The sequence below is a fragment of the Thioclava sp. DLFJ5-1 genome, from assembly GCF_002020115.1.
Classification (GTDB): domain Bacteria; phylum Pseudomonadota; class Alphaproteobacteria; order Rhodobacterales; family Rhodobacteraceae; genus Thioclava; species Thioclava sediminum.
Genome location: NZ_MPZU01000003.1, coordinates 110915 through 333813 on the forward strand (window position 1 = coordinate 110915; position 222899 = coordinate 333813).

Below are 222899 nucleotides of genomic sequence, written 5' to 3' on the forward strand. Positions count from 1 at the left end.
GCAAGCAGCTAGCTATCGGGGGCGCCTTTTGCCCGAGATCGGGGCCCATCGTGAGGTTCCCGTCCTGATTGCACAGGCGATTTCGCGGGGCTGATCACGAACCTTCACGGACTCGTAGATTGTCACATAGCTGTTACATAATGTTTGCATAAGCGTCACCGAAGACCCCTAGGACCGCGCTGAGGCCACTCGACGGCCCAAATTTGAGAACACTGGGAGTGATCTATGAAATCGTTCAACCTCGCCGCCTCCGCGATCGCGATCGTTGCCGCTTCGGGCACCGCCGCTTTCGCGCGTGACAACATCCAGGTCGCCGGTTCCTCGACCGTGCTGCCCTACGCCTCCATCGTCGCCGAAGCTTTCGGCGAAAACTTCGATTACCCGACCCCGGTCGTGGAATCGGGCGGTTCCTCGGCTGGCCTGAAACGCTTCTGCGAAGGCGTTGGCGAAAACACGATCGACGTCGCGAACGCTTCGCGCAAGATCAAGGACAAAGAAGTCGCGACCTGCGCCGACAATGGCGTCACCGACATCATGGAAGTCCGCATCGGCTATGACGGCATCGTCTTCGCGTCGCAAAAAGACGGCCCGGCCTTCAACGCTTTCACCCCCTCGGACATCTTCAACGCGCTCGGCGCGAAGGTCCTGAAGGACGGCGAAATCGTCGACAACGGCTACGCCAAGTGGAACGAGTTCAACTCCGACCTGCCGGATGCCGACATCATCGCCTTCATCCCGGGCACCAAGCACGGCACCCGTGAAGTCTTCGAAGAGAAGGTTCTGGAAGCTGGCTGTGAAGCGACCGGCGCGAAAGAAGCCTTCATCGCTTCGGGCATGGACGAAAAAGCGGCTGGCAAGGCCTGCATGGAAGTCCGCACCGACGGCAAGGCTGTCGACATCGACGGCGACTACACCGAGACCCTCGCCCGCATCGGTTCGAACCCGAACGGCATCGGCGTCTTCGGTCTGGCGTTCTACGAGAACAACACCGACAAGCTGAAAGTCGCGACCATGTCGGGCATCGAGCCCTCGACCGAGACCATCGCTTCGGGCGAGTACCCGGTGTCGCGTCCGCTCTACTTCTACGTCAAGAAAGCGCATATCGGCGTAATCCCCGGCCTGAAGGAATACGCTGAGTTCTTCGTCTCCGACGAGATCGCTGGCCCCGACGGCCCGCTCGCTCAGTACGGCCTCGTTGCTGACCCGGAACTGGCCAAGACCCAGGACGCCGTGTCGAACGAAGTGACCATGGGTTCGGGCTCGTAATCGAGACCGCTATCTTCAGGGGGCGGCTTATTTCGCTGCCCCCTTTTTCCTTTTTGGTTATTTTCAACTGGTGGGGCTGAAATGCCTGTTTTGTGGATCGTTGTGATCGTGGTCGTGCTGGCAGTCGTCGGCTTCGTGATGGGCCGTATGCGTGCGCTGCATTCGGCAGGCGAAGACCGACGGTCTCTGCACAGCCTGCCGAATTACTATGGCTTCAACGTCGCGATGTTCACCGCCGTGCCGGCGCTTCTGCTGCTGCTGGTCTGGATGGTGGCACAGCCGCTGATCGTGAATGCCCGCGTCTCCGCCGAAATTCCCGATGCGCTGCTGGACGGCTCGAACATGAGCCTCGTGATGTCCGATGTCCGGCGTGTTGCCGACGGTCTCGACACCGCAATTGCCCAAGGCGCGCTGAGCGCACGGCAAGCGGCGAATATCGATCTGCAAACCACGGACCTGCGCGAAATTCTCGGCTCGGTCGGGGTCGCGCTCGGCTCCAGTGTCGATCCGGCGACGCTGAACGCGGCACAGACCTATCGCGGCATGACCTCGGTGGGCGATCTGGCGATGACGGTACTGGTTCTGCTGGCAGCCATCGCGGGCTTTGCCTTCGCCTACCTGCGCACGAACAAGGATTTCCGCGCGCGCAACACGGTCGAAAAAGGCGTGCGCGTTCTGCTGATCGCTGCGGCCTCCATCGCGATCCTGACGACGATCGGCATCGTTTTGTCGCTGGTTTTCAACACGATCGAGTTCTTCCGCCTCTATCCGATCACCGACTTCTTCTTCGGCACGACCTGGTCGCCGAGCTTCGGCGGCGGATCGGAGCTGGGCATCTTGCCGCTTCTCTGGGGGACGCTCTACATCTCGCTGGTGGCCCTTCTGGTCGCGGTGCCGATCGGGCTGTTCGCCGCCGTCTACCTGTCGGAATACGCGACCAAATCGGTGCGCGGCGTCGTGAAACCGCTTCTGGAAGTCCTCGCCGGGATCCCGACCATCGTTTACGGCCTTTTCGCCCTTCTGACCGTGGGCCCGTTCCTGCTGTCGATCTTCGGCGCGAATGGTCCGACCGCTGCGATGGCCGATGGCGGCTGGATGCATGCGGGCACGGCGGTGATGACCGCGGGTCTGGTGATGGGCATCATGCTGATCCCCTTCGTCTCCTCGCTGTCCGACGACATCATCAACGCGGTGCCGCAAAGCTTGCGCGACGGCTCCTATGGCCTCGGCGCGACGAAATCCGAAACGATCAAGCAGGTTATCCTGCCCGCAGCCCTGCCCGGCATCGTCGGCGCGGTGCTTCTCGCGACCTCGCGCGCCATTGGCGAGACGATGATCGTGGTGCTGGGCGCAGGCGCCGCCGCGCGGCTCAGCATGAACCCGTTCGACGCCATGACCACCGTCACCGCCAAGATCGTCTCGCAGCTGACCGGCGACGCTGATTTCGCTTCCCCCGAGGCGCTGGTCGCCTTCGCGCTCGGCATGACGCTGTTCGTCCTGACGCTCGGGCTCAACATCTTCGCGCTCTACATCGTGCGCAAATACCGGGAGCAATACGAATGAGTGATGCGACCCAACACGGCGCAGGCCAACCCGCGACGCGTTCGCTGCATCATCTCGATGCGCGCACGAAACGCCGCAACGCCTCCGAGAAACGCTTCAAGGCGCTGGGGATCGGCGCGATCGGGATCGGTCTCGCGTTCCTCGTGATCCTGCTGGTAACGATCATCTCCAACGGCGCCACCGCGTTTCAGCAGACCTTCGTCGAGGTGCCGGTCTATCTGGACGCCGCTAAGCTCGACAAGAAGGGTAACCGCGATCCGGAGGATCTGAAGAAGGCGACCACCTTCACCTACAAGCCGCTGATCGAGAAAGCTCTGCTCGACGCCGTGGAGAAATCCGGCGCGACGACTGATCTCGCCAAGGCGAAGGACATGAAGAACCTGATCTCGGCCTCCGCTGCGAGCCAGGTACGCGACACGGTGCTCGCCGACCCGTCGATCATCGGCACGACGGTGGATTTCAAGATTCTCGCCTCGTCGCGGGTGGACAGCTACCTCAAGGGCCGGGTGCATCGCGACGAGATCGCCAAGGACAAGAACATCACCGTGGCGCAGCTTGACCTTGTCGATCAGCTGCGCGACGCGGGCATCATCCACAAAGGTTTCAATTGGGCCTTCATCTTCGGCGCCGACGCGTCCGACAGCCGCGCCGAACAGGCCGGGATCGGGATCTCGATGCTGGGTTCGTTCTACATGATGCTGGTGGTGCTGGTGCTGGCCCTGCCGATCGGGGTCGCTGCCTCGATCTATCTGGAAGAATTCGCGCCGAAGAACCGCATCACCGACCTGATCGAAGTGAACATCTCGAACCTCGCCGCGGTGCCGTCGATCGTCTTCGGTATCCTCGGCCTCGCGGTCTTCATCCAGTTCGCGCATCTGCCGCAATCGGCCCCGCTGGTCGGTGGCCTCGTGCTGACGCTGATGACCCTGCCGACGATCATCATCTCGACCCGCGCCGCGCTGAAAGCCGTGCCGCCTTCGATCCGCGACGCAGCCCTCGGTGTGGGTGCTTCGAAAATGCAATCGGTCTTCCACCACGTTCTGCCGCTGGCGATGCCCGGCATCCTGACCGGCACGATCATCGGTCTGGCGCAGGCCTTGGGCGAAACCGCACCGCTCCTGCTGATCGGGATGGTGGGCTATATCGCGACCAACTCGCCGGACGGGTTCCTCGACGGCTTCGTCTCGCCCAACTCGGCCATGCCCGCGCAGATCTACGAATGGGCCAAGCGCGCCGACCCGGCATTTTACGAACGCGCCTGGGGAGGTATCATCATTCTGCTGATCTTCCTTCTGGGCATGAACATCATCGCCATCATCCTGCGCCGCAAATTCGAGCGTCGTTGGTAAGGGAGCGCGAGAAACATGGAAGACATGAGCCTGACGGAGAGAGCCGTGACCACTGACGACATCAAGATCACCGCACGCAACGTGCAGGTCCATTACGGCGACACCCACGCGATCAAGGACGTCGATGTCGATATTCTCGACAAGACCGTCACCGCGTTCATCGGCCCGTCGGGCTGCGGGAAGTCGACCTTCCTGCGCTGCCTGAACCGGATGAACGACACGATCGATATCTGCCGCGTCGAGGGCGATATCAAACTCGACGGCGAAGACATCTACGACAAGCGCGTCGATCCGGTGCAGTTGCGCGCCAAGGTCGGCATGGTGTTCCAGAAACCGAACCCGTTCCCGAAGTCGATCTACGACAACGTGGCTTACGGGCCGAAAATCCACGGCCTGACGAAGAACAAGGCCGAGCTAGATCAGGTGGTCGAGGACTCGCTGCGCAAGGCCGCGCTGTGGAACGAGGTGAAAGATCGCCTGCACGCGCCCGGCACCGGGCTTTCGGGCGGTCAGCAACAGCGCCTGTGCATCGCGCGCGCCGTCGCGACCTCGCCGGAAGTGCTGCTGATGGACGAGCCCTGCTCGGCGCTCGACCCGATCGCGACCGCGCAGGTCGAGGAACTGATCGACGAGCTTCGCGCGAATTTCTCGGTGGTGATCGTGACGCACTCGATGCAGCAGGCCGCGCGCGTGAGTCAGAAGACCGCGTTCTTCCACCTCGGAAACCTCGTCGAATACGACGACACAGACAAGATTTTCACCAACCCGTCCGACAGCCGGACGGAAAGCTACATTACCGGCCGGATCGGCTGAGGAGGCAAATAATCATGAGCGAGCACATTCTTTCCGCCTTCGACCGCGATCTAGAAGCGGTGCAGGCTCTGGTCGTCAAAATGGGCGGCCTCGTCGAGGAGCAGATCCTTGAGAGCGCCCGCGCGCTCGAAGTGCGCGATCTCGAACTGGCCGAGCAGATCCGGGCCCGCGACCGCGCCGTCGACGAGCTGGAAGAGAAGATCAACGAAGAGGCCGCGCGCCTGATCGCCCTGCGCGCCCCCGCCGCGCGCGACCTGCGCATGGCGCTCTCGGTCATCAAGATCTCGGCGAGCCTCGAGCGGGTCGGCGACTACGCGAAGAACATCGCCAAGCGCACACAGGTCCTGTCCGACGGGCCGCAGATCAGCGGCACCGCAACCGCGATCCGCCGCATGGCGGGCACGACGGAAGCGATGCTGAAAGACGCGCTCGACGCCTATATCCAGCGCGACCCGAAACTGGCCGCCGATGTGCGCGAGCGCGATCTTGAAGTGGACCAGATGTATAACGCGCTGTTCCGCGAATTCCTGACCTACATGATGGAAGATCCGCGCAACATCACGCCCTGCATGCACCTGCATTTCATCGCCAAGAACATCGAGCGGATGGGCGACCATGCGACCACGATCGCCGAGCAGGTGATCTACCTCGTGACCGGCGAAATGCCGGAAGACGCGCGCCCGAAAAGCTCGAGCGTAATGTGACGGAGACCTGAGAAATGTCGCCAGCCCAACAACCCTGTGTCCTTGTGGTTGAAGACGAAAACGCCCAGCGCGAAGTTCTCAGCTACAACCTCGAAGCCGAAGGGTTTCGCGTCGTGATGGCGGAGAACGGAGACGAGGGCCTCTTGTTCCTGAAGGAAGAGAAGCCCGATCTGATCGTGCTGGACTGGATGTTGCCCAACGTCTCCGGCATCGAGATTTGTCGCCGCGTGAAGGCCAATTCCGAGACCCGCAATATTCCGGTCATCATGCTCTCGGCACGCTCCGAAGAGGTGGACCGGGTGCGGGGCCTCGAGACCGGCGCGGACGACTACGTCGTGAAACCCTATTCGGTCGTGGAACTTATGGCCCGCGTCCGCACCCAGCTGCGCCGCACCCGGCCCGCGACGATGGGCGAGCGGCTGAGCTTCGAGGACATCATCCTCGATGCCGAGGAGCACCGCGTCTTCCGCAACGGCCAGCCGCTGAAACTCGGGCCGACCGAGTTCCGGCTGCTCTCGACGATGATGGAGAAACCGGGCCGCGTCTGGACCCGCGATCAACTGCTCGACCGGGTCTGGGGGCGCGACATCTATGTCGACACCCGCACCATCGACGTCCATGTCGGGCGGCTGCGCAAGGCGCTGATGGCCAATGGCGGGGATGATCCGGTGCGCACGGTGCGCGGCACGGGTTACGCGCTGGGATAAAGCGAAACAGGCGCGCGGATCACCGCGCGCCTTTTCAATTCAGTCCTTCAGGCACAGCTTGCACGAGGCAAGCGCCGCCATGTTCAGGATGTCGTTCACCGTCGACGTGGTCGAGCACAGCTGCACCGCGTGGCTCGTCCCGGTCAGGATCGGGCCGATCACGGTCGCTCCCGCCATCTCCTGCATCAGTTTCACAGAGATCGAAGCCGAATGGCGTGCCGGCACGACGAGAATGTTGGCGGGGCCGGTCAGACGGCAGAACGGGTAGTTCTTCATCTGATCCATGTTGAGCGCCACATCGACGGTCATCTCGCCATCATACTCGAAATCCGCCCCGCGCGCGTCGAGCACTTTCGGCGCGACATGCATCTTCGTGGCCCGTTCCGAGACCGGATAGCCGAAAGTCGAGAAGGAACAGAAAGCCACGCGCGGCTCAAGGCCCAGACCGCGGGCGACATGCGCGCCCGCCGTCGCGATATCGGCCAGATCGTTCTCGTCGGGCCATTCATGCACCAGCGTATCGCCGATCAGCACCACGCGACCCTTGTTCAGAAGGGCGGTGATCCCGACCGCCCCATCCGAGGGCTTCGCGTCGATCACCTTGTTGATCAGCTCCAGCACATGCGCCGATTTCCGGGTCGCGCCCGTGACCATCGCGTCGCCATGCCCATGCACCAGCATCAGCGCCGCGAAGACATGCCGGTCGCGCGTCGCCAGCTTGTGCGCATCCTCGCGATCCACACCCTGTCGTTGCAGACGCTCATAAAGGAAGTCCTTGTAGCTCTCGGTATTCTTGGAATTGGCCGCATTCACCACGCGCAGCTCGCGATAGGCATCGCCCAAGCCAGCCGCTTCGAGCTTTTCCTTCACGTCCTGCTCGCGACCCACGACCAGCGCCTCGCCCATGCCGGAGCGCTGATAGGCCACGGCGGCGCGCAGCACCCGCTCGTCATCGCCCTCGGCAAAGATCATTTTCGCCTGCGCCTGACGCGCCCGGCTCTGGATGCCCTGCAGGATCGACGCGGTCGGGTCCATCCGGGCTTTGAGGCTTTGGGCATAGCCTTCCATGTCGATGATCGGACGCCGGGCAACGCCGGTATCCATCCCGGCCTTCGCAACCGCCGGCGGGATCACGTGAATCAGTCGCGGATCGAAGGGCGTCGGAATGATGTAATCGCGCCCGAAGCTCAGCTTGCGCCCATAGGCCATCGCGACCTCGTCGGGCACATCCTCGCGCGCCAGCTCCGCCAAGGCGTTGGCGCAGGCGATCTTCATCTCGTCATTGATCGCGCGGGCGTGGATGTCGAGCGCGCCACGGAACAGGTAGGGGAACCCGAGGACGTTGTTCACCTGGTTCGGGTAATCCGACCGCCCCGTCGCCACGATCGCATCGGGACGCACCGATTGCGCCTCTTCCGGCGTGATCTCCGGGTCCGGGTTCGCCATCGCGAAGATCACCGGATTGTCAGCCATCGACTGCACCATCTCGGGCGTCACCGCACCCTTGGCCGAGACGCCGAGGAAAACATCCGCGCCTTCCATCGCCTCTTCGAGCGAGCGCGCCTCGGTCACCGCCGCATGCGCCGATTTCCACTGGTTCATGCCCTCGGTGCGCCCCTGATAGATTACGCCCTTGGTGTCGCACATGATGCAATTGTCATGCTTCGCGCCCATCGCTTTCACAAGCTCAAGGCACGCGATGCCCGCAGCGCCCGCGCCGTTAAGCACGATCTTGCAGTCCTCGATCTTCTTGCCCGACAGCTCCAGCGCGTTGATCAGCCCCGCCGCACAGATCACCGCCGTGCCGTGCTGATCGTCGTGGAACACCGGGATGTCCATCAGCTCCTTGAGCCGCTGCTCGATGATGAAGCATTCCGGCGCCTTGATATCCTCGAGGTTGATCCCCCCGAAGGTCGGCCCCATCAGCTTCACCGCATTGATGATCTCGTCGGCATCCTCGGTATCAAGCTCGATATCGATCGCGTTCACGTCGGCAAAACGCTTGAAGAGGACCGCCTTGCCCTCCATCACCGGTTTCGAGGCCAGCGCCCCGAGATTGCCAAGCCCCAGAATGGCCGAGCCGTTCGAGATCACGGCGACCATGTTGCCCTTCACCGTGTAGTCGTAGGCCAGCTCGGGATTCTCGGCGATCGCCTCCACCGGAACCGCGACGCCCGGGCTATAGGCCAGCGACAGATCGCGCTGCGACGTCATCGGCTTCGACGCCGTGACGTCGTATTTCCCCGGATGCGGGTCGAGGTGATACGCCAGAGCCTCTTCGGGCGTGATACGGTTCTTGCTGGGCATTGGGCCGGTGCTCCTCCTGCAGGTCCGAACCCGTTTAACGTCCCGTGATCCGCCACTCAACGGAATTGCGCCCGAATCCGGGGTTTTGTAGGGTCGCGCGACCAGCAAATGGGGGGCACATGGCCAAGCCGACCGTCACACCGATGATGGAACAGTATCTGGGGATCAAGGAGGCCAATCCGGGCGCACTCCTGTTCTATCGGATGGGTGATTTCTACGAGATGTTCTTTCAGGACGCGGTCGATGCCGCCTCCGCGCTCGACATTGCGCTGACCAAGCGCGGACAGCATCTGGGCGAGGACATCGCGATGTGCGGCGTTCCCGTGCACGCGGCCGAGGGCTATCTGCTGACGCTGATCCGCAAAGGCTTCCGCGTGGCGATTGCCGAGCAGATGGAAGATCCGGCCGAGGCGAAGAAGCGCGGCTCGAAATCCGTCGTGAAACGCGATGTGGTGCGGCTGGTCACGCCCGGCACGCTAACCGAGGAAAGCCTGCTGGAGGCGCGCCGCCACAATTTCCTCGCCGCCTGGGCCGAAGTGCGTGACGAGGCTGCGATTGCCTGGGTCGATATCTCCACCGGCGAATTCCGCGTGACGCCCTGCCCGCTGTCACGGCTGGGCCCCGAGCTCGCCCGGCTTGCGCCGCGTGAAGTTCTGGTCAGCGAGGCCAAAGAAGCCGACTGCGCCGAAATAGTCTCTGATATGCGAGCCGCGATGACGCCGCTTTCTCGCGCAAGCTTCGACAGTCAGGCCGCCGAGACGCGGCTTCTGTCGCTCTATTCGATCGGCTCTCTCGATGCGTTCGGCAGCTTCACCCGCGCCGAGATGGCCGCGATGGGCGCCATCGTCGACTACCTCGAGATCACGCAGAAAGGGAAACTGCCCCTGCTGCGCCGTCCCGTGCATGAAGACAGCGGCGCAGCGATGCAGATCGACGCCGCCACGCGGCGTAATCTGGAATTGACGCAAGCTCTGTCGGGCGGACGCGAGGGCTCGCTCCTCAACGCGATCGACCGCACGGTGACGGCAGGTGGCGCACGGCTTCTCGAACGCCGGATCTCCGCCCCGTCCCGGAACCTGACCGAGATCCACGCACGGCACGATTCCGTGCGTTTTCTGCTGGAACAGGGTCGATTTGCCGAAGATATCCGCGCCGATCTGAAGCGCTGCCCTGATATGGATCGCGCGCTGTCACGTCTCGCCCTCGACCGCGGCGGCCCGCGCGACATGGCCGCGATCCGCAACGGGTTGGAGCAGGCCGAGCGGATCGCCGAAGCGGTGTCCGCCGTCGAGGCCCCACCGCTTCTCGCCGAGGCTGCGAAAGCCCTCACGGGCCATGACGACCTCACCGCCCTTCTGGACGCGGCGCTTATCGCTGAACCACCGCTTCTCGCGCGCGATGGCGGCTTCATCGCGACGGGCTACGACGAAGATCTCGATCAGACGCGCCAGCTGCGCGACGAGGGCCGCGGCGTGATTGCTAAGATGCAGGCGGAATATATCGAGGCCACTGGGATCAATTCGCTGAAGATCAAGCACAACAACGTTCTGGGCTATTTCATCGAAACCACGGCCACCCATGCCGAGAAGATGCTCGCCCCGCCGCTGTCGGAACGCTTCATCCACCGTCAGACCACCGCGAACCAGGTGCGTTTCACGACCGTCGAACTGAGCGAGATCGAAACCCGGATTCTCAATGCCGGAAACCACGCGCTTGAGATCGAAAAAAGGCTCTATTCCAGCCTGAGACAGGCCATTCTCGACCGCGCGGGCCCGATCAACGAGGCCTCGCGCGCGCTTGCCGAAATCGACCTCGCCAGCGCCTTCGCGACACTCGCCCGCAACGAAGACTGGGCAGAACCCACTGTCGATGACAGCCACGCGTTCGAGATTGAGGGCGGGCGACATCCGGTGGTCGAAGCCTCGCTGAAGAAATCCGGCGAGCCTTTCATCGCGAATGACTGCGAACTGACCGAGGGCGCGCCCCCCGCGATCTGGCTGCTCACCGGTCCCAACATGGCCGGTAAATCGACCTTCCTGCGTCAAAACGCGCTGATCGCGCTTCTCGCACAGGCGGGCAGCTTCGTTCCGGCGAAATCCGCCCATATCGGCCTTGTGTCTCAGCTCTTCAGCCGTGTCGGCGCGGCGGACGATCTGGCGCGGGGCCGGTCAACCTTCATGGTCGAGATGGTCGAAACCGCCGCGATCCTCAATCAGGCCGATGACCGCGCTCTGGTGATCCTCGACGAGATTGGCCGCGGCACCGCGACCTATGACGGGCTCTCGATCGCTTGGGCGGTCATGGAACATCTTCACGCGTCAAACCGCTGCCGCGCGCTCTTCGCGACCCACTACCACGAGATGACCGCGCTGTCGGCCAAGCTCGACGGCGTCGAGAATGCGACCGTCGCGGTCAAGGAATGGGAAGGCGAGGTAATCTTCCTGCACGAAGTTCGCAAAGGCGCCGCCGACCGCTCCTACGGGGTTCAGGTCGCGCGCCTCGCCGGGCTTCCGCATTCCGTCGTGGAGCGCGCCCGGATCGTGCTCGATGCGCTGGAGAAGGGCGAACGCGAAGGAGGCGGAAAGAAACAGGCGGTGATCGACGATCTGCCGCTGTTTTCAGTGTCTAACACACCGCAACCGGCCGCCGCTCCCGCAGGTCCGTCGGAGCTGGAAGAGCGGCTGAAAGCCCTCATTCCAGACGACATGACGCCGAAAGACGCGCTCGACGCCCTCTACGAGCTTCGCGCGCTTCTCACGGAGTGATCTTCGTTTTGGAAGAAATATCCCGGGGGTCTGGGGGCAGCTCCCCCAGCCTTGCCGATCAGGATTTCGGAGTGGAGCTGACGCCCACTTTCGCCGGCCGCAGCAGCCGGTCGTGGATCATGAAGCCGTTCTCCATGACCTGAATGATGTCGCCGGCTTTGGTGCCGGGCGCGGGTGCTTCGAACATCGCCTCATGCATCTGCGGGTCGAATTTCTCACCGACCTCGGGCGCCACCGTGGTGATGCCGTGACGGGCGAACACGTTGAGCAATTCGCGCTGGGTCAGCTCGACCCCTTCGAGGAACGGCCCGGCTTGCGAACGAACATCCTCGTTCGCGGCTTCGAGCGCACGCGAGAGCGCGTCGAACACGGGCAGCATGTCGCGCGCCAGACGCGTCCCACCGTAATTCGAGGCTTCCTGACGCTCTTTGTCGGCACGTTTGCGCGCATTCTCGGCATCTGCCAGCGCGCGCATGAATCGGTCGCGATAATCGTCGCGCTCCGCACGCAATGCCTCGAGCTCGTCTTCCTCATGGGACAGCACATCCTCGAAGCTCTCGTCGATATGCGCCTGATCCTCGGCAATCTCGTCTTTTTTCTCGCTCATGCCATTCATCCTTTGCCCTGGCCGGAGATCATCCGCCCGACCAGTTGCGCTGTGTAGTCCACGATCGGCACGATGCGCCCGTAGTTGAGCCGGGTCGGCCCAATCACGCCCACCGCACCAATGATCTTTCGGTCAGCGTTCATATATGGAGAGACAACCAAAGAGGAACCCGAAAGAGAGAAAAGTTTGTTCTCAGAGCCAATAAAAATACGCACGCCCTCGCCATCCTCGGCCAGATCGAGGAATTCGGCGATGTCACGTTTCCGTTCGAGATCGTCGAACAGCGAGCGGATGCGGTCGAGGTCGTCTTCGGAGCCCAAAAGATTGGCACGACCGCGCACGATCAGCCGCTCGTAGCGCTCGCCTTTGTTCTCCCAAGCGGCCAATCCGCTGTCGATCAGCTCGGTCGCGAGCGAATCGATTTCGGTGCGATGGTTCGCGATCTGGCGCGCAATGTGACCGCGCAGTTCCGACAGCGTTTTCCCCTCAGCCATCGCGTTGAGGAAATTCGCGGCTTCCCGCATCGAAGACGGCGTTTGCCCCAGCGGTGGCGTGAAAACCCGGTTTTCCACCTGACCGTCAGCGAAGACGAGCACCACCAACGCCCGGTCGGGCGAGAGCGAGACGAATTCGATATGCCGGATCGGGGCTTCGTGTTTCGGCGTCAGAACGAGGCTCGCGCCCTGTGTCATCCCCGAAAGCGCGCTCGAAACCCGATCCAACAAAGACCCTACATCGCCTGAATTCGCCCCCATCGTGGCATCCAGCGCAGCGCGGTCCTCTTCGCCGAGATGGTTCACCTCCATCACCCCATCGACGAACAGCCGCAGCCCCGTCTGCGTCGGAACGCGTCCGGCAGAGACATGGGGGCTGTCCAGAAGCCCGAGATATTCGAGGTCCTGCATCACGTTGCGGATCGTCGCCGCGGAGAGCTTCTCGTTCATCTCTCGGGTCAGGCTCCGCGAGCCCACGGGACCGCCGGTCGTCAGATAGCCTTCAACCACCCGGCGAAACACTTCGCGGGAGCGGTCGTTCAGTTCGGAAAGAATATCGTTCTGGTCACTCATCGCGCTTCATCCCTGCTGACTTAAAGCCGCGCGAAGCCGAAGGTCAATCACGGCACGGGGGTTGCATCGCTGCGCATGGGCGATCAAATGGGGTGAATTCATTAGAAAGGACCCCACGATGCGCCCATCCGGCAGAGAGTTAAGTGAACTTCGCCCGATTTCAATCGAAACCGGGGTTACGAAACACGCCGAAGGGTCTTGCCTGATCAAAATGGGCGACACCCATGTGCTGTGCACCGCCACGATCGAAGACCGCGCGCCGTCTTTCCTCAAAGGCTCTGGCCTTGGCTGGGTGACGGCGGAATACGGCATGCTGCCGCGTGCGACCAACACGCGCAACCGTCGTGAGGCCGCTGCGGGCAAGCAAGGCGGAAGAACCGTTGAAATTCAAAGGCTTATCGGTCGCGCTCTGCGCGCTGGCGTTGATCGTTCGGCGCTTGGCGAACGTCAGATCGTCGTCGATTGCGATGTGATCCAAGCCGATGGCGGCACGCGCTGCGCCTCGATCACCGGCGGTTGGGTCGCGCTGCGTCTCGCCACGAACAAGCTGCTGAAATCGGGCGCCTGCACTTCCGATCCGCTGCTCGATCATGTCGCAGCCCTGTCCTGTGGCATTTACGCGGGTCAGCCGGTCGCCGATCTCGACTATGCCGAGGATAGCGAAGCGGGCACTGACGGGAATTTCATCATGACCGGGCGCGGCAAGTTGATCGAAGTGCAGATGTCGGCCGAAGGCGCGACATTCTCGCGCGAACAGATGGATCGGCTTCTCGATCTGGCAGAGGAAGGCGCTGCGAAGCTTGTCGAAATGCAGAAAGCCGCAGTCGAATGAGAACCTTCACCGAAAAGAAGCTGCTGGTTGCGACCCATAACGCCGGAAAGCTCGAGGAGATCAAAGCGATCCTCGCGCCTTTCGGCGTCGAGGTCGTCGGCGCGAAGGAGATGAACCTCCCCGAGCCGGAAGAGACCGAGAGCACCTTCGTCGGCAATGCGCGGATCAAGGCCCATGCCGCGGCGAATGCGACCGGCCTGCCCGCCTTGGCGGACGATTCCGGCATCGAAGTCGACTGTCTCGACGGTGCGCCGGGCGTTTACACGGCCGATTGGGCAACCACCCCCAACGGGCGCGACTTCACCATGGCGATGGAAAAGACCTGGAAAGCCTGCGACGAGATCGAAGCGGAGCTGCCGCGGACCGCGCGCTTCCGCTCTACCCTGGTTCTCGCCTGGCCCGACGGGCATGACGAGGTGTTCGACGGCCGTGTCGAAGGTCAGCTGGTTTGGCCGATGCGCGGCGCTCTCGGGCATGGGTATGACCCGATGTTCCAGCCCGATGGCTATGACCAGACCTTCGCGGAGATGGATCCCGCGCAAAAGAACGAGATTTCGCACCGTGCGGATGCTTTCCGCAAGTTCGTGACGATTTTCGACGCGAAATGACCGAGGATTGGCGGCACGGAGGGTTCGGCCTCTACCTTCACTGGCCGTTCTGTGCCGCCAAATGCCCCTATTGCGACTTCAATTCCCATGTCGCGACCGCCATCGATCAGAAACGATGGCTCTCTGCCTATCTCAGCGAACTCGACCGCTATGCCGCAGAGACCGAAGGTCGGATTCTGAACACGGTTTTCTTCGGCGGCGGCACACCCTCGCTGATGGATCCCGACATCGTCGCCGCAATCATCGAGCGCATCCGCAGGAACTGGCAAACCAGCAACGATTTCGAGATTACCCTCGAAGCGAACCCCACAAGTGTCGAATCCGGGCGGTTTAGAGCCTTTTCCGAGGCTGGCGTGAGCCGAGTTTCGATGGGAATGCAGGCCCTGAACGACGAAGATCTCCGTCGTCTGGGGCGGATGCACTCGGTCGCAGAAGGCCAGAAAGCTTTCGACATTGCGCGCAAGCAGTTCGAGCGTGTGAGCTTCGATCTGATCTACGCGCGCCAGCACCAGACGATCGAAGATTGGAAAGCAGAGCTGGACGAGGCGCTGAAAATGGCGGTCGACCATCTATCGCTCTATCAGCTGACCATCGAACCCGGCACGGTATTCGGCGCGCGACACGACGCGGGCAAGCTGCGCGGCATTCCGGAGGACGATATCTCCGCCGAAATGTATTTCGCGACGCAGGAAATCTGCGAGAAGCACGGCCTGCCCGCCTACGAGATCTCGAACCACGCGCGCCCGGGCGCCGAGAGCCGCCACAACCTGATTTATTGGCGTTATGGCGACTATATCGGTATCGGCCCAGGCGCACATGGACGCCTGACCGAAAACAGTGTCCGCCACGCCACCGATACGCTCAAACAGCCCGGCGCCTGGCTTGCGCAGGTGGAAAAAACCGGTGCTGGAGAGAACGAACGCGCCGCCCTGCCCCGCGAAGAGCAGGCAATCGAATATCTTCTCTTCGCGCTGCGCCTGTCCGAAGGGCTCGAGATGGAACGGTTCAACACGATCTCGCGTTCACCGCTCGATGAGGCGACGATGCGCCATCTTGAGGATATCGGCATGGTTGAGAGAGAGAACGGATTTCTGCGCGCGACGGATCGAGGCCGCCCGGTCTTGAACGCCATCATTCGCGATCTCATCCCCTGATGCGCATCCTCTGGCTCACGCTTGGCATCATCTCGGCCGGGATCGGGATCATCGGGCTATTTCTGCCGCTCGTCCCGACCGTTCCGCTGATGCTTCTGGCGACGTTTTGCTTCGCGCGATCCTCTGATCGTCTGCACAACTGGATCATCACTCATCCGCGCTTCGGACCGCAGATCATTGACTGGCAAGAACGCCGCGCTATCGCGAAACGCGCAAAAATCGCGGCAACAGTGTCTGTTTTCGCGGCTTTCGGCCTGTCTTTGGCCTTCCGGTTACCGTTAGAAATCCTGGCGATTCAGGGGATCACCCTGCTCGGCGTCCTGATTTTCATCTGGACGCGCCCGAATAGCTGATCAGCCGTTGCTGAGCATCTGGCAAAGCTTGTCGAGCTCCTCCAGATCGTCGTAAGCAATCGTAATCTTGCCGCCGCCGCTGCTGGTATGATCGATCGCGACCTTCATCCCGATCGTCGCGGACAGATCGCCCTCGAGCGCCCGCGTGTCAGCGTCTTTCTGAGGCTTCGGACGCGCTTTGCGCTCCTCCCCGCCCTGCTGCTTCTTGGCAAGTTTCTCGACATCACGCACCGAAAGCGTCTTCGCAACGGCCTGTTTCGCCAGGCTGACCGGATCTTCGGCGGTGATCATCGCCCGCGCATGACCGGCAGACAGCTTCCCCTCACGCAGATAGACCTGCACTTCTTCGGGCAGCTGCAGCAGACGCATCAGATTCGCGATGTGGCTACGGCTTTTCGACAGCGCCTCGGCCAGTTTTTCCTGCGTATGCCCGAAGCGGCTCATCAACTGCTTATACGCAAGCGCCTCTTCGAGCGCGTTGAGATCGGCACGCTGAATATTCTCGATGATCGCGACTTCCAGCACTTCCGTGTCGTTAAATTCGCGAATGATGACCGGAAGCTGGTGCAGCTTGGCCATCTGCGACGCGCGCCACCGGCGTTCACCGGCCACAATCTCGTAATGATCGGGCTTCGTCGGATGTTTGCGCACGATAAGCGGCTGAATCACACCCTTTTCGCGAATCGAAGACGCCAGTTCTTCCAAAGCGGCCGGCTCGAAATCACGACGTGGCTGATCGGGGTTCGGCTCGATCTTTTCGACCGGAACATATTGCTCAGGGCGACGCGGAGGCGCCGTCGTCTCGGTCGGATTCAAATCAACATCCGCCATCAAAGCCGACAAACCACGCCCCAATCCACGCTTTTCGCGTTCCTTCGCCATTCTCACACCGCCTTTGCCAGTTCATGCCGCGACATCAATTCGCTGGCGAGATTCCGATAGGCCAACGCCCCACGCGAACTGCTGTCGTAGCTGAGCACCGGCATCGCATAGGATGGCGCCTCGGAGACCCGCACATTCCGCGGGATCATCGTTCGGAACACCAGCTCGCCCAACGTCGCGCGCGCATCCGCCTCCACCTGCTGCGAGAGATTGTTCCGCACGTCATACATCGTGAGAACAACTCCCTCGATTCGCAGGTTACGATTCGCGCTCAGGCGGATCTCCCGGATCGTCAGCATCAGCTGCGAAAGCCCTTCGAGCGCGAAGAATTCCGCCTGCAGCGGCACCAGAACCGAATGCGACGCAACCATTGCGTTGATCGTCAGAAGGCTCAGTGATGGCGGGCAATCGATCAAGATATAGTCGAAGCCATAGCTATCAACATCTGGATGTCGTAGTGCGTCATGCAGAAGGAAGCTGCGCTTTTCGGTCGAGACAAGCTCCATATCCGCCGAAGACAGGTCCGTCGTCGCCGGGCAGAGGTACAGGCCGTCGATTTCGGTCTTGTGCAAAACCGAGGAAACCGGCGCGTCTTCGATCAGCAGATCGTAGGTCGTCAGCTCGCGATCATCGGGCTCAATCCCGAGGCCCGTCGACGCATTCCCCTGCGGATCGAGATCGATCAAAAGAACCTTGCGCCCGGCTTCTACCAGCCCTGCCGCGAGGTTGATCGCCGTCGTCGTCTTTCCCACGCCGCCTTTCTGGTTCGCAATCGCAATGATTTTCGGTTCATTTGCGCGAATTGGATCAGACACGCTCGGCTCCGTGGATTTTCAGGACAACACTGTTTGGATCGCTGAGGCTTTCGATCGCCTCGTAGTCAAAGGACCAGCTTTCCTGCGCCTGCGCAAGTTCTTCCTGCCAGCGCGCGCCCTTCGGGAAGATAGCGATGCCGGAGGGCTTCAGGTGCCGGGCGCTGAATTCCAGTAGTTTCGGCAGATTCGCGAGGGCTCGGGCCGAGACGACATCGGCTTTCAGCGGGGCGATCTCTTCGATTCGTTGCGCAAGAACGCGGATATTGAGCGACAGCTCTCGTGTGACCGTCGAGAGAAATGCCGATTTTCGCAGATCCGATTCGACCAAAATGACTTGGCGTTCTGGCGCTTTTTCGGCCGACAGAATCGCGATCACCAAACCCGGAAAGCCGCCCCCTGCCCCGAAATCCGCCCAAATTCGCGCATTTTCCGGTGCCATCGCGAATATCTGTGCCGAATCGAGAAAGTGGCGCGACCACATATCCTCCAAGGTCGACTTCGCAACGAGGTTAATCGCGGGATTCCACTTCTTGAGCAGCGTCTCATAGGCAAACAGCTTATCCAATGTTTCACGTGAAACATCGAATCGCGCTGCGAAATCTTCGGCCTCGGGCGTCGTCATGCCGAGCGTGCCCGCTTTGATTGCCGCAGCCGCGCCAAGATCAAAGTCAGCGCCGCCGGAGTCACGCCGTCGACACGCCCCGCCTGCCCCAAAGTTTTCGGCATCGCGCGCTTAAGTTTACCCTTCAACTCGTTCGAGAGCCCCTGCAGGGAATCAAAATCGAAATCTTCGGGAATTTCCCAGCCCTCATCGCGCTTAAGGGAAGCCGCATCGACCTCCTGACGCGCAACGTAATTTGCATAGAGCGCATCGATCGACAGCTGCCGCGCCGTCTCATCGGAGAGATCCTGCAATTCCGGCAGCGCCTCTTGCAGCGCGGGCATCGTGATATCGGGGAAAGACAAAAGATCGAAAGCGGTCCGCCGCGTCCCGTCCTCGTTCACCTTGAAGCCCTTCGCCTTGGCTTCCTTGGGTGTTAGCGAGATCGACTGCAGCAGCTCCCGACCTGCCGTCAGATCGGCGGATTTCTTTTCAAACAGAACCCGGCGCGCCTCGCCAACGCAGCCGATCTCGATCCCCATTCCCGTCAGGCGCTGGTCGGCATTGTCGGCCCGCAGCGACAGGCGGAACTCGGCCCGCGAGGTAAACATGCGGTAAGGTTCCGTTACCCCGCGCGACGTCAGATCGTCGATCATCACACCGATATAGCTCGACGTCCGGCTGAAATGCACCGGCGCGCCCGCCTTCGCAGAGGATGCCGCATTCAAACCAGCGACGAGGCCTTGAGCTGCGGCCTCCTCATATCCTGTGGTTCCGTTGATCTGACCCGCAAGATATAGGCCGGGCACAGCACGTAACTGCAGCGTCGCATCCAGCGCGCGCGGATCGACATAGTCATATTCGATCGCGTAACCGGGCTGCAGGATCTTCGCCTCTTCCAACCCGAAAATCGAATGGACGTAATCTTCCTGAACATCCACCGGCAGCGAGGTGGAAATCCCGTTCGGATAGACCGTGTCGTCGTCCAGGCCTTCGGGCTCAAGGAAAATCTGATGCGAGTCCTTGTCCGCGAAGCGCACGACCTTGTCTTCGATCGACGGGCAATAGCGGGGCCCAACCCCGGAAATATGACCGCCGTACATCGCAGAGCGGTCGAGGTTGCCCCGGATGATGTCATGCGTGCGCGCGTTTGTATGGGTGATCCCGCAAGAGATTTGCCGCACCTCGGGGCTCCGGTTCAGGAAGGAAAACATCACCGGGTCGTCATCGCCGGGCTGACTCTCCAGCTTGTCCCAGGCAATCGTCTTGCCATCCAGCCGCGGCGGCGTGCCGGTTTTCAGCCGGCCCATCGGAAGATCCATCGCGTAAAGGCGTTCTGCCAACGCGCGCGAAGGCCGATCTCCGATACGGCCACCCGGACGCTGCTGGTCGCCGATATGGATCACGCCATTCAGGAAAGTCCCAGACGTCAGGATCGCCGACTGACAGTTAAGCGTCACACCGTCGGCCAGCACCACACCAGTGACCCGGCCGCCTTCAACGCGCAGATCGGTCACCTCCCCCTCGACCACCTCGAGGTTGGGCTGCGCCGCGGTCATACGCTGGGCAGCCTCGCGGTAGAGTTTGCGATCCGCTTGAGCGCGCGGGCCTTGCACCGCGGGGCCTTTACGTCTGTTAAGAAGGCGAAACTGGATACCCGCAGCGTCTGCCAAGCGCCCCATAACGCCATCCAGCGCGTCGATCTCGCGGACCAGGTGGCCTTTACCAAGCCCACCGATCGCCGGATTGCACGACATTACCCCGATCGCATCGGCGCGAAGCGTCACCAAAGCCACCTGCGCACCCATCCGGGCCGCCGCGTGGGCTGCCTCGGTTCCGGCGTGCCCGCCTCCGATCACGATGACGTCGTAATGTTTCACGTGAAACACTCCTTACTTTCCGATGCAGAAGCTCGAGAAAATTTCGTCCAACAGGTTCTCGACATCCACCCGACCGAGCAACGCTTCCAGCGCCCAAGCCGCCTGGCGCAGTGATTCCGCTGCCAGCTCGCTTTGGTCGGACCCGCGCAATACCTCATCTCGCGCCGATTCCAAAGCCCCGAATGCGCGCCGCATCGCAACCCTGTGCCGTTCGCGAGTCATTACGCCGGCGCCTTCGCCAAGCCCGGACAGACGTTCTTCGATCGCAGCGAGCAATTCGCCAAGCCCTTCGCCCGTTTTCCCGGAAACGTTCAGCCCATCATGCGAAGCGATATCGGCTTTGCCATGCACCACCAGATCGCCCGGCTCCGGCGCGATCAGCGGGACTTCCTCGCCGTCGAGCAGGAAAACACGCAGATCGGATTGTCGCGCGCGGTCGAGCGCCCGTTCCACCCCGATCGCCTCCACGACATCGTCGGTTTCGCGAAGCCCAGCGGTATCGAGCAAGGTCACCGCCTGCCCGCCAATCTCCATCCGCACCTCGATGACATCGCGCGTCGTGCCTGCGAATTCGGAGGTGATCGCCGCTTCGCGCCCCGCCAGCGCGTTAAGCAAGGTTGATTTACCGGCATTCGGCCGCCCGACAATCGCGACCTCGAACCCTTCGCGAATACGCTCCGCCGCGCCAAGACGGCGCAATTCATCGCGAATTCCGGCGCTGACCGCGTCGATCAGTTCCAACACCTCGGGCGAAACATCGACCGGAACTTCTTCGTCCGCGAAGTCGATTGTGGCTTCGATCAACGCGCCTGCCCGGATCAGCTTTGCGCGCCAATCCTCGACCAGAGCGCCAACCGCGCCCGAGAGAACCTTCAATGCCTGCTTGCGCTGCGCTTCGGTTTCCGCCTCGATCAGATCGGAGAGCCCTTCGACCTGCGCCAGATCGAGCCGCTCATTCTCCAACGCCCGCCGGGTAAACTCACCAGGCTCCGCAAGCCGCAACCCGTCGATCTGCCCAAGGGCGCGCAACACGGCGGAAACCGTCGCGATAGCGCCGTGGATATGCAGCTCCGCGACCTCTTCGCCGGTAAAGCTGGCCCCGCGCTCGAAACAGAGCACCACTGCCTCGTCGAGTTCCTCACCCGCGAGCCGCAACCGCCGCAGCCCCGCAACGCGCGGCTCCGGCAGGGTCCCTGCCAAGTTCCGCGCCGCCTGCCACGCCAGCGGTCCTGAAATACGAATGACGGCCACGCCCGCTTTTCCGCGGGCCGTGGCCAGAGCATAGATCGTGTCCATAGCAATCCTCTTCCCAGCGGAAGATAGGACGGCCTCAGCCGTTCATCGAGTCGAAGAATTCCGAGTTCGTCTTGGTCTGCTTGAGCTTCGAAATCAGGAACTCGATCGCATCGGTCGTGCCCATCGGGTTCAGGATGCGGCGCAGAAGGTAGGTTTTCTGCAGATCCTTCTGATCGACGAGCAACTCTTCTTTCCGTGTACCGGATTTGAGGATGTCCATCGCCGGGAAGACGCGCTTGTCCGCGACCTTGCGGTCCAGCACGATTTCCGAGTTACCGGTGCCTTTGAATTCTTCGAAGATGACCTCGTCCATCCGCGAGCCGGTATCGATCAGCGCAGTCGCGATGATGGTCAGCGAGCCGCCCTCTTCGATGTTCCGCGCAGCACCGAAGAAGCGCTTCGGACGCTGCAGCGCGTTCGCGTCGACACCACCAGTCAGCACCTTGCCCGAGCTCGGAACGACGGTGTTGAAGGCGCGGCCCAGACGGGTGATCGAGTCCAGCAAAATAACGACATCGCGCTTATGCTCGACCAGGCGCTTGGCCTTTTCGATAACCATATCGGAGACCGCGACGTGACGCGTTGCCGGTTCGTCGAAAGTCGAGGACACGACCTCCCCCTTCACCGAGCGCTGCATGTCGGTCACTTCTTCCGGGCGTTCGTCGATCAGCAGTACGATCAGGTAACATTCCGGATGGTTCTGCTCGATCGAGGTCGCGATGTTCTGCAGCAGCACCGTCTTACCGGTCCGCGGCGGCGCCACGATCAGCGAACGCTGACCCTTACCGATCGGCGCGACGAGGTCGATGATCCGGGCCGAGCGATCCTTGATCGTCGGATCCTCGATTTCCATCTTCAGACGCTCGTCAGGATAGAGCGGCGTGAGGTTATCGAAAGCGACCTTGTGGCGCGCTTTCTCAGGCTCCTCGAAGTTGATCCGCTCAACCTTCGTTAACGCGAAATACCGCTCGTTCTCGCCGGGGGCGCGGATCACGCCTTCGACGGTGTCGCCGGTGCGCAGGCTGTGCTGGCGGATCATGTCGGGCGAGACGTAGATATCGTCGGGACCCGGCAGATAGTTCGCTTCGGTCGAGCGCAGGAAGCCGAAGCCGTCCTGCAGCACTTCCAGCACGCCATCGCCGCCGATGACCCAGTCATCCTCGGCATGCTCCTTCAGGATCGAGAACATCATCTCGCCCTTGCGCATGGTCGAGGCGTTTTCGATCTCCCATTCTTCGGCCAGCGCCAGAAGTTCCTTCGGGCTCTTAGCTTTCAAATCGGAGAGATTGAGGCGTTCATCGCTCATCGGATTACCTGCAGCTGGCGCCTCATCTCAACGATGGACGCATAAATTCGTCATGTAACAGAAAAACCGGTCGACCAGGACGGCCGTGGCTTGATCCCGCAGATAAGCGCAAAGCGTCACTGAGTCAACGAAAGTCAGAATTTCACGATCACCGAGGCGACGATAACGATCATGAAGATCGTCGGGATCTCGTTCATCATCCGGTAGTAGCGCCCGCTGCGATTCGCCCTGCCCTCTGCGAGCGCCTTGCGTTCCTTCGCGCACCACATGTGGAACCAGGTCATGCCGAGAACGGCGGCAGCCTTCGTCCAGGGCCAGATGCTCGACCAATCGACGATCCCCGGCGTGAAGACCAGCATCAGTCCAAAGAGCCAGCTCGCGATCATCCCCGGGTTCATGATGGCCTTGAGAAGAAGCCGTTCCTGATGCCGGAACAGAAGCTCCTGATCGCTATCTCGCTCCATGCCCGCCTTGTTCAGCCCCTCGACGTGGTAAACGTAAAGTCGCGGCAAATAGAACAGGGCCGCCATCCAGGTGATGATCGCCATCACATGCAGTGCTTTGATCCACAAATACCAAGTGCTCAGGAAATCGGTCATCTCGCCTCCGGCTGACAGCTGCCATCATCTTCAAAAAAGATTCTTTAAAGAAAAAGATGATGATGATGTAGGGCCTGTTGATGATGTGGATTAACACTTTATCAAGACTTTCTCCACAGGCGGAAAACATCAGGCGCGCACTAATATTTTTCCCGAAGCATGTTTCGTAAAATATTGATATCGCGTGATTCTTTTTCAGAGAGTCACAACGTCAACCTGTGGATAACTCTTGGGAGAAAATTGTGAAATCCCCGGCATGTCCCCAATGGCTCGAATCCGAATTCCACAGGTGGACAAGTTTCGGAAATCTGCCATGAAACGTGCCGATCCGGTGGAGTAATCCGCCGATCCGCGTTATGCCCAATTCAACCCCGATACTTCTGCGCCCGCTTATCCACAAGTTCATGAACATCCTCCTCGCCTCCGCCTCAGAAATCCGCGCGCAGCTGCTGCGCAATGCTGGCCTGGCCGTGACCGTGCAGCCCGCGCGCATCGATGAAGACATGATCCGCCGGAGCCTGGAGGCCGAAGAGGCGAAGCCGCGCGACGTGGCGGACCTCCTCGCCGAGATGAAGGCCGCGAAGCTCTCGGCGCGCCACCCCGGGGAGTTGGTGATTGGCGCGGATCAGGTTCTTGAGCTTAAAGGCGCGGTGTTGTCGAAGCCCGAGACGCCGGAAGATGCGAAATCTCAGCTGTGCGCCCTCTCCGGCCAGACCCACAAGCTTCTCTCCGCGATGGTCGCGATCCGGGATGGCGAGCCACTTTGGCGGCATGTCGGCGAAGTGCGCCTCACGATGCACACGCTGTCGGAGCCGTTCATTGACGATTACGTCGCCCGCAACTGGGACAGCATTCGCTGGTCGGTCGGCAGCTACAAACTCGAGGAAGAAGGCGTCCGTCTTTTCTCCCGCGTCCAAGGCGACTATTTTGCCGTCCTGGGCCTTCCCCTGATCGAATTTCTGAACTGGCTTCACGCCCGAGGAGACTTCACGACATGACGGATCATCCGCGCATTCCCCTCGCTGGCGTCATTGGATCGCCGGTCGCGCATTCGCGCTCGCCGCTCCTGTTTCGGACGTGGTTCGCCGAATACGGGATCGACGGGTTCTACATTCCGATGGATGTGGCGAGAGACGATCTGGAAACCGTGCTGCGGAGCCTGCCGAAGGCGGGGTTCGTCGGGACCAATGTGACAATCCCACACAAGATCCGCGCGCTTGAGATCGCCGATGTCATTTCCGATCGCGCGGCACTGATCGGGGCGGCGAACACCTTGGTTTTCCGGCCTGATGGTAAGATTTACGCCGATAATACAGATGGTTACGGCTTTATCGCCAATCTGCGGCAGAATGCGCCGAACTGGGATCCCAAGTCCGGTCCGGCCGCAGTTCTGGGCGCTGGCGGGGCTGCGCGCGCCATCGTCGCCTCGCTTCTGGAAAGCGGTGCGCCGGAAATCCGTATCTCGAACCGCACCCGGGCGCGCGCAGATGCGCTGCGCCAGGAATTCGGCGCGCGTCTCGTCGTTTACGATTGGGTTCAGGCGGGCAACATGCTCGAAGATGCCGCGACCGTCGTGAACACGACCTCGCTGGGCATGGTCGGCAAATCGGAATTCCGCGTTCCGCTCGATGCGTTGCGTCCCAGCGCGACCTGCTGCGATCTCGTCTACACACCTCTTAAGACGAAATTCCTCGCCGAGGCTGAAGACGTGGGATGCACCGTGGTCGACGGGCTCGGAATGCTTCTGCACCAAGCCGTTCCCGGGTTTGAGCGCTGGTTCGGCCAGCGCCCGGAAGTGACCGAAACAGTCCGCAACGCGGTGCTCGGGGCATGAGCAATCCTTTCCTGCTCGGGCTGACCGGCTCCATCGGGATGGGAAAATCCACGACGGCAGCGATGTTCGCCGAGGCGGGAATTCCCGTGTGGGATGCGGATCAGACGGTGCACGATCTCTACGCGAAGGGTGGTGCGGCCGTTGCGCCGATTGCCGCGGTCTTCCCGTCTGCGGTCAATGATGGAGCGGTGGACCGGGCCGAGCTGAAAAAGCTGCTCGCCCGAGATAAAAAGGCTCTAACCCGCCTTGAATCGATTGTTCATCCGCTGACCACGGCCTCGCGAAGCGACTTCATCGCCGCGCATCCGGAGGCGGATCTGATCCTTCTCGATATCCCGCTTTTGTTCGAGACCGGGGCTGACGCTGCCTGCGATGCAACGCTCGTGGTCACCGCCCCGGCTGAGGTTCAGCGCGCGCGTGTTCTCGAACGGCCGGGCATGACCGAGGCGCAGCTTGATTTCATTCTGTCGCGCCAGATGCCGGATAAGGAGAAACGACGTCGCGCAACCTTCGTGATCGAAACCCTCGATCTTGAGCAGACCCGCCAAGATGTGCGAAACCTGATTGCGAAGATCAGGGGTGAGCAAGATGCGTGAAATCGTTCTCGATACCGAAACCACGGGTTTCGAGCCGGGAGAAGGTGACCGGATCGTGGAGATCGGTGCGGTTGAGCTCTTCAACCACATGCCGACCGGTAACACCTATCACCAGTACATTAACCCTGAGCGGTCGATGCCCCAGGAAGCTTTTCAGGTGCACGGGCTGGGCGACGAATTCCTGTCGGACAAACCCAAATTCGCCCAGATCGGCCTCGATTTTCTGAATTTCATCGGCACGGACTCGGTCCTCGTGATCCACAATGCCAAGTTCGACATGAAATTCCTGAATGCCGAGCTTGGCTGGGCCGGAATGCCGCTGATCCCGGATGATCGCGCGCTCGATACGCTGGCAATGGCGCGGCGGAGATTTCCGGGCTCGCCCGCGACGCTTGATGCGCTGTGCCGCCGCTTCAGCATCGACAACTCATCGCGGACGCTGCATGGCGCGTTGCTTGATAGTGAAATTCTGGCCGAGGTTTATCTCGAGCTGATCGGTGGTCGGCAGCCGGGCTTCGGGTTGCAACCCGTTGAAACGGGACAGAAACGTCAGGCCGGAGCCAATCAAGACTGGCGCCCGAAGCCTCGCCCCGAGCCCCTGCCCCCGCGCTTGACTGCCGAGGAGGCCGAGGCGCATGCTGCCTTCGTAGCCCAGCTTGGTGAAGCCGCGATCTGGAACCGCTACGACTGAAAACGTCGGGTTTTCTGACATAATAAGCAAGTTTTCCATTTAACCGAGCGTCAACCTCCCTTAAATCGGGGGCTTCTTAGGGAGAGAGCGGGAGGACCGTCCATGCTGGACCTGACCGAAATGCGTGCCACGCTGGCCGAGACGTACGATCTTGCGCCATCCATTGAGCTGGCAGAAGAAATGCGGGACATCCACGCAAAGATGGATCGCGTTATCCCTCTGCCGGATTTCGCGCGCTACGCGCCCTATATCCGCGCGATCAATCGTCTGAAAAAAGAGAAAAACGCGGTAATTCTCGCGCACAACTACATGACGCCGGAAATCTATCACGGCGTAGCAGATGTTGTGGGTGACAGTCTTCAGCTCGCCATCGAGGCCACGAAGGTTCAGGCCGGGACGATCGTCCAATGCGGCGTGCATTTCATGGCCGAGACGTCGAAAATCCTAAACCCGGCCAAGACTGTCCTTATCCCTGATATGAAGGCCGGTTGTTCGCTGGCGGAGTCGATCACCGCCGACGGTATCGCGGAGATGCGCACCAAATATCCCGGCGCGCCCGTGGTAAGCTACGTTAATACGACCGCCGAGGTGAAAGCGGCGTCCGATATCTGCTGCACCTCGTCCAACGCTGCGCAGATCGTGCGCGCGATGGAGAGCAACACCGTCATCATGACGCCGGACCAGTATCTTGCGCAGAACGTGGCGAATGAGGTCCCCGAGAAGAATGTCGTCTGGTGGGAGGGCTCGTGCATCGTCCACGAGCAGTATACTGCCAAGGATATCAACGACTTCCGATCGATGCATCCGAATACACGGATCATCGCGCACCCCGAATGCCCGCCCGACGTCGTCGCGGCGTCGGATTTCTCGGGTTCGACCTCGGGGATCATCAACTACGTCGAAACCAACAAGCCGAAAGAGGCGATGTTGGTCACCGAATGCTCGATGGCGTCGAACATCGCCGATGCGTTGCCGGAAGTAGATTTTGTGGGTCCGTGCAATATGTGCCCCTACATGAAGAAAATCACGCTCGAGAAAATCCTGTGGTCGCTGCATACCGGGACCGAGGAAGTGATCGTCGATCCGCAGGTCGCCGAAAAGGCGCGGATCGCGGTCGAGCGGATGATCGAGCTGTCCCGGACCCTCGCGAAGTGATCGAAACGCGACGGATCATTATCGTCGGCGCCGGTCTGGGGGCGCTTTATGCGGCGCTCAGCCTTGCGCCCCGCCCCGTTCTCATCATCTCGCCGGAAACTCTGGGCGAAGGCGCGTCCTCGGCCTGGGCCCAGGGCGGTGTCGCGGCCGCGATGTCGGTTGGAGATACGCCCGCCTCTCATGCGCGCGACACGATGATCGCCGGAGCAGGCACTGTTTCACCGCAAATCGCGCATTTGGTGACTGAAGAAGCGCGTCAGCACATCCTTGCATTAACCGAACTCGGCACGCCGTTCGATCGCGATCCGGAGGGTGATTACGTGATGTCGCGCGAGGCGGCGCATAGCCACGCGCGGGTCGTTCGGGTGAAGGGGGATCAGGCCGGGCGCGAGATCATGCAAACCCTCGTGGCCGCCGTCCGGCAAACCCCATCGGTTCAGGTTCTCGAGGGCGTTTTGGCGACGCATCTGGAGACGGAAGACGGTCGCGTCACCGGCGTGTGGATCGAGCGCGCGTTCGAGCCCTCGGGGCCCGTGCTGATCAAAAGCCCGGCGATCCTGCTGGCGGGCGGCGGGTCGGGCGGGCTGTTTGCCGTCACGACGAACCCGCCGCGCATTCGTGGGCAGGTGATCGGGATGGCGGCGCGCGCCGGGGCGCGGATCGCCGATCCGGAATTCGTCCAGTTTCATCCGACCGCGATCGCGAGTGGCGAAGACCCTGCCCCGCTTGCGACCGAGGCGCTGCGCGGTGAGGGCGCAACACTCGTGAACGCGGATGGCGAACGCTTCATGCTTTCGGTTCATCCCGATGCCGAGCTTGCGCCGCGCGATATCGTGGCGCGGGCGGTGTATCTGGAACGTAAAGCCGGACGAGAGCCCGCTCTGGATACGCGCGCAGCGCTTGGGGCCGAGGTTCTCACGCGTTTCCCGGCTGTCGCCGAAGCTTGTGAACGGGCTGGAATAGACCCTGTTTCCGGCGTGATCCCCGTCGCGCCCGCCGCGCATTACCACATGGGCGGTATCGATACCGATACCGAAGGGCGCAGTTCGCTCGATCGGCTTTGGGTCTGTGGCGAGGCGTCGTCGACCGGCCTTCACGGGGCGAACCGTCTGGCTTCGAACGGATTGCTGGAGGCCTTGGTCTTCGCGCGGATCTGTGCTGTCGGGATCGCCGCAGAGCTTGGGGAGATCCCCGACGTCGAAACGGTTAACCCAGATTTCCCGGAAGGCGATGTCCCGGTGAATGAGCCAGCCGTGCAGGTCCTACGAAAAGCCATGACCGACGGCGTCGGCGTCGTGCGCGACGCGGATGGATTGAAAGCCGCGCTACGGGTCATTTCGCAGATCGAGGCGGAGGCTCGCACGGAAACGATGCGGAACATGACCGCCACGGCCACGTTGATTGCTGCGGCGGCGCTTGCGCGCGAGGAAAGCCGCGGGGGGCATTTCCGATCGGATTTCCCGGAGATGAACCCGAAACTGGCGGAGAGAACGAAAATCACGCTGGAGGAGGCGCTGAACATCCGCGCCGCTGCCTTGGAGGACTGACATGCTGCCCGATTTGCTGATCGAACCGATTGTCCGCGCCGCGCTGGTCGAAGACCTCTCGCCGATGGGCGACGCGACGACCAATGCGGTGATCCCGACGGGCAAAACCTATTCCGCGCGGCTGAAAGCGCGCGAAAATGGCGTGGTTTCGGGGATGCAGGTCGCGGCAATGGCGTTCCGGCTGGTCGATCCCACGCTGCGCGTGTCGATCCTGATCGCCGATGGTAAACCGTGCCAGGCGGGCGAGACGTTGCTGACGGTCGACGGATCGGCGGCCTCGATCTTGATGGCGGAGCGTGTGGCGCTGAATTTCGCAGGCCGCCTCAGCGGAATTGCCACGAAAACCGCAGGCTTTGTCGCGAAAACCGAAGGCACCAAGGCGCGTATCACCTGCACGCGGAAAACGACGCCGGGTCTGCGCGTTCTGGAGAAGGCCGCAGTGACCCATGGCGGCGGTTTTAACCATCGTTACGGACTGTCGGACGCGATCCTGATCAAGGATAACCATATCGCGGCGGCCGGTGGCGTGCGCGCGGTGCTGGAGGCTGCGAAAGCGGCGCGCAGCCATATGATGCGGATCGAGCTGGAAGTCGATACGCTGCGCCAGATGGAAGAAGCGCTGAAGATCGGCGGGGCCGATGTCATCCTGCTCGACAATATGGACAGCGCGGAACTTCGCGCGGCCGTGGCGCTGAATGCGGGCCGCGTGGTTCTGGAAGCTTCGGGCAACATGACGCTCGAGCGGATTGCCGAAGTGGCGGCGACCGGTGTGGATTACATCTCCTCCGGCGCGCTCACCCATTCGGCCCGGACGCTCGATCTGGGTCTCGATTTCTGAGAACTCAGCCGAGATAGTCTCTGAATTCGGCGCGCACGGCCTCATAGACCGAGCGTTTGAAGGGCACGATATTCTCGACCAGCTCGTCGAAGGGCATCCATTGCCAGACCGAAAATTCGGGATGGTCGGTCTCGATCTGTACCTGATCGTCGGAGCCGAGGAAGCGCATCAAGAACCATTTCTGCTCCTGCCCGCGCCAGCGACCGTTCCAGATATTCGGCACAAGATCATGCGGCAGGTCGTAGCGCACCCAATCGGAGGTTTTCGCGACGATTTCGACGAGATCGGGGTTCACCCCGGTCTCTTCTTCCAGCTCGCGTAGGGCTGCTTCTTTCGGCTTTTCGCCCTTGTCGATCCCGCCTTGCGGCATCTGCCAGGCCGGGCCGGGATTGTCGATGCGCTGGCCTGCGAACACGAGGCCAGCGGGGTTCATCAGCACGACGCCGACATTGCGGCGGTAAGGAAGTTTAACGATCTCTTCGGGGGTCATATGAAAAAGGGGCCCGAAGGCCCCTTCCCTCAATTCTGCTGCGTGTCGGATTTGCCATCGGCGCTCGGCGCTTCGGCCTTCTGCGTCGAGGCGGTGTCAGCCTGCGTCTCGGGGGCAATGGCCGAGAGGCCCTTGATCAGGTCGATCGCGTAGGACATCTGGAAATCTTCCATCCGGCGCTTCGCGGCCTCTTCGGCTTTCGCGCGCTCGTCCTCGGCCTGCTGCTTCTCGTCCTCGGTCATCGAGTCGTTGGTGATCGCACCCTTCAGATCGGCCTCGGAGGTCATCTTGCGGGCGTCGTCGCCTTCGGCAGCCGCTTTATCCTCGGATTTCGGCTGATCGGGCTGTGGCACGACCACGTCGGGGGCGATGCCCAGCGACTGGATCGAGCGACCCGACGGGGTGTAGTAGCGCGCGGTGGTCAGACGCATCGCGCCCTCGCCCTGGATCGGCATGACCGTCTGGACCGAGCCTTTACCGAAGCTCTTGGTGCCGACGACGATCGCGCGGTGATGATCCTGCAGCGCACCGGTCACGATTTCCGACGCCGAGGCCGAGCCACCGTTGATCAGCACGACGATCGGCTTGCCGTCGGCCATGTCGCCTGCGGTCGCGTTGAACCGCTCGCTATCCTGCGGGTTCCGGCCACGGGTGGAGACGATCTCGCCCTTGTCGAGGAACGCATCCGCCGTCTTGATCGCCTGCGTCAGCAGGCCGCCGGGGTTGTTGCGCAGATCGACGATGAAGCCATCGACCTTGTCCATGCCGCCGACTTCTTTCACCTGCTCCTTGATCGAGGATTCGAGGTTCGGGAAGGTCTGGTCGTTGAAAGTGGTGATGCGCAGGATGACGGTATCGCCGTCATGGCGGCCCTTCACGGCGGTCAGCTTGATCGTGTCGCGGGTCAGCGTGACGTCGAACGGATCCTGTTCGCCTTCGCGCACGATGGTCACGGTGATGTCCGAACCGACCGGCCCGCGCATCTTGTCCACCGCCTGATCGAGCGGGATACCCATCAGGGACTCGCCATCGACCGCGGTGATGAAATCGCCGGACTTGATGCCAGCCTCGGCCGCGGGCGTGCCGTCCATCGGAGAGACGACTTTCACGAAGCCGTCTTCCTGCGTGACCTCGATGCCGAGACCGCCGAAGGAGCCACGCGTCTGAACGCGCATATCGCTGTAATCGGAGGGCGGCAGGTAGCTGGAATGCGGATCGAGCGAGCTGAGCATGCCGTTGATCGCGGCTTCGATCAGCTTCTTGCTGTCCACCGGCTCAACGTAGTCCTGGCGGATTTTCTCGAAAATGTCGCCGAACAGGTCCAGCTGCTGGTAGACGGTCTCGTTGCGTTTCGTTTCTTCGGCCATCAGCGGCGCCGCGACTTGCGTGGACAAAAGTGCCCCCGCGAGCGTGCCGCCAACCGCTGCCATCATGAACTTTTTCATACTCAACCCTTGTCGTCTTTTGTCTGGATGAACCACGGCGTCGGGTCCACGGGCTTACCGCCCTCTCTCAGTTCCAAATAAAGCGTCTCGCTGCGATCTGCACCAGCGCCATCTGTCGCCGCCTGCACGAATTCCTTGCCGAATTCCTTCGCTCCCGGCTGAATTCCGCCCATCAAACCGATGGGCGTGCCCTTTGGCAGCACGTCTCCGACCTCACCATAGACGGTTCCGAGCCCCGCAAGAACCAGAAGATATCCATCTGCGGGTTCGAGAACCATCACATTTCCGTAGTCGAGCAACGGACCACGGTAGCGAATTGTCGCAGCCCAGGGCGTTGTGACCAGCGAGCCCGGCTCACTTGCGATCACGAGGCCGGGACGTTTGATCCCCGCGGCATCGGGCTCGTTGAAGCTCCGCAGAACCGAGCCGATCACCGGCAGATTCAGCGTGCCTTTCGCGCCCGCGAAATCGCCGCGCGGTGGGCCGATATCGTTTTCCATGTCGCTCAGGCCCGTCGCGAAACCTTCGAGCGTATCGGCGCTTTGCACCAGCGCGGTCAGCTCCTCGGGTTCTTCGAGATAGCGCTGCGGGAGTTTTTCGCGGCGTTCCGAGATCGCCTCGGACAGCGCGGTGCGCGCCTTGGTCACCGAAACCATCCCAGCTTCCAGCGTCTCGCGCGCGTTTTCCTGCAGCTTGCGCAGGGTCGCGATCTCCTCGAGGTGGACGCTCAGCTTCTGCGCCTCTTCCTGCAAGGCCGGCGCGACCGAAGACAGCACCATCCCCGAGCGGGCCGAGCCTTCGGGGCCCGAGGGATGCAGCAGCAGAAGCGGCCCGTCGGATTGCTGCATCGTCGACATCACGGCCAGAAGCCCGCCAAGCTCCTCGCGTTTCGCGTCGAACCCTTGCTTGATCTCGCGCTCGCGGATCGCGGCCCGGCGCAACCCGTCGCGCAGCGCGCTCAGCCCCTGTTCATAGGCGTGGATCGTTTTCGTCAGCGCCGCGATGCGATCCGATTTCGACTGCGCCGCATCGAGCGCAGTGATCGCTTTACGCAAATCGGCCGAGGCCTTGAGTGCGGCGTCGCCCGATCCTTCCGCCCAAAGCGGCCCGGCCGAGATCAGAAGAGCTGCGAGGGCGGCGCGGATCACGATACGATCAGGCTCTTTCCGGTCATTTCCTCGGGCTGCTCGATCTGCATCAGCTCCAGCAGCGTCGGCGCGAGATCCGCAAGCCGGCCTTCGCGCAGCTTGGCGCCCTCGGGTCCACCGACCAGTGAGACCGGAACGAGGTTCGTCGTATGCGCGGTATGCGGCCCGCCGGTTTCCGGATCGATCATGGTTTCGCAATTGCCGTGATCGGCGGTGATGATCATCGCGCCGCCCGCAGCCTCCAGCGCCTCGACGACGCGACCGATATCGTGGTCGATCTCTTCCACCGCAGCGATCGCGGCTTCCAGCGAGCCGGTATGGCCGACCATATCGGGATTGGCGTAGTTCACGATGATCAGGTCGTACCCGGTCTCGATCGCCTCGACGAATTTGTCGGTGACTTCCGGTGCGCTCATCTCGGGCTGCAGGTCATAGGTCGCGACCTTGGGCGATTTCGGCATGTAGCGGTCTTCGCCCTCCCACGGCTCTTCCTTGCCGCCGTTGAGGAAGAAGGTCACATGCGGATATTTCTCGGTCTCGGCGAGGTGAAACTGGCTAAGCCCTTGTTTCGAAATCCATTCGCCGAGCGTGTTGACGATCTCGCGCTTCGGATAGGCGGTCTTCATATAAGCGTTATGCTTGTCGGAATACTCGACCATCCCCAGCAGCGCCGCCCATTTCGGACGCGGGCCGGTTTCGAATTCCGAGAAGTCCGGCTCGCCGATCGCGCGCAGGATTTCGCGGGCTCGGTCGGCGCGGAAATTGAGACAGAAGAACCCGTCGCCATCCTTTGCGCCCTCGTAATCGCCGATCACGGTGGGTTTGATGAACTCGTCCATTTCCTTCTTGTCGTAGCTGGCCTCGACGGCGGCCACGGGGGTGTCGGCCCCCTGCCCTTTGCCGTTGATCATCGCGTCATAGGCAAGGCCCACGCGCTCCCAGCGGTTGTCGCGGTCCATCGCGTAATAGCGGCCATCGACGGTGACGACGGTGCAGCCGTCGGGCAGCCGGTCGCAGAGATCGCTCACGAACTTTTTGGCGCTATCGGGTGCCACGTCGCGCCCGTCGGTGATCGCGTGGATCAGCACGGGAACGCCCGCCTCCGAGACCATCTTCGCCGCAGCGAGCGTATGTTCGATATGACCATGCACGCCACCGTCCGAGATGACGCCCATCAGATGCGCGCGCCCGCCGCTCTCTTTCATCGTGTCGATGAAAGACAGGATCGCCTCGTTCTTGAAGAAAGACCCATCCTCGATCGCCAGATCGATCTGGCCCAGATCCATCGCCACCACCCGACCTGCGCCGATATTGGTGTGGCCGACCTCGGAATTGCCCATCTGACCGCTCGGCAGCCCGACATCGGGGCCGAAGGTCACCAGCGTCGATTTCGCCGGGTTGTTCCACAGAACGCGGTCGAGGTTCGGCGTATCGGCCAGCAGGGGCGCGTTTCCTTCGCGCTCCTTTCGCTCGCCAAAGCCATCGAGAATGCACAGGACGACGGGTTTCGGGCGGGTCATGGCGGCCTCCTAATCTGTTGCCCCCTCATACGCCTCGCAAGCCTTGGCGGCAACCGGGGGCGTGTGCGCCTCAGGCCTGGAACATGATCCGCCGGGCTTTCTTCTCATAGCTGAGAATTTCGGTCTGTCGCGTGGCCTCGATCAGCGTCGAGAGCGCTTCGTCGGGTTTGTTCATATAGCGTCGGCGCAGGTCCAGCACGACCGCGCCGCCATCCTGGATCACCCGCATCATAAGGTCGAGATAGTCGCCGATCGGGTAATGGAAACCGCAGGAAATCAGGCTGGTAACCAGATCGCCCGTGACCCCCTCCAGAGCATCCGGCTGCTTGACCGGGTTGAGCGTTTTGACCGCGCGGGCGCCATTGTCGCGCAGAAACGCCGCCGCCGCGTCGAGCGAGGCATAGCCCGCTCCGGTGTCGCTCCAGAAATGGTATTGCTCCGGGGTTTCCTCGATATCGATCAGGGTCACGGCGCAATCGTAATCCTTGATCAGCAGCGCGTCGTTGAGGCCCTGACCGCAGCCGATGTCGATCACATGGGTCGGGCGACGACCGGTTTCCTCGAGCGCCTTGCGCAGCGGGAGATACTCGGTGAAGACCTCGGCGAGCGCCCCGCGGAAAATCTCCTCGTTGCGGGCCTCGACTTCCTCCAGCGCGGGCCCCCTATCGCCGGCTTCCCAGGCCTTGCGCGCGGTGCCGGAAATCTGGCGCGTGCGCTGGAAGCCCATCAGCATCATCGCCTCGCGCGAAATGGACGCGCCGGAAATATTCATGTCGCGAAGTGTATTCATGGAGCCTGACCTGCTGGGCATTGTTTTCGAGCGCAGCGTAACGTCGCGGAGACGCTGCGCAAGCTATTGAAAACTGCACAATCTAAAGATGTGCTGATCAGACGCGGTGATAGGGCGTGCCGGCGATGATCTGTCCGGCGCGGTAGATCTGTTCGGTCAGCATGACGCGGGCCAGCATATGCGGCCAGACCATCTTGCCGAAGGAGATCGAGAACTCGGCGCGGCTGCGCAGGGACGGATCGATCCCGTCCGCGCCGCCGATCACGAAAGCCACGTCGCGGGCCTGATCGCGCCAGCCTTGCAGCTTGGTGGCAAATTCGGGCGATGAGATCAGGCTGCCGCGCTCGTCGAGCGTGACGATCACCGATCCGTCGGGAATTGCGCGGCTCAGCAAATCCGCCTCCGCGCTCTGCCCCAAGCCCTTCTTGTCTTCGACCTCAACGACGGAAGCCGGGCCGAGCCCGAAGGTGCGCCCGGATTTCTCGAAGCGTTTCAGGTAGTCGTCGATCAGCTCGCGTTCGGGCCCCTTGCGCAAGCGGCCCACCGCGCAGATCGTGATCTTCATGCAGCCGAACTCAGACGGGGGCGCCCGCAGGCATCCACATCTTTTCCAGCTGATAAAACTCGCGCACTTCCGGGCGGAAGACGTGAACGATGACGTCGGAGCTGTCGATCAGCACCCAGTCGCCCTGATCCTTGCCCTCGACTTTGCAAGCCCGGTCGAATTCGTGCTTCAGCCGCTCGGTCAGGTTCTCGGCGATGGCGCTGACCTGACGCGTGCTGCGCCCGGAACAGACAACCATATAGTCACCGATCGAGGACCGACCGCGCAGGTCGATGGTCACGATATCTTCGGCCTTGTCGTCTTCGAGGGAAGAGATGACGCGCGCGAGGATTTCTTCGCTCGTCGCTTCGGCATTGACGGCCCGTGTATTCATGGCCGCTGCCTTTGTGCCGGCATCACTCGGCACGATGGAAAGATGAGACAGGACATGGTCCTCCAGATGTTACGCACCGAAATGGCCCCGGCGCTGGACGTCCTCCGAAAATAGCATCCCGAAGGTTCAATTTCAATTTTCATGCGGCGAATTTTCGCTATGCGTTTCCGGCCCGGGTTGCAAGTCCAGTTGCGAACCTTCGAGCAAACGCACCTCGCGCTGCGGGAACGGGATCGAAATGCCGTTCGCCTTGAACGTATCCCACAATGCGAGAAACACCTGCCCGCGCACGTTCGTCAGCCCTTCGACGGGGTCCGTGATCCAGAACCGCAGAAGATAATCGATCGAACTGTCCCCGAACCCGGTCACGTGACACACGGTCGGTCGGTTCTTCAAAACGCGGGTCACAGATTGCGCGGCCTCCACCGCCAGCTTGCGCACCACGTGCGGGTCGTCGTGATAGGAGGTGCCGAAAGGCAGGTCGATCCGCACGAATTCATTGGAATGCGACCAGTTGACGACCTGCCCGGTGATCAGGTCTTCGTTCGGGATAAGGTATTCCTTGCCGTCGCGCGTAACGACCGAGACATAGCGCGCGCCCAGCGAATTGATCCAGCCGAAGGTCTCGCCAAGGCTGATCACGTCGCCGGGCTTGATCGATTTATCCAGCAGGATGATCACGCCCGAGACGAGGTTCGACACGACTTTCTGCAGACCGAAGCCAAGGCCGACGCCGATCGCACCCGACAGAACCGCAAGCCCGGTCAGGTCGAAGCCCACCGCCTTGATCCCGATGAACAGCGCCGCGCCATAGAGCAGAACCTGCATCACCTTGATGACCAGCTCCGACATCGAGGGGCTGATATCCTCGTTGGTGCGCAGCCGCACCGAGGTCTGCCCCGAGATGATCCGCGCGACCGACAGCAGGATCGTCGTCAGCACCAGCGCCTTGAGAACGCCGTAGGCTGTGATCCGGAAATCCCCGAATTCGACCGCCGTGCCGTTCAGGAGCCGCACGGTCTCGTCCCAAAGCCCGAGATAATAGAGCGTCACCCAGATCCACGCGCCCCAGCGCACGATGCGGCGCAGAAGCGCGTTGCGGATCAGTCGCGCGACGAGGCCCACGACCAGCCACGCCGTGACCAGCGTTGCCACCAGCACCACGAGGAAGCGCCAGGAATAAAAGCCCTTTGTCGCCTCGAGCACGAAGACCGACGCCCAGGCGAGAAGAACGAAGAGGAAGCCGCGCAGGCGTTGCCGGAACAGGATCAGCAGGCGCAATTGGCGGGTCGAAAGCTCGCGCCGACGTCCCCAGTCATCGACTTTCGGGGCAAGCCAGATCCGCCCGAGATGGGCCAGCGCAAAACATGCCGCAATGATCCCGAACTGCCAAAGCCGCGAGGGCAGCACGATCGAATTGAGGAAGATTTCGATCTGCGCCCAGATCGAAGCCAATATCTTGACGATGTCCCCATTCGCGAAATCCATGAAAATGACGTTAGCCCGGTTTTGCGATCAGTCCAAACACGGACTCTTCGATTGCCTCAGAGACGGATTCGCCGTATTTAGCGCCCCATGACACTCGTTTTCGACATGGATGACCGCGCCCGCCTCCGCGAGCGCTTCTACGGCGAAAGCCGCTCGGTGCTGGCACGACTTTGACGGCGCGCCGCCCTTGGGCGTTCGCGCCCGCATACCCATGTCCAAAATCAGCTATCCAAAGAAAGTGAGAGCCATGTCTGCTCCGAAGACCCTCTATGACAAGATCTGGGACGCGCATGTCGTGTCCGAAGACGAAGACGGCACCAGCCTGCTCTATATCGACCGTCACCTCGTCCACGAAGTGACCTCGCCGCAAGCCTTCGAAGGGCTGCGCATCGCGGGCCGCAAGGTGCGCGCGCCGGAGAAAACCATCGCCGTTCCGGATCACAACGTGCCGACCACGCTCGACCGCGCCAAGGGGATCGAGAACGAGGAAAGCCGGATTCAGGTCGACGCGCTCGACAAGAACGCCAAGGATTTCGGGGTGAACTATTACCCGGTCTCCGACGTGCGTCAGGGCATCGTGCACATCGTCGGCCCCGAACAGGGCTGGACCCTGCCGGGCATGACCGTCGTCTGCGGCGATAGCCACACCGCGACCCATGGCGCGTTCGGCGCGCTCGCCCACGGCATCGGCACTTCGGAAGTGGAGCACGTTCTGGCCACCCAGACGCTGATCCAGTCGAAGTCGAAGAACATGAAGGTCGAGATCACGGGCAAGCTGCGTCCGGGCGTCACCGCCAAGGACATCACGCTGTCGGTCATCGGCGCGACCGGCACCGCCGGCGGCACCGGCCATGTCATCGAATATTGCGGCGAAGCGATCCGCGATCTGTCGATGGAAGGCCGCATGACCGTCTGCAACATGGCGATCGAAGGCGGCGCGCGCGCAGGCCTGATCGCCCCGGACGAGAAGACGTTCGAGTATGTCAAAGGCCGGGCCCACGCTCCGAAAGGCGCGCAATGGGAGGCGGCTCTGCATTGGTGGAAGCAGCTCTACACCGATGAGGGCGCGCATTTCGACAAGGTCGTGACCATCAAGGCCGAAGAGATCGAACCGGTTGTGACCTGGGGCACCTCGCCCGAGGATGTGCTGCCGATCTCGGGCTCTGTCCCCGCGCCGGAGGACTTCAAAGGCGGCAAGGTCGAAGCGGCCAAGCGTGCGCTCGACTACATGGGCCTCGAAGCGGGCACCAAGCTGACCGACATCAAGATCGACGTGGTCTTCATCGGGTCCTGCACCAACGGCCGGATCGAGGATCTGCGCGCCGCCGCCGAAGTCGTCAAAGGCCGCAAGCTGGCCGATGGCGTCCGCGCGATGGTCGTGCCGGGCTCGGGCCTCGTGCGGGCGCAGGCGGAGGAAGAAGGTCTGGACAAGATCTTCCTCGACGCAGGCTTCGAATGGCGCATGGCGGGCTGCTCGATGTGTCTCGCGATGAACCCCGACCAGCTGGCCGAGGGCGAGCGTTGCGCGTCGACCTCGAACCGGAACTTCGAAGGGCGTCAGGGCTACAAGGGCCGCACCCATCTGATGAGCCCGGCCATGGCCGCCGCAGCTGCTGTCACCGGTCACCTGACCGATGTGCGCAAGCTGATGGAACTGGAAGACGCGTAAGGAGCGACGAGAATGGAAAAGTTCGAAAAAGTTACCGGGATCGCCGCCCCCATGCCGCTGGTCAATATCGACACCGATATGATCATCCCCAAGGGCTTCCTGAAGACGATCAAGCGCACCGGTCTCGGCGTGCATGCGTTCGACGAGATGCGTTACGACCGTCAGGGCAACGAGAACCCCGACTTCGTGCTCAACAAGCCGCAATATCGCGAAGCGCAGATCCTCGTGGTCGGCGACAACTTCGGCTGCGGCTCCTCGCGCGAGCACGCCCCGTGGGCGCTGGCCGATTTCGGCATCAAGGTGATCGTTTCGACCTCCTTCGCCGACATCTTCTACAACAACTCGTTCAAGAACGGGATGCTGCCGATCGTGCTTCCGCAGGAGCAGGTCGACATGCTGATGAAGGATGCCGAGAAGGGCTCGAACGCACGGATGACCGTCGATCTCGAGAACCAGGAGATCACGACCTCGGAAGGCGAGACGATCAAGTTCGACGTCGACGCCTTCAAGAAGCACTGCCTGCTCGAAGGTCTCGACGATATCGGCCTGACGCTGGAGAAGGCCGCGGCCATCGACACGTTCGAGACGCAGATGCATCAGGCGCGTCCCTGGGTGTAACCCGCGACGCTATCGCCACGTGGAAAGCCGCTCCGACCGGGGCGGCTTTTTACATGAGAGGGGGGGCGCGGGAACCCGGCGCCCATGGTAGGGTTCATCATTTGACGTAGATCGAGAGGATGATGCGATGCGCGTTTCGACCCTGTTTCTGGTGACCGGCCTCGTGCTGATCGTTCTCGGCGTTGCGGCCATCTCGAATCCCTTCGCGACCTCGCTGGCCCTGACCACCTTCGTCGGCATCTTGTTCCTGATCGCCGGGGTGGTGCAGGCGTGGCTCGCCTTCAACGACCGCGACGGGGCGCATCGGGCGTGGCATGCGCTGATCGCACTTCTCAACATCGTCGTTGGCGTCTGGCTGGTGGCGGATCCGATGTCGGGTACAGTGTCGCTCGCGGCGGTGGTCGGCGTGCTCTTCCTGTTGATGGGGGCGCTGCGCTTGCTCATCGGTCTGCGCCTTGCCGGACCGCGCCTGCGGTGGATGCTGGTCCTGTCGGGCGCGGTTTCGATCCTGATCGGCGTGCTGATCTTCTCCGCATTCGATCAGATAGCGACGCAAATCCTTGGACTATTGCTAGGAATCCAGTTGCTGGCGGATGGTGTCGGGCTTGCCGCACTTGGCTTTGCCAATCGCGACTCCTGAGGGTTTTTGAGGCGCTAACCCCTTGATCCACAAAATATGGTTTCGCCTCCTAGGTTGCCACATTTTTGCACCTTTGTTGATGCAATGTCGCACCAGGTCTTCCAAGAAAATGCCTTAATGCGGCACAGAGTCTGAAAACACTATTTGCTTGGATCGGGAACTTGGGCAAAATCATGGCAAGTTTGAGGCAGCGCGTCACAGTCGGCGCGCGTCTTGCGGGTAAAAGGATCGGCAATGTACCGCATCCGACCGCAGGGAAGGGTAGGGTAACTGTGTTCTCACGTCTCTCAGGGGCGCTTGTTCGCGCGATCCTCGTCGCGGTGGTGATCTGCACCCCCGCGCTCATTCTGCCTGATACAAGTAGTGACACCGCACAGATCGTGGCGCTTATGGCGCTGTTCGGTTTCGCGCTGACCCTTTTCGAATATGCTTCCGTTTATCCCGGCTTGATCGAGTTTCGCGATGCGCCGCCCTTCAACCGCATCCGCTTCATGTCGCTGTTCCTGACCGTTCTGCTGCTCTCGCTGGCGGTGCAGTCGCAATATCACGCCTCGACCCTGACCCGGCTGATCGAGGTTCTCGGCACCACGGTCGCAGGCTCCATCGATGTTCCTTACAGCCCCGTTCGCCTGCTGCAACTCGCGTTGCCGGCGGATGCCTCTCTGCATCAGGTCGCGCTGGTGCGCACCGCTGCGGGCATGGCCTACCTGATCTCGCTGCTGACCCTTGGCTATTTCGTCATCGTCATGCGGATCATGGGCTGGCCGCAGGCGCATACGAAATTCAACGTCTGGGTCAATCTGCCGACTTTCGACCCGACCGCAGGCGGCGACGTGGTCGAGCGTCTGCGCCGCGATTCCTGGTTCAACATTGCGCTGGGCTTCCTTTTGCCCTTCCTTATTCCAGCGGTGCTCAAACTCGTCTCGGTCAGTTTCGTGATCGTGACGCTCGAAGTGCCCCACACGATGATCTGGATGGTGACGGCATGGGCCTTCCTTCCCGCAAGCCTGTTCATGCGCGGCATCGCGCTGGCGCGGGTCGCGCAAATGATCGAAAACAAGCGTCTCGCTTCCGGGGCGAGCGACTACTTGCCGGCCTGATCGCGGCGTTCTTGGCGCTGCCCGCCGCGGCAGAGAGCCTGCGCTTGGCCACATGGGATGCCGGGCTGTCCCGCCGGGGTCCGGGGCTTTTGCTGAAAGATATCCGCAACGACACAGCGCAGGTTGCGGCTGTGACCCGCATCGTCGATGCGATCGCGCCGGATGTGCTTTTGCTGACCGGGATCGACTGGGACCATGACGGGCAGGCGCTGGCCGCGCTGAATGAGACTTTCGCGCAGCCCTATCCGCATCTCTTCGCGCCGCGTCCGAATAGCGGATGGCCGAGCGGGGCGGATTTAGACGGTAACGGCAAGCTTGGGGAAGCGCGCGATGCCCAAGGTTACGGACGGTTTCCGGGGCAGGGCGGTCTGGCGCTTCTGTCGCGTTACCCGATCGAGGCCGACCGCGCGCGCGATTTCTCCGCAATGCTGTGGAAGGACCTGCCTGACGGGCAAAGCGCAGGGGCGGACCTGTCGCCGGAGGCTTTGTCTGTTCAACGTCTCAGTTCGACCGCGCATTGGGATGTGCCGCTCAAACTGCCCTCGGGCGCGCCGCTGCATCTTCTGGCCTTCGCCGCAACGCCGCCGGTTTTCGATGGGTCGGAGGATCGCAATGGACGCCGCAATCGCGACGAGATCGCCTTTTGGCTGCGGTATCTGGATGGGGAACTCGACGCGCTGCCGCCCGAAGCGCCGGTGATCCTGCTAGGCGACGCCAATCTCGACCCGAAGGACGGGGAGGGACGGCGCGATGCGCTCGATCTGCTGCTGAACGGCCCGCATCTGCAAGACCCGCGGCCGCGCAGTGACGGCGCGAAGCTGGCCGCCGATCCCGCGCATGAAGGCGACCCGGGCCTCGATACCGCCGATTACGACGGGCCGGGCAATCTGCGGCTCGATTACGTTCTGCCGTCGATCGATCTGAAAGTGACGGAGGCGGGCGTCGTCTGGCCGAAGCCGGGCGCGCCCTTGGCGAAGGCGGCGCAAGCCGCCTCGCGTCACAAGATGGTGTGGGTGGACATCGCATTGCCCTGATCGGGTACGACCTTGAGGCCCCGGATATAGAGATGTTCGAACACCACGCGCTGCAGCGTCTTCGGCGTGAATTCCGGAAAGCGCGCGTGGAAATCGGTGCCGTCGATCTCGTGGCTCATGTCGAACAGGTAGCGCATTTCGCGCAGCTCGCGCGCCAGCTCCCATGCGGGCGAGGCAAGCAGTAGCGCCGTCCACGGGAATTTCTTGATCGAGATGTCGCGCCCCATCTGACTCGAGAATTCCTCGGCCAGTTCGCGCGCGGAGAACCGCGTGCCGGGAAAACCGAGATCGAGCAGCCCGGGCGTGTGATCTTCGGTCTCGGCCAGTTGCACGGCGATCCGGGTCATATCCTCGAGATCGGCATAGACGCGCTGTGCATCGGGCTTGCCGAGCGCGGTGATCTTGCCCTTGCGCAAATCCTTCAGCATCACCCGGTTCATCAGCGTGTCGGGCGACTCGGCATTCAGGAAATCGCCGCCGCGCAGGATCACCACCGAACGGCCCTCTTCGGCATGGGCGCGATAGCGCGCCTCCATCTCGGCGCGGATCTTGCCCTTGCGGGTGCAGGCGTGATGCGGGGTCGACGCGCTCCACGGCGACGGCTCGCGCCCGTAGACATAGACATTGCCCGGCACCATCACCGATGCCCCGCTGTCGCGCGAGGCGGCCAGAACCTGCTTGGTGATCTGGGGGATCTGGTTCGCCCAGTCGTGGTAGTTCGGCGGGTTCATCGCATTTACGATCCACCGCGCGCCGCGCGCTGCGATAGCCATGTCGGTGCCCCGGCGATAGCGATCGACGTCCCAGCCAGCGGCCCTGAAGGACCGTGCCGCAGCAGATCCGAACAAACCGCCCATTCCCAGGATCAATACCCTGCGATTCATTTCGCCCTCATGTGTCGTCTGCCTGCTCTAAACTCTAGCATGCGCTCATACGCGCGTAGGGGCCACTCGCCAACCACTCGATCCGCAAAAGCCCGCCGAAGACTCGGCAACCGCTTGCCGATCGTCCAGACACGGTTTCGCGACCTGTGCCGCTTGACCAAGGGGCGGGCAGGGGATACGCCCTTCGAGACCCTGTTTTCTTGGGAGATTATCCTCATGTCCAACCCCTCCATCCTCATCCTGCCCGGCGACGGGATCGGCCCCGAAGTCATGGCCGAGGTTCGCAAAGTCATCGACTGGTACGGTGCCAAGCGTGATCTCGCCTTCGACGTCAGCGAAGACCTCGTCGGTGGTGCGGCCTACGACAAGCACGGCGTGCCGCTGGCCGATGAGACGATGGCGAAGGCGCAGGAAGTGGACGCGGTTCTGCTCGGCGCCGTGGGCGGTCCGAAATACGACGTGCTCGATTTCTCTGTGAAGCCCGAGCGCGGTCTGCTGCGCCTGCGCAAGGAGATGGACCTGTTTGCCAACCTGCGCCCCGCGCAATGCTTCGATGCGCTGGCCGATTTCTCGTCTCTGAAGAAAGACGTGGTTGCAGGCCTCGACATCATGATCGTGCGCGAACTGACCTCGGGCGTCTATTTCGGCGAGCCGCGCGGCATCTTCGAAGAAGGCAACGAGCGTGTGGGCATCAACACCCAGCGCTACACCGAGTCCGAGATCGAGCGCGCCGCCCGCGCCGCGTTCGAGCTGGCGATGAAGCGCAACAAGAAGCTCTGCTCGATGGAGAAGGCCAACGTGATGGAGTCGGGCATCCTCTGGCGCGAGGTCGTGACCCGCGTCGGCGAGGAATATCCGGAAGTCGAACTGAGCCACATGTATGCGGATAACGGCGCGATGCAGCTCGTGCGCGCGCCCAAGCAGTTCGACGTGATCGTCACCGACAACCTGTTCGGCGACATCCTGTCCGACTGCGCGGCGATGCTGACCGGCTCGCTCGGGATGCTGCCCTCCGCGTCGCTCGGCGCGCCGATGGCGAACGGTCGCCCGAAAGCGATGTACGAGCCCGTGCACGGTTCGGCCCCCGACATTGCGGGGCAGGGCAAGGCCAACCCGATCGCCTGTATCCTCAGCTTCGCAATGGCGCTGCGCTACAGCTTCGATCAGGGCGACGAGGCGACCCGTCTGGAAACCGCGATCGAGAAAGTGCTGGCCGATGGCGTGCGCACCGCAGACCTGATGGGCCCCGAAGGCGGCACCCCGGTCTCGACCTCCGAGATGGGCGACAAGATCATCGAAGCGCTCGACGCCTCGCTCTGATCCACGAGACAAGTTTTGTGAAAGGCGCGGGCGCAAGCTCGCGCCTTTTTCATGCCGTGGCCTTGCAACTCCCGAACATCCGCTCAAGATGTGAGCGATAACACCGGGAGCCTCCCATGCCCGATTTCGGCGGAAAATCAAACGCACGCGGTGCGTCGCTCGGCCTGACCTCGATGGCGATTTTCGCCACGCATGACGTCATCATCAAACATCTGGGCCAGACCTACTCCCCGGTTCAGATCGTGTTCTTCGCGGCGCTCCTGTCTTTCCCGCTGCTCTCGGTGATCCTGCTCAACGACAAGCGCGGGGGAAGCCTGCGCCCGGTTCATCCCGGCTGGGTGGTCGGTCGGGTCTTTACCACCGTCGTCACCGGGCTTTGTGCGTTCTACGCCTTCTCGACCCTGCCGCTCGCGCAGGTCTATCCGCTCCTCTTCGCGATGCCGCTGCTGGTCACTGTCTTCTCGATCCCGATCCTGGGCGAGAAGGTCGGTATTCACCGCTGGGCCGCTGTCATCCTCGGCCTGATCGGCGTGGTGATCGTGGTGCGCCCCGGTCAGGCGGATCTCGCACCGGGCCACTTTGCGGCGATGACGGCGGCAGTCACCGGTTCGCTGGCGTCGGTGATCGTGCGCAAGATCGGCTCGGAGGAACGCTCCGTCGTGCTGCTGCTCTCGCCGCTTCTGGGCAATGTGATCGTCATGGCGATCCTTCTGCCCTTCGTCTGGCAGCCGCTTCAGATCGGAGATCTGGGCCTCATGGCGGTGATCGCGATCTTCGGCCTGACCGCCTCCTTCCTGCAAATCCTCGCCTATCGCGCGGGCGAGGCCGCCATCGTCGCGCCGATGCAATATTCGCAGATCCTCTGGGCGGTCTTTTACGGCTGGATCATCTTCCACGAGAGCGTGGACATCCCGACGCTTGTCGGCGCGGGCGTGGTGATCCTGTCTGGCATCTACATCGTCATTCGCGAGACGCGTGTCTCCGAGAACCAGCCGGTGCTGCGCACAAGGGGCCGGTCGGAAACCGTCACCGCCCCGCGATCGTCGCTTCTGGGCCGCGTTTTGGGCCTTCGTGCACGCAATTCAAGAAGCTGACTCAGACCCCCTTGCAAAACCCTGCACAAGCGGCTAATTCCCCGCCCACGGTCGGAGCGTAGCGCAGCCTGGTAGCGCACCTGCTTCGGGAGCAGGGGGTCGGAGGTTCGAATCCTCTCGCTCCGACCATTTTCCCGATTTCCCCTGATTTCTTTGCTTACAGCGATGTCGCTGGCCTTTCGGGCCGTGCTTTGGCACAACTTTCCCGAAGCAATGAAGGCGAGGCGAATGCAGGTCGAACCAACACCCCTCAGCGGCGTTCTTGTGATCACGCCGAAGCGATTCGGCGATCACCGCGGATTTTTCTCCGAGAGCTATTCGGCGAAGCGATTTGCCGAAGCCGGGATCGAGATCGAGTTCGTCCAAGACAACCATTCGGTCTCGGAGACCGTGGGCACGGTGCGCGGGTTACATTTTCAGGCCCCGCCGCACGCGCAGGCGAAGCTGGTGCGCTGCGGGCGCGGGCGGCTCTGGGATGTCGCGGTCGATATCCGCAAAGGTAGCCCGACCTACGGCCAGTGGTTCGGCACGGAGCTGAGCTTCGAGAACGGCAAGCAGCTGCTGATCCCGGCGGGCTTCGCGCATGGGTTCGTCACGCTCGAGCCGGGGACCGAGATCGTCTACAAATGCTCGGATTACTACGCGCCCGACTGCGAAGGCGCGATCCGCTGGGACGACCCGGATCTGGGCATAGATTGGCCGCTTTCCGCAGAAACAGAGCCTGTTTTGTCCGGCAAGGATGCCGAGGCACCGCTTTTCTCCGGGCTCAAAAGCCCCTTCAAATGGGAGGGCGCAGCATGAAGATCCTCGTCACCGGCGGCGCCGGATTCATCGGCTCCGCGGTTGTCCGTCTCGCCGTCTCGCGCGGCCATGAGGTGGTTAACCTCGACGCGCTGACCTATGCCGCCTGCCTCGAGAACGTCGCGCCTGTCGCGGGCAGCCCGCTCTACGCGTTTGAGCAGGCCGATATCCGCGATCCAGAGTCGCTGACGGCGATCTTCGCCCGCCACAAGCCCGATGCGGTGATGCATCTCGCCGCCGAAAGCCATGTGGATCGCTCGATCGACGGCCCCGGCGCCTTCATCGAGACAAACGTGATGGGCACCTACAACATGCTGCAAGCGGCGCGCAGCTTTTGGGAGGCCGAGGGCCGCCCCGAGAGCTTCCGCTTCCACCACATCTCCACCGACGAGGTCTATGGCACGCTCGGCCCCACGGGCCAGTTCACCGAAGAGACGCCCTACGCGCCGAACAGTCCCTATTCCGCCTCGAAAGCGGGCTCGGACCATCTCGTGCGCGCCTGGCACGAGACCTATGGCCTGCCGGTGGTGCTCACCAATTGTTCGAACAATTACGGCCCCTATCACTTCCCGGAAAAGCTGATCCCGGTCGTGATCCTGAACGCGCTCGCGGGCAAACCGCTGCCGATCTACGGCGACGGCTCGAACGTGCGCGATTGGCTCTATGTCGAGGATCACGCCGATGCGCTGCTCTTGGTGCTGGAGAAAGGCGCCTTGGGTCGCAGCTACAATATCGGCGGCGAGAACGAGCGGTCGAACCTCGAGCTCGTCCAGACGATCTGCACCATTCTCGACAAGCTGCGTCCGGGCGAGACGCTCTATGCCGATCTGATCACCTTCGTCACCGACCGCCCCGGCCACGATGCGCGCTACGCGATCGACCCGACCCGTATCCGCGAGGAGTTGGGCTGGCGGCCGAGCGTGACGGTGGAGGAAGGGCTCGAGCGCACCGTGCGCTGGTATCTCGAGAACGAAGACTGGTGGCGCCCGCTATTGGAGCGGCACGGCGTCGGCGAAAGGCTGGGCAAGGCATGATCCTCGTCTTCGGACAGACTGGTCAGGTCGCGCAGGAATTACAGCGCCTCATGCCCGATGCGGTATTTTGGGGCCGGAATAGGATCGATTTGCGTGATCCCGGCGCTACAGCAAAGGCGATCCGGGAGGCCAAACCCGAGGCCGTGATCAACGCCGCCGCCTATACGGCTGTCGACAAAGCTGAAGAAGAAGAGGCGCTAGCCCAGGTGGTCAACGGTGACGCGCCCGCGGCGATGGCCGAAGCCTGCCGTGACCTCGGCATTCCCGTCGTTCACATCTCCACCGATTACGTCTTCGACGGCTCGGGCGACGCGCCGTTCAAGCCCACCGATCTGACTGATCCGCTGGGCGCCTATGGCCGCACCAAGCTCGCAGGCGAAGAGGCGATCCGGGCGACGGGCAGCACTTTCGCCATCCTGCGCACGAGCTGGGTCTTCTCGGCCCATGGCGGGAACTTCGTGAAGACGATGCTGCGCCTGTCGGAAAGCCGCGATCATCTGACGATCGTCGCCGACCAGATCGGTGGACCGACACCGGCCAAGGCCATCGCCGAGGCTTGCCTGACCATCGCGGAGGAACTGCAGCGCGCGCCCGAGAAGAGCGGCGTTTACCATTTCTCAGGCTCTCCCGATGTAAGCTGGGCAGGCTTCGCACGAGAGATCTTCGCGCGGGCCGGGCGGGACGTGACGGTGGAGGATATCCCCACCGCCGATTATCCGACGCCCGCGAAACGGCCGCTCAATTCGCGCCTCGACTGCAGCGATCTGGCCGTGTTCGGCCTGAATAGACCCGATTGGAGATCGGGATTGGACGAGGTTTTGACCGAATTGGGGGCGATATGACGCGCAAAGGGATCATTCTGGCGGGCGGCTCGGGCACGCGGCTCTATCCGATCACGATGGGCGTCTCGAAGCAGCTTCTGCCGGTCTATGACAAGCCGATGATTTACTACCCGCTAACCACGCTGATGCTGGCGGGCATCCGTGAGATCGCGGTGATCACGACGCCGCATGATCAGGAGCAGTTCATTCGCACGCTCGGCGATGGCAGCCAATGGGGGCTGAGCCTCACCTATATCACGCAGCCCTCGCCCGACGGTCTGGCGCAGGCCTATCTTTTGGCCGAAGAGTTCCTCGCGGGCAGCCCTTCGGCGATGGTTCTGGGCGACAACATCTTCTTCGGCGCGGGGCTCGGCGAAATCCTGAAAGCGGCGAATGCGACCACAGATGGCGGCACCGTCTTCGGCTACCGCGTGCGCGATCCGGAGCGGTATGGCGTGGTGGATTTCGACGAGAGCGGCACCGTGCGCGCGATCATCGAGAAACCCGACGTGCCGCCCTCGCAATTCGCGGTGACGGGGCTCTATTTCCTCGACGAAACCGCGCCGGACCGCGCCAAGACGATCACGCCTTCCGCCCGTGGCGAGTTGGAGATCACGTCTCTTCTGGAAACCTACCTGCATGACGGCGCGCTCTCCGTTACCCAGATGGGCCGGGGCTTTGCCTGGCTCGACACCGGAACGCATGGCAGCCTGCTCGATGCGGGGAATTTCGTCCGCACGCTGGAGGAGCGGCAAGGCCTGCAAAGCGGCTCGCCCGACGAGATCGCCTTCGAGAAAGGCTGGATCAGTGCCGACGCACTCGCCGACCGCGCGAAGAAATTCGGCAAGAACAGCTATGGCGAATATTTGCTGCGCCTGATCGAGTAAGCGACCGTGGCGCGGGTGACGATCCTGATGGCGACATGCGATCCGGGTCCGGAACTGCGCGATCAGCTGGAAAGCCTCGCGGCGCAAACCCATCGGGATTGGCGTCTGATCGTCGGGGACGACAGCCGAAGCGATGCCGCGCGCGACGTCTTGGCGGAGCTCGCCCGCAGCCATGATGTGCAGATCGTGAGAGGCCCGCGGACCGGCGCGGGAGGGAATTTCCTGTCTCTGCTGCGGGGGATCGACAGCGCGCAGCAGGATTACATCGCCTTTTGTGATCAGGATGATGTCTGGCTGCCGGATCGGCTCGCGCGCGGGATTTCGAGTTTGGGCGAGGGGGAAGCTTCGCTTTATTGCAGCCGGACTTTGGTCTGCAACGCTGATCTGGGAGACCAGCATCTCTCCGTCCGACACACACGCCCACCGTCGTTCCGCAACGCACTGGTGCAGAATATCGCGGCGGGAAACACCATTCTTCTGAACCCGGCCGGGGCCGAACTGGCCATCTCTGCGGCGCGCGAACTGAGGGTCGTGCCGCGTCATGACTGGTGGCTCTATCAGCTGTTCACAGGGTGCGGCGCGCGGGTCATCTATGATGCGAAGCCCACACTTCTCTACCGCCAACACGGGGGTAACGCGGAAGGGACGAATGTCACAATGCGCGCCAAGCTCTCGCGACTCGGGCGCATGCTGTCCGGCGATTGGCGGTGCTGGATCGACGAGCAATGTGCGGCGCTTAACGCATCCGCACATCGGTTCACGCCGGAGAACCGAGCCGTTTTCGATCGCTTCGTGACGATGCGCGAGGCGGCTCTCCTGGCCCGCCTGACAAAATTCGCCCGGCTGAGGCTCTATCGCCAAAGCCGGGCGGCTACGCTGGCGCTTTGGATCGGGGCCGTGTTTCGGCGGATTTAGGGTCTTAAATCCGGAAGATCGGCTGCAACAAGCGCGGCAGAAGGCCCTTGAACTTCAGCGGTGCATCGGTGGCGGCGAGGCAGATGCAGACATCCTCCATCCCCGCGATCGGCGTGTGATCGAGATCGTCATCCGCCACTTCCACATCGCCGACGCCAAAGCGCCCGGTCTCGTCCGAGAACGACCCCTGCAGCACGAGCGTCAATTCCAGCCCGCCATGTGTGTGATCCGGCACCGCCATCCCCGGCGGAATGTACAGAAGCCGGGCCGACCCTTCTTTATCCTCGCTCAGGATGGCCTGCTTGATGCCGCCGCCCAAGGCCCGCCAGCGCGGACTGTCGGCGCCCATCGCCTCGACCACGGCGCCCGGATAGATTCCGGCACGCGCAGGTTGCTCAGCGACGATCACATCCTCGTCGTCCAACCCGTCAAACACACGTCGCCGCAAATCGTCGCTGGGGGCCATGCCTTTCAGGTCATCCAGAACCAGCCCGCCCGCCAGTTCCTCTGCTTCGAGCCGTGCGCGACACTCGTCGCACTGGCTCACATGCGCCGCCACGACCAGCGAAAACGCATGACCCAGCGAGCCGGTCGCGTAGGACCGAACCAACCAATCGGGCAAATGATGCGTAATCTCGGTCATTCTTCTCTCAGATCCCTTAACTCGTGTCTAAGCTTCTCCAGCGCCAGCCGGATCCGCGATTTAATCGTCCCAAGGGCGAGGCCCGTCGCCTCGCGTATTTCGGCCTGTGTGAGTTCGCCCACATAGGCCCGCTCGATGATCTCGCGCTGCGCTTCCGGCAGCGCCTCGATCGCTTCGCGCAGCTGCGCCGCTTCCTGTTCCAGCCCGATCGCCGCATCGGCCTCACGGGTTTCCCGCGTCTCGGCCTCGGCGATCAGCTCGTCTGGAACGGGCCGGGGCCGTCTTCGGATCACATCAATCTGCCGATTGCGCGCAATCCGGTAAATCCATGCCGAGGCGCGTGCCCGCGTCTCGTCGTAAAGATGCGCCTTCCGCCAGATCGTGAGCATCACGTCCTGAACCACATCCTCTGCCGCCGCCTGCGTCATGCCGGACCGCACCAGCATCCCCTTCAGTCGCGGCGAGAAGTGATCATAGAGCCGCGCGAAGGCCAGTTTGTCACGCTTGTCACGAACGGCGACGAGCCAATCGGTCTGCTCGCAAGCCGCCTCGGGCGTCGGTTTCGCTGATTTCCTGTCGTCCATTATCTTCCCGGCAAAGGCCTGACCCGCCGCGATTGGCGGGGTCCCTGTGGTGTCGAAGTTGATGGTCGCATCTCTCAGCATGTGACCGATACGCAGCTTATGAGATAGCGGTTCACATGCGATGCGAAAAAACTTCTGATCCAAACCGTAATATGCACCGTTACGCCTTCAAGAGCTTGGGAGAATTCGAATGTCATTTGATGCCCTGCATCCACATGCGCAACGCATCGCGATCATCGGATCCGGGATTTCCGGCCTGGCGGCGGCGTGGCAACTCGCTCCGCATAATCGCGTCACCATCTATGAGGCGGAGACGCGGCTTGGGGGGCATTCGCGCACGATCACTGCGGGGCGCAACGGCGATCAGCCGGTCGATACCGGGTTCATCGTGTTCAATTACGCGAATTATCCGCATCTGACGCGCCTGTTCTCCGAGCTCGACGTGCCGGTCGAGAAATCCGACATGAGCTTTGGCGTGACGATCGATCAGGGCCGGATCGAATATGCTTTGCGCGACTTGAACAGCCTCGTTGCGCAGAAGCGGAATTTGGCTCGGCCGGGCTTTCTGCGGATGGTCGCGGATATCGCGAAGTTCAACGCAAAGGCTGTCTCTGTTGCGCAAAGCGATGAGGTGACGATTGACGGCCTGCTGGACGAGTTGAACTTGGGCGAGTGGTTCCGGCGCTATTACCTGCTGCCGATCTGCGGGGCGATCTGGTCCACGCCTGCCGATCAGATCGGCGCGTTCCCCGCGAAAAGCCTGCTCCGCTTTTTCGAGAACCACGCGCTTTTGTCGGCGACCGGTCAGCACCAGTGGTGGACGGTCTCGGGCGGGTCAATCGAATATGTGAAGCGGCTCGAGGCTGCCCTGCGCCTGCGCGGTGTCGAATTCCGCACCGGCACCCCGGTCACCGCGATCGAGCGGCAGCGCAATTCAGTCACTATTTCGGCGGAAAAGGCCCTTCCGGATCAGTTCGACCAAGTCATCCTCGCCACCCATTCCGATCAGGCACTCAAGCTGCTGGCCAAGCCGACCCCGCAGGAAAAGGCTGCGCTTTCGGCGGTCCGCTATCAGCCCAACGACGTTTATCTGCATCGCGACGTGGCGCAGATGCCGCGCCGACGCGCTTGCTGGTCGAGCTGGGTCTATCAGGCGCAGACCCGCGCGAATGAGACGCGGCTTGGCGTGACCTATTGGATGAACAAACTGCAAAACATCCCCGAAAGCGATCCGCTTTTCGTCACGCTGAACCCCGATGCGCCGATTGCCGAGGAGACGATCTACGATCACGAGGTCTTCTGGCACCCGGTCTTCGATCGCGCAGCGATACAGGCGCAAGGCGAAATCCAGTCGATACAGGGACTGAATCGGACATGGTTCGCGGGCGCATGGCTCCGCCATGGTTTCCACGAGGATGGGTTTGCTTCGGCGGTTCGGGTGGCGCGCGAGCTCAATCGCGGGGCGCAGCCGCAGGTCGACTTCGAAAAGGTGCCCGCATGAGCGGCGAGTTCTGCCCCGGTCATACGGTTCATGCGCGGCGGGGCGCGATTTCCCACCAGTTCCGCTATCACGTCGACTACGTGATGATCGATCCCGACGCGCCGGGTCCGTGGCCGCGGATTTTCTCGCGCCGCGGACGCAACCTCGCGACGGTGCATGACAAGGATTACGGCGGGGCGCCCGGTCGCGGCGAGAGTGCTGCATGGGTCCGCAAACAGCTCTCGCGTCACGGTGCGCCAGAGATCGCGAAGCTGCGGCTTCTGACCCAGCCGAAGATTCTCGGGGCCGGGTTCAACCCGGTGAATTTCTGGCTGGCCTATGATGCGCAAGACGACCTGCGTGCCGTGATCGCGGAGGTGAACAATACCTTCGGCGATCGGCACTCTTATCTCTGCGCCACCCCTAATTTCGACCCTATTTCAGCGGAAACCGAGCTTCACGCTGCGAAAATCTTCTATGTCTCCCCGTTCCAAACCATTGCCGGGGAATACCGTTTTCGCTTCGACATCGGAGCCGAGCATATCCGCATCCGCATCGATCACCGCAATGGCGAGGAGGGCGTTGTCGCGACCCTCGCGACCCAACGCCGCAAACTGACTTCGGCGGCGCTTCTCGGCATGGCGCTGCGCCGTCCGCTCACCCCGATCCGCACGCTCGGCCTGATCTACTGGCAGGCCCTGCGACTCAAGCTCAAAGGCGCCCGCTACCTGTCGCGGCCCACACCCCCCAGCGAGGAGATCAGCCAATGATGCCTTTCCTGACCAACCGGATCCGCAGCGAATTCCTCGCGACCTGCGAGAAGATCGAGCAGGGGACGCTGCATCTGCGCCTGCCTGACGGCACCGTGCGCAGTTTCGGTCGCGGGGAGCCGCAAGCCGACATGGAAATCCGCGACTGGCAGGCCGTGGTGGCGATGGCGTCGCGCGGCGATGTCGGGCTGGGCGAGTCTTATATCGCGGGGTTGTGGGAGACGTCCTCGATCGAGGCGCTTCTCTCGCTCGCGCTGAAAAACCTCAAGGTCGTGGACGGCTACGCCTATGCGGGCTTCTGGTCGAATCTGAAGTTCCGCCTGATCGACCGGCTGATGCGCGCCAATTCGCTGCGCGGTGCATCGCGCAACATCCGGACGCATTACGACGTGGGCAACGAGTTTTACCAGCTCTGGCTGGACGAGGGGATGAGCTATTCCTCCGCTCTTTTCGCGCCGGGCGACAGCGATCTGCACCGCGCGCAGAACCGCAAGCTCGACCGCATTCTCGACCGTATGGGCGGCGGCGAGCGGGTGCTGGAGATTGGCTGTGGCTGGGGGCATTTCGCCGAACGCGCGGCCGAGCAGGGGCGTCATGTCACCGGGATCACGATCTCGCCCAGCCAGAAAGGTTACGCCGATGCGCGGCTCGACGGGCGCGCCGATATCCGGTTGCAGGACTATCGGCACACGCCCGGAAAATTCGACCATATCGTCTCGATCGAGATGATCGAAGCGGTCGGCGAGCGCTATTGGCCGAACTATTTCCAAACCGTGAAAGATCGCCTGGCGGAGGGAGGATCAGCGATGATTCAGGCCATAACAGTGTCTGATTCCTACTTCCCGAAATATCGCGAGACTTCCGATTTCATTCGGCAATACACTTTCCCGGGTGGCATGCTTCTGTCCGATGGGGTGATCCGCGATCAGGCGGCGAAGGCCGGGCTGGCGGTGAAGGAAAGCTTCGCCTTCGGGCAGGACTATGCCGAGACCTGTCGGCAATGGGCGACCCGTCTGAAAGAGCGCAGCGCGCGCGCGACCGAGCTTGGCTTCGGGCCGGAGTTCCTGCGCAACTGGTCCTATTATCTCGAAGCCTGTGCGGCGGCCTTTGCGGTCGGCCATACCGATGTGGTGCAGGTCCAACTGGCACATGCGAGGGCGTAACATGATGTTAAAATTGCTTTTCACCCTCGCGGTTCTGATCTTGGCGGCTGTCTTGATCCGGCACTTCTTCTTCTCTTTCCCGGCGCAAAAGTCGGCGGATTACGCGGCCGAAAGCCCGGAATTCGACATTCGCCGGGCGTTCGAGGGCCCTGTCGAGGCGCATGGCATGATCTACGGCCCCGACGGTCGCGTCACCTCGCGCTTCCGCGCCGTGATGACGGGGCGGTTCACCAATGATGGCGGCGTGATCGAGGAGGAGTTCGAATATGCCTCCGGTCGGCGCCAGAGCCGTGCCTGGAATATCCAGTTCGGGCCGAATGGCGAGATCAGCTCGACCGCCGACGATATCGAGGGGCGCGCCGAGATGGAGCAGTCGGGCAATGCGCTGCGGATGCGCTATCGGTTGCGGCTGCCCGAGGATGCGGGCGGCCACGTGCTCGACGTGACCGACTGGATTTACCTGATGCCGGACGGGACGCTGCTGAACCGGTCGCAGATGCGCAAATTCGGGATCAAGGTGGCCGAGCTCTTCGCCGTCATGCGCCCGATGACCGAACCGGCCGAGTGATCACTCGAAGCAGCTTGCGCGCCCGTCCTTCTGGATCGTCGCCGCGCCGTCCATGATGGACTGCGCGCGGCGCGACAGAAAGCTGCCGGGCTTCGCCGCCGAACGGTCCTTCGGGTCGGGCAGGACGCCCGCGATCAACGCGGATTGGCGGGCGCTCAACTTGTCGGGGGTGGTGCGGAAATAGCGATGCGCGGCAGCATCGACGCCAAACGCGCCTTCGTCGAATTCAGCGACGTTAAGATAGATTTCCAAAATCCGCTTCTTGCCCCAGATCGCCTCGGCCAGCGGCGTCATCGACGCCTCAAGCGCCTTGCGCAGCCAGTTTCGGCCCTGCCAGAGGAACACGTTCTTCACGGTCTGCTGGGTGATCGTCGAGGCACCGCGATTGGCGCCCTCGTCGATTGCCTTGCGGATCGCGCGCATGTCGAATCCCCAGTGGTTGCAGAAATTCGCGTCCTCCGCGGCGACGACAGAGCGAGCGAGCACAGGCGCGATATCCTCGATCGGCACCCATTTCTGATCGACGGCACCAAGACGCTGGCGTTCGCTCCACATCGTCCAGGTGGTCGGCGGATTAACGAATTTGAACAGGACCATCAGCACAAGCACCAGCGCAACGAGACCCATCACGCCCCGCAGCGCCCATTTCAGGGCGGTGCGGAAAGGCGCGCGCATGCTGCTGGAAACGCTCGATTTCGTGCTGCGTTTGGCGGGTTTGCGGCCCGATTTTTTCTTGCTCTTAGCCATGTGCGTATAAGTCACAGCGTGCCCCGAAGGGTCAAGCGACAAGCAGCGCCAATTCCGGTCCGCGCGCGACCTGTCGCGCCGTTACCATGGTTTCGATCGGCGCATCTGACACCTGCTTCCACGCGGTGCGTATCTCGCGCGCGATACCGTGGTCGTCTTCAAGGACGACGTTGCCGGGAAACAGGCTCTCGGTCGGCGCGCCCTCGGCCATGAGGATGTGATGGCGCGCGAAAAGCAGGTGGCGGTATTGCACGCGCGGGCGCGGAGCCACCCGAATGCTCTTGCCGTTCACGAGGTGCTTGGCGGCGACCAGAACTTCGCTATGGGCGCAGGCGATCTCGGCGCGCCAGCCGCGCAGCAACATCCGATGTTGTTGAGACACGTAAAGAGCGCGTCGATTTCCCATAGCCCCCGGCGCGAACCGGATCGGCGCATAGGCTCCGACGCCGCGACAGACCCGACCACCCGTCCAAAGAAGAGGCTGCGGCCCGTCGTCCTCGGTCATGACAAGATCGCCCGCCTTGAGCCGCTCCACCGGTCGCGGCCCGTCAGGCGTGTCGATCCGCGTCCCGGCGAGGAAACATTCCGGCCCCAGATCGCCGACCGGCGCCTGGGTGCTCTGCGTGACATAGGTGGAGCTGATGAAGGTCGCGTTGTGGAGGATCGTGCCATCGGACGGCGTGAACACCGCGCGCCCGTCGCTCAGGTAGAACGTGTCGCCAGTAATCGTCTCTTGCACGCCGTTCGGACGCTCGATGGTAATCGTATCGCCGCGCCAGACATCAGTGACGCGCTGGCCGTCGATCGTGTCGCGGGCGCTGTTGCTGCTGGAAATCCAATTGTCGTTATTCCTATCGACAATCGCGAGGGTCGTCGGTGTCAGCGCCGTCCCCGCAGGGGGCGGATTGCCCGGATCCATGATGTAGAACTGGTCGTAATAGGTTGCCATTTTTGCTGCTCGAGTAACGTTATTATAAATTATTCGTTACTTGGTAAGCAGAGATCAGGGCGACACAAAGGCGCCTGTGGGGCGCAAAGTTAACTACGGGTTAAAGAGTGACATCCCGGTCACAGCGGGTTTAGAGGGCAGAGGGGCCCACCATCCGCGCGAGATTTCCGGTGGCACCTTCGGTGATTTCCTCGCCGGTAAAGGCCGTGGTGCCGCCCGAAGACAGGGCGGATTCGAGCCGTTCGTGGAAATCTTCCGGCAGCGGAATTTGCAGCACGCGACCGCGCGCGTGGCCTAGGGTATTCATCCGGTCGAGGACCTCTGCAGCGGTCCCCTTCTTAAGCAAGATGAACACAGCCGAGCCGCCTTGCGGCAGGCTCTCGCCCGCTTCGCGCAGGAAAGAGTCGTTCAACCCGAGGTCGGTGAACTTGCCGGACACAGCGCCCGCGCCCGCACCGATTGCCGCGCCGACGACCGGCGACAGGAAGACGAGACCCAGCAGCCCGCCCCAGACAGCGCCGCCGATCGCGCCGAGGGCCATCGTGTTGCTGTTTTCATGAACGTTAATCTCGCCGCTTTCGTCGCGGGTCACGACAACAATGTCCTGCGACCGGAAAAATCCTTCTTTTTCCAGTGCTCTGAGTTCCTCGCGCGTCGCGAAGCCCGCGGCCTCGGTTTCATGCGCCATCACCAACAGTTCGGACATCGTTACCTCCAGACAGAACAAAGGGCGAAGCATGTGCTTCGCCCTCTGAAACGGTTCCGTAGGGGAAAGAGTTCCCTTATTCCGCCGGCATCGCCTGCGGTTCGTCGCTGAGCGGGTAGGACAGATGCGCCAGCATCTCCTTCGGGCAGACCTGCAGGAAGTTCGCCTTCTCGGTCTCCCAGTGCTGGAGAATATCGGCGCCTTTGCGCGATCCCGTTTCGGCGACGTGACGCTCGATCAGGCCTTTCAGCTCGGCTTCCCAATGCTCGTGGCCCAGCCCGCAGGTGACGAGGCTTTCGAGGTTGATCAGCTCTTCCGCCGTGTTGTCCGGATCGTAGAGATAGGCCATGCCGCCCGTCATGCCCGCACCGAAGTTCGGGCCGATCGAGCCGAGGATCACCGCGACGCCGCCGGTCATGTATTCACAGCCGTTGGAGCCGCAGCCCTCGATCACCACTTTCGCACCCGAGTTGCGCACCGCGAAGCGCTCGCCTGCGCGGCCTGCCGCGAACAGGTGACCCTCGGTCGCGCCGTAAAGCACGGTGTTGCCGATGATCGTGTTCTCGGAGGCGACCAGCGGCGAGGCCATCGGCGGACGCACGACGATCATGCCGCCCGAGAGACCCTTGCCGACATAGTCGTTGGCATCGCCCGACACTTCGATCTTCAGACCCGGGGCCGCAAAAGCGCCCAGCGACTGACCGCAGGAACCGGTCAGCTTCACCGTCAGGTGGTCCGACTGCAGCGCGTTGCGCATCCCGAAGTTCTTCACGATATGGCTCGAAGCGCGCGTCCCGATGGTGCGCAGCGTGTTGCGCACCGCGTAGGAAAGCTGCATCTTCTCGCCTTCCTCGAAGAAGCGATGACCATCCTTGATGATCTCCGCATCCAGCGTATCCGAGACCCAGTTACGCGGCTTCGAACGGTCGTAGACGATCTTGTCCCAGCCATCGACGGTGATCAGGAGCGGATTGAGGTCAAGATCGTCGAGATGGGCCGAGCCGCGGCTCACCTGGCTGAGAAGATCGGCGCGACCGATCACCTCGTCGAGCGAACGCGCCCCGATCGAGGCGAGGATTTCGCGCACTTCCTGGGCGTAGAAGGTGATGAGGTTCACCACCTTGTCCGCCGTGCCGGTGAACTTGGCGCGCAGCTCCGGGTCCTGCGTGCAGACGCCAACCGGGCAGGTGTTCGACTGACACTGACGAACCATGATGCAGCCCATCGCGATCAGGGCGGCGGTGCCGATGCCGTATTCCTCGGCCCCCATCATCGCGGCCATCACGATATCGCGGCCCGTGCGCAGACCGCCGTCGGTCCGCAGGGTGACGCGTTCGCGCAGGTTGTTCATCGCGAGCACCTGATGCGCCTCGGTCAGACCCATCTCCCACGGGAGACCGGCATATTTGATCGAGGTCGCGGGCGATGCGCCCGTGCCGCCGTTGTGGCCCGAGATCAGGATGATGTCGGCCTTCGCCTTCGCGACACCGGCCGCGATCGTGCCGACGCCCGAGGACGCCACCAGCTTCACCGTCACTTTGACCTTCGGGTTGATCTGCTTGAGGTCGTAGATCAGCTGCGCAAGGTCTTCGATCGAGTAGATGTCGTGGTGCGGTGGCGGCGAGATCAGGGTCACGCCCTTGGTCGAGTGCCGCAGACGCGCGATCAGATCGGTGACCTTCATCCCCGGAAGCTGGCCGCCCTCGCCGGGCTTCGCGCCCTGAGCGACCTTGATCTCAAGCTCTTCGCAGTGGTTGAGGTATTCGGCGGTCACACCGAAACGACCCGAAGCCACCTGCTTGATCTTCGCCGACGGGTTGTCGCCATTGGGTTCGGGCACGAAATGCGCCGGATCCTCGCCGCCTTCCCCCGAGTCCGACTTCGCGCCGATCCGGTTCATCGCGACGTTCAAGAGCTTGTGCGCCTCGGGCGACAGCGCCCCCAGCGACATGCCCGGCGTCACGAAGCGCTTGCGGATCGAGGTGATCGACTCGACCTCTTCGATCGGCACCGGCTTGCCCAGCGATTTGATATCCAGCATGTCGCGGATATGGATCGGCGGGTTCGCCCGCATCATCGAGCTGTATTGCTTCCACAGATCGTAGCTCGCGCGGTTACAGGCCGATTGCAGCATGTGCATCGACTGCGCACCCCAGGCATGGGACTCGCCGGTGCGGCGGGCCTTGTAGAAGCCGCCGATCGGGAGCACGTCCTGACCGCCCTTCCAGCCTTTCGCGTGCACACCTTCCAGCGCGTGCTGGATGCCGTGCAGACCGATGCCGGAGATACGGCTGTGCATGCCGGGGAAGTATTCCGCGACCATCGCGCGCGACAGACCCACGGCTTCGAAGTTCAGACCGCCGCGATAGGAGGAAATCACCGAGATCCCCATCTTCGACATGATCTTCAGCAGGCCGGCGTCGATCGCATCGCGATACTTGCGCATCGCGTCGACGAGCGTGCCGCCCAGCAGGCCGCGGTCGATCCGGTCGGCCAGCGTGTCCTGCGCGAGATAGGCGTTCACCGTGGTCGCACCCGAGCCGATCAGCACCGCGAAGTAATGCGGGTCGATACATTCCGCCGAGCGCACGTTGATCGAGCAGAAGGTCCGCAGGCCTTTCTGCGTCAGCCAGCTATGCACGGCCGAGGTCGCGAGGATCATCGGCATCGCGACCTTGTCCTCGTCCTGCTCTTCATCGCTCAGCACGATGTGGAGCGCACCCGAGCGCACCGCATCCTCGGCTTCCTGACGGATCCGGGTCAGACCTTCGCGCAGCGCATTCTGATCGGCATTGGCCGGGAAGGTGCAGTCGATGATCGTCACCTGCTCGCCGAATTCGTTGAGCATGTGATCGAACTCGGAATTCGCGAGGAACGGGCTTTCGAGAATCCAGATCTCGGTCTGCGAGCTATCCTCGTCGAGCACGTTCTTGAGGTTGCCGAACCGCGTCTTGAGCGACATCACCCGGCTTTCGCGAAGAGAGTCGATCGGCGGGTTAGTCACCTGGCTGAAGTTCTGACGGAAGAAATGGCTCAGGGGGCGGTATTGCTTGGACAGAACCGCAGGCGGCGTGTCGTCGCCCATCGAGGCGATGGCTTCCTTGCCGTCCTCGGCCATCGGCGCGAGGATCTGTTCGATCTCTTCAACCGAATAGCCAGCCGCGACCTGACGCTTGCGCAGCTCACCGCCCGAGAATTTCGGGTTTTCCGGCACGTCCACGAGGATCGCGTTCAGATCGGTGACCTTGCCGACCCATTCGCCGAAGGGCTGGGCGGCGGCCAGTTTGTCCTTGATTTCGGTGTCGTGGTAGAGCTTGCCCTCGCGCATATCGACCGCGATCATCTGACCCGGACCAAGTGCGCCTTTCTCGACAACGCTCGCCTCGTCGACCGGCACCATACCGGCTTCCGAGCCCGCGATCAGAACGCCGTCGCCGGTGATGACATAGCGCAGCGGGCGCAGGCCGTTACGGTCGAGACCGCCGCAGACCCAACGACCATCGGTCATCGCGAGCGCGGCGGGGCCGTCCCACGGCTCCATCACGGCATTGCAATAGGCATACATGTCCTGCCACGCGGAGGGCATCGTGTCGGTGGATTTCGACCACGGCTCAGGGACGAGCATGGTCTTCACCATCGGCGCGTTGCGGCCCGAACGGACCATCAGTTCGAACACCGCATCGAGCGCGCCGGAGTCGGACGCCCCCGCCGGGATGATCGGCTTGATGTCTTCGGCGCTGTCGCCAAAGGCCGAGGAGGCCATGCGGATTTCATGGCTCTTCATCCAGTTGGTGTTGCCCTTGATCGTGTTGATCTCGCCGTTATGCGCCAGCATCCGGAAGGGCTGCGCTAGCCACCATTGCGGGAAGGTGTTGGTGGAATAGCGCTGGTGATAGATCGCGAAGGCGGACTCGAAGCGCTCGTCCTTCAGGTCGGGATAGAATTCCGCGACCTGCTCGGCGAGCATCATGCCCTTGTAGATGATCGAGCGGCACGAAAGCGAGCACATGTAGAGCCCGTTGATCTGCGCCGCGATCGCCGCTTTCTCGATGCGGCGACGGATGATGTAAAGCTCGCGCTCGAACTGCTCCTCGTCGATATCCTTGTCGTTACGGATCAGGATCTGCTCGATCTCGGGGCGGGTCGAATTGGCCTTCTCGCCCAGCACTTCGGTGTTCACCGGAACGTGGCGCCAGCCGTAGATGTAGTGACCCATCCGCAGAACTTCGGATTCCACGATCGTGCGGCAGCGCTCCTGCGCGCCGAAATCGGTGCGCGGCAGGAAGACCTGACCGACGGCGACCATTTTCTCCATGTCCGGCTCGTGGCCGGTGCGGCGGATCTGGTCATAGAAGAAGGGGGCGGGGATCTGGACGTGGATGCCCGCGCCGTCGCCGGTCTTGCCGTCAGCATCCACGGCACCGCGGTGCCAGATCGCCTTCAGCGCGTCGATGCCGTTCTCCACGACGCGGCGCGAGGCCTTACCGTCGATCGACACCACGAGACCGACGCCGCAGGACGCCTTCTCGTCTTCTTCCTTCCACAGTGAATTCTCGTTCATCCACTGGCGTTTCGCTTCCTCGGCGGCCACCCAGGCTTCGTCATATTTGGTCATTGCAGTGCCTCCTTGGAGAAAGAGCGGGAAAGGGGGGCGAGGCTGACTTGCGTGGGCCGAAGATCGGCCTGCGTCATCATCAGGTCGCAGTCATATTCGGGCGTCTCGGTCGAGAAACCGGGATCGCCGGGAAAGTCGAAGCGCACGGGGCTGTCGTCATAGCTCACGACGTCGCCCTGATCGTTCTCGAACCGCTCCGCGCCGCTGAAGAACACGCGATATTTGCGCGAGATATATTGCGTGCCGGTGCGGGTCGCGACGGTCTGGCCGTTCTGGTCATCCTCGCGCAGATCGAAGGTGATCGTCTCGAGCGGGACCTCGTCGATGCTGACAGACTTGCCCGTGAGGGTATCGCTGCCGACATAGCGACGCAGACCCCGGTAATTCGAGCGCGTGACGAAATCGTAATCGTCCTTGCCGTCCGACAGGAGCGCCGAGAACGAGGGGGCATCCTTCGACGCGCCCGGATCGAAGACTTCGATCTCACCGGTATCGGTCGACACGCTTTCAAGCCAGCGCGTCTCGGCATCGATATGGCTCAGGTAGTAAATGCCCTCGCCATCGGCAAAGGCGGTCCACAGATCGCCCTCCGGATCGGCGGCGCAGCGGTAGTAATTGGCGACCTGACAGTTATGCATCTGCACGGTCATGAAGACCTCGCAGCCCTGCGGCGGCGTGAAATCCGCGGCATGCGCCGGCAGGGCGCTGAACAGCCCCCCGCAGATCGCCATGCCGAGAAAATTCGACCGCATCGCATACATTCCTTTTCAGATCGGCAGGGCGCGGATCACTCCGCCGCCACAGCCGCCACGTTTTCGAGATAGCGCAGGATCGAGCCCGCCGCTTCGCGCCCGTCGCGGATCGCCCAGACGACGAGGCTTGCGCCGCGCACGATGTCGCCGACCGCGTAGACGCCGGGGATCGAGGTCGCGTGGGTGCCGAATTCGGCCTTCACGGTGCCCCAGCGGGTGGTCTCCAGATCGTCGGCCTCCCAAGCGCCGGGCAGGTCCTCCGGCTCGAAGCCGAGCGCCTTGATCACCAGATCGGCCTCTTCGTCATAGATGCCGCCTTCGATCTTCTCGGGGCTCTGACGGCCGGACGCATCCGGCGCGCCCAGACGCATCTGCTGCACCGAGCAGTTGGTGACCGGGTTGCCCGAGAAGGCCGCGGGGGCGGAGAGCCAGACGAATTCCACGCCCTCTTCCTCGGCGTTCTGCACTTCGCGCTGCGAGCCCGGCATGTTGGCCCGGTCGCGGCGATAGAGACATTTCACCGATTTGGCGCCCTGACGGATCGCGGTACGCACGCAGTCCATCGCGGTGTCGCCGCCGCCGATGACGATGACGCGCTTGCCTTCCGCGTTCAGCGTACCGTCTTCGAACTCGGCCACGTCGTCGCCGAAGCTCTTGCGGTTCGAGGCGGTGAGATAGTCGATCGCGCGCACGATGCCAGCGGCGTCTGCGCCCTCGTCGGTCAGTTCGCGCGTCTTGTAGACACCCGTCGCGATCAGCACCGCGTCATGCTTGCCGCGGATCGCGTCAAAGGAAATATCGGTGCCGACATTGCAGTTCAGCACGAATTCGACGCCGCCATCTTCCAGCTGCTTCACGCGCTGCATGACGATGTCTTTCTCCAGCTTGAAGCCGGGGATGCCATAGGTCATCAGCCCGCCCGCGCGGTCATAACGGTCATAGACCGTGACCTGCACGCCAGCGCGACGCAGCGCGTCGGCGGCCGCCAGACCCCCCGGGCCCGCGCCGATGATGCCGACGCTTTCGGCGCGCTCGGTCGCCGGTTTGATCGGCTTGACCCAGCCCATGTCGAAGGCGGTGTCGGTGATGTATTTCTCGACTGCGCCGATGGTGACGGTGCCGTGGCCCGACTGTTCGATCACGCAGTTGCCTTCGCACAGACGGTCCTGCGGGCAGATGCGGCCGCAGATTTCCGGGAAGGTGTTGGTGGCCTGCGACATCTCGTAGGCTTCCTGCAAACGGCCTTCCGCGGTCAGGCGGAGCCAGTCGGGGATGTTGTTATGGAGCGGGCAATGCGTGTGGCAGTAGGGCACGCCGCACTGGCTGCAGCGGCTCGCCTGCTCGGCAGCCTTCTCGGCCGCGTATTCGCGATAGATTTCGTTGAAATCATGGGAGCGCACGTTCGCGTCGCGCTTCTGAGGCATCTCTTTCGCCGTCTTGACGAACTTGAGCATCGGTTGCTTGGCCATTGTGGCGCCTCCCTAGAAAACCGGTGGGTGCGCATGACTACACCGCCTGCCACAGCAATAAAAGTAAGCAAGGCTGACCTAAATGTGCATTTTTTGCGAGAGGCGCACGAGAAGGTACCTCAAATTCGCCCAAAATAGGTCAGCTTCGTTTACTTTATCGCTGCTTCACCCTGATTTTCCTGAGGATGACGCGCCGCCAAAAAGCGATTCGCCTTCGTCAGCCTAGCACACCGACCGCCGCAAGGCTCAGCAGAAGCCCGCCGAAGATGATCCGGTAGATCGCGAAGATGGTGAAACGGTGCCCCTGAATATAGCCAAGGAGCCATTTCACCGCGACCAAGGCCGTGACGGTCGAGACGACGAAAGCGATGCCGAGCCCGGCCCAATCCTCGTTGCCGCCGGTCCCGTCCTTGAGCTGCTTGAGCAATTCGTAACCGCTCGCCGCGTACATGGTGGGAATGCCGACGAGGAAGGCGAATTCGGTCGCCGCCGCGCGGTTCGAGGTGCCCAGGAGCATCGCCACGAAAATCGTCGTGGCCGAGCGCGAAGTGCCCGGAAAGACCCCGGCCACGATCTGCGCAATCCCGACCGCGATCGCGACGCGCCAGAAGATCTGGCTGTTATCGGCCTGCCGATCCGCGACGCGTTCCGCAAACAGCATCCAGAAACCGCCGATCACCAGCGCCCAGGCGACGGGCTGGATCGTTGTCGGCAGCTCGAAGCCCATCTTCTTCACGATCAGGCCGAGAACGGCGGTGATCAGGAAGGCGACGGTCAGCTTTGCGAGATAGTCGCGGTTCTCCGGATTGCGCCAGTTGAACAGCAGCTCCATCAGGCGACGCCAGTAGATCAGCGTCACCGCAAGGATCGCCCCGGCCTGAATGACGATGTTGTAGGTATCCGAGCGCGTGCCAAGCCAATGTTCGGCCAGGATCAGGTGGCCAGTGCTCGAAATCGGGAGAAACTCGGTGATCCCTTCGATCACACCGAGCAGAACGTCGTTCAGATAGCTCAAGAAATACCGCCTAGGTCAGAGAGGCGCCGCAAGCGGCACCGGGGAGGAAGGAGGGGGTTATGTCTTGCGAAGGTTCTTCGCCGAAGCTTTGATATCGTCATATTGCCCACCGGGGCGGAAGCGCCACAGGTAGCCGGGCATCACCGCTTCCATTGCCATAGGCTGGATTCCGAGATCGGAGAAGCCTTTCGCGCCCTCGGACACGACATTGTCAGCTTGCAGGTTCTTAACCTGATCGCGCGTGAGAATGCGGTTCGTGAACAGACCGCCGGTGACCGCCTGACCCAGATCGAAGACGCCGCCGAGGATGCTTGCGACCCAGCGGGGCAGCGACAGCACGAGACGACGACGGTGAATCACCGTCAGCATCTGCTTCATCAGGTCGTGGAACGTCTCCACATCCGGCCCGCCGAGCTCATAGATGCCGGGCGAGACTTCCCCATCCGCCGCCATCACGGCGACCTTCGCGACATCATCGACGAAGACCGGCTGGAATTTCGTGTGACCACCCGTGATCGGAAGGATTGGGGTGAAGCGCGACATCGAGGCGAACTTGTTGAAGAAGCCGTCCTCGTTGCCGAAAATAATGGAGGGACGCAGGATCACGGCCTGCGGATAGGCATCCAGCACCGCTTTCTCGCCTGCGGCCTTGGAGCGGGCATATTCGCTCTCGCTGTCCGGATTGGCGCCGATGGCCGAGATCTGCACCAGTTTCGGCACATCCATTTCTGCAGCGATACGCGCCACGCGGCCTGCACCTTCGGCTTGCACGGCGCCGAACTTGTTCTTGCCTTCATTGACGAGAATACCGACGCAATTGAGCACCGCATCCGCGCCCTGCATCGCCGCGCGCACGCTGGCATCGTCGCGAATGTTGCAGAAGACCGGCTCGACTTGCCCGACCGCACCATAGGGTTTGACGAAAAGCGCCTCGTTCGGACGCCGGACCGCAACGCGAATCCGCCAACCGTCCTTTGCCATGCGCTGCGCGATATAGCGCCCGACGAACCCCGAACCGCCGTAGATCGTAACCAGCTTGGACATGGGCAGAGGCCTTTCCTTGCAAGAATTTCGTTCTTTGATTACCGCCTCGCCCCCGCGGGAACAAGGCCAAAGACCCGAAGAGTCGAAGCTTGCGAATTTTTCGTGTCGATCCCCGTTGACAGTCCCAGCGCCGCTATGTATCTCGCGCTCCACGACACCTGCCCAGGTGGCGGAATTGGTAGACGCGCACGGTTCAGGTCCGTGTGCCGCAAGGCGTGGAGGTTCGAGTCCTCTCCTGGGCACCATAAACCAAGCGAAAAGCTCGGAAAACTTCGGTTTTCCGAGCTTTTCTCTGTTTTGGGCCTGATTTTGCCTCGAAAACTGTTCCGCATGTGAATTTCATGAGGCGGGTTATGAATTTCGTTCGTGAGGCTCGATCCTGAGGCGCAACGATAAGATTCGGGCGCACCGGTTCCGGTTCAGTGGAGCAAATGCGGAAAGGATTTGGTGGCGCGCCCAGATGAGCATTAGCTCGCCATCTCTTCAGCGCGATTGCCGGCTCGCCTAACGCCGCGCACGCAAGTCCACCGACGCCGCCTGATCCAGCCGATGAAGGCTTGGCTTTCACGGGCCAAGGCGGCCAGTCAACTGTCCGCTATCTGGGGAGCGCGGTTGACCGGTCGCTGTCTCATAGTGCGCGTCGCGCCCATACCCCGAAGTCGCCGGTTTTTGCGCCGCCCAATGGCAGGATTTTACCCCGCCGTTGACAGTTGCTCCTCATCGTCAAGGCTCTGCGCGGGGCGTCGACCTCCTTAGCACGGCAAGAAGGGGCCTCTTCGCGCGATCGTCTCGTTTCCATCTCCTATCGAATGAATTTGCTCAGCTAAAAACGTTTGACACAAATTTGGAACGTTCCTATGGATATTTGGAACGTTCCTATTTGCTGAGTCTTTTTTGGGGCGTGTCGACTGAAATCTTGTCTGGGGTCGGCAATTTGGATTGGGAGAAGCGAACTATGGGCACGATCGTCAGTGCATCGGAAGCAGTGGGGAAAATCGCGGATGGCGCTATCATCACGGTGTCCTCGTCTTCGGCATTGGGCTGCCCCGATTCCGTGCTCAAGGCGATCGGCGAGCGCTTCGATCAGGAGCAACATCCGCAGAACCTGACCATGATCCATCCGATCGCCGCGGGGGACATGTACGGTGTGAAGGGCATCGATCACATCGCCAAGGATGGTCTGCTCAGCACGGTTCTGGCCGGGTCCTATCCGTCGGGTTCGTCGAACCTGCCGATGCCTGAAATCTGGAAGATGGTCGTCGAGAATCGTGTGACTGCCTATAACGTGCCCTCCGGCATCCTGTTCGACATGCATCGCGAGGCGGCTGCGCGGCGTCCGGGGGTGATCACCAAGGTCGGCCTGAAGACCTTCGTCGATCCCGAGCGCGAGGGCTGTGCGATGAACGATCGCGCAGCGGGCGCCCCCATCGTGCGCCGGGTGGAGTTCGACGGCGACACCTGGCTCCATTTCCCGAATATTTACCCCGATGTCTGCATCCTGCGCGCAACCACCGCCGATGAGCGCGGCAATCTGACCTATGAGCACGAGGGCGCCTATCTCGGCGGGCTCGAGCAGGCGATTGCGGTGCGCAACAATGGCGGGCTGGTGATCGCGCAGGTGGAGCGCGTCACTGCGGCGGGCTCCCTGCGTCCGCATGACGTCCGCGTGCCGGGCCATCTCGTGGATTACGTGGTCGTGGACGAGGATCAGAAGCAGACCTGCGAGACTCTCTACGATCCGGCGATCTCGGGTCAGGTGATGCGTCCGTGGTCGAGCTTCGAACTGGCGGAGCACGGCATCGAGAAGGTGATCGCGCGGCGCGCGGCGATGGAGCTGCGCGGCGGCATGACGGCCAATCTCGGCTTCGGGATCTCGGCGATGGTGCCGCGCATCCTGCTCGAGGAAGGCCATCCCGACGCGGTCACTTGGGCGATCGAACAGGGCGCGGTGGGCGGGATGCCCCTGACCGGCTTCGCCTTCGGCTGCGCGTCGAACGCCGATGGCTACGTGCCCTCGCCGCAGCAATTCATCTATTTCCAGGGTGCCGGGTTCGACATGTCCTTCCTGTCCTTCCTCGAAGTCGACGTAGAGGGGAACGTGAATGTCTCCAAGCTCGGCAAAAAACCTTATCTGACCGCTGGCTGCGGCGGCTTCGTCGATATCACCGCCCACGCGCGCAAGATCGTCTTCTCGGGCTGGTTCGAGGCCGGGGCGCAGATGGAGATGGACGCGACCGGCATCCGCGTCCGTGCGCCGGGCAAGTTCACCAAGATGGTGGACCGGGTCGAGCATGTCACCTTCTCCGGGGAGCGTGCGCGCGAGCAAGGGCAGGAGGTGCTCTATATCACCGAGCGCTGCGTGATGCGGCTCGATGACAAGGGGCTCATCGCGACCGAAATCATGCCGGGGATCGATCCCGAGCGGGACATCGTCGGCGCCTCCGAGGGGCGGGTGCGTGTGGCGGAGAATGCCGTCACCATGTCCACGAAGCTTCTCGCGGACGCCCCGATGGGGTGGACGCCATGAGCGATATTCACCTGATCATCGACGGCGCGGTGGCAGAGCTGCGCCTCGACAACCCGGCGAAGATGAACGCCCTCACGGTCGAGATGCTGAGCGCGCTCGAGGCGCATCTCGATCGGATCGAACGAGACGTCGAGATTCGCTGCGTGCTAGTGACCGCCGAGGGCGACCGGGCCTTCTGCACCGGGGCGGATATCAACGGTTGGGGCGATCTGAGCCCCGCCCAGTTCGCGCGGCATTGGGTCCGCGACGGGCACCGGATCTTCGACCGGCTGGCGGGCCTCTCGAAGCCGACGATTGCGGCGCTGAACGGACACGCCTTCGGGGGCGGTCTCGAACTTGCCGCAGCCTGCGACCTTCGGGTCATGGCACCCGGCGCCAGCCTTGCCCTCCCGGAAGCTGGCGTCGGGATCGTTCCCGGTTGGTCGGGCACGCAGCGGCTGATGCGTCTGCTGCCCGAACCGATGGTGAAGGAGATGGCACTTTTCGGTCACCGGGTGAAAGCCGAGCGGGCTTTGGCGGTCGGCTTCGTGGCCGCGGTCTCCGACGATCCGCGCGCGGCAGCACAGACCCTGATCGACCGTGCGCTCGGGCTGTCGCCCCGCGCCGTCGAAATCACGAAATCGATGATCCATGTCGCGGCGGGTGAAGATCGCGGCGCCATGGCTGAGGCGCTCGGAAGTGCCGCCATTTCGGCCAGCGAAGATCGCGCCGAAGGGGTCACGGCTTTCCGCGAGAAACGCAAACCTAATTTTTCGGGAGTTTGAACATGACCGAGCTGAACCTGATCTCCGCCGTCGATGCGGCGATCCCCGCAGAGCCCTTTATCTGTCGTCACCTGATCGCAGGCGAATGGCGCGACAGTGCCTCTGGCGAGACCTACGATCGGATGTCCCCGGCGCATGGCTGCCTCGTGAGCCGCGCGGCGCTGGGCGCCGAAGCCGATGCGGAAGCCGCGATCGTCGCGGCGCGCGAGGCGTTCGACAGTGGCGTCTGGAGCCGGGTCTCGGGCAAGGAACGCGCCACGATCCTGCTGCGCGTCGCCGATCTGATCGAGGGCAATGTCGAGCGGATGGCGCTGCTGGAAACGCTCGAAAGCGGCAAGCCGATTTCGCAGTCGCGCGCCGAAGTGTCGGGCGCCGCGGACTTGTGGCGCTACGCGGCTTCGTTGGCGCGCACCATGCATGGGGACAGCCACAACACGCTAGGGCCGGACATGCTCGGCGTCGTCGTGAAAGATCCGATCGGCGTCGTGTCGATGATCACGCCGTGGAATTTCCCGTTCTGGATCCTGAGCCAGAAGCTGCCCTTCGCGCTCGCCGCCGGCTGCACCACGGTCATCAAGCCATCCGAGCTGACGCCATCGACCACGGTGATGCTCGGGGAGTTGCTGTTCGAAGCGGGGATGCCCGCGGGCGTCGTGAATATCGTTCTGGGCTACGGGCCTGCCGTGGGCGGCCTGATGTCGACGCATGAGGCCGTGGATATGGTGACCTTCACCGGCTCGACCGTGGTCGGCAAGGCGATCTCGGCGGCCGCGTCGAGCACGTTGAAGAAGGTCGCGCTGGAGCTTGGCGGGAAGAACCCGCAAGTCGTGTTCCCCGATGCCGATATTGAGAGCGCAGCCGATGCGATCACCTTCGGCGTCTATTTCAACACCGGGCAATGCTGCAACTCGAGCAGCCGGATCATCGTCCATGAAGATATCGTGGATGAGGTGGTCGAGCGCGTGGTGGAACTGTCGAAGCGCGTGGCTTTCGGCGACCCGCTCGATCCGCGCACGCAGGTCGGGGCGATCATCTCCGTCCAGCATCAGGGCAAGATCGACGATTACGTTCGCGCCGCAGTCACCGAGGGCGCCGAGATCGCGCTGGGTGGCGGGCCGATGACCGTGCCGGGTCTCGAGGGGCAATTCTATCAACCGACCGTCGTGCGCGGCGTCTCGCCCGAGATGGCGATCGCCCGCGAGGAGGTCTTCGGACCGGTGCTTTCGGTTCTGACCTTCCGCACGATGGACGAAGCGGTAGCGCTAACGAATGATGCAAGCTACGGTTTGTCTGCGGGCGTTTGGAGCGAGAACGTCCACACCTGCCTCGAGTTCTCGACGCGGGCGCAGGCTGGGACCGTCTGGACGAATACCTGGATGGACGGTTTCCCGGAATTGAGCTTCGGCGGGGTCAAGCAGTCCGGTCAAGGGAGAGAGATCGGACGCTACGGCCTCGAGGAGTTCTTCGAGATCAAGACGCTCGTGATGCGCATCGGTCGCACGCGAGAGCCTTGGGTGAGACCCGAATGACCTGACCGGTCGCACGGGAGGGAGTGTGACGACAACGCAAGAGGGAGGAAAATCATGCGTAGTTACATCGGACGGACACTGAAAATGGCGAGCGTTCTGGCGCTCGTCGCAGGGTCGGCACAGGCGGAGGATGTGGAGGTTCTTCACTGGTGGACCTCGGGTGGCGAAGCAGCCGCGCTCAACGTCCTCAAGGACGATCTGCAGAAAGAAGGCATCGGCTGGAAGGACATGCCTGTCGCCGGTGGCGGTGGCCAAAGCGCGATGACGGTTCTGCGTGCGCGCGTCACCTCCGGTGATCCGCCGACCGCGGTTCAGATGCTCGGCTTCGACATCTCGGACTGGGCGCAGCAAGGCGCGCTGGCCGATCTCGACAAGGTCGCGGCCGATGGCAACTGGGATGCCGTGGTGCCTGCGGCGCTGCAGAAGTTCTCGAAATATGACGGCCATTGGGTCGCGGTTCCGGTGAACGTGCACTCGACCAACTGGGTCTGGTCGAACAAGAAGATGCTCGCCGATCTTGGCATCGAAGAGCCGAAGACCTGGGACGAGTTCATCGCTGCGATGCAGAAGGTGAAGGATTCCGGGAAGATCGCGCTCGCCGCGGGCGGCCAGCCCTGGCAGGAAGCCACGATGTTCGATGGCGTCGTGCTGTCGGTCGGTGGCCCTGAGTTCTACAAGAAGGCCTTCGTCGATCTCGATCCCGAGGCGCTCGGCGGTCCGCAGATGGTCGAATCCTTCAAGCGCATGGAGCAGCTTCACAGCTTCGTCGACCCGAACTTCTCGGGCCGCGACTGGAACCTCGCGACCGCGATGGTCATCAATGGCGAAGCCGCTTTCCAGATGATGGGCGACTGGGCCAAGGGTGAATTCTTGCGGGCCGGCAAAGAAGCCGAGGTCGATTTCGGCTGCTTCCGCACCCCGGGGACCGCAGACGATGTGACCTTCAACTCCGACCAGTTCGCGATGTTCAAGGTGGGCGAGGATGCGCAGGCCGCGCAGGACGCGATGGCGAAAGCCGTGATGTCGCCGTCGTTCCAGATCGCCTTCAACACGGTGAAAGGCTCTGTTCCCTCGCGCACGGACGTGTCGGACGAAGAGTTCGACGCCTGCGGCAAGAAGGCGATGGCTCAGCTGAAATCGGCGAGCGAGAACGGCACGCTTCTGGGTTCGATGGCGCATGGCCATGCTGACCCGGCTTCGGTGAAGAACGCGATCTATGACGTGGTGACGGCGAATTTCAACGGCGACTATGACGCCGAGACCGCCGCCAAGGAACTCGTCAAGGCCGTGTCGCTGGCTCAGTAAAAGGCTCTCGGGCCGGTCGACCTGACCGGCCCGTATCCCCACCCATCCGTCTCATTTCCCCAAAGGAGAGAGCAATGGCCCGTCCGGTCCAGTCAGACTTGCGTACCCGGCTTCAGGAATGGATTCCCAAGATCGTCCTCGCGCCCTCTGTCGCGTCCATGTTGATCTTCGTCTACGGCTTCATCGTGTTCACCGGGTACCTGTCGTTCACAAACAGCCGGATCCTGCCGAGCTTCGACCTTGTCGGGTGGCATAATTACTGGCGGCTTTTCCAATTGCCGACCTGGACGATCGCGGTCCAGAACCTTGCGATCTTCGCCTCGCTCTACATCGCGATCTGTATCGCGATCGGCCTCACCCTCGCGATCTTTCTGGATCAGAAAATCCGCGGCGAGGGGATGTTGCGCCCGATCTTCCTCTATCCGATGGCGCTTTCGTTCATCGTGACGGGCACGGCGTGGAAATGGCTTCTCGATCCGGGCATCGGCATCGAACATACCCTGCATCTCTGGGGATGGGAGAGCTTCCATTTCGGCTGGATCAAGAGCTCGTCCATGGCGATCTACACGGTGGTGATCGCTGCGGTCTGGCAAAGCTCGGGCTTCGTCATGGCGATGTTCCTCGCCGGGCTGCGCGGCATCGACAACGAGATCCTGAAAGCGGCACAGATGGATGGCGCCTCGAACTGGAACCTCTATCGCCGCATCATCATTCCGCAGCTTCGGCCCGCCTTCCTGTCGGCCTTCGTCATCCTCGCGCACCTCGCGGTCAAATCCTATGACCTCGTCATCGCGCTGACCGGTGGCGGCCCGGGCCGGGCAACCGAACTGCCCGCGACCTTCATGTATTCCTATACTTTCACCCGCAACGAGATGGGCGTGGGCGCAGCGTCGGCGGTTATCATGCTGATGACCATCGCCGCGATCATGATCCCCTATCTCTACGCTGAACTGAAGGAGCCGAAGTAATGTCCGGCGCCGTCGATACCGGGGTCGCGATCCGCACAAATCGCGTGACCCGCACCTTCATCTATCTCTTCCTGCTGCTCTTCGCGCTGTTCTACCTGCTGCCGCTCGCGGTGATGTTGATCAACTCGGTCAAACCTCTGAGCGAGATCACGGGCGGCAACATGATGGCGCTGCCCGATGTCTGGACCTTCGAGCCCTGGCGCGAAGCCTGGTCCTCGGCCCAGATCGGCGTTCAGCCGACCGGCCTGCGCCCCTACTTCATCAACTCGATCCTGATCGTGGTTCCGGCGGTGGCGATCTCGACCATCATGGGCGCGCTCAATGGGTACGTGCTGACCAAGTGGCGGTTCCGCGGCGACACGATCCTCTTCGGGATGCTGCTGTTTTCGTGCTTCATTCCGTTCCAGATCGTGCTGATCCCGATGGCGCGGGTGCTGGGCATGATCGGGCTCGCAGGCTCGGTGCCGGGGCTGATCCTCGTTCACGTCGTCTACGGGCTCGGTTTCACGACGCTTTATTTCCGCAACTACTACTCGGCCTTCCCGACCGAGCTGGTGCGCGCGGCGCAGATCGACGGGGCCGGGTTCTTCCGGATCTTCTACCGCATCCTGCTGCCGCTGTCGGGGCCGATCATCGTGGTCACGATCATCTGGCAGTTCACCAATATCTGGAACGACTTCCTGTTCGGGTCGTCCTTCGCCGGGCAGGCCAGCCAGCCGATGACCGTCGCCTTGAACAACCTCGTTCAAAGCTCGACCGGCGTGAAGGCCTACAACGTTCACTTCGCGGGTGCGATCCTTGCGGCGCTGCCCACTCTCATCGTCTACATCGTCTCGGGGCGCTTCTTCGTGCGCGGCCTGATGGCGGGCTCAGTCAAGGGGTAATGCCAATGGGTCTCCTCGATATTTCAAACGTCACCAAGTCCTACGGCGCGGTCGAAGTGCTGCACAGCGTCGACATCTCGGTCGATGAAGGTGAATTCCTCGTGCTGGTCGGCCCGTCCGGCTGCGGCAAGTCCACGCTTCTGAGCATGATCGCAGGGTTGGAAGGGATCACCTCCGGCGAGATTTCGATCAAGGGGCGCACCATGAATGGTGTGCACCCGTCGAAGCGCAACATCGCGATGGTGTTCCAGTCCTACGCGCTCTACCCGAACATGACCGTCGGCCAGAACATCACTTTCGGTCTCGAGATGCATGGCACACCCAAGCCCGAACGCGAGGACGCGATGAACCGGGTGGCGGAGATGCTGCAGATCGACAATCTGCTCGACCGCAAACCGGGGCAGCTTTCGGGCGGTCAGCGTCAGCGCGTCGCGATGGGCCGTGCGCTGGTGCGCGACCCGGATGTGTTCCTGTTCGACGAGCCGCTGTCGAACCTCGACGCGAAACTGCGCGTCGATATGCGCACCGAGATCAAGAAGCTGCACCAGAGCCTTGGCACCACGATCGTCTACGTGACCCACGACCAGATCGAGGCGATGACGCTCTCGACCCGGATCGCGGTGATGAACAAGGGCTATGTGCAGCAGCTCGGCACGCCGAAGGAAATCTACGACACGCCCTCGAATGTTTTCGTGGCGACCTTCATGGGTAGCCCCGCGATGAACGTGTTCCCGTCGCGGATCGTGGTGAAGGACGGTGCGCCGCATGCCGCCGTGACGGGCCATGACGGGGTGGAGCAACTGCTTCGCTTCCCGCAACCCAATCTCGCCGCGTGGGACGGGCGCGAAATCCTTCTCGGGATCCGGCCGGAGACGATCACCGATCCGGAGGGGGCCGATCGCAACGCCGCCCATATCGCGCCGCTGCGCAACCATATCGGCGTCACCGAGCCTGCCGGGTCGGACACGTTCGTGACGATGACGCTGGGCGGGCGTGACGCCATCGCCCGGATGCGGGCCGATGTGACCGTGCGGGCGGGCGAGGTCTTCGATTTCGCCGTCAACATGGACAAGGCGGTCGCCTTCGATCCCAAGACGGAGGAGCGCATCCAGCCATGAGCGATGCCGACGTCATCATCATCGGCTCGGGCATGGGCGGTGCCACCACGGCGGCGGCACTGGCCCGGACGGGGCGGCGCGTGCTGGTGCTCGAGCGTGGCGAACGCCTGCCCGACACGCCGGACGCGCGCGATCCCGACGCGATCTTCGCGCGCGGTCATTACCGGCCCGAGGAAACCTGGCTCGATGGCGATGACGTGCCGTTCAACCCCGGCAATTACTACAATGTCGGCGGCAATTCGAAATTCTACGGCGCCGTTCTGATGCGCTACCGCAAGGCGGATTTCTCGCCTGTCGCGCATCAGGGTGGCACCACGCCGGGCTGGCCGATCGCCTATGACGAGATCGAGCCGTTCTACCAGAAGGCCGAGGCGCTCTATCAGGTGCGCGGTCAGCTTGGAGAGGACCCGACGGAGCCGCGCCATTCCGGCCTCTACGCCCATGCGCCGGTCCCGGACGAGCCCGATATCAAGGCGCTGCGGCGGCGGCTGAAATCGGTCGGGCTGCACCCGTCGTCCTTGCCGCTCGGGGTCGATATCGACCGTTGGCTCGCGCATGGGCAGACGCCTTGGGATGCGTTCCCCGATACCTGCGACGGCAAGATGGATGCCGAAAGCGTCGGTCTGGCGACGGCGCTGAAATCCCCGAATGTGGAGCTGATGACGGGCGCGCGGGCGCGGCGTCTGATCGTCGATGCCGAGAACCGCATCAGCGGGGTCGAGATCGAGAAAGACGGGCAGACGCAGACACTCACGGCGTCGGTCGTCGTGCTCTCCGCCGGCGCGGTGCAAAGCGCGGCGCTCCTGCTGGCCTCAGCGACTGAGCGCCATCCGACCGGGCTGGCGAACGGCTCCGATCAGGTCGGGCGCAATTTCATGAACCACAATTGCTCGGCCGTTCTGGCGCTGCACCCACTGCGTCGGAACCGGGCGGTCTATCAGAAGACGCTGGCGATCAACGATTTCTACCTGTCGGGCGGGGCGAATGGCGCGCCGCTGGGCAATATCCAGCTGCTCGGCAAAATCTCCGGTCCGATCCTCGCCTCGGCCTCGCCGCTGCCGCGACCGGTGGCGAGCTGGATCGCCAACCGCTCGGTCGATCTCTACGCGATGTCCGAAGACCTACCCAATCCCGAGAGTCGCGTGACGCTGAAGGACGGCAAGATCCGGCTCGACTGGAAGCGCTCCAACTGGGAGGCCCATCTCGAACTCGTCGCCATGCTGCGCAGAAAACTGCGCGCTGCGGGCTACCCGATCGTGCTTGCGCGGCCGTTCGACCGGCAGACCCCGTCGCATCAATGCGGGACGGCACGGATGGGTAACGATCCGGCGTCGAGCGTCGTCGACACGTTCTGCCGCAGCCATGATCACCCGAACCTGTTCATCGCCGACGCGTCCGTCCTGCCGACCTCGGCTGCCGTGAACCCCGCCCTTACCGTCGCGGCGCTCGCCCTGCGCGCAGCCGAGCATATCGCACAGACAGAGCTTGCCGCCTGAGCCACCCGGGCTGCGGCAAGAGACTTGGCCAAAGGAGGCCAGCATGAAGACGACTTACGATTTCATCATTATCGGCGGCGGTTCGGCGGGCTCGGTGCTGGCCGGGCGTCTCTCCGAGGACCCGTCGGCTGACGTGTTGCTGCTCGAGGCGGGCGGCAGCGATCGCCACCCGTTCTATCATCTGCCCGCGGGCTTCGCGAAGATGACCAAGGGCATCGGCAGCTGGGGCTGGGACACGGTTCCGCAGCGGCACATGCAGAACAAGGTCTTTCGCTACACTCAGGCCAAGGTGATCGGCGGCGGCTCCGCGATCAACGCGCAGGTCTATACCCGCGGCAATGCGCGCGATTACGACGAATGGCGTCAGATGGGATGCACCGGCTGGGGCTATGAGGACGTGCTGCCCTATTTCCGCAAGGCCGAGGATAATGCGAGCATCGAGAACCAGTATCACGGCAAGGGCGGCCCGCTGGGCGTAAGCGATCCGCGCGCCCCCCTGCCGGTCTGCGAGGCCTATTTCGAAGCGGCCGCCGAGCTTGGTATCCCGCGTAATTACGACGTGAACGGCGAGAAGCAGGACGGGGTCGCCTACTATCAGCTGACCCAGCGCAATGTGCGCCGCTCCTCGGCTGCGATGGCCTATGTCGCGCCCAATCGTCACCGCGAGAACCTCACGGTGCAGCTGGGCGCGCAGGTGCGCCGGATCGTGGTCGAGAATGGCCGCGCGACCGGGGTCGAGCTTGTCGATGGCACGCAGCTTCGGGCGGAAAGCGAAGTGCTGCTGTGTTCGGGGGCGATCGGTTCGCCGCGGCTCTTGCAGCTGTCGGGGATCGGACCGGCGGATGAGCTGGCCTCGCTCGGGATCGATGTCGTCTTCGATCAGCCGGAGGTGGGGTCCAATCTGCAGGATCACCTCGACCTTTATTGCATCAGCGAACTGTCGGGCCCCTATAGCTACGACCGTTATGCGAAACCGCATTGGGCGGCGCTGGCGGGGCTGCAATATCTGTTCGGACGCAAGGGGCCGGTGGCGTCGTCCTTGTTCGAAACCGGTGGCTTCTGGTATGCCGATCCCGAGGCGCGGTCCCCGGATCTTCAGTTCCACCTCGGGCTCGGGACCGGCATCGAACACGGCGTCGTCTCGATGCCGCAGGGCGGTATCACGCTCAATTCCTGCTATCTGCGCCCGCGCTCTCGCGGCAGCGTCCGCCTGCAAAGCGACGATCCGGCGAAGGCGCCGCTGATCGATCCGAACTACCTGCAGGATCCGCTTGATCGCGAAATGTCGATCCGGGGGCTGAAGCTGACGCAGGAAATCCTGTCGCAATCGCCTCTGCGCAAATATATCCTCGCCGAGCGCCTTCCGGGGCCCGATGTCCGAACCGATGAGGATTACTTCGATTTCATCTGCACCCATTCGAAAACGTCGCATCACTGCGCGGGGACATGTCGCATGGGCGCCGATCCGGGAGCTGTCGTAGACCCGACATTGCGGTTCAACGGGATCGAGGCGCTGCGCGTCGTCGATAACTCGATCATGCCGCGCGTGATCTCGTCCAACACCAACGCCGCGGCGATCATGATCGGCGAGAAAGCCGCCGATATGATCCGCGCGTCACATGGAGGCTGACATGACAGTGCGCCACATCGTTCTCGTCAATTTCAAATCCGAGCTGAGCGAGGAAGAGATCGCGCCGCTCTGGGAGGAGCTGCACGCGATCGAGGGCAAGGTGGACGGGCTTGGCGCGATCTGCGCGGGCCGCTCCGAGAGCCCCGAGAAGATCGAGCGCGGTTACATGCATGGCTTCACTGTCGATTTCCGCGACTGGGAGGCGCTCGCCGCCTATCAGGAACATCCCGATCACCGGGCGCTCGGTGCGAAGCTCGTGGCCAACGCCCAAGGCGGGATCGACGGCATCCTCGTCTTCGACCTCGAGATCGCGGCTCAGCCGCAGGGGGCGTGACATGGCGCCGAGCGACCGCAGACCGACGATCATCGACGTGGCCCGCAAGGCCGGGGTCTCGAAATCGACCGTCAGCCTCGTGATCCAGAACAGCCCCCTGGTGAAGCAGAAAACGCGCGAGCAGGTGCAGGGTGCGATGGCCGAGATCGGCTATGTCTATAACCGGGCGGCGGCCAATCTGCGCAGCGCCGGGGCAGGGCTTGTCGGTCTCGTGATCAACGACCTTCGCAACCCGTTCTTCACCGAATTCGCGACATCCGTTCAAATGGCGTTGTCGAGCCGTGGCTATGCGGCCGTCGTGGCCAATACCGACGAAGACCCGCAGCTGCAGGCGCAGGTGGTCGAGGCGATGATCGAGCACGGCGTCTCCGCGATGATCCTGTCGCCCGCCTATGGCGACGAGGCGCTGAGCTTCGAGGCGCTTCAGCGGGCGGGCATTCCGGCGATGCAGGTGCTGCGTAAAGTCGAGATGCGGACCGAGCTCTTCCCCTTCGCCGCGCCGGACTATCCGAACGGGACGCGTATCGCGACCGAGCATCTCCTCGAACAAGGCGCGAAGCGGATCGCGTTCGTGGGCGGTCTGGAAGGCCGGGCCGTCACGCAAGAACGTATGGCGGGTTATCTGAGTGCGATCGAGATGGCCGGGCTCGAGCCCCATGTTCTGACCGGCAGCGCGAGCCGCGCCTTCGGCAGGGAGGCGGCGCACGCGTTGGCAAAGGATCATCCGGAGGTCGATGCCGCGGTCTGCTTCAACGATCAGGTCGCGCTTGGGATGATTTCCGGCTGCGCCGAGATCGGGCGCAATGTCGGCCGCGATCTGCGCATCGTGGGCTTCGATGACATCGAGGAGGCGGCCCATTCCTGGCCGCCGCTCAGCTCGGTGCGCTGCGACATTGACGGCTTCGGGAAGCTTGTCGCCGAAACGATCCTGGCCTGGCTCGAGAATGACAAGGTGCCGGCGCCGGAAATCCGCACGCCGGTCTCGCTGGCCATTCGTGGATCGAGTGGCGAGACGCCCGCGGGCTGAGACGACAGGGAGACGGGAGGCCCGCCCGTTCGGACGAAACAGAGACGAGACCGCGCGGAGAGACACCGGCGCGAATAGGAGAGGAGTGTTCAAATGACAGAGATCCGCGTTGCCGTGCTCGGCGCTTCGGGGTGGATGGGCAAAGTCCACACGATGGCCTATCAGACCTTTCCGCATTTCTTCGGGACCGAGGGGGGCACGGCGCGTGTCGTTACCCTCGTCGATCGCAATCCTGCGCGGGCGCAGGAACTTGCCGCGCGGGTACCCGGTGCGCGGATCGTTCAGGACTGGCGCGAGGTGATCGCCGATCCCGAGGTCGATCTCGTGGATATCTGTCTTCCTGACAACCTGCATTACGAGGTCGCGCAAGCCGCGCTCGAAGCGGGCAAGCATGTCTTTTGCGAAAAGCCCCTTGCCGAGTCCGCCGAGGAGGCGCGCGAGCTTGCCGATATCGCGAAGGCGCGCGGCCTGATCACCCGCGTCGGCCACGGCTTCCCGCGCAACCCCGTCCATGATCTCGCGAAGGAGATCATCGATGCGGGCGAGATCGGTGAGATCACGATGTTCAAAGGGTGCCAGCATGTCGACATGTATGGCGATCCGATGGTGCCCTACATGTGGCGCGCCGATGGGTCGCTCGCACCCACCGGGATCGTCGGGGATACCGGCAGCCATGTCTTCAGCTTCATGGAATTCCTCGTCGGTCGCGTCTCGTCTCTGATCGCCAACAACATCATCGTCACGCCGCGCCGTCCCAAGGTCGAAGGGCTGGGGCTTGGTGAGACGGCAGAGCTGACCGGCAGCGAGGAATGGGCCGATATCACCAATCCCGACGCGAGCCAGATTCTGTGCACCTTCGAGAACGGCGCCAACGGGATCGTGGATTTCAGCCGCGTCGCGACCGGGCGCAAATTCATGCAGACCTACGAGATCTACGGGACGAAAGGCAGCCTCGCCTATACGTTCGACGAGGTGAACCGGCTGCGCTTCTACACCAATGCCGATCCGATCGGGCGCCGCGGCTACCGCGAGATCGATGTCGGGCCCGAGCATCCGACCTACGCGGCCTTCCTGCCGCTACCGAATTTTGCGCTCGGCTATAACGAGACAAAGATCATCGAAGCGGCGGAGGTCATCCGCTCCATCGTCTCCGGCAAGGCGATGTGGCCGACCTTCGAGACAGGCCATCACATCACCCAGATCGTCGACGCCTGCATGAGCTCGTCCCGGCAACGCGCCTGGGTCGATATTCCGCAAAGCTGACCGGACCGCAAACGGAGCCAAGACATGGACAGTGCAATCCCTCAGGAAATCCTAGACGCCCTGACCGATATCGAGATGCCGCGGCTGCGGGTCGACGAGGCGGTCCCGGAGATGCTCGAGATCGCGGGCCTCACCCTGCCGGTCTATCGCACCGGCTGCCTCGTCGTCGGCAGCGGGGCTGCGGGACTTCGCGCCGCCGTCGAACTCAAGCGGCGAGGCGGCGAGGTGATCGTCGCGAGCCAGAGCGCCTGGGGCGGGACCTCCGCCTGCTCGGGCTCCGACAAGCAGACGCTGCACACCGCGAATACCGCCGATCACGGGGATGATTTTCAGGCGATGGCGCGGGCGATCCGGGCTGGCGGCGCGATGGACGAGGATACGGCCTATATCGAGGCGGTCGGCTCGCCGCGCATGATGGCCTCGCTGCAATATCTCGGCCTGCCGCTCCCGCAGGACCGGTTCGGCGCGACGCTGCGCTACAAGACCGACCATGACGAGACCGGGCGCGCGACGAGTTGCGGCCCCAGAACCTCGCGGCTGATGGTCAAGGTGCTGGCGGAAGAGGCGCTGCGGCTCCACGTGCCGATCTTCAACCACACGACGGTCGTGCAACTGCTCACCGAAGGCGAGGGGGATGACCGCCGCGTCACCGGGGCGCTGGCGTTCCGCAAATCCGACCGCAGCGAGGCCAATCCCTATGGTCTCGTGCTGTTTGCCGCGCCGAATGTCGTGCTCGCGGCAGGCGGGCCGGGCGAGCTCTATCGCGACAGCGTCTATCCCAATGGCTGTTTTGGCACGCTGGGTCTCGCGCTCGAAGCGGGGATCGAACTGGTCAACCTCACCGAGAGCCAGTTCGGCATCGGTACGCGCCGTGAGGGGTTCCCGTGGAACCTCTCGGGGACTTACGTGCAATCCCTGCCGCATATCTATTCGGTCGATGCCGAAGGGCGCGAGCATCATTTCCTCGCGCAATATTACCGAACGACGCAGGAGCTGGCCTCCAATGTGTTCCGCAAGGGCTATCAATGGCCGTTCCACGCGACGCGGATGCTGGATTTCGCGTCGAGCCTCGTCGATCTGGCGATCTGGCGCGAGAGTGCAGCGGGGCGCCGGGTCTTCATGGACTTCAACCGCAACCCGCTTCCGGTGCCCGGAGATCAGCCGTTTGATCTTACCCGCCTCGACGAGGATGTGCGGACCTATCTGGGCACCGCCGGGGCGGATCAGGAGTTGCCGATCGACCGGCTGCGCCACATGAACCCGCTCGCGATCGAACTGTACCGCCGCTACAAGGTCGACATCGCCGCCGCGCCGCTCGAATTCGCGGTGAACAACCAGCATATGAATGGCGGGATCGCGGTCGATCCCTGGGGACGCTCGAACCTGCGCGGTGTCTATGCCGCGGGCGAGGCGGCGGGCACGCATGGCGTGACGCGCCCGGGCGGATCGGCCCTGAACGCCGGTCAGGTTTTCGGCACCCGCGTTGGCGAGCATATCGGCGCGAGCCGCACGGCCCATGCGCCGGATGCTGTCGGATCGGAGGCCCTCACTGCGGCGGTGACGGATCTGCTTGCACGGTTGAACTCGGACAGCGCGCATTCCGTGAAGTCGGTCCGCGACGAAGTTCAGGCCCGGATGAGCGACCATGCCGGGATGATCTGCAACGGCGCGGACGTGGCCGAAGCGCTTGCAGCGGCGCGCCAGCTGAACCGGAGCTTGCGCAGCGGCGGGATTGCTCCGGAGCGCGCGGGCGATGGCGGCCGCGCGATCCAGTGGCAGCAGATGGCGCTTGCCTCCGAGGCCGTCCTTGCCGCGCTCGACCAGTATATCTCGCAAGGCGGTGGCAGCCGCGGCGCGCGCGCGATCTGTTCCGATGAGGGCGAGGCGATCCCGATGGCGCGCGACACGGATCTGGGCGCATTCCGCTTCAAGACGGAGCGCGACATCGACAAACAGACGCAAATCCTCGTCCGTCTGGAGGGGGAAGACTTGAAGATCGACACCCGCGAAAACCGCAGCTTCGACGAGAGCGCACGCGCGTTCTTCGAGCGGGACTGGCCCGATTGGCTGACCGGCCGCATCTTTGACCTCGACGCGAAAGGCCTGCGCGAATGAGTGAGAACCCGAAGAAGATGGTCGCCATCGGGGAAGCGATGCTGGAACTCGCCCCCGTCGAGGGCGGCACGTTTCGCCTCGGCTATGCGGGCGATACGTTCAACACGCTGTGGCATGCGGCGCAACTGCTTGGGGCGCGTGCCCGGGCGGGCTTCGTCACGCGCATCGGCGAGGATAAGCTGTCCGGTCGTTTCCTCGCCGAGATGGAGGCGGATGGCTTGGACATCTCCACCGTTCAGCGCGATTCCGAGCGCGAGATGGGCCTCTACATGATCGAGCTCGAGGGGGCGGAGCGCAGTTTTCACTATTGGCGCCAGCTCTCTGCGGCGCGTCGGCTCGCGGATGATCCCGATACCCTCGGGCGCGCCTTGTCCGGCGCGGATCTCGTCCATGTGTCGGGCATCACCCTTGCCATTCTCTTGCCGGAGGCGCGCGAGACGCTGTTCGACGCGATTGCCAAAGCGCGCAGCGAAGGCGCGCGAATTTCCTTCGATCCGAACTATCGACCACGGCTCTGGCAATCGCCGGAGGAGGCGCGTGACACGTGTCTGCGCATGCTCGCCCATACCGATATCGCGCTGCCGAGTTTTGACGACGAGGCTGCCTTGTGGGGCGATGCGACGCCGGAACAGACCTTGGAGCGGTTGAGCAGGCAGGGGGTTGCTGAGATCGCCGTGAAGGATGGCGCGCAACCCGTCTGGTATCATGCCGAGGGCCACACTGGTCGGCGCGACACCCCGGTTCTGACAGAGCTGCGCGATACCACCGGCGCGGGCGATGCGTTCAATGCGGGCTATCTTGCCGCCCGTCTTCTTGGGCACCCGGTCGAACAGGCGATCGGCATGGGGCAGACAGTCGGCGGCGCGGTCTTGGGCGAGCCGGGCGCGCGGCTGGGCAAGGACGCAGCGCGCGCCCTCGCGGCATCGCTGGAATAGGGCAGTTACGGTCCATCGCGTGACCTCATGCCTATGCGGTGGTCGTCATTCCGCCGCGCCGTGACGCTTCAAACCTGTCAGGCTGCCGTGTCGGGCGCGGGTCTTCCACCCACGCCAAACCACTGTGGTATCCGAAAATAGGTAAGCGTTGACGTGTGTTCTTCGCACGAACCTCATTCGCCTTCAGGATGGGCATGCCTTTGGCTCTCATAGAGAGACAGGTCGGGGAGGCCTATGGCTCCGCGTGCTGCCGGGACTGCGGGCGACAGAGGATCCACATTGGCAATGGCCTCGATTCGGGAATGGAGGTCGCTGAGAGGTCCCGTAATCAGGTCTGCCATCGGGCTGAAGCTCATACCCCAGGCCTTCAGTACTTCGATCGGGGCTTCGAACATACCTCCTGTGTCTGCGGCACGCCCGGCGCGACAGGCCCTCCACTCGGTGAAGAGAGCAAGCCTGACGTTGGCACAGCGTGCCTCGGCCTTGATGAGTCCCTCGTCTAAAGAGACCTGTTAATTTCACGGAGAGGTTCGACGTCCGTAAACTCATTCGGGACGCGCATGCGGAAGCAGTAGGTCTCTTGCCCGTTGCCCCACCCGGGTGCAGTTCTCGCAAATTCTACCCGCAGTTGGGTGGAGCAATTTCTCCAAAGAAACTGGGAACTTCCACCGCCCGAGCGAAAATTTCATTCTCCCTCGAGCCTGCATCTCCTGGGCACCATTACTCAAAAAGTCGCGCAACTCATCCGGGTTGCGCGACTTTTTCGGTTCCGGGCCGGCCGTTTTCGCGTAGGGGCGCGCGCCGCGCCCTATTTCCTACGGAAAAAGCGCGCGCGGTCGTAAAGCGCCTCCAGCCGCGCCATGCGGGCCGAGGTTTCTTCCCATGTCAGCGACTGAATCGCGGCCATGAGCGTTTCGACCAGAACCTGAATCGCGACCGTCGAATCCCAAGCCGAGGGTGCTTCGATCTGCGCCGAGAAGCGGTACCGCGCATGGGTTGCGGCGGGCGAGACCCAAGGGTCGGTGATCAGCACGACTTCCGCGCCCTGCTCGACCGCCATCTCCACCAGTTGCAGCACGCTCGATTCGTAGCGGCGAATGTCGAAAACCAGAAGCACGTCACCCTTCTGCATCTCGAGAAGCGCGGGCGGCCAGCTGTTCGAAAGCGGCTCGAGCAGCTCGACGCCGGGGCGGATCACCTTCATATGCGCCACGAAATAGGCCGCGATCGGGCCGGTGATCCGGCCCCCGGTCGCGAAGATGCGGCGCTTCGGGTCGGCCATCAGCGCGGCGGTGGCGTCGAACTCGGCATGGTCGATTTGCTTCAGCGTCGCCTGCAGGTTGCCCAGAACCGTATCGGCGAAGCGGTTGATCATATGGGTGTCGGGCGCATCCCCCGCCCAACGATCATGTTTGACCAGCGGCGAGACAAGCTGCGCCTCCAACTCGTCGCGCACCGCCTGCTGCAGCCCCGGATAGCCGCCATAGCCCATCTTCTGCGCCAATCGCACCACGGTGGGAGAGGACACGTCGGCCGCCCGCGCCAGCTGCGCGACAGATCCCAGAAGCGCCATCGGATAGTGGCGCAGGATATGCCCGGCGAGTTGTTTCTCGGTCCGGGTCATCTCTTCGATGCCCGTCCGGAGCCTGTCTTCGATGCTTTGCGTCGCTGCTGACAAATCGGGCACCCCCGTGCGAATCAAGTTAGAAATGATTGTAACAGAATTTTCTTCTCTGAAATTTTCTTGACAGATGCGGCTTGGCGGGGCGAGCCTGACCCCAGGACGCGACGTAGAATCGCGCCGCTCAACAGAGAGGGACCGATTTGAACAGCGCGCATGCAGCGGTGGAAATCGAAGGCGCGGATCGACCGGGTGAGGTCGTTCTGGTCTGCGAACATGCGTCGAATGTTTTTCCCGCGCCTTGGGGCGATCTGGGCCTGACACCCGATCAGCGCGAGGCGCATATCGCTTGGGATCCCGGCGCGCTGGGCCTTGCGCGCGGTCTGGCCGCGCAATTGGAGGCGCCGCTGGTCGCCGCCCGCCAGTCGCGGCTGATCTACGATCTCAACCGCCCGCCGCATCATCCGGGTGCGATGCCCGTGACCTCCGAGATTCACGACATTCCCGGTAATGCGGCGCTTTCGCCGGACGACCGTAGTGCGCGCACCGAGGCGCTATACGAGCCGTTCCACGCATCCCTACGTAGTCTGATCGCCGAGCGGTTGGCCCGCGGGCGGCCGACGGCGCTGGTGACGGTTCATTCCTTCACGCCGATCTGGTTCGGGAAGCCCCGTGAGGTCGAGCTTGGCGTGATCCACGATGCCGATCCGAGCCTAGCGCAGGCGGTTCTCGAGGAAGCCCGCCGTGTCACCGAGCTCGATGCGCGTCTTAACGAACCTTACTCGGGCGCGGATGGCGTCTGTCATACGCTGGCGCTGCAGGCCACGCCGATGGGACTGCGGAATGTTATGCTGGAACTGCGCAACGATCTGATCGCCGATCCTACCGCGCAAGAGGCGATGGCCGCGACGCTTGCCCCGGTGCTGCAAGCCGCGCTGTCGCAGATCACCGCAAATAACGGGGAGGCCGCCTGATGCCACGCTGGAGTGTCGCCTATGTCCGCCTGATCGAAGCGTTCAACCGCCGCTTGGGCAAGGTGGCGATGTATCTGCTCTATGTGATGATGGCGATCATGCTGTTCTCTTCGGTGACGAAGATCTTCGAGATTCCCGCGCTCTGGACGCTCGAAATGGCCCAGTTCACGCTGGTTGCCTATTACATGCTCGGCGCGCCGTGGACGCTGCAGGGAGATACCAATGTGCGGATGGACCTGCTGTATTCTCGCTGGTCGCCGAAAGGGCAGGCCTGGTGGGATGCCTTCACCGTTTTCGCGCTGATGTTCTACCTCGGGATCATGGTCTACTCGGCCTTCGATTCCACGGTCTATTCCTTCGAATATAACGAGCGAAACCCGACCGCGTGGCGCCCGGTGCTGTGGCCGATCAAGGTCATCATCACCACGGGCTTCGCGCTTCTGTTCCTGCAGGCCGTGGCGCTTCTGATCCGCGATGTCGCGACTATTCGCGGAGAGGAAATCTGATGGATCACAACACCATCGCCCTTTTGATGTTCTCGACGATGCTGCTGATGATGCTGACCGGTCAGCGCGTCTTCGGTGCCATCGGCTTCGTCGCCGTCGTCGCGGCCTTCTGGCTCTGGGGGCCGGGCGGCACGCAGATGGGCTTCGGCTCGGTCATGAAGCTGATGAAATGGACGCCGCTTCTGACGCTGCCGATGTTCGTCTACATGGGCTACGTGATGTCCGAGAGCCGTCTGGCCGAAGACCTCTACCGCATGTTCCACGTCTGGTTCGGGCCCTTACCGGGGGGGCTCGCCATCGGGACGATCATGCTGATGGTGATGATCTCGGTGATGAACGGGCTGTCGGTCGCGGGCATGGCCATTGGTGCGACGATCGCGCTGCCGGAACTGCTGCGCCGGAACTACGACAAGCTGATGATCTCGGGTGTCATTCAGGCGGGCTCGTCCTTGGGCATCCTGATCCCGCCCTCGGTCGTGCTGGTGCTGTTCTCTCTGATCGCGCGGCAGCCGGTGTCGGAACTCTGGCTGGCAGGCGCGGTCCCGGGGCTGCTGATGGCCACGCTTTTCGTCGCCTATATCGTGATCCGCTGCAAAATGAACCCGGACCTCGCGCCGCCGATGGATGCGGAAGAGCGCGCCGCGATCACCATGCGCGAGAAGCTGCGCCTGCTGCGCGCGGGTCTGATGCCGGTCTTCATCTTCGTTGCGATGATGGTGCCCTTCCTTAAGGGCTGGGCGAGCCTGACCGAAGCCTCGGTGATCGGCGCGCTGGCGGCTGTCTTCGCTGCGGCCATCAAGCGGCGCTTCACCTGGCAGGTGTTCAAGGTTTCGACCGAGAACACGCTCAAGATCACCGTGATGTTCATGCTGATCATCACCGCGGCGCTGTCCTTCGGGGCCGTGTTCGACGGTCTCGGCGCGGGCCGCGCGATCGAGGATTTCTTCACCGACAGCCTCGGCCTCGGCCCGTGGCAGATCCTGATCCTGATGCAGCTGAGCTTCCTGGTGATGGGGATGTTCCTCGACGACACGGCGATGCTGGTGATCGTGGCGCCCGTCTATGTCTCGCTCGCCCGGCATCTGGGCTTCGACATGATCTGGTACGGTGTCCTTTATACCATCACCTGTCAGGTTGCCTATCTCACGCCGCCCTTCGGTTATAACCTGTTCCTGATGAAGGCGATGGCGCCCAAGGAATTCACCCTGCCGGTGATCTACGCCTCGGTGATCCCTTTCGTGGGCGTGATGGTCCTGACGTTGATCCTCGTGATGATCTTTCCGCAGCTGGCGCTCTGGCTGCCGCATGCGGTGCTTGGAAGATAACCATAACCCGGAAAAACCGGGATCAACCAACAAGGAGAGAGTGATGACGACAAGAAGACAGTTCCTCACCACCGGTGCGGTGGGTGCGGCTGCGGCGGGCCTTGCGGCCCCGGCCGTCGCGCAGACCACACCGATCAAGTGGCGTATGCAGACCTATGCTGGTCCTGCGCTGGCCGAACAGGTCGTGGACAATTGCATCAAGACCTTCAACGAAATCGCCGATGGCGAGATGGAGATCGAACTTTACTACGCCGACCAGCTGGTGCCGACCTCCGAGCTGTTCCGCGCGATGCAGTCGGGCACGATCGACGCCGTGCAATCCGACGATGACTCGATGGCCTCGCCCACCGAAGTCACCGTCTTCGGCGGCTATTTCCCCTTCGGCCTGCGCTACTCGCTCGATGTGCCGACGCTGTTCAACGAATGGGGTCTCAATGAGATCTGGGACGAGCAGTATTCGGCCGTCGGCGTGAAGCACATCTCGGCGGGCTCGTGGGACCCGTGCAACTTCGCCATGAAAGAGCCGGTGAAGTCGCTCGACGATCTCAACGGCAAGCGGGTCTTCACCTTCCCGACCGCCGGGCGCTTCCTTGCGCAGTTCGGCGTCGTGCCGGTGACGATCCCGTGGGAAGACGTCGAAGTCGCGCTGCAGACCGGCGAGCTCGATGGCGTCGCATGGTCGGGCATCACCGAGGATTACACCTCGGGTTGGGGCAAGAACGCGCCCTACTTCCTGACCAACAACATCTCGGGCGCCTGGATCGGCCACTTCTTCGCCAACATGGATCGTTGGAATGAAGTGCCGGACCGTCTGAAGACGCTGATGAAGACCTGCTTCGATCAATCGCATTACCACCGCCAGTACTGGTACTGGTCGGGCGAGGCGAAGCTGCGCGTCGAAGGCACCGATATGGAGCTGACGACCATTCCGGACGCCGAATGGCAGAAGGTCGAAGACGCCGCCCACAAGTTCTGGGACGAGATCGCGGCCGAAAGCGAGTTGAAGGCCAAGGTCGTCGACATCTTCAAGAAATACAACGCGACGATGGCGAAGGCAGGCCCGCCCTATCGCTGCGGCTAAGCAAAGCGGGGGCGGCGGAAACGCTGCCCCTACGACGCAACATTTGCCCTCTTGTGGGGCCCCGCACCGCGCGGCAATCTCGCGCGGTGATCTTGATCCCGGAGGAACTCATGTCGCGCAAATTATCGTTCGACGCGCTCAAGAAATCGGTCAATGCAGGCGAGGTCGATACGGTCATCGCAGCCCTTGTGGATATGCAGGGGCGGCTTCAGGGCAAGCGGTTCCACGCGGCGCATTTCATCGACAGCGCATGGGAAGAGACCCATTGCTGCAACTACCTGCTGGCGACCGACATGGAAATGGTCACCGTGCCGGGCTATGACGCGTCCAGCTGGGAGCGCGGCTACGGCGATTACGTGATGAAGCCCGACATGGAGACGCTGCGGCTGATCCCGTGGGTTCCGGGCACGGCGCTGGTGATCTGCGATCTGCTCGATCATCACAGCCACGAGCCGATCCCCCATTCGCCGCGCCAGATGCTGAAATCGCAGCTCAAGCGCGCCAAGGACATGGGCTTTGACGTGATGATGGCGACCGAGCTGGAGTTCTTCCTGTTCGAGGAAAGCTATCCGCAGCTCTTCGACGCGGGCTATCCCGATCCGACCCCGGTCGCGCGCTACAATGTCGACTATTCGCTGATGGGCAATTCGCGCGCCGAACCGGCGATGCGGGCGATGCGCAACGCGCTTTATGCGGCGGGCGTGCCGGTCGAATGCTCCAAGGGCGAGGCCGAATGCGGTCAGGAAGAGCTGAACGTGAAATATGCGGGCGGGCTTCAGACCGCCGACATGCATGTGCTGGTCAAGCAATGCGCCAAGGAAGTCGCGCAGTCCCACGGGCTCTCGGCGACCTTCATGGCAAAATACCACACCGACAAGGCGGGCTCGTCGAGCCACGTGCACCAGTCGCTCTGGAAGGGCGGCAAGCCTGCCTTCTTCGACAAGGACGCGCCGAATGGCATGTCCGAGTTGATGCATCAGTTCCTCGCCGGGCAGTTGACCCATGCGCGCGAGATCACCTATTTCCTCGCGCCCTACACCAACAGCTACAAGCGCTTCTGCGAGGGGCTTTTCGCGCCGACGAAAGCGGTCTGGTCTTTGGACAACCGCACGGCGGGCTTCCGCATCTGCGGCGAGGGCACGAAAGGAATTCGCGTCGAATGCCGTATCGGCGGGGCCGACCTGAACCCCTATCTGGCCTGCGCGTCGCTTCTGGCGGCGGGGCTGGCCGGGATCGAGGGTGAGATGGACCCGGGGCCGGAAGCCGCGGGCGACATCTACAAGGCGGGCGAAGTGACCGAGGTGCCGAAATCGCTGACCGAGGCGCTGGGCGCTCTGGAAGGTTCGGACATGCTCAAATCCGCCTTCGGTGAGGACGTGATGGCCCATTACGTGCGCGCCGCCCGCTGGGAGATCGAAGAACAGAACCGAGTTGTGACCGACTGGGAGCGGATGCGCGGTTTCGAACGCGCCTGAGTTTTGACAGACCCGCGGGGCCCTACACCCCGCAAGGAGACATGATGACCAAGACCCTGAAATGTATCTCGCCCGTCGACGGGCAGGTCTATGCCGAACGCGAGGCGCTGAGCGCCTCCGACGCGCAGGCGCTGGCCGCGAGCCTTCGCGCCGCGCAGCCCGCATGGGCCGAACGTCCGCTGTCGGAGCGTATCGCGCTCGTCGAGGCGGGCATCACCAAGCTCAACGAGATGAAGGATCTCGTGGTCGAGGAGCTTGCGTGGCAGATGGGCCGCCCGACCCGCTATGGCGGCGAATTCGGCGGCATGAACGAGCGCGCGGGCTACATGGCCTCGATCGCCGAAGAGGCGCTCGCCCCGATGGTGGTCGAGCAAAGCGACAGCTTCCTGCGCCAGATCGCGCGCGAACCGGTCGGCGTCGTCTTCATCATCGCGCCGTGGAACTACCCCTATATGACGGTGATCAACTCGCTGGTTCCGGCCCTGATCGCGGGCAACACGGTGATGTTGAAGCACGCCACGCAAACGATGCTGGTGGGTGAGCGCATCGCCGAAGCCTTCCACGCGGCGGGCGTGCCGCAGGACGTGTTCCAGAACGTCTACCTGACGCATGAGGTGTCGGAAGAGCTGATGGGCGCGAAGGCGTTCGATTTCGTCAATTTCACCGGCTCTGTCGGTGGCGGCCGCGCGGTGGAGCGCGCGCTGGCGGGCACCTTCACCGGGCTGGGCCTCGAACTGGGCGGCAAGGATCCGGGCTATGTGGCCGCGGATGCCGATCTGGACGCGGCGGTCGACGGGCTGATGGACGGCGCGCTGTTCAACGCGGGTCAGTGCTGTTGCGGGATCGAGCGGATCTACGTCCATGCCAGCCTCTACGATGCGTTCGTCGAAAAGGCCGCTGCCTGGGCGAGCAAGCTGACCCTCGGCAATCCGTTCGAACCGGAGACGACCCTCGGCCCGATGGCCAACAAGCGCTTCGCCGAAGTGGTGCGCGGCCAGATCGAGGATGCGATCACCGATGGCGCCAAGCCGCTGCTCGATCCCGAGCTGTTCCCGGCCGATGACGGCGGCGCCTATCTCGCGCCGCAGATCCTCGTCGATGTGAACCACGAGATGCGCGTGATGCGCGAGGAAAGCTTCGGTCCGGTCGTCGGCATCATGCCGGTGAAGGATGACGAGGAAGCCATCGCCGCGATGAACGATTGCGATTACGGGCTGACCTGCTCGATCTGGACCGCCGATCCCGCCCGCGCCGAGGCGATGGGCAAGCGGCTGCAGACCGGCACCGTCTTCATGAACCGCTGCGACTATCTCGACCCGGCGCTGTGCTGGACCGGCTGCAAGGAAACGGGCCGTGGCGGCTCGCTTTCGGTGCTGGGCTATCACGCGCTGACGCGTCCGAAATCCTACCATCTCAAGAAGGTGACGAAATGACTGCCCCCACCGCAAACTGGTCCTATCCGACCACGATCAAATTCGGCCCCGGCCGGATTTCGGAACTGGCCGATCACTGCAAATCCGTGGGTATCGCGAAGCCGCTTCTGGTGACCGACAAGGCGCTGGCCGCGCTGCCGATCACCGCCGGGGCGCTCGACGTGCTGGACGCGGCGGGCCTTGGCCGCGCGGTTTTCTCCGAGGTCGATCCGAACCCGAACGAGGGCAACATGGCCGCCGGGATCGAGGTCTATAAGGCGGGCGGCCATGACGGTGTGATCTGCTTCGGCGGCGGCTCCGCGCTCGATCTGGGCAAGATGATCGCGCTGATGGCCGGGCAGGACGCTTCGCTGAGCGTCTGGGATCTGGAGGATATCGGCGATTGGTGGACGCGGGCGAATGGTGACGCCATCGCGCCGATCATTGCGGTGCCGACCACCGCCGGGACCGGCTCGGAAGTCGGGCGCGCGGGCGTTCTGACCAATTCCGAGACCCACAAGAAGAAGATCATCTTCCATCCGAAGCTGATGCCCGCGATCACGATCTGCGATCCGGAGCTGACGGTCGGCATGCCGCCCTTCATCACGGCGGGTACCGGGATGGACGCGCTGGCGCATTGCCTCGAGGCGTTCTGCAGCCCGCATTACCACCCGATGAGCCAGGGGATCGCGCTCGAAGGGATGCGGCTCGTGTTCGAGAACCTGCCGCGCGCCTATACGACGCCGGACGATCTGGAGGCGCGCGCCAATATGATGTCGGCGGCGGCGATGGGGGCGGTGGCCTTCCAGAAGGGCCTCGGCGCGATCCACTCGCTGAGCCACCCGGTCGGCGCGGTCTACGGCACCCATCACGGCACGACCAATGCCTGCGTGATGCCGATGGTGCTCGACTTCAACCGCGCCACCATCGAGGAGCGGATCAACCGCGCGGCGGCTTATCTGGGTATCGCGGGCGGCTTCGAGGGCTTCAAGGCCCGGATCGAGAGCCTGCGCACCGAATTGTCCATCCCGGCGAACCTGACCGAGATGGGCGTGAAGCGCGAAGATCTCGACATGCTCGTCGAGATGGCGCTGGAAGATCCGTCCTGTGGCGGCAACCCGGTCGAGATGACGACCGAGAATACCCGCGCGCTTTATGAGGCGTGCCTTTGATATCGGCGCGAGCGGGGGCTGAGGCTCTCGCTCGTCGGCGCGGATCACGCGTCTGTAACTAGTGTTGATGAGGAATTTTGCTTCAACATCTGTACTGCCAAAAATCTGTTACAACGCCCGCATAAAGGGTCGCCGATGCCGGAGCCAACCGGACGGCACAACCGTCGAAAGACATTAGCTCGGGGGAGACAGGACCGCATGAGGCGGCACCGCCCTCCATCAACGGGGAGAGACCTGAAAATGACCTTCAAGTTCCGTTATCTTGCAGCGGCCAGCGCCATGGCCCTTGCTGCCAGCACCGGCGTCAGCTTCGCCGACAGCATGGATGACCTCTACGCCGCCGCGAAAGAAGAAGGCAGCCTGACCACGATCGCGCTGCCGCATTCGTGGTGCAACTACGCGGGCGTGATCGACGGCTTCAAGAAGAAGTATCCCGGGATCACCGTGAACGAACTGAACCCCGATGCGGGCTCGGCTGACGAACTCGAGGCGATCCGCGCCAACAAGGACAACAAGGGTCCGCAGGCGCCCGACGTGATCGACGTGGGCCTTTCCTTCGGCCCGGCGGCCAAGGACGAGGGTCTGATCCAGCCCTACAAGGTCTCGACCTGGGACACGATCCCGGACAGCGCCAAGGATGCTGAAGGCTACTGGTATGGCGACTATTACGGCGTGCTGTCGTTCGCGGTGAACAAGGACATCGTCGACAACGTGCCGCAGGACTGGTCGGACCTGCTCAAGCCGGAATACGCGAACTCGGTGGCTCTCGCGGGCGATCCGCGCGCCTCGAACCAGGCGATCCTCGGCGTTCTGGCCGCGGGCGTCGCAGCAGGCGGCGAGCCGGGCAAAGCTTCGGGCGAAGCCGGCCTGAAATACTTCGCTGAGATGAACAAGAACGGCAACTTCGTGCCCGTCATCGGCAAGACCGGGACGCTCGCACAGGGCGCGACCCCGATCGTCGTCGAGTGGGACTATAACGCACTGGCCGGTCGCGACACGCTGAACGGCAACCCGCCGGTCGACGTCGTCGTTCCGAAATCGGGCGTTGTCGCCGGTGTCTACGTTCAGGCGATCTCGGCCTACGCGCCGCACCCGAACGCAGCCAAGCTCTGGATGGAATACCTCTATTCGGACGAAGGTCAGCTCGGCTGGCTGGAAGGCTATTGCCACCCGATCCGCTTCAACGACCTGTCGGCCAACGGCAAGGTTCCGCAGAAGATGCTCGACGCGATGCCGCCCGCCGAGGGCTATGCCAAGGCGGTCTTCCCGTCGCTCGACGCGCAGGCTGCGAACAAGGAAGTCGTGACCGGCGGCTGGGACAGCGTCGTCGGCGCGAACGTCCAGTAACCGAACCCGCATAAGCACACGCCCCGCGCCTGATCGCGCGGGGCGACTTTATTGGAAATTCTGCAAAGCGAGGCCCGATGCAAAGCCGCAAGCTGCCGCTGACTTGGGTGGGGATGGTTCCCTTCACGCTCTTCGCGCTTTTGTTCCTGATCGCACCGACGATGTATATCGTGGTGGGCGCGTTTAGGACGAGTGACGGGGGCTTCACGCTGTCGAACCTCGTGAACCTGTTTCAACCGACGATCCTCGCGAGCTACTGGATCTCGATCAAGATCAGCCTCGCCACCGCGCTTGTAGGCTGCCTGATCGGCTTTGCGCTGGCCGCCGCCGTCACGCTGGGCGGCCTGCCGAACTGGCTGCGCGGTCCGGTGATGACCTTCTCGGGCGTGGCCTCGAACTTCGCAGGGGTGCCGCTGGCGTTTGCCTTCCTCGCGACGCTGGGGCGGCTGGGCCTCGTGACCGTGCTGCTGAAGTCGTGGTTCGGCTTCAACATCTACACGCACGGCTTCAACCTGCTGAGCTTCTTCGGTCTGACGATCACCTATCTGTTCTTCCAGATCCCGCTGATGGTGCTGATCATCACCCCCGCGCTGGACGGTCTGAAGCGCGAATGGAAAGAGGCGGCGAGCATCCTCGGCGCGACCGGCTTCCAGTATTGGCGCATCGTCGCGCTGCCGATCCTCTGGCCCTCGCTGCTGGGCACGCTGGCGCTGCTCTTCGCCAACAGCTTCGGCGCGGTGGCGACGGCCTATGCGCTGACCGGCTCGTCGATGTCGATCGTGCCGATCATGCTTTACGCGCAAATCCGCGGCGACGTGCTGCAGGACCCGCATCTGGGCTACGCGCTGGCCTTCGGGATGATCGTCATCACCGGCCTAGCCAACCTCGCCTATGTCTGGCTCCGCGTACGCTCCGAAAGGTGGATGCGATGAAATCCAAGAAACTCTGGTCCTGGCTCGCGCTGGCTTTCGGGGCGCTCTATTTCGCGCTGCCGCTGCTCGGCACGCTGGAATTCTCGCTGCGCGCGCGGCGCGGGGTCTATTCGCTCGACGCTTACCGCTCGGTGCTGGCCGATCCGCAATTCCGCGAGACCTTCAGCTACTCCGTCGTGATGGCGATCTTCACGATCCTCGTGGGCGCGCTGATCGTGGTGCCGACCGCCTATTGGGTGCGTCTCAAGCTGCCGCATTGGCGCCCGGTCGTGGAGTTCATCACGCTCCTGCCGCTGGTGATCCCGCCGATCGTGATCGTCTTCGGCTATATCCGGCTCTATAACACCTCGTCGATCCTGCCGCTGACCGGCACGACGACGGGCACCAACCTCCTGCTGATGCTGGGCTATGCCACGCTTTCGCTGCCTTACATGTATCGCGCGGTCGATACCGGGCTGCGTACCATCGATGTCGGCACGCTGACCGAAGCCGCGCAGAGCCTCGGCGCCGGGTGGAGCACGATCCTCGCCCGCGTCATCCTGCCGAACGTGCTGGTCGCGGTGCTCTCGGGCGCCTTCATCACCTTCGCCATCGTCATCGGCGAGTTCGTCCTCGCCTCGCTCCTCAACCGGCCGGCATTCGGCCCCTACATGCAGCTGACCGGCGCGAACAAGGCTTACGAGCCTGCCGCGCTTGCGGTGATCGCCTTCTCGATCACCTGGATCTGCATGGGGCTGATCCAACTCGTCACCCGGTTTTCCAAACATACGAACGCAAAGCGGTAACCCATGGCCTCTCTCGAGATCGAACATCTGGAAAAATCCTTCGGCGCGAACCGCGTTGTGAAGGATTTCAACCTCTCCATCGAAGAGGGCGAATTTATCTCGCTGCTCGGCCCGTCGGGCTGCGGCAAGACGACCGTGCTGCGGATGGTGGCGGGCTTCGAGAGCCCTTCGGGCGGCGCGATCCGCATCGGTGGGCAGGACGTCACGCATCTGGGGGCGAACCAGCGCAATATCGGTATGGTGTTTCAGGCCTACGCGCTGTTTCCCAACCTGACGGTCGCGCAGAACGTGGGCTTCGGGTTGCGCGTGGCGAAACGTCCGCGCGCCGAGATCAAGGCCCGTGTGACCGAGATGCTGGAGCTGATCGGTCTGCCCGATCTGGGCAACCGCTACCCGTTCCAGCTATCCGGCGGGCAACAGCAGCGCGTAGCGCTGGCGCGCGCGCTCGCGATCCAGCCGCGCGTTCTGCTGCTCGACGAGCCGCTTTCCGCGCTCGATGCGAAGATCCGCGTCTCCTTGCGCGAAGAGATCCGTGACATTCAGCGCCGCCTCGGCATCACCACGATCTTCGTGACGCACGATCAGGAAGAGGCGCTGTCGATCTCGGATCGGGTGGTGGTGATGAATGGCGGTGTGGCCGAGCAGATCGGCGCGCCTTTCGAGATCTACAACCAGCCGAAGACCCGCTTCGTCGCGCAATTCGTGGGCACGCTGAACGCGCTCGAGGCCGAAGTGGCCGATCCGGAACGCGGCGCTCTGCGCGTCGGCAGCACCGAGGTGATCCTGTCCGAACCGGTCACCGCGGGCCAAGGCACTCCGGTCACGCTGGCCGCGCGGCCCGAAGTTCTGGCGCTGGGCCGCCGCGAGGGCAATGACACAGTGTTCACGGGGCGGATCGTCGAGACGCATTTCCTCGGCTCGATTCTGCGGGTGAGAATGGAAGTGGAAGGGCAGCTTATCGCGCTCGACACGTTCAACCGTCCCGGCAATCCGCCGCCCAAGGTCGGCACCGAGGCCGAGGTCAGCGTCGCAAGCCGCGATCTGCTCGTTCTGGCCGACTGACGACGCGAAACAAGCCCTGCGCCCTTCTTTTCTCCGGGTTTCGGACCCGGAGCCCCTTCTGCCGCGTTGCCGATGAAAGCTTACACGCGACCGTAGCAGAAGGATGAAAATGGAGTGGCTCGTCGATCATAATCAGGTGGTGAGTATCGCGGTGCAGATCGTCACCGCGCTCGTCTGGATTATCTATCTGCAACTTCTGCTGCAGAATTTCCGGCGGGAGCGTCGCTCGAAACTGCTGCTTACCCGGGTCGCGGGCGGCCATGAACGCGGGCATCTGATGCTGGGCAATATGGGCGCCGAGCCGATTTTCGTGAAAGCGCTTCTGGCCGATCTCGTGATCGACGGGAAAACCTATCACTCGATCGCCAGCGATTCCGGGGGCTTTGCGCCATTCGCGGAGTCCAGCCCCAACGAGTCGATCAAGGGCCCGCTGAAAACCGCGGATTATCGCGATCTCGGCCGTATCTCCGATCTCGTGGACGTCGCGCTGGAATTCTCCGACCTGCCCGAAGACGCGAAACAGGTGGAATCGGTGGTTTTCACCGTTCTCGCAGAAAGCAGTCGCGACAATATCCTGACCGCGGGACGGCTTTGCTTCGACGTCTATCACGCCGGTGAGCATCAACGCTTCTTGCCGCAGACCTCTTCGACGGTGCAGCTGCGCAGTTTCCGCAAACGTCGCGAATTGGCGGCGCGGCTGAAGGAAATGCTGGAGCAGGAAGCGCGCGCTTTCCTCACCAGCGAAGACGGCCAACGCCGCGAGCGTGGCGCAGAGCTGCAACAGCTGCGACACCGCCAGCGACAAAGCGAGAAGGATCGCCAGACCGACGCTCCGCACGAGGTCGCCGAATGATGCATCACGAGAATTGAAGCCAATTTAACTGACCATGGCGCGCCGTTCTGGCCTCAGTCGCCAAAGGAGAAAACATGTTCAACTGGATCACAGGCGTCATCGCGTCCTTCGGCTATTTCGGCATCGCGGGCTTGATGCTGCTGGAGAACGTATTTCCGCCGATCCCGTCCGAGCTGATCATGCCACTCGCAGGCTATATGGCGGCGCAGGGGAAATTCTCGCTGGTCGGGTTGATCGTCGCGGGCACCATCGGTTCGGTGCTGGGCGCGCTCCTTTGGTACTGGATCGGCCTCAAGATCGGGATCAAGCGCCTGTGTCACCTGTCGACCCGCCATGGCCGCTGGATCGGCATCACCCCGCGCGACATTACCCGGACCAAGAAATGGTTCGACAAGCACGGCTGGGTGGGCGTGTTCTTCGGGCGCATGCTGCCTGGCGTCCGCACGCTGATCTCGGTGCCGGCAGGCATGGCGCGGATGCCGTTCGTCCCCTTCCTCGCTTACACCACGCTGGGCAGCGCGCTCTGGACCGCATTGCTGACCGTCGCCGGCTATCTGCTTGGGAAGCAGTACAGCGAAGTCGCAAGCTGGGTGAACCCGGTCTCGACCGGCGTGATCATGGTGCTCGTCCTGCTCTACATCTATCGCGTGATTACCTGGAAGCCGCTGAGAGATAGCGACGACCCCAGCGGTACCACGCCCGCGCGCGAGAGCTGAACTGCTGAGCACAAGCGACACCTAAGCCGGGTTTTGCCATCTCGCGTTGGCAAGAACGCGGCAAAAGGCTTATATGCCCGGCAAGACGTTAAAGAAGGACACGCCGTGGCAATCCACCTGCATCAAAACGACCTTCCCGACGGGCTCGAGCTCGGTCCCGTCGTGGCCATCGACTCCGAAACGATGGGCCTCGACCCGCGCCGCGACCGGCTCTGCCTAGTGCAGCTTTCGGCGGGCGACGGTGACGCGCATCTGGTGAAGATCGCCCAAGGTCAGACCGAAGCGCCAAACCTGTGCCGCATGCTGGCCGATCCGTCGGTGGAGAAGCTGTTCCACTTCGCGCGCTTCGACGTCGCCGCGCTCTACAATGCGTTCGGGGTGGAGACGAAGCCGGTTTTCTGCACCAAGATCGCCTCGAAGATGGTGCGGACCTTTACCGATCGCCACGGGCTGAAAGTGCTGGTGCAGGAGCTTGTCGGCGTCGACATCTCCAAGCAGCAGCAAAGCTCGGACTGGGGCGCGGCGGAGCTGACCGACGCGCAGATGGAATATGCGGCCTCGGACGTGCTCTACCTGCACCAGATCAAGGCCGAACTCGTGGCGCGGCTGGAGCGCGAGAACCGGCTCGGACTGGCGCAGGCCTGTTTCGATTTCCTGCCGACGCGTGCGAAGCTCGATCTGCTGGGCTGGGATGAACCCAATGACATCTTCCACCACTGATTATTCCGACATCGCCCGCCGCGTGATCGGCATCGAGGTTGCCGGGCTGGAAGCCTTGGCGGCGAGCCTCGATGGCGAGTTTTCGCGCGCGGTGGCGATGATCCTCAAGACCGAGGGGCGCGTGATCGTCTCCGGCATGGGGAAATCTGGCCATATCGGGCGCAAGATCGCGGCGACGCTGGCCTCCACCGGGACGCCTGCGCATTTCGTGCATCCGGCGGAGGCGAGCCACGGCGATCTGGGGATGGTCACCCGGCACGATCTGGCGCTCGTGCTGTCGAATTCCGGCGAGACGCCGGAGCTGGCCGACCTGATCGCCCATACACGGCGCTTTCAGATCCCGCTGATCGGTGTGGCAAGCCGCCCGGACTCGACCCTGCTGCGGCAGGCCGATCTGGCGCTGGTGCTGCCCAAGGCGGAGGAAGCCTGCGGCACGGGCGTTGTGCCCACCACCTCGACGACGATGACGCTCGCGCTGGGCGATGCGTTGGCCGTCGCTCTGATGGAGCAACGCGAATTCACCGCCGAGCATTTCCGCACCTTCCATCCGGGCGGCAAGCTGGGCGCGCGCCTGTCGAAAGTCTCGGATCTGATGCATCGCGATATGCCGCTGGTGGTGGAAGAAACGCCGATGCCCGATGCGCTCTTGATGATGAGCCAGAAGGGTTTCGGCGTGGTCGGCGTCACCGATGAGGCCGGGCGTCTGACCGGGATCGTCACCGATGGCGATTTGCGGCGCCATATGCAGGGGCTGCTGGAGCATAAGGTCTCGGAGGTGATGACCGCCAATCCGCGCACCATCGCGCCCGGACAATTGGCCGAGGCCGCCGTGGCGCAGATGAACGAGCGCAAGATCACCGCGCTCTTCGTGGTCGAAGACGAAAAGCCCGTCGGCTTCCTGCAAATCCACGACTGCCTGAGGGCCGGGATCGTCTGATGATGTACGACAACAGCCATACGCGACTGGTGACCTGGGCGAAGATCGTCCTGCCGCTGCTCGCGCTGGCGCTGTTGTCGACGATCTTTCTCGTCTCGCGCCGGATCGATCCGAGCGCCGCGATTCCCTATGCCAAGGTCGATGTCGAGAAACTCGCGCGCGAAAATGCGGTCACCCGGCCGGAATATTCCGGCGTGACCGATACCGGCGCGACGCTCTCGGTGACCGCAGCAATGGCGCGCACCCAGCCCTCGCAGGATCAGGGCGCGAGTGCCGATCAGGTCGCGGCAAAGCTGACCGCACCCGATGGCCATGTGACCGATTTGAGCGCGAATGAGGGTCTATTCCAGCCCAATTCGAACCGGATCGACCTGACCGGCAAGGTCGCGATGCAGACCTCCGACGGCTACCGGGTGAACTCCGACAAGGTCGAGTTGCAGACCGATAGCAGTATCCTGACCTCGCCCGGCCCGATCCATGGGACGTCCCCTTTCGGAACGCTCGATGCGGGCTATATGCAGATGGTCCCGACGGCGGATGGCAGCAGTCACGATCTTGTTTTCAAACAGGGTGTGAAGCTGGTATATCAGCCGCAACAATGAGGGTGTGGATGTTTCGAGCGCGTTTTTTCACCGCCTGTGCGATGGCGGTTTCGTTCCCGGTTCTCGTGATGGCGCAAAGCGTCGATTTCGGCGGGCTGCGCGCCGACAAGACGGCCCCGGTCGAAGTCACGGCCGACTCGCTCAACGTCAATCAGGAAAGCGGGCAGGCGGTGTTCTCCGGCAATGTGGAGGTCACGCAGGGCGACATGCACATGAAAGCCGCCGAGCTTGAGGTGTTCTACGCCAGCGACAAGCGCTCCGAGATCACGAAGCTGCACGCGACGGGCGGCGTCACGCTGGTTTCGCCCACTGAGGCGGCGGAGGCCGAGGAAGCCGTCTATGACGTGAAAGCGGGCACCGTCGTGATGACCGGCAATGTGCTGCTGACCCAAGGCGACAATGTGATGTCGGGCAACAAGCTCAACGTCGATCTGAGCACCGGCGCCGGCACGATGGACGGGCGTGTGCGCACGCTTCTGAAGCCCGCCGGGAGCAAGTGATGGCCGAGGATGCCGTCAAAAGCGACGCCGGGCTAGCCCCGGTCGCGGGCCAAGGCGGTTTGCAGGTCCGGGGTCTGCGCAAGAGCTACAAGCGCCGCCCCGTGATTCGCGACGTCTCGCTCGACCTGTCGCGCGGCGAGGTCGTGGCGCTTCTCGGACCGAACGGTTCGGGCAAAACCACCTGTTTTTATAATATCGCCGGTCTGATCCGCCCCGATGCGGGCGAGGTTCTGATCGACGGGCGCGATGTAACGGGCCTGCCGATGTATCGCCGCGCGCGGCTCGGGATCGGTTATCTGCCGCAGGAAGCCTCGATTTTCCGCGGGCTTTCGGTCGAAGACAACATCATGGCGGTGCTGGAAGTAGCGGAATCCGATCCGCACACCCGTCGCGAGCGGCTGGAAGAACTTCTGGGCGATTTCTCGATCGGCCATCTGCGCCAGGCGCCCGCGCTGGCGCTGTCGGGGGGCGAGCGCAGACGCTGCGAAATCGCGCGCTGTCTGGCTGCCGATCCGAAATATCTGTTGCTGGACGAACCCTTCGCGGGCGTCGATCCGATCGCGGTGTCGGAGATTCGCGCGCTCGTCGCACAGCTGAAAGATCGGGGTATCGGGGTTTTGATCACCGATCACAATGTGCGCGAAACGCTCGAGATCGTGGATCGGGCCTACATTCTGCATGACGGCACGGTGCTGATGTCGGGCACCGCGGAAGAGGTTGTGCAGGACGAAAACGTGCGCCGCGTCTATCTCGGCCAGCACTTCCGCATCCTCTGATCGTGATCCGCGGATCCCTGCCGGGCGCCTCCGCCTACCGGCAGTTTTGCACTGCAGCGAGGGAGACCCGTTGACACCCCCCACGATCCATCCCCAAATACATAAGAGATGCGTAATGTTCGCCCCCACTCCCCGGGCGCGCTTGCGGCCCCCGAGAGGGGTCCGGCGCGCGGAAGGTCCCCGAAAGAGGGCCCGGGCGAATTCAGACTCAACGCGACTTTTCAAGAGATTAACCGGCCCGAAACACCTCAGCCCAAAGGCTGGGGTCGCTGGCCCAATGCGTGAAGGAGGAAATCCATGCGTTACCAAATCACCGGCAAACAAATCGATGTCGGAGAGGCCCTGCAATCTCACGTCAAGTCGGAGTTGGGCGAGGTCGCCGAGAAATACATGCAGCGTCCCACCGATGCGCAGATCACCTTCTCGCGCGATGCGCATGAGTTTATTTGCGAGGCGACGGTGCACCTGTCGACCGGGCTCACCGCTTCGGCCAAGGGTCATGCCACGGAAATCTATGCGGCCTTCGATGCGGCGCGCGAAAAGATGGACAAGCAACTGCGGCGTCACAAGCGCAGATTGAAAGATCATCACCGCGACCGTGCTGAACCAGTTGAATTCGAAGCCGCAGGTCTATATGTGCTCGCCTCGGAAGAGGATGACGATACCGGCGAGACGCACGAAGGTGCTCCGATGATCGTAGCCGAGATGGAAACCAAGGTTCCCACTCTCTCGGTCGGTGAAGCGGTCATGCAGATGGAGCTGTCTGATGCGTCGCTACTCGTCTTCCGCAACGAGAAACATGGCGGGGTCAACGTCGTTCATCGGCGTGAAGACGGCAATGTCGGCTGGATCGACCCGCGCAACAGCAAATGAGCGGCCCGGAACGGGCGCGGAGTAGACGAGTTCATGGACCTATCTAAACTTCTCGTGCCTGGCGCGGTCAAAGTGCTGTCGAATGTCACGAGCAAGAAACGCCTGTTTCAGGATCTCGGTGACATCGCGGCGGCGTGCTACAAGATCGACGCCGCGGAGACTGTCGATGCGCTGCAGGAGCGTGAAAGCCTCGGGCCGACCGGTGTCGGCCACGGCGTTGCGCTTCCGCATGCGCGGCTCGAGGGGCTGAGCGAAGTCGTGGGTGTCTTCCTGCGTCTGGAAAAGCCGCTCGATTTCGACGCGGTGGACCGGCTGCCGGTCGATCTGGTCTTCGCGCTCTTCGCGCCGAAGGATTCCGGGGTCGAGCATCTCAAGGCGCTGGCCCTCGTGTCGCGCACGATGCGCGATCCGGAAACCTGCGAGAAGCTGCGGGCGAATACCGATCCGTCGACGCTGCACGCAGTGCTGACGGAGGCGCAGAGCCGTCAGGCGGCCTGAACCAGTCTCGAAGGAAAATCGAAAAAGCGCGTCGGTCCGCCCGGCGCGCTTTTTTCATGGCACAGGCTCAGTCGCGCCAGTTGCCGAAGCCGAACTGCATCATGTCGCGCGTATAGGTCTCGCGCGCGGCGGCCTCGAGGTCGGGCGTCCAGATATCGGCGAGCTTGATCGAGGCGGTGTCGGTCTCGCCGGGCGCGAAGGCAGGGGCCTCCACCCCGGCCATGCTGGCGAGATAGGCGAAGTCCTCCGCCATCCGCTCCTCGCGCACCAGAAGGTCGGGCAGGGCGAACTGGCCGATCCCCTGAAGCGCCGCCGATTGCGTTGCCCAGAGCGTATTCACCGGCAGGCTCGTCTGGTTCGCGAGATTGGATTTGAGCCAGCCCAAGAAGGCGATCAGCGCTTCGGCATAATCGGCGGGCGCGATGCTCTGCCCCTCCTTCGGGATCGGCAGCTTGTAGCTTTGACGCAGGACGGCGCGGGTCTCGTTCATATTGTCCCAGTTGAGCACCGCATTGAACGCCAGATGCGCGCGCATCAGCGGGTGGCGCAGCACCGTGAAGCTGCGATGGCCGGGATGGCGACGTTTCCACTGGCGCAGGGTCTTCTGGCTGAACCCTTCGACCAGTTCGCCGGTCGCCGCCAGCCAGTCGCGGATCGGCGCATCCATCGCGGGCCGGAGCGGCATATAAAGCAGGCCCGCCTCGCTCGCGATGAAACCGGGGACGCCGGGACCGCGCCGGGGCTCGAAATTCGGGGTCTTCGACAGGTTGAACCGGTCGAGCCGCGCCAGCGACGCCTCCATCCCCGGGAAATTCGCGACCTTCGCCTCCAGCGGCTCCGGGTTCTGCACTTTCAGGGTCTCGGGCAGTTGTTTCAGCCGCCCCGCGACGCCCAGCCAATTCGCCAGACCGTTGAGCACCTCGACCGACTGCGCATCCTCGTAATCGATATAGAAGGCCGTCTGCCCCGAGCGTTGCAGCGCGTTTTGAAGCGTCACCTGAAAGTCCTGCAGCCCTTCCAGATGCGCCTCGAACTCCTCGGCATCGAAGCGCGCCTTCGTGGCCTTGCGGTGCTTCGCATCGCCCAGCTTCCACTGGCCGGTGGCGCGCGCGATCATCAGGCTGACATAGCTCTCGATCGGGTTGCGGGTCAGCACGATCTTCGCGCATTTCGGATCGTTCACGAAGACGGCCAGCATCCGCGGGTCGTGATCGTGGAAATAGCGGCAGCCGTTCAGCCCGTCCTGCGATTTGATCGCGCCCCATAGCGCCAGCGGGTCGTCATCGCGCTGCGCCTTGGTAACGCCCACCAGCTCCTTGCGGTTGGGGTAGCCGATCAGCGCCGGATTGAACGCCTCGCCGTGGCAGGTCACGCGGTCCAGATCGTTCAGCGCAGCTTCCAGCAGATTGGAGCCGGTGCGCATCTCGGCGAAAACGACGAAACTGTCAAATTTGGGCATGTCTTATTTCACCAGATAGGGGCGACCGCGGCGGGTGGCGGCATCGCGCTTCCCGCTTTGCTCGAGCGGGAAATCCCCCATCACGAGCGGCTGCATCCCCTGGTTCTTGAGATTTTGCAGGAATTGGTTGAACCCCGACAGATCGACCATCTGCGGCGCTTCGGTCAGTCGGCGGGTCGCACGGGGGCTGATCTCGTCGATGATGGTCTGCAGGGGCTCCATCGGGTTCTCGATGAAATCCGCGACGGTCCAGATCCGCACGCGCGCCTTCACATACATCGAGCGCAGAATCTCCAAATGCTCCAGCTCGCGTTTCTGCAGCATCGCGGCTTCGCGCCGGATCGTCGCGAAATTCTCGTTCTTGCGCGACAGCGGCAGCGCCCAAGCCCCGGTGATGACCGAAATCTGCGCATTCGGGTCGGTCGCGGTGAACCAGTTATTCGCCTGATTGTCGCGCGGCGAGAACATGTAGCACTGCCGCTCCCCGCGCGAGTTCCAGATCAGGTTCGTGAGAAAAGCACGCGGGTTGTAGTCGCGCAGCGCCGCGTCGTCGGTCAGGCAGCCGTTGAACATCCGCTCATTGCCCGCGAACTCGGCGCGCTCGGGGGCGTAGAGATGGCCATGCACCCGCGCGCCCACGTATTTCGCGAGCCAGCCGTCGAAATTCTCGAAGAGATCCGAGAAGCCGTGGAAGATCGAATAGGGCGCCGAGGTCTTGCCGTTCTCGTGGTCCTTCTTGGGAAAACGGCTTTGCATGTAGAGGCCGGGCCGTCCGCGGGTGCGCCGCTCGATCGATTTGGAAAACAGCCGGTCGATCTTGGCCGGGTTCGGCTCTGCCATGACGGACCGCCCGGGGCTTTTGTCGAGGAAGGTCCGGTAAAGCTTATCCGCCTTGGGCCAGATTTTCCGCGCCACGAAACAGTCCGACCGCCGCAGAAGCTGCAGGTGATCGTCGTAGAAGATATGCGGCTTGCCCTGAAAATCGAACTTGGTCAGCGTCAGCGAGCGGCTCTCGATCGAGGTGGAATAGAGCCTTGCGAGGGTCTGGAAATAGCTCTCATCCGGGATCCAGACGCGTTTGAAATAGCGGTCATAGAGCGCGCGATCGGGGTCTTCCAGAATGGCCGACAGGGTCTGGCGCGTCAGGCACCACCATTGGCTGCCCAGATGCGGCACCAGCCCGTCGGGGATGCGCCGTTTGAAGCCCACGCGGCGCTGGAACTCGACATAGCGGTCGAACATGCGCCGCTGCTTCTTCCACGAAAACGGGAAGCGTAGGGTGAAGCGTTCGATGTCGATCCCGCCCACGGTCCAGCCGACTTCCGTGGTGGTCACGCTCTCGATGAAATCGGTATAGGGCCGCGCGTCGAGATAGTCGGTCAGCTCGTGCAGCGGGCGCAGCGGCAGGCAGGAGCCCGACGCCAGATAGACGTGGCGCACGTCGTCATGCAGCGCCAGCATCTGCTCGGCCGCGGCTTGGCTGGCGGCAACCAGCGACCACGTGCCCCAGTCGCATTTGTAGCGCCGCGAGAAGGAGACATTCTCCAGATCGGAGAGCATCTTCTTGAAGCCGTTATAGTCATGCGCGGTCACGCGGGCATCGACATGGATCACCACGGGCGATCCGCCCTCCGACCAGAACCGCGCGACCTGCGCGGCCCGGTCGAGCGCGGTGTGGCACATCATGATGAATCCGACTGTCACGCGCCTTGTTTCCTCACGCCCAATTGCCCTTCGACATCAGCCCGAGGATCTCGAGCTGGCGCCAGTTGATATATTTCTCAGACCATTTGCACCACAAATCGGGCTCTTTTGAGATCGTGCGGGCATAGGCGTGATATTCGCGCGATCCCGCGTAATGCTGTTTGCGCTCCTGCTCTTCATCGACCTTGTCCGCGAGGGGCGAGAGGAACTTCGCATGGAGCAGGCAGCCCGAGACCATCTCGCCGCCAATCGTGTCGTAGACCTGATTCAGGCCACGTGGCAGCAACGCATGGGTCGATGAGATATAGACGTTCCCGCGCTCCCATTTGACCAGCGGGATCTTGTTGAGCGAAGGGGCCTTCTTGGGCGCGTCGGGAAAGAAGATGCGCGCCCGGGGGCCGCCTTGAATCCACAGATTGTTGGTCTCGGGATTGGGCGAGATCATGTAGTTGCCCGCATCGAACCAGCAGGCCAGATCGAACGGGTTCTGCCCCTCGCGATAGGGCTGCGCGTCGATCGGGCCTTTCGGATACATATCCAGCAGCATCGCCGGAAAAGACCGGATGCCATAGGTGTCGAGCCAGTCGGTCAGCGCCTGAATGGGCCGCGTATCGCAGAACGGGTAGACGAAGAACTCGTCCGGATCGAGCGTCAGCGTCCAATGCCCGGTGCCGTATTTGCGCAGCAGCCAGTTCATCCAGTCGATGCCGAAATTCGACGCCTTGTAGGAGGCGTCCGTGTGCCAGACCGAGCAGTCCTCCTGCTGGGCGAGATACTCGGCGCTGCCATCGTCGCTGCCATTGTCGACAAACAGGAAGTGCCCGACGCCCATCTCGCGGTAGTAGCGCAGGAAATAGGGCAGGCGGATGCGTTCGTTGCGGGCGGTGACGAAGACGAGGATATCCTCGGGGCGGATGTTGCCGGTGCGATCGGAATAGAGAGAGAGTTCGCGGCTTTTGCGGAAAGCCCGAATCTGCCGAATTCTGCGTTTACGGCGCAGCCTGGCGATCTCTCTCAGTCCCAATACCCGTCCCTCTCCGACGTGGCGGTCATTTCGTGCCGCACTGGTCCCTTGCTACTCGCAGCGTAGTTCTCAAATCGTTAAAGGTCGCCCTGTTCAAATCGGCAAGTTTTCAACGGCTTATCAATATCTTCCGATACTTACCCGGTTTGCGCGCAGCTGAGAAGGCCATGCCTAACGCTTGCGTCAGCAATGTTGCCTCCAAGTCAACACGTTCACATCCAGCCGCCGCGCGACATCAGCCCCTGCGCCTCCAATTGCCGCCAGTCGCCGAGCCGCGTCGAATGCGGCGTCCAAAGCTCCGGATCGGCAGCCAGCGCGTCGTAATACTGGTCGAATTCCGCGGGCTGGCCGAAATGCTCGCCACGCGATTTCTCCTCCTTCGACTTGTCCACGATCTCGTCGAGAAACTTCGTGTGCAGCAGTAGCCCCGAAATCGCCTCGCCGCCGTCCGTGTCGTAGGTCTGGTTCAGGTGGCGCGGCAGCAGCGCATGGGTCGAGTTCAGATAGGCCCATCGCCGGTGCCAGCGCACCAGCGGGATCTTCGACAGGGTCGGCGATTGGCGCGGGCTGTCGGGGAAAAACGCCCGCGCCCGTGGCCCGCCTTGGATCCACAGCGCATCGGTCTGTGCCTGCTGGGTGATCATGTAATTTCCGGCGTCGAACCAGCTCAGGATCTTGCACGGGTCCTGCCCCGCCTCGTAGCGCTGCGCGCCCAGCGGCCCTTTCGGGTAGAGGTCGAGCATCATGGCCGGGAAGCTGCATTGCTCCGACCGGTCGAGCCAGTCGGTCAGCGCAGGCAGGGGGCGGCTGTCGTGATAGGGGTAGATCAGCAGCTCATCCGCATCGACGGTCAGGCACCAGTGATCGTGCCCGTAGCGCAGCATCAACCACGTCACCCAATCGAGCCCAAAGCGCGAGGCACGGTAACTGTCCGACGTCTGCCACAGCGAGACATCGCGCGCCTCGGCCAGCAGCGCGGCGGTGTCATCCGTGCTGCCATTGTCGACGATCAGGAAGTGATCCACGCCGAGCTTGCGGTAATGCTTGAGGAAAAACGGCAGCCGCCGCGCCTCGTTGCGCATCACCGCGAAGGCGAGGATCGCGCTGGGCTTTATCTTGCCCGTGCGGTTGGTGACGGGGTCGAGCTGGTGCCGTTTGCGCAGGGCGCGCCACAGGAAATGCTTGCGCTTGAGGCGCAGCCTGTAGCCCTCCCAAAGCTCACGGCGCGATGGCATTCATTCTCCTGACCCTACCTCGGGGTCAGTATTCATACTCTTTCGCCTGATGCCAACGCCATGCATCGGAAATCATGGTGGAAAGGTCCGACCGTTTCGGCTGCCAGCCAAGCTCCTCGGTCGCCCGTTTCGAGCCCGACACCAGCGCGGCGGCATCACCGGGACGACGGTCGCCTTCGACAATCGGGACGTCTTGATTGGTCACCGCGCGCGAGGCGTCAATCACTTCGCGCACCGAGAACCCGTTGCCCGAGCCGAGGCAGAAGACCCGCGAGGGTTTACCGTCCTCGAGCCATTTCAGACCCAGAACATGGGCATCGACCAGATCGGAGACGTGGACGTAATCGCGGATGCAAGTGCCGTCGCGCGTCGCGTAATCCGAACCGAACACGGTGAGCGCCGGGCGTTTGCCCGCGATGGCATCCAGCATCAGCGGAATGAGGTGCGTCTCGGGGATGTGCTGCTCGCCGACCTCAGCATCGGGATCGGCGCCCGCCACGTTGAAATAGCGGAAGATCACCGAGTTCAGCCCGTGGCTCGCGCCGAAATCGCGCAGCATGTCTTCGATGGCCCGCTTCGAGCCGCCATAGGCATTGATCGGGCGCTGCTCGGTGTCCTCGTTGAGAACGACCCCGTCCTGATCGCCATAGGTCGCGCAGGTCGAGGAGAAGACGAAGTTGCGGCAGCCCGCATCGACGGCCGCTTCAATCAAATTCAGCGCGCAATTCACGTTGGTGCGCCAGTATTTCGACGGGTTCTGCATCGACTCGCCGACAAGGCTCAGCGCCGCGAAATGCATCACCGCGATCGGCTGATATTTCGCGAAGACCTCGTCGAGGCGGGAACGATCGGCAAGATCGCCCTCCTCGGCGGGGCCGAACTTCACCGCCTCTTTCCAGCCGGTGGAGAAATTGTCGAAGCAGACCGGGACATAGCCCGCCGCGGCCAGCGCTTTGCAGGCGTGCGAGCCGATATAGCCCGCACCACCCGTTACCAACACATGTTGCTGCATCGCTTACTCAGCCGCCTGCCGCATCGCGGAAAGATCGGAGAGATATTCGCCGAACTCATCCTTCAGATCCGGGCGCTGGAGGCCGAAAGCCACCGTCGCCTGCAGGAAGCCCGCCTTCGAGCCGCAATCGTAGCGCTGCCCGTCGAAGCGATAGCCATAGACCGAGTTGCCGCCATGGATTTCCTGCGCGATCGCGTCGGTCAGCTGGATTTCACCGCCAGCACCCGCCTTGCGCGCATCGAGGTTCCACATGATGCGCGGGGTGAGGATGTAGCGACCGATCACCGCGAGGTTCGAGGGGGCATCCTCGGGCTTGGGCTTTTCGACCATGCCGTTGACCTGCAGGCGCGGGCCGTCGCCCGGGGCGACATCCAGAACCCCGTAGGACGCGGTCTTGTCGGCGGGCACTTCCATCGCCGCGACATAGTTCCCGCCGGTCTCGTTATAGGCTTCCATCATCTGCTGCAGACAGGGCTTGTCGGCGGCAATGACGTCGTCGGTCAGGATCACCGCGAAGGCTTCGTCATGAACCAGGCGACGCGCACACCAGACTGCGTGGCCCAGACCCAGCGGCTGGTTCTGACGGACATAGGCGATCGCGCCGCTGTCCATATTGGTCTGCTGCAGCTCGTCGAGGATTTCGGTCTTGCCCTTCTGCGCCAGCGCGCTTTCCAGTTCGGGGGCGTTGTCGAAATAATCCTCGAGCGCCGATTTGCCGCGCGAGGTGACGAAGATGAATTCCTCGATACCGGCCGCACGCGCCTCGTCGATGGCGTATTGGATAAGCGGGCGGTCCACCAACGTGAGGATCTCTTTCGGGATCGACTTCGTCGCGGGGAGGAAGCGGGTTCCGAGGCCGGCCACCGGGAAGATCGCCTTCGTCACCTTGCTTTTCATTCGTCACCTATAGGGTTGCTACGATTAAATCGTCAGAAGTTGGTTTATTGTGTCCCCAAAGCCGTGATCCAACAAGGGACCGGTTCTGGCGTTGAGCACTCCCGTGGGAAGAAATGCTGCAAATGCGAAAATTGTTTCGTGCAATGCCGTGAAAAACCGCATTTTTAGTGCGATAGGCGATAAATTGCGTGCGTTCAGGGAAGCTGCATCTGCAGCATCATGGATTCGATCCGGGCTACATCTGACGGATTGTTGAGTTCCCAGAACTGCCGTCCGCGCGACTCGACCTCTGTGCAGAGCACCGCGCGATCGTTCTCGAGAAAGCGCAGCTGCTCCAGACCTTCGAGCGTCTCCAGGGGCCCGATCGGCCAGCCCGCATAGGCCGCCAGCGTGTCCGGCCGGTAGGCATAGACGCCCACATGGTGGAACACCGGCGTGGGGGCTTCGTCCGCGTAAGTCTCGGAGGTGAAGGGAATAACCTCTTTCGAGAAATAGAGCCCGCGATTGCCGGCTCCGAACACTGCAGTGGTGCCGCCGACGTGCCCGTTCTGGCGATCTTCCAGCAGGCTGTTGAGCGTCGCGCCTTCGCAGCGCAGCACCGGAGTCGCAAGCTCGGCCCAGTCATTCGCGCGCAGGCCTGCAACGAGGTCTTCGATGAACCACGCGGGGGTCAGCGGCGCGTCGCCCTGAAGGTTCACGACGATGTCGAAACCGCCGCCAAGGGTCGCCGCCGCTTCGGCGCAGCGCTCGGTCCCGTTGCGGCAGCTCTCGGAGGTCATCACCACCTCGGCGCCGAAGGCTTCGCAGGCCTCGCGAATGCGGTCGTCATCGGTCGCTACCACGACCTTGTCGACGCCGCCGACCTGCGTCGCCGCCTCCCAGCTGCGCTGGATCAGGGTCTTTTTCTCGCCCGTGGCGCCGGTCAGTTCGACCAGCGGCTTGCCGGGATAGCGGCTCGACGCGTAGCGCGCCGGGATGACGATCAGGACCGACATTACTTCACCAGCAGGACGCCGGGGGCGTAGGCGATGAAGAACGGGTTCTCGAAGCCCGGCTTGCCATAGGTGAAGGGTGCGTGATCGTCGAAGCGGATCATTTCGCCGCCCGCGCCGCGCAGAACCGCGTCACCGGCTGCCGTGTCCCATTCCATCGTGCGCCCGAGACGCGGATAGAGATCGGCCTCGCCCGTCGCGACAAGGCAGAACTTCAGCGACGACCCGGCCGAAGCCATGTCCTTCACCGCGTATTTGCCGATGTAATCGTCGGTCGCTTGATCGCGGTGCGATTTCGAGGCGACGACCATCAGGCCGCGATTGTCGGGCATCGAGACGGTGATCGGATGTTGCTTGCCGGGGCGCTCCTTGTCGAAGGGGCCGTCCTCTTCGACCGCACGGCCCTCGGCCAGCGTGTAGAAGAGACGTCCCTTGGCGGGGGCGTAGACCACGCCGCGCACGGGCTTGCCATTCTCGACATAGGCGATGTTCACGGTGAAATCGCCGCGGCGCTTGACGAATTCCTTCGTGCCATCGAGCGGATCGACGATCAGGAAGGTCGACACCTCCTGCGAATGGCTCGCGGCCTGCTCTTCGGTGACGAGCGGCATATCGGGAAATTCTGCGCGCAGCCCTGCGGAAATCAGCGCGTCGGCGGCCTCGTCGGCCTCGGTCACCGGCGAGTTATCCGACTTCGACTTCACCTCGAAATCGGGCGAGTCGTAGATCTCCATGATCTTGTCGCCTGCTTCGAGCGCCAGCCGCCGCATCACTCGCATCAGATGTTCGAAATCCATCGTCACGCCTCTCCCGGCCTTGTTAAGGCCCAATTGCTATGCTCCAACTCCCCCCTTATGATGCGGCGATAAGGGTTGAGCAAGCAATCCGACCTAGCTTGGGCCGCAACGACGCCCGAATCGGCAGGGACATGTTCAGACCAGAGACGAAATCGACCAAGCTCGGCACGACCTTCAGCCTGCTGGAGCTGATCTATCACGCCACCGTGCGCAATCTGCGCAAGAACCACGGGAATGCGTTGATCGGTCTGTTGCTGAACATGTTTCAGACGATGCTGTTGGTCATCTCTTTCTACATCATGTTCAGCGTGCTCGGGATGCGGTCGAGTTCGGTACGGGGCGATTTCCTGCTCTACATCATGACGGGCATCTTCCTCTACATGACCCACACCAAGACCCTCGGCGCGGTCTTCGGGTCGGAAGGGCCCACTTCGGCGATGATGAAACACGCGCCGATGACCACGGCGATCTCGATCGCGTCGGCGGCGCTGAGCGCGCTCTATATTCAGGTGCTGTCGATGGTGACGGTGCTCTACATCTACCACGCGGCCTTCAAACCGATCGAGATCTACGACTGGGTCGGCGCGTTCGCGATGGTGCTGCTGGCGTGGTTCACGGGGCTCGCGGTCGGAGTCGTGCTGCTTGCGGCGAAGCCTTGGGCGCCCGAAGTGGTGAGCGTGATCCAGCAGGTCTATACCCGCGCCAACATGATCGCCTCAGGCAAGATGTTCCTCGCCAACAATCTGCCGCACAAGATGCTGATCCTGTTCAACTGGAACCCGCTGTTCCATACGATCGATCAGGCGCGGGGCTACACCTTCATCAACTACAATCCGCATTTCTCGAATTGGGAATATCCGCTCTATGTCGGGCTCGCGATCCTGATGATCGGCCTTCTGGGCGAGTTCTACACGCGCCAATACGCATCGCTCAGCTGGGGTGCGCGGCGCTAAAGGACGGAGGCTTGCGCCGCCGCCTTGCGATCAACGTTTACGGATCGTGTCGCCCGGATCGAGGGTCGGCTCCAGCTCGATCACTTCGCCGCCGATCATCCCGCTTTGCGAGCGCCCCGAAATGATCTGCGCCGCCTTGCGGCCGATTTCAGCCCGGCAGGCATTCATCGTGGCGAGTCGCACCGACAACCCGTCGAGCAGTTCCAGCCCGTTGAACCCGGCCAGACCCATCTTGTACGGCACGTCGATGCCGTTGTCGAGGCACCAGAGCAGACCGCCCGCGCCGATCATGTCGTTGGAATAATAAAGGAAATCGAGATCGGGCGAGCGCTTGAGCATCGTCTCCGTCATCTCGCGCCCTTTCGCGAGCGCCGATCCGCCCGCGTAGAACTCGGTATCGGCCAGTTCGATGCCCGCCTTGGCGAGCCCTTCCTTGAACCCTTCGAGCCGTTTGCGCGCCCGGTGATCCTCGGGCATTTTCGTGCCGAGGAACCCGATCTTGCGATAGCCCGCGGCGATGATCGCCTCGGCCATATGCAGCCCGGCGCGGCGATGCGAAATCCCTACGACCGAGTCGATCCCCTCGCCATCGACATCCATGATCTCGACCACCGGAATGCCCGCATTCTGCAGCATCGCGCGCGAGGCGGGCGTATGCTCGACCCCCGCGATAATCACCCCCGAGGGGCGCCACGAGAGCATCTCATAGAGAACCTGCTCTTCCTTCTCGGGCGAGTAATTCGTGACCCCGACGACCGGCTGCAGCCCGGTATCTTCGAGCTCGTCGGACACGCTCGAAAGCACTTTCGGGAAGACGAGGTTCGACAGTGACGGGATGATCACGGCCACGAGGTTCACCCGCTGAGAGGCCAGCGCGCCCGCGATCTTGTTGGGCACATAGCCAAGCGCTTTCGCGGCCTGCAGGACCTTTTCGCGTGTCGCATCAGAGACATCGCCGCGATTTCGCAGCACGCGACTGACGGTCATCTCCGAGACGCCGGAGGCTTCGGAGACATCGCGCAGGGTCAAAGGACGGCGGGTTTCGATAGGGCGAGACAAGGGCGGTTCCTCAAGGTTCTCCTCTTGTTAGCGCCAAACATTTCCCTTGCGCAAGCGAATGATGCCAAGTATGTTAGCGTTAACGGTTGTAGGGTCGGATAATCTCCGCCCGATACCTGGACAGACCCGCGCCAGTGTCGGATTCGTCACGGCGAGGGATGCGAAAGGGGGCGCAGTGGGCCAATTTGCGCTCCCTTTTCTTTCTTTCGCCTGAAATCCTGAAATTTCTGCACGACCCGCATGCATAGGAATATGCGCGCGGTTTTCTGTTGCAGCGCAGCGATGGACTTGCACCATAAGCTCTTTGGCGGCATCAAAGGCGCAGCGCGGTCCCGTGGCTCAACTGGATAGAGCAGCCCCCTCCTAAGGGGCAGGTTGCAGGTTCGAATCCTGCCGGGATCGCCAATCAGACATGAAAAAGGCCCGCGCGATGCGGGCCTTTCGTGTTTCTGGTGCGACCGCTCAAAGCTCGGTCCAGGCCTTGTCCTCGCCCTTGAGGCCACCGACCATCACGCGGGTCGGAAGGCCGATGCGGTCGAGCTGGGTGAAGAAGGGCTTGGGGTCCATCTCTTCGACGTTCTTCATCGTCTTCGCATCCCAGTCGCCCTGCGCGATCAGGATCGCGGCGGCGACCGGCGGCACGCCCGCGGTGTAGGAGATGCCCTGCGAGCCGACCTCTTCGTAAGCCTCTTTGTGATCGGCGACGTTATAGACGAAATACTCCACGTCCTTGCCGTCCTTCGTGCCTTTCACCAGATCGCCGATGCAGGTCTTGCCGGTGTAGTTCGGCGCGAGGCTCGACGGGTCGGGCAGCACGGCCTTCACCACTTTCAGCGGTACGACTTCGAGGCCTTCTGCGGTTTTCACCGGCTGTTCGGACAGCAGGCCGAGGTTCTTCAGCACGGTGAAGACATTGATGTAGTGATCGCCGAAGCCCATCCAGAAGCGCACATCGGCCTGCGGATAGTTGGTCGCCAGCGAATGCACCTCGTCATGGCCCGACTGATAGGCCTGCGAGGGGCCGACGACGGGCAGATCCCAGTTGTGGCCCGACGCGAACATGCTCGTCTCTTTCCACTGCTGGTCTTCCCAATAGTAAACCACGCCGGTGAATTCGCGGAAGTTGATCTCGGGATCGAAGTTGGTCGCGAAATACTTGCCGTGCGAGCCTGCGTTGATGTCGACGATGTCGATCGACTTCACCTCGTCCATCTGGTCGATGGCGAAACGCGCATAGGCGTTGACCACGCCCGGATCGAAGCCCGCGCCGAGGATCGCGGTCACGCCATGCTCGGTGCACAAGTCGCGCTTTTTCCACTCGTAATTGGCATACCACGGCGGGGTTTCGCAGATCTTGTCGGGCTCTTCATGGATCGCGGTGTCGATATAGGCGGCGCCCGTCGCGATGCAGCCGTCGAGCACGTGCATATTCACGAAGGCGGTGCCCACGTTGATCACGATCTGGGATCCGGTCTCGCGGATCAGGGCTGCGACGGCCTCGGAATCGGTCGCATCCACCTCATGCGCCTCGAACGTGCCGTCCACCTTCATCGCGCCCTTTTCACGCACGCTGTCGATGATGGCATCGCATTTCGATTTGGTGCGCGAGGCGATATGCAGGTCGCCAAGGATGTCGTTATTCTGCGCGCATTTATGCGCCACGACCTGGGCGACGCCGCCCGCTCCGATGATGAGCACGTTCTTTTTCACTTCGGCTGTCTCCTTTTTCTGCGGACAGGGGAAGGGGGCTCTTGTGGGCCCTCAGGACAATGAGGCGCGATAATCCTCATAGGTGAAGTCGCGAATCCGGTCGATGTTCCCATCTTCGCGGCGGATAGCGATGGCGGGCATCGCCACGCCGTTGAACCAGTTCTTCTTGACCATCGTGTAACCGGCGGCATCCGCAATCGAGATACGGTCGCCGATTTCGAGCGGTTTGTCGAACCGCGCCTCGCCGAAGATGTCGCCCGCGAGGCAGGTCTTGCCCGCGATCTGGTATTCATATTCGCCCTGCTGCGGCAGCTTGGCGGTCTCGCGATAGATCAGCAGGTCGAGCATATGCGCCTCGATGCTGCTGTCGACGATGGCGATCTTCTTGCCGTTGTCGAGAATGTCGAGAACCGTCACTTCGAGCGAGGCAGTCTGCGTGATCGAGGCCTCACCGGGCTCCAGATAGACCTGCACGTCGAAATCCTCGGAGAATTTCTTCAGCCGGTCGGCGAGCGCGTCGAGCGGGTAATCGTCGCCGGTGAAATGGATGCCGCCGCCGAGGCTAACCCATTTCAAGCGCTTCAGGATATCGCCGAACTCCGCCTCGATCCGCGAAAGCTGATGATCGAACAACGCGAAATCCGCGTTCTCGCAATTGTAGTGGATCATCACGCCCGAGATGCGGTCCATCGCCGCCTCCAGCCGCTCTGCATCCCATTCGCCCAGACGCGAGAACGGCCGTGCCGGGTCGGCCAGATCGAAACCGGAGGTCGAAAACCGCGGGTTCAGACGCAGACCACGCTCGATATGCGCAGCCTTGTCGCCGAAGCGATCCAGCTGGCTTAGCGAGTTGAAGATGATCTTGTCGGCGTAACCGATGGCCTCGTCGATCTCGTGATCGGCCCAGGCGACCGAATAGGCATGGGTTTCCTTGCCGAATTTCTCACGCCCCAGATGCAGCTCGAACAGCGAGCTGGAGGTCGTGCCATCCATATAGGGCTTCATGATGTCGAAGGCCGACCAGGTCGCGAAACATTTCAGCGCCAGCAGAGCTTTCGCGCCGGAACGCTCGCGCAGGTGCTCGATCTTGCGCATGTTCTCGCGCAGGCGCGCCTCGTCGATCAGGTAGAAGGGCGTGTCGGACATGGCTCTCCCTCGGGTCAACAGACCCTGCGATATAGGGCGCATGTGACAGTGGCGCAACCGGATCAGTCGACTCGGATGGCATCCTTGGCCACGCTAAGTGCATAGCCTTTGCGGGAAATGTTGCGCACGAGAAGCTCGCTGACGAGCTGATTTCCGAGACTGTCGCGCAGGCGTTTGATCCGCGTGGCGCCCGCCGCCTCGTCGCAATCGGCCTCGTCCCGGCCCGAGATCATCGCCTCGATCTGCACGCCGGTGAGGATGTCGTCGTCCATCCGCGCCTCGGCCAGCACCGACAGCGTCTCGATCGCCGCCGGGGTCAGGGTGAAGCCCATATCGTTGAGCATCACCGCGTTTTCGCCCCGCAGGATGCGTAGGCTCTGCACCTCGATCCCGGCGCGGCGAATCTCGGTCATCCGCTTGTTCAGCGCGATCAGCAGGAGAAGGAAGACGATCGTCGCGATCAGAAGGGCGGCGGCGAAGATCAGCAGGATGAAGATGATCACCCGGTAATTCGCCAGCACGTCCGAGAACGCGGTGCCCGACTGCGCCAGCACCTCCAGCAGCTTGATCTCGGCTTGCGAGGTCAGATTGTCGTTCTGCACGAAGATCTGCTCGACCCGCGCGTTGAACGCATCCGCATTCGGCAGGTTCGCGAACAAAAGCACCGCGGCCACGGCAAGAATCGCGACCACGGCCACGATCCCGCCCACAACCGCGCGCGAGCCGAGTCGTAAACTATCAGTAACGGAGGAAATATTGTCCGGCACTGGCCTTCCTTTGCTCCAAGCCATCGGGGCCGAATGTGGAGAGAACCGTCAGCAAGGTCCACCCATCGGCTTTCAGCTTCGGCGCCAATTCGCGCGCCGCCGCCTTTTTCGAACAGGCCGAGTCCGAGACCTGCGCTACCCCGTATTGCAGCTGCAACGGGTTGTCGCGCTTGGCCTTGTAATCGGCATAGCACTCGGCCTGCGCGGCCGAGGCAGAGGCGAGAAACGCCAATATGAGGACTACGTGTTTCATGTGGAACACGCTGCGCTCAACGCCCGTGTTATTCAATAGCCAAAGGGGGTTGGCCCGCCTGTTATCCGATAGCAGGGGGCCGTTATTGCCTGACTTTCGCCCCTCGGCCCAATCTCGGTTCATCGACGTCATGCGGCCTTCCGGGCTGCCGAGTGAAAGGACCGAAGCCATGAGCCTCAAGACCAAGGCCACCGCCGCCATCACCGCCCTCGCCCTCGCGTTGGGCTCCGTCGCAATCAGTGCTACGCCCGCCGCCGCGCTGGGCAAGAAGGACCGTCAGGCGCTGAGCATCCTGCTTGGGGTCGGTGCCGCCGCGCTGCTCCTCGACGGGATGAACAAGAAGGATCACAAGGCGAAGAAGGCGCAGCCGCGCTACGAGAGCTGGCAGGACCGCCAGCGTCGTCTGGAACGTGAACGCCGCGAGCGCGAGCGCCGAGAAGCCGAGGCCCGACGCCAGCGCGCGCAGGAGCGTTACGACCGCGACCACCGTCGCTATAGCCATGACCGCGACCGCATCCGTCTGCCCGCGCAATGCGTGCAGCGTGTGAAGACCGGCCGCGGCTGGGGCGAGGTGGTTTCCGCCTCCTGCCTCGATCGCCGCACCGAGCGCCGCCTGCCTGCCAATTGCGCCTTCACGATGAAGACCGGCCGTCACGGCGTCGAGAAAGTCTATGGCAGCAACTGCCTGGAAGATCGCGGCATCCGTCTCAGCCGGCGTTAAGCCATGCGGCAGACGCCATAAGAGCGTCGTCGAGCAGTGCGGGGGCCTTCGGGTCCCCGCTTTTTCATTGAACAGACCTGCCGTTCCGGGGCATTCCGAAGAAATGGCACAGAACCCCGATTTCTCTTTCGAAGAAGCCGCCTTCGCGCGCGGCCTGACCATCGTTGCAGGCGTGGACGAGGTGGGCCGCGGTCCGCTTTGCGGTCCGGTGACGTCAGCGGCGGTCATTCTCGATCCCGCCCGCATTCCCGAAGGGCTCAACGACTCGAAGAAGCTCACCGCAAAGCGCCGCGCCGATCTGGCCGCGCAGATCATGGACTGCGCCGAGTTCTGCGTGGCCCATGCCAGCGTCGAGGAAATCGACGAACTCAATATCTACCACGCCTCGCATCTCGCGATGTGCCGCGCGGTCGACGGGCTGGCCCGCACCGCCGATCATGTCCTCGTCGACGGCAACCGCGTGCCGCGCGACCTGAAGTTGTCCAGCGAACCGGTCGTGAAGGGCGATGCCCGTTCTTTGTCGATCGCGGCGGCGTCGATCCTCGCGAAAGAGGCCCGCGATTTGCTCATGGTGGATTTGGCGCAACAGTATCCGGGCTACGGCTGGGAGCGGAATGCGGGCTACCCGACCAAGGACCATCTGCAGGCGCTTCTAGATTTAGGGGTCACCCCCGTTCATAGACGAAGCTTCAAGCCGGTCCACAATATCTTGTGCCAAGCGAATTATATAACCCCTTGATTCAAAAAAGAAATTGACGATGAATCGCCTTTGACTCATTTTTATAGCCATAGATCGGCACAAAGCCGGCTCCCAGATATTGGGCCCTGAGGCGGGCAGTTAAGAGGCTAAAAATGGCAAAGACGAAGACTCCGGTGGTGCGCAATGCACTGCCCCTGAACGAAATTCTGGATGGCGATTGCATCGAGATGATGAACTCGCTGCCCGAGGACAGTGTGGACCTGATCTTCGCCGATCCGCCCTACAATCTACAGTTGCGCGGTGACCTGCACCGCCCCGATAATTCCAAGGTCGACGCGGTCGATGACGCGTGGGACCAGTTCGGCTCCTTCGCGCATTACGACAATTTCACCCGAGACTGGCTGAAGGCCGCGCGCCGCATCCTCAAGCCGAATGGCGCGATGTGGGTGATCGGCTCCTATCACAACGTGTTCCGCATGGGCGCAGAGCTGCAGAACCAGGGCTTCTGGATTCTCAACGACGTCGTGTGGCGCAAGTCGAACCCGATGCCGAACTTCCGTGGCAAACGCCTGACCAACGCGCATGAGACGCTGATCTGGGCGTCGAAATCCGAAGGCGCGAAATACACCTTCAACTACGAGGCGCTGAAATCGCTCAATGAAGGGGTGCAGATGCGCTCCGACTGGGTGATCCCGATCTGCAATGGCGGCGAGCGTCTGAAGGATGCGAACGGCGAGAAAGCACACCCGACCCAAAAGCCCGAGGCGCTGCTGCATCGTGTCCTCGTCGGTACTACCAATCCCGGCGACGTGATCCTCGACCCGTTCTTCGGCACCGGCACGACCGGCGCCGTGGCGAAGATGCTGGGCCGCGATTTCATCGGTATCGAGCGCGAGGAAGCGTATCGCGAAGTCGCGCTCAAGCGCCTCGCCAAGATCCGCAAATTCGACAAGGAAGCGCTGGAAGTTTCCACCTCGAAACGCGCCGAACCGCGTGTGCCCTTCGGCCAGCTGGTCGAACGCGGCATGCTGCGCCCGGGCGAAGAGCTCTACTCGCTCAACGGTCGGCACAAGGCCAAGGTCCGCGCCGATGGCACGCTGATCGGCGACGACGTGAAAGGCTCGATCCATCAGGTCGGCGCCCATCTCGAAGGCGCGCCGAGCTGCAATGGCTGGACCTACTGGACGTTCAAGCGCGATGGCAAACAGGTCCCGATCGACCTGCTGCGCCAGCAGATCCGCGCCGAGATGAACTGAGGCTCAGCCCTCTCTCAAGAATTAGAAGTTACCGCCGGTGCCGAGGGCCGCTCCTCGGCACGCGCCTTGCCCCGCCGTGCGAAACGGCGGGGTCTTTTCGTTTGTGCCGATGATGAAAAGGGGTGCTGCCCCACCGCGCCCCCCGGGGACATTTGAACAAGAGCGAAGAGCCGGATTTCGGCTTGGCGGAAATATCCCGGGGTGAATGGCCGCAGGCCAGAGGGGCAGCGCCCCTGCCGCGTTCAGGCCTGGCCGAGGCGGGCGCGCAATTCGCGCAGAACCGGCAGGGTGGCGCGGACCTTATCGGGGCCGAGATCGCGCACGATCCCCCCGATGATCGGCATCAGCGAGGCCAGCGCCGCATCGCGTGCGCGCCTGCCGGAGGGCGAGAGCGACACCCATTTGCGCCGCGCATCGTCCCAGTCGGGCCGGATATGCACATGTCCCGCCCATTCCAGCTTGGCGAGCGTGTTGGTCATCGCACCGCGGGTCACATGCAGCGCCTCGGCCAGTTGGGCGGGCGTGCGTTCCTCGTTGATATGGGCCAGCAGGTTGAGCACCGAGAAATGCGAGATTTCCATGCCCTTCGGGAGGGCACGGCTCACCACGTTGCGCGCCAGCTGATCTGCCATGAAGACCTCGGCGAACAGCGTCGCGGCAAGCGGATCGTTCTCGGGCGGGGTGCTCACGGCGCTTCGAAGCTCCGGTCATGGAAAAGGGAACGCAGGCGCGAGCGCACCGCGTCCACCTGATCGAGATCGAGATCGACGAGGGTCACGCCGGGCTCGGTACCGCCATCGGCCAGCACCTTGCCCCACGGATCGACCGCCAGCGAATGGCCCCAGGTCTTGCGCGGCCGACCGCCATGCGCGGCATGGGTGCCGCATTGCGCGGGCGCCAGCACGAAGCAGGTATTCTCGATTGCGCGGGCACGCACCAGAACCTCCCAATGGGCGGCCCCGGTCGTGTCGTTGAACGCCGCCGGGATCGTCAGCACCTGCGCCCCGGCCTGCGCCAGCGTCCGGTAGAGATGCGGGAAACGCAGGTCGTAGCAGACCGACAGGCCCAGCTGGGCGTATTTCGTAGCGCCCAGCACCGCCTCGCGCCCGGGGCGGTAAGCCTCGGATTCGCGGTAGCGTTCGGTCTCGGATACGTCCACGTCGAACATGTGGATCTTGTCGTAGCGGGCTTTGATATTGCCCTTGCGCCCGATCAGGAAGGAGCGATTGGCGAAGCGCGCATCGTCTCCGGATTTCAGGCAGAGCGAGCCGATCAGGATATAGACGCCAAGGCGCTCTGCCTCGTTGCAAAGCGCCTCCAGCGTCGGGTCGTGATGCTCGTGATGCAGGACTGCGTTCTGATGGGCGCGATCCGACGAGATCAGATTGGTGCATTCCGGCGTCGCGATCAGCTGCGCACCTTTCGACGCGGCATCGCGGATGAAGTCGAGCGTGACCGGCAGGTTCTGTGCCGGATCATCCGTGACCGAAAGCTGAACGAGCGCCGCCTTCATCGCGTCAGCTCGCCAGCATCTGATCGAGCTTGCCCGAATGTTCGAGCGCATGCAGCTCGTCGCAGCCGCCGATCGGCTCGTCGCCGATGAAGATCTGCGGGACGGTCCGGCGGCCATTGGCGCGCTGGGTCATCGCGGCGCGCAGTTGCGGCTCGCGGCCGACATCGGTTTCCTCGTAGGAGATGCCCTTCTTGTCCAACAGGCGCTTGGCCATGATGCAGAAGGGGCAGGTGCTGGTGACGTAGATTTCGACGCGTTTCATTCTCAATTCCCTTTGGTCTGCGAGACTATAGGGATTTAGGGTGCCTTCGCAACGCGTGCCAGTGTCACAGTGCAGATCGGCTCTGCACCTGCGCTCAACGCCGCCTCCGTCGCGGCGGAAAGCGTGGCCCCCGAGGTCATAACATCATCGACGATCAGGAGCGGACGCCGCTGCAGTAGCGCGGCGTGGCGCGGCGTGACGGTGATCGCGCCGTCGAGATTGGCGTGCCGCTCATCGCGAGTTTTGCCCTTCTGGCTCGACGTCGGGCGGGCGCGGGTGAAGAGATCGGCGCAGTAGTCGTGGCCGGTGCGACGGGCCAGCGCACGCGCCAGTTCCGCCGCCTGATTGTAGCGCCGCCGCAGCAGGCGCAGCCGATGCAGTGGGATCGGCGCGATCAGCGTGTCGGGCGTCAGAAGCGGCGCGGCGGCGCGCGCCATCCAGTCGGCCAGCGGCGGCACCAGATCGAGCCGGTCGCCATGTTTCAGCGCTAGCACAAGATCGCGCCCGGTGCCCGAGTAATGCATCACCGTACGCCCCTGAGCCCATGGCCGCGGATGGGTGAGGCAATCATCGCAAAGGATGGCCGTGTCGCTTTCGCCCGGAAGGGGCGTGCCGCAGGCGTCGCAGACCGTGCCGCGCGCGAAAGTGGCCTCGGACCAGCACGCACCGCAGAGCCCGAAATCCGTGCCGACCGCGTCGCCGCAGGCGATGCAGCGCGGCGGGAAGAGCGCGCGCAATCCCAGACGTCCCGCCGCTAGCATCCGGCTCCGAACCTCGTTAAGGGTTTCTGCCATGGATACGCCGCCCCTTCTGACCGACCGCGAGGCGCTCGAGCGCCATAGATTTCGCGCCGCCCGTGCGCCCGAACTGTTTCTGCACGAGGACGCGGCGGCTGAACTTGAGGAAAGGCTGCAAGAGGTTAACAGAACCTTTACGGAGCCAGCCCTGATCGCCGCTTTTCCCGAGCCGTGGCGCGAAATTCTTCCCGAGGCGAAGATCGTGGCCGATACGGATGTGCTCGATCTGGAGGAAGGCGCGCATGATCTGGTGGTCCACGCGCTCTGTCTGCATTGGGCGAATGATCCGGTCGGGCAGATGGTGCAGGCGTCGCGCGCGTTGAAACCCGACGGGCTGTTCATCGGCGTGATGTTCGGCGGTCAGACACTCAATGAGCTGCGCGCGGCGCTGGCGCAGGCCGAGGCCGCGATCACCGGAGGCCTGAGCCCGCGGATCGTGCCGATGGGTGAAATTCGCGATCTCGGCGCGCTGATCCAGCGGGCGGGGCTGGCGCTGCCGGTGGCCGACGCGGTGACGCGCAAGGTGACCTACGAGACGCCGCTGCGGCTGCTGTCGGACCTGCGCGCGATGGGCGAGACCAATGCGCTTGCCGCCCGCGATCGTCGCTTCCTGCGCCGCGATGTGCTGACCGAGGCGCTGCGGCTGTATATCGAGACCTATCAGGAGCCCGATGGCCGGGTGCGCGCGACCTTCGACATGGTCTGGCTCACCGGCTGGAAGCCGCATCCCGATCAGCAGAAACCGTTGCGTCCGGGGTCCGCGGCACAGCGGCTCGCCGATGCGCTGGGCACCACCGAGCACCCGAGCGGCGACAAGCCCGGCTCAGCCTAGCGCGTCGAGGAAGGACTTCGACCACCAATGCACGTCATAGGTGGTCAGCCCCTCCATCAGGGACCGATAGCGTTCCCGCCGCTCTCCGCGCGACATCATCAGCGCGGTCAGCATCGAGGTGGCGACCTGCTCGGGATCGTGCGGATTGACCATCAGCGCCGCATCCATCTGTTCAGCCGCGCCCGCGAATTGCGACAGCATCAGAACGCCGGGATCGTCGGGGTTCTGGGCCGCGATGAATTCCTTCGCGACGAGGTTCATCCCGTCCATCAGCGGCGTCACGAGGGCCACATGCGAGGCGCGGTAAAGCCCCGCCAGCACTTCGCGCGGCACCGCCCGGTTGATGAAGCGGATCGGGACCCACTGAATGTCGGCGAACTGGCCGTTGATGCGGCCCGAAAGATGCTCGGTCTCTTCGCGGATATCGTCATAGGCCTGCACGCCCTCGCGGGTCGGCGGCGAGATCTGCAAGAGCGAGACGTAACGATGCCAGTCCTCGTGCCGCTCTAGAAACTCGCCGAAGGCGCGGAAGCGATGCGGCACACCTTTGGAATAATCCAGCCGGTCGACGCCGATCATCAGCCGGCGATGATCCTTCACGATCCCGGCGGGCAGCTTATCGAACTCGGTCTCCGCCAGTTCCTGAAACTCGCGCGCATCGATAGAAATCGGGAAGGCGGCGACCCGGCATTGGCGGGGCGAGAGATGCACATAGCCCGCGCCGAGATTGGAGGCGTCGGCGATCTCGATCATCGAGTGGAGACAGGCGCGCACGTCGCGCTCTGCCTGAAGGCCCACGAGGTCGTAATTCGCGATCCACTGGCAGACCTCGCGCCCGTTGGGCAGGGCCTGCATCGCGGTCGGGCCGGGGAAGGGCGTGTGCAGGAAGAAGCCGATCGGATTGGTCACGCCCATCAGGCGCAGCTCGTAGGCCAGCGGCAGCAGATGGTAATCCTGCACCCAGATCCGGTCGTCGGGCTTCAGGAACGGCGCCACGAGTTTCGCGATCCGCCGGTTCACCTGTTTGTAGACGCCCAGATATTCCTGATGGATATCCATCAGATCGGCGCGACCGTGGAACAGCGGCCAGAGCACCGAATTCGAATAGCCCGCGTAATAGTTGTCCTGCTCTTCCTGAGTCAGATCGAAGCAGTAACGTCTGAACGGCCCACCCTCGATCTCGCGCAACTCTGCGGCAGGCGTGTCGGCGATCTCGCCCGAGGTGCCGATCCAGATGCCGCCGGTTTCCTCCAGCACATCGCCAAGCGCCACGACAAGCCCGCCCGAGGGATTGGCCCCGGTGGGAATGCGGTTGGAGATGCAGATCAGGCGGCCCATTCGTCGTTCCTCATTCAGCGTGCCACGGCAGCGGCGAGCCAGGCGCGCACATCCATCGGCTCGTCAAGGTGATAGCGCGCGACGCTCTCTCCGTCACCGACCTTGATGCCGAAGCCGCCATGCGCTTCGGCCCAGGCCAATGCGGGCTCGTCGGTCGTGTCGTCGCCCGCATAGACCGGATTGCGGCCGCCGAACTGCACGAGGTCGGACAGGATCGCCAGAGCGCCATCCTTCGAGAACCCCTCGGGACGGATTTCGACCGCCATTTTCGCGGGCTGGATCGTGAAACCGTCATAGCGCGCGGTCAGCTCTTCGGTGAAGGCTTCGACCTTACCCTGCTTGGCGGGGTTGGAGCGGAAGTGGATCGCGGCGCCGTGGCTCTTGTCTTCAAAAATGAGATCGTGGTCCTGCGCGAACCCGGCCAGATCCTCTTTGACCGCGCCCAGATATTGCGGGGTCTCGGCCATCGGCGGCTCCATTCCGCGCGCTTCCGAGCCGTGGGAGCCGACCATCAAACCGTCGAACCCGTCGAGGAAACGTTCCAGCTCGTGCAGGGATCGCCCCGAGACAACCGCGAGCGCCCCGTTGAGCGCCTCCGAGAGTTGTTCGAGCAAACGCGGCAGATTTTGCGGCACGATCACCGCATCCGGGCGGGGCGCTATGTCCACCAGACATCCGTCGAAATCTAGGAACAACGCGTCTCGCGACGGGTCGAGAGCGGGCGGGGCCGGTTTTTTCCCGGTCATGTCATCCATTGCCATGTGAAGACCGTAAGTGATCCTGTCCCGGTTGAATAGGCCGCATTGGCACAGATCGGGAAACCCGTTAAGTCGGGTGGAAGTTCCGCGATAAATGACGACAGGACAGTGACACGATGACCAACGCCGCAAATCCGCGCCTTGCCCATGCCCCCGCCGATCACCCGCCCGTCAAGGAAGCGAAGATCGGTCTGCTCGTCGCCAATCTCGGAACCCCGGACAACACCGATTACTGGTCGATGCGTCGCTATCTGAACGAGTTCCTCTCGGACCGGCGCGTGATCGATTACCCGGCATGGAAATGGCAGCCGTTGCTGCAGCTCATCATCCTGTCGAAGCGGCCTTTCACCTCGGGTGCGAACTACAAGACGATCTGGAACAACGAGGCGGGCGAAAGCCCCCTGATGACGATCACCAAGCAGCAGGTCGCGAAGCTGCGCGATGCGGTCTCGGCGCGCTACGGTCAGGAGGTCGTCGTCGATTACTGCATGCGCTACGGCAATCCCTCGACCCAGTCCGTCGTCGACCGGATGGTCGAGCAGGGCTGCGAGAAGATCCTGTTCCTGCCGCTCTACCCGCAATACGCGGGCGCGACCTCCGCCACCGCGAACGATCAGTTCTTCCGCGCGCTGATGAAGCAGAAGCGCCAGCCCGCTGCGCGCGTCGCGCCGGAATATTTCGACAAGCCCTCCTATATCGACGCGCTCGCGCAATCGGTGGAGCGGGTCTATGCCACGCTCGACGAGAAGCCCGACGTGCTGGTCGCCTCCTATCACGGGATGCCCAAGCGCTATCTGATGGAAGGCGACCCCTACCATTGCCAGTGCCAGAAGACCTCGCGCCTGCTGCGCGAACGGCTCGGCTGGGACAAGGACGGGATCGACACGACCTTCCAGTCGGTCTTCGGCACCGAGGAATGGCTCAAGCCCTACACGGTCGAGCATGTCGCGGAGCTGGCGAAGCAGGGCAAGAAGAACATCGCGGTGATCTCGCCCGCCTTCAGCGCGGATTGCATCGAGACGCTCGAAGAGATCAACGGCGAAATCCGCGAGGCGTTCGAGCACGCGGGCGGTGAGAAATTCACCTACGTTCCGTGCCTGAACGACGACGATCTGCACATCAAGGCGCTGATGGAGGTGGTCGGAGAAAACCTCGCCGGTTGGATCGACTGATAAAACTGTCGCGATCTGCGACGTCCTGCCTCACAGATTCGTGAGTGTCTTTTCTTATAAGTTCTGACGCGGGGGCAAGGGATCGCCTTGAAGGCGTACCCTGCGGACCGGCAACGACTGGGCCGCTCAGAGCAGAAAGGAAAGAGAATGCTCAAGACTATGGGACTGGTCGCCTTGGCGGCTCTCTATGCTGGCGCTTCCTGGGCCGGGCACGCAAATCCGTGGGCGACCGAGGATGACGTGATTTACAACCAAGAGCACGAGGACAACCTCGTGCAATCCATCGACACGCCCGGCGAGGATGAGATGCTCGGCGTCATGGTACGAAGCGCCCACGGCAAGCTCGACGGCCTGGCGGGCGGTTCTGGCGATGGCTCGGGCGACGGATCCGACCACGAGCACGACAGCGGCGAGCACGACTGACCGCAGCCGCGTAAATCGAAACCCCCGGACCTATGCGGTGCCGGGGTTTTTACTTGCGGGTTTCAACCGTGATTTCAGCTTGGTGCACCACATTTAGTGGCTCACGCTTGACAGAACACAAGCGGGATTCAAAACTATGCGTGACGTTCTGGAATAGAAGCGCCGCCAAGGCGGGAACCAAGGCGGCGCGAAATTTCAGTTCTCCGCAACCCAACCAAGGCGGGTCGCTGCGGATAGCTGGATAACATGGAAGAATCCTACAGGGGAGGATTCCGGCAAGTCAAGGCGGTCCGTCGCATCAAGTGAAAGGAAGCCAGAATGGCTACCTATCTGATCGCGTTCCGAATTGGAGCAAACTCAACATACTCTGATCGTTGGGATTCTGTCGTCAAAGCTATCCGGAGCGAAGCACTGGATGGAACGACATGGGAAGAGATGACATCCTTCATCATTCTCAAGTCGGGACGGACAGCTGACGATTTGGCTCGGAGTATCTACATCAACTCAGGCTTCGATGTCTTCACCGATAAGCTCCTAGTCGTCAACTCGTCCAACAATACGCATGCCACACGTGGTAGAATTGACTACCCTGCTACTTTGTCTTCGTACTTCGTGGATGGAACGAGTAGCGTGTCCAATGCGCTTCTTACGGCGCTGATGGGATAAGGTGATTTGTGTGGGCGGACTGGCGCGAGTGCCCGGGCCGCCCGCATAATGCATTGAAATTTCTAGCGTTGCGCACTTACTTTTGTGCGGCTCAGATCAGCAGCACCTGCGTGCCGATCTTCGCGAAACCGAACAGCTCCTGGATATGTTCGTTGTAAAGACCGATGCAGCCGTTCGAGCTTTTGCGGCCGATCTTGCGCGTGTCATGCGTGCCGTGGATGCGGTAATAGCGCCATGAAAGATACAGCGCATGGGTGCCAAGCGGGTTATCGGGGCCCGGCGGCACGTAATCGGGCCATTCCGGATTGCGCTTCTTCATCGAGGGGGTCGGCGCCCAGCTCGGCCCTTCGACCTTGCGGATCACCGAGGTCCGGCCGCGCCGCGTCAGCTCTTCCGAGACCGGTACCGAGGTCGGATAGAGACGGTAGATCGACTGATCCGCCGACCAGTAATGCAGCGCCCGCGAATGGGTATCCACAAGGATCGCCCCACCGCGGAGGTTCGAGAAGTAGGGCTGCCAGTCGCGGTTCTGGAAGCTCGAAATATTGCGGCGCTGGTTCGTATAGGCGTTCGTTTCGAACTGCTCCTGACCGTAATCGGGCGTTTGCGCCCGGGCGGGCAGCGCGAGCCCCGCACCAAGGCAGGCGGCGGCGCCAAGGAAGGCGCGGCGATCGAAGGGCTTGCGCGTATTGGGCATCTCGGGCTCCGGGTTCGCGATGGGGTCAATTGCGATAAATATAATGTGATCGTGCGGCGGCGGCAAATCAAACTGGCGGGGATGTGCCCGCAAAGCGACAGAGGGGTTTGCGCGGCTGGGGACAAGCGTGTAATGCAGATTGACGTTTTAACGAGGGACGGACCAAAGATGTTGCGCGCTTCTGTATTTGCGGTCTCCGCGATTGTGGCTCTGGCGGCTTGCCAGCCGACCGACACGCAGCCCAAGCTCGGGCCCGATGGCCTGCCGCTGCCGAAAGTCTACAACATCACCGCGAGCGATCGCTCGGTGATCCCGCAGCGCGTGCTGGAATCCGTGAACAGCCTGCGTTCGGCGCGCGGTGCCGCACCGCTGGTGCTGAACGACGCGCTCACCACGGCGGCGCTGGCCCATTCCAAGGACATGGCCGTGCAGAACCGTCCGTGGCACTGGGGCTCCGACGGCTCCTCGCCGCTGAGCCGGGCGCAGCGCGCCGGCTATCCGGGGCAGGTTCTGGGCGAGAATATCTCCGAGACCTACGAGACCGAGATGGAAACCCTCTCGGCCTGGATGAAGGTCGCCGATACGCGCGACGTGATCCTGAACCCTGCGGCGACGCAGATGGGCTTCTCGTGGTATCAGGAGCCGTCCGGCAAGATCTGGTGGACGATGGTCACCGGCAACTGAGCCGAAGACCCGCCGCAAGCAAAAAGGGCCCCACGTGGGGCCCTTTGTCATTTCCGGGGGGACGCTGCGATCAGGGGAAGATGAAGATCGGCGTGCCGTCGCGGACCATCGCGTAGATGTCGCGGATTTCCTTGTCCTTCACCGCGATGCAGCCCGCGGTCCAGTCGCGACCCTTGCCTTTGTTCTTCCCGTCGCGGCCATGGATGAAGATATCGCCGCCCGCCTTCTTGCCCTGCGATTCCGCGAAGGCCACCTGCTGCGGATTCGGGTAGCTGATGCCGATCGACAGGTAATAGGCCGAGTTCGGATTGCGACGGTTGATGTAATAGAGCCCTTCCGGGGTCTTGCCGTCGCCCTCGAACCGCTTCGGCCCGACCGGATCGCCGCCAAGGCCCACCTTGTACTTCTCCAGCACCTCGTCGCCATGCAGCAGATACATCATCCGCTGCGACTTGAAGAGCTGGATCTGAGTCACGGCGGGGCCGTTATAGGATTTGAATTTGCTGGAATCGCCACAGGCGGCCAGCGTGGCAAGGGCGCATCCGCCCAAGAGGAGGGTTCGACGGTTCATGTTCGGCCTGTATTCGGAGACTGCTGTTTTGCAGTCTTTCTACCCGATTTTCGCCGTCGCATCTAGCGGGTGAAAAGGGCCGCAAGCTCCACATGAGCGGAAAACCGGAATTGATCCACGACCAGCAGCTTGTCGAGCGTGAAGCCCGCCGCGATCAGCGTCTCTGCGTCGCGTGCGAAGGTGACCGGGTTGCAGGAGACATGGACGAGGCGCTTGAGCTTCGACGCCGCGATCTCGGCGATCTGCGCCTGCGCGCCAGCCCGCGGCGGGTCGATCACCACCGCGTCGAACTTCGCCAGCTCGTCGGGCAGAAGCGGACGGCGGAACAGATCGCGCGCCTCGGTGGAGACCCGGTGCAGGCCCTGCGACTGACGCCAGCCCTGATCGAGCGCCTCGGTCATCGCCGCGACCCCTTCGACCGCGTGGACCTCGGCCAGTTCGGCCAGCGGCAGCGAGAAGGTGCCGCAGCCCGCGAACAGATCGGCCACCTTTTTCGCGTTGCCAATCGCCGCTTTCGCGAAGGCGGTCAGCACCGCTTCGCCGTGATGGGTCGCTTGCAGAAACGCGCCCGGCGGCGGCACGACCTTGGCCTTGCCGAATTGCTGGATCGCCGGTCGCCGCCCCGCGATGACCTGTCCGTTCCAGCTGAGCCGGGCGAGATCGTGGCTGCGCGCCAGACCCGACAAAGCCTCGAATTGGGCCGTATCAGGGTCTTTTCCGCCCTGTGCGGCCAGTTCCAGCCCGGCCTCCGACAGGGTCAGGGTGAAGGCGATTTCGCCTTTGCGCGAGCCTGCAATCGCGGTCGCCTCATGCAGCATCGGGATCGCGGCCAGAAGCTCGGGCCGCAGGATCAGGCAGTTCGGAATCTCGACGACCGTGTCCGAGGCGCGTGCGTGAAACCCGACCAAGGTGCCCTTCTTCGTGCGCCGTCCCGAAAGCGTCGCCCGCCTGCGCGAATTGAGCGGCGAGGTCGCGATGGTCATCTCCGGCATGGGCAGGTTGCGCGCGGCCAGTGCCTGACGCACCACGTCCATCTTCCATTCGGCGGTGAACGCCTCGGATGCGTGCTGCATCGAACAGGCCCCGCAGGAGCGGTAATGCGGGCAGGGCGCTTTGACGCGGTCGGGCGAGGGCGTCACGATCTTCGGCTGCGCGATGCGGCCGTCGATCACCTCGCCCTCGACCACTTCACCGGGAAGCGCCATGGCGACATGCACGGTCCCCTCGGGGCCATGGGCCACGCCGTCGGCATGCAGGGACAGTCGCTCGATTTCGTAGGTCATGCGCCTTCTCTAGCTGCGCGGCGCGGGTCAGAAAAGACCCTATTCCGCCGCATCCTCCGCGTCGTCGCAGGTCAGGAAGCCACCGGACTGACGCGCCCAGTAGCGCGCGTAGAGCCCGTTCATCGCCAGCAGCTCGTCATGGCTGCCCTGCTCGACGATCCGGCCTTCCTCCAGCACCACGATCCGGTCCATCTCGGCGATGGTGCTGAGGCGGTGGGCGATCGCCAGCACGGTCTTGCCTGCCATCACCCGGTGCAGCGCGCTTTGAATCTGAGCCTCCACCTCGGAATCGAGCGCCGAGGTCGCCTCGTCCAGCACGAGGATCGGCGCGTTCTTCAGGAAGGCGCGGGCAAGGGCGATCCGCTGGCGCTGGCCGCCGGACAGCTTCACCCCACGCTCGCCCAGCTTGGCGTCGTAGCCGCGATTGCCTTCGTGATCGGCGAGGCCGCGAATGAAGTGGTCCGCCTCGGCCTGCTTCGCGGCGGCGATCATCTCCTCCTCGGTGGCGTCGGGCTTGCCGTAAAGGATGTTCTCCCGCGCCGAGCGATTGAACATCGCTGTCTCCTGGGTGACCATCGCGATGTTGCGGCGCAAGCTCTCCTGCGTGACCTCGCGAATGTTCTGCCCGTCGATCAGAATAGACCCTTTTTCGGGGTCATAGAGCCTAAGAAGCAGCGCCACGAGCGTCGATTTCCCCGCGCCCGAGGCCCCGACGATCCCGATCCGCTCGCCATCCGCGATGGTCAGATTGATATCCGCGATCCCGCCGCTGCGGCGCCCATAGGCGAAATCGACATTGTCGAACTGGATCTCACCTTCCACGTGGCGCAGCGTGCGGGCATCGGGCGCATCGGTCAGGTCGTGCATATGCGCGAGCGTCCGCATCCCGTCCTCGGCCTCGCCGATATGGGTCCAGACGGACATAAGCGCCTGACTGACCCAGCCCGACATCTGCGACAGTCGGATCGCGATGGCGCCCGACGTGGCGATGGCCCCCGCAGTCGCCTCGCCCTGCGACCAGAGCCAGATCGCGCCGCCCACCAGCATCACCGGAACGATCCCGGCATAGGCCATCTGCACCACGCGATAGAGGCTTTGGACCATGCCGAAGGAATAGGTTTTCTGGCGGAACTTCTGCATCGCCTCCAGCGCCGCGCGATCTTCGTGCTCGGCATGGGCAAACAGCTTCACCGTTTTGATATTGGTGACCGTGTCGACGACCTGCCCCGTCACCATCGCCCGCGCCGAAGCCCGCTCGCGCGAGCGTCCGCGGATATGGGGCAGGAAAAGGCGGATGATCAGGTAGAGTCCGAAGGTCCAGAACACGAGACCCACGGCGCCCCAGCGGTCGATCTGCGCCAGAACGATCAGCGAGCCGACGATCGAGGCGAGCGCGAACAGCCCGGTATTGATGATCTCGGTGACCGTGTCGGTGACGGCGCGCGCAGTCTGCATCTGCTTCTGCGCGATGCGCCCGGCGAAGTCGTTGTCGAAGAAGGTGACCGATTGGCCCATCGTCCAGCGATGCAGCCGCGACAGCACCAAGGGCATCACGTTGGGGCTGATCAGCAGGTTGTTGGTGGCGGAGCTGATGCCGAAGGTCAGGGGGCGGATCAGCAGGAAGAACGCGACGAACAGGACGAGAAGCCCGAGATTGGCTCCGATCACCGCGGCCCGTTCGCTGTTCAGGGCCGCGTCGATCACCTGTCCCAGAAGCCAGGCGGAGACGACCTCCATCACCCCGGCGATGGTGGTGCCAACGCTGGCCACGGCAATCGCGCCCCAGCTGCCCTTGAGGCACCAGCGGAAGAAAGCGCCAAGCTGGCGCGGCGGGGCGCCTTCGGCGGGGGAGAAGGGATCGAACATGAGTCTCTCTTTCCTCTCCCGATATAGTCGATTGCGGCGCGGTTCAAAGCGCGGCGAGCAAATCCTCGCGCGTGAGCGTGAAACCGGAGGCGATCCAGCGCGCTTCGAGCGCCTTCAGCGTATCTCCCAAAGCCTTGCCCTCATAGCGGGGCATCAGGTCTTTGGCTTGCACTGGAAATTGCTGTTTTGCGCCGAAATAGACCCTGTTTTGCCAGCCGTCCGGCATTTCCTGTCCCATCAGCGCATGCCGCAGAAGAAGCGCATCGGCCCCAGTTTCGGCCCCGAGCCGATAGCCAAGGACCGCCGCGTCATCACCGTCGGACAGCGAGGCGCGCAGGGCCTCGAGCTGCCTTGTGTCCTTCTTCGACAGGCGCAGCCGCTCGGCCACGTCTTCGCCGCCAATCGCCGCCAGCCTGCGGATCGGATCGGCGGGGCGATCCTCGAGATGGACGAGCGGACCGAGCGCGGTCGCATCCGCGCCGGGCAGCACCGCCATGAGAACTCCGCATTGCGCCATCGCCGCCACTGCGTGCACGGGATCGGGCGCGGCCAGCAATTTGCGCATCTCGCCGCCGAGGCGTTCGCGCGAAAGCGTCTCTATTCCGGCGATATTCTCGGCACACGCCGCCAACCCGTCAGGGTCGAGATCGTGCCCATACCACGCGGTAAAGCGGAAGAAGCGCAGGATGCGCAGGTAGTCCTCGCGGATACGCTCCTGCGCCTCGCCGACGAAGCGCACATGATGCGCCGCCAAATCCTCCAGCCCGGTTCCCAGCGGGTCGAGAACCGTACCATCCGAGCGGGCATAGAGCGCGTTCATCGTGAAATCACGCCGCGCCGCGTCCTCCGCGATGTCGTCGGAAAACGCGACCGTGGCGTGCCGCCCATGCGTCTCCACATCGCGGCGGAAGGTGGTGACCTCATGCGGATGCCCCTCCGCGACGACCGTGACCGTGCCGTGATCGACGCCGGTCGGCACTGGCTTCAGCCCGGCCGCCTGCGCAAGTTCGATCACCCGCTCGGGCCGTGCATCGCTGGCGATGTCGATATCGTTGACCGGCGCGCCGAGGGCGCTGTTGCGCACGCAGCCGCCCACCAGAAGCGCCTGATGCCCGCCCTCTTCGAGCATCTTCAGCACGCGTTGGGTCGGCTCTGCCTCGATCCAGTCTCCGGTCAGTCTCATCCTGCCATCCGGTCCGCCAATGAGCGCAATATACGCGCGGTGGCGCCCCAGATGTAATAGGGCCCGTAAGGCGCCACGAAATAGCTGCGCCGGGAGCCGCGCCAGCGGCGCGATTCGACACGGAAATTCCCGGGCGTGATATGCGAGAGCGGCACGGTGAAAGCCTCGGCCACCTCGCCCGCTTCGGGGATCACCTCGAAGGGCGTGTGGATGCGCGCCAGCACCGGCGTCACCAGAAAGGACGTCACGGTCTCATGCGGATCGAGCGTGCCCAGCACCTCGACATGGGCATGAGGAAGGCCGATCTCTTCCTGCGCCTCGCGCAGCGCCGCGCCGACCGGGCCTTCGTCATCGGGATCGACCTTGCCGCCGGGAAAGGCGATCTGGCCGGGGTGATGGCGCAGATGCGAGCTGCGCTTCGTCAGATGCAGGCGCGGCTCCGGCCCGAACGTATCGAAGGCGACGAGAACGCCCGCGGGCCGCAGTTTGCGGTCCTCGGGCAGGATCACTTCCGGGTTCAGATCGTAATCCGAAGAGGGCCGCCCCGGTCGCGCCAAGGCGTCCAGAACCGGGGCGAGCGGATCACTCATTCGATCCCTCATCCCCCGCTTCGCGCAGCGACCCGTCGGGGTTCTTCTGCGCCTCGAAGCCGAGCGTCAGCGGATCGAAAATGTAATGCGCGCCGCAGAACTGGCAGTCCGCGGTGACCGTGCCATCATCGGTGGTCATATGCGCGATGTCGCGCGCCGAGTAGATCGAGAGCGACTGACGCACGCGATCTGCCGAACAGGTGCAGCCGAACTCCACCCGCTGCGGATCGAAGACGCGCGGCCGCTCTTCGTGGAACAGACGCACCAGCAGCTCGGTCGGCTGCACGGTCGGGCCGATCAGCTCCATATCCTCGACCGTGTCGAGCAGGATATTGGCGCGCGCCCAGTTCTCGCCTTCCTCGCCGTCGAGAATGTCGTCGGCGGTCAGCAGGCCCTGATCGCCCGAGCCTTCCTGGGCGGCGAAGGGCGAGGCCGGCGGCATATGCTGCAGCATCACGCCGCCTGCGCGCCAGCTTTCGCCCTGCCCCGGCAGGATCGAGCGCCCGAAGGACAGCGAGAACCGCGTGGGCAGCTGCTCGGATTGCGCGAAATAGGCCTCGGCGCAGGCGCGCAGCGAGCCTTCGGAAAGCGGCGTGATGCCCTGATAGGGGGTCGTGCCTTTGCCCTGGTCGATCAGGATCGCAAAGTAACCCTGCCCGATCTGTTCGAACGGGTCGGCCTTGGGATCAAGCTTCTCTTCATCGAAGCTCGCCCAGGCGCGAATGCGGGCGGGCGCGCCCTCCTTCTCGGGGGCGTAGTAATCGGTTGCGATGATGCGGATCGGGCCGTCGCCGCGGATTTGCAGCGACAGCTTCCAGCGCAGCTTGACGGTCTGGCCGATCAGCGCGGTCAGAAGGGCGGCTTCGGCCACCAGCATTTCGACCGCGCGGGGGTAATCATGTTGCGACAGGACGGTGTCGAGCACGCCGTCGAGGCGGGCAACCCGGCCGCGGATGTCAGAGCGGTCGAGCTGAAACGGCAGAACTGTATCGTCCCATGCGATTTGGGATAGCTTGGACATGGTGCTCCTGAGGGGCTCAGAGGGGTTTTCGGGCGGCGCGGAGCCTGCCATACAGCCCCAATATAGGCGCGGCAACCGCAGACCCAAGGGAGAGCACATGATCGCGAGGTTCGGAGAGCGGGTGAAATCCGGTCAGCAGTATCGTTTGCGCCCCGGTGCCTACGCGATTCTGATCCGCGACGGGCGGGTGCTGCTGACCCATCAGGCGCATCCCATACCGGAGTTTCAATTGCCCGGCGGCGGGATCGATCCGGGCGAGGGGCCGATCGAGGCGCTGCACCGCGAGGTCTTCGAGGAGACCGGCTGGGCGGTTACGGGGCTGCGCCGTCTCGGAGCCTATCGGCGTTTCACCTATATGCCCGAGTATGAGTTCTGGGCGGAGAAGCTTTGCTCCGTCTGGCTCGCGCGCCCGGTGCTGAAGCGCGGTCTGCCGCCGGAGCCGCATCACACGGCGCATTGGGCCGATCCCGAGGATGCGCTCGAACTGCTCGCGAATGAAGGCGAGCGCGCGTTTTTCCAACGGTTCGTCCGTCGCTGAAAAGGCGCAGGCGTTTTGTTCGCCTAAGATGTAGCTGAGCTGGTGCGTTCTCCTCTCAAGTCTCCCCGGGGGGCCGATCTGTGCTGTCTGACGCAAGCTCCGAACGTCGCTCGGTGCTGCCGGGGCCGTGAAATTCCAAAACGCCAGCCGAGACATCGTCCCCGATCTCTCCCTCCGCGAATTCCTCGGTGGCCCAATAGAGCGCATCCAGAAGCCCGGGCCCCGGCATCTGGGAAAACTTGCGAAGCATCCGGGCCAGCCGGGTTTGATCGATCATCTCGCCGCTGCGGTCGCTGGCTTCGGTGATCCCGTCCGAGACCAGCACCAGCCGATCGCCCGGGGTCAGTTGAACCGTAAGCGTCTCGTATTCGGCGCCCTCGATCAGGCCGATCGGCAGCCCGCCCTCGCCGAAAAACTCGACCGTGCCGTTGCGCCGTTGCAGGACCGGGTAGGGGTGGCCGGCCTGAACCAATTCCGCCTTGCCGGTGCGCAGGTCGACATCGGCGTAGATAAGGGTGAAGTAGCTCTCGGTGCTCATTTCACTCAGCACGAGATCGTTGAGGCGCTGCGCGAGCTCCGCCGGGCGTCGTCCGCGCAATTCGCCTTTTGCGTTGCGGTAAATCGCGAGGTTCTGGCTGGGGGTGGTGCCGGAGAAGTAGCCCGCGATCCGCGCCATCATCAGGGCCGAGGTGATCCCATGCCCCGACACGTCGATGCCGTATAGGCCCACCCGGCGTTCATTGATTGGAAAGAACCCGACGAGGTCGCCGCCGACATGGCCTGCGGGCCGCAAGAGTAGCGAGACATCCGCTGCCTCGAACCGGGCGTGTCGTGTCCGCACGAGGCTTTGCTGTAGTTTGCGTGCCTCTTGCAGGTCGCGGTCGATCACCTCCTGTGCCTCGCGCAACAGGCGGTTCTTTTCGCTCAACTCCTCTTGCATGGTCAGGATGCGAGCGCCCGCGCTGAGCCGCGCCCGAAGCTCCGCTCCGTTGACCGGTTTCGACAGGAAATCATCGGCGCCGCTTTCCAATCCGCGCGTGACGTCCGTCTTCTCGGCCTTGGAGGTCAGAAGGATGAAATAGCCGTAACTTCGCCGCGGTAGGCCCCGAAAAACGCGGCAGAATTCTGGGCCGCTCATCCCCGCCATCATCCAGTCCGAGATCACGATATCGGGCTCGCATTGGGCGCAGATCGCGATCGCCTCTTCCGCGCTTTCAGCCTCGCTCACCTGGTAACCGGAGCGGGACAACTGCGCCGAGAAGATACGGCGCTGCATGCGGCTGTCGTCCACGACGAGAACGTGCCGCGCGGCGCCCGCCAACGGTCGTCTGCCCGCATCTGCGGGGGCCTCTTGTCTTTGCACCATCTGCATCATCCGAAACCTCTGCCCTCACGAAACCGCAAACTCCCTAAGATTCGGTGAAAACCAACCCGGATCAGACGTTAAGAAAATCGAAAGGGTGCGGCGGTAAGGTCAGTCTCGGGTGGAGTCGGATCGAGTGGCCTGGAGGGCGTAATGATTGATTGGGAACGGGTGCAGGAGTTGCGCTCGGAAATTGGCGCCGATGGCTTTGCCGAGGTCGTGGACCTTTTTCTCGACGAGGTCGAGGCCGTGGTGATGGGGCTTGGCGGACGTCCCGACCGGGTCGAAGAGGATTTGCACTTCTTGAAAGGGTCTGCCTGGAATCTCGGGTTCCGCGATTTCGGCGGCGCCTGTCAGCAGGGAGAACGAATGGCCGCCGCCGGACGCGCCGTGGAGGTCGATCTGAGCGCGATCCGCGAAACCTATAGCCTGTCCAAGACGCAGTTCATGGGGCGGCTATCGGAGTTCACTCCGGCGGCTTAGGGCGAGGTGCTGAGCAGACTGAACTGCGCCGAGCACATATTGCACCAAGTTGCACCCGTTGGGCGCGGGTGCGGCCATATTTTGGGAACTCGCGTGCCTATCGCGGGGCGTGAGCGCAGGAGTTGAGGATGTAGAAAAGGCTCCACAGTGCAAGAACGGCGAAGGACCAGTGTGTTTCGTCCGTCTGGAGGCGGCTCTATCGAACTGAAGGCCTCAGATAAGAAACTCAGCCAAGGTTTCGTCTTCGGTGATGTCGCGCCAGACGAAGCCCTCGGCGTCGAGCTTCGCGAAGAGCTCCGTGAAGTTCTCGGCACGTTTCGTTTCGATCCCGATCAGGACCGAGCCGAAGTTCCGCGCCGATTTCTTCAGATACTCGAAGCGCGCGATATCGTCGTCAGGGCCAAGCATCTGCAGGAAGTCCTTCAGGGCGCCGGGGCGCTGCGGCAGGCGGAGGATGAAATACTTTTTCAGACCGGAATAGCGCTGGGCACGTTCGCGCACCTCTGGCAGACGTTCGAAGTCGAAATTGCCGCCCGATGTCACGCAGACCACGCGCTTGCCGCGGATCCTCTCGGCCAGTTCGGGCAGGATGTCGACAGACATCGCGCCGGCGGGCTCAAGCACGACACCTTCGACGTTCAGCATTTCAAGCATCGTGATGCAGATGCGATCCTCCGGTGCGAGATGAACCTGCTCGGGCGTGACCCAACCAAGCTCCGCGAAAGGGCGCGCGCCGATCCGGGCCACAGCGGCGCCGTCAACGAAACTGTTCACCTGCGAGATCGTCACGGGCTCATGCGCCTTGACCGCAGCGGTGAGGCTCGCGCCGCCCAAAGGCTCGACGAAGCGAAATTCCGTATCGGGGGCGGTCGCGCGCAGATAGCCGGTGACGCCCGCGGCCAAACCGCCGCCGCCCACGGGCAGGATTACCATATCCGGTGCGCCGCCCAACTGGTCGAGGATCTCCACCCCGACCGACGCCTGCCCCTCGATCACATCCGGATCGTCGAAAGGCGCGAGGAAATGCGCCCGGGCCTCGCGGCAAAACTCCTGCGCCGACGCCAGCGTGTCGTCGAAATAATCGCCCGTGAGAACGATCTCGACCGCATCGCCGCCAAAGGTCTTGGTCTTGTCGATCTTCTGCTGCGGCGTCGTCACCGGCATGAAGATCGTCCCCTTCACCCCGAAATGCCGACAGGCGAAGGCCACGCCCTGCGCGTGGTTCCCGGCGCTCGCGCAGACGAAATGTGCCGCCGACGGATCGCGCTCGCGCAATTTGCGCATCGCAGTGAAGGCGCCCCGGATCTTGTAGGAGCGCACCGGCGTCAGGTCCTCGCGCTTGAGCCAGACCTCGGCGTCGAAGCGTTTCGACAGATGGGCATTGAGTTGCAGCGGCGTCGGCTCGAAGAGCGCACGCAGCGCGCGGGTGGCGGCTTGGGCGGAAAGGGCGAACTCACTCATACCGCCAGATGTGACGCGCGCCGCCCGCTTTGGCAAGCTCAGACGAGGGCGCGTTGCTCGACAAAATGACCGTAGAGCGTCGTTAGGATCGACAGCAGCAGCATCACGGTGGGCACAGCGAAAAGCAGCTTGAGCGCGACCACGACCATATCATCCGCGAGGTCATGTGGCGCCTGTATCGAAAGCATGCTCACCGCAACGAAAGGGAGTACCACGAGAAATGCCAGCAGAGTGAGCAAAGCGAAGCCACGCCAGTGGCCGCGAGTCGCGCGCCAACTGTCGCGGATCGTCGCGCCGCCGATCGCGGCCCCGGGCAGGGATACTCCGAGACGGAGCATGAAGGCATACAAGGCAATGAAGAATGCCAGCCCCACGACGGCAAGTAGAACGGCTTCAGCGGTCTGGTTCGGAATGATTTCCTGCGCCGCGAGGGCGAAAAGAAAGACAATCGCGGCTCCCAGAACCATCATCGCCATGGCACAGAGCGTGATCACTATGCCACGCCAGAAATAGCTCACGTCGCGGCGCAGATGAATCCGCGGCAGCCAGCCGACGCGCTCGCCGAGCAGGATGAACCTGTGCCAGTTCACCGCCGCGATGATCAGCGGGATCGGCAGGATGAACGTGTTGAAAACCACAATGAACAGTGATTTTTCGAAACTCTGGTGTTGTGATGCTCCGGCCTGCATCACGCTCTCGATAAGCCACTGCTGCCCGATGATCATGATCAAGAGAAGAAGCGCCGAGATCCGAAGGGTCTGCCGCCAATTTCCAAAGACCTGCCGGAACGAGTGTCCGAAAACCCCCAATACATTCATCACTTTGCCCCCAAAGAATGTCATTTAACAATTCACCGTTGGGGCTCGATCTCACCGCAGTCAAAGCACGTTCGGCGCGCCTTGGTTGAATTCTCCGTGTGATCGAGGTGGAAAAGAGCGAGTCACCGCCGGCTCACCTTCGCTTTGAGCGAAGCCTTGCGCATTTTGCAAAGGCTGCCGCTTTTTTGCCCACTTTCGACGCTAATCGTGCTGAAACTGTGTTGCGAGCAACAAAAGAGGAGGGCCGCATGCGCCTGAGAAAAACTTCGATTGTCGCCCTTGTCGCGGCGAGCTTCGTCGTCGCCCCGGTGGCGACCAGCCATTTCACCGGTGCGGATGCCGCCTTTGCCAAGAACGGCAACGGTGGCGGTAATGGCGGTGGCAACGGCGGTGGAAACGGTGGCGGAAATAGTGGCGGCAATGGCGGAGGCAAAAGCAACGCAGGCGGTAATTCCGGTGCGGCGGGCAAATCCGCATCGGCCGGGCGCGCGACGAGCCCCGGAAATTCCGGCAAAGCTGCTGCGCATGGCGGCGGCCCCGCGAAATTCCTCGACGATCTGTTCTCGGGTAAGCGGCAGGCGAAATCGCAGCACACCACCCGCGCCACTGTGAAAACGGCGTCGCGCGGCACCACCGCGACGAAGACGCGCTCGACCACCCCAACCAAATATGCGGTCAACGAGTCGCCGCGCCCGAACGGCAAGCCGAGCCTGAGCGAAGATGAGCTGCGCAATCACGGCGCACTGGCCTCCGAGCTGAAGGGTCTGAACGCGGCCCATGCAAGCGCAACCGCGCTCGCCAACGCCTCGCCGAACAGTCAGGTGGGCCGGATTGCGACCTATCGCGACTCTGTCGTCGGGGCGGCGCAAGCAGAAGAAGATCTCGCGACCGCGCAGCAGACCCTCTCGGATCTCGAGGCGCAGGATGTTCCCACGCCGGAAGAAGTTCAGGCTCAGATCGACGAACTCGATCCCGAGGCAGAGGACTACCAGAGCCAGCTCGACACGCTCGAAGCCCAAAAGCAGGCGGCGGAGACCTATCAGACGGATCTCGCGACGGCTCAGGATCAGGTCACCGAGCTTGAGAAACAGGTCGCGGAAGCCGATCAGATGCAGGCGGACGCGCTTCTTGCCGCATCCAACGGGCGCGATCTTTCGCCCGAGGCCAAAGCCTACCTGCACGAACTGCTCGACCTGCCGCCGCCGGAAACCGCAACGGCAGAGGCACCTGTGGATGGCGATGTGGCGACCGGCGACGGCACGACGGGCGACGGGACCACGGTCGATGGCGATCTCGCCTCGAGCGGGGACACCACGACCGATCCGCTCGTGGACCCGTCCACCGAGAGCTGATCTCGCGCAGAGCACATTCGAAAGGGCCGTCCTTCGGGGCGGCCCTTGTTCATTGGAAAAAAAGCTTCTATTCCGTCGCGGAACAAGAAAACCGGGAGATGCCGCATGTCCGCGCCCAAGAAAGTCGTGCTTGCCTATTCGGGCGGCCTCGATACCTCGATCATCCTGAAATGGCTGCAGACCGAATACGGTTGCGAGGTCATCACCTACACCGCCGATCTCGGCCAAGGCGAGGAGCTCGAGCCGGCGCGCAAGAAGGCCGAGATGCTCGGCATCAAGCCGGAGAATATCCATATTCTCGACGCGCGCGAGGAATTCGTCCGCGATTTCGTCTTCCCGATGTTCCGCGCCAATGCGGTCTATGAGGGGCTCTATCTGCTGGGCACCTCGATCGCGCGGCCGCTGATCTCCAAGCATCTCGTCGAGATCGCGCATAAGCATGGCGCCGATGCGGTGGCGCATGGTGCGACCGGCAAGGGCAACGATCAGGTCCGCTTCGAATTGTCGGCCTATGCGCTCGACCCGTCGATCAAGGTGATCGCGCCGTGGCGGGAATGGGACCTGTCCTCGCGCACGAAGCTGCTGGAGTTTGCCGAGGCGAACCAGATCCCGATCGCCAAGGACAAACGCGGCGAAGCGCCGTTCTCGGTCGATGCGAACCTTCTGCACACCTCGTCGGAGGGCAAGGTTCTGGAAGATCCGGCCGACATGGCGCCCGATTACGTCTATCAGCGCACCGACGATCCGATCACGCAGGCTCCGAACGAGCCGGAATTCATCGAGATCGGCTTCGAGAAGGGCGACGCGGTGTCGATCAACGGCGAGGCGATGAGCCCGGCGACGATCCTCACCAAGCTCAACGAATACGGCAAGACCCACGGCATCGGCCGTCTCGATTTCGTCGAGAACCGTTTCGTCGGCATGAAGTCGCGCGGCGTCTACGAGACCCCCGGCGGCACCATCCTGCTGGAAGCGCACCGTGGCATCGAGCAGATCACGCTCGATAGCGGCGCGGGCCACCTGAAGGATTCGATCATGCCGCGCTATGCCGAGCTGATCTATAACGGCTTCTGGTTCTCGCCCGAGCGCGAGGCGCTGCAGGCGCTGATCGACAAGACGCAGGAATACGTCACCGGCACGGTGAAGCTGATGCTCTTCAAGGGCGCGGCCCGCACCGTCGCGCGCTGGTCGGAGTATTCGCTCTATTCCGAGGCCCATGTGACCTTCGAGGAAGACGCAGGCGCCTACGATCAGAAAGACGCGGCGGGCTTCATCCAGCTCAACGCGCTGCGCCTGAAGCTGATCGCAACCCGCAACGCGCGAGTGAAGAAATGAGCTTTTCGCAGCCCAAGGCCGCCATCGTCACCGTCTCCGATCGTGCGTCGCGCGGCGAATACGAGGACAAGGGCGGTCCGGGCTGCGAGGATTATTTGCGCGGTGTGGTGACCTCGCCGCTGGAAATCGAGCGTCACATCATTCCCGATGGGCGCGAGTCGGTCGCCGCGAAACTCCGCGAACTGGTCGCGGCCGAAGCCGATCTGATCCTGATCACCGGCGGCACCGGCCCCGCGCCGCGCGACGAGACGCCCGAGGGCTGCTTCGACGTAATCGAGAAGGAACTGGCGGGCTTCGGCGAAGAAATGCGCCGCGCCTCGCTGCTCGAAGTGCCGACCGCCATCCTGTCGCGTCAATCGGCGGGGATCGCCGGCAAATCGCTGATCATCATGGTGCCGGGCAAGCCCTCGGCCATCGCGACCTGCCTCGACGCGGTCTTCGCCGCCGTGCCCTATTGTCTCGACCTGATTGGCGCGGGCTATATCGAGACCGATCCGGCCCGGATCAAAGCCTTCCGTCCGAAGAAAAAGTAAGAGGGGGCGCTGCCCCCGTCGCCGTATGGCGACAATCAACAGAGAAAGAGGGGGCGCCGCCCCCGTCTCTTTCAGAGACTCCCCCGGGATATTTGACCCAAGGCGAAAATCGCCACTCTTCGTGTTGGCTGAAGTATCCCGGGGTGAATTCGCGTATGCGAAGAGGGGCAGCGCCCCTTACCGCTTCACCGCTGCGATGGCGTAGTTCACCGAAAGATCGCGCTCCGAGAGCGACCAAGTCCAGCTCAGCGGATTGAACACCATGCCGCGGCGGTCGACCGGGTCGAGCCCTGCTTTGCGCGACAGCTCGTAAAGCTCGTCAGGCGTTACGAATTTCGACCATTCATGCGTGCCCACCGGGAGCCAGCGCATCACCCGCTCGGCACCGATGATCGCGACCATGTAGCTTTTCGGGTTGCGGTTCAGCGTCGAGCAGATCATCAGCCCGCCCGGTTTCATCAGGCTCTGGATCGTGTTCACGAAGCCCTGCGGATCGGCGACGTGTTCGATGATCTCCATCGCGAGGACGACGTCGAATTGCTCACCCTTCGTGGCCAGATCTTCCGCCGCGCAATGGCGGTAATCGATCTTGAGCCCCGACTGTTCGGCGTGCAGCCGCGCCACGGGGATATTCCCTTCCGCCGCATCGGCCCCCACAACCGTGGCGCCAAGTCGCGCCATCGGCTCGGACAGAAGCCCGCCGCCGCAGCCGATATCCAGCAGGCGCAGCCCCTCGAACGGGCGCGGCGCTTTCAGGTCGCGGCCGAACTGCGTGGCGATCTGCGTGGTGATGTAGTCGAGCCGGCAGGGGTTGAGCATATGCAGCGGTTTGAACTTGCCGTTCGGATCCCACCATTCGGCGGCCATCGCCTCGAATTTCGCGACTTCTGATGGGTCGATGCTGTTTGCCGGATCTGCCATTGCTCTCCTCGCATTGATTTTCGGGCAGCCCATGGCGGGCGCGCCTTTTGCTCTATATAGTCCAGACATGGACAGAACTGCAGGGCAAAAGCGCGCATCGGGCGCCCATCTTTATCCGCCGATCGAGCCCTTCGATCAGCGCCGGATCGACGTGGGTGATGGCCATATCCTTTATGTCGAGCAATCTGGCCATCCCGAGGGGCAGCCGGTCGTGGTCTGCCATGGCGGGCCGGGCGGTGGCTGTTCGCCGACGATGCGGCGATTCTTCGATCCGCAGCATTACCGGGTCATCCTGTTCGATCAGCGCGGCTGCGGTCTGTCGCGCCCGCATGCGAGCGTCGCGGATAACACGACGTGGCATCTGATCGCGGATATGGAGCAGATCCGCCGGACGCTCGGCATCGACAGCTGGATGGTGTTCGGGGGGAGCTGGGGGGCGACGCTGGCGCTGCTTTACGCGCAGGCGCATCCCGACCGGGCGACGAATCTGATTCTTCGCGGCGTCTTCCTTGCGACGCAGGCCGAGCTCGAGTGGTTCTATGGCGGCGGCGCGGGGAATTTCTATCCCGACCTCTGGGCGAATTTCCGGCGTCCGATTCCGGAAGACGAGCAGCACGATCTGATCGGGGCCTATCACAAGCGGCTGTTCTCGGGCGATTACATGGCCGAGGCGCGCTATGCACGGCACTGGGCGATGTGGGAAAACGCGCTGGCTTCGGTGCGCTATGACGGACCGCCGGGCGAAGCCTCGCCCGATTACGCGCGCGCTTTCGCGCGGCTCGAGAACCACTATTTCCAGAACGCGGCCTTCCTCGAAGAGGACGAACAGATTCTGCGCGACCGTCACAAGATCGAGCATATCCCGACGACCATCGTGCAGGGGCGGCTCGACATGATCTGCCCGCCGACCTCGGCCTACAGGCTGGCGCAGGGCTGGGCGATGGCGAAGCTGCAGCTGGTGCCGATGGCCGGGCATGCGCTTTCCGAGCCGGGGATCACCGCCGGGCTTGTCCGCGCGATGGATGAGCTTAGATCCTGATCTAGCGAAAGATTTCGATCGAGGCCGCCATGACGCTTACCTATTTCCTGCTGTTTCTCGTGGCCTCCGCGGCCGCCGCTGCGACGGGCATCATCTTCAAGCCGGGCGAATGGTATGTTGGGTTGAAAAAGCCCGGCTTCACGCCGCCCAACTGGGTCTTTCCGGTCGCCTGGACCTATCTCTACGTCTCGGTCGCCTATGCCGCGGCGCGCATCGCCCCCGAGGCGGGCAGCCAGATCGCGCTCACCCTCTTCGCGGTGCAGATCGCGCTGAACACGCTCTGGACGCCGGTCTTCTTCGGGGCGCATCGGCTGTGGCTCGGGCTGCTTGTCCTGATCTGTCTGTGGGTCGCCGTCGCGGCGATGATGCTGGCCTTCCTGCAGCTAGATATGCTGGCCGGATTGCTGGTCTTTCCCTATCTCGTTTGGCTGACATTGGCGGGCGCGCTGAACTTCCGCGTCTGGCGCGACAACCCGCGGGCGGGGGCCCAAACCTGATTCCACTTGCGGAATCTGCAATACAGGACTATATCGCCATCAACAGCGGCGCGCCGGGGTCCAAACCTGACGCCCACCGGAAACGTGTGACGGGCCGCAACGGCCCGTTTTTTGTTTTTGTAGGATCGGAAAGAGAGACATGACCGACCTGATCGCCAAGACCGCCATCGACCGGCGTCTGGCCGAGATCGTGACCCCCGTGATCGAGGGGCTTGGCTTCGAGCTCGTGCGGCTGCGGCTGCAGGGCGGCAAGACGGCCACGCTTCAGATCATGGCAGACCGCCCCAATGGCGGGATCATCGTGGACGATTGCGCCGCGATCTCGACCGCCGTGTCTGCGGCTCTCGATGTGGAAGACCCGATCGAGGACAAATATACGCTGGAAGTGTCGTCGCCCGGGATCGACCGGCCGCTGACGCGCTTTAAGGATTTCGACATCTGGGAAGGCTACGAGGCGAAGATCGAGACCTCCGAGCAGATCGACGGGCGCAAGCGCTTCAAGGGTATCCTGCGCGGCACCGAAGGCTCGGAAATTCTGATCGAGCTGGACGAGAACGGCGAAGACGTCGTGATCGGCCTCCAGTTCGACTGGCTCGCGGATGCGAAGCTGGTGCTGACCGATGAGCTGATCGACGAGATGCTGCGCCAGAAGAAGGCGACCGAAGGCGTCGACGAAGCTGAATTTGACGAGATTGACGATTCCCCCGAGGAGGAGAACTGAGATGGCCATCACGGCAGCCAACCAGCTTGAGCTTCTGCAGACCGCCGAGGCGGTGGCGCGCGAAAAGATGATCGACCCGGATCTGGTGATCCAGGCGATGGAGGAGAGCCTCGCGCGTGCGGCGAAGTCGCGTTACGGCGCGGAGATGGACATCCGTGTCTCGATCGATCGCAAGACCGGCAAGGCGACCTTCACCCGTGTCCGCACCGTCGTCGAAGACGAAGAGCTGGAGAACTATCAGGCCGAGCTGACCGTCGAGCAGGCGAAGCAGTATCTCGACAACCCCTCGGTCGGCGATCAGATCGTCGACGAGGTGCCGCCGGTCGATCTGGGCCGCATCGCCGCGCAATCGGCCAAGCAGGTCATCCTGCAGAAGGTCCGCGAAGCAGAGCGTGATCGCCAGTACGAAGAGTTCAAGGATCGCGTGGGCACGATCATCAATGGCATCGTCAAGCGCGAGGAATACGGCAACATCATCGTCGATGTGGGCCGTGGCGAAGCGATCCTGCGCCGTAACGAGAAGATCGGCCGCGAGAGCTATCGCCCGAACGACCGCATCCGCGCCTACGTGAAAGACGTGCGCCGCGAGACCCGTGGCCCGCAGATCTTCCTCAGCCGAACCGCGCCGGAATTCATGGCCGAGCTGTTCAAGATGGAAGTGCCGGAAATCTACGACGGTATCATCGAGATCAAGGCCGTGGCCCGCGATCCCGGCTCGCGCGCGAAGATCGGCGTGATCTCCTATGACAACTCGATCGACCCGGTCGGCGCCTGTGTCGGTATGCGCGGTTCGCGCGTGCAGGCCGTCGTCGGCGAGCTTCAGGGCGAGAAGATCGACATCATTCCGTGGAACGAAGATCAGGCGACCTTCCTCGTGAACGCGCTGCAGCCGGCCGAAGTGTCGAAAGTGGTGATCGACGAGGAAGCGCAGAAGATCGAAGTCGTGGTCCCGGACGAGCAACTGTCGCTCGCCATCGGCCGTCGCGGTCAGAACGTGCGTCTGGCCTCGCAGCTGACCGGTCTCGACATCGACATCCTGACCGAAGCCGAGGAATCGGCGCGCCGTCAGGCCGAGTTTGCCGAGCGCACCAAGCTGTTCGTCGACGCGCTGGACCTCGACGAGTTCTTCGCGCAACTGCTCGTGGCCGAGGGCTTTACCTCGCTCGAGGAAGTGGCCTATGTCGACATGGACGAGCTGCTGTCGATCGAAGGCGTGGACGAGGACACCGCAGGCGAACTGCAGGCCCGTGCCCGCGACGTGATCGAAGAGCAGAACCGCAAGGCGCTCGAAGCTGCGAAGGAAATGGGCGTCGAGCAATCGCTGTTCGACTTCGAAGGCCTGACCCCGCAGATGATCGAGGCGCTCGCGAAAGATGACGTCAAGACGCTGGAAGATTTCGCGACCTGCGCCGACTGGGAACTGGCCGGTGGCTGGACCACGGTCGACGGTCAGCGCGTGAAGGATGACGGTCTGCTCGAGAAATTCGACGTGAGCCTCGAAGAGGCGCAGAACCTGATCATGACCGCGCGTATTCAGCTGGGCTGGGTCGACCCGTCCGAGCTGGAAAGCGACGCGGAAGACGAAGGCGAAGAGGAAACCGAGGAGGAGGCCGAGGCGTAAGCCTCGGTCCCGACCGGAGAGGAGCTTAGATGAGTCGCGGCGGAAAGCCGAAAACCAACGACGACCCCGAACGGCGCTGCATCGTCACCGGCGATGTTCAGCCGAAGGCGGGGCTTGTCCGCTTCGTGCTCGGACCCGATGGGATGATCTACCCGGACGTGGCAGGCAAACTGCCCGGCCGCGGAATCTGGGTCACCTCCGAACGCGGCGTCATCGAGACGGCGATGAAAAAGGGATTGTTTGCTCGCGCAGCGAAGCAGGCGGCCAAAACCCCAGAAAATCTGGTGGAATTGGTGGAACTGGCCCTTGCCTCTCGCGTTGTGGAGCTTATTTCTCTGGAGCGGAAGGCTGGCAAAGCGGTTGTCGGCTTCGAAAAGGTCAAGGGCTGGCTGGCCGAGGGGCGCGCGAAAGTGCTGCTACAGGCAAGCGACGGCTCGGACAGGGGCAAGGGCAAGCTGTGGACGCCCGAAGGCGGGCGCTGGTTCGGCTGCCTCACCTCTCAGGAATTGGGTTTGGCATTCGGCCGCGATCGTGCGATACACGGCGCGCTTGCAGCCGGTGGCCTCACCCGGCGCGTAATTGAAGACGCATCGAGGCTTGCGGGCGTACGCAAGCAGGACGGCGGCAAGACCGCCATGAAGGATACGAAGACGGCATGAGCGATACGGACGGCAAAAAGACTCTCGGACTGGGCGGCGGGCGCCCCGGGCAGGTGAAGCAAAGCTTCTCGCACGGGCGCACCAAGAACGTCGTGGTCGAGACGAAAGGCAAGAAGCGGGTGCTGAACAAACCGGCGGCAGGCGCTGGTAAGGGAGGGGGTAACAAAACTTCCCTTGGCGATCCGTCGAAGCGCCCCGCCGGGATTTCCGACGCCGAGATGGAGCGTCGCCTGAAGGCGCTTCAGGCCGCGAAGGCGCGTGAGGTCGAAGAGGCCGCCGCCCGCGAGGCCGAGGAAAAAGCCCGCGAAGAAGAACGTGAGCGTCGTCGCGCCGAGGCTGAGGCCAAGGAGCGCGAGGAGCGTGAACGCGAAGCGGCCCTGAAGGCCAAGGCTGAAGAGGACGAGCGCAAGAAGCGCGAGGCCGAACTTCGCGACAAGAAGAAAGAAGAAATCCGCAAGGGCGGACCGAAGAAAGACACTCCGGTCGATCAGGCTGCCGTGGAGGTTGCTGCCGCCCGCGCCGAGACCAAGGGTGTGTCCGCTTCGGGTCCGCGCAAGACGGATCGTGAGCGTGACACGCGCAACGATCGCAACAACAAGGGCAATGACCGCGGCAACCGCCGTTCGGGCAAGCTCTCGCTGAGCGATGCGCTCTCGGGTGGCGAAGGCCGCCAGCGTTCGCTTGCTGCGATGAAGCGCAAGCAGGAGAAGGCCCGTCAGAAGGCGATGGGCGGCTCGCAGCGTGCTGAAAAGCAGTCGCGCGAAGTGCAGCTTCCCGAGACGATCATCGTGTCGGAACTCGCCAACCGTATGGCAGAGCGCGCGGCCGATGTGGTCAAAACGCTCATGAAGATGGGCATGATGGTCACCGCGAACCAGACGCTCGACGCCGATACCGCGGAACTCGTGATCGAGGAATTCGGTCACCGCTCTGTGCGCGTCTCGGATGCGGATGTCGAACAGGTCATCGATCAGGTCGACGACAAAGAAGAAGATCTGCAGCCGCGCCCGCCGATCGTCACGATCATGGGCCACGTCGATCACGGCAAGACCTCGCTGCTCGACGCGATCCGCAAGGCGAACGTCGTCTCCGGCGAGGCTGGCGGGATCACGCAGCATATCGGCGCCTATCAGGTGCAGACCGAGAGCGGCGCGACCCTGTCCTTCCTGGACACGCCCGGCCACGCGGCCTTTACCTCGATGCGTGCACGCGGTGCCAATGTCACCGATATCGTGGTGCTCGTGGTGGCGGCCGATGACTCGGTGATGCCGCAGACCATCGAAGCGATCAATCACTCGAAGGCCGCTGGCGTTCCGATGATCGTTGCGATCAACAAGTGCGACAAGCCCGATGCGAACGCCCAGAAGGTCCGCACCGAGCTTCTGCAGCACGAAGTCGTCGTCGAAGAGATGTCGGGTGACGTGCAGGACGTGGAAGTGTCGGCCAAGACCGGCAAGGGTCTCGATCAGCTGCTCGAAGCCATCGCGCTTCAGGCCGAACTGCTCGAACTCAAGGCCAACCCCGATCGCGCCGCGCAAGGTGCGGTGATCGAAGCCAAGCTCGACGTGGGTCGTGGCCCGGTCGCGACGGTTCTGGTGCAGAACGGCACGCTGCGCAAAGGCGACATCTTCGTCGTCGGCGAGCAGTGGGGTAAGGTCCGCGCGCTGATCAACGACAAGGGCGACCGCGTCGATGAGGCCGGTCCGTCGGTTCCGGTCGAGGTGCTTGGCATCAACGGCACGCCCGAGGCTGGCGACGTTCTCAACGTCGTCGAGACCGAGGCGCAGGCCCGCGAGATCGCCGAATACCGCGAGCAGGCCGCCAAGGACAAACGCGCCGCTGCCGGTGCCGCGACGACGCTGGAACAGCTGATGGCGAAAGCCAAGGCCGACGAAAGCGTCACCGAACTGCCCGTGCTGGTGAAGGCCGACGTGCAGGGCTCGGCGGAAGCGATCGTTCAGGCGCTCGAGAAGGTCGGCAACGAAGAGGTGCGCGTGCGCGTGCTGCATTCGGGCGTCGGTGCAATCACCGAATCCGACATCACGCTGGCCGAGGCGTCCAACGCGCCGGTCATCGGCTTCAACGTTCGTGCCAATGCGCCTGCGCGCAACGCCGCGAACCAGAAGGGCGTCGAGATCCGCTACTACTCGATCATCTACGATCTGGTGGACGACATCAAAGCCGCCGCTTCGGGCCTCCTGTCGGCCGAGATCCGCGAGCACTTCATCGGCTACGCCGAGATCAAGGAAGTGTTCAAGGTCACCGGCGTCGGCAAGGTCGCGGGTTGTATCGTCACCGAGGGCGTGGCCCGTCGTTCGGCTGGTGTCCGCCTTCTGCGCGACAACGTGGTGATCCACGAAGGCACGCTGAAGACGCTCAAGCGCTTCAAGGACGAGGTCAAGGAAGTGCCCTCCGGTCAGGAATGCGGCATGGCCTTCGAGAGATACGACGATATCCGCCCCGGCGATGTCATCGAGATCTTCGAGCGCGAAGAGGTCGAGCGGACGCTCTGATCCTTCGGGACCGATTTACGAATATAAAAACGGGGGCCTTCGGGCCCCCGTTTTGCATCTGTGGCTGTCGTCCGGCTGAGACAGCGATTGACGGGATGCCCGGCAAAGAGCGCATCGCCGACACGCACGAGGATGCGCCCGCAATCCAGCGTCCGTTCGTAAACGCCCTGAACGAAGACGCTGCTGCCGATCTGAATGGTTCTGAGCATGAGGTTCCTCCCTTGAGCGCTCATTAGAAGCGCAAGGTCTTAAGGAACGACAAATGGAAACGGTCTGCCCTTCGCGTTAGACGCGAGAGGTGGGAAAAAAGATCACAAAGGTTAACCGCGCAGTAACCCCGATCAGAGCCAATCGCGCAGAATCGGGATCAGGGGGATATCCGCCGGCGGCATCTCGTAGTCGCGCAGGTCCCGCGCCCGCGCCCAGGCGAGGGTCTGCCCCTCTTGCGGGCTGACGATCCCCTCCCACTTCCGGCAGGCAAAGAGCGGCATGAGCAGGTGGAAGTCGTCATAGGCGTGGCTGGCGAAGGTCAGAGGTGCGAGGCAGCTCTGATGGGTCTGGATGCCCAGCTCCTCGTCCAGCTCGCGGATCAGCGCAGCCTCGGGCGTCTCGCCCGCCTCGACCTTGCCACCGGGAAACTCCCACAGACCTGCCATCGACTTACCCTCGGGGCGCTGTGCCAGAAGCACGCGCCCGTCGGCGTCGATCAGCGCGACGGCGGAGACCAGAACCATCTTCACGAACGATAATCCGCGTTAATGTCGATGTAGCGGTGGGTCAGATCGCAGGTCCAGACCGATTTCGAGGCGCGGCCAAGGCCGAGATCGACGCCGATTACCAGCTCGTCGTTCTTCATATAGGCGCTCGCGGCCTCTTCGGAGTAATCCGGCACGCGCCAGCCTTTCTCGGCCACCACCATGTCGCCGAAGGAAATCTTGAGCTTGTCGCGATCGGCCTCGGCTCCGGACTTGCCGACAGCCGCGACCACGCGGCCCCAGTTGGCGTCCTCGCCCGCGATCGCGGTCTTCACCAGCGGCGAGTTCGCAATCGACATCGCGATCTTATGGGCGTCCTCGTTCGAGCGGGCTCGCGTCACGCGGATCTCGACGAATTTCGTGGCCCCTTCGCCGTCTTTGACGACCTGATGGGCCAGATCCATCATCACCTCGCGCAGCCCGGCCTCGAACGCCTTCGCAGGCTCCGAGCGCAGATCGGCGATTTCGGCGGCGTCGGATTTGCCCGTCGCCGCGACGATCAGCGCATCCGAGGTCGAGGTGTCGCTGTCCACGGTGATCGCGTTGAACGTGTCGTCGACCTGCCGCGACAGCATCTTCTGCAGCCGCGCAGGCGCGATCTTCGCGTCGGTGAAGATGTAGACCAGCATCGTCGCCATATTCGGCGCGATCATCCCCGAGCCCTTCGCGATCCCGGCGATCTTGATCTTGCCGCCTTCGCCCTGAACTTCGGCAAAGGCGCCTTTGGGATAGGTATCGGTCGTCATGATCGCGCGCGCGGCATCCTCGATCCCGGCAGGGGAGAGGCGCTGCGTCAGGCCGTCGATCACCGCGACGATCTTGTCATGCGGAAGCGGCTCGCCAATGACACCGGTGGAGGACGAAAACACCCGGCTGATCGGCATATCGAGCGCCTGAGCCACCGCGCCAGTCACCTTGTCGACGCTCTCCTGACCGCTTTTCCCAGTGAAGGCGTTGGCGTTGCCGGAGTTGACGATGATCGCGGCGCCCGTCTCGGCAGGCGCGCGCATCGCGAGCTTTTCCTGACAGTCGAGCACGCAGGCCGCGCGGGTGGAAGAAGTGGTAAAGACACCTGCGATCGAAGCGCCCGGCGCGATCCGCGCCAGCATCACATCGGTGCGGCCGGCATATTTGACCCCGGCCGCGGCGGAGGCGAATTCGACCCCCGCGATTTCCGGAAGATCGGGAAATTTCGCGGGGGCGAGCGGCGAAATCGTCACCGATTTCGCCTGTGTCTGTGCCGCAGAAGCGGCAGGGGCGGGCGCGGCGGAAAGGTCGGACTTCAACGCCTTAACCTTGGCGCGGAGCTTCTTGACCTTGGTCTTCAACTCCTTGGTTTCCTTAGACTTTTTCTTCGCCATCGCGCCCGCCTTTTGATCGATCAGTTGCTACCCAAGATGGACTGATCTTTCAGAACGCTCGGATCAATCCCGTCGGTCATCTTGTCGATTTTGGCTTCGCCCACAACAGCCTTTACGCGTTTTTGGACAGCCTCTTGGCGAATATCGCCTTCGAGCTTCTTGCGCACATCGGCCAGTTTCGGCGCGTCGACCATCTTCGTGCCGAGCAGCTTCACGACATGCCAGCCGTACTGGGTCTGGATCGGACCGGCGACTTCGCCGTCCTTCATGCCTGCAACCTCATCCGCGAAGGGCTTGACCATCGCGTCGAGCTTGAACCAGCCCAGATCGCCGCCATTGGCCGCCGCACCATCGGTCGAGTTCTTCTTCGCCAGTTCCGCGAAGTCGCCGCCGTTGTCGATCTCTTTCTTGATCTTCTCGGCCTCTTCCTTGGTTTTCACGATGATATGGGCCGCGTGATATTCCTTTGTCGGCTCGGCCTTGGCGTATTTCGCGTCATAGGCTTTCTGCACGGCGTCGTCGGTCACGGCCTTGTCAGCGGTGTAGTTCAGCATCGCACCCGAGAGATACGCGCGCTTCTGCACTTCGAGAGCGATCTTGTCGCGCTGGGTGATGCGCTTCTCTTCGAGCTGGGCGAGCGCGGTCTGCTGGATCAGCTGCTCCAGGACGCCTTGGAACAGCTTGTCATCGGGCAGCTGCTGGTATTGCGCGGGCAGGCCGTCGCGTACCGTTTGCATCATGCCCAGCGTGATATCCTGACCGTTCACGGTGGCGACCACGGTGTCGGCGCTCAGGTCGGTGCGCGGCTTGGCGGCGGTTTCCGATTTCGCGGCATCCGCAGCGGCGGCAGGCACTTTCGCGTCATCGGCCTGTGCGATCCCGGCAGTCATTGCGCAGATCGCGACGCTCGCGAACAGTTTCGTCAGATTCGGCATCCTTGCCACTTCCTTTCTGCCGCGTCTCTAGGCGGCGTTGACAGTCTGGCAGCCGCCCCTTACATCGCCTAGGGCCTGTAAGAGCCATTTCGGCCTTGTTTCGCTAGCTCTTCTAGGCAAGCAAACCCTATGCGACAAGGCACAGGGAATAACGATCTGGTCAGCTACCCTCGGAGATTACATGCTCGGCATCGGAACACTCGCGAAGAAGGTCTTCGGCACGTCGAATGATCGTAAGGTGAAATCGGTGCGCCCGCTGGTGGCCAAGATCAACGCGCTGGAGGAGGAGTTCGCAGCCCTCTCCGACGAACAGATCATCGAGAAGACCCGCGAGTTTCAGCGCCGCGTTCAGGAAGAGGGCGAAAGCCTCGACAAGATCCTGCCCGAAGCCTTCGCCAACTGTCGCGAAGCCGCGAAACGTGCACTCGGCCTGCGGGCCTTCGACGTGCAGCTCGTCGGCGGCATCTTCCTCCATCAGGGCAACATCGCCGAGATGAAGACGGGCGAAGGGAAAACCCTCGTCGCGACCTTCCCGGCCTATCTGAACGCGCTCGCCGGCAAGGGCGTACATGTCGTCACCGTGAACGACTATCTCGCACGACGTGACGCGGAATGGATGAGCAAGGTCTATGGCGCGCTGGGTCTGACCACCGGCGTCGTCGTGCCCTTCCAGGCCGAGCCCGAGAAGAAGCAGGCCTACGCCGCCGACATCACCTATTCGACGAATAACGAGCTTGGCTTCGATTATCTGCGCGACAACATGAAGACGTCGGTCGACCAGATGATGCAGCGCGGCCATTTCTACGCGATCATCGATGAGGTCGACTCGATCCTGATCGACGAGGCGCGCACGCCGCTAATCATCTCGGGCCCGTCCGACGACCGCTCGGAACTGTATATCACGCTCGACAAGTTCATCCCGAGCCTGAGCGAAGAGCATTACACCATCGACGAGAAGGCCCGCACCGCGACCTTCACCGAAGAGGGCAACGACTTCCTCGAAAACCTCCTGCTGGAGGCGGGCGTTCTGCCCGAGGGCCAGTCGCTCTACGATCCCGAAAGCACGACCATCGTGCACCACGTCAACCAGGCCCTGCGCGCCCACAAGCTGTTCTTCAAGGATCAGAACTACGTCGTGCAGTCGGGCGAGGTCGTGCTGATCGACGAATTTACCGGCCGCATGATGAAGGGCCGCCGCCTCTCGGAAGGCCTGCATCAGGCGATCGAAGCCAAGGAAGGCGTCGAGATCCAGCCCGAGAACGTGACGCTGGCCTCGGTCACCTTCCAGAACTACTTCCGCCTCTACGACAAGCTCGGCGGGATGACCGGCACCGCGGCCACCGAGGCCGAGGAATTCGCCGAGATCTATTCGCTGGGCGTGGTCGAGATCCCGACCAACCGCCCGATCGCGCGGAAAGACGAGCATGACCGCGTCTACCGTACGGCGCAGGAAAAATACGACGCCGTCGTCGAGGCGATCAAGAAGGCCAACGAGAAGGGCCAGCCGATGCTCGTCGGCACCACCTCGATCGAGAAGTCCGAGATGCTCTCGGACATGCTCAAGAAGGCCGGCATCAAGCACAACGTCCTGAACGCCCGCCAGCACGAGCAGGAAGCGACCATCGTCGCCGAGGCCGGTCGTCTCGGCGCGGTGACCATCGCGACCAACATGGCAGGCCGCGGGACCGACATTCAGCTTGGCGGTAACGTCGAGATGCGCGTGCAGGACGAACTCGCGGCGAATCCCGATGCGGATCCCGAAGAGGTCCGCAAACGGATCGACGCGGCGACCGCAGAGGAAAAGGCGAAAGTTCTGGAAGCGGGCGGCCTGTTCGTTCTCGCGACCGAGCGCCACGAAAGCCGCCGCATCGACAACCAGCTGCGCGGTCGTTCGGGCCGTCAGGGCGACCCGGGCCGCTCGCTGTTCTTCCTCTCGCTGGAAGACGACCTGATGCGGATCTTCGGCTCCGACAAGCTCGATTCGGTCCTGTCCAAGCTGGGCATGAAAGAGGGCGAAGCAATCGTCCACCCGTGGGTGAACAAGTCGCTCGAGCGCGCGCAGGCGAAGGTCGAGGGCCGCAACTTCGACATTCGTAAGCAGCTTCTGAAATTCGATGACGTGATGAACGACCAGCGGAAAGCGGTCTTCTCGCAGCGTCGCGAAATCATGGAAACCGAAGAGGTCGGCGAGATCACCCGCGACATGCGCGTTCAGGTGATCGAGGACCTCGTGGACCGCTTCATGCCGCCGAAATCCTATGCCGATCAATGGGATGTCGAAGGCATGCATCAAGAGGTGATCGAACAGCTGAACCTCGACGTGCCGCTTGCGGAATGGGCCGAGGAAGAGGGCGTCGATCAGGAAGTCGTCGCCGAGCGACTCGAGGAAGCGACTGATACGCTGATGGCCGAGAAGGCCGAGGCGTTCGGCGCCGACACGATGCAGATGATTGAAAAGCAGGTCCTGCTGCAGATCATCGACGCGAAATGGCGCGAGCATCTGGTCACGCTCGATCAGCTGCGCCAGACCATCGGTTTCCGCGGCTATGCGCAGCGCGATCCGCTGTCGGAATTCAAGACCGAGGGCTTCCAGCTGTTCGAGATCATGCTCGACAGCCTGCGCTCGGACGTGACCCAGCAGCTGGCCCGTATCCGTCCGCTCACCGAAGAAGAGCAGGCGCAGATGATGCAGGCGCAACAACAGCAGCCCGCACTGACCGAAGCGTCGGAGGAAGCCCCGACCGAGGCGATGCCCGAGGTCGAGGTGGTGGGCGAGCCGCTTCCGGGATTCGACGAGACGAATCCGGCGACCTGGGGCGAGCCGTCGCGCAACGATCCTTGCCCCTGCGGGTCTGGCAAGAAGTTCAAGCATTGCCACGGGCAATTGGTTTGACACAACTCTGACGCGAATGTGGCAAAGTTGAGGCGGCTTCGGCCGCCTTTTCCATATCTTGTTGGAGTCATTGACTCTCTTGGCAGGTCCACCCCCCACGCCAGCCGCGTGAAGGGCGCGATTTCCCAATTCGCGCCGCAGCTTCGCCGCTTTCGGTCATTAGAAAATTATTAAGCAGTTTTCTAAGACAGACCCCAGTTCGAGGCGGCGATGCGCACCATTCGCAAGATATCCATGATCGGAGCGACGTTCCTGCTCGCCGCCGCGACCGGTCATGTGATGCAAAGCGTGGGTCCGCGTCCGCAACTCGGTGCGTCTTTGGTGGCGAGCTCGGTCAGTCGCGAGACTTGGAGAAATCGGGTCGAGCCGCGCGAGGAACCGCGGGTTCAGCTCATTTCGAAAACCGTTCTTCGCAATCCTCCCGTCTATCATTTCGCGACGGATTCCGGCGTCGGCATCGTGCCTGCGACGGTGCGCACATCGGGCGACCGGTTCACCTCTTCGCTTCCGCAACCGATGCCGTTGAAGACAGGCGCTGCCGATTGCGGGCACGCCGTTCTGTCGGTCACCCCCGCAGGCGACGGGCTGACCAAGCTGGAGCTGAGCGCGCCATGCCATCCCGATACGAAACTGGCGATCCGCGATGCGTCGCTCTCGATTGCCGGTCAGACCGACAAATCGGGGGCGTTCTCGGCTATCCTGCCGTTGCTCGCGCCTATGACCTCGCTGGAAGTCACCACCGGTGGATCGACGATCGCGCAGGTCGAGGCCGCGGCGTCGGGGCTCGATAAGATCAACCGCGCGATCTGGGTGACCGATGGACAAAGCCCGTTGCATCTGAACGCCTATGAGAACGGCGCGCAGTTCGACGATGCGGGCCATCTCGACGTGACCCAGCCGCGCACGCCGGACACCTCGCTGGGCGGCTATATGCAAAGCTTCACCTCCGCAGATGGCAAGCGCATCGAAATCTATACCGCTCCCAAGACGCTCACCGCGCTCAAGCTGCAACTCGAGGCGACGCTGTCCTCCGAAGATTGCGGCAAACCGGTCGGCGGCCGGCTGATGCGGATGCATGGCACCGGGACTGCAGCGATGCCGATCACCCTCGATCTGCCCGCCTGTCCGTCCGATGGCGGCGCGGTGGTTCTGCCGCTCGATGGGTTCGAGTCCCAGGGCTTGACCGCTCAGAAGTAACCCTCCGACCGCAGGCTGATCTCGCAGTCCTTTCCTAGGATCAGGTGATCGTGCAGCACGATGCCGAACAGCTTCGCCGCCTCGTCGATCTGCCGTGTGAGGGCGATATCCGCCTCCGACGGGGTCGGGTCGCCCGAGGGGTGATTGTGCACCAGAATCAGCGCCGATGCATTGGCCTCCAGCGCGCGCTTCATCACCTCGCGCGGATAGACGGGAACATGATCAACCGTGCCGCGGCCCTGTTCCTCATCCGCAATCAGCGCGTTCTTCCGGTCCAGTAGCAGCAGGCGAAACTGCTCCGTCTCGGCGTGGGACATCGCCATGTGACAGTAGTCGATGAGTGCCTGCCAAGAGCTGAGCACCGGGCGATGCATCACCTTCGAGCGTGCGAGCCTTTGCGCCGAGGCCTCCACCAGCTTCAACTCGATCACCACGGCCTCGCCCACGCCGGTCACTTGGCGCAGGCGGTGAGGCGGGGCAGAGACCACCCGCCCGAAATCGCCGAAGGTTTCGATCAGGCGACGGGCGAGAGGTTTGACGTCCTGCCGCGGGATCGCGCGAAACAGCACCAGTTCGAGCAGTTCGTAATCGAGCAGGGCCTGCGCGCCGCCTTCCATGAACCGCGTGCGCAGCCGTTGTCGATGATCGAACAGATAGGACGGCTTGGACGCGCCCGGCGGCGGACGGATCGCGGTGCCGCCGTTGAACAACGGCAGCGGAGGTTCCTGCATATGATGGGGCATCTGGTCCATGAAACAGACCATGAACGATTCGGATTGAAGAAAGCCTTAATCGATTGCGAGCCGGACAAGAAAAAAGGCGCCCGAAGGCGCCTTTTCCAAATGATCACTGGGTCATGCCATCCCAGAAGCTTTTGACTTTCTTGAAGAAACTCGCGCCTTCCGGGTTGTTCTCGGCCTCGATCCCCTGGAACTCCTTGAGGATTTCCTTCTGCCGTGCGGTTAGGTTTACCGGGGTTTCGACGGCCAGTTCGATGAACATGTCGCCGGACCCGCCGCCGCGCAGCGCGGGCATGCCCTTGCCACGCAGGCGCATCTGCCGCCCCGATTGGCTGCCGGCCGGGATCTTCACACGGCTTCGACCGCCGTCTATCGTCGGCACTTCGACTTCGCCGCCAAGGGCTGCGGTCGCCATGCTGACCGGCACGCGGCAGTGCAGATCGGTGCCTTCGCGTTCGAAGATCGCGTGCGGCTGGACCTCGATGAAGATGTAGAGATCGCCCGACGGACCACCGCGCAGCCCCGCCTCGCCTTCGCCGGCGTGACGGATGCGGGTGCCGGTCTCGACCCCCGGAGGGATGTTGACCTGAAGCTGGCGATCGACCTCCACGCGGCCTGCACCATGGCAGACCTTACAGGGGTTTTTCACCACCTGACCCTGGCCACCGCAGGTCGGGCAGGTCCGCTCGACCGTGAAGAAGCCGTTCTGCGCGCGCACCTTGCCCAGACCCGAGCAGGTCGGACAGGTCTGCGGCTCGGAGCCGCCTTCCGCACCGGAGCCGTTACACTCGGTACAGGCGGCCGAGCTTGGCACGTTGATCGTCTTGTGGGTGCCGCGATACGCCTCTTCGAGCGTGACACGCATGTTGTAGCGCAGATCGGAGCCCCGCTGTGCGCGCGAACGCCCACCGCCGGGACCGGCTCTGCCGCCGCCCATGAAATCACCGAACAGGTCTTCGAAGACGTCGGAGAAGGCCGAGGCGAAGTCGCCCTGACCGCCCGCGCCGCCATAGCCGCCGCCCGGACGCCCGCCGCCCATGCCGCCTTCGAACGCCGCATGACCGAACCGGTCGTACGCGGCCTTCTTCTCGGCGTCCTTGAGGACGTCATAAGCCTCGTTCACTTCCTTGAACTGGGCCTCGGCATCGGGATTGTCGGAATTGCGATCGGGATGAAGCTCTTTCGCCTTCTTGCGATAGGCTTTCTTGATCTCTTCGGCCGAGGCGCCTTTGGCAGTTCCCAGAACGTCGTAATAGTCGCGTTTTGCCATTGGTTACCCCCTTGGCGGAACGCAGGCGGGCCCGCCCTTGGAAAAAGGCAGGCCCGCCCGACATTCCATGCGCAATTACTTGCGCTCGTCCTCGCCCAGATCTTCGAAGTCAGCGTCGACGATATCTTCATCGACATCGCGCGGGCTGTCTTCGTCGTTGGAGCTCTCGCCCTGACCGGATTTCTCCTGCTCGGCCTTGTAGATGGCCTCGCCGAGTTTCATCGCCGCATCCGTCAGGTTCTGGATCGCGCCTTTGATCTTGCCGGCGTCTTCGGTCTTGAGGGCTTCCTCAAGCGCGTTGGCCGCCAGTTCGATCGCTTCGACGGTCGAGGCATCGACCTTGTCGCCGTGTTCTTCAAGCGACTTGCGGGTCGAGTGCAGGAGCGATTCGCCCTGGTTCTTGGTTTCGACCAGTTCCTTGCGGGACTTGTCCGCGTCGGCATTCGCCTCGGCGTCCTGAACCATTTTCTCGATCTCGTCGTCGGACAGACCGCCGGACGCCTGGATCGTGATCTTCTGCTCCTTGCCGGTGCCCTTGTCCTTCGCCGAAACGGACACGATGCCGTTGGCGTCGATGTCGAAGGTCACTTCGATCTGCGGCATGCCGCGCGGGGCCGGCGGGATGTCCTCGAGGTTGAACATGCCGAGCATCTTGTTGTCGGCAGCCATCTCGCGCTCACCCTGGAAGACCCGGATCGTCACTGCGTTCTGGTTGTCTTCCGCGGTGGAGAACACCTGGCTCTTCTTCGTCGGGATCGTCGTGTTGCGATCGATCAGGCGGGTGAACACGCCACCCAGCGTCTCGATGCCGAGCGACAGCGGGGTCACGTCGAGCAGGACGACGTCTTTCACGTCACCTTGCAGAACGCCGGCCTGAATGGCCGCACCGAGTGCCACGACCTCATCCGGGTTCACACCCTTATGGGGCTCTTTGCCGAAGAAGCCGGTCACTTCTTCCACGACTTTCGGCATACGGGTCATACCGCCGACGAGCACGACTTCGTCGATCTCGTCCTTGGAGACGCCCGCATCCTTCAGCGCGGCGGCGCAGGGCTTCAGCGAGGCCTTGATGAGATCGCCCACGAGGCTTTCCAGCTTCGCACGGGTCAGCTTCATGACCATGTGCAGCGGGGTGCCGTCCTTGCCCATCGAGATAAAGGGCTGGTTGATCTCGGTCTGGCTCGAGCTCGACAGCTCGATCTTCGCTTTCTCGGCAGCTTCCTTCAGACGCTGCAGCGCCATCTTGTCCTTGGTCAGGTCGACGCCATGCTCTTTTTTGAACTCGTCAGCGAGGTAGTTGACGATGCGCATGTCGAAGTCTTCACCGCCGAGGAACGTGTCGCCGTTGGTCGATTTCACTTCGAAGAGACCGTCGTCGATCTCAAGGATGGTGATGTCGAAGGTACCGCCGCCAAGGTCATAGACCGCGATGGTTTTCGATTCTTTCTTGTCGAGGCCATAGGCCAGCGCAGCCGCGGTCGGCTCGTTGATGATGCGCAGCACTTCGAGACCGGCGATCTTGCCGGCGTCTTTGGTGGCCTGACGCTGAGCGTCGTTGAAGTAGGCGGGCACGGTAATGACGGCCTGCGTGACTTCCTCACCCAGATAGCTTTCGGCGGTTTCCTTCATCTTCTGAAGAATCACGGCCGAAACCTGAGCCGGGGAGTACTTGTCGCCCTTCACTTCGACCCATGCGTCGCCATTGCCGCCGTCGACAATGTTGTAGGGGACGAGTTTCTTGTCCTTCTCGACTTCCGCATCGGTGGTGCGGCGACCGATCAGACGCTTAACAGCGAAAACGGTGTTCGAGGGGTTGGTGACCGCCTGACGTTTCGCCGGCTGGCCGACCAGACGTTCGTCGTCCGTATAGGCGACGATCGAGGGGGTGGTGCGCGCCCCTTCGGAGTTTTCAATCACTCGGGGCTGTGCGCCATCCATGATGGCGACGCAGGAGTTCGTAGTCCCGAGGTCGATACCAATGACTTTACCCATGATGTTACCTCTCTTGGCGATATGACGGGGAACGGGTCCATTCAGGCCCCCGGCCCCTATCCCTTGGGTTTCGGTTTCATGTTCTGCTATCCGGCGGTGTGAGCCGCCTTCGGCTTCGAAGCGTATATAAGGAGGGGAAAATCGGGCTGCAAGAAGGCTCCCCCGAGGAAGAGGGTGAGAAAATGACAGAAAATCCGAAACACGCAATATCTCGGCCCGATCCGCAGGAGATTCGCGGCTTCCGCCATTATCCCGGCTGGCTGGACCTCGATGAGCAGAAGGCGCTGATCGAGACGCTGCGCGGTGTCGTGACGCAGGCGCCGCTCTTCTCGCCGATGACCCCCTACGGCAAGCCGATGTCGGTGCGCATGACCTCCGCCGGACGGTTCGGCTGGATCTCCGACCGGCGCGGCTACCGCTATTCGGAGACCCATCCCGACGGTCAGCCCTGGCCCGCAATTCCGCAGCCGATCCTCGATATCTGGGAGGCGGTCTCGGGCACGAGCCGCGCCCCCGAATGCTGTCTCATCAACTTCTACGGCGAAGGCGCGAAGATGGGCATGCATCAGGATCGCGACGAGCAGGATTTCGATCAGCCCGTGGTGTCGATCTCGTTGGGCGATGACGGGCTGTTCCGCATCGGGAACAAGACGCGCGGTGGCAAAACCGAAAGCCTCTGGCTGCGCTCGGGCGACGTGATGGTGATGGGGGGCGAGGCGCGGCTGCTTTATCACGGGATCGACCGCGTGAAGCCCGGCACCTCGCCGCTGATGCCGAAGGGCGGGCGGATCAACCTGACGATGCGCGTCGTGACCTGACGCCTGCGCTGGCGGCATCTGCGGGAGCCTCCGGCGGGGATATTTTTGCCAAGAGGAAGAGGCTCGTCAGAAAGAGCCGCGCGGCAGCGGCGTCGTGCCCTTGTTATAGGGCGTCCAGTCCTCGACATCCGGGTAGTATTTCCGCCGCCATGCCCGAACCCGCGGGTTCATCCGGCGCCGCCAGAGCGGCGGGATCATCGCGAGCGCCGTCATGCCGGGATAGCCGAAGGGCAGCTGCGGGGCCTCTTCGGCATCGTAGGTCTGCAGGAGCGGGAAGCGGCGGTCGGGTTTGTAATGGTGATCCGAATGGCGCTGCAAATTGATCAGCAGCCAGTTCGAGGCCATGTGATCGGCGTTCCAGCTATGGCGCGGCAGGACATGCTCATAACGCCCCTCGCCCTTGTATTGCCGGGTCAGGCCGTAATGCTCGACATAGTTGGTCAGTTCCAGCTGCCAGATCGCGAAGAGCGCCTGCAGCAGAAACAGACCGAGCCCCATCCAGCCACCCAATAGCGCCGCCACGATCAGCGCCAGCGCCTGCAATGCGGCGTAGCGCCAGAACGGGTTGGAGCGGTGCCAGACCGGACGGTCCGCGCGGCTGAGTTTCAGTTTCTCCGCCTTCCATGCGGAGCGGGGGCACTCAAAAATCACCCGCCAGAAGAAGCGGTGAAACCCCTCGTTATAGCGCGCCGAGACCGCATCGCGGGGCGTGCCGACCCAGAGGTGATGGACCAGGAGATGCTCGGTCCGGAAATGGGAGTAAAGGACGCTCGCCAACAGTAGATCGCCCAGCCAGCGCTCCAGCTGGCTTTTCTGATGCAGCAGCTCGTGGGCATAGACGATGCCGATCGTGCTCGAGATCACGCCCACGCCGAACATCAGGGCGACGATCTCGAAGCCGTTCAGATGGGTCGTATGCGTCACCCACCAGATCGTGCCGAAGATCACGGCCGCCTGAATCGGGAACCAGATCAGCGTAATCGCGCGATACCAGAACAACTCGGCTTCGGGCGTTTCGGTGTCGGGCTGATCCTCGTTGTGCCCCAGAAGCTGGTCGAGCACGGTCGTCAGCCACCACGCATAGGCGGGCAGCAAGATCAGGGTCCAACCGCCGAACCACGCTTCGATCCCCGCCAGCGGCACGGTGCCGAGCGACAGCCAGAAGGGCAGGGCGTGAGAGGGGCGGCGGATTTCGTCGCGGCTGGACATCGGGGCCTCGTGAGCGATGCGGGCGCGGTCATACTAGCCGAACGCTAACCCGATACAATCATTCAGCTTGCGGCCATTCGGCGCTTTGGGCCGCATCCCAGACCTTGCGCATTAGTGTGGGCAGATCGCCGGGGCGGAAATCGGCGCGCGGGGTCATGGCATGGGCCTCCGTGCGGGTGACGTGGACCTGCAGGATCAGGTGGAAATGGGTGAAGGTGTGGCGCACCTCGACCGGGGAGGTCGTCCAGTCGGCCTGCATCGGCGGGGCGGGTGTCGGCGCCTCGGACCAGTCGGAGCCGGGAAAGCCCAGCGTACCGCCCAGAAGCCCCTTGTCGGGGCGGCGCTCCAGCAGCACGTCGCCCTGGCCGTTCATCACGACATAGGCGAAGCCACGGCGGGTGGGCTTTTCCTTCTTCGGGGCCTTGCGTGGGAGCGTCTCGGCGATCCCGGCAGCGCGGGCGGTGCAGGCATCAATGAGCGGGCAAATGCCACAGGCCGGATTGCGCGGCGTGCAGATGGTCGCGCCCAGATCCATCATCGCCTGCGCGAAATCTCCGGGTCGGTCCTCGGGCGTGATCTGCGCCGTCAATTCGGTCAGTTCCGTCTTCGCGCCGGGAAGCGGCGTGTCGACCGAGAAGAGGCGCGAGACGACACGCTCGACGTTGCCGTCGACCACGGCCACCGGCTCGTCATAGGCGATGGCGGCGATCGCGGCGGAGGTGTAGGGGCCGATGCCGGGCAGCTTTTGCAGCTCCGCCGCCGTTTCGGGGAAGCGCCCGTTCATCTCACCCGCCACGACACGCGCGCATTTCAGCAGGTTGCGGGCGCGGGCGTAATAGCCAAGCCCGGCCCATTCGGCCATCACGTCGCCATCCTCGGCCGCTGCCAATGCGCCGACATCGGGCCAGCGCTCGGTGAAGCGGCGGAAATAGTCGCGCACTGCGGCGACCGTGGTCTGCTGCAGCATCACCTCGGAGAGCCAGACCCGATAGGGATCGGGCCGTTCTCCCTCTGCACGATCCATAGGCGACACGCGCCACGGCATGACGCGGGCATGGCTATCGTACCAAGTGAGCAGGGTTTTGCCGATTGCCCCTTTACCGTCACGCAATGTTTATGCTCCCCTCTTGCCGACCGGTTGGCCCGGCCCGATGTGCTTCCTAGAATGGGATGGATCAAGAGGAACCGCCCACGAATGAAGAAAAGCGACCCGCAAAAGACGCCTGCCCGGCGGATGCGTGGCTTTGAAGCCGCGGGCGGGCTGCTGCGCAACCGTATCCGCGCCGCGGGTGAAGCGCGCGGTTTTGCGGTCTCGCGCCTGCTGACCCACTGGGCGGAAGTGGTCGGCCCGGACGCCGCCGCGCAATGCCGCCCGGTGAAGATCGGCTACACCAAAGGCGGCTTCGGCGCGACCCTTACACTCCTGACGACCGGGGCGGCGGCGCCGATGCTGCAGATGCAGTTGCCGCAAATCCGCGACAAGGTGAATGCCTGCTACGGCTATAACGCGATCTCGCGCATCTCGCTGACGCAGACCGCGCCGACCGGCTTTGCCGAAGGTCAGGCGCAATTCGCACCGAAACCGAAACCCGAACCCCGCAAACCGGACCCCCACGTCGCCGAAGCGGCGAAGGCGCAGGTGGCCGATTGTGGCGATGCCGATCTCAAATCGGCGCTGGAAGAACTGGCAAGAAACGTTCTATCGAAGTCCGCAGAGCGGGCTGCACACAAGAAAGGCAGATAGATGAGCAAAACTCTTTCGATCCTCGGCGGCGCGGCTGTCATGGGGCTCCTCGCGACGGGCGGCTGGTATGCCAGCCAACATAGCGAAGCGAGCCTGATCACTGCGGCCCAAGCGCAGGAAGCCACGGCGAACAAAGACGTCGAGACTCTGCCCGACGTGATTCTGGGTCAGGAAGACGCGCCGGTCACCGTGATCGAATATGCCTCCTATACCTGTCCGCACTGCGCCGAATGGCACAAGGATGAGTATCCGAAGCTGAAGAAGGACTACATCGACACCGGCAAGGTGAAGTTCATCCAGCGCGAAGTTTACTTCGACAAGTACGGCGTCTGGGCCGGTCTGATCGCGCAATGCGGTGGCGATCCGAAATATTACGCGATCGCGGACATGATCTATAACAAGCAGAAGGACTGGATCGGCGACGGCAAGCCGCAGACCATCGCGGACAACCTGCGCAAGATCGGCCTGCAGGCCGGGTTGAGCGACGATCAGGTCACCGCCTGCATGAACGACGAGAAGCGCGCCGAGCGGATGGTTGCGACCTTCCAGAAGAACGCGGGCGACGACAAGATCGACGCGACGCCGACCTTCATCATCGACGGCGAGAAGCATTCCAACATGGCTTGGGACGACTTCAAGAAAATCCTCGACGACGAGCTGGCGCAGCAAGCCAACTGATCTCGGCGGCAGATGTTACGAAGGCCGGTCCTGCGGGGCCGGCCTTTTTCATATCCTGAGCCGGTCGAGCGCTGCGTCGAGCGCTGTAGGGTCGTCGATCTCGAGCCGCACCGGCAGGGCGAGTACCTTCGGGCGGAAGCTTTCCGGCAGGCGCACCGCGTCCTTCTCGGTCGTCACCATCTGCGCACCAAGCGTGTCGGCCTCTGCCTCGATGCGCTGCAACAGACGCGTCGTGAAAGGCTGGTGATCTTCCAGCGCCTCGCCGCGCAGCAGCTCCGCGCCAAGACTGCGCAGGGTGGCGAAGAATTTCTCGGGATGGCCGATGCCTGCGAAGGCGAGGACGGGAAGCCCTTCCCAATCCATGCCCGTCTGCAGCGGAGTGAGCTGACCCGTCAGATGTGGCTTCGAAATTCTGGAACTCCAGAAATTAGAGAATTCAACCTGCGCAGCTTCCGGCCCGATCGAGAGCAGAAAGTCGGCGCGGGCCATTCCGGCCTCGATCGGTTCGCGCAGCGGCCCGGCAGGCAGGCAGCGCCCGTTGCCGAAGCCCTTATGCGCGTCGACCACCACGATCGAGAGATCTTTGTGCAATGCGGGGTTCTGATGGGCGTCGTCGAGAACGATCACTTGCGCTCCGGCCGCGACTGCGGCGCTCGCCCCCGCCGCGCGATCTCGCGCGACCCAGACAGGTGCGAAGGCGGACAGCAGCAGCGGCTCGTCTCCGGTCTGCTCGGCACGGTGGCTGCGCTCATCCACCCGAACCGGCCCTTCGAGCGATCCGCCATAGCCGCGCGTGACCACATGGGCCGTTACACCGCGCGCGGCCAGCCGTTGCACCAGCCAGATCACCGTCGGCGTCTTGCCGGTCCCGCCCGCGTTGATGTTGCCGACCGAGATCACCGGCACGTCGAGTCGCAGTCCCGGCTGCGCGACACGCCGCTTCGTCATTGCCGCGTAGAGCGCGCCAAGCGGCGACAGCAGGCGCGCGCGCAGGCCCGGCGCGGCGGGGGCGTTGAACCAGAAGCCGGGCGCGCCCATCACGCCACCCGCGCGGGCTGTGTGCCCGACAGGATTTCGGCCAGATCGCGGGCGATGGTCTCCACCGCCCCCGCGCCGCCCGACGTCACCGCCCAGGCGTTATGGGCCAGCTGCGCGGAGCGTTCCGGCGCGATCAGGTCCGCGACCACTTCGGGCAGATCCTCTGGCACCACGACGCCGCGGCAGGCTTTCGCCGCCTCGAGCCGCAGGTAATCTTCGCGGAAAGGCGCAAGTTTCGGGCCGTGCAGGATCGCCGAGCCAAGCGCCGCCGCCTCGACCGGGGAGCGTGGTGCCTGCGCCGTCCCCGACAAGGTGCCGCCCATATAGCTCAGCGCAGCCAGCCGATACCAAAGCCCGTATTCCGTCACGTCGTCTGCGATGAAGATCTCGGTCGTCAGTTCCGGCTCGCCCTCGAGCGACCGGCGCGCGACCGACCAGCCCTCGGCGGTCAGCTGAGCGGCAAGGGCTTCGCCTTGGGATTCGTCATCCGGCGCAAGCAGAAGCAGCAGCCGATGCGCGTGGCGCTGGGCATAGCGATGCGCGGCCGTCACCGGGCCGACCTCGGCCTCGGGCACGGCAGCGGCCAGCCAGACCGGGCGCGCGCCCATCGATTCCGCCATCGAGGCGCGCTCTGCCTCGGAGCCGTAAAGCGGCTGCGGCGGCTCGCCGAGCGCGCCGTCATTGACCACGATGACCGGCCCGGTCAGCCGGTCGCCCACCCGTTCGAGGCTCGCCTCGTCGCGCAGGTAGATGCGGTCGATCCGGCCCAGCAGCGTCAGCGAGACGTCATCGAGGCGCAGCCCATCCTGACCGCCGAGTTTCGCATCGGCCAGAACGCTGGCGATGCCGCGTTTCTGCGTCTCCGCGATCAGGGCCGCGGGAAGCAAGTCGTCCATGATGAGCACGAGATCGGGGCGCCATGCATCCAAGACCAGACGGACAGATGCCGGACGATCCTCGGGGGTGGGCCGGAAATAGACCTCTTCGGGCAGACCGTCGGGCGGATCTTCCGCGCCGCGCACCGTCATCGCGATGCGGATGTCGGGCATCCGTGCGGCCACCCTGCGCGCGACCAGCCCGGCGGCTTCCGCGCATGTCCCCGCAGCCCAAATCCACAGCAGCGGGGCGTCGGCGCGCTCCTCCCCCTGACCGGCCTCGACCGCGGCTTTCGCCTTGGGTCCCGCAGGACGCAAGGCAGAGAGTTGCAGTTTGAGCCAGAGAGGAAGAGAGCGCGCCATGCCAGCCTTAGTTGCCGAGCTCTTCGGTGGTCGACACTTCGAGCTCTTCGTCACGCAGGCGATGCAGGTGCGCGATGAAGTAACGGGTATGGGCGTCGTCGACGGTGCGCTGCGCCTCGGCCTTCCACGCGGCATAGGCGGAGGCGTAGTTCGGATACATCCCGACGATATGGATATCGTCGACATTCTTGAATTCGGTGCGGCTCGGGGTCACCAGCTCGCCGCCGAAGACGAGGTGAAGACGTTGCGGGGTCGGTTTGGCCATAAGAACTCCTGTCGGCTTTTCTGCGGCGCAGAGATTACGCTTTGCCCCCACGCTTCACAAGGAGAGGGCCGGGGCCGCACGTAGCCGTTACCGCGCCAGTCCCTGAGACTCCAGATATTCCGCGCCTTTTCGCACGCCAATCTCGTCGTTCACTTCCAAAATCAGGCGCGGCATCTTCGGCAGCTTGCCAAGCGCCTTGAAGACCGAGTGCCACGCGATCGTGCCTTCGCCGGGGTGCCAGTGTCGGTCGCCATAGCCGTCGATATCCTGCAGGTGGACATGCTCCAGCGCCGCGCCTGCCGCATGGACGAACACATCGACCGGCGGCGCGGCGCAGCGGCGATGCATGAACTGTGCATGGCCCGTATCGAGCGAGACCTTCACCGCTTTGCTCTTCATCTTCGCGGCCAGTTCGACACGCAGGCTCGGCGTGATGTCCTCGCAGTTCTCGATGACCAGCGTCACGCCCAGCTCCTCGGCGCGTTCGATCACCGGGGTGAGGACGTAGCGCACGCGCTCGACCTGAATGAATCCGTTCGCGGGGTTCTGCTCCAGATCGGTTTCCTTCCAGAGCGTGTAGGGCGAGTGGATCACCATCTGATCGCCGCCCAGCTCCGCCGTGATCTCCAGCACCCGCAGCATCCGGGCGCGAATGACCTCGATGATCTCGGAATCGGCGCAGTCGATATTGAACGAGGTGAAGGGCCCGTGCAGCCCCAGCCGCCCGGTATAGCCGTCGAGCAATTCCTTCGTCCGCGCGACCATCTTGCGCAGGTCCGCATCCGTGGCGTTCGGCCAGCAGAAGCTCTGCAATTCCAGATCGCGCTGGTCGTTCAGAATCCAGTCGCGATGATGCGCGAGCATATCGAGGCTCAGCGCAGCGCCGAGCAGCGGTAATTCCTTGGCCATGGGGTCCTCCTCCGGATCGGATGCTCGCGCAAGCCGCGGGGCTTTTCAATCCCGTGAGCGCGCTATATCGGAACGTCATGAAACGCAGTCTGCCCGAGTTTTACGAGTCCATGGTGGAGAACGGGGACCTCAACCCCGATCCCGCCCAACGCGCCATTCTGCCCGAACTGGAGCGCGTACGCCGCGCGCTGGAAGAGGCGCCTGCGCCCGAGCCGGTGAAACGCGGGCTCTTCAAGCGCAAGATCAAGCCGGTCGAAGGCGTGCGCGGCCTCTATATCTGGGGCGGTGTCGGGCGCGGGAAATCCATGCTGATGGACCTGTTCTTCGGCCAGACCGACGTGCCGAAGCGCCGGGTGCATTTCCATGCCTTCATGCAGGAAGTCCAAGGCAAGCTCGACGATGCGCGCCGCGCCAACACGGTCGATGCGATGCGCCCCGTGGCCGAAGAGGTGGCGGGCTCGCTGCGGCTGCTGTGCTTCGACGAGATGCAGATCACGGACATTGCCGACGCGATGATCGTGGGCCGGCTGTTCGAGGCGCTGTTCGAGCGTGGCGTGACCATCGTCACGACCTCGAACCGCGTGCCCGAGGACCTCTACAAGAACGGGCTTAACCGCCAGCTTTTCCTGCCCTTCATCGGGCTGATCCGCGAAAAGCTCGACGTCTACGAACTGGCCTCCGAAAACGATTACCGACAGAACCGTCTGGCAGGCCAACAGGTCTATTTCACGCCTGCGGGTCGCGAGGCGCGCGCGAAGATGGATGCGCTTTGGGATGAGCTGACCGGGGGCGATCATCACGGCAAGCTCGACATCCCGGTGAAAGGCCGCGTGGTCGAAATCCCGCATTTCCACAATGGGGTCGGTCGCGCGAGCTTCTGGGATCTCTGCGCGCAGCCGCTCGGTCCGGCGGATTACCTCGCCATCGCGGATGCGGTGAAGGTACTGCTGCTCGACGATATTCCGCTGCTCTCGGCCTCGAACTTCAATGAGGCGAAGCGCTTCGTCACGCTCATCGACTCGCTCTACGAGGGGAAAGTCCGGCTGATCTGCTCGGCTGCAGACGAGCCCGAGCGGCTTTATGTCGAAGGCGAAGGCACGTTCGAATTCGAGCGTACCGCCAGCCGCCTGCGCGAGATGCAGGCAGACGGCTGGGCGGCTGAAGCTTAAGCCAGCATCTCCGCCAGAAGCGGGCGCACCTTGGTGCCGTAAAGCTCGATCGTCTTGCGCAGATGCGCGGGGTTCTGCGGCCCGCCGCTATATTTCAGCGTGAACCGTGACAGGCCCAAGGCTTTCACCGTCCGCGCGATCTTGCGCGCTACGGTTTCCGGGCTGCCCACATAAAGCGAGCCATGCTCGATCTCCGACAGGTAGGCCTCGCGCCGGAAGGGCGGCCAGCCGCGCGAGCGCCCGATCATGTCATGCATCCGCGCATAGCCTTCGTAGAACTCTTCCTGCGCGATCTCGTCGGTCTCGGCGATATGGCCGGGCGAGTGGACGCCGATCTTGCCGGGCTTGGTGCCCATCTGGTCATGCGCGCGGTGATAGAGATCGACATGCGGTTTGAACCGGGTCGAATCCCCGCCGATTATCGCCAGCATCAGATCCATCTGCATCGCGGCGGTCTCGACCACCGATTGCGGCGACCCGCCGACCCCGCGCCAGATCTGCAGCGGCTCCTCGGGGCGCGGATAGACGGTGACGTTCTTCAGCGGCGGGCGCATCTGGGCGTCGAAGCTGACCTTCTCCTGCGTCGCCAGCAGATGCAGGATCTGCGACTTCTCGGTGAACAGCGCCTCGTAATCGTTCAGGTCGAGCCCGAAGAGCGGGAAGCTCTCGGTGAAAGAGCCGCGCCCGATGGTGATCTCGGCCCGTCCCGGCGCAAGTGCGTTCAGCGTCGCAAAACGCTGGAAAACGCGGATCGGATCGTCCGAGGACAGCACCGTCACGGAGGTGCCCGCCTTGATCTTCTCGGTGCGGGCAAGGATCGCCGAGAGGATCGGCTCGGTCGAGGAGATCGCGAAATCCGGGCGGTGATGTTCGCCCAGACCGATATAGTCGAGCCCGACCTGATCGGCGAGCTCGCCTTCGGCCAACGTGTCGCGGATAACCTCGGCATGGCTGCGCAGCAGGCCATCCTCCCCGCGCGTCACATCGCCGAACGTGTCGATCCCAAGCTCAAGCTGCATGGTGGCCTCCTTTCCTGTTCACGCGAAGATAGGGGCGCAGGCGCAGGTCAGCCACCGGTATCCCCGCACAGAGCTCGTGCGAGACCGCAGCCTCAGCCGTTGTCGCGCAGCACCCGGCCCGCGAGGTAGAGCGAGCCGCAGATCAGGATGCGGGCATGGGGATGGATCGCGACGATCCCCGCGATCGCCGAGCCGACCGAGGCCGCAGGGCGGGCCTCGATGCCGACCACGCGCGCGGCCGCGGCGGTGTCTTCAGCGGGCAGCGTGTTCGCCTCGCCGGGGATCGAGACGGCCAGCAGGCTCGCTGCGTGATCCGCCAGCGGGCGCAGATAGCCGGTCACGTCCTTGGTGTTGAGCATGCCGCAGATCAGATGGGTCGGACGTTTCGGAAGCGCGCCGAGCGTCTTTGCGATCATGTCGCCCGCCGCCGGGTTATGCCCGCCATCGAGCCAGACCTCCGCCTCGGGCGCGCCGTCTACCAGCGGACCGTGACGCAGCCGTTGCATCCGCGCGGGCCATTCGGCTTTCGTCACCGCCGCCTCGCAGGCAGCCTCGTCAAAGCCCAGATGCCGCAACGCCGCAAGCGCCGCCCCGGCATTCGCGATCTGATGCGGGCCGGGCAGGTTCGGCAGCGGCAGATCGAGAAGCCCGTTCTCGTCCTGGAAGATCAGCCGGTCGCGCTCTTCCCAGACCTGCCAATGCTGGCCATGCACCAGAAGCGGCGCGCCGAGCTTTTCCGCCCGCGCCTCGATCACGTCGAGCGCGGCCTCCTGCTGGGGTCCGACCACGCAGGCCACGCCGCGCTTGATGATACCGGCCTTCTCGCCTGCGATCTCGCCCAGCGTCTCGCCGAGGAATTGCTGATGGTCGATCGAGACCGGCGTGATGATGCTCAGCGCGGGTGTGTCGACCACATTGGTCGCGTCGAGTCGTCCGCCGAGACCCACCTCAAGAAGCGTGTAATCCGCAGGGGTCCGCGCGAAGGCCAGAAGCGCCGCCGCCGTCGTCACCTCGAAGAAGGTGATCGGCTTGCCGCCATTCGCCGCCTCGACCTCATCGAGCAGCGCGGCCAGATCGATCTCGGAGATCAGCGATCCGGCGATCCGGATGCGTTCGTGGAAGCGTGCCAGATGCGGCGAAGTATAGGCGTGGACGCGCTTGCCCGCTGCCTCCAGCCCGGCCCGGATCATCGCCTGGGTCGAGCCCTTGCCATTGGTGCCCGCGATATGGATCACTGGCGGCAGGTCGCGCTCGGGATGGTCGAGATCGGCCAGCAGCCGCTCCATCCGGTCGAGCGACAGGTCGATGACCTTGGGATGCAGCGCCATCAGGCGGTCGAGAATATCATCGGAGCTTTGCGTCATTGGCCCCTCCGGCCTTAGATGGCGGACCGGGGAGGGGGCGCTGCCCCCGCGGCTGATGCCGCCCCCCGGGATATTTCAGCCAATACGAAGATCAGGTCTTGGGCTTCGCCTCGGCCTCGGGAGCCGCCTCGGCGACCGCTTCCTCGGGCGCCTTCTCCGGCGCAGGCAGATCGCCCTTCACCGCAGGCGGCAGGTTCATCAGCATGCGCAGGATGGTGATCAGCTCATCGCGCATCTTCATGCGATGCGTCACGCGGTCGAGCATCCCGTGATCCAGCAGATATTCGGCGCGCTGGAAGCCCTCGGGCAGCTTCTCGCGGATCGTCTGTTCGATCACGCGCGGGCCCGCGAAACAGATCAGCGCGTTGGGCTCTGCGATATGCACGTCGCCCAGCATCGCGTAGGAGGCGGTCACGCCGCCCGTCGTCGGATGGGTCAGTACGACGATATAGGGAAGGCCCGCTTCCTTGAGCATCTGCACGGCTACGGTGGTGCGCGGCATCTGCATCAGCGACAGGATGCCTTCCTGCATCCGTGCGCCGCCAGCCGCCGAGAACAGCACCAGCGGACGCTTGAGCTTCACCGCGCGTTCGGCCGCCGCGATGATCGCGTTGCCGACATACATGCCCATCGAGCCGCCCATGAAGGTGAAGTCCTGCGCGGCGGCCACGATCGGCGTGCGGCCGATCTCGCCCTCGGCCACCAGCATCGCCTCTTTCTCGCCGGTCGATTTCTGCGCCGCCTTCATCCGGTCCGGATAGCGTTTCTGGTCCTTGAAATGCAGCGGATCGGTGATCGGTTCGGGCACCTTCACTTCGGAGAAGATGCCGCCGTCGAACAGCGCCTCGAAGCGCACGCGGGGCGTGATTGCGAGGTGGTGGTCGCAATTGGTGCAGACGTTGAGATTGTCCGACAGCTCCCGGTGGAACAGCATCGTCCCGCATTCGGGACATTTCGTCCAAAGGTTCTCGGGCACTTCGCGGCGCGAAAACAGCGAGTTAATCCGAGGACGGACGTAATTGGTGATCCAGTTCATCGTATGAGCCTCTCGCTGGGGCGGGTCGGTTTGGCTTGAAATACGCCGCCCCTGCACGAATTGCAATCAGACGCGGAAGGTGAGGCGGATCAACAACCACGCGATCAGCAGGTGCAGCATGTCCAGCAGAAGCCACGGCAAGAGGTCCCACAGGTCGCGCGTGTTGATCACGATCGTGTAGAGCGCGAGCCCATCGAGCTGGCCGTAGAAGCCCACGAGGAAGAGCGAGCCGAAATTATTGGCGAAATGCAGCGCGAGGGCTGCGCCGAGATTGCCGGTCCGCGCGGTCAGGTCGCTTGCGAGGCAGCCGAAGCCGAAAGCCCAGAGCGCGGGCCAGAGCGCGTTGCTGCCATACGCGCCGGGCGAATAATGCAGCGCCCCGAACAGCGCCGAGGGCAGAACCATCCAGATCAGGGGGCTGCGCCAGCGCGCCGCGAGTTGCTGCAGGAGATAGCCGCGAAACAGAACTTCTTCGGTCGCGATCTGCACCCCCAGAAGCGGCAGCGCGATCGGCGCCCAGCTCAACACATGCACCAGCGGGTTGGAGCGCGCCGTGGACTCGCTGAGCTGGGTCAGCCCGAAGGAGAAAAGAGCGAAGAGCAGCAGCGTCGGCAGCACCTTCGTGAAGGTGGCGAGGCTTCGCCGTCCGAACAGCGTTGCGGGCGCGCGGTGATGCAGGTGGCGGCTGACGACGAAAGTCGCGATCAGAAGCGGCGCGAAACTTGCCAGCAAAATGGCGAGGCCGCGCGGGGTCGAGCCATGGGCGATTTCCTGAAACAGCCGAAGCATCGAGAAATCGTCGAGCATCGAGGAGAAGAACAGGATCATCGCCCAGCCGCTGAGCAGGTAGAAGGCGACGATCACGCCGAGACCCAGCATCCCGCGCCAGATCTGCGCATAGGGCTTCGCGGGGGCCGCGAACGCCTCGAGCGGCGCATATCGGTTCGAGCGCGCGATCACCGGGCGGGGCTCGCAAAGAGCGGGGCGGCTGCAAGGGGCGATTGGATCATCTGGGTCTTCCGCAAGGTTGCGCTTCGGTGATAGCGGCTGCGGCCCCGGTGAGGCAACGGCTTTACTTTTCGCGGCGCGGGCAGGACAAGAGGCGGCTGTCTTCTGACCGGGGTGCAAATGTTTGAACTTCCTCTCGATCTGGTGGTGATGCTGATCGGCGCGGCCTTCGCTGCGGGGGTGGTCGATTCCATCGCGGGCGGCGGCGGGCTGATCACGGTGCCGGCGCTTTTGCTGGCGGGCGTGCCACCGGTTCAGTCGCTGGCGACGAACAAGATTCAAGGCACGTTCGGGGCAGCGACCGCGGCGATTTCCTATGCGGCCTCGGGCCATGTGGTGCTGCGAAAACAGCTACTGGCCGCGGTGATCGGGTTCCTTGGCGGGCTGGCGGGGGCGCTTCTCGTGTCACGCATCCCGACCGACAAGATCGAGATCGCCCTGCCGTTCATCCTCGTCGCGATCGCCGCGTTTTTCGCCTTGCGGCCCGGTTTGGATGACACGGATCGGGTGCAGCGCATTCGGCCCGGCTTGTTCACCGCCGCCTTCGTACCGGTGATCGGCTTTTACGACGGGCTGATCGGGCCGGGGACGGGGTCGTTCTTCATGATCGGTTTCGTGACGCTGGCGGGTTACGGCGTGCTCAAGGCGACGGCGCATACGAAACTGCTGAACTTCTCGTCGAATATCGGGGGGCTGACGGGGTTCCTGCTGGTCGGCTCGCCGCTCTGGGTGCTCGGCATCGCGATGGGGCTGGCGCAGATCGCCGGGGCGCGGCTGGGCTCGCGGCTTGCGATGCGGGTCGGTGCGCGGCTGATCAAGCCGTTGCTGGTGACGACCTCGACGCTGCTGGCCGCGAAGCTGCTTTGGGACCTGATCTAGACCCTATCCCGGCACCTGCGACAGGATCGTGCGCAGCCGCGCGAAACTGCCCGAGATACCGTCGGGGGCGGGTTCGGCGATGAAGGCATCCAGCTCGGGCCAGACCTTGATCGCCGCGTCGATGCGCGGGTCCGAGCCTTCCGCATATAGCCCCGCCTGAATCATCATCTCGGCCCGGTCATAGGCGCCAAGCAGGCTGCGCGCCTTGCCGATCAGCCGGTTTTCCTCGGGATCCGCCGCGTCGGGCAGCGAGCGCGAGACCGAGCGCAGCATATTGATCGCCGGGAAGCGCCCCCGCTCCGCAATCTCGCGCTCCAGCACCACATGCCCGTCGAGCACGCCGCGCAGGATATCGGCGATCGGCTCGTCCATATCGGAACCGGCCACCAGAACCGAGAAAACGCCGGTGATGTCGCCCTGACCTTCGGCGCCGGGACCCGCGCGCTCTCCCAAGGCCATGATCTGATAGGAGGTCGAGGGCGGATAGCCGCGCAGCGAGGCGGGCTCGCCCCCGGCCAAAGCGACCTCACGATGGGCTTCGGCGAAGCGCGTGATCGAGTCTGCGAGGAACAGCACGTGCTGGCCCGCATCGCGGAAATGCTCGGCCACGGCCATCGCAGTCCAGGCGCAGCGGCGGCGCACCAGCGGCGATTGATCCGAGGTTGCGGCGACGATCACCGCGCGGGCCATACCCTCCGGGCCAAGGGTCTTTTCGACGAATTCCCGCAATTCCCGGCCGCGTTCGCCGATCAGCGCGATGACGACGATATCGGCAGAGACCCCGCGCGCGAAACTCGCCAATAGCGAGGATTTCCCGACGCCCGATCCCGCGAAAAGGCCGACCCTTTGGCCTTGGACCAGTGGCAACATCGTGTCGAAGGCGGCAAGTGACGTCTCCAACCGGCCGCCCAACCGCTTTCGTTGGGCGGCAGGAGGCGGGCTTGCGCGCAGATCGCGTTCGCGCGCGCCATGGATCAGTGGTTGCCCGTCGAGCGGCTTTCCGAACGGGTCGATGATCCTCCCGACCCAGCTGTCATGCGGGGCGATCCCGCCCTGACCGAGCAGCTCCACCTCGTCGTCGATCGCCACGCCATCGGCGGCTCCGTCGGGCAGCACCGTGACCGCCCCGCGCGTCAGCGACAGCACCTCTGCGCCGATTTCGCGCCCGCTTTGGCAGCGAATCGTCGCGCGGTCGCCAAGGGCCGCCGAACGGGCCAGACCGCTGACCTCGATCATCCCGCGCCGCACCTCGCGCACGCGCCCGACCGCATGTGCGCTGGCGATACCGCGCATTTCGGCGCGCAACAGGTCGAATCCCGCAAATGCCATTCTGGCCTCCGATGTTCTCGAAACGTTTTCTAAACGATTCGCTCTTAAAGCTTGGTTGATAGCTCGGAGGAGAAGCCCCGATGTTCGAGAAGATTGAGATCATGAAAATGGCCAGTGCGATGGCCACCCACGCCGCAGCCCGCCAGAACGCGGTTGCGGAGAATATCGCCAATGCGGACACGCCCGGCTATGCGGCGCGTGACCTGCCGGCTTTCGAAGACCTGTATCGCAACGAGGGGCGCGGTGCTCTGAGGGCGACGCGGTCCGGTCACATCGACGCTTCGGCGACGATCACCACCGCGCCCGAGGTGATCGCCTCCCCCGGAGTCACCTCGCCCGACGGCAATTCGGTCTCGCTCGAAGAAGAGATGGTCCGCTCGGTCGAGGTGAAACGCGAGCATGACCTGTCGCTCGCGATCTACCGCTCCTCGCTCAACATCCTGCGCAGTTCGCTCGGGAGGGGCTGAAGATGAGCGATTTCACCCAATCCATGGCGCTGTCCGCCTCGGGTATGAAGGCGCAGGCGATGCGGCTTCGGCACAGTTCCGAGAACATCGCGAATGCCGATACGCCCGGATATCACCGCAAGATCGCGGGCTTCGAGAAGGTCGTCTCAGATGGCGCCCCGACCGGAGAGGTCACCCTTGGCCCGGTGCAGCTCGACCGATCCGAACTCACCCAAATCTACGAACCTGGCCATCCGATGGCCGACGAGAACGGCTACTACGACGGCTCGAATGTCGATCTGGTGGTCGAAATCGCTGACGCGCGCGAAGCGCAGCGCAGCTACGAGGCGAATTTGCGCATGTTCGATCAGGCCCGGCAAATGTCGGCCTCCCTGCTCGAACTGCTTCGCCGCTAAGGACTGAGGAGATCTAGAATGGATTTTAACACCTCCCTTGCAACGCAAAGCTACGCCCAGGCCCGGGCTGCTGTCCCGCCGGAAGCGGGCGGTTCCGGGCCGGGCTCCCTTGTCGAACAGGCGGCGAATTCATTCGTCGATGCGGTCAAGGCGGGCGAAGACACTGCCAAAGCCGCGATGGCGGGACAGGCCGATCCGCATGCGCTGGTGCAGGCGCTCGCCCAGACGGAACTCGCGATCGAAACGGCGGTGACCGTCCGCAACAAGGTCGTCGAGGCCTATCAGGAAATTCTCAGGATGCCGGTCTGATGCAGGACGCGATTTTCTTCGACACGCTCCGGCAGGGCTTGTGGATCGCCGTGCTGATCGCGGCGCCGCTTCTGTCGGTCGCGCTGGTCGCCGGGGTCACGATCGGTCTCTTTCAGGCGCTGACCTCGGTGCAGGAAATGACGCTGACCTTCGTGCCCAAAGTGGGCGCGATGCTCGTCGTGTTCTGGGTGTCGATGAGCTTCATGTCGGAAAAACTGGTGGAGTTCTTCACCCGCACCATCCTGCCGATCGTCGCCGGGGGCTAAGATGGATAACGCAATCTATACCACCCTCACGCGGCAATCCGGCCTGATGCGCGAAATGCGGATCGTTGCGAACAATATCGCGAATGTCTCGACCACCGGCTTTCGGCGCGAGGGCGTGATCTTCTCCGAATATCTCTCGGGGCTTCAAGGCAACGAACCCTCGCTGTCGATGGCGCGGGCGCATGGTCGTCTGATCGATCGAAGCCAAGGCGGGCTGACCCAGACAGGCGGCACCTTCGATTTCGCGATCGAGGGCGAGGGGTTCTTCATGATCGAGACCCCGCAGGGCAATCAGCTCACGCGGGCTGGCAGTTTCATCCCATCGGCTGAAGGTGAGTTGCTCACGCCCGACGGGTTCCGGCTGCTCGATTCCGGCGGCACCCCTGTTGCGATCCCCTCGGGGGCGACTTCGGTCGCGCTCGCCGCCGATGGCACGCTCTCCGACAAGGGCCAGCCGATCACGCAGGTCGGCGTCTACCTTCCTACCGATCCCAATGAATTGCGTCATGTCGGCGGCACTCGCTTCACCGCAGAGGCCGGGGCCGAACCGGTGGAGGGCGCGGTTCTGATGCAGGGGTTCCTCGAAGACAGCAACGTCGATCCGATCACCGAGATCGCGCGCATGATCGAGGTCCAGCGCGCCTACGAGATGGGCCAGGCCTTTCTCGAACGCGAAGACGAACGAATCCGCGGCGTCATCCAGACGCTCGCCCGATAACAGGAGGCCCATGACATGAGAGCTCTTCAGATCGCAGCCACCGGCATGAGCGCGCAGCAGATGCGCGTCGAGGTGATTTCCAACAACCTCGCGAACATGTCGACCACTGGCTATAACGCGCGCCGCGCCGAGTTTGCTGATCTGCATTACCAGCAGATGACTCGCCCCGGCACGATCAACGCGACCGACGGGACGACCATCCCCGCCGGGGTGCAGCTTGGCCTTGGCGTGCGCCCGACTGCCGTGACGGTCAACATCGCGCAAGGCTCGCTCAGCGCGACGGGCGGCGATCTGGACGTCGCTATCGACGGCAATGGCTATCTCGAGGTGACGCTGCCCTCTGGCATCTCCGCCTACACGCGCGATGGCGGGCTCAAGCGCAACGGCACCGGACAGATCGTGACGTCGGACGGCTATCCGGTCGTGCCCGATATGACCATTCCGAACGACGCGCGCGCCGTTGCGATCAACGCGGAGGGCGAGGTCTATGCCTATTTCGCCGATCAGGTCGCGCCGCAGCTTCTGGGGCAGTTCACCTTGGCGAATTTCTCGAACCAGAAGGGGCTGGAGGCGATCGGCTCGAACCTGTTTCTCGAAACCGGCGCCTCCGGTCCGCCCAATGTGAATACGCCCGGCGCGGATGAGTTGGGCACGCTGCGGCAGGGCTATCTGGAGGAGAGCTCGGTCGATCCGGTGCGCGAGATCACCGAGCTGATCAAGGCGCAGCGCGGCTACGAGCTGAACGCGAAGGTCATTTCCGCCGCCGATCAGATGCTTGGCGCGACGACGCAGGTGCGCTGATGCTGGGACGGGCGATCCTGATTGCGGCATCCGGTCTTCTTCCGGGCGAGGCCTTGGCGGACACGCTTGTCGCGCTGCACACCATGCGCGCCCGGACGATCGTCGCTCCCGCAGATGTCGGGCTGCAACCGGGCGAGGTGGTCGGGGCGTTGACCGAGCCGGAGGAAGCGATCGGCCTCGAGACGCGCGGGGTGATCTATGCCGGTCGCCCGATCCGAGCCCGCGATCTGGGGCAGCCCGCCATTGTAGAGCGCAATCAGATCATCCCGCTCCTGTTCCGCCGCGGCTCGCTGGAGATCCGAACCGAAGGCCGCGCGCTCGATCGGGCCGGCATCGGAGAGACGATCCGCGTGATGAACGCCGCTTCGAAAACCGTGGTCTCCGCGACGCTTGGCGCTGACGGAACTGCCCATGTTGCCCCATGAGGAATTTGCGATGAAATCTCCTGCCCTGTTGCTTTTGTCGATCACGCTCATCGCCTGCGGGCGGCTCGAGCAGGTCGGTAAGGCGCCCGGATTTACGCCGGTCGAAGGCGGCAACGAGTTCTACGCCATGGCCTCCTCGCCGCTGCCCGTCACGACAGAGTCGCGCAGCCCTGAACAAGAAGCCTCTCTTTGGTCCGGTGCGCGCAATTCCCTGTTGGGCGACCCACGCGCCGCCAAACGCGGCGATATCCTCACCGTCGTGATTGAGATTAACGATAAGGCCGAAATCTCGAATTCGACGGGTCGCTCGCGCAGCGGGTCCGACACGATGGGAGTGACCTCGATGCTCGGCATTCCGCAGCGGATCGACAAGCGCCTGCCCGCCGGGGCGAGCATGGCCGACGCCGTCTCGACCAATTCGAATTCGACCTATTCCGGCGACGGGCAGGTATCGCGCAACGAGAAACTGACCCTGCGCGTGGCCGCAACGATCATCGAGACGCTCCCGAATGGCGTGTTGCGCATTCAGGGCAGCCAGGAGGTGCGGGTGAATTTCGAGGTGCGCGAGCTGATCGTCACCGGTTTCGTGCGCCCCGCCGATGTGAGCCGCCAGAACGAGATCACCTATGACAAGATCGCTGGCGCGCGGATTTCCTATGGCGGGCGCGGGCAGATCACCGATGTGCAGCAACCGCGCTACGGCCAGCAGATCGCCGATATTCTCCTGCCCTTCTGAGGTTCCGCAATGCTTGGTAAACTCCTCCCGCTTCTCCTCGGTCTGATCGGCCTCGCCGGCGGCGGCGCGGCAGGATATTTCCTGCGTCCCGCCCCACCGCCCGCAGAACAACCCACCGACCCGGCCGCTGCGGAGGCGGCAGCAGGAGATCACGGCGCCGCACCAGAGGCTCATGGGGCCCCGGCCGCTGCCGACCCTGGGGCCGAGGGCGATGTCACCTCCGAATTCGTCAAGCTCAACAACCAGTTCATCGTGCCGCTGGTAACCGAGTCGCGCATCTCCGGCATGGTCATCCTGTCGCTCAGCCTCGAGGTGAAGGTCGGTGAGACCGAGGCCGTCTATCGCGCCGAGCCGAAACTGCGCGATGCGTTCCTGCAGGTGCTGTTCGATCATGCGAATACGGGGGGATTTCAGGGCCTGTTCACGGATTCCGCGAACATGTCGCGCCTGCGTCGTGCCCTGACTGAGACCGCGCGTAGCATTCTCGGTCCCGGTGTCCTTGCGGTTCTGGTCTCCGATATCGTGCGTCAGGACAGCTAGGTCAGATCCGCGATATCTGCGACAGACGAGAGATCCCGCGCCTCAGCGCGGCGCGCCTCGTTTCGGGTGACCAAGTTTCGTGACAACGTCATGGCGGCCCACCGCGCGCGCGGTTGCGCCATGCTGCGCAGCAAGCGCGGGGTCGAGATCCGTCCGCGCGGCGCGTAGCCGCGTGTCTTCCAGCGACAGGTAGCGCAGATAGGCGAGGGTGTTCTGCCCGGAGGCTGGTTCCTGCGCGAGCGTCTCCCGGGTCGACCGTTCCTCCGCCTGAAGGCTGGCAATTCGCGCATCGAGCGCGCGTGCCCGGGCGTTCAGCCGTGCGAGTGCAGCCAACTCCGCCTCCCGCTGCATACGGGTCAATCGGGCGAGCGCCGCCAGCCGCTTTACCTGCAATTTGCTCATTTGCGCCATGCCGCACCTCCGCGGGCCGCCTTGCGCATCTTCTCCGCAAAGCGGATTGCGGCGGCGACGGGTTTGTAATGCTCCGGCCGGATTTCTTCGCCAATCTCGATCGCTGCGAACAGCGCCCGCGCGGTCGGCGGGTCCGAATGCACGGGCACCGCATTTTCCGCCGCGATCTCGCGGATCCGCGCCGCGATCGCATCGACCCCTTTCGACAGGCAGACCGGTGCACGACCCGAGGCGCGATCCCATTTCAGCGCGACCGCGTAATGGGTTGGGTTGACGATCACGACATCGGCCTTGGCGGTGTCGGGAACCGATTGCCGCATCGCAAGCTCCATCCCCTTCTGACGTCGCTGTGCCTTCAGATGAGGATCGCCTTCGGTTTGCTTCATTTCGTCGGTCAATTCCTTGCGCGTCATCCGGTTGCGGCGCAGGAATTCGGACCGCTGCCAAAGATAGTCGATCGCGCCCATCGTGGCGGCGAGGGCAGTGACGATCATCAGAAACTCGGCGATCATCCGAAACAGCAATCCCACGATCTGCACCGGTTCGAGACGCTGCGTGAGCAAAATCAGATCGGCGCGCGCCCTGAGGTAAATGAAAAGAATCGTCGCGATCACTGCGAGTTTCGTCGCGCTCTTGGCGAATTCGAACAGCCCGCTGCGTCCGAATTTCTGCGCAGCATTCTTCAGCGGATTGATTCGGCTGAGCTTTGGCTGGATCTTGTCGGGCGCGACCACGATCGCGCGTTGTGCCCAGTAGGCGACGAGCGCGGCGATCATCGGCACCACGAAAAACGGCGCGAGCGGCAGGAGCAGCGTGCCGATGATCCGTCCGCCCAGGGCCGTCCCGCCACCAAGAAACTGCGCGGCCATCTCATCGGCGCGATCCAGCATCGCCATCGCCCCACTGCCGAACCGCGTCACGCTGTAGATGCCAAGGCCGAGCAGCGTCGCAAGAAAGCTGCCATAGACGGCGGCCACGGAAATCTCGGTCGAGCGCACCAGATCGCCCTTGCGCCGTGCTTCCTCCAACTTCTGCGGGGTTGGATCGAATTCTTTTTCGCCGGCTTCGTCTTCGCTCATCGCACCGTTCCGAACGGGTTGCCGAGGAAGGCCATGACCGCCTCGCGCCAGATCGCGATGGCAGTGGGCGCGCAGAGGGCAAGCAGGATCAGACCGCCTGCCGTGAGCGCCGGGGCGCCGACGAACGCGACCATGAGCTGCGGCATGGCACGGTTAATTGCGCCAAGAGCGACGTTGTAGATCAGCCCGGTGACCGCGAAGGGGGCGGCGAGCTTGAAGGCGAGCGAAAACGCTTGCGCGACACCCGAGACGCCCCAGCGCCGCAGCGCATCCGGATCGGGCCATTCGCCCACCGGTAACACCTGATAGGTGCCGAGCAGAAACTCGATGAGCTGGACGTGAAACCCGAGGCTCATCAGCACCGCGATCCCGGCGATCAGCAGGACATTTCCGATCGCGGGTTGCGGTTCCCCGCCCATTCCGCCGAGCAGCTGGGAGAGGGAACTCGACTGCGCCGCCATTGTGCCTGCGATTTGCAGAGCGAAGACAAAGGTGCGCAATCCGAAGCCAAGAAAGAGGCCGATCGCGATTTCCGACGCCAGCCAGAGCGGCAGAACCGTCCCTTGGTCGAAACTGGCGAGTGTCGGTGCGAGGGCCGGAATCGTCACCAGGGTTATCGCGAGGGCGACCCCCGTCTTGATCCGCGCCGGTAGGCTCGTCTCGCCAAAGCCCGGGGCCATGGCGACAATCCCGCCCACCCGCAGCAAGACAATGAAACCTATGAACAAAAAGCTTCGTGCTTGTTGCAGGATCTCGCTGAGCAGATCGAGAAGCGACGGGCTCATGCGGGGACCTGTCCGACCATCGCGGGCCGCGCCTCCAGGCCGATTTCTTCGTAGCTCAGGACCGGCGCGTTCAGCCCTTTCGCATTGATGACCGTACGCAAAAACCGCCGCCTGCGCCCTGAAGAGACCAGTGCCGGGAACGTCCCTGCTTGGGCCGCCCCGGCGAGTTTCTCGGCGATATTCGCCGCCAGCTTGTTGAACAGGTCAGGTGGCAAGGCGACATCACTGCCCGCCTCACCCCCGATCGTGTATTTTCCGAAGCGTTCCTCCCAATCGGGCGCCAGTTGGATCAGGGGAATCGTGCCGTCCTCGCGACGCAGATCGGCAACGAGCTGGAAGCCGAGGCGCTGCCGCACATGTTCGCAGATCTGCTCGGGGCTTTGCAGGTGACGCGCCTCCGAGATCGCCTCGACGATCAGCAGAAGGTTGCGGATCGAGACTCGTTCATCGAGCAGTAGCCTTAACACCGAAAGCAGCAGATCGACCGGCACCTTGTCGGGAATGAGCTCGTCGAGAACGCGTCGATTGGCCTGCGCGCGTGTCGGATCGGAGAGGTTCGCGACTTCGTCGAGCAGCCGCCGCAGCGCCCGCAACGTCATCAGCCGCGAGAAGTTCGCCTTGATCACTTCGAGAAGATGCGTCGCGAGCACCTCCGTCGGCCCGACCACCGTCGAGCCGGCGAGCGCCGCGTCTTCCTGCTGATGGGCGGGCACCCAAAGCGCGGGCGCGTGGAACACCGGTTCGCGGACCTCCTCGCCGTCGGGCAGAAAATCGCGATTGTCCGCGATCAGCGCAAGAACATGCTCCGGCATCAGCCGATCGCGCGCCTGCTCCACACCCTGAACGCGGATGCGGTAATGACCGGGCGGCAAGGTTGCGTCGTCGGTCAGGCGAATTTCCGGGAGGATCAATCCGAAATTCGCCGCGACGTGATTGCGCATGTTGGAGATGCGCGCGTCCAGACCCGTCGCCGGATCGAGCGCCATCTTGACCAGATCCGGGGCGAATTCGACATGGATATCGTCGATGTCGAGTACGTCACCCATGGATTTCTGCTTCGGCCCGGTCTCCGGCGCGGGCATTTTCATCGCCTCGCGCCGCGCACGCGCCCGCTCCGCGCGCCGCAGCATATAGGCTGCCGTGCCGAGGATGACGGCCCCCGCGGTGAAAGGCACGAAGGGGAGGCCCGGCACGAGACCGAAAAGCGCCATCAAGACCGCAACGGTTGTCAGGGCGGCCGGATATTTACCAAGCTGGCGGAACAACTCCAGATCGGTGGAGCCTTTCGCCCCTCCGCGCGACAGCAAGATGGCCGCTGCGATCGAGATGATGACCGCCGGTATCTGGCTGACGAGGCCGTCGCCGACCGTGAGGATCGCATAGGTCTCAAGCGCGCGATCGAGCGGCATTCCATGCACGACGGTGCCGATAAGCAGCCCGACCACGAGGTTGAGCATCGTGATTAATAGCCCTGCGACCGCGTCTCCTTTGACGAATTTGGATGCCCCGTCGAGCGAGCCGAAAAAGGTGGTTTCCGCCTGCTCGCGTTCGCGCCGCTCTCGCGCTTCGGCATGGTCGATCGCGCCCGCATTCATGTCGCTGTCGATCGCGAGCTGCTTACCCGGCATCGCGTCGAGCGCGAAGCGCGCGCCGACCTCAGCCATGCGCCCCGCGCCTTTGGTGATCACGATGAAATTCACGATCAGGATCACGCAGAACACGACCAGCCCGATCAGGACCGAGCCGCTCATGATGAAATTCGCGAACCCTTCGATAACGCCGCCCGCCGCACCCGTGCCAGTGTGTCCGTTTCCGATGATGAGTTTCGTCGAGGTGACGTTGAGCGACAGCCGCAGCATGAGCGTCGCAAGGAGAATGGTGGGAAAGGCGGAGAAATCGAGCGGACGTTCGATGAAGAGGGTGACGGTGAAGATCAGGATCGCGAGGGCGAAAGAGGTGGCGAGACCGATGTCGAGAATCCAGGAGGGCACCGGAAGGATCATCATCGCGATGACCGCCATCAGCGCGAGCGCCAGAAGGATCGTTGGCTGAAACGCGCGTTGCACGAGCGGGGTCGCCATCACATCCCTCGCGCTTTCCGCGCGGCACGCGCGAAGAGGGAGGCGCCGGGGGCACCGCCCGGCCGGGGTGGCTCTGCGTCTTTCGACCTGAGCAGGAGTGGATAGCGGTTCCCTCGGCGTTGTGCTTGGGACGCGCTTTGTGCCAGCACGATGTCGGGAATATCAGGCAATGGACTGGCCGCGGCGGCGGAAGTGGTCATCACGTCTTTCGGGCCGCTTCTGCCTTCGAGTTTCGCGTAAAATCGGGCAAAGCGTGTCGAATAGCTGTTCGCATGCTCGGGCGTGCGCGAGTGATAGGCGCCCGCCGCCGTCTTCCAGTCGCCGCTTTCTGCATAGAGCGATTTCAGAAATTGCGCCGCATATCGGGCGTTTTCCAACGGGTCGAACATGTCTTCGATCGATGAAAAATGCTGCCCGTGCCATTTGAAATTGATCTGGAAACATCCGACGTCGAAGCTTCGCGCGCCGCGTTTGAATTCCTTGAAAACGTAAGCGAGCGCCAAGTCCCGGTTGTCGAACCAATGCCCAGCGCCTTCCATATTCACGGTCCACGGCCACGGCTCGAAGCCACCCGCGCCTTTGCGTCCGGTCTCATTTAGCGAGATCGCCATGAGCACCGCATAAGGAACGCCGCTTTCGCGCGAGGCTTGCTTCGCGGCGGCCTCGCATAGCTGGGGTTGCCCCGCCGCGGATAGCGGAACGAGGGTTAGACAGAGGACATACAGAGCCCGCCGAAACCAAGGCATGGGATTTTCCCTTTGCAGTGCAATTCTTGCAAACCCAGACCTAGCGGCCAAAGATTTAGAAACCGTTTGCGCCGTTTCTGCGCGTCATTCCTGTGCGGACGGCAAGGCAAGACGGTCGAGCATTTTCGACAACGTTTCCCGCTCGGCTTGGCTTCGCTCCAATAGGTTGCGCGCCTGAGTGATCGGGCCGCCTTGGACCTCCGCCTCAGGCGGAGGCGGCGCAACGAAAGTTTCCAAAAACTGCTTCTCCACCGCATCGGGCGAAGTCTCCAGGTTTGACCAGTCGCCCTTATGCCAGGACTGCGCGCGCGCATCGTCTGAATTGCCCGCGCGCAGGTAGGCGGCACGCGCGTCGTTGTGTCGACCGAGCCGGGATAAAGCCTCCGCCCGGAGTTGCTCGACTTGCTGGCCGCCGAGGTCTTTCAGATGGGCGAGGGCAGCTGCAGGGTCCAGTTCAAGAAGCGCTGCCCGAGCGAGCAGCGTTTTGTCCTGCTCCGTCAGTGGCGCGGCCTTGCCGAGGAGGCGCACAGCGACTGCCGGCATTCCTAGCGAGATTGCGCGTCCGGCCAATTCTTGTCGCAGGTCCGGTATCTGCGCGACTTCATCGGCAAGCGGTAATTCGTCATAGAGGGTTCGAAGGAAGACAGCGTCGCTGGCTTGACCAACCAACCGTGTGAATATTGCCGCGAGCGTGCCGTTCGGGTCCGCGATCGTGGTCGCATCGGCATAAATCTCAAAGGCTTTAGGGAATTCGGAATTCGCGGCGTGTCCGATCGCAGCGATGCGGCGCAGCTCCGGTGCCTCTGGCGCTTTGGCGAGTTCGAAGGCGAGCGCCTCAGCATTGGCGAGAGCTGCCGGATCGACCTCTCCTCCCGCATCGATCTGGCCGTTGAGCCACAAGATTAACGCGCGCAACCCTTGCTCTGAATTCGTCTTCGAAAGCGCCTCAAGGTTACCCAAAGCTTGTGGATCCGCTTCTTTCGCTTGGATTTCCGCCTCCACTGTATCAAGCGCAGTTCGATCCTCCGTGGTTATTCGGCTGACCGCAGGTTCGAGAGACCTCGCCACATCCGCTGCCCCAATCTGCGTGAGCCGAGCCACAAGGTTTGGTGCCAGAGACCGTCGCAGATCCGCCGGAAGTGCTTCGAAATTTCGGCGGAGCGCGGCGAATTCGACATCTCGTTTTTCGGGCGGCGGGTCTGATGCAAGGAAAGCCCATAGCGCGACCGCACCATCGCAATCTGTGAGCCGCGCGAGCGGCGATGCGGCGGCGGCAGGGTCCTGATCGAGAACCGATCCGACAAAGAGCAGAGCATCTTTGCTAGGACCATCGTTGCCCATGTCGCGCAAAAGCGCGCGGGACTCCGTCCCGAAGCCGAAGGCGATGTATAGCCTTGCCAAAGCCATCACCTTACGCGGGTTGGGGACGTCGAATTCACCCAAAAGATCACGGCGTGCATCGCTGATCTGCGCGAAGGCCGGGCGCTCGTCGATCCAGCTCGCGAGGTCGAAATATCGATCGGGAGGGCATTCGGATACCTCCAGTTGCGTCTCGGGTGGCGTGACGAGATGATCGCGATCGATCACGGTCATCGAATCGACGGCGAGATGCGGCGGCAGTGTCGGCGCGGGTGGACCCATCGGATCGTCGGCGCTTTCCGTGGGCGTTTCGCTTGCCGGAGAGTTTACTTGTTGCTCGCTCTTTGAGGGCTGAGCCTTCGAAGGCTTTACCTGAGCCGACACGAGTCCCTGCGATGCCGCCCGCGAAATCTGGCGTAAGAGGCTCTCTTCAATGCCATCAAGTCGCGGATCCGGTTTCGGCGGGATTTGCGGTTTAGGCGCGCCATCCGAGATCGTCACCGGCGCAGCGGTGGTTTCGCGCATATGCGGCGGCTGCCAGAAGAGGTCGAGATAGTCCCGTCCAATCGCGACAGGCTGAACGGTTCTTTGGCGCGGCGGGGTGGATGGCCGCGGCGCATTCGTCGGCGAAGATTTGGCCCGATCGCGCATTGCCGCAGCTGGCGGCAGCGCGGTTTGATCTGGGGGGGCATCCTTGAGGTCGACGACGAATGCACCGCTCTCGAGAGAAAAGGTTTCGGGAACGATTCCGGGTGCGAGTTTCAGAAGAAGCGTGCCATCCGGCTCTGCAATAAGTGCTTTCAACCTGTCACGCGGGATCAACTCGAATACGTTTTGAATCGCATATTGCGGATCTGATGCGTCGGTCGCGAGGCGAAAACCTCCATCCACGGGAGCAAGGGCCCGACTGGCCGATGCGGGTAGATAGATCACGAGGCGGGAAAAGCCGTCATGTTCGCCCGATTTGACCGGAATTGGTGTGGCATAAGCCGGAGTGAAGGGCAGCAGAAAAAGAAGCGCGATCCAGAACCTCATGCCGCCTCCGATTTCACCGACTTCAAGGCCTCCTCGAGGTCGGAGAAGCTTGGGCGAATGTGGTGGGGTGTGTTCTGGCGACCGACCTCAATGCAGATATTGGTTGCGTGATTGTGCAGGTTGGCGATCAACACCTCGCGGATCAGTTTGTAGAAGTGGCTGTCTTCGTCGATCACCCCCTTCATCCGGCTCGCGAAGGGGGCGATGAACCCGTAGGCGAGGAACACGCCGAGAAAGGTCCCGACAAGCGCGCCCCCGATCATCTTGCCGAGAATTTCGGGGGGCTGGTCGATCGACCCCATGGTCTTAATGACCCCGAGCACCGCCGCGACGATCCCGAGCGCGGGCATCGCGTCGGCAACCGACTGCATCGCGTGGCTCGAATGCATGGCGTGGTGGTAATTCGCCTCGAGCTGCTTATCGAGCACCTCTTCCACTTGCATGGGGTCGTCGTAATTCATCGAGGCCGATCGCATCGTATCGCAGATGATGTCGATTGCCTCGTGATCGTGCAGGATTTTCGGATACTTCCCGAAAATCGAAGAACTCTCAGGGTCTTCGATATGCTCTTCGATCGCGACGGGGTTCTGCCGGGCTAGCCGGATCAATTCGAACAACAGGCAAAGAAGATCGCGGTAGTCGTCGGGCTTCCATTTCGGTCCTTTGAAAACCTTTCCGACATCCTTCAGCGTGTGCTTGATCGAGGCCATGTCGTTCGACAGAACGAAGGCGCCGACGGCGGCGCCGCCGATCATGATCATCTCGAAGGGCAGCGATTTCAGGATGATCCCCATCTTCCCGCCCGCCGCGACATAGCCGCCGAAAACCATCGCGAAGATGATCACGATGCCGATGATGCCGATCATGGAAAGCCCCTTCCGTTTCTCTTGGGCGACTTTGAATGATTCGGTTTAAGAAATGCCCAAGACCCTTAACGTCTGCCTTAGTCGCGGGGCGCGCCTGCGTTGCGACCCGCCATCAGGACGCTGATCGCGTAGGCCGTTTTCGGCTCGAGGCTTTCCATAACCGCGGCTGCAGCAGCGGGGCGCATCCGTGCGAGAAAACCTGCGGCGAAATTCGGGTCCATTTCGGCGAAAAGCGGGGCGGCCTGTTTCGGCTTCATGTTCTCGTAAAGGGCGACGAGCTTTCCGACATCTTTCTCGGCCGCGCCATCTGCCACGGCCACGGTCTTGGACAGCGCCTCTTCCGCCGCGACGAGATCATTCAGACGCGCTTCCAACCGGGTTTCCGCGAGAGCGAGCGCATTGCGGCGGTCGCTGAGCAGCCCCTCCTGTTCGACGAGTTTCGCCTCTCGCACCTTGAGATCTGCAAGCATCGCCATGAACCCCGCGTCGTCGATGCAATCGTCTTCCGGTTTCGCCGCTTCGGTCTCATGCGCGGGGCCGGTCGCCTCGCGCGCCCAGGCTCCGAATTGCGCAAGCTGCAATCCGCCGGACAGGACGAAAAGCGCTGCGATGATCCAGAGCGCACTGCGGCCCGGGCGGGATTTGCCCTGGCCAGATTTGCGCTTGGGCAGACGGCTCATTGCGCCGCCTCCATATCCGTTTCCCGATGCCGTCGGCGCAACACACGGCGGCGCGGTTCACCGTCATCGGGCAGATCGTGCAGCGAGGCCAGAAGCAGTTCGAGCCTCTCCGCGCCTGCTTCCGCGCGTTCCGTCAGGGCACGCAATTGCCGCTCGGACGTGCCCGCAGTCGCCTGCGCCCGCTCGAGCGCGCGCGTCATGTCATCGACCTGTGCGGACAGCACGGCGATCGCCCCGCCCATCCCGGTCTCCAGCTGATTGAACCGCTTGAGTCTGCGCGCGAGCACGAAGCAATAAATCGCCGCCGCCATGGCCGCGAGTCCGGATGTGATTTCGGCAAGGAATTGCATTGCTCTCTCCCTCAGTTCAGCACGAATTCGATGACCAGAAGGTCGCGCACGCGCCCGTCTCCGGTGACCAGTTGCACCCGCCGCAACATCTGCGCGCGCAGGCGCATCATTGCGCTTGGATCCTCCAGAAGGCTGACATCGACCGCGCGCAAATACCCGTTCAGCACGTCCATCACGCGCGGCTTCAAAAGCTCCACGTCATGTTGATAGGCGCTGGGCACCTCAAGCTCGGCCGCGAAACGCAGATGGCGCGCGGATGCCCCGCTCAGCGTGATTGCGAGCGGTTCGAGTGCGACATAGGCGATATCGGGAAGCGCCTCGGGCGTGGGCGCCTCCGGTCCGGTGGCGCCGTGCGCCGTGTCTGGAGGCGCGAGAATCAACCCCGAATAGACCGCATAGAAGCCCCCGCCGCCCAAAAGAAGCATGAGCACGAGACCGATCACGAGCATCAGCTTGGACTTTTTCTTGGGTGGCTCTTCGGCCTCTGCAGTGGCGTCCGTCATGGGGGCCTCGCTGTTGCGGTTCGAGACTTGGAATACCCGAGTCGGACTAACCGATTGTTAATCGCATTAAGGGAAGGTGCCTGCGACGCCCGGGTAGAACGCCCGCTCTCTGGAGGTTCGTCTTGCAGCAACTCATCGACACTTGGGCTGGCCTGGATATGCGCAGGAAACTCGCCGCAGTTTTTGGGGTGATCGCCATGATTGCCACGGTTTTCGCCATCGGGTCGATCGCGTCGAAGCCGACGTTTGCGCTGCTTTACGCGGGGCTTGGCAGTGCGGAATCGGGGGAGGTGATCTCGGCGCTCGAACAGCGCGGTGTGGCCTATGAGGTGCGTGGCGATTCGATTTTCGTGGCCGCACCGCAGCGCGACGAATTGCGGATGACGCTCGCCTCGCAAGGTCTGCCCGCAACCGGCGGCGCGGGCTATGAATTGCTCGATTCGCTGTCGGGATTCGGCACGACCTCGCAGATGTTCGACGCGGCCTATTGGCGCGCGAAAGAGGGGGAATTGGCGAGAACGATCGCCGCCGTGCCGTCGATCCGATCGGCACGGGTGCATATCGCGCATCCGACGAATATGCCGTTTCGCGGGACGCCCGAGCCGACCGCCTCGGTGACGATCACGCCGACGCTCGGGGGCTTGAGTGGCGCGCAGGCGAAGGCGGTGCGCTATCTGGTGGCCTCGGCGGTGACCGGTATGACGCCCGAAGATGTCTCGGTGATCGACTCGGCGCGCGGGCTCATCCCCTTTAGCGATAATCCCGCGCTGCCCGGCAGTGGGGAGGATCGCGCGCAAGCGTTGAAGCAGAATGTCGAACGGCTGCTCGAGGCGCGTGTGGGGCCCGGAAACGTCGTGGTCGAAGTGGCGCTCGACACCGCGACAGAGCGCGAGGCGATCACCGAAAGGCGCTTCGATCCGGAGGGGCGCGTGGCGATTTCCACCGATACGTCGGAGACCTCAAAGACCTCCGACTCGACCACGCCACCGGCAACGACCGTGGCCTCGAATCTGCCCGATAACGGCACCGGCGAGACCGGAAAATCGCAAAGCCGCACGAGCGAGACACGCGCGCGCACCAATTTCGAGGTGTCGGAGACGCGGCGCGAATTGCTGCGCGCGCCCGGCGCACTCAAGCGGCTCAGCGTGGCCGTCCTCGTCGATGGGGTTCGCGGGACCAATCCGGACGGAACGCCAAGCTGGGAGCCACGCAGCGATACCGAACTGGCCGATCTGCGCGAACTCGTCGCCTCGGCGGTCGGGTTCGACGAGGCGCGTGGCGACGTGATCGCCCTGCGGTCGATGCAGTTCGAAGCGCTTTCAGAGGAGGGAACCATCGCCGGGCCCGGCTTCATCGATAGCATGGCGCTCGATCTGACGCAGATCATCCAGATCGCGGTCCTTGCGATCGTCGCGCTCGTGCTTGGTCTTTTCGTCGCGCGCCCGATCCTGCTGCAGAAATCTCGTGCAGGCGCGGCCGAGCTGCCCGCGCCCAGCGCCTCGGAGGAGGGCGCCACGGCGTCGACGGCGCTCACCGGTGAGATCGACGACGGAGACATGCCGGACATGAACATGCAGCTGGTGTCCGATTTCGACCTCGGTGACCTGCCGATGGCGACACAGGCGGATTTCGACCTCGACCGACCCGCCGATCCCGTCGACCGATTGAAGAAGATGATTGAGGAGCGGCAGGCGGAAACCGTCGAAATCCTGCGCAGCTGGATGGAAGAGCCGTCGGAGAAAACATGATGGGGCAAAGGCTGAAACTGGAATCCTTTGAGCCCAACTCGGCAGAGGCGGGTGAAATCGCGCTCGCGCCGGCCGAGTTGGAAGAGGCCAAACTGGCCGCCTTCGAGACCGGATATCAGGCCGGGTGGGACGATGCCGTTGCCGCGCAGAATGCGGAAACCGCGCGGCTCCACGCCGATCTCGGGCGCAACCTGCAGGCGCTGGGCTTCACCTATCACGAAGCGCGCCAGCACATGCTCGACGCGCTCGAGCCGCTTCTGGTCGAGATTTGCGGCAAGCTTTTGCCCGAGCTTGCGCGCGCGTCGCTTGGCCCCGTCGTGGCCGAGCAGTTGATGCCGATTGCCGAGGATCTCTGCGCGACGCCGATCACGGTGGTCGGCAACCCGACCGCATTGCCGCAGATTCAAGAGGCGCTCGCGCCACGTGCAGACTTGCCACTCGTTTTCGCGGCAGAGCCCAGCCTTGGCGAGGGCCAGGTCTATCTGCGTTTCGCCGATACCGAGACCCGCGTCGATCTCGGCGCCGTCATCGCCGCCATTTCGCGCGCGGTCACGACCTATTTCACCGCCACCGCGAAGGACAAGCCCGATGAATGAGACCGCGCCGGACGCTTCGACCGCTAATCCCTTTACGCAGGTTCCGATCGAGATCACCATCTCGGTCGGCAAGGCCCGCCCGCTGGTGCGCGATTTGCTGCGCCTGAAGCGCGACGCCGTGCTGCCGCTCGACCGGAAAGTGGAGGACCCGGTGGAGTTGTATGTCGGGGACAAGCTGATCGCGCGCGGCGAGTTGACAGAGATCGATGGCAGCGACGGACAGCTTGCGGTGCGGCTTACCGAGGTGGCCGATCTGCAAAACGGGTTGTGAGATGCGCCCCCGCCTAATCTCTCCCGGCGCCGCCACGATATGCCTGCCAGCGCTTTGGCTGGTCCTGCTCGCGGCATTAACGTTAACGCTTGCGGCGCTGCCCGCGCAGGCTCAGGACATTACGCTTTCTGTTGGGGAGGGCGACAGCCTCGCGAGTCGCTCCTTGCTGATCATTGCGGCGATCACGCTGCTCAGCCTTGCGCCCGGGCTCGCGATCATGGTCACGGCCTTTCCGTTCATCGTCACGGTGCTGTCGATTCTGCGCCAAGCCCTCGGGTTGCAGCAATCGCCGCCGAATATGCTGATCATCAGCCTCGCGCTGTTCCTTACATGGTTCATCATGGAGCCGGTCTTCTTCGAGAGTTGGCGCGTCGCGGGCCAGCCTCTGATCGACGGCGCGATCGACTGGCAGGAGGCGTTCACCAAGGGGATCGAGCCATTCCGCAGCTTCATGGCCGGGCGCACGAATCCCGACACCTTCGCAGCTTTGGCCGAGCTGCGCAGCGGCACGCCCGCACCGGAAAGCCTGGAGGGCGCGCCGCTCTCGACTCTCGTGCCGTCCTTCATGCTGTCCGAAGTCACCCGTGCCTTCCAGATCGGCTTCCTCGTTTACCTGCCGTTTTTGATTATCGATCTCGTCGTCTCGGCGGTTCTGATGTCGATGGGGATGATGATGGTGCCGCCCGCGGTCGTGGCGCTTCCGTTCAAGCTTGCCTTTTTCGTGGTGGCCGACGGCTGGGTGCTGCTCTCGGGGGCCCTGGTGCGCAGTTATTTCTGACGCCGAGGGCGGCTCCCGTAACCGCAGACCCCAAAACGCAAAAACCCGGGCCGAAGCCCGGGTTTCTGAGGGTGATGGTGAGCCGTGCAGGATTCGAACCTGCGACCCACTGATTAAAAGTCAGTTGCTCTACCAACTGAGCTAACGGCCCATCACAGGGCGCGTCTCTACAAACCCCCGCCGGGGGGGTCAAGGCATAAAATTCACAAAAATTGCACATCTGGAAAAAACCTTGGCGCGGGCGTATATCGCGCGCCATGAATACAAAGCGCACACAGAGCGGACTGCCCTTCATGAAGATGCATGGGCTCGGCAATGACTTCGTCGTGATCGACGCCCGTGAGGGCGACGATCCGGTTACGCCTGCGCTCGCGCGTGCGCTCGGAGATCGGCATCGCGGTGTGGGATTTGACCAGCTTGCCGTGATCCGCCCTGCGCAAGGGGCTGATTTCACGCTCGAATTCTGGAATTCCGACGGCACGCGGGCCGGCGCTTGCGGGAATGCGACTCGCTGCGTGAGCGATTACATGATGCGCCAGCTCGACCGGACCGATGTCACGCTCCTGACCGAACGGGGCCAGCTTGCCGCGGTGCGGCGCGAGGACGGGATGGTCTCGGTCAATATGGGCGCGCCGATTCTCGAAGCGGCGCAAATTCCGATTCTGCCCGGGATCGATCCGGCGCATCTTCCGCTGGGCGGCGACCCGATCGCGGTCGGCATGGGCAACCCGCATTGCGTCTTCTTCGTCGACGATGCCGAGGCGGTCGAAGTGGATCGCCAAGGCCCGGTGATCGAGCATGATCCCCTCTTCCCCGAGCGCACCAATGTCGAATTCGCGAGCGTGATCGGCCCCGACTATCTGCGGATGCGCGTCTGGGAGCGCGGCACCGGCATCACGCTGGCCTGCGGCTCGGGCACCTGTGCCACCGCCGTCGCGGCCCATCTGCGGGGCCTCACCGGCAAGCACGTCCTCGTCGATGTCGATGGCGGTCAGTTGGAGATCGACTGGCGCGACGATGGCGTCTGGATGACCGGCCCCACCGCGCATGTCTTCGATGCGACCCTCACCCCCGATTTTCTGGACGCGATATGAAACCGCCCGTTTTCTCGACCCTCGGCTGCCGTCTCAATGCCTATGAGACGGAGGCGATGAAGGAATTGGCTGCAGGCGCCGGGCTCGAAGGGGCCGTGGTCGTCAATACCTGCGCCGTGACCGCCGAGGCCGTGCGCAAGGCCAAGCAGGAGATCCGCCGTCTGTCGCGCGAGAACCCGGATGTGCCGGTGATCGTGACCGGCTGCGCCGCGCAGACCGAGCCCGACACTTTCGCCGCGATGCCCGAGGTCACCAAGATCATCGGCAATCACGAGAAGATGCAGGTCGACACCTGGGCGCAGCTCGCCCCGCAAGGCCCCGATTTCATCGGCGAGACCGAGCGCGTGATGGTCGACGACATCATGTCGGTGAAGGAGACCGCCGGTCACCTGATCGACGGGTTCGGCCGCCATCGCGCCTATGTGCAGGTGCAAAACGGCTGCGATCACCGCTGCACCTTCTGCATCATCCCCTTCGGGCGCGGCAATTCGCGCTCGGTGCCGGCAGGCGTCGTGGTCGAGCAGATCAAGCGCCTCGTGGATCGCGGCTTCAACGAGGTCGTCCTCACCGGGGTCGATCTGACCTCCTGGGGCGCGGACCTGCCGGGCGAGCCCCGTCTGGGCGATCTGGTGATGCGGATCCTGCGCCTCGTGCCGGACCTGCCGCGCCTGCGCATCTCGTCCATCGACTCGATCGAGGCCGACGAGAACCTGATGCTGGCGATCGCCACCGAGCCGCGCCTGATGCCGCATCTGCATCTCAGCCTTCAGGCGGGCGACGACATGATCCTCAAGCGGATGAAGCGCCGTCACCTGCGCGACGACGCCATTGCCTTCACCGAAGAGGCGCGCAAGCTGCGCCCCGGGATCGTCTTCGGCGCGGACATCATCGCGGGCTTCCCGACCGAGACCGAGGAGATGTTCGAGAACTCCCTGCGGCTGGTCGATGATTGCGGTCTGACCTTCCTGCATGTCTTCCCCTATTCCGCGCGCAAGGGCACGCCCGCCGCGCGGATGCCCGCCGTGAAGGGCCCGGTCGTCAAGGAACGCGCGGCCCGGCTGCGCGCGAAGGGCGAGGCCGCGCTGGCCGCCCATCTCGACGCGCAGGTCGGCACCGAACAGCTCGTACTGACCGAAACCCCGCGCGTCGCACGCACCGAAGGCTTTGCCGAGGTGTCGTTCGAGGCGGACCAGCCCGAGGGCACGCTGATGACCGTGCGCATCACTGGCCATGACGGGGCGCGGTTGCTGGCGGGGTAAAGGGGGCGCTGCCCCCTCGGCGCGTTGCTTACCGGCCCTTCGCTGTCGCTACGGGCGTTCGGCAGGGCGTCCTTCCACTGGAAGTCCGCTGATCCTGCCTCACCCCCCGGGATATTTGTGCCAAGCCGAAGGGGGCTTTCGTTTTTCGCAGCGTGAGCTAGCTTGTGGCCCATGCTGCGGATCAACGATCAGATAACCATCGAGGATTGGGAAATCACCGAAACCTTCACCCGGGCGCAAGGTCCGGGGGGGCAGAATGTGAACAAGGTCTCGACCGCGGTGGAGCTGCGTTTCGAGGCCGAACGCTCGCCGCACCTGCCGCAACCGGTGAAGAACCGCCTGCGCCGAATCGCGGGGCGCAGATGGACCAGCGACGGCGCGCTTTTGCTGCTGGTGCAGGACACGCGGAGTCAGGCGCGCAACCGCGAGATTGCGCGCGACCGCCTCGCCGCGATGATCCGAAAGGCCTGCGAAAAGCCCAAGAAACGCATCCCGACCCGACCCACGCTCGGCTCGAAGAAGCGGCGGCTGAAGGCGAAGGCGATTCACGGCGAGAAGAAAGCACTGCGCGGGAAGGTCTCGGATGGGGAATGATCTTTTGGCGCGGCGCGAACGGCTTTTGGGGCCGAACGTGCCGACCTTCTATGCGCGCCCGGTCGAGATCGTGCGGGGAGAGGGCAGCTCGCTTTTCGACGCCGATGGCCAGCGCTACCTCGATGCCTATAACAACGTCGCCCATTGCGGTCATTGCCATCCGCGCATCGTGAAGGCGATCTGCGAGCAGGCCGCCACGCTCAACACCCACACGCGCTATCTGCATGAGGGTATCCTCGATTATGCCGAGGCGCTGCTGGGCAAGTTCGGCTTTGACAGCCAGCTTCTGATGACCTGCACCGGGTCCGAGGCTAATGACGTCGCGCTGCGCATGGCGCAGGCGGTGACCGGCAAGCGCGGCTTCATCGCGACCGACAACACCTATCACGGCAACACCACCGCCGTGGCGCATCTCTCGACCCGGCGCCCGCCGATCGGAGGCTGGCCCGACCATATCCGCCGGGTGCCCGCGCCCGACAGTGTCGCGCCTTTGGGCGGATCGCTCGAGGCACAGCCCGAGGCCTTTGCCGCAAATGTGGCGCAGGCGATTGCCGAGCTGGAAGAGAGCGGCCACGGCTTCGCGGGTTTCATGCTCTGCCCGATCTTCGCCAATGAAGGGATGCCCGGCATCGCGCCCGGTTTCCTCGACCCGACCGTCGAGGTGATCCGCCGCGCAGGCGGGCTGATCCTTTGCGACGAGGTGCAGCCGGGCTTCGGCCGGATCGGCTCGCATTTCTGGGGCCACGAATGGCTGGGTTTCACGCCCGACGTGGTCACGATGGGCAAACCGATGGGCAATGGTCATCCGGTCGCGGGTCTGGTGGCTGCGCCCGATGTGATGGCCGCCTTCCGCGAGGCCTTCGGCTATTTCAACACGTTCGGCGGCAATCCCGTCTCGGTCGCCGCCGCAATGGAGACCCTGCGCGTGATCGAAGACGAAGGCTTGCAGGAGAACGCGGCGCAGGTTGGCGACTACCTTCTGCAAGGGCTGCGCGCACTATCCCATCCGCTGATCGCCGACACACGCGGCTTGGGGTTCTTCCTCGGGATCGAACTTGCGCAGGACGGCGAACCCGCCAGCGAAGCCGCGGGCCGGATCGTCGAGGCGATGCGCGAGCGCCATGTGTTGATGGGCCGGGTGGGCCGGGCACAACACATTCTCAAGATCCGCCCGCCGATGGTCTTCAATCGGGCCGATGCCGATGAAATGCTGGAGAAACTTGCGCAAAGTTTCGAGGAGCTTCCGGCATGATTTCGGACGAGACCGCACAGGCGATGGCGGACTCCGCCCTCTATTCCTGGGGGCAGACGAGCGCGCCGCCGCGTCTGGTGAAGAATCGCGAGAATATCGTCTTCGAGGCGCATCTGAAGGATGGCCGCCATGTCGCGCTGCGGTTGCACCGTCCCGGCTATCAGGGGCGCAAAGGGATCGAGGCCGAGTTGCGCTGGTGCGAAAGCCTCGCCGATCAGGGGATGCCGGTGCCGCGCCCGGTGCGTGCGCTGAACGGGGCGCTGACGGGCAGCGTGCGCAACCGCGTCACCTCCTGCGTGGAGTGGTTGGATGGCGCGCCGATCGGCGCGGGCGACCAGCCGCTTTCCGGCACGCCCGAGGCAGTGCGCGCCGAGGCTCATGCGCTGGGTCGCCTGATCGCGCAACTGCACATCAGCAGCGATGCCGCCCCGCCCGACGGGTTCGACCGGAACCCGTGGGATGGCGAGGGGTTTCTGGGGGAGCATCCGCTTTGGGGACGTTTCTGGGAACATCCTCAGCTTTCGGAAGTTGAGGCCGCAACGCTGTCTTCGGGCCGCGATCTTGCGCGTGCGCTCTTGGCTCAGGCACAGGATTACGGTCCGATCCACGCCGATTGCCTGCGTGAGAACGTGCTATCGACCCCGGATGGGCTCGCCCTGATCGACTTCGACGATTGCGGGCCGGGCTACCGGCTCTACGACCTCGCGACGGCGCTTGTGCAGGGCTGGGGCGACCCGCTTTGGGGCGAGCAGGCGGCAGGGCTCGTCGAGGGCTATCGCAGCCTGCGTCCGCTTCCGCCCGATCAGGAGGCACTGCTGCCGCTTTTCGTGGCGCTGAGAGCCTTCGCGTCTGCTGGCTGGATTGTGACCCGGGCACCGGGTTCCGATCCGCGCCAAAGACTATATTTAGAGCGTGCGCTTGAACTCGCACAGCATTTGGAGAACCGTACGCCGCCATGGGAGACCAGTCGATGAAATGGGCGAAATCCGTCGCGAAGGGCTTGCTGGGCTATCGCCCCGCCTCTTTGCAGGTGGGGGCGCTCTGTCTGCGAATCCGAGACGGCAAGACCCAGGTCCTTCTGATCACCTCGCGCGACACCGGGCGCTGGGTGATCCCGAAAGGCTGGCCGATGCGGGGCCGCTCGCTGTCCGGCGCGGCCAAGCAGGAGGCATGGGAAGAAGCCGGGGCGGTCGGCAAGATCGACAAGGAGCCCGCCGGGGCGTTCCGCTATGACAAGATCCTCGATAGCGGCTTGGCCACGCCCACAGATGTCGTGGTCTTCCCGATGCGGGTCGAGACCCTGATGAAGTCCTTTCCCGAAGAGCATCAGCGCAAGCGCAAATGGTTCGCGCCGAAGCAGGCCGCGAAGCTGGTCGCGGAAGAGGGGCTGCAGAAGCTTTTGCGCAAGCTCTGAGCCCCGAATGGCGTCGAATGCCTTGTCACAACGGGTCAAACCCGTTACCCCGCGCGGGTTCTGACAATTAGATGACAGGTTCGTGACGGTGGCCAATCAAGACAACGAGTCCCGCGTCAATCAGTGGAAAACGCTCGACAAGGATCTCAAGCGGATCGGGCGCGTCGAAAGTGCCGGGCAATTCGTGGCGCGCGGCATGGTCGCGCCGGGGATCGCGCTGGCCTTCATCGTGCTCGTCGGTCTGGTGGCGGCCGTGTTGGTGGGCGGGCAGCCCGGCCAACTGGTGGTGATCGCCGCCGCTGCGATCGGGGCCTATATGGCGCTGAATATCGGCGCCAATGACGTCGCCAACAACATGGGCCCCGCCGTGGGCTCGCGTGCGATGACGCTGATCGGGGCGTTGATCGTCGCGGCCATCTTCGAAAGCTTGGGCGCGCTCGTCGCGGGTGGCGATGTGGTCAAAACCGTCGCGAAGGGGATCATCGAACCGACCGCCTTGCCCGATTCCGGGCATTTCGTCTGGGCGATGATGGCGGCCCTGCTGGCCGCGGCTCTGTGGCTGAACCTCGCGACATGGCTCGGCGCACCGGTCTCGACCACCCACTCCATCGTCGGCGGCGTCGTCGGCGCGGGCATCGTCGCGGCAGGCTTCGGGGCGGTCGATTGGGTCTCGATGGCGAAGATCGCGGCAAGCTGGGTGATCTCTCCGGTCATGGGCGGCGTGATCGCGGCCGCCTTCCTCGCGCTGATCAAGACGAAGGTGATCTATGTCGATGACAAGATCGCCGCCGCGCGCCGATGGGTGCCGATCCTGATCGGCATCATGTCGGGGGCCTTTGCTGCCTATCTCGCGCTCAAGGGCCTCAAGCACCTGTTCAAGATTACGATTATCGAAGCGGTCCTGATCGGCCTCGTCGTCGGTGTCATTGGATGGCTCGTCACGATCCCGATGATCCGCCGCCAGTCCGAGGGGATGGAGAACCGCAAGAAGTCGCTCAAGACGCTGTTCGGCCTGCCGCTCGTCGTCTCTGCCGCGCTGCTGAGCTTCGCCCATGGCGCGAATGACGTCGCCAATGCGGTCGGCCCGCTCGCGGCCATCGTGCACACGGTCGAGCAGGGCGATATCGCCGCAGAGGTCGGCATCCCGTTCTGGGTGATGGCCGTGGGCGCGCTGGGGATTTCCGTCGGCCTGCTGCTGTTCGGGCCCAAGCTGATCCGCCTCGTCGGCAACGAGATCACCAAGCTCAACCCGATGCGCGCCTATTGCGTGGCGCTTTCGGCGGCGATCACGGTGATCGTGGCGTCGTGGCTGGGCCTGCCGGTCTCCTCGACCCATATCGCGGTCGGCGGCATCTTCGGCGTCGGCTTCTACCGCGAATGGCACGCCGAGAAACGCGCCCGCGAGCTGGGCATCCGCAAGGGCAAGCCCGTCCCGCCGGAAGAGCGCAAGCGCCGCCTGCTGGTGCGCCGCTCGCATATGATGACGGTCGCCACGGCGTGGATCGTCACGGTGCCGGCCTCGGCCGCGCTTTCGGCGGTAGTCTACCTGATCCTCAACGCGATCACCTGACCGCTCAGACCATGACCTTCATCGCCTGCTGCTGGCCGACCTCGAAGACGCGCTTGTAGCGGGCGATCTCGTCCTCCGGGCCCATCGCCTTCGCGGGATTGTCCGACAGCTTCACCGTCGGACGCCCATCAGCCTCGACTGCCTTGCACACGAGGCTGAACGGCGCGAGCGCGTCGTTCGGCACCAGCCCGCGGAAGTCGTTGGTCAGCAGCGTGCCCCAGCCGAAGCTGACCTTCACCCGACCGGCGAACTGCGCGTGCAACTCGCGAATCTTGTCGACGGTCAGCCCGTCCGAGAAGATCACCAGCTTCTGGCGCGGGTCTTCGCCGCGCGCTTTCCACCAGTCGATCGCGATCTCGGCGCCCGTCGCCGGGTCGCCCGAATCGATGCGGATGCCGGTCCAGCCTGCCAGCCAATCCGGCGCGTGGTCGAGGAACCCCTTCGTGCCATAGGTGTCGGGCAGGATGATGCGCAGGTTGCCGTCATGCTCTTCATGCCAATCGGCCAGCACCTTGTAAGGCGCCTTCGCCAGTTCCGCGTCGCTATTGGTCAGCGCCGCATAGACCATCGGCATCTCATGCGCGTTGGTGCCCACGGCCTCGATGTCGCGGCGCATTGCAACCAGGCAGTTCGAAGTGCCGGTGAACGCGCCCCCTTCGGAAACATCGCCCAGCCCTTCGAGCATCGCCTGCACGCACCAGTCCTGCCACAGGAAGCTGTGCCGCCGCCGGGTGCCGAAATCCGCGATCCGCAGGTTGTCCAGCTCGCGCAGCGCCTCGATCTTCTCCCAGACCTTGGTCATTGCGCGCGCATAGAGCACCTGCAGCTCGAAACGTCCCATCGTGTTCAGAACCGCGCGGCCGCGCAGCTCCATCAGGATCGCGAGCGCCGGAATCTCCCAGAGCATGACCTCGTGCCATTTGCCCTCGAAGGTCAGCTCATATTGCCCGTCGCGCTTTTCCAGATGGTAGGGCGGCAGTTGATAGCCCTCGAACCACTCCATGAAATCCGAGCGGAACATCTGCCGCTTGCCGTAGAACGTGTTGCCGCGCAGCCATGTGCTCTCCCCGCGCGACAGTTTCAGCGAGCGCGCATAATCCAGCTGCTCGCGCAGTTCCGCCTCGTCGATCAGCTCCGCGAGCCGGATCGACTTGCTGCGGTTGATCAGGCTGAAAGTGACCCGCGTCTCCGGCTTGTTGCGGAAAATCGACTGACACATCAAAAGCTTGTAGAAATCCGTGTCGATCAGAGACCGCACGATCGGGTCGATCTTCCACTTGTGGTTATAGACGCGGCTCGCGATGTCGACCATGGATCAGGCCTCCAGCTTCACACCGGCAGAGTGCATCTCGCTATGCGCCTCCTGCAGCGAGCCGTCGAGATCGATCGCCCGGCAGGCGCCTTCGATCACGGTCGCGCGGAAGCCCAGCTTCGCCGCATCCAGCGCCGACCACGCCACGCAGAAATCGGTGGCGAGCCCCACGAAGGTCAGATCCTCGACGCCCCGGTCGCGCAGGTAGCCCGCAAGCCCCGTCGGCGTCTTGTGGTCATTCTCGAAGAAGGCCGAATAGCTGTCGACGCCGCGCCGGAACCCCTTGCGGATGATCAGCTGCGCCCGGTCCACGGCCAGATCGGGGTGGAACTCCGCCCCCTTGCTGCCTTGGACGCAATGATCGGGCCAAAGCGTCTGCAGCCCATATTCCATATGCACCTGCGTGAAGGGCGCGGCCCCCTCGTGCTGGCTTGCGAAAGAGGAATGGTCCGCCGGGTGCCAATCCTGCGTCAGCACCACGGTGTCGAACTCGGTCATCAGCGTGTTCACGCGCGCCACGATCTCTTCGCCCCCCGATACCGCCAGCGCGCCGCCGGGGCAGAAGTCGTTTTGCACGTCGATCACGATCAGGGCTTTGGTCATCACTTTACCTCCCGCAGGGTTTTCCCATGGGTAGGCCGCGCACCCCTTGTGGTCAACGGCACGCATGCGCAACGGCTCTTGCCTAACGCCCCCGCACGGCGCTAATGCGGGGCCCATGTTCACCGTTGCCGCCCTTTACCATTTCACCCGGTTCGAGTCCCCCGAGGCCCTGAAGGCCCCGCTGGCGAAGATCGCCTGCGCGCATGGCGTGAAAGGCTCGCTCCTGATCGCGCGCGAAGGGATCAACGGCACCATCGCCGGGACCCGCGACGGGATCGACGCGGTGCTGGCGCATATCCGCAGCTTGCCGGGCTGTGCCGATCTGGAATGGAAGGAAAGCGCGGCCGAGGAGATGCCTTTCGGCAAGATGAAGGTGCGGCTCAAGCGCGAGATCGTCACGATGGGCGAGCCCGATATCGACCCGAAAGCCCGCGTCGGCCATTACGTCGAGCCGCAGGACTGGAACGCGCTGATCTCCTCGCCCGACACGGTCGTGATCGACACCCGCAACGATTACGAGATCGAGATCGGCACTTTCGAGGGGGCCATCGACCCGGGCACGAAATCCTTCCGCGAATTTCCGCAATGGTGGCGCGACAACGCGCATCGCTTCCACAACAAGCGCGTCGCGATGTTCTGCACCGGCGGCATCCGCTGCGAGAAATCGACGAATTTCCTGCTCTCGGAAGGGGTGCCCGAGGTCTATCACCTCAAGGGCGGTATCCTGAAATATCTCGAAGACATGCCCGAAGACGGCTCGCTCTGGCAGGGCGATTGCTTCGTCTTCGATCAGCGCGTGAGCCTGCGCCACGGGCTGAAACAGGGCGATTACGACAGCTGTCACGCCTGTCGCCGCCCGGTCTCCGCGGAAGACAAACGCCATCCCGATTACGAGGAAGGCGTCTCCTGTCACCGCTGCATCGGCGAGTATTCCGATGCCGATCGCGAGCGCTTCCGCGAGCGCGAACGTCAGATGCGCCTCGCCGCCGAACGGGGCGAAGCGCATCTCGGACGCGATTAATTATCCGCGCAAACCTGCGTCAGATCGTTGCAGCCTTGCGTGACGGTCGGAGCCCCGGTGGTCGGGAAGTCCAGACGCGGCAGCGAGAAATCCCCGACGCCAGCCGATGCGGCGGTTGCGCCAAACACAGACAGAACAAGGGCGTAAGCGAGACGTTTCATAGCGGTTCTCCATAACTGAACTACTCGGTTCGGAATTGAATATGAACCGTTCGGTTCGGAAATCAAGCCCAAATGAACTGATCAGTTCGAAATACTGCCTTGCGCTGGACGCAACTCTGCATATTTTAGAACCGTTCTAAAAAAGAGGGCCTCCCATGCTTCCCGGTTTCGCGTCACGCCGCCGTTTCGACGATCTCACTGAACAGGAAGTGCTTGCGCTCGCGATCTCCTCCGAGGAGGACGACGCACGCATCTATCGCCAATATGCCGAACATCTGCGCACCGAATATCCGGCTTCCGCGAAGATCTTCGACGAGATGGCGAAAGAGGAAGACGAGCATCGCCGCCTCCTGATCGCGCGGCATACGGACCGCTTCGGCGATGTGATCCCGCTGATCCGGCGCGAACATGTCGCGGGCTTTTACAACCGCAAACCGATCTGGCTCACGAAGAACCTCTCGCTCGACACCATCCGCGGCGAGGCCGAGGCGATGGAGCGCGAGGCGGGCAAGTTCTACACGCTGGCCGCCCAACGCAGCTCCGATGCCAGCACGCGCGAGTTGCTGGGCGATCTCGCCGCGGCCGAACTCGGTCACGAGCAAAAGGCCGAAGAGCTGACCGGCACGCATCTGCCCGAGAGCGAAAAGGAAGAGGAAGACCGTCAGGCGCATCGCCAGTTCATCCTGACCTGGGTGCAACCGGGGCTCGCCGGGCTGATGGACGGCTCGGTCTCGACCCTCGCGCCGATCTTCGCAACCGCCTTCGCGACCCAAAACCCCTGGACCACCTTCCTCGTGGGCCTCGCGGCCTCGGTCGGCGCGGGCATCTCGATGGGCTTCACCGAAGCGGCGCATGACGACGGCGTCATCTCGGGCCGCGGCTCGCCGATCAAACGCGGCATCGCCTCGGGCGTGATGACCATGCTTGGCGGCTTGGGCCACGCGCTGCCCTACCTGATCCCCGATTTCTGGACCGCGACCACCATCGCGATCATCGTCGTGTTTATCGAGCTCTGGGCCATCGCCTGGATCCAGAACCGCTTCATGGAAACGCCCTTCCTGCGCGCGGCCTTCCAGGTCGTGCTCGGCGGCGCGCTGGTCTTCGCAGCCGGTGTCTTGATCGGCGGCGGCTGACGCTGACTTTCTCTTCGACCCGCGCGCCAGCGGCACATGCGGGACGCTCCGCGGGGGATATTTGAGCCAAGGCGAAGACAGGCGCTTCGCTTTCGGCTTGGCAAAAATATCCCCGCCGGAGGCTTCCCGACCCCGCCACGGGCGCGCAGACCTCATTCCATAGCTGGCACTTGCCAAAACCGCATGCTAGCCCTTGGCCATGCTTGAGATCTTTCTGAAGACCTTGCCGTTTTTCGCCCTGATCGGGCTTGGCTGGTTCGCCGGACAGATCCGCTTTTTCACCGCCGAGGCGACCGCGTGGCTGACGAAATTCGTCTTCTATTTCGCGCTCTCGGCGATGCTCTTCAAATTCTCGGCCAATCTTGATCTCGAACAGCTTGTCGACCCGCAATTCATCCTCGCCTATCTGACCGGCTCGGGCGTGATCTGGCTGATCACTTTCGCCGTCGCCAAGGCGCGCAAGCTGCCGACCGCGCTTTCCGCGATGGAGGCGCATACCTCGATGACCGGCAACACGGGCTTCCTCGGCGTGCCGATGCTGGTGGTGCTGCTGGGACCGGCGGCGGTCGGGCCGGTGCTGATGGTGCTGAGCTGCGATCTGATCGTGTTCTCCTCGATCATCACGATCTTCATCACCGCCGCGCGGCACGGGAAGGTCTCGCTCGCGCCGATCGCGCTGGGGCTGGTGAAGAACCCGATGATCGTCTCGATGGTGGCGGGGCTTGCATGGGCCGGGCTGAAGCTGCCGATGCCGGGCCCGCTGTCGGAATTCGTGACGCTGTTGGGCGCCGCCGCGACGCCGGGCGCGCTGTTCGCCATCGGCGCCTCGCTCGCGGGCAAATCGGCCGAGAAGCCCGCGCCGGCGGTCTGGCTGTCCTTCGGCAAGCTCTTCCTGCACCCGGCCGCCATCGCGATCACGTCGCTGCTGATCTTCGATGTCGATCCCTTCGCGGCAGGCGTGATGATCGCCGCCGCCGCCCTTCCCGTCGCGGGCAATGTCTATATTCTGGCGCAGCATTTCGGGGTGGCGCCGCAGCGCGTCTCGGCCGCCATCCTCGTCTCGACCGCCGTCTCGATCCTCACGGTTCCGGCGGTCATCCATTGGGTTCACGGCTAAGGAGGCTTTGATGAAAACGATCTCGGAAAACCGCTGTTTCGGAGGCGTCCAAGGCGTCTATTCGCACGCATCGAAGGTCAATGATTGCGAAATGACCTTCGGGCTGTTCCTGCCGCGCGAAGCCGAGGACGGTCCGGTGCCGGTGCTGTGGTATCTCTCGGGACTGACCTGCACCCATGAGAACGCGATGACCAAGGCGGGCGCGCAGGCTTTCGCGGCCGAGCACGGGATCGCGCTCGTGTTCCCCGACACCTCGCCGCGCGGCGAGGGCGTGGCCAACCACGAGGATTACGATCTGGGCCAAGGCGCGGGCTTTTACGTCAACGCGACGCAGGACCCGTGGGCGCCGCATTTCCGGATGTGGGATTACATCGCCGAGGAACTGCCGAACGCCATCGACGCCGCCTTCGAGATCGACCCCGAGCGGCAGGCGATCACCGGCCATTCGATGGGCGGGCATGGCGCGCTGACGCTGGCGATGTCGCTGCCCGAACGCTTCCGCTCGGTCTCGGCCTTCGCGCCGATCGCGCACCCGACGCAAAGCGATTGGGGCCGCAAGCAGTTCAGCGCCTATCTGGGCGACAACGAGGCCGCCTGGGCGGCGCATGATGCCACGCTTCTGATGCGCGAACGTGGGTTCGACGGCGAAGTGCTGATCGATCAGGGCGGCTCCGACCAGTTCCTCGATCTGCTGAAGCCCGAGGCGCTGGCCGAAGCGATGGCCGCGCGCCGTCAGCCCGGCACCTTCCGGATTCAGGAAGGTTACGATCACAGCTACTATTTCGTCTCGACCTTCATTCCCGATCACATCGAGTTCCACGCCGAGGCGCTCTGGGCGTGATCTGGGTCGACGCGGATGCCTGCCCGGTGAAGGCCGAGGCCGAGAAGGTCGCGACCCGTCTCGGGGTCAAGCTGATGCTTGTCTCCAATGGCGGGCTGCGGCCCTCGCCCAATCCGCTGGTCGAGATGGTCTATGTCGATCAGGGGCCGGACGTGGCCGATATGTATATCGCCGAGCGCGCGACGGTCGGCGATGTGGTGATCACCAATGACATTCCGCTGGCGGCGAAATGCGTCGAGGCCGGCGCGCGGGTGCTGCGCCCCGACGGCGAGGCGCTGACCCCCGCCAATATCGGTAACGTATTGGCGACACGGGATTTGATGGCGGATCTGCGCTCGGCCGATCCGTTCCGGCAGGGCGGCGGCAAGCCGTTTTCCAAGGCCGACCGGGCGCGGTTCTCGGATGCGCTCGACCGGGTCGCGCGGGCGGCAGCAAGAGAGGTTAAGAATGGTTAAGGCAGTTATCTTCGACATCGGTAACGTGCTGATCGAATGGCAGCCGGAGCGGCATTACGACCGGATCATGCCGCGCGAGACCCGCGAGCAGATGTTCGCGGAGGTCGATCTGCACGGTATGAATGACGAGATCGACCGCGGCGCGCCGTTCCGCGAGACGATCTACGCATGGGCCGAGAAATACCCGAGCTGGCGCGATGCGATCCGGCGCTGGCACGACGACTGGATCGAGATGGCAGCCCCCGAGATCCCCCATTCGCTACGCCTGATGAAATCCTTGCAGGCCAAGGGGATGCCGGTTTTCTCCCTGACGAATTTCGGGATTCAAAGCTACGATTTCGCGGCCACGCATTACCCGTTCCTGCGCAATTTCGACCGCGATTTCATCTCGGGCCATATGGGCGTCACGAAGCCCGACCCGAAGATCTATCAGATGGTCGAGGACGCGTCGGGGCTGTCCGGCTCGGATCTGATCTTCACTGATGACCGCGCCGACAATATCGCGACGGCGCATACCTTCGGCTGGAAGACGCATCTCTTCGACGGGCCGGAGGGCTGGGCGCGGCGGCTGGTCGAGGAAGGCCTGCTGGAGGAGGCGGAGGCCGCATAAGTTCAACTTATGCAGCAACCCCGAAAATAAGAAAAACTTATCTCAGGCGCGTTTCGCGACCGCGACGCCCAGAAGCTCGAGCACTTTCGCCTCGATCTGCGGCGCATCCATTCCGGCGGAGTGATACATATCCTCGGGCGAGGCGTGGTCGATGAACGTGTCGGGCAGGACCATCGAGCGGAACTTGAACCCGTGATCGAAGACGCCCCGCTCCGACAGGTATTGCGCGACATGGCTGCCGAAGCCGCCGATCGCGCCTTCCTCAATGCAGATCAGCGCCTCGTGTCCGGCGACCAGCCGGTCGATCAGATCGGTGTCGAGCGGTTTGACGAAGCGTGCATCGGCGACGGTCGGCGCAAGGCCGCGGGCCTGCAGCGCCTCGCGCGCTTTCAGCACTTCGGCCAGACGGGTGCCGTAGGACAGGATCGCGACGCGCGCGCCTTCCGCGATCATCCGGCCCTTGCCGATTTCCAGCGGCACGCCTTCTTCGGGCATGTCGACGCCCATGCCTTCACCGCGCGGATAGCGGAAGGCGATGGGGCCTTCGTCATGGGCGGCGGCGGTGGCGACCATATGCACCAGCTCGGCCTCGTCGGCGGCGGCCATCACGACCATGCCGGGCAGCGAGGACATGAAACCCACATCGAACGAGCCCGCATGGGTCGCGCCATCCGCGCCCACCAGACCGGCGCGGTCGATGGCGAAGCGCACGGGCAGGCGCTGGATCGCGACGTCATGGACGATCTGGTCGTAGCCGCGCTGCAGGAAGGTCGAGTAGATCGCGCAGAACGGTTTCATACCGGACGCCGCAAGCCCGGCAGAGAAGGTCACGGCGTGCTGCTCGGCGATGCCCACGTCGAAACAGCGGCGCGGATAGACGCCCGCGAATTGCTTCAGCCCCGTGCCATCGGGCATGGCGGCGGTGATACCGACGATCTTCTCGTCTTTCGCCGCTTCCTTGATCAGGCTTTCGGCGAAGACCTTGGTGTAGCTCGGCGCGTTGGAGGGCGATTTCTTCTGCTCGCCGGTGCTGAGATCGAATTTCGCGGTGGCATGGCCGCCATCGGGGCGGTTCTCGGCCGGGCCGTACCCTTTGCCCTTCTTCGTCAGCGCATGGATCAGAACCGGGCCGGTCGCGCGGGCCTTGAGCGTGCGCAGAAGCGGCAGCAGCTGGTCGAGGTCGTGGCCATCGACCGGGCCGACATAGGAGAAGCCGAGCTCCTCGAACAGGGTGCCGCCCATGGCGATGCCCTTGAGCATTTCCTTCGCCCGGCGCGCGCCTTCCTGGAACGGAACGGGCAGCAGACCGACCGCGCCTTTGGCGGCGGATTTCAGGTCCTGCAGCGGGGCCTCGGAATAAAGCCGGGTGAGGTAGCTCGACAGCGCGCCGACGGGCGGGGCGATCGACATCTCGTTGTCGTTGAGCACGACGAACATGCGTTTGCCCAAGTGGCCCGCGTGGTTCATCGCCTCGAAAGCCATGCCGCCCGACATCGCGCCGTCACCGATCACGGCAATCGCGTCGCCCGTTTCGGCGCCCAGCTCGCGGCCCATCGTGAAGCCGGTCGCGGCCGAGATCGAGGTGGAGCTATGGCCCGCGCCGAACGGATCGTAGGGCGACTCCGAGCGTTTGGTGAAACCCGACAGCCCGCCCTTGGTGCGCAGCGTGCGGATGCGGTCGCGGCGCCCGGTCAGGATCTTGTGCGGGTAGCACTGGTGGCCCACGTCCCAGACGATCTTGTCGCGCGGCGCGTCGAACACGGCATGCAGCGCGACGGTCAGCTCGACCACGCCCAGACCTGCACCCAGATGCCCGCCGGTTTGCGACACGGCCGAGATCGTCTCGGCGCGCAATTCGGTGGCGAGCGTTTTCAGCTCGGGATCGGAAAGGCCTTTCAGATCGGACGGCAGTCGCACCTTGTCGAGGAGCGGCGTGGCCGTTTGGTCGTTCGGGTTATCGCTCATTGGCTGCCCCCTAGGCGCGCTACATCTCGCGGGAGATAACGAAACGCGCAGCGGCCCGCAAGTTTTCCGCTTCCTCGCCGTAAGGCGAAAGCGCGTCTATGGCTTGCTCGATCAGCTCGCCCTCCCGAAGCCGCGCACCGGCGAGGCCGAGCAGCGAAACGAAGGTGGCTTTTCCGGCCTCGGCATCCTTGCCGACCCGTTTCCCGGCGGCCTTTTCGCAACCCGTCACATCTAGGATGTCATCGTGAATTTGAAAGGCCAGACCGACCGCATCGGCGAAATCGCTCAGGGGGCCCTCGTCCTCGCCCGCGAGGATCGCGCCGGTGCGCGACGCGAACGAGATCAGCGCCCCGGTCTTGCCCGCCTGCAGCGCGGTGATCTGGCTCAGCGAGAGCGGATCGGTGGCGCTTTCCGCCGCGATGTCGAGCGCCTGACCGTGGCCCATCCCAGCCGCGCCGGAGGCTTTCGCGAGCGCGAGGCTAAGCGCGACGCGCCGCTCTGCCGGGCCGAGAACAGGATCGGCGCAAAGCTCGAACGCAAGCGTCTGCAACACGTCGCCGGTCAGCACGGCGGTCGCTTCGTCCCATTTCACGTGAACTGTCGGCTGGCCGCGGCGCAGATCGTCGTCATCCATGCAGGGCAGGTCGTCATGCACGAGGCTATAGGCGTGCAGCGCCTCGACCGCGGCTGCAGCGGGCATCGCCTGCGCCTCCGGGATGCCGAAGATCGCGGCGCTTTCGACCGCGAGGAAGGCGCGCAGGCGTTTGCCGCCCTGCAGCGCGTAATGCATCGGTGCGCGCAGCGGCCCCTCGGGCTGGCGCGCCACGGCGGCATCGAGCGCGACCTGAACGGTCGTCTGCACCTCTTTCAAACGGGAGGTGAACATTTACAGACCTTCGGCGGGGGTCGTGCCTTTCGGAGCGCCGTCGGCATTGAGCGTGATCTTCTCCACGCGCGCCTCGGCCTCTTTCAGAAGCTTGGCGCAATGCTCTTTCAGCTTGGCGCCGCGCTCATAGAGTTTGATCGACTCGTCCAGGGGCACGTCGCCATGTTCCAGTTTGCCCACGACTTCCTCGAGAGCCTTCATCGCCTCTTCGAAGCTCAACGCGTCAATATCGCTCATCAATCTGCATTCCCGGTGATATGTCGTCCAATAAGGCTCTGACGCCCGGGTTCCTGCAAACCATATCCGGCTCGCGGAGTCGAGATCACCCCGCGAGACCAGTGCTATCGTGAACGTCTTATCGCCTATTTCTGAAGCGACTCGAGATAGGTCGCGAGTGAAAGGACGCGCCCGCGGGTGGCCAGAACGTCGGTGTAATACGGCGCACCGTGTCCGCCCTGTTCCATGAAGACATCGCCGAAGACCGGCATCGGTCCGCCATGCGCCCGCACGCCCGTGCGTCCGTCGATGATGTGGATCGCCTTGAGCATCGGAAATTCGCCGTCATTGGCGGCGGCAAGGCCGGTCAGATCGGCGGGTTTCACGTTCAGATATTCGGCCATCGGCCCGGTGCCCGTGCCATCGTCGCCATGACAACTGGCGCAATACTGGCCGTAGAGAGCTTTGCCGACATCGCCGTCCTGAGCGATGGCCGGGGTCGCGGCGAGACATGCCGCAGCGATGAGGTAAGTGAAGCGCATAGTGTCCTCCCACACAAGTTGACGCATAGGAAGGTTGGGCGCGAAATGAGGCCGAGTCGATGATCGACGTCAATGACGAAGGGCGCTCCTTTTTGCTAAGGAACGCCCCACGAAAAGGGCCATCTCTGTTCGAGATGGCCCTCCGAGATCTACGGAGATGGTCCGGTTAGGGTCCGAAGGATCCAGCCGTCCCAGTCAGGGTTCTTTGCCCCAGGGTTTGCCCTCAGGCCACGGCCCCCCTCACTGTCCCGACACCTCTCTCCACTATCACTCTAGACACTGGACCACCTCCTTTCATGCGTTGCCGTTATCCACAGCGTGCCACAGATTTTGTGTGTGGCAAGAAAAATTACGCAATCCTTGGAGAAAGTTTCGTAACAAGTGCCTTGAAAGGCAGCAGCGCGATCAAAGTCAGGGCAAGTTTGACAAGCCAGTCTGCGGTGGCCAGCGACACCCAGAGCGGCACCGTCGGTCCGACGCCCAACAGGGGCAGGGTTTCATTGGCCCAGGACACGTCATTCGACGGCTCGAGGAAGGACAGCGCGGCCGAGAAGGCGATCGAGAAGAAGATCAGCGTATCGAGCGACGCACCGATCAGGGTCGAGACCGCGGGGGCACGCCACCAGACGCCATTGCGCAGCTTGTCGAAGACGAAGATGTCGGTCATCTGCGCCACGAGGAAGGCCGCGCCGGAGCCGAGTGCGATGCGCAGCGTGACGGCCGGATAGGTGTAGCCGTCGCCCTGCAGCATGATCTGGCTGCCGATGAGCGAGCAGATCACGCCCACGACGAAACCGGCGGCCACGACGCGGCGCGCAGCGCCCGGGCCGTAGATGCGGTTCATCACGTCATTGACGAGGAAGGCGAAGGGGTAGGTGAAGGCGCCCCAGGTCAGCCAGTCGCCGACGAGGAATTGCACCAGGATGTTCGAGGCCACGACGATGATGGCCATGGCAATGATGCCAGGAATATAGCGGGTCATGATGTTCAACCGTTTTTACATGGTAGCGGAGACATGGCCCGGAACCCTCCGGGCAAGGGCGCGCGATACGCGCTCGAACGCGTTGCGTCAATCCTTTTTGGCGGTGCGGCGCGTCTCAGGCAGGACGTATTCCACGATCTCGGTGCGCTGCAGGAACCGGAAATTGTCGTCGGAAATCATCGTCAGACGGATCGCGCCGCTGTCGTCGCGCCAGACCGCGAGGCCTTCGAGATTGTCGTGACGCCCGGCGCCGGTTTCCAGAAGAACCTCGCCGCCCGAGATCGAGTCGCCGTTGATGTCGAAGACCTGAACGCGCGTCCGAAAGCCCAGAAGCCCCCAGAAGTCGCGCTCCAGCAGGTAGAAGCGGCCATCGGGGCCGAAATCCGCGCCGACCGGCAGCCAGTTCTCGGAGCGCGGGATGGCGAAGGGTTGATCCCATTTCTCGTCGCGATAGCGCCAGACCGGGTAGGGCCTGTCTTTCGCGCCCGAGCGTTCGGGCATCGTGTAGAGCGTGCCCTGATCGTCGATCGCCAGCGCCTCTAGCGAGGAGTTGTTCTGCATCTTCGCAAAGGCATCCGGGCGTGGCAGCAACTCGGCCGGGCCGCCATCGGTCGGAAAATGCGACACCCGCGCCAGCCCCTCGAAGGAGATATAGACCGAACCGTCCGGCGCCAGCGCCAAGCCTTCGCTGTCACCCAGATGACGGGTCAGCGCCGCGCCTTTGGAGCTGTGAAGCCAGTTCGGCCCTTGTGTGACCCTCACGTCCTTGATCTGGCCGGCTGCGTTGCGATCGAGATGCCCGCGCCAGATGGTCGTGCGATCCGACTGGGTGACGAAATCGCCTCCGTCCGGCCCCAGCTCAAGCCCTGAAAACCCGCCGAAGACGAACACGCCCGGCATGGTCCAGTGAAAGCTTTGCAGGAATTGCGCGCGGGGATGCGGCCCGGCGGGCGCGAGCCCTCCGAGAATGGCCAGCCCCGCACCTGCAATCAGCGCGAGGTAAGAACGGCGCGGCATTGGTTGGGCAGGTCCGACATGACGTAGGTTTTGGCGTTTTTCTTCGGCGGCCCTTTCGGCTTGGGCTTGGCCGCGGTCTTCGGCGGGTTGAGGTAATCGGTCACCCACCAGTTCAGCGTGTCGTCACAGCCATCGCCTCCCTTCGAGAGCTGCGCCACGGTCGGTTTCTGCGTCTCGCAATAGCGCGCACCGGGCGGGCATTTCAGGCGGACGTGGAAATGCGTGTTGTGGCCATACATCGGACGGATCTTCTGCAGCCATGCGCGATCGTTGCGCGGCACCGTGTTGCACATCGCGATCTTCACGGCGGCGGCCACGAAGATACGGTCGACTCGCGGATCGGCAGCGGCGTGGCGCATCAGTGCGAGGTGCTGCGGCGTCCAGTTGGAATTGGTGTGGCGCTGATCGGCGGTGCGCACCGAGATCGAGGAGATTTTCTCCCGCTGGGCTCGGCTGAGATTCAGGTTCGTCGCGGGCAGCATCCAGATATCGGCGTCGAGCCCGATCTGGTGGCTCGCATGGCCGCCGGTCATCGGGCCGCCGCGCGGCTGGGAAATGTCGCCGATATAGAGACCGTTCCAGCCCGGCAGCGACGCGGCATAGCGCGACAGATCCTGCAGGTAGGTCAGCATCGCGGGCTGGCCCCAGTTGCGATTGCGCGACAGGCGCATCGCCTGCCAAGTCGGTCCGCTCTCGGGCATGCGCTGCAGGCCTGCGGCGCAGCCACGCGAGTAAAACCCGATGGCCGAAGGCGCCTGCGCCGAAGCGCTCGCCTTGGAGCCGAAAAGTTGGCGGGCGAGCGGTTCGGCGAATGTGGGCGCAGAAATAAGGCTGAAAGAAAGAGCGGCGACGAGAAATTTCGCGATCATGATGAGGGGGGTCCTTCGGGCGCAGGGTCTCCGTGACTTCTCACGAATCCTAGCAGGACCAGCCCCAAAAGCAAAAGAACGATGATCGGTGTGATGCCCGTCGACTGATTTCCGCTTATCTGCGTCGTGATCCCGATGGCGAGCGGCGCGATGAAGGCCGTGGCCTTGCCCGAAAGCGCGTAGAGGCCGAAATGCTCGGTGATCTTTTCCGGGTCGGCCTGACGCACCATCATCGTCCGCGAGGCCGATTGCAGCGCGCCGCCGCAGGCCCCGATCATCCCGCCCAGCACCATGAAGGCGATGTCGGGCAGTTTGCTGTCGGGGGTGACTGCCATCCCGAAGACGCTTTCGCGCGAGATCATCACGATGCCGATCACCACCAGCGTCAGCACGACCAGCGAGGTGATGATCACCGTGCGCGGCCCCCAGCGGTCATCGGCCTTGCCGCCGAGCCATGCGAAGGTCGCCCCGGTGATCGTGCCGAGGATGCCGAACAGACCGATCAGGGTGATCGACCAGTTCAACACGCCCGCCGCATAGAGCCCGCCGAAGGTGTAGATGCCGTTGAGCGCGTCGCGGTAGAACATCGAGCTGAGCAAGAACGAGGTCAGCGAGCGCCGGCGCGGCAGCGCCTTCAGCGTCGCGCGCAGTTCCGGCCAAGCGCCGCGCAGCGCCGTGCCGATGGGCAGCGCGTCGGGTTTGCGCGGCTCGCGGACCCAGAAGAAGAAGGGGATCATGAAGACCGCATACCAGATTGCGGTGAGCGGCCCGACCGCGCGGGTATCCTCTCGCGTGGCGACGTCGAGGCCGAAGAGCGGGTCGATCCCGAGCATGGTTTTCCCGGTCGTCGGGCTCGCCTGCAGTAGCAGAAGCATGATGAACAGCGTGATCATCCCGCCGATATAGCCGAACGCCCAGCCCGAGCCGGAGATGCGCCCGATCTCTTCGCGGGGCCCGAGGTCAGGCAGGATCGCATTGGTGAAGGTGGTCGCGAATTCCATGCCGATCATGCCGATGGCGAAGCTGATCATGATCGCCATCAGCTTGAAATCGCCCGGCACAGCATACCACAGCCCCCATGCGCCCAGCACATACATCACCGAGAACACCCAGATGAATGGCATCCGCCGTCCCGAGCGGTCCGCGACCGCGCCGAGGAAGGGCGAGCCGAGCGCGATCAGGATCCCGGCGATGCCGACGCCATAGCCCCAGACGGTTTGCGCCGCCGTGCCAGAGCCCATGAGGTCTTTTACGAAGGGAGCGAAGATGAAGGTGACCAGCAGCGTGTTATAGGGCTGGCTCGCCCAGTCGAAGAACCACCAGCCCCAGATGCGTTTCTTCGCCGTGATCATGTCGCCCTCTCCCCGCCGCGCCAGTAATTGCGGCGATCAAGCCCGAAAAGGGACGATCTGGCAAGGGTTTCGACTGGTTGGGCGGGCCGCGCAGGCGGCAGTGTTACATCTGCGGCGGCCAGGGGCGCTTGTGATCGGCTTCGGCCCAAGCGGTCACGAATTCGGGAAGTGGCGGCGAGGTCGCGTCCTGCCCCATCTCGGCCAGAACCTGCGCGGGCGGGATCATGCCTTTCTTGGAGGTCACGGCGCCGCGGATCAGCACATGCGAGGTGCACTCGCCGTCCTTCGTGAACATCGCATGTTCGAGCCAGATCCAGCGGTCGTCCCAGCCGAGGCAACGCGAGCGCATCTCGAATTTCTGGAACGCCTGCACCCGGCGGCGATACCGCGTGGTGTTCCCGGCGACCACGATGCCCCATTTGTTGCGCTTGAGCGCGTCCCAGAGCCCGGTGCGGATCGCGAGCGGAATCCGCCCCAGATCGAAAAGCGTCAGCGTGCGCCCGTTGTTGAGCTCCATCCACAGGTCGATGTCCCACGGCCAGCAGATATGCTGGCTGACATGGGTGCCCGTGATCGGCAACGCCGGGGCGTTGCGGAACTTCACGATCTCTTTGGCCATGCGGATAACGGGATACATGCGCCCAGAGGTGCTGCGCCGCAGCGGGGCGGTCAAGAGAGACGTTACGGAAAATGCGCGCCAGCCTGCGGTTGCAATGCCGCGGCGCCTCGCTTACCTGTCTTTGCGATCCAAAGCGGAGGTTTCGATGGTCACGCTCTTTCAGGCCCTGGTGCTGATCCTGAACGTCATCTGGTTCGTCATGATCGCCCATATCATCATGAGCTGGCTGATCAATTTTCAGGTGCTGAACCTGCGCCAACCCTTGGTGGCGCAAATCTGGTTCGGTCTGAATAACCTGCTGGAGCCGATCTACGGGCGCATCCGGCGCTTCCTGCCCGACACGGGCGGGCTCGATCTGGCGCCGCTGGTGGCCTTCATCATCCTGATCATCATCCGTCAGGCGCTGTTCAACAACGCGGCCTTCTTCTACGGCAACAGCTTCTGATGCCAGCGGCTGCGGCAGCCGAGGCACCCGCAGAGCTACTGGCGCGGGTCTGGGGGTTCGACGCCTTCCGGCCCGGTCAGGAAGAGATCGTGCGCGCGGTGATCGACGGCCGGAACGTGCTGGCGATCATGCCGACGGGCGGCGGGAAATCCCTGTGTTATCAATTGCCTGCTCTGGCGCGCGACGGCGTGACGGTGGTGATTTCGCCGCTGATCGCGCTGATGCGCGATCAGGTCCGCGCGCTGA

Annotated in this window: 223 protein-coding genes and 4 tRNA genes (2 of these 227 running past the window's edge); 127 read left to right on the forward strand and 100 right to left on the reverse strand. The window is 63.3% G+C overall.

Features of this window, described 5'->3' with window-relative positions:
• From BMI86_RS11175 to phoB, 7 genes are all read left to right on the forward strand, one after another.
• On the forward strand, positions 1–94 hold the 3' portion of the coding sequence (locus BMI86_RS11175) for a CbiX/SirB N-terminal domain-containing protein (protein ID WP_078541483.1). It extends 590 nt beyond the left edge of the window; only the last 94 of its 684 coding nucleotides appear in the window; its start codon lies off the left edge, out of view; the stop codon is at positions 92–94.
• 131 nt (positions 95–225) lie between these two features.
• Complete coding sequence (locus BMI86_RS11180; RefSeq protein ID WP_078541484.1) at positions 226–1266, forward strand: substrate-binding domain-containing protein; 1041 nt, start codon at positions 226–228, stop codon at positions 1264–1266.
• Positions 1267–1347: 81 nt separating this feature from the next.
• Positions 1348–2829 (forward strand): phosphate ABC transporter permease subunit PstC, encoded by a 1482-nt coding sequence (pstC, locus tag BMI86_RS11185; protein ID WP_078541485.1) that lies wholly within the window; start codon positions 1348–1350, stop codon positions 2827–2829.
• On the forward strand, positions 2826–4178 hold the full coding sequence (gene pstA / locus BMI86_RS11190) for a phosphate ABC transporter permease PstA (RefSeq protein ID WP_078541486.1): 1353 nt from the start codon (positions 2826–2828) through the stop codon (positions 4176–4178). Before pstC ends, pstA begins: the two co-directional genes overlap by 4 nt.
• Before the next feature lie 15 nt (positions 4179–4193).
• Positions 4194–4991, forward strand: a complete 798-nt coding sequence (gene pstB, locus BMI86_RS11195; RefSeq protein ID WP_078522679.1) for a phosphate ABC transporter ATP-binding protein PstB — start codon at positions 4194–4196, stop codon at positions 4989–4991.
• A 14-nt stretch (positions 4992–5005) separates the two neighbouring features.
• On the forward strand, positions 5006–5695 hold the full coding sequence (gene phoU, locus BMI86_RS11200) for a phosphate signaling complex protein PhoU (RefSeq protein WP_152844554.1): 690 nt from the start codon (positions 5006–5008) through the stop codon (positions 5693–5695).
• 14 nt (positions 5696–5709) lie between these two features.
• Entirely contained in the window at positions 5710–6402 is a 693-nt protein-coding gene (gene phoB, locus BMI86_RS11205; protein ID WP_078522678.1) for a phosphate regulon transcriptional regulator PhoB, read from the forward strand.
• A 39-nt stretch (positions 6403–6441) separates the two neighbouring features.
• Here phoB and BMI86_RS11210 read toward each other — a convergent pair whose 3' ends face one another.
• Positions 6442–8709, reverse strand: coding sequence for an NADP-dependent malic enzyme (locus BMI86_RS11210; RefSeq protein WP_078541487.1), 2268 nt, complete (start codon positions 8707–8709; stop codon positions 6442–6444).
• Between the two features lie 119 nt (positions 8710–8828).
• Here BMI86_RS11210 and mutS point away from each other — a divergent pair, with 119 nt between their 5' ends.
• Positions 8829–11474 carry a DNA mismatch repair protein MutS gene (gene mutS / locus BMI86_RS11215; protein WP_078541488.1) on the forward strand — a complete coding sequence of 882 codons (2646 nt, stop codon included), beginning with the start codon at positions 8829–8831 and terminating at the stop codon, positions 11472–11474.
• A gap of 58 nt (positions 11475–11532) precedes the next feature.
• Here the strand turns inward: mutS and BMI86_RS11220 are convergent, their stop codons facing one another.
• Both BMI86_RS11220 and hrcA read right to left on the reverse strand, forming a co-directional pair.
• Positions 11533–12081 (reverse strand): nucleotide exchange factor GrpE, encoded by a 549-nt coding sequence (locus tag BMI86_RS11220; RefSeq protein WP_078522675.1) that lies wholly within the window; start codon positions 12079–12081, stop codon positions 11533–11535.
• Between the two features lie 5 nt (positions 12082–12086).
• Positions 12087–13148, reverse strand: a complete 1062-nt coding sequence (gene hrcA / locus BMI86_RS11225) for a heat-inducible transcriptional repressor HrcA (protein ID WP_078541489.1) — start codon at positions 13146–13148, stop codon at positions 12087–12089.
• 118 nt (positions 13149–13266) lie between these two features.
• Here hrcA and rph point away from each other — a divergent pair, with 118 nt between their 5' ends.
• Genes rph through BMI86_RS11245 form a run of 4 tightly spaced genes read left to right on the forward strand, consistent with a single transcriptional unit; the run spans position 13267 to position 16095 of the window.
• Positions 13267–13980 carry a ribonuclease PH gene (gene rph, locus BMI86_RS11230; RefSeq protein WP_078541490.1) on the forward strand — a complete coding sequence of 238 codons (714 nt, stop codon included), beginning with the start codon at positions 13267–13269 and terminating at the stop codon, positions 13978–13980.
• Positions 13977–14588, forward strand: coding sequence for an RdgB/HAM1 family non-canonical purine NTP pyrophosphatase (gene rdgB / locus BMI86_RS11235; RefSeq protein ID WP_078541491.1), 612 nt, complete (start codon positions 13977–13979; stop codon positions 14586–14588). Before rph ends, rdgB begins: the two co-directional genes overlap by 4 nt.
• Positions 14585–15742, forward strand: coding sequence for a radical SAM family heme chaperone HemW (hemW, locus tag BMI86_RS11240; RefSeq protein WP_078541492.1), 1158 nt, complete (start codon positions 14585–14587; stop codon positions 15740–15742). The genes rdgB and hemW overlap by 4 nt, the downstream gene beginning before the upstream one ends.
• Entirely contained in the window at positions 15742–16095 is a 354-nt protein-coding gene (locus BMI86_RS11245) for a YbaN family protein (RefSeq protein WP_078522670.1), read from the forward strand. The genes hemW and BMI86_RS11245 overlap by 1 nt, the downstream gene beginning before the upstream one ends.
• Here BMI86_RS11245 and BMI86_RS11250 read toward each other — a convergent pair whose 3' ends face one another.
• The 7 genes from BMI86_RS11250 to BMI86_RS11280 form a co-directional block, all read right to left on the reverse strand.
• Complete coding sequence (locus BMI86_RS11250) at positions 16096–16977, reverse strand: ParB/RepB/Spo0J family partition protein (RefSeq protein WP_078541493.1); 882 nt, start codon at positions 16975–16977, stop codon at positions 16096–16098.
• A 2-nt stretch (positions 16978–16979) separates the two neighbouring features.
• The gene (locus BMI86_RS11255) at positions 16980–17792 is read right to left on the reverse strand and encodes an AAA family ATPase (RefSeq protein ID WP_078522668.1); all 813 of its coding nucleotides are present in this window, start codon (positions 17790–17792) and stop codon (positions 16980–16982) included.
• Positions 17785–18414 carry a 16S rRNA (guanine(527)-N(7))-methyltransferase RsmG gene (gene rsmG, locus BMI86_RS11260; protein ID WP_078541494.1) on the reverse strand — a complete coding sequence of 210 codons (630 nt, stop codon included), beginning with the start codon at positions 18412–18414 and terminating at the stop codon, positions 17785–17787. The genes BMI86_RS11255 and rsmG overlap by 8 nt, the downstream gene beginning before the upstream one ends.
• Positions 18411–20273 carry a tRNA uridine-5-carboxymethylaminomethyl(34) synthesis enzyme MnmG gene (gene mnmG / locus BMI86_RS11265; protein ID WP_078541495.1) on the reverse strand — a complete coding sequence of 621 codons (1863 nt, stop codon included), beginning with the start codon at positions 20271–20273 and terminating at the stop codon, positions 18411–18413. Before mnmG ends, rsmG begins: the two co-directional genes overlap by 4 nt.
• Before the next feature lie 12 nt (positions 20274–20285).
• On the reverse strand, positions 20286–21569 hold the full coding sequence (gene mnmE, locus BMI86_RS11270; RefSeq protein ID WP_078541496.1) for a tRNA uridine-5-carboxymethylaminomethyl(34) synthesis GTPase MnmE: 1284 nt from the start codon (positions 21567–21569) through the stop codon (positions 20286–20288).
• Positions 21570–21603: 34 nt separating this feature from the next.
• Positions 21604–22875 (reverse strand): transcription termination factor Rho, encoded by a 1272-nt coding sequence (rho, locus tag BMI86_RS11275; RefSeq protein WP_078522665.1) that lies wholly within the window; start codon positions 22873–22875, stop codon positions 21604–21606.
• A gap of 134 nt (positions 22876–23009) precedes the next feature.
• Entirely contained in the window at positions 23010–23474 is a 465-nt protein-coding gene (locus BMI86_RS11280) for a CopD family protein (RefSeq protein WP_078541497.1), read from the reverse strand.
• Positions 23475–23878: 404 nt separating this feature from the next.
• Here BMI86_RS11280 and BMI86_RS11285 point away from each other — a divergent pair, with 404 nt between their 5' ends.
• The 7 genes from BMI86_RS11285 (at position 23879) to nadC (ending at position 30135) form a co-directional block, all read left to right on the forward strand.
• Positions 23879–24472 carry a Maf family protein gene (locus BMI86_RS11285; protein WP_078541498.1) on the forward strand — a complete coding sequence of 198 codons (594 nt, stop codon included), beginning with the start codon at positions 23879–23881 and terminating at the stop codon, positions 24470–24472.
• Positions 24469–25308, forward strand: coding sequence for a shikimate dehydrogenase (locus BMI86_RS11290; RefSeq protein WP_078541499.1), 840 nt, complete (start codon positions 24469–24471; stop codon positions 25306–25308). The genes BMI86_RS11285 and BMI86_RS11290 overlap by 4 nt, the downstream gene beginning before the upstream one ends.
• Positions 25305–25904 carry a dephospho-CoA kinase gene (gene coaE / locus BMI86_RS11295; protein ID WP_078541500.1) on the forward strand — a complete coding sequence of 200 codons (600 nt, stop codon included), beginning with the start codon at positions 25305–25307 and terminating at the stop codon, positions 25902–25904. Before BMI86_RS11290 ends, coaE begins: the two co-directional genes overlap by 4 nt.
• The gene (gene dnaQ / locus BMI86_RS11300; protein WP_078541749.1) at positions 25897–26595 is read left to right on the forward strand and encodes a DNA polymerase III subunit epsilon; all 699 of its coding nucleotides are present in this window, start codon (positions 25897–25899) and stop codon (positions 26593–26595) included. The genes coaE and dnaQ overlap by 8 nt, the downstream gene beginning before the upstream one ends.
• A 102-nt stretch (positions 26596–26697) precedes the next feature.
• Positions 26698–27750 carry a quinolinate synthase NadA gene (gene nadA, locus BMI86_RS11305; protein WP_078541501.1) on the forward strand — a complete coding sequence of 351 codons (1053 nt, stop codon included), beginning with the start codon at positions 26698–26700 and terminating at the stop codon, positions 27748–27750.
• On the forward strand, positions 27747–29297 hold the full coding sequence (locus BMI86_RS11310) for an L-aspartate oxidase (RefSeq protein WP_078541502.1): 1551 nt from the start codon (positions 27747–27749) through the stop codon (positions 29295–29297). The genes nadA and BMI86_RS11310 overlap by 4 nt, the downstream gene beginning before the upstream one ends.
• Position 29298: 1 nt before the next feature.
• Positions 29299–30135, forward strand: a complete 837-nt coding sequence (gene nadC / locus BMI86_RS11315) for a carboxylating nicotinate-nucleotide diphosphorylase (RefSeq protein WP_078541503.1) — start codon at positions 29299–29301, stop codon at positions 30133–30135.
• A gap of 4 nt (positions 30136–30139) precedes the next feature.
• Here nadC and BMI86_RS11320 read toward each other — a convergent pair whose 3' ends face one another.
• The 8 genes from BMI86_RS11320 to BMI86_RS11355 all read right to left on the reverse strand — a co-directional run bounded on the left by BMI86_RS11320 (position 30140) and on the right by BMI86_RS11355 (position 37954).
• Complete coding sequence (locus BMI86_RS11320) at positions 30140–30625, reverse strand: RNA pyrophosphohydrolase (RefSeq protein WP_078541504.1); 486 nt, start codon at positions 30623–30625, stop codon at positions 30140–30142.
• Positions 30626–30654: 29 nt separating this feature from the next.
• Positions 30655–32070: a S41 family peptidase gene (locus BMI86_RS11325; protein WP_078541505.1), complete on the reverse strand. Its 1416-nt coding sequence runs from the start codon at positions 32068–32070 to the stop codon at positions 30655–30657.
• 2 nt (positions 32071–32072) lie between these two features.
• Positions 32073–33218 (reverse strand): peptidoglycan DD-metalloendopeptidase family protein, encoded by a 1146-nt coding sequence (locus tag BMI86_RS11330; protein ID WP_078541506.1) that lies wholly within the window; start codon positions 33216–33218, stop codon positions 32073–32075.
• The gene (gene gpmI / locus BMI86_RS11335) at positions 33215–34738 is read right to left on the reverse strand and encodes a 2,3-bisphosphoglycerate-independent phosphoglycerate mutase (protein ID WP_078541507.1); all 1524 of its coding nucleotides are present in this window, start codon (positions 34736–34738) and stop codon (positions 33215–33217) included. Before gpmI ends, BMI86_RS11330 begins: the two co-directional genes overlap by 4 nt.
• A gap of 70 nt (positions 34739–34808) precedes the next feature.
• Positions 34809–35528, reverse strand: coding sequence for a class I SAM-dependent methyltransferase (locus BMI86_RS11340; protein ID WP_078541508.1), 720 nt, complete (start codon positions 35526–35528; stop codon positions 34809–34811).
• A 97-nt stretch (positions 35529–35625) separates the two neighbouring features.
• The gene (gene rlmH / locus BMI86_RS11345) at positions 35626–36093 is read right to left on the reverse strand and encodes a 23S rRNA (pseudouridine(1915)-N(3))-methyltransferase RlmH (RefSeq protein WP_078541509.1); all 468 of its coding nucleotides are present in this window, start codon (positions 36091–36093) and stop codon (positions 35626–35628) included.
• Positions 36094–36103: 10 nt separating this feature from the next.
• Entirely contained in the window at positions 36104–36466 is a 363-nt protein-coding gene (gene rsfS / locus BMI86_RS11350; protein WP_075776745.1) for a ribosome silencing factor, read from the reverse strand.
• Positions 36467–36598: 132 nt separating this feature from the next.
• Positions 36599–37954: a mechanosensitive ion channel domain-containing protein gene (locus BMI86_RS11355; protein ID WP_078541510.1), complete on the reverse strand. Its 1356-nt coding sequence runs from the start codon at positions 37952–37954 to the stop codon at positions 36599–36601.
• 247 nt (positions 37955–38201) lie between these two features.
• Here BMI86_RS11355 and leuC point away from each other — a divergent pair, with 247 nt between their 5' ends.
• The 5 genes from leuC to BMI86_RS11380 all read left to right on the forward strand — a co-directional run bounded on the left by leuC (position 38202) and on the right by BMI86_RS11380 (position 43015).
• Positions 38202–39623, forward strand: a complete 1422-nt coding sequence (leuC, locus tag BMI86_RS11360; protein ID WP_078541511.1) for a 3-isopropylmalate dehydratase large subunit — start codon at positions 38202–38204, stop codon at positions 39621–39623.
• A 12-nt stretch (positions 39624–39635) separates the two neighbouring features.
• Positions 39636–40241: a 3-isopropylmalate dehydratase small subunit gene (gene leuD, locus BMI86_RS11365; protein ID WP_078522648.1), complete on the forward strand. Its 606-nt coding sequence runs from the start codon at positions 39636–39638 to the stop codon at positions 40239–40241.
• 127 nt (positions 40242–40368) lie between these two features.
• A complete protein-coding gene (locus BMI86_RS11370) occupies positions 40369–40881 on the forward strand; it encodes a DUF308 domain-containing protein (RefSeq protein ID WP_078541512.1) in 513 nt (170 codons plus the stop codon).
• A gap of 272 nt (positions 40882–41153) precedes the next feature.
• Positions 41154–41981, forward strand: a complete 828-nt coding sequence (locus tag BMI86_RS11375) for a hypothetical protein (RefSeq protein ID WP_143594777.1) — start codon at positions 41154–41156, stop codon at positions 41979–41981.
• Between the two features lie 11 nt (positions 41982–41992).
• Positions 41993–43015, forward strand: coding sequence for an endonuclease/exonuclease/phosphatase family protein (locus BMI86_RS11380; RefSeq protein ID WP_246831696.1), 1023 nt, complete (start codon positions 41993–41995; stop codon positions 43013–43015).
• Here BMI86_RS11380 and BMI86_RS11385 read toward each other — a convergent pair.
• Positions 42979–43788: an epimerase gene (locus BMI86_RS11385; RefSeq protein WP_246831697.1), complete on the reverse strand. Its 810-nt coding sequence runs from the start codon at positions 43786–43788 to the stop codon at positions 42979–42981. The genes BMI86_RS11380 and BMI86_RS11385 overlap by 37 nt on opposite strands.
• 327 nt (positions 43789–44115) lie before the next feature.
• On the opposite strand from BMI86_RS11385, the gene leuB reads away from it, so the two are divergent.
• The 8 genes from leuB to BMI86_RS11425 all read left to right on the forward strand — a co-directional run bounded on the left by leuB (position 44116) and on the right by BMI86_RS11425 (position 50771).
• The gene (gene leuB, locus BMI86_RS11390; RefSeq protein ID WP_078541515.1) at positions 44116–45219 is read left to right on the forward strand and encodes a 3-isopropylmalate dehydrogenase; all 1104 of its coding nucleotides are present in this window, start codon (positions 44116–44118) and stop codon (positions 45217–45219) included.
• Between the two features lie 116 nt (positions 45220–45335).
• Positions 45336–46313 carry a DMT family transporter gene (locus tag BMI86_RS11395; protein WP_078522643.1) on the forward strand — a complete coding sequence of 326 codons (978 nt, stop codon included), beginning with the start codon at positions 45336–45338 and terminating at the stop codon, positions 46311–46313.
• Positions 46314–46365: 52 nt separating this feature from the next.
• A tRNA-Pro gene (locus BMI86_RS11400) sits at positions 46366–46442 on the forward strand.
• A gap of 99 nt (positions 46443–46541) precedes the next feature.
• Complete coding sequence (rfbC, locus tag BMI86_RS11405) at positions 46542–47114, forward strand: dTDP-4-dehydrorhamnose 3,5-epimerase (RefSeq protein ID WP_078541516.1); 573 nt, start codon at positions 46542–46544, stop codon at positions 47112–47114.
• Entirely contained in the window at positions 47111–48148 is a 1038-nt protein-coding gene (gene rfbB, locus BMI86_RS11410) for a dTDP-glucose 4,6-dehydratase (protein WP_078541517.1), read from the forward strand. The genes rfbC and rfbB overlap by 4 nt, the downstream gene beginning before the upstream one ends.
• The gene (rfbD, locus tag BMI86_RS11415; protein ID WP_078541518.1) at positions 48145–48990 is read left to right on the forward strand and encodes a dTDP-4-dehydrorhamnose reductase; all 846 of its coding nucleotides are present in this window, start codon (positions 48145–48147) and stop codon (positions 48988–48990) included. Before rfbB ends, rfbD begins: the two co-directional genes overlap by 4 nt.
• Positions 48987–49856, forward strand: coding sequence for a glucose-1-phosphate thymidylyltransferase RfbA (gene rfbA, locus BMI86_RS11420; RefSeq protein ID WP_078541519.1), 870 nt, complete (start codon positions 48987–48989; stop codon positions 49854–49856). The genes rfbD and rfbA overlap by 4 nt, the downstream gene beginning before the upstream one ends.
• 6 nt (positions 49857–49862) lie before the next feature.
• Positions 49863–50771 carry a glycosyltransferase gene (locus BMI86_RS11425; RefSeq protein WP_078541520.1) on the forward strand — a complete coding sequence of 303 codons (909 nt, stop codon included), beginning with the start codon at positions 49863–49865 and terminating at the stop codon, positions 50769–50771.
• Between the two features lie 4 nt (positions 50772–50775).
• Here the strand turns inward: BMI86_RS11425 and BMI86_RS11430 are convergent, their stop codons facing one another.
• Together BMI86_RS11430 and BMI86_RS11435 are read right to left on the reverse strand one after the other, a co-directional pair.
• Positions 50776–51414, reverse strand: coding sequence for a ChrR family anti-sigma-E factor (locus tag BMI86_RS11430; RefSeq protein ID WP_078541521.1), 639 nt, complete (start codon positions 51412–51414; stop codon positions 50776–50778).
• Positions 51411–51998, reverse strand: coding sequence for a sigma-70 family RNA polymerase sigma factor (locus BMI86_RS11435; protein WP_078541522.1), 588 nt, complete (start codon positions 51996–51998; stop codon positions 51411–51413). The genes BMI86_RS11430 and BMI86_RS11435 overlap by 4 nt, the downstream gene beginning before the upstream one ends.
• 190 nt (positions 51999–52188) lie before the next feature.
• Here BMI86_RS11435 and BMI86_RS11440 point away from each other — a divergent pair, with 190 nt between their 5' ends.
• Genes BMI86_RS11440 through BMI86_RS11455 form a run of 4 tightly spaced genes read left to right on the forward strand, consistent with a single transcriptional unit; the run spans position 52189 to position 55979 of the window.
• A complete protein-coding gene (locus BMI86_RS11440) occupies positions 52189–53499 on the forward strand; it encodes an FAD-dependent oxidoreductase (protein ID WP_078541523.1) in 1311 nt (436 codons plus the stop codon).
• Complete coding sequence (locus tag BMI86_RS11445) at positions 53496–54248, forward strand: DUF1365 domain-containing protein (protein ID WP_078541524.1); 753 nt, start codon at positions 53496–53498, stop codon at positions 54246–54248. Before BMI86_RS11440 ends, BMI86_RS11445 begins: the two co-directional genes overlap by 4 nt.
• Positions 54248–55411 (forward strand): cyclopropane-fatty-acyl-phospholipid synthase family protein, encoded by a 1164-nt coding sequence (locus BMI86_RS11450; RefSeq protein ID WP_078541750.1) that lies wholly within the window; start codon positions 54248–54250, stop codon positions 55409–55411. Before BMI86_RS11445 ends, BMI86_RS11450 begins: the two co-directional genes overlap by 1 nt.
• Before the next feature lies 1 nt (position 55412).
• A complete protein-coding gene (locus BMI86_RS11455; protein ID WP_078541525.1) occupies positions 55413–55979 on the forward strand; it encodes a DUF3833 domain-containing protein in 567 nt (188 codons plus the stop codon).
• Here the strand turns inward: BMI86_RS11455 and mtgA are convergent, their stop codons facing one another.
• From mtgA to BMI86_RS11495, 8 genes are all read right to left on the reverse strand, one after another.
• Complete coding sequence (mtgA, locus tag BMI86_RS11460) at positions 55980–56726, reverse strand: monofunctional biosynthetic peptidoglycan transglycosylase (RefSeq protein WP_078541526.1); 747 nt, start codon at positions 56724–56726, stop codon at positions 55980–55982.
• Between the two features lie 31 nt (positions 56727–56757).
• The gene (locus tag BMI86_RS11465; protein ID WP_078541527.1) at positions 56758–57675 is read right to left on the reverse strand and encodes a Hint domain-containing protein; all 918 of its coding nucleotides are present in this window, start codon (positions 57673–57675) and stop codon (positions 56758–56760) included.
• A 130-nt stretch (positions 57676–57805) separates the two neighbouring features.
• The gene (locus BMI86_RS11470) at positions 57806–58381 is read right to left on the reverse strand and encodes a DUF1269 domain-containing protein (RefSeq protein ID WP_168173848.1); all 576 of its coding nucleotides are present in this window, start codon (positions 58379–58381) and stop codon (positions 57806–57808) included.
• A 76-nt stretch (positions 58382–58457) separates the two neighbouring features.
• Entirely contained in the window at positions 58458–62996 is a 4539-nt protein-coding gene (gene gltB / locus BMI86_RS11475) for a glutamate synthase large subunit (protein WP_078541528.1), read from the reverse strand.
• Positions 62993–63748 (reverse strand): hypothetical protein, encoded by a 756-nt coding sequence (locus BMI86_RS11480; protein ID WP_246831698.1) that lies wholly within the window; start codon positions 63746–63748, stop codon positions 62993–62995. The genes gltB and BMI86_RS11480 overlap by 4 nt, the downstream gene beginning before the upstream one ends.
• 35 nt (positions 63749–63783) lie before the next feature.
• On the reverse strand, positions 63784–65217 hold the full coding sequence (locus tag BMI86_RS11485) for an NAD(P)-dependent oxidoreductase (RefSeq protein WP_078541530.1): 1434 nt from the start codon (positions 65215–65217) through the stop codon (positions 63784–63786).
• Between the two features lie 217 nt (positions 65218–65434).
• Complete coding sequence (locus tag BMI86_RS11490; RefSeq protein ID WP_078541531.1) at positions 65435–66232, reverse strand: undecaprenyl-diphosphate phosphatase; 798 nt, start codon at positions 66230–66232, stop codon at positions 65435–65437.
• A 57-nt stretch (positions 66233–66289) separates the two neighbouring features.
• A complete protein-coding gene (locus BMI86_RS11495; RefSeq protein ID WP_078541532.1) occupies positions 66290–67276 on the reverse strand; it encodes a complex I NDUFA9 subunit family protein in 987 nt (328 codons plus the stop codon).
• A gap of 160 nt (positions 67277–67436) precedes the next feature.
• Here BMI86_RS11495 and BMI86_RS11500 point away from each other — a divergent pair.
• The 15 genes from BMI86_RS11500 to BMI86_RS11570 all read left to right on the forward strand — a co-directional run bounded on the left by BMI86_RS11500 (position 67437) and on the right by BMI86_RS11570 (position 85171).
• Positions 67437–67521: transfer RNA gene (locus BMI86_RS11500), tRNA-Leu, on the forward strand.
• Between the two features lie 710 nt (positions 67522–68231).
• Positions 68232–69803: a CoA-transferase gene (locus tag BMI86_RS11505; protein WP_078541533.1), complete on the forward strand. Its 1572-nt coding sequence runs from the start codon at positions 68232–68234 to the stop codon at positions 69801–69803.
• Positions 69800–70567 carry an enoyl-CoA hydratase/isomerase family protein gene (locus BMI86_RS11510; protein WP_078541534.1) on the forward strand — a complete coding sequence of 256 codons (768 nt, stop codon included), beginning with the start codon at positions 69800–69802 and terminating at the stop codon, positions 70565–70567. Before BMI86_RS11505 ends, BMI86_RS11510 begins: the two co-directional genes overlap by 4 nt.
• Before the next feature lie 2 nt (positions 70568–70569).
• Complete coding sequence (locus tag BMI86_RS11515) at positions 70570–72096, forward strand: aldehyde dehydrogenase family protein (protein WP_078541535.1); 1527 nt, start codon at positions 70570–70572, stop codon at positions 72094–72096.
• A gap of 54 nt (positions 72097–72150) precedes the next feature.
• A complete protein-coding gene (locus BMI86_RS11520) occupies positions 72151–73401 on the forward strand; it encodes an ABC transporter substrate-binding protein (RefSeq protein ID WP_078541536.1) in 1251 nt (416 codons plus the stop codon).
• A gap of 74 nt (positions 73402–73475) precedes the next feature.
• Positions 73476–74369, forward strand: a complete 894-nt coding sequence (locus tag BMI86_RS11525; protein WP_078522163.1) for a sugar ABC transporter permease — start codon at positions 73476–73478, stop codon at positions 74367–74369.
• Positions 74369–75253 carry a carbohydrate ABC transporter permease gene (locus BMI86_RS11530; protein WP_078541537.1) on the forward strand — a complete coding sequence of 295 codons (885 nt, stop codon included), beginning with the start codon at positions 74369–74371 and terminating at the stop codon, positions 75251–75253. The genes BMI86_RS11525 and BMI86_RS11530 overlap by 1 nt, the downstream gene beginning before the upstream one ends.
• 5 nt (positions 75254–75258) lie before the next feature.
• Entirely contained in the window at positions 75259–76371 is a 1113-nt protein-coding gene (ugpC, locus tag BMI86_RS11535; RefSeq protein WP_078541538.1) for a sn-glycerol-3-phosphate ABC transporter ATP-binding protein UgpC, read from the forward strand.
• On the forward strand, positions 76368–77867 hold the full coding sequence (locus tag BMI86_RS21570) for a GMC family oxidoreductase (protein WP_078541539.1): 1500 nt from the start codon (positions 76368–76370) through the stop codon (positions 77865–77867). Before ugpC ends, BMI86_RS21570 begins: the two co-directional genes overlap by 4 nt.
• A gap of 43 nt (positions 77868–77910) precedes the next feature.
• Positions 77911–79497: a GMC family oxidoreductase N-terminal domain-containing protein gene (locus BMI86_RS11545; protein ID WP_078541540.1), complete on the forward strand. Its 1587-nt coding sequence runs from the start codon at positions 77911–77913 to the stop codon at positions 79495–79497.
• A 1-nt stretch (position 79498) separates the two neighbouring features.
• On the forward strand, positions 79499–79831 hold the full coding sequence (locus BMI86_RS11550; protein WP_143594778.1) for a Dabb family protein: 333 nt from the start codon (positions 79499–79501) through the stop codon (positions 79829–79831).
• A 1-nt stretch (position 79832) separates the two neighbouring features.
• Positions 79833–80858: a LacI family DNA-binding transcriptional regulator gene (locus tag BMI86_RS11555; protein WP_078541542.1), complete on the forward strand. Its 1026-nt coding sequence runs from the start codon at positions 79833–79835 to the stop codon at positions 80856–80858.
• A gap of 93 nt (positions 80859–80951) precedes the next feature.
• Positions 80952–82121 (forward strand): Gfo/Idh/MocA family oxidoreductase, encoded by a 1170-nt coding sequence (locus BMI86_RS11560; RefSeq protein ID WP_078541543.1) that lies wholly within the window; start codon positions 80952–80954, stop codon positions 82119–82121.
• Positions 82122–82145: 24 nt separating this feature from the next.
• A complete protein-coding gene (locus BMI86_RS11565; RefSeq protein WP_078541544.1) occupies positions 82146–84236 on the forward strand; it encodes an FAD-binding protein in 2091 nt (696 codons plus the stop codon).
• Positions 84233–85171: a sugar kinase gene (locus BMI86_RS11570; RefSeq protein WP_078541545.1), complete on the forward strand. Its 939-nt coding sequence runs from the start codon at positions 84233–84235 to the stop codon at positions 85169–85171. The genes BMI86_RS11565 and BMI86_RS11570 overlap by 4 nt, the downstream gene beginning before the upstream one ends.
• Positions 85172–85979: 808 nt before the next feature.
• Here the strand turns inward: BMI86_RS11570 and BMI86_RS11580 are convergent.
• Positions 85980–86873 (reverse strand): MurR/RpiR family transcriptional regulator, encoded by an 894-nt coding sequence (locus BMI86_RS11580; protein ID WP_246831699.1) that lies wholly within the window; start codon positions 86871–86873, stop codon positions 85980–85982.
• A gap of 122 nt (positions 86874–86995) precedes the next feature.
• Here BMI86_RS11580 and BMI86_RS11585 point away from each other — a divergent pair, with 122 nt between their 5' ends.
• The 20 genes from BMI86_RS11585 to BMI86_RS11680 all read left to right on the forward strand — a co-directional run bounded on the left by BMI86_RS11585 (position 86996) and on the right by BMI86_RS11680 (position 105338).
• The gene (locus BMI86_RS11585) at positions 86996–87766 is read left to right on the forward strand and encodes an N-formylglutamate amidohydrolase (protein ID WP_078541547.1); all 771 of its coding nucleotides are present in this window, start codon (positions 86996–86998) and stop codon (positions 87764–87766) included.
• Complete coding sequence (locus BMI86_RS11590) at positions 87766–88272, forward strand: TRAP transporter small permease subunit (RefSeq protein ID WP_078541548.1); 507 nt, start codon at positions 87766–87768, stop codon at positions 88270–88272. The genes BMI86_RS11585 and BMI86_RS11590 overlap by 1 nt, the downstream gene beginning before the upstream one ends.
• Positions 88272–89597, forward strand: a complete 1326-nt coding sequence (locus tag BMI86_RS11595; RefSeq protein WP_078541549.1) for a TRAP transporter large permease subunit — start codon at positions 88272–88274, stop codon at positions 89595–89597. Before BMI86_RS11590 ends, BMI86_RS11595 begins: the two co-directional genes overlap by 1 nt.
• A 43-nt stretch (positions 89598–89640) precedes the next feature.
• Positions 89641–90678: a TRAP transporter substrate-binding protein gene (locus BMI86_RS11600; RefSeq protein WP_078522177.1), complete on the forward strand. Its 1038-nt coding sequence runs from the start codon at positions 89641–89643 to the stop codon at positions 90676–90678.
• Between the two features lie 110 nt (positions 90679–90788).
• Entirely contained in the window at positions 90789–92153 is a 1365-nt protein-coding gene (locus tag BMI86_RS11605) for a glutamine synthetase family protein (protein ID WP_078541550.1), read from the forward strand.
• A 44-nt stretch (positions 92154–92197) separates the two neighbouring features.
• Positions 92198–93586, forward strand: a complete 1389-nt coding sequence (locus tag BMI86_RS11610) for an aldehyde dehydrogenase family protein (protein WP_078541752.1) — start codon at positions 92198–92200, stop codon at positions 93584–93586.
• The gene (locus BMI86_RS11615) at positions 93583–94737 is read left to right on the forward strand and encodes an iron-containing alcohol dehydrogenase (protein WP_078541551.1); all 1155 of its coding nucleotides are present in this window, start codon (positions 93583–93585) and stop codon (positions 94735–94737) included. Before BMI86_RS11610 ends, BMI86_RS11615 begins: the two co-directional genes overlap by 4 nt.
• A gap of 240 nt (positions 94738–94977) precedes the next feature.
• Positions 94978–96084 (forward strand): ABC transporter substrate-binding protein, encoded by a 1107-nt coding sequence (locus tag BMI86_RS11620; protein ID WP_078541552.1) that lies wholly within the window; start codon positions 94978–94980, stop codon positions 96082–96084.
• Between the two features lie 77 nt (positions 96085–96161).
• Positions 96162–97016 carry an ABC transporter permease subunit gene (locus tag BMI86_RS11625; RefSeq protein ID WP_078522181.1) on the forward strand — a complete coding sequence of 285 codons (855 nt, stop codon included), beginning with the start codon at positions 96162–96164 and terminating at the stop codon, positions 97014–97016.
• Complete coding sequence (locus BMI86_RS11630; RefSeq protein WP_078541553.1) at positions 97013–97801, forward strand: ABC transporter permease; 789 nt, start codon at positions 97013–97015, stop codon at positions 97799–97801. Before BMI86_RS11625 ends, BMI86_RS11630 begins: the two co-directional genes overlap by 4 nt.
• Before the next feature lie 3 nt (positions 97802–97804).
• Positions 97805–98863 carry an ABC transporter ATP-binding protein gene (locus BMI86_RS11635; RefSeq protein ID WP_078541554.1) on the forward strand — a complete coding sequence of 353 codons (1059 nt, stop codon included), beginning with the start codon at positions 97805–97807 and terminating at the stop codon, positions 98861–98863.
• A 109-nt stretch (positions 98864–98972) separates the two neighbouring features.
• Positions 98973–99716 carry a hypothetical protein gene (locus BMI86_RS11640; protein ID WP_078541555.1) on the forward strand — a complete coding sequence of 248 codons (744 nt, stop codon included), beginning with the start codon at positions 98973–98975 and terminating at the stop codon, positions 99714–99716.
• Positions 99717–99790: 74 nt separating this feature from the next.
• Positions 99791–100432, forward strand: a complete 642-nt coding sequence (locus BMI86_RS11645) for a DedA family protein (protein WP_078541556.1) — start codon at positions 99791–99793, stop codon at positions 100430–100432.
• A 105-nt stretch (positions 100433–100537) separates the two neighbouring features.
• Positions 100538–101152, forward strand: a complete 615-nt coding sequence (locus BMI86_RS11650) for a ribonuclease D (protein WP_078541557.1) — start codon at positions 100538–100540, stop codon at positions 101150–101152.
• Positions 101133–102089, forward strand: coding sequence for a KpsF/GutQ family sugar-phosphate isomerase (locus BMI86_RS11655; RefSeq protein WP_078541558.1), 957 nt, complete (start codon positions 101133–101135; stop codon positions 102087–102089). The genes BMI86_RS11650 and BMI86_RS11655 overlap by 20 nt, the downstream gene beginning before the upstream one ends.
• Entirely contained in the window at positions 102089–102691 is a 603-nt protein-coding gene (gene lptC, locus BMI86_RS11660; protein WP_143594779.1) for an LPS export ABC transporter periplasmic protein LptC, read from the forward strand. The genes BMI86_RS11655 and lptC overlap by 1 nt, the downstream gene beginning before the upstream one ends.
• Positions 102692–102732: 41 nt before the next feature.
• Positions 102733–103191, forward strand: a complete 459-nt coding sequence (gene lptA, locus BMI86_RS11665) for a lipopolysaccharide transport periplasmic protein LptA (protein ID WP_143594792.1) — start codon at positions 102733–102735, stop codon at positions 103189–103191.
• Positions 103191–103967 (forward strand): LPS export ABC transporter ATP-binding protein, encoded by a 777-nt coding sequence (lptB, locus tag BMI86_RS11670; RefSeq protein ID WP_078541560.1) that lies wholly within the window; start codon positions 103191–103193, stop codon positions 103965–103967. Before lptA ends, lptB begins: the two co-directional genes overlap by 1 nt.
• 297 nt (positions 103968–104264) lie before the next feature.
• Positions 104265–104840 carry a ribosome-associated translation inhibitor RaiA gene (gene raiA / locus BMI86_RS11675; RefSeq protein ID WP_078522191.1) on the forward strand — a complete coding sequence of 192 codons (576 nt, stop codon included), beginning with the start codon at positions 104265–104267 and terminating at the stop codon, positions 104838–104840.
• 33 nt (positions 104841–104873) lie between these two features.
• Complete coding sequence (locus BMI86_RS11680; RefSeq protein ID WP_078541561.1) at positions 104874–105338, forward strand: PTS sugar transporter subunit IIA; 465 nt, start codon at positions 104874–104876, stop codon at positions 105336–105338.
• Between the two features lie 67 nt (positions 105339–105405).
• On the opposite strand, the gene BMI86_RS11685 is transcribed toward BMI86_RS11680, so the two are convergent.
• From BMI86_RS11685 to cysQ, 8 genes are all read right to left on the reverse strand, one after another.
• Positions 105406–106797, reverse strand: a complete 1392-nt coding sequence (locus BMI86_RS11685; RefSeq protein ID WP_078541562.1) for a nodulation protein NodH — start codon at positions 106795–106797, stop codon at positions 105406–105408.
• Between the two features lie 3 nt (positions 106798–106800).
• The gene (locus BMI86_RS11690; protein ID WP_078541563.1) at positions 106801–108501 is read right to left on the reverse strand and encodes a beta-1,6-N-acetylglucosaminyltransferase; all 1701 of its coding nucleotides are present in this window, start codon (positions 108499–108501) and stop codon (positions 106801–106803) included.
• Positions 108502–108514: 13 nt separating this feature from the next.
• Positions 108515–109525, reverse strand: a complete 1011-nt coding sequence (locus BMI86_RS11695; RefSeq protein WP_078541564.1) for a glycosyltransferase family 2 protein — start codon at positions 109523–109525, stop codon at positions 108515–108517.
• A 212-nt stretch (positions 109526–109737) separates the two neighbouring features.
• Positions 109738–110760: a glycosyltransferase family 2 protein gene (locus tag BMI86_RS11700; protein ID WP_078541565.1), complete on the reverse strand. Its 1023-nt coding sequence runs from the start codon at positions 110758–110760 to the stop codon at positions 109738–109740.
• Positions 110761–110785: 25 nt separating this feature from the next.
• Complete coding sequence (gene galE, locus BMI86_RS11705; RefSeq protein ID WP_078541566.1) at positions 110786–111772, reverse strand: UDP-glucose 4-epimerase GalE; 987 nt, start codon at positions 111770–111772, stop codon at positions 110786–110788.
• Positions 111773–111775: 3 nt separating this feature from the next.
• On the reverse strand, positions 111776–112669 hold the full coding sequence (gene galU, locus BMI86_RS11710) for a UTP--glucose-1-phosphate uridylyltransferase GalU (RefSeq protein ID WP_078522198.1): 894 nt from the start codon (positions 112667–112669) through the stop codon (positions 111776–111778).
• Between the two features lie 194 nt (positions 112670–112863).
• Positions 112864–113664 (reverse strand): manno-octulosonate cytidylyltransferase, encoded by an 801-nt coding sequence (locus BMI86_RS11715; protein WP_078541567.1) that lies wholly within the window; start codon positions 113662–113664, stop codon positions 112864–112866.
• Positions 113664–114458, reverse strand: coding sequence for a 3'(2'),5'-bisphosphate nucleotidase CysQ (gene cysQ / locus BMI86_RS11720; RefSeq protein WP_078522200.1), 795 nt, complete (start codon positions 114456–114458; stop codon positions 113664–113666). Before cysQ ends, BMI86_RS11715 begins: the two co-directional genes overlap by 1 nt.
• Positions 114459–114589: 131 nt before the next feature.
• Between cysQ and BMI86_RS11725 the strand changes: the two genes are divergently transcribed.
• Positions 114590–115411, forward strand: a complete 822-nt coding sequence (locus tag BMI86_RS11725) for an ABC transporter permease (RefSeq protein WP_078522201.1) — start codon at positions 114590–114592, stop codon at positions 115409–115411.
• A gap of 30 nt (positions 115412–115441) precedes the next feature.
• On the opposite strand, the gene BMI86_RS11730 is transcribed toward BMI86_RS11725, so the two are convergent.
• Positions 115442–116470 carry a LacI family DNA-binding transcriptional regulator gene (locus BMI86_RS11730; protein WP_281480118.1) on the reverse strand — a complete coding sequence of 343 codons (1029 nt, stop codon included), beginning with the start codon at positions 116468–116470 and terminating at the stop codon, positions 115442–115444.
• Between the two features lie 328 nt (positions 116471–116798).
• Between BMI86_RS11730 and BMI86_RS11735 the strand changes: the two genes are divergently transcribed.
• Positions 116799–116875 (forward strand) — tRNA-Arg (locus tag BMI86_RS11735).
• A gap of 57 nt (positions 116876–116932) precedes the next feature.
• On the opposite strand, the gene BMI86_RS11740 is transcribed toward BMI86_RS11735, so the two are convergent.
• The 4 genes from BMI86_RS11740 to BMI86_RS11755 form a co-directional block, all read right to left on the reverse strand.
• Positions 116933–118180 (reverse strand): saccharopine dehydrogenase family protein, encoded by a 1248-nt coding sequence (locus BMI86_RS11740; RefSeq protein ID WP_078522202.1) that lies wholly within the window; start codon positions 118178–118180, stop codon positions 116933–116935.
• Between the two features lie 51 nt (positions 118181–118231).
• Entirely contained in the window at positions 118232–119326 is a 1095-nt protein-coding gene (nspC, locus tag BMI86_RS11745) for a carboxynorspermidine decarboxylase (RefSeq protein WP_078541568.1), read from the reverse strand.
• 62 nt (positions 119327–119388) lie between these two features.
• Complete coding sequence (locus BMI86_RS11750; RefSeq protein WP_078550958.1) at positions 119389–120093, reverse strand: hypothetical protein; 705 nt, start codon at positions 120091–120093, stop codon at positions 119389–119391.
• Entirely contained in the window at positions 120065–120346 is a 282-nt protein-coding gene (locus tag BMI86_RS11755; RefSeq protein ID WP_078541754.1) for a hypothetical protein, read from the reverse strand. Before BMI86_RS11755 ends, BMI86_RS11750 begins: the two co-directional genes overlap by 29 nt.
• A gap of 169 nt (positions 120347–120515) precedes the next feature.
• On the opposite strand from BMI86_RS11755, the gene BMI86_RS11760 reads away from it, so the two are divergent.
• The 3 genes from BMI86_RS11760 to BMI86_RS11770 all read left to right on the forward strand — a co-directional run bounded on the left by BMI86_RS11760 (position 120516) and on the right by BMI86_RS11770 (position 123023).
• Positions 120516–121067: a hypothetical protein gene (locus tag BMI86_RS11760; RefSeq protein WP_078522204.1), complete on the forward strand. Its 552-nt coding sequence runs from the start codon at positions 120516–120518 to the stop codon at positions 121065–121067.
• Positions 121068–121170: 103 nt separating this feature from the next.
• On the forward strand, positions 121171–121806 hold the full coding sequence (locus BMI86_RS11765; protein ID WP_078541570.1) for a ribonuclease HII: 636 nt from the start codon (positions 121171–121173) through the stop codon (positions 121804–121806).
• 113 nt (positions 121807–121919) lie between these two features.
• Entirely contained in the window at positions 121920–123023 is a 1104-nt protein-coding gene (locus BMI86_RS11770; protein ID WP_078541571.1) for a site-specific DNA-methyltransferase, read from the forward strand.
• A 242-nt stretch (positions 123024–123265) separates the two neighbouring features.
• Here BMI86_RS11770 and BMI86_RS11775 read toward each other — a convergent pair whose 3' ends face one another.
• The 4 genes from BMI86_RS11775 to BMI86_RS11790 are packed head-to-tail and all read right to left on the reverse strand — an operon-like array spanning position 123266 to position 125592.
• Positions 123266–123655: a MarR family transcriptional regulator gene (locus BMI86_RS11775; protein WP_078541755.1), complete on the reverse strand. Its 390-nt coding sequence runs from the start codon at positions 123653–123655 to the stop codon at positions 123266–123268.
• A gap of 53 nt (positions 123656–123708) precedes the next feature.
• On the reverse strand, positions 123709–124536 hold the full coding sequence (locus BMI86_RS11780; protein WP_078541572.1) for a carbon-nitrogen hydrolase family protein: 828 nt from the start codon (positions 124534–124536) through the stop codon (positions 123709–123711).
• A 4-nt stretch (positions 124537–124540) separates the two neighbouring features.
• Complete coding sequence (gene grxC, locus BMI86_RS11785; RefSeq protein ID WP_078522208.1) at positions 124541–124798, reverse strand: glutaredoxin 3; 258 nt, start codon at positions 124796–124798, stop codon at positions 124541–124543.
• A gap of 35 nt (positions 124799–124833) precedes the next feature.
• On the reverse strand, positions 124834–125592 hold the full coding sequence (locus BMI86_RS11790) for a ComF family protein (protein ID WP_246831700.1): 759 nt from the start codon (positions 125590–125592) through the stop codon (positions 124834–124836).
• Between BMI86_RS11790 and BMI86_RS11795 the strand changes: the two genes are divergently transcribed.
• Positions 125591–126427, forward strand: coding sequence for a methyltransferase domain-containing protein (locus BMI86_RS11795; RefSeq protein WP_078541574.1), 837 nt, complete (start codon positions 125591–125593; stop codon positions 126425–126427). The two genes, BMI86_RS11790 and BMI86_RS11795, sit on opposite strands and share 2 nt — an antisense overlap.
• On the opposite strand, the gene BMI86_RS11800 is transcribed toward BMI86_RS11795, so the two are convergent.
• Positions 126419–127765, reverse strand: coding sequence for a trehalose-6-phosphate synthase (locus BMI86_RS11800; RefSeq protein ID WP_078541575.1), 1347 nt, complete (start codon positions 127763–127765; stop codon positions 126419–126421). The two genes, BMI86_RS11795 and BMI86_RS11800, sit on opposite strands and share 9 nt — an antisense overlap.
• 14 nt (positions 127766–127779) lie before the next feature.
• On the reverse strand, positions 127780–128526 hold the full coding sequence (gene otsB, locus BMI86_RS11805; RefSeq protein WP_078541576.1) for a trehalose-phosphatase: 747 nt from the start codon (positions 128524–128526) through the stop codon (positions 127780–127782).
• Positions 128527–128639: 113 nt separating this feature from the next.
• Between otsB and hemH the strand changes: the two genes are divergently transcribed.
• From hemH to BMI86_RS11820, 3 genes are all read left to right on the forward strand, one after another.
• On the forward strand, positions 128640–129695 hold the full coding sequence (gene hemH / locus BMI86_RS11810; RefSeq protein ID WP_078522213.1) for a ferrochelatase: 1056 nt from the start codon (positions 128640–128642) through the stop codon (positions 129693–129695).
• A 147-nt stretch (positions 129696–129842) separates the two neighbouring features.
• Positions 129843–130118: a hypothetical protein gene (locus BMI86_RS11815; RefSeq protein WP_078541577.1), complete on the forward strand. Its 276-nt coding sequence runs from the start codon at positions 129843–129845 to the stop codon at positions 130116–130118.
• Positions 130119–130436: 318 nt separating this feature from the next.
• Positions 130437–130784, forward strand: coding sequence for a hypothetical protein (locus BMI86_RS11820; protein ID WP_078541578.1), 348 nt, complete (start codon positions 130437–130439; stop codon positions 130782–130784).
• A 91-nt stretch (positions 130785–130875) separates the two neighbouring features.
• Here BMI86_RS11820 and BMI86_RS11825 read toward each other — a convergent pair whose 3' ends face one another.
• Positions 130876–131481 carry a L,D-transpeptidase gene (locus BMI86_RS11825; protein WP_078541579.1) on the reverse strand — a complete coding sequence of 202 codons (606 nt, stop codon included), beginning with the start codon at positions 131479–131481 and terminating at the stop codon, positions 130876–130878.
• A gap of 168 nt (positions 131482–131649) precedes the next feature.
• Here BMI86_RS11825 and BMI86_RS11830 point away from each other — a divergent pair, with 168 nt between their 5' ends.
• On the forward strand, positions 131650–132165 hold the full coding sequence (locus tag BMI86_RS11830) for a CAP domain-containing protein (protein WP_078522216.1): 516 nt from the start codon (positions 131650–131652) through the stop codon (positions 132163–132165).
• A 70-nt stretch (positions 132166–132235) separates the two neighbouring features.
• Here the strand turns inward: BMI86_RS11830 and BMI86_RS11835 are convergent, their stop codons facing one another.
• The 6 genes from BMI86_RS11835 to BMI86_RS11860 form a co-directional block, all read right to left on the reverse strand.
• Positions 132236–132736, reverse strand: a complete 501-nt coding sequence (locus BMI86_RS11835) for a L,D-transpeptidase family protein (protein WP_078541580.1) — start codon at positions 132734–132736, stop codon at positions 132236–132238.
• Between the two features lie 62 nt (positions 132737–132798).
• Positions 132799–134019, reverse strand: a complete 1221-nt coding sequence (locus BMI86_RS11840) for a class I SAM-dependent RNA methyltransferase (protein ID WP_078541581.1) — start codon at positions 134017–134019, stop codon at positions 132799–132801.
• Between the two features lie 39 nt (positions 134020–134058).
• The gene (locus BMI86_RS11845) at positions 134059–135885 is read right to left on the reverse strand and encodes an ABC transporter ATP-binding protein (protein WP_078541582.1); all 1827 of its coding nucleotides are present in this window, start codon (positions 135883–135885) and stop codon (positions 134059–134061) included.
• 43 nt (positions 135886–135928) lie between these two features.
• Positions 135929–137068: a CCA tRNA nucleotidyltransferase gene (locus tag BMI86_RS11850; RefSeq protein WP_078541583.1), complete on the reverse strand. Its 1140-nt coding sequence runs from the start codon at positions 137066–137068 to the stop codon at positions 135929–135931.
• A complete protein-coding gene (locus BMI86_RS11855) occupies positions 137065–137658 on the reverse strand; it encodes a CoA pyrophosphatase (protein ID WP_078541584.1) in 594 nt (197 codons plus the stop codon). Before BMI86_RS11855 ends, BMI86_RS11850 begins: the two co-directional genes overlap by 4 nt.
• Positions 137651–138679 (reverse strand): Hsp33 family molecular chaperone HslO, encoded by a 1029-nt coding sequence (locus BMI86_RS11860; protein ID WP_078541585.1) that lies wholly within the window; start codon positions 138677–138679, stop codon positions 137651–137653. Before BMI86_RS11860 ends, BMI86_RS11855 begins: the two co-directional genes overlap by 8 nt.
• 97 nt (positions 138680–138776) lie before the next feature.
• Here BMI86_RS11860 and BMI86_RS11865 point away from each other — a divergent pair, with 97 nt between their 5' ends.
• Positions 138777–139217, forward strand: a complete 441-nt coding sequence (locus tag BMI86_RS11865; RefSeq protein WP_078541586.1) for an NUDIX hydrolase — start codon at positions 138777–138779, stop codon at positions 139215–139217.
• Between the two features lie 55 nt (positions 139218–139272).
• On the opposite strand, the gene BMI86_RS11870 is transcribed toward BMI86_RS11865, so the two are convergent.
• The gene (locus tag BMI86_RS11870; protein ID WP_348638954.1) at positions 139273–140592 is read right to left on the reverse strand and encodes a SpoIIE family protein phosphatase; all 1320 of its coding nucleotides are present in this window, start codon (positions 140590–140592) and stop codon (positions 139273–139275) included.
• A 141-nt stretch (positions 140593–140733) separates the two neighbouring features.
• Between BMI86_RS11870 and BMI86_RS11875 the strand changes: the two genes are divergently transcribed.
• Complete coding sequence (locus tag BMI86_RS11875) at positions 140734–141063, forward strand: histidine kinase (protein WP_078541587.1); 330 nt, start codon at positions 140734–140736, stop codon at positions 141061–141063.
• Positions 141064–141276: 213 nt separating this feature from the next.
• Here BMI86_RS11875 and ilvA read toward each other — a convergent pair whose 3' ends face one another.
• Positions 141277–142524: a threonine ammonia-lyase IlvA gene (gene ilvA, locus BMI86_RS11880; RefSeq protein WP_078541588.1), complete on the reverse strand. Its 1248-nt coding sequence runs from the start codon at positions 142522–142524 to the stop codon at positions 141277–141279.
• 38 nt (positions 142525–142562) lie between these two features.
• Complete coding sequence (locus BMI86_RS11885) at positions 142563–143366, reverse strand: hypothetical protein (RefSeq protein WP_143594780.1); 804 nt, start codon at positions 143364–143366, stop codon at positions 142563–142565.
• 224 nt (positions 143367–143590) lie between these two features.
• Between BMI86_RS11885 and BMI86_RS11895 the strand changes: the two genes are divergently transcribed.
• The 3 genes from BMI86_RS11895 (at position 143591) to mog (ending at position 146562) form a co-directional block, all read left to right on the forward strand.
• Positions 143591–144694, forward strand: coding sequence for a DUF3450 domain-containing protein (locus BMI86_RS11895; RefSeq protein ID WP_143594781.1), 1104 nt, complete (start codon positions 143591–143593; stop codon positions 144692–144694).
• A 105-nt stretch (positions 144695–144799) separates the two neighbouring features.
• Positions 144800–146029, forward strand: a complete 1230-nt coding sequence (locus BMI86_RS11900) for an argininosuccinate synthase (protein ID WP_078541592.1) — start codon at positions 144800–144802, stop codon at positions 146027–146029.
• Positions 146026–146562 (forward strand): molybdopterin adenylyltransferase, encoded by a 537-nt coding sequence (gene mog / locus BMI86_RS11905; RefSeq protein ID WP_078541593.1) that lies wholly within the window; start codon positions 146026–146028, stop codon positions 146560–146562. Before BMI86_RS11900 ends, mog begins: the two co-directional genes overlap by 4 nt.
• 177 nt (positions 146563–146739) lie before the next feature.
• Here the strand turns inward: mog and ubiG are convergent, their stop codons facing one another.
• On the reverse strand, positions 146740–147483 hold the full coding sequence (ubiG, locus tag BMI86_RS11910) for a bifunctional 2-polyprenyl-6-hydroxyphenol methylase/3-demethylubiquinol 3-O-methyltransferase UbiG (RefSeq protein WP_078541594.1): 744 nt from the start codon (positions 147481–147483) through the stop codon (positions 146740–146742).
• Between the two features lie 67 nt (positions 147484–147550).
• Between ubiG and pip the strand changes: the two genes are divergently transcribed.
• The 6 genes from pip to infB all read left to right on the forward strand — a co-directional run bounded on the left by pip (position 147551) and on the right by infB (position 154533).
• On the forward strand, positions 147551–148522 hold the full coding sequence (gene pip / locus BMI86_RS11915) for a prolyl aminopeptidase (protein ID WP_078541595.1): 972 nt from the start codon (positions 147551–147553) through the stop codon (positions 148520–148522).
• Between the two features lie 29 nt (positions 148523–148551).
• Positions 148552–149019 (forward strand): TspO/MBR family protein, encoded by a 468-nt coding sequence (locus tag BMI86_RS11920; RefSeq protein WP_078541596.1) that lies wholly within the window; start codon positions 148552–148554, stop codon positions 149017–149019.
• Between the two features lie 139 nt (positions 149020–149158).
• Positions 149159–149740 carry a ribosome maturation factor RimP gene (gene rimP / locus BMI86_RS11925; protein WP_078541597.1) on the forward strand — a complete coding sequence of 194 codons (582 nt, stop codon included), beginning with the start codon at positions 149159–149161 and terminating at the stop codon, positions 149738–149740.
• A 1-nt stretch (position 149741) separates the two neighbouring features.
• Complete coding sequence (nusA, locus tag BMI86_RS11930) at positions 149742–151361, forward strand: transcription termination factor NusA (protein WP_078522235.1); 1620 nt, start codon at positions 149742–149744, stop codon at positions 151359–151361.
• 29 nt (positions 151362–151390) lie between these two features.
• The gene (locus tag BMI86_RS11935) at positions 151391–152020 is read left to right on the forward strand and encodes an RNA-binding protein (RefSeq protein ID WP_078541598.1); all 630 of its coding nucleotides are present in this window, start codon (positions 151391–151393) and stop codon (positions 152018–152020) included.
• Positions 152017–154533 carry a translation initiation factor IF-2 gene (gene infB / locus BMI86_RS11940; RefSeq protein ID WP_078541599.1) on the forward strand — a complete coding sequence of 839 codons (2517 nt, stop codon included), beginning with the start codon at positions 152017–152019 and terminating at the stop codon, positions 154531–154533. Before BMI86_RS11935 ends, infB begins: the two co-directional genes overlap by 4 nt.
• Positions 154534–154874: 341 nt before the next feature.
• Here the strand turns inward: infB and mutT are convergent, their stop codons facing one another.
• Genes mutT through BMI86_RS11960 form a run of 3 tightly spaced genes read right to left on the reverse strand, consistent with a single transcriptional unit; the run spans position 154875 to position 157584 of the window.
• Complete coding sequence (gene mutT / locus BMI86_RS11950; protein ID WP_078522238.1) at positions 154875–155273, reverse strand: 8-oxo-dGTP diphosphatase MutT; 399 nt, start codon at positions 155271–155273, stop codon at positions 154875–154877.
• Complete coding sequence (argJ, locus tag BMI86_RS11955; protein ID WP_078541601.1) at positions 155270–156649, reverse strand: bifunctional glutamate N-acetyltransferase/amino-acid acetyltransferase ArgJ; 1380 nt, start codon at positions 156647–156649, stop codon at positions 155270–155272. The genes mutT and argJ overlap by 4 nt, the downstream gene beginning before the upstream one ends.
• A 20-nt stretch (positions 156650–156669) precedes the next feature.
• Entirely contained in the window at positions 156670–157584 is a 915-nt protein-coding gene (locus tag BMI86_RS11960; RefSeq protein ID WP_078541602.1) for a peptidylprolyl isomerase, read from the reverse strand.
• A 181-nt stretch (positions 157585–157765) separates the two neighbouring features.
• Between BMI86_RS11960 and secA the strand changes: the two genes are divergently transcribed.
• Together secA and BMI86_RS11970 are read left to right on the forward strand one after the other, a co-directional pair.
• Positions 157766–160477, forward strand: coding sequence for a preprotein translocase subunit SecA (gene secA, locus BMI86_RS11965; protein WP_078541603.1), 2712 nt, complete (start codon positions 157766–157768; stop codon positions 160475–160477).
• A 234-nt stretch (positions 160478–160711) separates the two neighbouring features.
• Positions 160712–161674: a hypothetical protein gene (locus tag BMI86_RS11970; protein WP_143594782.1), complete on the forward strand. Its 963-nt coding sequence runs from the start codon at positions 160712–160714 to the stop codon at positions 161672–161674.
• Here BMI86_RS11970 and radC read toward each other — a convergent pair.
• The 3 genes from radC to dnaK form a co-directional block, all read right to left on the reverse strand.
• A complete protein-coding gene (gene radC, locus BMI86_RS11975; RefSeq protein WP_246831701.1) occupies positions 161665–162405 on the reverse strand; it encodes a DNA repair protein RadC in 741 nt (246 codons plus the stop codon). The two genes, BMI86_RS11970 and radC, sit on opposite strands and share 10 nt — an antisense overlap.
• Positions 162406–162520: 115 nt before the next feature.
• Positions 162521–163684, reverse strand: coding sequence for a molecular chaperone DnaJ (gene dnaJ, locus BMI86_RS11980; protein WP_078541605.1), 1164 nt, complete (start codon positions 163682–163684; stop codon positions 162521–162523).
• Between the two features lie 75 nt (positions 163685–163759).
• On the reverse strand, positions 163760–165676 hold the full coding sequence (gene dnaK / locus BMI86_RS11985) for a molecular chaperone DnaK (RefSeq protein ID WP_078541606.1): 1917 nt from the start codon (positions 165674–165676) through the stop codon (positions 163760–163762).
• Positions 165677–165858: 182 nt separating this feature from the next.
• Between dnaK and BMI86_RS11990 the strand changes: the two genes are divergently transcribed.
• The gene (locus BMI86_RS11990; RefSeq protein WP_078541607.1) at positions 165859–166494 is read left to right on the forward strand and encodes an alpha-ketoglutarate-dependent dioxygenase AlkB; all 636 of its coding nucleotides are present in this window, start codon (positions 165859–165861) and stop codon (positions 166492–166494) included.
• Between the two features lie 66 nt (positions 166495–166560).
• Here the strand turns inward: BMI86_RS11990 and BMI86_RS11995 are convergent, their stop codons facing one another.
• Together BMI86_RS11995 and mutY are read right to left on the reverse strand one after the other, a co-directional pair.
• Complete coding sequence (locus BMI86_RS11995; RefSeq protein ID WP_078541608.1) at positions 166561–167703, reverse strand: alkane 1-monooxygenase; 1143 nt, start codon at positions 167701–167703, stop codon at positions 166561–166563.
• Between the two features lie 58 nt (positions 167704–167761).
• Positions 167762–168814, reverse strand: coding sequence for an A/G-specific adenine glycosylase (gene mutY / locus BMI86_RS12000; protein WP_143594783.1), 1053 nt, complete (start codon positions 168812–168814; stop codon positions 167762–167764).
• An 84-nt stretch (positions 168815–168898) separates the two neighbouring features.
• On the opposite strand from mutY, the gene BMI86_RS12005 reads away from it, so the two are divergent.
• Both BMI86_RS12005 and BMI86_RS12010 read left to right on the forward strand, forming a co-directional pair.
• Positions 168899–169447 (forward strand): DUF721 domain-containing protein, encoded by a 549-nt coding sequence (locus tag BMI86_RS12005; protein ID WP_143594784.1) that lies wholly within the window; start codon positions 168899–168901, stop codon positions 169445–169447.
• Positions 169448–170125: a DsbA family protein gene (locus BMI86_RS12010; protein WP_078541609.1), complete on the forward strand. Its 678-nt coding sequence runs from the start codon at positions 169448–169450 to the stop codon at positions 170123–170125. It begins immediately after the preceding gene.
• Between the two features lie 48 nt (positions 170126–170173).
• Here BMI86_RS12010 and lpxK read toward each other — a convergent pair whose 3' ends face one another.
• The 4 genes from lpxK to BMI86_RS12030 form a co-directional block, all read right to left on the reverse strand.
• On the reverse strand, positions 170174–171163 hold the full coding sequence (gene lpxK / locus BMI86_RS12015) for a tetraacyldisaccharide 4'-kinase (protein ID WP_078541610.1): 990 nt from the start codon (positions 171161–171163) through the stop codon (positions 170174–170176).
• Positions 171163–172401 (reverse strand): glycosyltransferase N-terminal domain-containing protein, encoded by a 1239-nt coding sequence (locus BMI86_RS12020; protein WP_078541611.1) that lies wholly within the window; start codon positions 172399–172401, stop codon positions 171163–171165. Before BMI86_RS12020 ends, lpxK begins: the two co-directional genes overlap by 1 nt.
• Positions 172402–172408: 7 nt before the next feature.
• Positions 172409–172666, reverse strand: a complete 258-nt coding sequence (locus BMI86_RS12025) for a DUF4170 domain-containing protein (RefSeq protein WP_078522252.1) — start codon at positions 172664–172666, stop codon at positions 172409–172411.
• A gap of 87 nt (positions 172667–172753) precedes the next feature.
• The gene (locus tag BMI86_RS12030) at positions 172754–173575 is read right to left on the reverse strand and encodes a sugar phosphate isomerase/epimerase family protein (RefSeq protein WP_078541612.1); all 822 of its coding nucleotides are present in this window, start codon (positions 173573–173575) and stop codon (positions 172754–172756) included.
• Between the two features lie 77 nt (positions 173576–173652).
• On the opposite strand from BMI86_RS12030, the gene zapE reads away from it, so the two are divergent.
• Positions 173653–174744: a cell division protein ZapE gene (gene zapE, locus BMI86_RS12035; RefSeq protein ID WP_078541760.1), complete on the forward strand. Its 1092-nt coding sequence runs from the start codon at positions 173653–173655 to the stop codon at positions 174742–174744.
• Here the strand turns inward: zapE and BMI86_RS12040 are convergent.
• The 4 genes from BMI86_RS12040 to BMI86_RS12055 form a co-directional block, all read right to left on the reverse strand.
• A complete protein-coding gene (locus BMI86_RS12040; protein ID WP_078541613.1) occupies positions 174741–175763 on the reverse strand; it encodes an LLM class flavin-dependent oxidoreductase in 1023 nt (340 codons plus the stop codon). The two genes, zapE and BMI86_RS12040, sit on opposite strands and share 4 nt — an antisense overlap.
• A gap of 92 nt (positions 175764–175855) precedes the next feature.
• On the reverse strand, positions 175856–177127 hold the full coding sequence (locus tag BMI86_RS12045) for a folylpolyglutamate synthase/dihydrofolate synthase family protein (protein ID WP_078541614.1): 1272 nt from the start codon (positions 177125–177127) through the stop codon (positions 175856–175858).
• 91 nt (positions 177128–177218) lie between these two features.
• Complete coding sequence (accD, locus tag BMI86_RS12050) at positions 177219–178163, reverse strand: acetyl-CoA carboxylase, carboxyltransferase subunit beta (RefSeq protein WP_078522256.1); 945 nt, start codon at positions 178161–178163, stop codon at positions 177219–177221.
• Between the two features lie 66 nt (positions 178164–178229).
• Entirely contained in the window at positions 178230–179123 is an 894-nt protein-coding gene (locus BMI86_RS12055) for a type II CAAX endopeptidase family protein (RefSeq protein ID WP_078541615.1), read from the reverse strand.
• A 168-nt stretch (positions 179124–179291) separates the two neighbouring features.
• On the opposite strand from BMI86_RS12055, the gene BMI86_RS12060 reads away from it, so the two are divergent.
• Positions 179292–180050 (forward strand): TSUP family transporter, encoded by a 759-nt coding sequence (locus tag BMI86_RS12060; protein WP_078541616.1) that lies wholly within the window; start codon positions 179292–179294, stop codon positions 180048–180050.
• 3 nt (positions 180051–180053) lie between these two features.
• Here the strand turns inward: BMI86_RS12060 and BMI86_RS12065 are convergent, their stop codons facing one another.
• Positions 180054–181379 (reverse strand): FliI/YscN family ATPase, encoded by a 1326-nt coding sequence (locus BMI86_RS12065; RefSeq protein WP_078541617.1) that lies wholly within the window; start codon positions 181377–181379, stop codon positions 180054–180056.
• Positions 181380–181459: 80 nt separating this feature from the next.
• Here BMI86_RS12065 and BMI86_RS12070 point away from each other — a divergent pair, with 80 nt between their 5' ends.
• From BMI86_RS12070 to BMI86_RS12110, 9 genes are read left to right on the forward strand one after another with little or no spacing between them, the layout of a single operon-like run.
• Positions 181460–181846 (forward strand): FlgB family protein, encoded by a 387-nt coding sequence (locus BMI86_RS12070; protein WP_078541618.1) that lies wholly within the window; start codon positions 181460–181462, stop codon positions 181844–181846.
• A gap of 2 nt (positions 181847–181848) precedes the next feature.
• Positions 181849–182241 carry a flagellar basal body rod protein FlgC gene (gene flgC / locus BMI86_RS12075; protein WP_078541619.1) on the forward strand — a complete coding sequence of 131 codons (393 nt, stop codon included), beginning with the start codon at positions 181849–181851 and terminating at the stop codon, positions 182239–182241.
• An 18-nt stretch (positions 182242–182259) separates the two neighbouring features.
• A complete protein-coding gene (gene fliE / locus BMI86_RS12080; RefSeq protein WP_078541620.1) occupies positions 182260–182550 on the forward strand; it encodes a flagellar hook-basal body complex protein FliE in 291 nt (96 codons plus the stop codon).
• The gene (locus tag BMI86_RS12085; RefSeq protein WP_078522260.1) at positions 182550–182816 is read left to right on the forward strand and encodes a flagellar biosynthetic protein FliQ; all 267 of its coding nucleotides are present in this window, start codon (positions 182550–182552) and stop codon (positions 182814–182816) included. The genes fliE and BMI86_RS12085 overlap by 1 nt, the downstream gene beginning before the upstream one ends.
• A 1-nt stretch (position 182817) precedes the next feature.
• On the forward strand, positions 182818–183534 hold the full coding sequence (locus BMI86_RS12090; protein ID WP_078541621.1) for a flagellar hook-basal body complex protein: 717 nt from the start codon (positions 182818–182820) through the stop codon (positions 183532–183534).
• Positions 183535–183549: 15 nt separating this feature from the next.
• Positions 183550–184335 (forward strand): flagellar basal-body rod protein FlgG, encoded by a 786-nt coding sequence (gene flgG, locus BMI86_RS12095; protein WP_078541622.1) that lies wholly within the window; start codon positions 183550–183552, stop codon positions 184333–184335.
• A complete protein-coding gene (gene flgA / locus BMI86_RS12100) occupies positions 184335–184760 on the forward strand; it encodes a flagellar basal body P-ring formation chaperone FlgA (RefSeq protein WP_078541623.1) in 426 nt (141 codons plus the stop codon). The genes flgG and flgA overlap by 1 nt, the downstream gene beginning before the upstream one ends.
• A gap of 10 nt (positions 184761–184770) precedes the next feature.
• Complete coding sequence (gene flgH, locus BMI86_RS12105; RefSeq protein WP_078541761.1) at positions 184771–185496, forward strand: flagellar basal body L-ring protein FlgH; 726 nt, start codon at positions 184771–184773, stop codon at positions 185494–185496.
• A gap of 9 nt (positions 185497–185505) precedes the next feature.
• On the forward strand, positions 185506–186036 hold the full coding sequence (locus BMI86_RS12110) for a flagellar basal body-associated FliL family protein (RefSeq protein ID WP_078541624.1): 531 nt from the start codon (positions 185506–185508) through the stop codon (positions 186034–186036).
• Between the two features lie 42 nt (positions 186037–186078).
• On the opposite strand, the gene BMI86_RS12115 is transcribed toward BMI86_RS12110, so the two are convergent.
• The 10 genes from BMI86_RS12115 to BMI86_RS12160 all read right to left on the reverse strand — a co-directional run bounded on the left by BMI86_RS12115 (position 186079) and on the right by BMI86_RS12160 (position 195931).
• A complete protein-coding gene (locus BMI86_RS12115; protein ID WP_078541625.1) occupies positions 186079–186447 on the reverse strand; it encodes a hypothetical protein in 369 nt (122 codons plus the stop codon).
• Positions 186435–187526: a flagellar type III secretion system protein FlhB gene (locus BMI86_RS12120; RefSeq protein ID WP_078541626.1), complete on the reverse strand. Its 1092-nt coding sequence runs from the start codon at positions 187524–187526 to the stop codon at positions 186435–186437. The genes BMI86_RS12115 and BMI86_RS12120 overlap by 13 nt, the downstream gene beginning before the upstream one ends.
• Complete coding sequence (locus tag BMI86_RS12125) at positions 187523–188311, reverse strand: flagellar biosynthetic protein FliR (RefSeq protein ID WP_078541627.1); 789 nt, start codon at positions 188309–188311, stop codon at positions 187523–187525. The genes BMI86_RS12120 and BMI86_RS12125 overlap by 4 nt, the downstream gene beginning before the upstream one ends.
• Positions 188308–190392 (reverse strand): flagellar biosynthesis protein FlhA, encoded by a 2085-nt coding sequence (flhA, locus tag BMI86_RS12130; RefSeq protein WP_078541628.1) that lies wholly within the window; start codon positions 190390–190392, stop codon positions 188308–188310. Before flhA ends, BMI86_RS12125 begins: the two co-directional genes overlap by 4 nt.
• Positions 190392–191003, reverse strand: coding sequence for a transglycosylase SLT domain-containing protein (locus BMI86_RS12135; protein WP_246831702.1), 612 nt, complete (start codon positions 191001–191003; stop codon positions 190392–190394). Before BMI86_RS12135 ends, flhA begins: the two co-directional genes overlap by 1 nt.
• A 219-nt stretch (positions 191004–191222) precedes the next feature.
• Positions 191223–193532: a hypothetical protein gene (locus tag BMI86_RS12140; RefSeq protein ID WP_078541630.1), complete on the reverse strand. Its 2310-nt coding sequence runs from the start codon at positions 193530–193532 to the stop codon at positions 191223–191225.
• Positions 193529–194398 carry a flagellar motor stator protein MotA gene (gene motA, locus BMI86_RS12145; RefSeq protein ID WP_078522271.1) on the reverse strand — a complete coding sequence of 290 codons (870 nt, stop codon included), beginning with the start codon at positions 194396–194398 and terminating at the stop codon, positions 193529–193531. The genes BMI86_RS12140 and motA overlap by 4 nt, the downstream gene beginning before the upstream one ends.
• 77 nt (positions 194399–194475) lie before the next feature.
• A complete protein-coding gene (locus tag BMI86_RS12150) occupies positions 194476–195078 on the reverse strand; it encodes a hypothetical protein (RefSeq protein ID WP_078541631.1) in 603 nt (200 codons plus the stop codon).
• On the reverse strand, positions 195075–195428 hold the full coding sequence (locus tag BMI86_RS12155) for a hypothetical protein (RefSeq protein ID WP_078541632.1): 354 nt from the start codon (positions 195426–195428) through the stop codon (positions 195075–195077). The genes BMI86_RS12150 and BMI86_RS12155 overlap by 4 nt, the downstream gene beginning before the upstream one ends.
• 11 nt (positions 195429–195439) lie before the next feature.
• A complete protein-coding gene (locus tag BMI86_RS12160; RefSeq protein ID WP_078541633.1) occupies positions 195440–195931 on the reverse strand; it encodes a flagellar basal body-associated FliL family protein in 492 nt (163 codons plus the stop codon).
• A 122-nt stretch (positions 195932–196053) separates the two neighbouring features.
• On the opposite strand from BMI86_RS12160, the gene fliF reads away from it, so the two are divergent.
• From fliF to fliP, 4 genes are read left to right on the forward strand one after another with little or no spacing between them, the layout of a single operon-like run.
• Entirely contained in the window at positions 196054–197679 is a 1626-nt protein-coding gene (gene fliF, locus BMI86_RS12165) for a flagellar basal-body MS-ring/collar protein FliF (RefSeq protein WP_078541634.1), read from the forward strand.
• Complete coding sequence (locus BMI86_RS12170) at positions 197676–198275, forward strand: flagellar biosynthesis protein (protein ID WP_143594785.1); 600 nt, start codon at positions 197676–197678, stop codon at positions 198273–198275. The genes fliF and BMI86_RS12170 overlap by 4 nt, the downstream gene beginning before the upstream one ends.
• Positions 198268–198546, forward strand: coding sequence for a FliM/FliN family flagellar motor C-terminal domain-containing protein (locus tag BMI86_RS12175; protein ID WP_078522277.1), 279 nt, complete (start codon positions 198268–198270; stop codon positions 198544–198546). Before BMI86_RS12170 ends, BMI86_RS12175 begins: the two co-directional genes overlap by 8 nt.
• 1 nt (position 198547) lies before the next feature.
• Entirely contained in the window at positions 198548–199324 is a 777-nt protein-coding gene (fliP, locus tag BMI86_RS12180; protein WP_078541636.1) for a flagellar type III secretion system pore protein FliP, read from the forward strand.
• 75 nt (positions 199325–199399) lie between these two features.
• On the opposite strand, the gene BMI86_RS12185 is transcribed toward fliP, so the two are convergent.
• A tRNA-Lys gene (locus BMI86_RS12185) sits at positions 199400–199475 on the reverse strand.
• Positions 199476–199581: 106 nt separating this feature from the next.
• On the opposite strand from BMI86_RS12185, the gene dapF reads away from it, so the two are divergent.
• The 7 genes from dapF to BMI86_RS12220 all read left to right on the forward strand — a co-directional run bounded on the left by dapF (position 199582) and on the right by BMI86_RS12220 (position 206507).
• Complete coding sequence (gene dapF, locus BMI86_RS12190) at positions 199582–200418, forward strand: diaminopimelate epimerase (RefSeq protein WP_078541637.1); 837 nt, start codon at positions 199582–199584, stop codon at positions 200416–200418.
• Positions 200415–201677, forward strand: a complete 1263-nt coding sequence (gene mtaB / locus BMI86_RS12195) for a tRNA (N(6)-L-threonylcarbamoyladenosine(37)-C(2))-methylthiotransferase MtaB (RefSeq protein WP_078541638.1) — start codon at positions 200415–200417, stop codon at positions 201675–201677. Before dapF ends, mtaB begins: the two co-directional genes overlap by 4 nt.
• Positions 201678–201848: 171 nt before the next feature.
• Complete coding sequence (gene arfB, locus BMI86_RS12200; RefSeq protein ID WP_078541762.1) at positions 201849–202271, forward strand: alternative ribosome rescue aminoacyl-tRNA hydrolase ArfB; 423 nt, start codon at positions 201849–201851, stop codon at positions 202269–202271.
• Complete coding sequence (locus tag BMI86_RS12205; RefSeq protein ID WP_078541639.1) at positions 202261–203523, forward strand: aminotransferase class III-fold pyridoxal phosphate-dependent enzyme; 1263 nt, start codon at positions 202261–202263, stop codon at positions 203521–203523. The genes arfB and BMI86_RS12205 overlap by 11 nt, the downstream gene beginning before the upstream one ends.
• A complete protein-coding gene (locus BMI86_RS12210) occupies positions 203520–204497 on the forward strand; it encodes a phosphotransferase (protein ID WP_078541640.1) in 978 nt (325 codons plus the stop codon). The genes BMI86_RS12205 and BMI86_RS12210 overlap by 4 nt, the downstream gene beginning before the upstream one ends.
• On the forward strand, positions 204479–204937 hold the full coding sequence (locus tag BMI86_RS12215) for an NUDIX hydrolase (protein ID WP_078541641.1): 459 nt from the start codon (positions 204479–204481) through the stop codon (positions 204935–204937). The genes BMI86_RS12210 and BMI86_RS12215 overlap by 19 nt, the downstream gene beginning before the upstream one ends.
• Positions 204938–205025: 88 nt before the next feature.
• Entirely contained in the window at positions 205026–206507 is a 1482-nt protein-coding gene (locus tag BMI86_RS12220; RefSeq protein ID WP_246831704.1) for an inorganic phosphate transporter, read from the forward strand.
• 4 nt (positions 206508–206511) lie between these two features.
• Here BMI86_RS12220 and pncB read toward each other — a convergent pair whose 3' ends face one another.
• Both pncB and pncA read right to left on the reverse strand, forming a co-directional pair.
• Positions 206512–207819 (reverse strand): nicotinate phosphoribosyltransferase, encoded by a 1308-nt coding sequence (pncB, locus tag BMI86_RS12225; RefSeq protein ID WP_078541642.1) that lies wholly within the window; start codon positions 207817–207819, stop codon positions 206512–206514.
• Between the two features lie 3 nt (positions 207820–207822).
• Positions 207823–208422, reverse strand: a complete 600-nt coding sequence (gene pncA, locus BMI86_RS12230) for a bifunctional nicotinamidase/pyrazinamidase (RefSeq protein ID WP_078541643.1) — start codon at positions 208420–208422, stop codon at positions 207823–207825.
• A gap of 115 nt (positions 208423–208537) precedes the next feature.
• Between pncA and BMI86_RS12235 the strand changes: the two genes are divergently transcribed.
• Complete coding sequence (locus BMI86_RS12235; protein ID WP_078541644.1) at positions 208538–209443, forward strand: rhodanese-related sulfurtransferase; 906 nt, start codon at positions 208538–208540, stop codon at positions 209441–209443.
• On the opposite strand, the gene BMI86_RS21265 is transcribed toward BMI86_RS12235, so the two are convergent.
• Positions 209440–209604 carry a hypothetical protein gene (locus BMI86_RS21265; RefSeq protein WP_157771528.1) on the reverse strand — a complete coding sequence of 55 codons (165 nt, stop codon included), beginning with the start codon at positions 209602–209604 and terminating at the stop codon, positions 209440–209442. The genes BMI86_RS12235 and BMI86_RS21265 overlap by 4 nt on opposite strands.
• Positions 209605–209759: 155 nt before the next feature.
• Between BMI86_RS21265 and mbfA the strand changes: the two genes are divergently transcribed.
• From mbfA to BMI86_RS12260, 5 genes are all read left to right on the forward strand, one after another.
• A complete protein-coding gene (gene mbfA / locus BMI86_RS12240; RefSeq protein ID WP_078541645.1) occupies positions 209760–210737 on the forward strand; it encodes an iron exporter MbfA in 978 nt (325 codons plus the stop codon).
• A 199-nt stretch (positions 210738–210936) separates the two neighbouring features.
• Positions 210937–211854, forward strand: a complete 918-nt coding sequence (locus BMI86_RS12245; RefSeq protein ID WP_078541646.1) for an AEC family transporter — start codon at positions 210937–210939, stop codon at positions 211852–211854.
• Positions 211855–211864: 10 nt separating this feature from the next.
• A complete protein-coding gene (fghA, locus tag BMI86_RS12250; protein WP_078541647.1) occupies positions 211865–212695 on the forward strand; it encodes an S-formylglutathione hydrolase in 831 nt (276 codons plus the stop codon).
• A complete protein-coding gene (locus tag BMI86_RS12255; RefSeq protein WP_078522289.1) occupies positions 212692–213150 on the forward strand; it encodes a YaiI/YqxD family protein in 459 nt (152 codons plus the stop codon). The genes fghA and BMI86_RS12255 overlap by 4 nt, the downstream gene beginning before the upstream one ends.
• Positions 213143–213760 carry an HAD family phosphatase gene (locus tag BMI86_RS12260; protein ID WP_078541648.1) on the forward strand — a complete coding sequence of 206 codons (618 nt, stop codon included), beginning with the start codon at positions 213143–213145 and terminating at the stop codon, positions 213758–213760. Before BMI86_RS12255 ends, BMI86_RS12260 begins: the two co-directional genes overlap by 8 nt.
• 42 nt (positions 213761–213802) lie before the next feature.
• Here BMI86_RS12260 and dxs read toward each other — a convergent pair whose 3' ends face one another.
• The 9 genes from dxs to BMI86_RS12305 form a co-directional block, all read right to left on the reverse strand.
• Positions 213803–215725 (reverse strand): 1-deoxy-D-xylulose-5-phosphate synthase, encoded by a 1923-nt coding sequence (gene dxs / locus BMI86_RS12265; RefSeq protein WP_078541649.1) that lies wholly within the window; start codon positions 215723–215725, stop codon positions 213803–213805.
• Between the two features lie 19 nt (positions 215726–215744).
• A complete protein-coding gene (locus BMI86_RS12270) occupies positions 215745–216611 on the reverse strand; it encodes a polyprenyl synthetase family protein (protein ID WP_078541650.1) in 867 nt (288 codons plus the stop codon).
• On the reverse strand, positions 216612–216848 hold the full coding sequence (locus BMI86_RS12275; RefSeq protein ID WP_078522293.1) for an exodeoxyribonuclease VII small subunit: 237 nt from the start codon (positions 216846–216848) through the stop codon (positions 216612–216614).
• A 125-nt stretch (positions 216849–216973) separates the two neighbouring features.
• Positions 216974–217369: a c-type cytochrome gene (locus tag BMI86_RS12280; protein ID WP_078522294.1), complete on the reverse strand. Its 396-nt coding sequence runs from the start codon at positions 217367–217369 to the stop codon at positions 216974–216976.
• Positions 217370–217718: 349 nt separating this feature from the next.
• The gene (locus tag BMI86_RS12285) at positions 217719–218351 is read right to left on the reverse strand and encodes a queuosine precursor transporter (RefSeq protein ID WP_078541651.1); all 633 of its coding nucleotides are present in this window, start codon (positions 218349–218351) and stop codon (positions 217719–217721) included.
• 87 nt (positions 218352–218438) lie between these two features.
• Positions 218439–219368: an esterase-like activity of phytase family protein gene (locus BMI86_RS12290; RefSeq protein ID WP_078541652.1), complete on the reverse strand. Its 930-nt coding sequence runs from the start codon at positions 219366–219368 to the stop codon at positions 218439–218441.
• Positions 219341–220237 (reverse strand): penicillin-insensitive murein endopeptidase, encoded by an 897-nt coding sequence (mepA, locus tag BMI86_RS12295; RefSeq protein ID WP_078541653.1) that lies wholly within the window; start codon positions 220235–220237, stop codon positions 219341–219343. Before mepA ends, BMI86_RS12290 begins: the two co-directional genes overlap by 28 nt.
• On the reverse strand, positions 220234–221589 hold the full coding sequence (locus BMI86_RS12300; RefSeq protein WP_078541654.1) for an MFS transporter: 1356 nt from the start codon (positions 221587–221589) through the stop codon (positions 220234–220236). Before BMI86_RS12300 ends, mepA begins: the two co-directional genes overlap by 4 nt.
• A 103-nt stretch (positions 221590–221692) precedes the next feature.
• Positions 221693–222226, reverse strand: coding sequence for an acyl-CoA thioesterase (locus BMI86_RS12305; protein ID WP_078541655.1), 534 nt, complete (start codon positions 222224–222226; stop codon positions 221693–221695).
• Between the two features lie 127 nt (positions 222227–222353).
• Here BMI86_RS12305 and BMI86_RS12310 point away from each other — a divergent pair, with 127 nt between their 5' ends.
• Positions 222354–222653, forward strand: coding sequence for a YggT family protein (locus BMI86_RS12310; RefSeq protein WP_075775346.1), 300 nt, complete (start codon positions 222354–222356; stop codon positions 222651–222653).
• A protein-coding gene (gene recQ, locus BMI86_RS12315) for a DNA helicase RecQ (protein WP_078541656.1) crosses the window boundary here: on the forward strand, positions 222653–222899 show its 5' portion. The gene runs 1817 nt beyond the window's last position; 247 of the gene's 2064 nt are visible here — the first part of the coding sequence; it begins with the start codon at positions 222653–222655; its stop codon lies off the right edge, out of view. Before BMI86_RS12310 ends, recQ begins: the two co-directional genes overlap by 1 nt.

Excerpts from the sequence above, each read along its gene's own strand:
- BMI86_RS11180 (WP_078541484.1), top strand. The coding sequence starts at position 226 with ATGAAATCGTTCAACCTCGCCGCCTCCGCGATCGCGATCGTTGCCGCT.
- pstC (WP_078541485.1), top strand. The coding sequence starts at position 1,348 with ATGCCTGTTTTGTGGATCGTTGTGATCGTGGTCGTGCTGGCAGTCGTC.
- pstA (WP_078541486.1), top strand. The coding sequence starts at position 2,826 with ATGAGTGATGCGACCCAACACGGCGCAGGCCAACCCGCGACGCGTTCG.
- pstB (WP_078522679.1), top strand. The coding sequence starts at position 4,194 with ATGGAAGACATGAGCCTGACGGAGAGAGCCGTGACCACTGACGACATC.
- phoU (WP_152844554.1), top strand. The coding sequence starts at position 5,006 with ATGAGCGAGCACATTCTTTCCGCCTTCGACCGCGATCTAGAAGCGGTG.
- phoB (WP_078522678.1), top strand. The coding sequence starts at position 5,710 with ATGTCGCCAGCCCAACAACCCTGTGTCCTTGTGGTTGAAGACGAAAAC.
- BMI86_RS11210 (WP_078541487.1), bottom strand. The coding sequence starts at position 8,709 with ATGCCCAGCAAGAACCGTATCACGCCCGAAGAGGCTCTGGCGTATCAC.
- mutS (WP_078541488.1), top strand. The coding sequence starts at position 8,829 with ATGGCCAAGCCGACCGTCACACCGATGATGGAACAGTATCTGGGGATC.
- BMI86_RS11220 (WP_078522675.1), bottom strand. The coding sequence starts at position 12,081 with ATGAGCGAGAAAAAAGACGAGATTGCCGAGGATCAGGCGCATATCGAC.
- hrcA (WP_078541489.1), bottom strand. The coding sequence starts at position 13,148 with ATGAGTGACCAGAACGATATTCTTTCCGAACTGAACGACCGCTCCCGC.
- rph (WP_078541490.1), top strand. The coding sequence starts at position 13,267 with ATGCGCCCATCCGGCAGAGAGTTAAGTGAACTTCGCCCGATTTCAATC.
- rdgB (WP_078541491.1), top strand. The coding sequence starts at position 13,977 with ATGAGAACCTTCACCGAAAAGAAGCTGCTGGTTGCGACCCATAACGCC.
- hemW (WP_078541492.1), top strand. The coding sequence starts at position 14,585 with ATGACCGAGGATTGGCGGCACGGAGGGTTCGGCCTCTACCTTCACTGG.
- BMI86_RS11245 (WP_078522670.1), top strand. The coding sequence starts at position 15,742 with ATGCGCATCCTCTGGCTCACGCTTGGCATCATCTCGGCCGGGATCGGG.
- BMI86_RS11250 (WP_078541493.1), bottom strand. The coding sequence starts at position 16,977 with ATGGCGAAGGAACGCGAAAAGCGTGGATTGGGGCGTGGTTTGTCGGCT.
- rsmG (WP_078541494.1), bottom strand. The coding sequence starts at position 18,414 with ATGACGACGCCCGAGGCCGAAGATTTCGCAGCGCGATTCGATGTTTCA.
- mnmE (WP_078541496.1), bottom strand. The coding sequence starts at position 21,569 with ATGGACACGATCTATGCTCTGGCCACGGCCCGCGGAAAAGCGGGCGTG.
- rho (WP_078522665.1), bottom strand. The coding sequence starts at position 22,875 with ATGAGCGATGAACGCCTCAATCTCTCCGATTTGAAAGCTAAGAGCCCG.
- BMI86_RS11280 (WP_078541497.1), bottom strand. The coding sequence starts at position 23,474 with ATGACCGATTTCCTGAGCACTTGGTATTTGTGGATCAAAGCACTGCAT.
- BMI86_RS11285 (WP_078541498.1), top strand. The coding sequence starts at position 23,879 with ATGAACATCCTCCTCGCCTCCGCCTCAGAAATCCGCGCGCAGCTGCTG.
- BMI86_RS11290 (WP_078541499.1), top strand. The coding sequence starts at position 24,469 with ATGACGGATCATCCGCGCATTCCCCTCGCTGGCGTCATTGGATCGCCG.
- coaE (WP_078541500.1), top strand. The coding sequence starts at position 25,305 with ATGAGCAATCCTTTCCTGCTCGGGCTGACCGGCTCCATCGGGATGGGA.
- dnaQ (WP_078541749.1), top strand. The coding sequence starts at position 25,897 with ATGCGTGAAATCGTTCTCGATACCGAAACCACGGGTTTCGAGCCGGGA.
- nadA (WP_078541501.1), top strand. The coding sequence starts at position 26,698 with ATGCTGGACCTGACCGAAATGCGTGCCACGCTGGCCGAGACGTACGAT.
- nadC (WP_078541503.1), top strand. The coding sequence starts at position 29,299 with ATGCTGCCCGATTTGCTGATCGAACCGATTGTCCGCGCCGCGCTGGTC.
- BMI86_RS11320 (WP_078541504.1), bottom strand. The coding sequence starts at position 30,625 with ATGACCCCCGAAGAGATCGTTAAACTTCCTTACCGCCGCAATGTCGGC.
- BMI86_RS11325 (WP_078541505.1), bottom strand. The coding sequence starts at position 32,070 with ATGAAAAAGTTCATGATGGCAGCGGTTGGCGGCACGCTCGCGGGGGCA.
- gpmI (WP_078541507.1), bottom strand. The coding sequence starts at position 34,738 with ATGACCCGCCCGAAACCCGTCGTCCTGTGCATTCTCGATGGCTTTGGC.
- BMI86_RS11340 (WP_078541508.1), bottom strand. The coding sequence starts at position 35,528 with ATGAATACACTTCGCGACATGAATATTTCCGGCGCGTCCATTTCGCGC.
- rlmH (WP_078541509.1), bottom strand. The coding sequence starts at position 36,093 with ATGAAGATCACGATCTGCGCGGTGGGCCGCTTGCGCAAGGGGCCCGAA.
- rsfS (WP_075776745.1), bottom strand. The coding sequence starts at position 36,466 with ATGAATACACGGGCCGTCAATGCCGAAGCGACGAGCGAAGAAATCCTC.
- BMI86_RS11355 (WP_078541510.1), bottom strand. The coding sequence starts at position 37,954 with ATGGATTTCGCGAATGGGGACATCGTCAAGATATTGGCTTCGATCTGG.
- leuC (WP_078541511.1), top strand. The coding sequence starts at position 38,202 with ATGTCTGCTCCGAAGACCCTCTATGACAAGATCTGGGACGCGCATGTC.
- leuD (WP_078522648.1), top strand. The coding sequence starts at position 39,636 with ATGGAAAAGTTCGAAAAAGTTACCGGGATCGCCGCCCCCATGCCGCTG.
- BMI86_RS11370 (WP_078541512.1), top strand. The coding sequence starts at position 40,369 with ATGCGCGTTTCGACCCTGTTTCTGGTGACCGGCCTCGTGCTGATCGTT.
- BMI86_RS11385 (WP_246831697.1), bottom strand. The coding sequence starts at position 43,788 with ATGGCTATCGCAGCGCGCGGCGCGCGGTGGATCGTAAATGCGATGAAC.
- leuB (WP_078541515.1), top strand. The coding sequence starts at position 44,116 with ATGTCCAACCCCTCCATCCTCATCCTGCCCGGCGACGGGATCGGCCCC.
- BMI86_RS11395 (WP_078522643.1), top strand. The coding sequence starts at position 45,336 with ATGCCCGATTTCGGCGGAAAATCAAACGCACGCGGTGCGTCGCTCGGC.
- rfbC (WP_078541516.1), top strand. The coding sequence starts at position 46,542 with ATGCAGGTCGAACCAACACCCCTCAGCGGCGTTCTTGTGATCACGCCG.
- rfbB (WP_078541517.1), top strand. The coding sequence starts at position 47,111 with ATGAAGATCCTCGTCACCGGCGGCGCCGGATTCATCGGCTCCGCGGTT.
- rfbD (WP_078541518.1), top strand. The coding sequence starts at position 48,145 with ATGATCCTCGTCTTCGGACAGACTGGTCAGGTCGCGCAGGAATTACAG.
- rfbA (WP_078541519.1), top strand. The coding sequence starts at position 48,987 with ATGACGCGCAAAGGGATCATTCTGGCGGGCGGCTCGGGCACGCGGCTC.
- BMI86_RS11430 (WP_078541521.1), bottom strand. The coding sequence starts at position 51,414 with ATGACCGAGATTACGCATCATTTGCCCGATTGGTTGGTTCGGTCCTAC.
- BMI86_RS11435 (WP_078541522.1), bottom strand. The coding sequence starts at position 51,998 with ATGGACGACAGGAAATCAGCGAAACCGACGCCCGAGGCGGCTTGCGAG.
- BMI86_RS11440 (WP_078541523.1), top strand. The coding sequence starts at position 52,189 with ATGTCATTTGATGCCCTGCATCCACATGCGCAACGCATCGCGATCATC.
- BMI86_RS11445 (WP_078541524.1), top strand. The coding sequence starts at position 53,496 with ATGAGCGGCGAGTTCTGCCCCGGTCATACGGTTCATGCGCGGCGGGGC.
- BMI86_RS11450 (WP_078541750.1), top strand. The coding sequence starts at position 54,248 with ATGCCTTTCCTGACCAACCGGATCCGCAGCGAATTCCTCGCGACCTGC.
- BMI86_RS11455 (WP_078541525.1), top strand. The coding sequence starts at position 55,413 with ATGATGTTAAAATTGCTTTTCACCCTCGCGGTTCTGATCTTGGCGGCT.
- mtgA (WP_078541526.1), bottom strand. The coding sequence starts at position 56,726 with ATGGCTAAGAGCAAGAAAAAATCGGGCCGCAAACCCGCCAAACGCAGC.
- BMI86_RS11465 (WP_078541527.1), bottom strand. The coding sequence starts at position 57,675 with ATGGCAACCTATTACGACCAGTTCTACATCATGGATCCGGGCAATCCG.
- BMI86_RS11470 (WP_168173848.1), bottom strand. The coding sequence starts at position 58,381 with ATGTCCGAACTGTTGGTGATGGCGCATGAAACCGAGGCCGCGGGCTTC.
- gltB (WP_078541528.1), bottom strand. The coding sequence starts at position 62,996 with ATGACCAAATATGACGAAGCCTGGGTGGCCGCCGAGGAAGCGAAACGC.
- BMI86_RS11480 (WP_246831698.1), bottom strand. The coding sequence starts at position 63,748 with ATGCGGTCGAATTTTCTCGGCATGGCGATCTGCGGGGGGCTGTTCAGC.
- BMI86_RS11485 (WP_078541530.1), bottom strand. The coding sequence starts at position 65,217 with ATGGCCAAGCAACCGATGCTCAAGTTCGTCAAGACGGCGAAAGAGATG.
- BMI86_RS11495 (WP_078541532.1), bottom strand. The coding sequence starts at position 67,276 with ATGTCCAAGCTGGTTACGATCTACGGCGGTTCGGGGTTCGTCGGGCGC.
- BMI86_RS11505 (WP_078541533.1), top strand. The coding sequence starts at position 68,232 with ATGGGCACGATCGTCAGTGCATCGGAAGCAGTGGGGAAAATCGCGGAT.
- BMI86_RS11510 (WP_078541534.1), top strand. The coding sequence starts at position 69,800 with ATGAGCGATATTCACCTGATCATCGACGGCGCGGTGGCAGAGCTGCGC.
- BMI86_RS11515 (WP_078541535.1), top strand. The coding sequence starts at position 70,570 with ATGACCGAGCTGAACCTGATCTCCGCCGTCGATGCGGCGATCCCCGCA.
- BMI86_RS11520 (WP_078541536.1), top strand. The coding sequence starts at position 72,151 with ATGCGTAGTTACATCGGACGGACACTGAAAATGGCGAGCGTTCTGGCG.
- BMI86_RS11525 (WP_078522163.1), top strand. The coding sequence starts at position 73,476 with ATGGCCCGTCCGGTCCAGTCAGACTTGCGTACCCGGCTTCAGGAATGG.
- BMI86_RS11530 (WP_078541537.1), top strand. The coding sequence starts at position 74,369 with ATGTCCGGCGCCGTCGATACCGGGGTCGCGATCCGCACAAATCGCGTG.
- ugpC (WP_078541538.1), top strand. The coding sequence starts at position 75,259 with ATGGGTCTCCTCGATATTTCAAACGTCACCAAGTCCTACGGCGCGGTC.
- BMI86_RS21570 (WP_078541539.1), top strand. The coding sequence starts at position 76,368 with ATGAGCGATGCCGACGTCATCATCATCGGCTCGGGCATGGGCGGTGCC.
- BMI86_RS11545 (WP_078541540.1), top strand. The coding sequence starts at position 77,911 with ATGAAGACGACTTACGATTTCATCATTATCGGCGGCGGTTCGGCGGGC.
- BMI86_RS11550 (WP_143594778.1), top strand. The coding sequence starts at position 79,499 with ATGACAGTGCGCCACATCGTTCTCGTCAATTTCAAATCCGAGCTGAGC.
- BMI86_RS11555 (WP_078541542.1), top strand. The coding sequence starts at position 79,833 with ATGGCGCCGAGCGACCGCAGACCGACGATCATCGACGTGGCCCGCAAG.
- BMI86_RS11560 (WP_078541543.1), top strand. The coding sequence starts at position 80,952 with ATGACAGAGATCCGCGTTGCCGTGCTCGGCGCTTCGGGGTGGATGGGC.
- BMI86_RS11565 (WP_078541544.1), top strand. The coding sequence starts at position 82,146 with ATGGACAGTGCAATCCCTCAGGAAATCCTAGACGCCCTGACCGATATC.
- BMI86_RS11570 (WP_078541545.1), top strand. The coding sequence starts at position 84,233 with ATGAGTGAGAACCCGAAGAAGATGGTCGCCATCGGGGAAGCGATGCTG.
- BMI86_RS11590 (WP_078541548.1), top strand. The coding sequence starts at position 87,766 with ATGCCACGCTGGAGTGTCGCCTATGTCCGCCTGATCGAAGCGTTCAAC.
- BMI86_RS11595 (WP_078541549.1), top strand. The coding sequence starts at position 88,272 with ATGGATCACAACACCATCGCCCTTTTGATGTTCTCGACGATGCTGCTG.
- BMI86_RS11600 (WP_078522177.1), top strand. The coding sequence starts at position 89,641 with ATGACGACAAGAAGACAGTTCCTCACCACCGGTGCGGTGGGTGCGGCT.
- BMI86_RS11605 (WP_078541550.1), top strand. The coding sequence starts at position 90,789 with ATGTCGCGCAAATTATCGTTCGACGCGCTCAAGAAATCGGTCAATGCA.
- BMI86_RS11610 (WP_078541752.1), top strand. The coding sequence starts at position 92,198 with ATGACCAAGACCCTGAAATGTATCTCGCCCGTCGACGGGCAGGTCTAT.
- BMI86_RS11615 (WP_078541551.1), top strand. The coding sequence starts at position 93,583 with ATGACTGCCCCCACCGCAAACTGGTCCTATCCGACCACGATCAAATTC.
- BMI86_RS11620 (WP_078541552.1), top strand. The coding sequence starts at position 94,978 with ATGACCTTCAAGTTCCGTTATCTTGCAGCGGCCAGCGCCATGGCCCTT.
- BMI86_RS11625 (WP_078522181.1), top strand. The coding sequence starts at position 96,162 with ATGCAAAGCCGCAAGCTGCCGCTGACTTGGGTGGGGATGGTTCCCTTC.
- BMI86_RS11630 (WP_078541553.1), top strand. The coding sequence starts at position 97,013 with ATGAAATCCAAGAAACTCTGGTCCTGGCTCGCGCTGGCTTTCGGGGCG.
- BMI86_RS11635 (WP_078541554.1), top strand. The coding sequence starts at position 97,805 with ATGGCCTCTCTCGAGATCGAACATCTGGAAAAATCCTTCGGCGCGAAC.
- BMI86_RS11640 (WP_078541555.1), top strand. The coding sequence starts at position 98,973 with ATGGAGTGGCTCGTCGATCATAATCAGGTGGTGAGTATCGCGGTGCAG.
- BMI86_RS11645 (WP_078541556.1), top strand. The coding sequence starts at position 99,791 with ATGTTCAACTGGATCACAGGCGTCATCGCGTCCTTCGGCTATTTCGGC.
- BMI86_RS11655 (WP_078541558.1), top strand. The coding sequence starts at position 101,133 with ATGACATCTTCCACCACTGATTATTCCGACATCGCCCGCCGCGTGATC.
- lptC (WP_143594779.1), top strand. The coding sequence starts at position 102,089 with ATGATGTACGACAACAGCCATACGCGACTGGTGACCTGGGCGAAGATC.
- lptA (WP_143594792.1), top strand. The coding sequence starts at position 102,733 with ATGGCGGTTTCGTTCCCGGTTCTCGTGATGGCGCAAAGCGTCGATTTC.
- lptB (WP_078541560.1), top strand. The coding sequence starts at position 103,191 with ATGGCCGAGGATGCCGTCAAAAGCGACGCCGGGCTAGCCCCGGTCGCG.
- raiA (WP_078522191.1), top strand. The coding sequence starts at position 104,265 with ATGCGTTACCAAATCACCGGCAAACAAATCGATGTCGGAGAGGCCCTG.
- BMI86_RS11680 (WP_078541561.1), top strand. The coding sequence starts at position 104,874 with ATGGACCTATCTAAACTTCTCGTGCCTGGCGCGGTCAAAGTGCTGTCG.
- BMI86_RS11685 (WP_078541562.1), bottom strand. The coding sequence starts at position 106,797 with ATGCCCAAATTTGACAGTTTCGTCGTTTTCGCCGAGATGCGCACCGGC.
- BMI86_RS11700 (WP_078541565.1), bottom strand. The coding sequence starts at position 110,760 with ATGCCATCGCGCCGTGAGCTTTGGGAGGGCTACAGGCTGCGCCTCAAG.
- galE (WP_078541566.1), bottom strand. The coding sequence starts at position 111,772 with ATGCAGCAACATGTGTTGGTAACGGGTGGTGCGGGCTATATCGGCTCG.
- galU (WP_078522198.1), bottom strand. The coding sequence starts at position 112,669 with ATGAAAAGCAAGGTGACGAAGGCGATCTTCCCGGTGGCCGGCCTCGGA.
- BMI86_RS11715 (WP_078541567.1), bottom strand. The coding sequence starts at position 113,664 with ATGTCGGTCCTGATCGTCATCCCGGCGCGCTACGCGTCGAGCCGCTAT.
- cysQ (WP_078522200.1), bottom strand. The coding sequence starts at position 114,458 with ATGGATTTCGAACATCTGATGCGAGTGATGCGGCGGCTGGCGCTCGAA.
- BMI86_RS11725 (WP_078522201.1), top strand. The coding sequence starts at position 114,590 with ATGTTCAGACCAGAGACGAAATCGACCAAGCTCGGCACGACCTTCAGC.
- nspC (WP_078541568.1), bottom strand. The coding sequence starts at position 119,326 with ATGTCCGACACGCCCTTCTACCTGATCGACGAGGCGCGCCTGCGCGAG.
- BMI86_RS11755 (WP_078541754.1), bottom strand. The coding sequence starts at position 120,346 with ATGAAACACGTAGTCCTCATATTGGCGTTTCTCGCCTCTGCCTCGGCC.
- BMI86_RS11760 (WP_078522204.1), top strand. The coding sequence starts at position 120,516 with ATGAGCCTCAAGACCAAGGCCACCGCCGCCATCACCGCCCTCGCCCTC.
- BMI86_RS11765 (WP_078541570.1), top strand. The coding sequence starts at position 121,171 with ATGGCACAGAACCCCGATTTCTCTTTCGAAGAAGCCGCCTTCGCGCGC.
- BMI86_RS11770 (WP_078541571.1), top strand. The coding sequence starts at position 121,920 with ATGGCAAAGACGAAGACTCCGGTGGTGCGCAATGCACTGCCCCTGAAC.
- BMI86_RS11775 (WP_078541755.1), bottom strand. The coding sequence starts at position 123,655 with ATGGCAGATCAGCTGGCGCGCAACGTGGTGAGCCGTGCCCTCCCGAAG.
- BMI86_RS11780 (WP_078541572.1), bottom strand. The coding sequence starts at position 124,536 with ATGAAGGCGGCGCTCGTTCAGCTTTCGGTCACGGATGATCCGGCACAG.
- grxC (WP_078522208.1), bottom strand. The coding sequence starts at position 124,798 with ATGAAACGCGTCGAAATCTACGTCACCAGCACCTGCCCCTTCTGCATC.
- BMI86_RS11795 (WP_078541574.1), top strand. The coding sequence starts at position 125,591 with ATGGATACGCCGCCCCTTCTGACCGACCGCGAGGCGCTCGAGCGCCAT.
- BMI86_RS11790 (WP_246831700.1), bottom strand. The coding sequence starts at position 125,592 with ATGGCAGAAACCCTTAACGAGGTTCGGAGCCGGATGCTAGCGGCGGGA.
- BMI86_RS11800 (WP_078541575.1), bottom strand. The coding sequence starts at position 127,765 with ATGGGCCGCCTGATCTGCATCTCCAACCGCATTCCCACCGGGGCCAAT.
- otsB (WP_078541576.1), bottom strand. The coding sequence starts at position 128,526 with ATGGCAATGGATGACATGACCGGGAAAAAACCGGCCCCGCCCGCTCTC.
- hemH (WP_078522213.1), top strand. The coding sequence starts at position 128,640 with ATGACCAACGCCGCAAATCCGCGCCTTGCCCATGCCCCCGCCGATCAC.
- BMI86_RS11815 (WP_078541577.1), top strand. The coding sequence starts at position 129,843 with ATGCTCAAGACTATGGGACTGGTCGCCTTGGCGGCTCTCTATGCTGGC.
- BMI86_RS11820 (WP_078541578.1), top strand. The coding sequence starts at position 130,437 with ATGGCTACCTATCTGATCGCGTTCCGAATTGGAGCAAACTCAACATAC.
- BMI86_RS11825 (WP_078541579.1), bottom strand. The coding sequence starts at position 131,481 with ATGCCCAATACGCGCAAGCCCTTCGATCGCCGCGCCTTCCTTGGCGCC.
- BMI86_RS11830 (WP_078522216.1), top strand. The coding sequence starts at position 131,650 with ATGTTGCGCGCTTCTGTATTTGCGGTCTCCGCGATTGTGGCTCTGGCG.
- BMI86_RS11835 (WP_078541580.1), bottom strand. The coding sequence starts at position 132,736 with ATGAACCGTCGAACCCTCCTCTTGGGCGGATGCGCCCTTGCCACGCTG.
- BMI86_RS11840 (WP_078541581.1), bottom strand. The coding sequence starts at position 134,019 with ATGACCTACGAAATCGAGCGACTGTCCCTGCATGCCGACGGCGTGGCC.
- BMI86_RS11845 (WP_078541582.1), bottom strand. The coding sequence starts at position 135,885 with ATGTTCGATCCCTTCTCCCCCGCCGAAGGCGCCCCGCCGCGCCAGCTT.
- BMI86_RS11850 (WP_078541583.1), bottom strand. The coding sequence starts at position 137,068 with ATGAGACTGACCGGAGACTGGATCGAGGCAGAGCCGACCCAACGCGTG.
- BMI86_RS11855 (WP_078541584.1), bottom strand. The coding sequence starts at position 137,658 with ATGAGTGATCCGCTCGCCCCGGTTCTGGACGCCTTGGCGCGACCGGGG.
- BMI86_RS11860 (WP_078541585.1), bottom strand. The coding sequence starts at position 138,679 with ATGTCCAAGCTATCCCAAATCGCATGGGACGATACAGTTCTGCCGTTT.
- BMI86_RS11865 (WP_078541586.1), top strand. The coding sequence starts at position 138,777 with ATGATCGCGAGGTTCGGAGAGCGGGTGAAATCCGGTCAGCAGTATCGT.
- BMI86_RS11870 (WP_348638954.1), bottom strand. The coding sequence starts at position 140,592 with ATGATGCAGATGGTGCAAAGACAAGAGGCCCCCGCAGATGCGGGCAGA.
- BMI86_RS11875 (WP_078541587.1), top strand. The coding sequence starts at position 140,734 with ATGATTGATTGGGAACGGGTGCAGGAGTTGCGCTCGGAAATTGGCGCC.
- ilvA (WP_078541588.1), bottom strand. The coding sequence starts at position 142,524 with ATGAGTGAGTTCGCCCTTTCCGCCCAAGCCGCCACCCGCGCGCTGCGT.
- BMI86_RS11885 (WP_143594780.1), bottom strand. The coding sequence starts at position 143,366 with ATGACATTCTTTGGGGGCAAAGTGATGAATGTATTGGGGGTTTTCGGA.
- BMI86_RS11895 (WP_143594781.1), top strand. The coding sequence starts at position 143,591 with ATGCGCCTGAGAAAAACTTCGATTGTCGCCCTTGTCGCGGCGAGCTTC.
- BMI86_RS11900 (WP_078541592.1), top strand. The coding sequence starts at position 144,800 with ATGTCCGCGCCCAAGAAAGTCGTGCTTGCCTATTCGGGCGGCCTCGAT.
- mog (WP_078541593.1), top strand. The coding sequence starts at position 146,026 with ATGAGCTTTTCGCAGCCCAAGGCCGCCATCGTCACCGTCTCCGATCGT.
- ubiG (WP_078541594.1), bottom strand. The coding sequence starts at position 147,483 with ATGGCAGATCCGGCAAACAGCATCGACCCATCAGAAGTCGCGAAATTC.
- pip (WP_078541595.1), top strand. The coding sequence starts at position 147,551 with ATGGACAGAACTGCAGGGCAAAAGCGCGCATCGGGCGCCCATCTTTAT.
- BMI86_RS11920 (WP_078541596.1), top strand. The coding sequence starts at position 148,552 with ATGACGCTTACCTATTTCCTGCTGTTTCTCGTGGCCTCCGCGGCCGCC.
- rimP (WP_078541597.1), top strand. The coding sequence starts at position 149,159 with ATGACCGACCTGATCGCCAAGACCGCCATCGACCGGCGTCTGGCCGAG.
- nusA (WP_078522235.1), top strand. The coding sequence starts at position 149,742 with ATGGCCATCACGGCAGCCAACCAGCTTGAGCTTCTGCAGACCGCCGAG.
- BMI86_RS11935 (WP_078541598.1), top strand. The coding sequence starts at position 151,391 with ATGAGTCGCGGCGGAAAGCCGAAAACCAACGACGACCCCGAACGGCGC.
- infB (WP_078541599.1), top strand. The coding sequence starts at position 152,017 with ATGAGCGATACGGACGGCAAAAAGACTCTCGGACTGGGCGGCGGGCGC.
- argJ (WP_078541601.1), bottom strand. The coding sequence starts at position 156,649 with ATGGCGAAGAAAAAGTCTAAGGAAACCAAGGAGTTGAAGACCAAGGTC.
- BMI86_RS11960 (WP_078541602.1), bottom strand. The coding sequence starts at position 157,584 with ATGCCGAATCTGACGAAACTGTTCGCGAGCGTCGCGATCTGCGCAATG.
- secA (WP_078541603.1), top strand. The coding sequence starts at position 157,766 with ATGCTCGGCATCGGAACACTCGCGAAGAAGGTCTTCGGCACGTCGAAT.
- BMI86_RS11970 (WP_143594782.1), top strand. The coding sequence starts at position 160,712 with ATGATCGGAGCGACGTTCCTGCTCGCCGCCGCGACCGGTCATGTGATG.
- radC (WP_246831701.1), bottom strand. The coding sequence starts at position 162,405 with ATGCAGGAACCTCCGCTGCCGTTGTTCAACGGCGGCACCGCGATCCGT.
- dnaJ (WP_078541605.1), bottom strand. The coding sequence starts at position 163,684 with ATGGCAAAACGCGACTATTACGACGTTCTGGGAACTGCCAAAGGCGCC.
- dnaK (WP_078541606.1), bottom strand. The coding sequence starts at position 165,676 with ATGGGTAAAGTCATTGGTATCGACCTCGGGACTACGAACTCCTGCGTC.
- BMI86_RS11990 (WP_078541607.1), top strand. The coding sequence starts at position 165,859 with ATGACAGAAAATCCGAAACACGCAATATCTCGGCCCGATCCGCAGGAG.
- BMI86_RS11995 (WP_078541608.1), bottom strand. The coding sequence starts at position 167,703 with ATGTCCAGCCGCGACGAAATCCGCCGCCCCTCTCACGCCCTGCCCTTC.
- BMI86_RS12005 (WP_143594784.1), top strand. The coding sequence starts at position 168,899 with ATGAAGAAAAGCGACCCGCAAAAGACGCCTGCCCGGCGGATGCGTGGC.
- BMI86_RS12010 (WP_078541609.1), top strand. The coding sequence starts at position 169,448 with ATGAGCAAAACTCTTTCGATCCTCGGCGGCGCGGCTGTCATGGGGCTC.
- lpxK (WP_078541610.1), bottom strand. The coding sequence starts at position 171,163 with ATGGGCGCGCCCGGCTTCTGGTTCAACGCCCCCGCCGCGCCGGGCCTG.
- BMI86_RS12020 (WP_078541611.1), bottom strand. The coding sequence starts at position 172,401 with ATGGCGCGCTCTCTTCCTCTCTGGCTCAAACTGCAACTCTCTGCCTTG.
- BMI86_RS12025 (WP_078522252.1), bottom strand. The coding sequence starts at position 172,666 with ATGGCCAAACCGACCCCGCAACGTCTTCACCTCGTCTTCGGCGGCGAG.
- BMI86_RS12030 (WP_078541612.1), bottom strand. The coding sequence starts at position 173,575 with ATGGCCAAGGAATTACCGCTGCTCGGCGCTGCGCTGAGCCTCGATATG.
- zapE (WP_078541760.1), top strand. The coding sequence starts at position 173,653 with ATGAAACGCAGTCTGCCCGAGTTTTACGAGTCCATGGTGGAGAACGGG.
- BMI86_RS12040 (WP_078541613.1), bottom strand. The coding sequence starts at position 175,763 with ATGCAGCTTGAGCTTGGGATCGACACGTTCGGCGATGTGACGCGCGGG.
- BMI86_RS12045 (WP_078541614.1), bottom strand. The coding sequence starts at position 177,127 with ATGACGCAAAGCTCCGATGATATTCTCGACCGCCTGATGGCGCTGCAT.
- accD (WP_078522256.1), bottom strand. The coding sequence starts at position 178,163 with ATGAACTGGATCACCAATTACGTCCGTCCTCGGATTAACTCGCTGTTT.
- BMI86_RS12060 (WP_078541616.1), top strand. The coding sequence starts at position 179,292 with ATGTTTGAACTTCCTCTCGATCTGGTGGTGATGCTGATCGGCGCGGCC.
- BMI86_RS12065 (WP_078541617.1), bottom strand. The coding sequence starts at position 181,379 with ATGGCATTTGCGGGATTCGACCTGTTGCGCGCCGAAATGCGCGGTATC.
- BMI86_RS12070 (WP_078541618.1), top strand. The coding sequence starts at position 181,460 with ATGTTCGAGAAGATTGAGATCATGAAAATGGCCAGTGCGATGGCCACC.
- flgC (WP_078541619.1), top strand. The coding sequence starts at position 181,849 with ATGAGCGATTTCACCCAATCCATGGCGCTGTCCGCCTCGGGTATGAAG.
- fliE (WP_078541620.1), top strand. The coding sequence starts at position 182,260 with ATGGATTTTAACACCTCCCTTGCAACGCAAAGCTACGCCCAGGCCCGG.
- BMI86_RS12085 (WP_078522260.1), top strand. The coding sequence starts at position 182,550 with ATGCAGGACGCGATTTTCTTCGACACGCTCCGGCAGGGCTTGTGGATC.
- BMI86_RS12090 (WP_078541621.1), top strand. The coding sequence starts at position 182,818 with ATGGATAACGCAATCTATACCACCCTCACGCGGCAATCCGGCCTGATG.
- flgG (WP_078541622.1), top strand. The coding sequence starts at position 183,550 with ATGAGAGCTCTTCAGATCGCAGCCACCGGCATGAGCGCGCAGCAGATG.
- flgA (WP_078541623.1), top strand. The coding sequence starts at position 184,335 with ATGCTGGGACGGGCGATCCTGATTGCGGCATCCGGTCTTCTTCCGGGC.
- flgH (WP_078541761.1), top strand. The coding sequence starts at position 184,771 with ATGAAATCTCCTGCCCTGTTGCTTTTGTCGATCACGCTCATCGCCTGC.
- BMI86_RS12110 (WP_078541624.1), top strand. The coding sequence starts at position 185,506 with ATGCTTGGTAAACTCCTCCCGCTTCTCCTCGGTCTGATCGGCCTCGCC.
- BMI86_RS12115 (WP_078541625.1), bottom strand. The coding sequence starts at position 186,447 with ATGGCGCAAATGAGCAAATTGCAGGTAAAGCGGCTGGCGGCGCTCGCC.
- BMI86_RS12120 (WP_078541626.1), bottom strand. The coding sequence starts at position 187,526 with ATGAGCGAAGACGAAGCCGGCGAAAAAGAATTCGATCCAACCCCGCAG.
- BMI86_RS12125 (WP_078541627.1), bottom strand. The coding sequence starts at position 188,311 with ATGAGCCCGTCGCTTCTCGATCTGCTCAGCGAGATCCTGCAACAAGCA.
- flhA (WP_078541628.1), bottom strand. The coding sequence starts at position 190,392 with ATGGCGACCCCGCTCGTGCAACGCGCGTTTCAGCCAACGATCCTTCTG.
- BMI86_RS12135 (WP_246831702.1), bottom strand. The coding sequence starts at position 191,003 with ATGGCGATCTCGCTAAATGAGACCGGACGCAAAGGCGCGGGTGGCTTC.
- BMI86_RS12140 (WP_078541630.1), bottom strand. The coding sequence starts at position 193,532 with ATGAGGTTCTGGATCGCGCTTCTTTTTCTGCTGCCCTTCACTCCGGCT.
- motA (WP_078522271.1), bottom strand. The coding sequence starts at position 194,398 with ATGATCGGCATCATCGGCATCGTGATCATCTTCGCGATGGTTTTCGGC.
- BMI86_RS12150 (WP_078541631.1), bottom strand. The coding sequence starts at position 195,078 with ATGAGCCGTCTGCCCAAGCGCAAATCTGGCCAGGGCAAATCCCGCCCG.
- BMI86_RS12155 (WP_078541632.1), bottom strand. The coding sequence starts at position 195,428 with ATGCAATTCCTTGCCGAAATCACATCCGGACTCGCGGCCATGGCGGCG.
- BMI86_RS12160 (WP_078541633.1), bottom strand. The coding sequence starts at position 195,931 with ATGACGGACGCCACTGCAGAGGCCGAAGAGCCACCCAAGAAAAAGTCC.
- BMI86_RS12170 (WP_143594785.1), top strand. The coding sequence starts at position 197,676 with ATGATGGGGCAAAGGCTGAAACTGGAATCCTTTGAGCCCAACTCGGCA.
- BMI86_RS12175 (WP_078522277.1), top strand. The coding sequence starts at position 198,268 with ATGAATGAGACCGCGCCGGACGCTTCGACCGCTAATCCCTTTACGCAG.
- fliP (WP_078541636.1), top strand. The coding sequence starts at position 198,548 with ATGCGCCCCCGCCTAATCTCTCCCGGCGCCGCCACGATATGCCTGCCA.
- dapF (WP_078541637.1), top strand. The coding sequence starts at position 199,582 with ATGAATACAAAGCGCACACAGAGCGGACTGCCCTTCATGAAGATGCAT.
- mtaB (WP_078541638.1), top strand. The coding sequence starts at position 200,415 with ATGAAACCGCCCGTTTTCTCGACCCTCGGCTGCCGTCTCAATGCCTAT.
- arfB (WP_078541762.1), top strand. The coding sequence starts at position 201,849 with ATGCTGCGGATCAACGATCAGATAACCATCGAGGATTGGGAAATCACC.
- BMI86_RS12205 (WP_078541639.1), top strand. The coding sequence starts at position 202,261 with ATGGGGAATGATCTTTTGGCGCGGCGCGAACGGCTTTTGGGGCCGAAC.
- BMI86_RS12210 (WP_078541640.1), top strand. The coding sequence starts at position 203,520 with ATGATTTCGGACGAGACCGCACAGGCGATGGCGGACTCCGCCCTCTAT.
- BMI86_RS12215 (WP_078541641.1), top strand. The coding sequence starts at position 204,479 with ATGGGAGACCAGTCGATGAAATGGGCGAAATCCGTCGCGAAGGGCTTG.
- pncB (WP_078541642.1), bottom strand. The coding sequence starts at position 207,819 with ATGGTCGACATCGCGAGCCGCGTCTATAACCACAAGTGGAAGATCGAC.
- pncA (WP_078541643.1), bottom strand. The coding sequence starts at position 208,422 with ATGACCAAAGCCCTGATCGTGATCGACGTGCAAAACGACTTCTGCCCC.
- BMI86_RS12235 (WP_078541644.1), top strand. The coding sequence starts at position 208,538 with ATGTTCACCGTTGCCGCCCTTTACCATTTCACCCGGTTCGAGTCCCCC.
- BMI86_RS21265 (WP_157771528.1), bottom strand. The coding sequence starts at position 209,604 with ATGAAACGTCTCGCTTACGCCCTTGTTCTGTCTGTGTTTGGCGCAACC.
- mbfA (WP_078541645.1), top strand. The coding sequence starts at position 209,760 with ATGCTTCCCGGTTTCGCGTCACGCCGCCGTTTCGACGATCTCACTGAA.
- BMI86_RS12245 (WP_078541646.1), top strand. The coding sequence starts at position 210,937 with ATGCTTGAGATCTTTCTGAAGACCTTGCCGTTTTTCGCCCTGATCGGG.
- fghA (WP_078541647.1), top strand. The coding sequence starts at position 211,865 with ATGAAAACGATCTCGGAAAACCGCTGTTTCGGAGGCGTCCAAGGCGTC.
- BMI86_RS12260 (WP_078541648.1), top strand. The coding sequence starts at position 213,143 with ATGGTTAAGGCAGTTATCTTCGACATCGGTAACGTGCTGATCGAATGG.
- dxs (WP_078541649.1), bottom strand. The coding sequence starts at position 215,725 with ATGAGCGATAACCCGAACGACCAAACGGCCACGCCGCTCCTCGACAAG.
- BMI86_RS12270 (WP_078541650.1), bottom strand. The coding sequence starts at position 216,611 with ATGTTCACCTCCCGTTTGAAAGAGGTGCAGACGACCGTTCAGGTCGCG.
- BMI86_RS12275 (WP_078522293.1), bottom strand. The coding sequence starts at position 216,848 with ATGAGCGATATTGACGCGTTGAGCTTCGAAGAGGCGATGAAGGCTCTC.
- BMI86_RS12280 (WP_078522294.1), bottom strand. The coding sequence starts at position 217,369 with ATGCGCTTCACTTACCTCATCGCTGCGGCATGTCTCGCCGCGACCCCG.
- BMI86_RS12285 (WP_078541651.1), bottom strand. The coding sequence starts at position 218,351 with ATGACCCGCTATATTCCTGGCATCATTGCCATGGCCATCATCGTCGTG.
- BMI86_RS12290 (WP_078541652.1), bottom strand. The coding sequence starts at position 219,368 with ATGCCGCGCCGTTCTTACCTCGCGCTGATTGCAGGTGCGGGGCTGGCC.
- mepA (WP_078541653.1), bottom strand. The coding sequence starts at position 220,237 with ATGATCGCGAAATTTCTCGTCGCCGCTCTTTCTTTCAGCCTTATTTCT.
- BMI86_RS12300 (WP_078541654.1), bottom strand. The coding sequence starts at position 221,589 with ATGATCACGGCGAAGAAACGCATCTGGGGCTGGTGGTTCTTCGACTGG.
- BMI86_RS12305 (WP_078541655.1), bottom strand. The coding sequence starts at position 222,226 with ATGTATCCCGTTATCCGCATGGCCAAAGAGATCGTGAAGTTCCGCAAC.
- BMI86_RS12310 (WP_075775346.1), top strand. The coding sequence starts at position 222,354 with ATGGTCACGCTCTTTCAGGCCCTGGTGCTGATCCTGAACGTCATCTGG.